The organism is Cupriavidus respiraculi, assembly GCF_914271545.1.
GTDB classification, from domain to species: Bacteria; Pseudomonadota; Gammaproteobacteria; order Burkholderiales; family Burkholderiaceae; genus Cupriavidus; species Cupriavidus respiraculi.
In genome coordinates, this window is sequence record NZ_CAJZAH010000002.1 from 1,131,602 (window position 1) to 1,358,212 (window position 226,611).

A 226,611-nucleotide genomic window follows, 5' to 3' on the forward strand; every position below is an offset into this window, starting at 1 on the left:
GTTCTGTCCGGGCGCGGAGTTCGGGCCGGCCAAGCGCTGGCCGGCCGCCCACTTCGCCAGCCTCGCGCAGATGCTGCGCCGCTCGTTCCCCTACGCCCAGATCGTGGCGCTTGGCTCGGCCAAGGACGCCGAGATCGCGGCGCAGATCTGCGAAGGCGCGCCGTTCGTGCGCAACCTGTGCGGGCAAACGTCGCTGGACGACGCCGTCGACCTGCTGGCGCTGTCCGAGGCCGCGGTCTGCAACGACTCCGGCCTGATGCACGTGACCGCCGCGCTGAACCGGCCGCAGGTCGCCGTGTTCGGCTCCAGCGATCCGCGCCATACGCCCCCCCTGTCACACGCAGCTAGTATCATGTGGCTGCAACTCGAATGCAGCCCCTGCTTCCAGCGGGAATGCCCCCTGGGCCATCTTCGCTGCCTGAAGGGCATCGAGCCCGAGATGGTATTCGTGGAGCTGCGCAAGCTCCTGCACCAGCCCTGACCCACGGCAAGATCTCCGACCGCCCACGCCATGCCCCGCTTTGCACGCCTGTTCGATTCCGCCGAAGACATCGTCGACGCCTTCCGTGAAGCCCTGAAGCTGCGCGACGCCGAGGGGGCGCTGCGGCTGTGGCTGGACGAGGACTCGGTCACCTGCGTGATGCCCGACGGGCAGCGGCTGATCGGCCACGAGCACCTGCGCCAGGCGTTCGCGCTGCTGCTCGAGCAGCAGCCGGTGCTGGTGGACGTGATCGAGACGAGCAGCCACGCCACCATGGGCGTGTCAATCTTCGACGTGACCGAGGCGCTGCGCTTTGCCATCGACCGCGTCGAGGCGGACATGTACGTGCACACCACGTACGTGCTGATGCAGAACCACGAGGGCTGGCGCCTGGCGCATATCCACTGCAGCCCGGCCAACGCCGCCCAGGTCGTGACCTCCACCGCCAGCAGCGGGCAGGCACTGCACTGAGCCGCGCCGCGCGACACCATGACTGGCCGGCCGCTTCGCCCATGAGCCGTCTATCCCATCACCACCTTCCCGCCACAGCCATCGACGTGCCCGGCGCCCCGGCGCCCGATCCGTTCGGCACCGCCCGCATGCCCTGGTGGCTCGGTGACGGCCACAGCCAGACCATCATCGCCGCGCGCTTCACCCGCCGGCCCCGTGTCACCTTCCGCCGCGAACGCTGGGACGCCCCCGACGGCGACTTCATCGACCTGGACTGGACCACCCATCCCGTGACGCCCGGCGCGCCGCTGGTGGTGATGTTCCACGGCCTGGAGGGCAATTCGCGCAGCCACTATGCCCAGACGCTGATGCACGCGCTGCGCGAGCGCGGTTGGCAGGGCGTGATTCCGCATTTCCGCGGCTGCTCGGGCGAAATGAACCGGGCGCCGCGCTTCTACCATTCCGGCGATTCGGCGGAGGTGCGCTGGATCCTGCAGCGGCTGCGCGACGCGCACGTCGCGGATGGCCGCAAGCTGCTGGTGGTGGGCATCTCGCTGGGCGGCAATGCGCTGCTGCGCTACCTCGGAGAGGACGAGCACGCCGCCGGCTTCATCGCCGGGGCGGCGGCCATCTCGGCGCCGCTGGATCTGGCCGCGGGCGGCGCCGCGCTCTCCGCCGGCTTCAACATGGTCTATACGCGCATGTTCCTGCAGACGCTCAAGCGCAAGTCGCTGGCCAAGCTGGAGCAGTATCCCGGCCTGTTCGACCGCCACGCCATGTTGTCGAGCCGCGACCTCTATGCCTTCGACAACGTGGTCACCGCGCCGCTGCACGGCTTCCGCGATACCGACGACTACTGGGCGCGCGCGGCCAGCAAACCGGTGCTGCGCCATGTCGCGGTCCCGACCCTGGTGCTCAACGCGCGCAACGACCCTTTCCTGCCCGGCCGGCATCTGCCCGGGCCCGAGCAGGTCAGCGCGCACGTCGTGCTGGAGCAGCCGGAGCACGGCGGCCACGTCGGCTTCATGACCCCGCCGGCGGGCTGGCGCGGCGCGTTGCCGCTGCTGCCGTTCTCCGGCCATATCGAATGGCTGCCGCGGCGTATTCTTGGATTTTTCGACAGCCTGGCTTGAGCGCCGCGGGCCCGCGGCCTCGACCGCCGTCGAGGCGACACGAAGGAGATTCCGGATGGACGACACCGTCAAACAGGCAATGGCGCGCTGGCCGAACGTACCCTTCTGCTACGGCTGGCTCGCGCTGGACCGGCGCGGCCAATGGCGCATGCGCAACGAATTCGCGCAGCAGCACGGACTGTCGGGCGACCCGATCCGTCACGCCGCGCTGGTCGCCTTCATCGAGCGCAACTACCTGCGCGACGAGCACGGCGCGTGGTACTTCCAGAACGGACCGCAGCGCGTCTTCATCAGCCTCGCGTATGCGCCCTGGGTCGTGCGCCTGCACGAGGGGCAATTTCATACCACGTCGGGCAACGCCTTCACGCCGCGGGCCTGTTATGCGGACGAGCACGGCAACGTGGTGATGGCCGGAGACGTCGAGGGACACGCAGGCAGGCAGGCCGCCTTGCTGCACGACCACGACCTCGATGCGCTGAGCAGCGCGAGCACCTGGCATGGCGAGGCCTGCGGCGCCGAACTCGGGGTCTTCCATGGCACCGGCGGCGATATTCCCATCGAGCCGATCGTGGAGAGCGAGGTGCCCGCGCGCTTCGGCTTCGTCCGGCAACCACAGGCGCCCGCCGCCCCGCTCCCCGCCGCGCACTAGCGGCGCGGCGCTGCCTCAGTTGGGCATGCCCTTGTTGTCCTGCCGCTCCTCGCGGTACTGGCGCTCCAGCTGGTGCAGGCGGGCATCCACCTCGGACAGCGTGTAGAAGTCGCCGTCGCCCGCCTTGCGGGCGATCTGCAGTTGTTCGATGGCGGCCTGGAAGGCGCCGTCGATCGCGTACTTTTCGGCCAACGCCTGATGCTGTTGCAGGCGCTTGCCCTGGCCCGCATAGGCGCGCGCCAGCAGTTCCCACCATTCCGAACGGCCGCGTTCCTCGCGGGTGCGCGCGCGCAGGAAGGTCACCAGTTCGTCCAGGCGCCCCGCGCCCAGCAGCGTATCGGCATAGGCAAGCGTCACGGCATGCGACAGCGGATAGGCCCGCATCGACGCCATCGCCTGGTTCAGCGCCTCGGGCACGCGCCGCTGCGCGCGCGCCAGCTCGATCGCCATCACGTCCAGCATCGGGCTGCCCGACGTCGCCCCGGGAATATTGCCGTACAGGCGCCGCGCCTCGGCCAGCGACTGCTCGGCCTGCGCCAGGCGGCCCAGCCGCTGCTCGGCCATCGCGATGCCGTAGTGGATGGCCGGCACGCGCATCGGCGGCGCGCTGGCCAGCTGCGATTGCAGCGCGGCCCTGGCGTTCTGCAGCTCGCTGGGCGATGTCTCCTGGATGATGCGGGCGCGCATGCGCGCGAATTCGTAGTCGGGCGTGTTGCCGACCTTGCGCACCGACACATGGCTCGCGCGGTCCTGCATGTCGGCGATCCGCTCGGACGTCAGCGGGTGGGTGCGCACATAGGCCGGCACCGAACTGTCCGAGATGCCGGTCACGCGCTGCAGCTTCTTGAAAAAGTCCGGCATGCCCTGCGGATCGAAGCCGGCGGCGCTCAGGATCTGGAAGCCGACGCGGTCGGCCTCGCGCTCCGCGCCGCGCGAGAACGACAGCTGGTTGGCCAGTGCCGCGCCCTGCCCCCCCATCGCCAGCGCGGCGGCCGCGTCCGGGCTGCGGGTGGCGGCCAGGCCCGCCAGCACCATCGAGGCCAGCGCGATCCACATCGACTGGTCCTGGCTGGTGATGCCGCGGGCGATATGGCGCTGCGTCACGTGGCCAATTTCATGGCCCACCACGGAGGCCAGTTCGGATTCGGTATCCGACTGCACCAGCAGGCCGGTGTGCACGCCGATATAGCCGCCGGGCAAGGCAAACGCGTTGATGGAGCGCTCGCGCACGGCGAACAGTTCGAAGCCGGTGGCGAAGGTGCCGGCGCCGGTGGAGCCCGCGAGGTTCTGCCGGCGGGCCGCCTGGACCAGCCGGTAGCCCAGCGCGTTCAGATAGTCGGCGAGCAGCGGGTCGTTCACGTAGAGCGGATCGCGGCGGATATCGCGCATGATGCGGTCGCCCAGGCGCTTCTCCATGTCGGGCGACAAGGCGGCCGTCGAGGGATCGCCCATGTCCGGCAGTTGCACGCCGCTGCCCTCCACCACGGGATTGCCGCTGCGCACGCCGAACTCGGAGCGCTGGCCCGCCTTCACGCTGCGATTCAGGTTGTCGTAGACCTGGTCGCTGGTATCGGCCGGCAAGGCCAGCGAGGGAGACGTCACGACGGCGCGCGGGGCGGCCGGCGCGGCGGATCCCTGCCCCTGGGGCCATGTGGGCATCGCGGTGAGCAGCGCCATGCAGGCGGCCAGCGCGCGCACGCGAGGGGGCGGGGCGGCGGGTCTGGCGCTGCGCACTTCGCCCGGTCCCGGAGCGGCCGGCGCGCGGGGCATGACAGGGGCGGAGCGGGCGATTCGTTTCGTGCGCATGTTGCTATGATAGCGGCCTCCGGCGGGGCCCCGGCGCAAAACGCCACGCGGGGCCGGACCGCCCGGCGCCAGCCCGCGGCACCACCGGACACCCTCGCCACCACTCTCGCCATCATGAGCCAGCTCACCCATTTCGATACCGCCGGACAGGCCCATATGGTCGACGTCGGCGCCAAGGACAGCACGCACCGCGTCGCCATCGCCACGGGCACCATCACGATGGCGCCGGCCACCTTCGCGCTGGTGCGCGATGGCAATGCCAAGAAGGGCGACGTGCTCGGCATCGCGCGCGTCGCCGGCATCATGGCCACCAAGCGCACCGCCGACCTGATTCCCCTCTGCCACCCCATCGGGCTCACCAAGGTGGCGCTCGACTACGAACTGGACGAGGCGTCCCACAGCATCCAGTGCACCGTGCGCACCGAAACGCGCGGCCAGACCGGCGTCGAGATGGAAGCGCTGACGGGCGTGCAGGTGGCGCTGCTGACGATCTACGACATGTGCAAGGCGGTGGACCGCGGCATGGTCATGACCAACGTGCGGCTGCTGGAGAAGCATGGGGGCAAGTCGGGGGACTGGGCGGCGGGCACGGGCGGGGCCGCCTGACGCGCTTGCCCGGGAAAACAATGGCGCGGGCTCTTGCCTCGGACATGCGGCGCGTGCCTGGCCATCGGGTTTGGTGTTCAATGTGGGCGGGACGCCGGCGACGCTGGCGCCCGTGCAAGCGGTAACGTTTTTGGAAGGTGTACCTTGAACAAGCGCAAGTGTTTCCAGATCGCGCTCGCCATGGTCGTGCTGCTGACCAGCGGCGCGGCGGCGGCGCGTACCCGGGTCGGCGTCGGCGTCTATCTGGGGCCGCCCGTGGCCTACGGATATCCCTACGGCCCCTACTACGGGCCCTACTATCCCCGCTACTACTACGCGCCGCCCGTCTACGTTCCCCCGGTGGTGGCCGTGCCCGTCAGTCCGCCTCCGCCGGTGCAGTACATCGAGCAGTCGCAGGTGGCTCCGCCCCCGCCGGCCGCATCGTCCGGCACGGCCTCGGCGCCGATGTGGCACCACTGCGAGAACCCGGAGGGCTACTACCCGTACGTGCAGCACTGCCCCGGTGGCTGGAAACAGGTACCGGCCACGCCGCCCGGGTCGTAGACGGCCATGCGCGCGTATTTCCTGACACTCCTTCGTACCCTGGGGCTGATGGCAGCCGCGCTGACGGCCGGCTGCGTGGTCATGCCCAGCGGGCCGAGCGTCACCGTGCTGCCCGGCACCGGCAAGTCGTTCGATCGCTTTCGGGGCGATGACTATTCCTGCCGGCAGTACGCCCTGGCCCAGAGCGGTGGCGTCAGCGCCTCGCAGGCGGCGAACAATACCGCGGCGGGCAGCGCGCTGGTGGGCACCGCGCTGGGCGCCGCGGCCGGCGCGGCGCTCGACGGCGGCACCGGCGCGGCGGTCGGCGCGGGCGTGGGTCTGCTCACCGGGGCCGCGGTGGGCGCCAGTAGCGCGCAGTACGCGGGATACGGCACCCAGCAACGCTACGACACCGCCTATGTGCAATGCATGTACGCCAGCGGTCATCGCGTGCCGGCGTATGCGTACCCAGGCGCCCCGGGCGCGGTGGCCGTGACGCCATCGGCGCCGCCCGCACCCGCCTACTACTACCCGCCTCCGCCGCCGCCCGGCTACATGCGGTTCTGAGCGGACAGCGCCCGGGTAGCCACCCACGCGCAGAACTCCGCCGGCCGCCGCTCCGGCGCCACCTCGTCGCACGCCTTCGCCACCATGCGTAACTGCGCCGCCTCGTCGCCCGCGTAGTAGAACCGCAGCCGCTCCAGCCACAGGCGGCCTTCTTCGGGCCGCCCCGTCAGCGCCAGCAGCCATGCCGTGCGCGCGATCATGGCGGGCGTCGGCAGCAGGTGCACCGCCGCGATATGGGCCGGCAGCCATTGCGCCGCATTGTCCGGCGTCAGCAATGCCTGCTCCGCGCGGTTGGCCCGCGCATGCGGAAGGAACCAGAAGCGCGGCATCGGCAGCGTCCTGTTCTGCTCGACGCTCGCGTACTCGCGCGCTTCGGTACGGCGGTAGTCCTGCCACATCGTCAGCAGGATGACGCCCGACAGCGCCACAAACACCGCCAGCACCACGCGCGCGAGCGATGCCGGCAGGCGCCAGCCGGCGAAGCGCGACGGCTCCAGCCAGCCCAGCATGAAGCAGAACGGCAGGAAGAAATACAGATAGTGCAGCGGGTACTCCAGCATCGAGTGCGCGCACAGCATGGCAAGCCACGTCAGCACGAGCACCGTCTGCCGCCGCTCCTCGTTGTCGCCGCGCCAGAGCCGGACCTTCACCACCCGCCACAGCCAGGTCGCGAGCGCGAGCGCGACACCGGCCGTGCCCACGATGCCGGTCTTGGCCAGCAGATCGAGAATCGCGTTATGGGCATGCAGCGACATCTCGACGGTGACGCCCACCTGTTCCAACTGGTTGAACTGCGCCCAACCGAACTCGCCCCATCCCACGCCGAACCACGGGTTCGCCTGGAACATCGCCCAGGCATGCGCCCACAGCGCGCCGCGCGCGGAGGTCTGGTCCGCGGCCTGCAACTGCGCCACCGTGTCGAACAGCGACCAACCGAAAGTCTGCCCCGCCGCCTTGATGGCCGGTTGCAGGATGAACAGCATCGCCAGGATGGCGACCGCCGCGAACACCAGCCCTGCCGGCCGGCGCATCGGGTTCGCATCGCGCCGCGCATCGCGGGCCAGCCATGCCGCGACCAATGCATAGAGCGCAGCCAGACCGACGTGCAGCACACCCGTGCGTGAGCCGGAAAGGACGATGCCGGTTTCCAGCAGCAGCACCGCACCGAGCCACGCGCCGACGCGCAGCTTGCCCTGCGACGCGAGCCAGACTGAAGCGACCAGCGCCAGACCGTGGACCGTGGCCTGGTGGTTCGGCTGGTTCAGGTTGCCCCACAGGCGGCGGTTGGTTTCGTAGAAGTAGGGGGAGACGAGGCCGAAGGTATGCGGTTCCAGGTTAAAGAGCTGGATCCATTGGGCCAGGGCGCCGAGGAGGGCGGCGATGAGCAGGCCGGTGGCAACTGCGACCGGAAAGAATTGGCCGCGGTCGCCGGGCTCGGCCGCACGAAGGGCGGCGGCAAACCAGATCACCACCGTGGCGAGCACAAGGGTCCAGATCGTGGTGAAGCGGCTGCCTGTGTGATCGATGGCGCCAATCACTGCGTGCGCAAGACTTACTCCGATCAGCCAGAGGGGCAGCAGAACAATGCTTGGGACGCCGACGGCGGAATGTGGGGACGAGAAACGACGGGCGGCGCCGAACGCGGCAACGAGGATCACGGCCAGGAGGGCGCTGGTCCACTCACCGTAGAACGTTGCCAGTGGAAGGGTGTGTTTGGAGACGAGTAACGGGACAGCTGTAGCCATCAACACTAGTCCCGAGTACAACCGAAGCATCAGTATCCCAAGCGGCGGCGACGAAGCGCGGAATGATACCGGAAACGCCTTTCGTGCCTTTCAAATGCAAAGCGCCCCTTCTGGGGCGCTTTGCTGTCGGCGGGGCAAACTTATGCGCGATCGAACCCGGTGTTCGCACGCACACAGGTGGCGGGACTGGCAACCGCTACTGCAGCAGTCCAAACAATTGCGGAATTGTTCGCGGCCAAAGCGGGGGTCAATGTGACCGTACAACCGCCATAGGTGTTGTCTCCCACCAGAGTGATCACTCCGTTCGTCACGTCCACAGGCGTCGTGATTCCAGCCGGGACGTTGATGTTCGCCGCCGGGGGAACGCCGAAAGCGCCAGCGTCGCAGTCGCCTAGCGCGCCTGCGCGCTCTTGTGCGCACATCCCTACTGCGGTCTTCACCGACGCCACGGCAGAAACCGCCGACGACCACCGGCTACGCGTCACATAGTCCTGATACTGCGGAATCGCAATCGCCGCGAGGATACCGATGATCGCGACCACAATCATCAGTTCGATCAGCGTAAAGCCCTTCTGGATGCGGCGACCCAGTTTTTTCAGTTGTTGTACCCGTTGCATATTGACCCCTCGAAGATATTTTCGATACAAATTGGCACATTTTGTTTCATGTGATGCCGCAACCCTATGAGCAGGGACTGTGCCAAGCCGCGAAGCTGAAAAAATGCTCGCCGGCTGACAATTTGCGGCATCGAGTGCCGTAAACGCCTCTCGAAACTGACAAATACTGTCCAAGTCCCTGACGGAACCAGGCAAATGGCCGGAAACGCCGCTTACTTCTGACTAAAGCTCGACGTCAAAACGGCAACGGGCGACATAGCTCCATGTCGCCCGTTCGGCATAACTTGGGGGCGCATCCGCCGCCCCCGTTACAACTGGCTTACCCTGCGGCGTTCGCCCCGCCCTTCTTGAGCAGCTTGCCCAGCACCACCACAAGGACGGCGCCCACCGCACCGAAGACCAGATGGGCATGCGGCACGTGCACTTCGAACCAAGCCGCATCGACCGGATCGCTCACCAGCATTTCGCCGGCCAGATAGCCCAGCAGCGCGGCGCCCAGCACGATGATGATCGGGAAGCGCTCCATCACCTTCAGCAGCAGCGTGCTGCCGAACACGATCAGCGGAATCGACAGGCCCAGGCCGATGATGAGCAGCAGCAGCTGGCTGCCTTCCGGCCCCTTCTGCGCGGCGGCGGCCACGGCGACCACGTTGTCCAGCGACATCACCAGGTCGGCGATCAGGATGGTACGGATCGCGGCCCAGATATTGTCCTTGGCGTCATGCCCTTCCTCGCCGTCGTCGCCGGTCAGCAGCTGCACGCCGATGTAGACCAGCAGGATGGCGCCGACGATCTTTAGGTACGGCAGGCTCAGCAGCTTCACGGCGGCCACCGTCAGCACCACGCGCATGATGATGGCGGCGGCGCTGCCCCAGAAGATGGCCTTCTTCTGTTGGGCGGGCGGCAGGTTGCGGGAGGCGAGCGCGATCACCACCGCGTTGTCGCCGGACAGGACGATATTGGTCAGGATGATGGATCCCAGCGCGATCCAGAATGTGGTGGAAGACAGCAGTTCCACGGTGAGGCTCCTCGGTGTCTATGGTTGGTTCGCACTCGCGGTTTGGCTACGTTGGCCGTTCCCGATTGCGGTCTTTTGGATGTCTGCACATACGGACAACCATATTTACCGCACGAAGCTTTCGATTAGGTTTCAACCCTTTTGCTTTCGCGCCCACCGCTGTTCCATAAACGACAATGCCCCCGCAGTTGCGGGGGCATTGTTCCAATCTGTCACGGCGTGACGCTTTTTCCAGCCACGCGCGACGAACCGGCGATACGGAAAACTACAGGATCGACTTCAGCAGACGGCCCATTTCCGACGGGTTCTTGGTCACCTTGATGCCGCAGGCTTCCATGATTTCCAGCTTGGCCTGTGCCGTGTCGGCACCGCCCGAGATCAGCGCGCCGGCATGGCCCATGCGCTTGCCCGGAGGCGCGGTCACGCCAGCGATGAAGCCAACCACCGGCTTCTTCATGTTGTCCTTGATCCAGTGAGCGGCGTTGGCCTCGTCCGGACCGCCGATTTCACCGATCATGACCACGGCGTCCGTATCGGGATCGTCGTTGAACATCTTCATCACGTCGATGTGCTTCAGGCCATTGATGGGGTCGCCACCGATGCCGACGGCCGACGACTGGCCCAGGCCCAGCGCGGTCAGCTGGCCCACGGCTTCATACGTCAGCGTGCCGGAGCGCGACACCACGCCGATGCGGCCCTTCTTGTGGATGTGGCCCGGCATGATGCCGATCTTGATTTCGTCCGGCGTGATCAGGCCCGGGCAGTTCGGTCCCAGCAGCAGCGTCTTCTTGTTCTGCTTGCGCATGCGGTCCTTGACTTCCATCATGTCGCGCACGGGGATGCCTTCGGTGATGCAGACCACCAGGTCCAGGTCGGCGTCAACGGCTTCCCAGATCGCGGCGGCGGCGCCGGCGGGCGGCACGTAGATGACCGACACGGTTGCGCCGGTCTGCTCCTTGGCTTCCTTGACGTTCGCGTAGATGGGGATGCCCTCGAAGTCCTCGCCGGCCTTCTTCGGGTTCACGCCGGCGACGAAGCAGTTCTTGCCGTTGGCGTAGTCGCGGCATCCACGGGTGTGGAACTGGCCGGTCTTGCCGGTGATGCCCTGGGTGATGACCTTGGTGTCTTTGTTGATCAGAATCGACATGCTGTAATCCTTTGCTTTGCTAAAGCGGCGCGCGTGCCTGGCACCGCGCCCCTCGCGTTCGTGTTCGCGTCTGGCTTACTTGCCGGCGGCTGCGGCCACCACCTTCTGGGCGGCTTCTTCCATGGTGTCGGCCGAGATGATGGGCAGGCCCGAGTCGGCCAGCATCTTCTTGCCGATCTCTTCGTTGGTGCCCTTCATGCGGACCACCAGCGGCACGGACAGCGACACGGCCTTCGATGCGGCGATCACGCCTTCGGCGATCACGTCGCAGCGCATGATGCCGCCGAAGATGTTGACCAGGATGGCCTTCAGGTTCGGGTTGCGCAGCATCAGCTTGAAGGCTTCGGTCACCTTCTCGGTCGTGGCGCCACCGCCCACGTCCAGGAAGTTGGCCGGCTCGCCGCCGAACAGCTTGATGGTGTCCATGGTCGACATGGCCAGGCCGGCGCCGTTCACCAGGCAGCCGATATTGCCGTCCAGCGAGATGTAGGCGAGATCGAACTTCGACGCTTCGATTTCGGCCGGATCTTCTTCGTCCAGATCGCGGTACGCCACGATTTCCGGCTGGCGGAACAGCGCGTTGGAGTCGAAGTTGAACTTGGCGTCGAGCGCGATCACCTTGCCGTCGCCGGTCAGGATCAGCGGGTTGATTTCAGCCAGCGACGCGTCGGTTTCCCAGAACGCCTTGTACAGGCCTTGCAGCGCCTGGCGGGCTTGCGCGACGCTCGCGTCGGGGATGCCGATCTTGCGGGCGATATCGTCGGCATCGCTGTCGGCCAGACCGGTCTGCGGGTCGATGATCAGCGTGTGGATCTTTTCCGGGCTGTGCGCGGCCACCTCTTCGATGTCCATGCCGCCTTCGCTGGACGCCATCAGGGCGACCTTCTGCGAAACGCGATCCACGACCAGGCTGACGTACAGTTCCTTCTTGATGTCCGCGCCTTCTTCGATCAGCAGGCGGTTGACCTTCTTGCCTTCCGGACCGGTCTGGTGCGTCACCAGTTGCATGCCCAGGATGTTGCTGGCGTAGGTCTTGACCTCGTCCATGCTCTTGGCCACCTTCACGCCGCCGCCCTTGCCGCGACCGCCTGCGTGGATCTGAGCCTTCACAACCCAGACCGGACCGCCGAGCTGCTCGGCTGCCTTCAGTGCGTCTTCGACCGAGAATGCGGGGATACCGCGCGGAACCGGCACATTGTATTTGCGCAGGATTTCCTTGCCTTGGTACTCATGGATATTCATGCGTGTTTCCTTTCGGGTAGGCGTAAATGGGTAGAGATGGAATATCTCGGCGGGTAGTGTCAGGCGATCAGCCGGTGGTGCCGGTGGGCCTGTGCGGGGAGCCGCCGCCGCCGTCGGAAGCGAACGCCTCCGGCTGCTGCGCCTGCGAGGCAGGAGGCGCTTCCGCCCTGCTCCTCGGCTTCGGCTGGTAGCCATACCAGCGCGGGTAAAACTGCCGGACCACCTCGCCTTCGAAATGCAGGGCGTGGCAGCCATGCAGCTGGTAAGGCGGTTCGGTATTGGTGTCGTTAGTCTCGCCGTCGCGAATGTTGATCACTTCGCCGGCGAAGGCCTGGATGGCGGTGGTGGGCAGGACGCCCGCCAGCTCGGTCAGATGGGTGCAGCCGGCGACGCCGGCCAGGCGCTCGCGGACCGCCTTGCGGAAGCCCTTGGCCAGATTGAGGCCGATCAGCTTGCGGTACGCCGGGCCGATGGTGTCGCAATGTCCGGGATAAGGCACCCAGTCGGAGCAGGCTTCGGCATCCAGCACGTTCATGCGCTCGTCGATCGTGATGCGCAGCCACAGGTCGTGCAGCGGTTCGCCCAGCGGGCGGACCCGGCCGCCGGCCAGCGCGATTTCACGCGGTTTGGTGTCGGTCAGGCGCGCCTCGATGTCCCAAAGGCCGTCGTCCCTCAAATACGCATCTGCCGTGATGGCACGGCGGTGGCGCGGGGAGCGGTTGACGGGGGGAGAAAGCGGCATAACACCAGACGGGAACGGGATGGACGGCTCGTGCGAAAACCGCAAGAGTTTATCACGGCGAGATCGTGTGCCCGGGAACACCCTGATGGAAAAAGGTGTCGGGTTGCTCTTGTCGATGGGAAGTGGGTCGCAACGTTTGTCGGTTTGCGAACGTTTGCCAAAGGCGGTGCCGGCGCCGCCTGTCGCCCGACACCCCGGCATGGCGGGCGGCTCAGCCCTCCGTATCGCCCCAATCGCCGCCCAGGGCATCTGCGTCCCTGATCAGCCGGCTGACCACCGCGCTGGAAAAACCGCGGGCCATCATGAAACGGATCTGCCTGGCCTTTTCCTCGGCCGACTCCGGCGGGGTGCCGAAGCGCTTCTGCCAGACCGCGCGGGCACGCTCGACTTCGGTGGCACGCAGCCGGTCCTGCAGATCGGCCAGCTGTTCGCCATCGAGCTGATGGGTGCGCGCCTCCTGCATGACCCGCGCCGCGCCGTACCGGCTGGCCCGCCGATGGACCAGGCTATCGACGAAACGGTCGTTCGACAGCCAGTTCTCGCGCTCCAGCGCGTCCAGCAGGCGGGTCAGTTCCTCGGGGGATTCGGCGTGCGGAGCCAGCTTGCGGCTCAGTTCGGCGCGGCTGTGCTCGCGCCGCGACAGGTAGCCGACGGCGCGCGCCTTCAGAGACAGGGGGGGACGGGCGGGCATGGCGATGCGGGCGGTGTCGCCCGCTCACGCGGATAAAGCATGCCGGCGCCCGGGAACCCCGGGCACCGGCCGGCTTCAGTCCTGTTCCGCGGTGGCGGGCGTGCCGTTCATCGCGACCACGCCCAGGGCGGCGCGGACCTTGTTCTCGATTTCGTCGGCGATGTCCGGATTCTCGCGCAGGAATTCGCGCGCGTTGTCCTTGCCCTGGCCGATCTTCTCGCCGTTGTAGCTGTACCAGGCACCGGACTTCTCGACGATCTTGGCATCCACGCCCAGGTCGATGATCTCGCCCTGGCGCGAGATGCCGGCGCCGTAGAGGATGTCGAAGAAGGCCTCGCGGAACGGCGGCGACACCTTGTTCTTGACCACCTTCACCTTGGTCTCGTTGCCGATCACGTCGTCGCCCTTCTTGATCGAGCCGATACGGCGGATGTCCAGGCGCACCGACGCGTAGAACTTCAGCGCATTGCCACCGGTCGTGGTTTCCGGCGAGCCGAACATCACGCCGATCTTCATGCGGATCTGGTTGATGAAGATCACCAGGCAGTTGGTGCGCTTGATGGTGCCGGTCAGCTTGCGCAGCGCCTGGCTCATCAGGCGCGCCTGCAGGCCGGGCAGCGAATCGCCCATTTCGCCCTCGATTTCCGCCTTGGGCACGAGCGCCGCCACGGAGTCGATCACGATCAGGTCCACCGAGCCCGAGCGCACCAGCGCATCGGTAATTTCCAGGGCCTGCTCGCCGGTGTCCGGCTGCGAGATCAGCAGGTCGCCCACCGACACGCCCAGCTTGCTGGCGTAGTTGACGTCGAGCGCGTGCTCGGCGTCGATGAACGCGCAGGTGCCGCCCAGCTTCTGCATCTCGGCCACGACCTGCAGCGTCAGCGTGGTCTTGCCCGACGATTCCGGACCGTAGATCTCGACCACCCGGCCGCGCGGCAGGCCGCCGACGCCCAGCGCGATGTCCAGGCCGAGCGAACCGGTCGAAACCACCTGGATGTCCTTCTCGACGTCTCCGTCGCCCATCCGCATGATCGAGCCCTTGCCGAACTGCTTCTCGATCTGGGCGAGCGCGGCGGCCAGCGCCTTCTGCTTTTCGGCGCTCACGCCAGCACCCGCCTTCTTGCCGTCATCCATGGTCGTCCTTCCGTCAATGGTGTATAAATAGCCGCATTGGCGCGGCGCCTGCTATTGGAGGCTACCGTGCCCGACCCGCGCCGGACTCGGCAAATACTAAAAATCAGTTGCTGAATCGGCCTTCATCGATGGCACCGGCGACGGCGCCCACGAAGTTTCGACGAAGTCTGGATTCACGTGGCTGAAGCCCGGGGTCGCCCCAAAAGCGCACCAGCCCGGAATAAGCGGGTACTGTATAAAAAAACAGTATGCTTGGCAAGTCCCATCGGAAGCCCGATGCGGAAGCCGGCCTGGGTGGAGACAATATGCGCATTCTTATCGCGGAAGACGACGACGTGCTGGCCGACGGACTGACACGCTCGCTGCGCCAGTCCGGCTACGCCGTCGATCACGTCACCAATGGCGTCGAGGCCGACTCGGCGCTGTCCACGCAAGCTTTCGACCTGCTGATCCTCGATCTCGGCCTGCCCCGCATGGCCGGGCTCGAGGTGCTCAAGCGCCTGCGCGCCCGCGGCGCCATGGTGCCCGTGCTGATCCTGACGGCCGCCGACAGCGTGGGCGAACGGGTCAAGGGCCTGGACCTGGGCGCCGACGACTATATGGCCAAGCCCTTCGCGCTGTCCGAACTGGAGGCGCGGGTGCGGGCGCTGGTGCGCCGCGGCACCGGCGGCGGCGCCACGCTGATGCGCCACGGCCCGCTGTCCTTCGACCAGGTCGGCCGCATCGCCTATCTGAACGACCAGATGCTGGACCTGTCTGCCCGCGAAGTCGGCCTGCTGGAGATACTGCTCACGCGCACCGGCCGCCTCGTCTCCAAGGAACAGCTGGTGGACCACCTGTGCGAGTGGGGCGAGGAAGTGAGCAACAACGCGATCGAGGTCTATGTCCACCGCCTGCGCAAGAAAATCGAGATCGGCGGCATCCGCATCGCCACGGTGCGGGGCCTGGGCTACTGCCTCGAGAAATTCCAGCCCGTCGTCGCGGCCCATCACTAGTGCCGCCGTCCATGGCACCCGCGACGGCACCCTGCGCGGCATCCGCGGCATGACCCTGACCACCCCGAGGCCGGCCGCGCCATGAGCCTGCTGAGAATGCCCTGGCGCCGTCCCGCGCCCGCGCCGGCGCCCTCCCGCGAAGAAGACGTCAGCGACGAGGCGCTCGCCGACGCCCTGCCCCATCTGGAAGAGAGCGCCGCAGAACCGCCCCCGCGCTCGCTGTTCGGCGAGATCCTCGACTGGATGCTGGCGCCGCTGCTGCTGCTCTGGCCGATGAGCATCGCGGTGACCTACCTGGTGGCCAAATCCATCGCCAACGGCCCCTTCGACCGCGCGCTCGAGGCCAGCGCCATCGTGCTGTCGCAGCAGGTGCGCGAGGTCAACGGGCGCGTGACGCTGCAGCTGCCGCTGTCGGCGCGGGAGATCCTGCGCGCCGACGAGACCGACAGCATCTATTACCAGGTGGTGGGCACGCACGGCGAGTTCGTCGCCGGCGACCGCGACATGCCGCTGCCCAACGAGGACGATCGCGGGCACGCGGGCCTCGTTTCCCTGCGCGACGATCGCGTCGGCGGCGGCGACGTCCGCGTGGCCTATACCTACGTCCCCCTCAAAGGCGTGCCCGGCAACCAGCCGGTGCTGGTGCAGGTGGCCGAGACGCTGGACAAGCGCGCCCGGCTCGCCAACGAGATCATCAAGGGCGTGATCCTGCCGCAGTTCGTGATCCTGCCGCTCGCGGTGGTGCTGGTGTGGTTCGGCCTCTCGCGCGGGCTGGCGCCGCTGAACGCGATCCAGCAGCGCATCCGCGCGCGCAATCCCGGCGATACCAGCCCCATCGACGAACGGGCCGCGCCGCAGGAGCTGACGCCGCTGGTGGCCTCGTTCAACGAACTGCTGGAGCGGCTGGAGCAATCGGTGCAGACGCAGAAGCGCTTCATCGCCGATGCCGCCCATCAGATGAAGACACCGCTTGCCGGCCTGCGCATGCAGGCGGAACTGGCGCAGCGGGAGCAGTCTCCCGAGGAGTTGCGCCGCTCGCTGGCGCAGATCGCCGGCAGCTCCGAGCGCACCGCGCACCTGGTCACGCAGCTGCTGTCGCTGGCGCGCATGGAGAACTTCGGCGGCGCGCACAACATGGCGCCGCTGGACCTGGCCGCGCTGGCCCGCGAGGTGGTCAAGGACTGGCTGCCGCAGGCATGGGCACGGCAGATCGACCTGGGCATCGACGACGCCGACCATCCGGTGCTGGTACAGGGCAACCGCCTGATGCTCACCGAGATGCTGAACAACCTGATCGACAATGCCATCCGCTACACGCCCGCCGGCGGGCATGCGACGGTGCGGGCGACGGCGGACGCGTTCGAGCCCTTCGCCTATCTCGACGTGGAGGACACCGGCCACGGCATTCCGGCCGCCGAACGCGGCCGGGTGATGGAGCGCTTCTACCGCGTGCTGGGCACCCGCACCGAGGGCAGCGGCCTGGGCCTGGCCATCGTGCGGGAGATCGTGCAGCAGCACGGCGGCGAAGTGAGCATCGGCGACAACGTCTATCAGCACGAGCCCCGTGCCGCGGGCACGCGCGTGCGCGTCACGCTGCGCCGGCCGCCGCCGGGAAGTCCGGCATGAGCGCGGCCGACAACGATCGCGCGGCCTGGCGCCTGAACGTGCGCTGGATCGCCGCCCTGCTGACCGTCTGGTTCGTGGTCACCTTCGTCGTCAGCTGGTATGCCCGGGAACTGCGCTTCGACTTCTTCGGCTGGCCCTTCTCGTTCTGGGCGGGCGCGCAGGGCGTGCTGATCCTCTACGTCGTCATGGCGGTCGTCTATGCCTGGCGCATGAACCGCGCCGACGACGAGGCGGCCGACGCCGACGAGCGCGACGCCGCCGATCGTGCATCGCAGCAAGGCAACCCGCGCGCGCGGCCCTAGCGTATACCCCGACCGCTTCGACCGCAAAGTCGGCAACTCTGTCAGAACGCCGTAAGTTTCGCCTCCCAGAATCCAGTCACCCTCGACGGCCCGGTCGCGGCCTGGCGTTGCCGCCCCCACGCGCCACGGGCCGATCGAACATCCTGACGAAAGACGGAGGAGACACAAGATGGCTAACGCGCAGAACGTTGCAATGCCGGGAGGCGGAGCACAGAGCTCGGCGATGACCCGGGAAGAGAGAAAGGTGATCATCGCCTCGTCTCTCGGCACCGTGTTCGAGTGGTACGACTTTTACCTGTACGGTTCGCTGGCGGCGATCATCGCCAAGCAGTTTTTCTCGGGTCTCGATCCAACCTCCGCCTTCATCTTCGCGCTGCTGGCCTTCGCCGCCGGCTTCATCGTGCGGCCCTTCGGCGCACTGGTGTTCGGCCGCCTCGGCGACATGATCGGCCGCAAGTACACGTTCCTGGTCACCATCCTGATCATGGGCGTCTCCACCTTCATCGTGGGCCTGCTGCCCGGCTACGCCACCATCGGGTGGGCGGCGCCGATCATCCTGATCGCGCTGCGCATGCTGCAAGGTCTGGCACTGGGCGGCGAATACGGCGGCGCCGCGACCTACGTGGCCGAGCACGCGCCGCACGGCAAGCGCGGTTCGTACACGTCGTGGATCCAGACCACCGCGACGCTGGGCCTGTTCCTGTCGCTGATCGTGATCCTGATCTGCCGCGAGCTGACCGGGCCGAACTTCGAAGTGTGGGGCTGGCGTATCCCGTTCCTGCTGTCGATCCTGCTGCTGGGCATCTCCGTCTATATCCGCCTGTCGATGAACGAGTCGCCGGCCTTCCAGAAGATGAAGTCGGAAGGCAAGACCTCGAAGGCGCCGTTGACGGAGTCGTTCGGGCAGTGGCGCAACCTGAAGATCGTGATCCTCGCACTTGTCGGCCTGACCGCCGGCCAGGCGGTGGTCTGGTACACGGGCCAGTTCTACGCGCTGTTCTTCCTGACGCAGGTGCTGAAGGTCGATGCGAAGACCGCCAACCTGCTGATCGCGGGCGCCCTGGTGCTCGGCACGCCGTTCTTCATCTTCTTCGGCATGCTGTCGGACAAGATTGGCCGCAAGTGGATCATCATGGCCGGCTGCGCGCTGGCGGTGCTGACCTACTTCCCGCTGTTCAAGGCGCTGACCCACTACGCCAATCCGGCACTGGAGCGCGCGCAGCAGACCGCCCAGATCACGGTGACGGCCGATCCGCGCGAGTGCTCGTTCCAGGGCAGCCCGATCGCCCGCGAGGTGGACTTCCGCAGCTCCTGCGACATCGCCAAGCGCACGCTGGCACAGGCATCGGCCAGCTATGAAGTCGTGGAGGCGCCCCCCGGCACCGTGGCTACGGTTCGCATCGGCGACAAGGAAATCTCGTCGCTGAACGCCAAGCTGGCGAATCCGCATACCTTCGACGACGCCAGCAAGGCGCAGATCGCGGCGTTCAAGAAGGAGGTGTCCGGCTCGATGGCGGCGGCCGGCTATCCCACCAAGGCGGACCCGGCGCAGATGAACACGGTGATGGTGCTGGTGATCCTGGTGATCCTGGTGCTGTACGTGACCATGGTCTACGGACCGATCGCCGCCATGCTGGTGGAGATGTTCCCCACGCGCATCCGCTACACCTCGATGTCGCTGCCCTACCATATCGGCAACGGCTGGTTCGGCGGCCTGCTGCCCACCATCTCCTTCGCGCTGGTGGCGCAGAACGGCAACATCTACTACGGTCTCTGGTACCCGATCGTGATCGCCGCCATGACGTTCATCATCGGCTCGCTGTTCATCCGCGAGACCAAGGACGTGGACATCTACGCCCGCGACTGAGCGTGACGCAGGCAGCCGGTCTCCGCGCGAGCGGGGCCGGCACGAGCCGGCAGCCGCAAGGCTCGCCGGCTTTTTTATTGGCGCCGCACCGAACGGGCCGGGCTTGCCCGGTTCTTCGCACGAAGGTGTTGACAGCCAAAAAACCGCAGGTATAATCGCATTCTTCTTTGGCGAATTAGCTCAGTCGGTTAGAGCGACGGAATCATAATCCGCAGGTCCGGGGTTCGAGTCCCTGATTCGCCACCAGATTCAAAAAGGGCCCAGCTTGCGCTGGGCCCTTTTTCTTTGGGCCGCCGGCGCGGGGGCGCGCCACACATCGGGATGCGGCACGGGCCGCGGCCTTTCGCGTTTAGCATATGGCTTTTCGCCTCACCCCACCCAAGCCATCAGGAGCGCCGCAGACCCATGAAGCCATCCCTCGCCATTCTCGCCGCCGTCGCCTCGCTGTCGACCTTCTCTCTCGCCCACGCCGCCGGCGCCAGCGCGCCGACCGAAAAGCTCTCCTCGGGCGTAACGGTCGAGCAGATCACCAAGGGCACCGGCGCCACGCCCAAGGCGTCGGATGTCGTCAAGGTGCACTACCGCGGCACGCTGACGGACGGCACGGAGTTCGACAGCTCCTACAAGCGCGGTCAGCCGATCTCGTTCCCGCTGAACCGGGTCATCCCCTGCTGGACCGAAGGCGTGCAGCGCATGCAGGTGGGCGGCAAGGCCAAGCTGACGTGCCCCGGCCCGACCGCCTACGGCTCGCGCGGCATTCCGGGAACCATCCCGCCCAACGCCACGCTGCTGTTCGATGTCGAGCTGATCGGCATCGGCGGCTGAGTCCGCCCGACGGCCGGTGCGACGCGCCTTGCCGCACCGGCTTTTTTTTCGCCTAGCGCCGGCAGTATTGCTTGGCGGCCATCCTCGCGTCGGCCGCCATCTCGCGGCGCAGGCCAATCGGCTCGAGCACTTCCACGCCGGCACCGAACGAGCGCAGCCACTGCCGCAACCGCTCGTTGAGCTCGACGGTGCAATGCACGGTCACCGAGCCGTCGGGCCGGATCTCTTCGGTCTGGTCCGCCGACAACGCGCATTCCCTCACCTGCACGCCGTATTCGCGGTGAAAGCGCACGGCCAGCTTGATATCCCCTTCCGACAGCAGATCGAATTCGCAGCACTGCGCCACATGGTCGGCCAGGCAGAAGTCGGGCGGATAGTCGAAGCGCTCGGGCCGGATCGTGGCCGACGCAATGCGATCCAGCCGGATGCTGGCGATGTCCGGCGTGCCGCCCTCGATCGCCACCAGATACACCTGCGACGCCTTCTCGACCAGCCCCAGCGGCTTGACCGTGAGCCGGCGCTCCGGGGCGTTGCGGGGCCGGTAGACGATATCGAGCTGGCGCTCGGCGAACACCGCATCGGACACGGCATGGAACACCGCCTCGCGCGGGCGAAGGGGCAGCAGCGGAAAGGCAGCGTCGACCAGGACGATCTTGCGATGCCATGCCACCTGGCTCTCGTTGCCCGGGCCCTGGCGCAGGCGCATGTCCGCCGCCTCGAATACCTCCTGCAGCGAAGTCGTCAGCAGGGCCGTGATCTGGCGCCCGCAGAACCGGCGCAGCGCCTGCAGCGCCAGCGCTTCGTCCTCGCTCATCCACAGCGATCCCTCGGTCCACAGCCGCGCACTGGCCTGCGCCCTGCGCCACGCCAACCCGCCGTGCGACGCCGCGCCGGGCGCCGTAGCGGCGTCCCGGCAGCGCACGGCGCCCTGCGCCATCAACAGCGTCAGCCGGTGTTGCACCGCATCGGTCAGCGGCGCGGAAATGCCCTTGTGCTCGAGCGCGTCGACGACTTCAGCGGTAGTCAGCCAATCGCGCTCGGCGGTGTCGTTGGGCAAGACGGAAAGGATGGAGGTGTCCAGGTCGGAGGCCATGCAAGCTCGGGAGAATGACGTCTATCGGGATGCACGCCCGCCGGCTCGAAGGCAAGCGGCCAGCGTGTCGGCGTCAGCCTAATGAAGACGTTCCCTCAGGCTTGCAGAAAATCAACAGAGACGGGCGATTCTCGCCATCGAGAATCGAATGGATTTGTCGAATGTGAGCGCGACGGCGCTGTCGTATTGAGAATTGTCTTATTGGCAGCGCGACCGGATGGTGGCAGCGGTGCCTTCTGGACCTCGCCAGTCCCTTCGCGCGGACATTCATTATTTTTGAACGATCAATTGCAATCCAGACCATCCCGCCGCCTCGCCGACGGCATATTCTTCAGTCCATGGAACAACAACGCAGCGAACCGAAGGGTTCTCTCAATTTAAACGACCTGGAGAAAATCATGACCGTCACCACCACCCGCCTCGTCCTCAGCGCTGCCATCGCCGGCGCCGCGCTGCTCTCGCTCAATTCGGTGTTCGCCGCCGACGCCCGCACCCACGCCGGCGACAACTATGGCTATGTCTATCGCACGGTGGATGCCTACACGGACGGCGCCCGCAAGGTCGACGCGTTCACCGATGGCGCCCGCCAGGCCGATCCCTTCACCGACGGCGCCCGCGAGCGCGACGCGTTCTCGGAAGGCGCCCGCACGGCCGGCCGGGATTTCCGGGAATAAGGCCGGACCGGCCGCCACCCATCGCTTGGGAGCAAACACCATGACCTTGCGGGATAGCGCGTTTATCGTCGCGGGCTGGATGGGCGCCTGCCTGCTCAGCGGCTGGCTGGTCGCGTTCGCGGCCGGGCTGGCGCGGGCCTGAAGCCGCCACCGGCCCCGGCGCTCGGCGCTAGCCGGCGGGCACGAAGCGCGGCGCGGCATTGGCGCGATGCGCCTCGCCGCCGGCATGCGGGGCGCTGCGAAACACGCCGCGGGCGACGTTGTGCGGATGGCGCGCGGCTTCGTCCAGCGTGAGCACGGGCGCGAAGCACACGTCCGTGCCTTCGAGCAACTCGCACCACTCGCCGCTGGGCCGTGTGGCGATCAGCGCTGCGATGCGCGATTTCAGCGCCGGCCATTGCGCGCGATCGTACTGGGCGGAAGCGTCGACATCGTGCAGGCCCAGCTTGTCGAGCAACAGCCGGTAGAACTGCGGCTCCAGCGCGCCAAGCGTGATGGCGCGGCCATCGGCGCAGCGGTAGACGTCGTAGAACGGCGAATCGTGGAAGGGACTCGGGACGGCACCGCCCACCGTGCCGGCGGCCTGGGCCACTTGCAGCAGCGAACCGAGCATCGCGGCGATATCGGTGATGGCGGCGTCGATCACGCAGCCCTGCCCGCTCTGGCGCGCATGCAGCACGCCGCTGGCGATGCCGAAGGCCAGACCCAGCGCGCCGACCGCATCGCCCAGCACGGTGGGAGGCGTCACGGGCATCGCCCCGTCCCGACCGGCGAAGGCCAGCAGCCCGGTCAGCGCGATGTAGTTCAGATCGTGCCCTGCGCTGGCCGCCAGGGGACCGTGCTGGCCCCATCCCGTCATGCGGCCGTAGACGAGGGCGGGATTGCGGCCGTGGCAGACCTCGGGCCCGAGACCGAGCCGCTCCATCGCGCCGGGCCGCAGTCCCTCGATCAGCGCATCCGCGTCGGCGATCAGGTCCAGCGCGGCCTCGATCCCGGCCGGCGTCTTCAGGTCCAGCTTCACCACCCGCTTGCCATGCTCGATGGCGATCTCGTCGGGCACCTCGCTGATGCGCAGCACCCGGCGCGCGTCCGGCGCCACCGGCCGGGCCACCAGCACGACGTCGGCACCCAGTCCGACCAGCATCGCCCCGCACAGCGGTCCGGGCCCGATGCCCTCGAATTCCACCACGCGCACGCCACGCAGCGGCTTCAGCCCTCCGCCCGCCTGTCCTGTTCCCATCGTCGCCGCCTCGGTCATTCCGTCTCCTGTCATGGTCCGGGTACCGGCGCCCGCCCGCGGGACGGTTGCCAGCCCGTCCCCATGCTAGAGGCGAACGCAGCGCCTCACAATGGCAGAAACGGACAGCGGGATTGGCGGCGGCAAACTGTAATGCAACCTCCGGCCGACGAGAAAGTCACACCGATTTGATCTGGATCGTGGCGAGGCCGCGCCGTGGGTGCCATCATGGTGTCAGGAAGCGGCCCGTTCCCGATGCCGGTCCGGTGGCCATCGGCGTTCCCGCCGAGGGCATGACAACGTGCACAAACCCGCCAAGGAGATTCTCGCCATGACCAATATCGTCCTCGCCACCGACGGCTCGCCCTTCAGCGACGCCGCAGCGCGTGCCATTGTCGAAGGGAAGTTGCTGCAACCGGGATTCACGGTGCATGTGGTGCACGTGGCGCCGGAAGTCACCGGGCAAGTGCGCGCCTTCGTCAGCAAAGACGCCATCGACGACTGGCACCGTGAGGAAAGCGAGAAAGCCATGAAGTCGGTATGCGACATCCTTGCCGCCGGCCAGGTTCCGGTGCAGACCCACGCCCTGCATGGCTTTCCGTCGGAACGCATCGTCGAGCAGGCCCGCGCGCTGAATGCCGAGGCCATCGTGATGGGCACCCATGGACGCGGCTCGTTCTTCGACGCGGTACTCGGCTCGGTGGCCGGGCGCGTGCTGGCCAGCGCGCCGTGTCCGGTGGTGCTGGTCAAGGCGCCGGACCGGAAGTAACCGCCGGCAGACCGAAGCAGCAGGTAGTCGCGCCGCCGCCGCGTCCGCTACACGGGCCAGAGCGGCGGCTCGTCCATCAGCGCGATCTGCTCGCGCAGCTCCAGGATGCGGTCCTGCCAGTAGCGGTCGGTGCCGAACCAGGGAAACGCCGCCGGAAACGCGGGATCGTCCCAGCGGCTGGCGAGCCAGGCACTGTAGTGCAGCAGCCGCAGCGTGCGCAGCGCCTCGATCAGATACAGCTCGCGGGGGTTGAAGTCCGCGAAGTCCTCGTAGCCCGCCAGCACATCGGCAAGCTGGCTCTGCATGGCGGCGCGGTCGCCTTCCAGCAGCATCCACAAGTCCTGCACTGCGGGCCCCATGCGGCTATCGTCGAAGTCCACGAAATGCGGTCCGGGCGTGCCGGTGCGCGCATCCGCCTCATCGATCCACAGCACATTGCCGCGGTGACAATCGCCATGCAGGCGCAGCATGCCGACGTCGCCGGCACGGTCATAGCAGCGCCGCACGCCTTCCAGCGCCAGATCCGCGGCGGCCTGCCACGCGGGCAGCAGCTCGCGCGGAATGCATGACTGCGCCAGCAGCCAGTCGCGCGGCGCCACGCCAAAGCTTTCGATATTCAGATAAGGCCGCGCCTGATAGGGCTGTGTGGCCCCGACGGCGTGGATGCGGCCGACGAACCGGCCCAGCCACGTCAGCGTGTCCGGGCGGTCGAGTTCGGGCCCCCGTCCGCCGCAGCGCGGGAACACCGCGAAGCGGAAGCCCTGATGCGTGTGCAAAGTCGTGCCGGCGACCTCGATCGCCGGCACGGCCGGGATCTCGGCGTCGGCCAGCTGGCGCACGAATGCATGCTCTTCGAGAATCGCCGCATCGGACCACCGGCCCGGCCGGTAGAACTTGACGATGACGGGCGCGGCCTGGTCGATGCCAACCTGCCACACGCGGTTCTCGTAGCTGTTGAGGGCGAGCAGCCGGCCGTCCGGCTCGAAGCCGGCGGCATCGAGCGCATCCAGTATCGCGTCAGGCGTCAGCCCCGCATAGGGGGCCGCGGCGCCCTCACCGGGGACGGAAGGATCGGTCGGCATCGCGCTGCTCGTCTCGGGCGCCCGGCGCCTCAGGAACCGTGGCGCGGGCGCTGGCCGCCCAGCAGTGCCGCCTGCGGCGCAGGCTTGCGCGCGCGCGCCTGCACGGGCGCACCGTCCTGACCGGCACGCGTCTGCGGGGAAGCGCCGCGGTTGCCGTTGGCCGAGGTGTTCGGCTTGCCGTTGCCCTGGCCGTTGCGCTGGCCATTGCCACCACCGTTGCCGCCGTTACTGCCATTGCGCGGTCCGCCTTGCGCCGCGCGGGGGCTGGCGCCTTCCGCAGCGCGCTCGCGCCGCTGGCCCGGCACCGCCGCTGCGGCCTGGGCTTGGCCACGACCCTGGGGGGGACGCGGGGCGCGTTCCTGGCGCCGCTGGCCGCCGGCATCGGCAGACCCGGCACCGCGACCCTGCGACTGGCCGCGTCCGCCGCCATTCTGGCCGCGGGATTGCCGGCCCTTCTGGATCGGCTCGGGCGCGATGGTCGGGTCGACCTCGAAACCCGGAATCACGGTCTGCTCCAGCTGGCGCTTGATCAGCCGTTCGATATCGCGCAGCAGGCCGTGCTCGTCCACGCAGACCAGCGAGATCGCCTCCCCTTCGGCGCCGGCGCGGCCAGTGCGGCCGATGCGGTGCACGTAGTCTTCCGGCACGTTGGGCAGATCGTAGTTGACCACGTGCGGCAGCTGGTCGATGTCGATGCCGCGCGCGGCGATATCGGTGGCGATCAGCAGGCGCAGCGTGCCGGCCTTGAATTCGGTCAGCGCGCGCGTGCGGGCCGACTGGCTCTTGTTGCCATGGATCGCCAGCGCGGACAGGCCGTCGCGCGTCAGCTGCTCGGCGAGCCGGTTGGCGCCGTGCTTGGTGCGGGTAAAGACCAGCACCTGGTGCCAGTCGTTCTCGCGCACCAGGTGCGCCAGCAGATCGCGCTTGCGTTCGCGGTCCACCGGGTAGACCCGCTGCGCTACCGTTTCCGCCGTGGTATTGCGGCGCGCGACCTCGATCGACGCCGGGTTGTCCAGCAGGCGGTCGGCCAGCGCGCGGATCTCGTCGGAGAACGTCGCGGAGAACAGCAGGTTCTGGCGCTTGGGCGGCAGGATGTTGAGAATCTTGCGGATATCGTGGATGAAGCCCATGTCGAGCATGCGGTCGGCTTCATCGAGCACCAGCATTTCGACCTGCGACAGATCGATGGTCCGCTGCGACACGTGGTCCAGCAGGCGACCCGGGGTGGCCACCACGATATCGACGCCGCGCTTGAGCTGCTCGATCTGCGGATTGATGCCGACGCCGCCGAACATCGCCATCGAACGCAGCTTCACGTACTTGCCATAGTTGCGCACGCTTTCCTCGACCTGCGCGGCAAGCTCGCGCGTCGGGGTCAGGACCAGGGCGCGCACGGGTGCGCGGGGGCCGCGGGCGGCCGGTGCGGATTCGGCGAGCAGCTGCAGCATCGGCAGGGTGAAACCGGCGGTCTTGCCGGTGCCGGTCTGCGCGCCGGCCAGCAGGTCGCCCCCTTTGAGGATGGCGGGAATGGCCTGCGCTTGAATGGGGGTGGGCGTGGTGTAGCCTTGTTCGGCCACGGCACGCACGAGCTTGTCGGACAAGCCCAAATCGGAAAAGGACATGGAATGACGCTTCGGCCGTCCTTGCGCACGAGGTGCGCCCAATCGCGAAGACGGCGTGGGTAGTAGGAGCCGGTGCCAGCCAGAGCGGCCGGGACCGGGGAAACGAGGCGACTGCCCCTCGCTCCACAGCAGGAAAGGCCCGTAGTGTAACAGCCCGGGCATTTGCGCACAGACAGCCGCAGGATCCCGGTATTCCGGCATGCCGCACGGCACCGGCGCAGCGCCGCGCCCGGGGTAGAATAGCGCCCTGCCGCCACCTGTCCCCGCTGGAGAACGCCATGCCCGCTGGCCGCGCCGCGCGCCCGCCCAAGCTAGCCGCCACCGCGCTGTCGGCGGCGGCAATATCCGCCGCCCTGCTGTGGGGCGCAACCGCGCTGGCCCAGCCCGTGCGTGCCATCCCCGCCGACGCGCCGCGCGCCGAGCTGGTGCTGGCGACCCCCACGGCGGCGGCGCCCCAGACCGCGATGCTGGACGGCAAGCCGTTCGGCGTCGCGCCGGGGCTGCGCCTGTTCGGGCCCGACAATCAGCTGCTTTCCACCGTCGCGGTGGCGCAGCGCAAGCTCGCGGTCCGCTACAAGCTCGACCTGTACGGCCAACTGCTGACCGCCTGGGTATTGAGCGAACAGGAACAGAAGGCGACACCGGCGCGGTAGCCGCCACCGACCAATCGGGCCGTCACCGGCCCTTGCATATCCATCCCGCAGTACCTGAAGCACCCTGATGCCCCCAGGTCAACCACTGAGATCGGCACCATGAACGACACCCTCGACACCCACGCCGCGGCCGGCACGGCCCCCGCTCCCAAGAAGATCTTCATCAAGACCTACGGCTGCCAGATGAACGAGTACGACTCGGACAAGATGGTGGACGTGCTCCATGCCAGCGAAGGCCTGGAGAAGACGGACAAGGTCGAGGACGCGGACGTGATCCTCTTCAACACCTGCTCGGTCCGCGAAAAGGCGCAGGAGAAGGTGTTCTCCGAACTGGGACGCATGAAGGCGCTCAAGGCCCTGAAGCCGGACCTGGTGATCGGCGTGGGCGGCTGCGTGGCAAGCCAGGAAGGCGCCGCGATCGTCTCGCGGGCGCCGTATGTCGACGTGGTGTTCGGCCCGCAGACGCTGCACCGCCTGCCCGACATGATCGCGCGCCGCCGCCGCACCGGCCATTCGCAGGTCGATATCTCGTTCCCGGAGATCGAAAAGTTCGATCATCTGCCGCCGGCCCGGGTGGAAGGCCCCAGCGCCTTCGTCTCCATCATGGAAGGCTGCTCGAAGTACTGCAGCTACTGCGTGGTGCCCTATACCCGGGGCGAGGAAGTCTCGCGTCCGTTCGAGGACGTGCTGGCGGAGGTCGCGGGCCTGGCCGACCAGGGCGTGCGCGAGGTGACGCTGCTCGGGCAGAACGTCAACGCGTATCGCGGCGCGATGGGCGGCACCAGCGAGATCGCGGACTTCGCGCTGCTGATCGAGTACGTCGCGGAAATCCCCGGCATCGAGCGCATCCGCTACACCACGAGCCATCCCAAGGAATTCACCGCGCGCCTGATCGAGACCTACGCGCGCGTGCCCAAGCTGGTCAATCATCTGCACCTGCCCGTGCAGCATGCCTCCGACCGCATCCTGATGGCGATGAAGCGCGGCTACAGCGTGCTCGAATACAAGAGCATCATCCGCAAGCTGCGCGCGATCCGGCCCGGCATGTCGATGTCCTCGGACTTCATCGTGGGCTTTCCCGGCGAGACCGACGCGGACTTCGAGAAGCTGATGGCCATGATCGAGGAGATCGGCTACGACACGTCGTTCTCCTTCATCTTCAGCCCGCGCCCCGGCACGCCGGCGGCCAACCTGCACGATGACACGCCGCACGAGGTCAAGCTCGCGCGACTGCAGCGCCTGCAGGCGACCATCGAGGAAAACGTGCAGCGGATCAGCCGCGGCATGGTCGGCAGCGTGCAGCGTATCCTGGTCGAAGGCCCGGCGCGCAAGGACCCGACGGAACTGCACGGCCGCACCGAGAACAATCGGGTGGTCAATTTCGCGCTGCCGGGCGTGCCGCAGGCCGGCCGCGACCGGCTGATCGGACAGATGGTCGATGTCACCATCACGGAAGCCTTCCCGCACTCGCTGCGCGGCGACATCGTCGTGCGCGGCCAGGACTGAGCACTGGCTTGAAGCCACGCCGGCAAACCCAAGCGGGGCGCACGCCCCGACGACTGGAGACTACCGCTTCGATGAAAACGCCCTCCGCGGAATTCGTCGCTCCGAAAGACGACAACAACCGCCTGCAGAACCTGTGCGGGCCGCTCGACGAAAACCTGCGCCAGGTCGAACAGGCGCTCGATGTCACCATCCAGCGCCGCGGCCACCGGATGACGGTGCGCGGCGCCAACGCCCGCGACGCCGCCACCGCGCTGGAGCGGTTCTACAACCAGGCGCAGACCCCGCTGTCGATCGACGACGTGCAGCTCGGCCTGGTCGAGACGCGCCAGTTCAGCGCGCACGGCGCCTCGCTGCCCGAAGGCGCGGCAGACGACGACGGCGGCGAGGACGATGAATCGCCGGTGCTGCACACCCGCCGCAGCGGCCTGCATGGTCGTACCGTGGCGCAGCGCGACTACCTGCGCAAGATCCTGTCGCACGACCTGACCATGGGCATCGGGCCGGCCGGCACGGGCAAGACCTATCTGGCGGTAGCCTGCGCCGTCGACGCGCTCGAGCGCGACGCGGTCAAGCGCATCGTGCTGACGCGGCCCGCGGTGGAAGCCGGCGAGCGCCTGGGCTTCCTGCCCGGCGACCTGGCGCAGAAGGTCGATCCGTATCTGCGGCCGCTGTACGACGCGCTGTACGACCTGCTCGGCTACGACCGCACGCAGAAGATGTTCGAGCGCCAGATGATCGAGATCGCCCCGCTCGCCTACATGCGCGGGCGCACGCTGAACCACGCCTTCATCATCCTGGACGAGGCCCAGAACACCACGCCGGAGCAGATGAAGATGTTCCTCACGCGCATCGGCTTCGGCTCCAAGGCCGTCATCACCGGCGACACCACGCAGATCGACCTGCCGCGCGGCCAGAAGAGCGGGCTGATCGAGGCGCAGCACGTGCTGCGCGACGTGCGCGGTGTAGCCGCCATCCGCTTCACCAGCATCGACGTGGTGCGCCATCCGCTGGTGGCACGCATCGTCGAGGCTTACGACGAATACCACGCACAGCACAAGGACGCCTGATCTTGACCCGCAACACCCCCTCTTCCGCCAGCCTCATCCTGTTCGACGCCGAAGGGCGCGCCCGCAAGACCCAGGCGCATGCCGTGCGGCTGCAGCTGGCGGATGGCCGCAGCGTGACCGTGGACCTGTCCCAGGCCGCAGACGGCGTGGTCTCGCTGCTGGCCGAACATACCGACGAGCGGCAACGGGCCGGCCTGCTGATGCGCCCCGACAGCCACGACGCCGTGTCGGTCGCCGTGACCGCCACGCCGCTGGTGACGACCACCGGCACGCCGGTCACGCCCCCGGCGCTCGAACTGGACGTCCAGTACGGCGACGGGATCAAGGCCGGCAAGGGCCTGCCCGCGCGCGGCCGCATCGAGACCTGGCTGCGCTCGGCGCTGTTCGCCGATGCCGAGCTGACCGTGCGCTTCGTCGGGGAGGAAGAAGGCCGCATGCTCAATCGCAGCTATCGCGGCAAGGACTATCCGACCAATGTGCTGACCTTTGCCTATGCCGAGCAAGAGGACGATCCCGTGGCCGCCGATATCGTGCTGTGCTGCCCGGTGGTCGAGCGCGAAGCCCGCGAACAGGGCAAGCCGCTGGAAGCGCACTATGCGCACCTGATCGTCCATGGCGCGCTGCACGCGCAGGGCTACGAGCACGAGGACGACGCCGAAGCGGAAGAGATGGAAGCGATCGAGACCGAGACGCTGCAGGCGCTGGGTTACGCCGACCCGTATCGCGTGCGGCCGGCGGACTGAGCGGCATGGCGGGGAAAGGGACGACGCGGGGAGAAACGGGGAAGCGAGGGTCCGGCATGCGCACCGGGCGCCGCTTGCCGGCGCGCTGGCCGGCTGCGCCCGGCCGAACCCGTCACGGAACGGCAGGTCAATTAGTGTATCCTTCCTGCGGTATCCACCACGCGCTAACCGCGCCATGAACGACCCTTACCCCAGTTCGAAAGCGGTCGACCGACCCCGGTCGCTGCTAGAACGACTCACGGACCTGATCTCTCCCGAGCCCGAATCGCGGGCCGAATTGCTCGAAGTGCTCCAGGACGCCCACGCGCGCAACCTGATCGACGCCGACTCGCTCTCCATGATCGAAGGCGTGTTCCAGGTCTCGGAGCTGACCGCGCGCGACATCATGGTGCCCCGCGCCCAGATGGACGCGATCAATATCGCGGATGCGCCCGAAGCCTTCATTCCCTATATGCAGCAGACCGCGCACTCGCGCTTTCCGGTCTACGAAGGCAGCCGCGACAACATCATCGGCATCCTGCTGGCCAAGGACCTGCTGCGCTACTACACGGACGATACCTTCGACCTGCGGGAAACGCTGCGCCCGGCGGTGTTCATTCCGGAATCCAAGCGGCTGAATATCCTGCTGCGCGAATTCCGCAATAACCGCAATCACATCGCCATCGTCGTCGACGAATACGGCGGCGTGGCGGGGCTGGTCACGATCGAGGACGTGCTGGAGCAGATCGTCGGCGATATCGAGGACGAATTCGACCTCGACGAGGACGACGACAAGATCGTGCCGCTGCCCGACCAGGCCTGGCGCGTGCATGGCCTGACCGAGATCGAGCAGTTCAACGAGGCCTTCGGCACCCAGTTCTCCGACCACGACGTCGATACGGTGGGCGGCCTGCTGTCCAACCACGTCGGCCATGTGCCCCATCGCGGCGAGGTCATCGTGCTGCCCCCGATCCGCTTCGAAGTGCTGCGCGCGGACGCGCGCCAGCTCCATCTGCTGCTGGTGCGCCGCGAACCGCAGGACAGCGCGGTCGACACCGCGGCCCACGCATGAAGCCCTCCTTGCAGGGTCTGGCCCCGGCCAGCGCCGGGCACACCGCCGCACGCGACCGCACGCTCGGCGCACGGGTGGCGCGGCTGCTGCTGGCCGGCGTGCTCGGCGTGGCCCACACCCAGGCCTTCGCGCCCCACGACTGGTGGTGGATGCAGATCCTGTCCCTGGCGGGGCTCGCCGCCATCGTGGCCGACAGCCACGGGCGGCGCGACGCCGCTGCGCTGGGCTACGCCTTCGGCATGGGCTGGTTCGTCTCCGGCATCTGGTGGCTCTATATCAGCATGCACGTCTACGGCGGCATGCCGGCATGGATGGCCGCGCTGGCCGTGCTGCTGTTTTCCGCCTATCTGTCACTCTATCCCGCATTGGCCGCGGGCCTCTGGCGCTGGACCCGCGCCCGCCGGCCCGACGCGCCGCTGCTGGGCGCGCTCGCCTTCGGCGCTGCGTGGGGCGTGACGGAATGGCTGCGCGGCGTGGTCTTCACCGGGTTTCCGTGGCTGTCGGGCGGCTATGCGCACACCGACGGCCCGCTGGCCGGCTTCGCGCCGCTGATCGGGGTCTACGGCATCGGCGTGCTGGCCGCAGCCATCGCCGCGCTGCTCGTCGTGGCGGTACGGGCACTGGGCCGGCGCGCAGAGCCGGATGCCCAGCGCCCCGCAACACGCGCCGGCATGGTCGCTCTCGGACTGGCCATCGCGGTGCCGCTCGGCGGGCTGGCGCTGGCGCCGCTGCGGTGGACCGAGCCGGTCGGCGAGCCGGTTTCCGTGCGGTTGCTGCAAGGCAACGTAGCGCAGGACATCAAGTTCGAACAGGTGGGCATCGATCGGTCGATCGCGCTGTATCGCGGCATGATCACCGCCGAGCGCGCGGACCTGGTGGTGACGCCGGAGACGGCGTTCCCGGTGGTCCTGCAGGATCTGCCGGCGGAGACCGCCGCGGCCCTGCGCGAATTCAGTACCGGCACGGGCACCGCCGTGCTGTTCGGCGCGGCGGGGATGGATTCGCCCGTGGACTACACCAACAGCGTCTTTGGCATCGGGCCGGGCTTCGCGGGACTCTATCGTTACGACAAGCACCACCTGGTGCCCTTCGGCGAGTTCATTCCGCTGGGCTTCCGCTGGTTCGTCGACATGATGAAGATGCCGCTGGGCGACTTCCGCCGCGGCGGGCTGGCGCAGCCGCCGCTGCCGGTGCGCGACATCACCGTGGCGCCCAATATCTGCTACGAGGATCTGTTCGGCGAGGAAATCGCCCGCACGCTGCGTAACCAGCCGCAGCCGGCCAATATCCTGGCCAATGTGACGAACCTGGCCTGGTTCGGCGACACCATTGCGCTGGACCAGCACCTGCAGATCTCCCGCATGCGCGCGCTGGAGACGCGCCGCCCGATGCTGCGCGCCACCAATACGGGGATGACCGCGGTGGTCGCGCCCGACGGCGCCGTGCAGGCGCGGCTCGCGACCTTCACCAACGGCACGCTCAGCGCGCAGGTGCGGGGCACGCAGGGGCTGACGCCCTACGTCCGCTGGGGCAATCTGCCGGTACTGCTGGCGTGCCTGGCGCTGATCGGCGTGGCCGGATGGCGTCGCCCCGGCCTGACGGATTCGGCCTGACTTAGCCGGAAGCCTAGCCCGCGATCCCGGCCGCGACGGACACGGCGGCAGCGGCGGCCATCACGGCCAGTGCAACGAGATAAGGTTTGCGCGAGAGCATCGACATGGCCGTGTACCCCAAAAGAAAACGAAGACCCGTGGAAATGGTTGTATCCGGGCGGCGACCCTGTCGCCCGGTCTGATTGACTGTATACAAAACGCTATCGGCACGCATCCGCCGCAGCTTGAACCCGGATCGGGATTTTCCCGAGGTCGTTGCCGCCGGCCCACACATCGCGGCCGTCCCGGGCCCGGCCCGGCGGCGCCGGCGTCCCGTGCGGTCCGGCCTTCCACGGACGGGCGCGCCGGAAAAACCCGATAGAATTCAGGGTTTGGCAAAATTCTGGCTGGTCGCGGAGGGCAGTTGCCGCCGAGCCCGCCGCCGCCCCTCATCCGTATTCGCCCATGCTGACCTTCCAACAAATGATCCTTACCCTGCAGTCCTATTGGGACCGGCAGGGCTGCGCGCTCTTGCAACCCATCGATCTGGAGGTCGGGGCCGGCACCTCGCACGTGCACACCTTCCTGCGCGCCATCGGGCCGGAGCCCTGGCGCGCCGCCTACGTCCAGCCCTCGCGGCGCCCGAAGGACGGCCGCTATGGCGAGAATCCCAACCGGCTCCAGCACTACTACCAGTATCAGGTGGTGCTCAAGCCCGCGCCGGAAAACATCCTGGAGCTCTATCTGGGTTCGCTGGAGGCACTGGGACTCGATTTGAAGCAGAACGACATCCGCTTCGTCGAGGACGACTGGGAAAACCCGACCCTGGGCGCCTGGGGCCTGGGCTGGGAGGTCTGGCTCAACGGCATGGAAGTGACACAGTTCACTTACTTCCAGCAGGTGGGCGGCATCGATTGCAAGCCGATCACGGGCGAGATCACCTATGGCATCGAGCGGTTGGCGATGTATCTGCAGAAGGTCGAGAACGTCTACGACCTGGTCTGGACGGAATGGCAGGAAAACGGCCAGACCCGCCGCCTCACCTACGGCGACGTCTATCACCAGAACGAAGTCGAGCAGTCGACCTACAACTTCGAGCACAGCAATACGGAAATCCTGTTCCGCCATTTCGCCGAGCACGAGGGCGAGGCCAAGCGCCTGATGGGCGTGGACGCCCCCGAGGGCACCGAGGCCACGCGGCTGGCGCTGCCGGCCTACGAGCAGGTCCTGAAGGCGGCGCATACCTTCAACATGCTGGACGCACGCGGCGCCATCTCGGTGACGGAACGCGCCGCGTATATCGGCCGCATCCGCAATCTGTCGCGCCTGGTCGCCCAGGCCTACTACGACTCGCGCGAGGCGCTGGGCTTTCCGATGTGCAACCGCGAGGCCGGCGCATGAACGCCCTCGCGCGCTGCGCCCTGTGCTGCGCCGTGGCGGCCGCCACGGCGAGCGCGGCGCACGCCAACGTGCGCTCGGGCGTCGATCCGCAGGCGCTGTACCTGCCGGCGGAGCTGTCCAACGTCTGCGAGGCCGATCCGCTGCAGTTGCAGCAGGCCATCACGCGCCATCTGCAGCCGGTGACCAACGCCATCGACCAGTGGACGCAGCTGGTGCGCACGTTCTCGTGCGATCTGTCCGGGTCCAGGGACCTGGGCTGGCGCCGCGTGCCGCTGCGCGCCTATGAAAGCGCGATCCGCTATCCGCTGACGTGGACCGAGACGGTGACGCGCAACGGCAGGCAGCGGCGCCTCGTGCGCACCTACCATTCCGCGGCGCAGCTGCCGCCCCGTATCGAGTTCTGGGTCGGCGGACGCATCGACGAAATCCGTTACGACCGCCACCAGCGGCGTCTGGACGCGCGTTTTTCCGCGGCCAACACGCGGTTGGCCAGCCAGTCGTCGCAGGGCGCGTGCCAGGCGACGACCTTGCAGTTCCGGCAACAGCACGGCGTATGGCTGTTGTCCGGCGTGGAGCCGCGCTGCTGACGGCCGCGGGGAGCCCGACGACGGCACCCCCGCCCCATCGCGTTGCACCTCGTTGAACCCTATTCCGGCTGCGCGCCCCGAGCGGCGCGCGCCACAACCCGCTGGATCCGATTCATGTCCCAAGCCTTGACCGACTCGCTGCTGATCGAACTGTTCACCGAAGAACTGCCGCCGAAGGCGCTGGCCCGCCTGGGCGACGCCTTTGCCCAGGGCCTGTTTGCGGGCCTGTCGGAGCGCGGCCTGGTCGACGACGGCGCCACGGTGACGCCGTTCGCCACGCCGCGCCGGCTCGCCGCGCTGGTCTCCGGCGTGCGCCGCAACGCCCCGGATCGCGAACTGCGCGAGAAGGTGCTGCCGCTGTCGGTGGCGCTGGACGCCAACGGCGAGCCGACCGCGCCGCTGGCCAAGAAGCTGGCCGCGCTGGCCCGCACGGTGGGTGTCGAATCGATCGACTGGCAGAGCCTGGAGCGCGCCTCGGACGGCAAGGCCGAGGCCTTCTTCTTCCGCTATACCGCGCGCGGCGCCGAACTCACCGCGGGACTGCAGGCGGCGCTGGACGACACCATCGCCAGGCTGCCGATCCCCAAGGTGATGAGCTACCAGCGACCGGACGGCACCACCGTCAACTTCGTGCGACCGGCCCACCGCCTGATCGCCCTGCACGGCGCCGACGTGGTGCCGGTCACCGCGCTGGGCCTGGCCGCCGGCAACACCACCATCGGCCATCGCTTCCTGTCCCAGGGCGAGATCGCGGTTCCGCATGCCACGCAGTACGCCGCCGTGCTCGAGAGCGCGGGCAAGGTGCTCGCCAGCTATGCGCAGCGCCGCGAGCGCATTCGCGAGGATCTGCTGCGCGCCGCGGGCGCCGACCGCGTGATCATGCCGGATGCGCTGCTCGACGAAGTCAACTCGTTGGTCGAATGGCCGGTGGTGTACCCCTGCCATTTCGAGGAAACCTTCCTCGCGGTGCCGCAGGAATGCCTGATCCTGACGATGCAGACGAACCAGAAGTATTTCGCGCTGACCGACGATGCCGGCAACCTGCGCAACCGCTTCCTGATCGTCTCGAACCTCGCCACCGACACACCGGAATCGATCGTCAGCGGCAACGAGCGCGTGGTGCGCCCGCGCCTGGCAGACGCCAAGTTCTTCTTCGACCAGGATCGCAAGAAGACTCTTGCCTCGCGCGTGCCGCAGCTGGCCAACGTGGTCTATCACAACAAGATCGGCACGCAGCTCGATCGCGTGCAGCGCCTGCAGCAGATCGCCGGCCATATCGCGGACGCGCTTGCCGGCGCCGGCATGGCGGTGGACAAGGCCGCCGCCATGCGGGGGGCCGAACTGGCCAAGGCCGATTTGCTGACCGACATGGTCGGCGAGTTCCCCGAGCTGCAGGGCACCATGGGCACCTACTATGCCCGCAACGACGACGAGGCTGAAGACGTGGCGCTGGCGTGCTCCGAGCACTATCGCCCGCGCTTTGCCGGCGACGCGCTGCCGGGCAATACGGTAAGCCTGGCCGTTGCGCTCGCCGACAAGCTCGAGACGCTGGTCGGCATCTGGGGCATCGGCCTGCAGCCGACCGGCGAGAAGGACCCGTTCGCGCTGCGCCGCCACGCGCTGGGCATCCTGCGCATGCTGATCGAGACGCCGCTGCCGCTGTCCATCGACGACCTGCTCGCGCTGACCGAGCGCGCCTTCGCCGGCGTGCCGGCGGTCAAGCCGGCACGCGCCGAGATCACCGAATTCCTGTACGACCGCGTGCGCGGCTACCTGAAGGACAAGGGCTACACGACGAACGAAGTCGAGGCCGTGGTAAGCCTGCGTCCGCAGCGCCTGGACGACATCATGGGCCGCATGGAGGCGGTGCGCACCTTTGCGGCGCTGCCCGAGGCGGCCGCGCTCGCCGCCGCCAACAAGCGCATCACCAACATCCTGCGCAAGAATACGGAAGCCATCGGTCCGGTCGCGCCAGCACTATTCCAGGAAGACGCCGAAAGCGCCCTGCACGCCGCCATCGAACGCGTGCGACCGGGTGTCGAGGCGGCATTCGCCGGTGGCGACTTCACCGGCGCCCTGCGCGATCTGGCGCAGCTGCGCGAGGCGGTCGACCGCTTCTTCGATGGCGTGATGGTGATGGCAGACGACGCGGCGCTGCGCGCCAACCGGCTCGCCCTGCTGTCGTCCCTGCATGCGCTGGCCAACCGGGTGGCCGATATCTCGAAGCTCGCCGCCTGACGGCGCGGCTCGATCGCACCGCCCCCACCGCCGCGCCGACCCCACCGACTCGACCGACCAGTACCATGCCGCAGACGCCGCCCAAATTCGTCATCCTCGATCGCGACGGGGTCATCAACCTCGACAGCGATCATTTCATCAAGACGCCGGACGAATGGATTCCCATCGCCGGGAGCCTCGAAGCCATCGCGAGCCTGAACCAGGCCGGCTATCGGGTGGTGGTGGCCAGCAACCAGTCCGGCATTGGACGGGGCCTGTTCGAGATGAGCGCGCTCAACGCCATGCACGAGAAGATGTACAAGGCGCTGGCGAACCTGGGCGGCCGCGTGGACGCCATCTTCTTCTGCCCGCATACCGCGGCCGACGGCTGCGACTGCCGCAAGCCCAAGTCCGGTCTGCTGGAGCAGGCCTCGGAGCGCTTCGGCATCGAACTGAAGGACGTGCCCATCGTCGGCGACTCCCTGCGCGACCTCGAAGCCGGCGTAGCCCTCGGTTGCAGCCCCCACCTGGTCCTGACCGGCAAGGGCACGCGCACGCTGCAGAAGGGCGGCCTGCCCGCCGGCACGCGGGTGCACGACGACCTGCGCGCCTTCGCCCGCTGGCTGACCCGCGGCGACCGCGCGCCGGGCACGGCCGCCTCCTGAACCGACTACCCCGCTCGATGATCTTTCTCCGCTCCCTGCTGTTCGCGCTGTTCATGCTGCTGTGGACGCCGCCCTATGCGTGCGCGTGCTTTATCGCCTTCCCGTTCATGAATGCCAACCGGCGCTACCGGTTCGTGCAGGGCTGGCCCAAGACGGTCATCGCCGCGGGCCGGCTGATCTGCGGCATCTCGTATCGCTTCGAAGGCCGCGAGCACTTCGACGCGCTGCTCGACAAGCCGGTGGTCCTGCTGTCCAAGCACCAGTCCGCATGGGAAACCATCGCCCTGGTGGCGACCATGCCCAAGCCACTGTGCTTCGTGTTCAAGCGCGAGCTGTTGCTGGTGCCCTTCTTCGGCTGGGCGCTGGGCATGCTCAAGATGGTCCATATCAATCGCAAGGAAGGCAGCCGCGCCTTTGCCTCCGCGGTGCGCCAGGGCCGCGAGCGCCTGGCCGAAGGCGCCTGGATCATCATGTTTCCCGAGGGCACGCGCACACCGTCGGGACTGGAAGCGCCGCGCTACAAGAGCGGCGGCGCGCGCCTGGCCGTGGAAACCGGCGCCACCGTCGTGCCCATCGCGTTGAATTCGGGCCGCCTGTGGCCGCGCAATTCGTTCCTGAAGTACCCGGGCGTCATCACGGTGTCGATCGGCGCGCCCATCCCCTCCGCCAACAAGACGGCGGACCAGCTCAACATCGAAGTCGCGCGCTGGATCGAGCAGGACATGCGCCGCATCGACGCCGCGAGCTACCGCCCGGGATCGCGCGCATGACGTTGCACGGCGCATCGCCTCCCCCGGGACAGCAGATGGAGCTGCCGCTGCTGAACACCGGCGGGGCCCACCCGACCACGCAGGTGCCCGAGGCCGACGCCTGGCCCAGACCGCAGCCGAATGCGCGCAAGCTCTGGGTCGGCGAACGCCTGCTGCACTACACGATCAAGCGCACCGCGCGCCGTTCCATCGGCTTCACCATCGACGACCGGGGCCTGTCCATCACCGCGCCGCGCTGGGTCACCGTGGCGGACATCGAAGCCGGCATCGTCGAAAAGCAGCGCTGGATCTTCAACAAGCTGGGCGAATGGCAGAGCCGTGAAGCGCGGCGGATGTTGCCGACCATGCAATGGCGCGACGGCGCCACGATGCCGTTCCTGGGCAAGCCCATCACGCTGCAACTGGCGGCGCCCACCGGCACGCTGCAGTTCGACGCCGACACGGCGGTGCTGCATCTGGCGCTGCCCGAGCACGCGGACGAACAGCAGATCAAGGACCGCGTGCAGGGCTGGCTTCAGCATCAGGCCCGCCGCCTGCTGGCCGAGCGGCTCGATGTCTATGCGGCCAAGCTGGGCGTGCGCCATACCGGTTTTGCGCTGACCTCGGCCACCACCCGCTGGGGCAGCTGCACCGCCGACGGCAAAATTCGCCTGAACTGGCGCCTGCTGCATTTCCCGCTGACGGTCATCGACTACGTCGCCGCGCACGAACTGGCGCATCTGAAGGAAATGAACCACGGCCCGCGATTCTGGGAGGCCGTGGAGTCCATCTTTCCGGAATTCCGCGATGCCCGCGCCGCGCTCAAGGCGCACCCGCCCGAGGTGCTGCCTACCTACTGAGTGGATGCGCCGTCCGGGTCGCTCGGCATGGCGCTGGCGCGGGCGGCATCCAGCTCGCACGCGAGCAAGCTGCCACGCAGCATGGCGAAGGCCTGAGGGGCCTGGTGGAGCAGATAGTCCGCCAGTTCGGCGTACTGCGTGGCTGAATTCGGCTTGGCGCCAGCCTTCGTGGAGCGCGTGCACAGACCCATCTCCTGTTGCAGCTCGAGAAAGCGCGCAATCAGTGTCTTGTCCACACGAACCGGCGCCACCGCATCGGGGCCAGCCGCACGTCGCGCCTGGTCGAACTGAATGAAGTCCATCAGTTTCGCGACCAACTGCATGTCGCTCCTTAGGCGGTCGCCCTGCTCCGCAAACCACGTTTTCCATGGCCCGGCCGGTAACTCATCGCCCCGCAACCCGATGCGAAGACGGGCCTGTATGCGCGCTCGCACCACCGAGCACTGGATTCTGGCGAGGGCGCATAGCCGCTCCTGCAGCACGGCAGGCTCCGACGCGAGCTCGATCGCCAGCGTTTTCGCGTCGAGCGAGTTGCGCCTGGTGGCAAAGTGGGTCTGCGCGGCGCGCCATGCGCGACCCGGCCCATTGCCAGCGAACAGTTCGCGCAGGAAAAGACCCGCCGCTCCAGTCGCGGCGATGACGTCCTTGCCGCGTGCCCGCGCCGTCGACGACGACGCATGATCGCGATAGCGGTGCCGACCGGAGCGGTCGGTCCAGGCGTGGTGTTTGCCGCAAACTCCGGCGGCGCGGCCAACGATACCCTGGAGAACCGATTCCTGCATCACCAGCCGGCGATAGAGGGATGCTCGCATGCGAAAGCCCCACCGGTTGCGCAAAGGGCGACCGTTGCCCACGGTGGCGCTCAGCGAATCCAGCGCGTCGGACAGCGAGCGGTCCAGCTGCGGATGCCGCACCGCCATATAGCTTTCGTGACGCTTGGCCCGGCCGAGGTTCAGGATGAAGTTCAGCGAACCGGCGGCCATCACGATCGCCCCGATGATCACGGCGATGGTGAACACCACCAGGATGACCGGATTGGTCGCGACGAAGCCGAAGCCGAGCAGCGCCGCACCAATTAACGCGGTCTTGGCCAGCACACCACCGGTGTAGGTGGTGGCGCCGCACAGGAAGCCAATGCTCCCGTTGCGGAACCTGAGCATGAACGTCGTGCGTTTGGCGAGCTTGGTCGTCAGAAACCGACCGTAAGCGGTCCTGGCAACCGGCCTGCCGCCCGCGCCGTCGCTGTCGGACAGGGCCGCCATGAAGAGGCCCTTGGCACGGAGGAATTCGCGGCACTGCAGCCTGCTGCGATGCACGAACGAAGATCCCAGGCACAGTGCGGACACCGCGGACAGCGGTGCGAGGACCATGGTCGCGATCGTGCCGAACACGGATACGATCGCGGACCAGGCGGCATGCTGCGCGATCCACGCGGCTACCGACATGCCCTTGGAACAGCATTTGAGGATGGGCTGTAGCAGCAGCTGCGACAGCCCGTTCATCGACATCAGGGTGCCCGAACTGGCCGCGGCCGCGCCGATACCGATCTGGGCATTGGCGGCGCGCAGTTCGCCATCGGTCCGTGCCAGCCTTGCCGCATCCTTGTGGGCGAGAGCGCGCTCCAGGCCCCGGCGATCGCTCCGGCCGCCACCGCACGGCGATGCCGTCGCCCCGGCGCTGTACACGATGCCTCCTTCAGCGGCCGCCCGCGCATGCCGGGCCATCAGATGCTCCTGCTCCAGCCTGAGCCGTTCGCGCTCGGCACGCCCATGCCGGATCTCGTCGATGCCGCCCTTGATCGCCATCGCGGCGAACGGCAGCGAAACCGCCGACACCGCGATGGTGCTGGCGATGGCCGACCAGCTGGCTTCGTACGCCGACGCGCTCATCCACCCCATGGGGTCCATGCCCATGGACATCGCCTCGGCCTGCCAGTGCGCGGCAGCCTGCCCGATTCCCGACTGCGCGATGCCGAACACCTCGCGCGCCATCGCATTGAGGCCGAAGATCGCCTCGTCAAGATCGACGATGACCGGTCCATGTTTTCCGTGCTCAGGGAGCGGCGGCTGATCGGGTACGGATGCCGCGATGTGGCCTCCGATGGAGTGTTGGGCGATGGGCACGGTACATCCTTTCGAAGAACTTCGCGGTGAACCGGAGGGAAGTGGCTGACATGGCTTCCCGGGCGCAGTCCGGCAACGCATTAGCGGCGCCAGATGCTGTCGACCCGGCGACCGAGGCAGCATCTTCGCTGCGCCCCTGTCGGAGCGCTTTCGATTCAGTCGCCGGTTTTCGGCAATCGCACGAAGCTGTCTTGCCGCGCATCGTCTGGCCCTTATGCGAGGCCGGCTCAACACGACTAAACTAACGCCCTCGACGAAAACATGCAGTACCGATCGGCCGGACTTGGCCTCCATGGCTATCCGGGCGCTCCGGCGCCACGGTCTGCGACCATAAAAGGACTTCTCCCATGCGACTTCTCCACACCATGCTGCGCGTCGGCGACATGCAGCGCTCCATCGATTTCTACACCCGCATCCTGGGCATGCAGCTGCTGCGCGAGAGCGACAATCCCGAATACAAGTACCGGCTCGCCTTCGTCGGCTACGGGCCCGAGAGCGAAACCGCGGTGCTCGAGTTGACCTACAACTACGGCGTGGACAAGTACGATCTGGGCACGGCCTACGGCCATATCGCGCTGGAGACGGACGACGCCGCGGCGGCGTGCGAGCGCATCCGCGCGGCCGGCGGCAAGGTGACCCGCGAAGCGGGGCCGGTCAAGGGCGGCACCACCGTCATCGCCTTCGTCGAAGACCCGGACGGTTACAAGATCGAGTTGATCGAGCGCCATTCCACCCGCGACGCCAGCCGTCCATGACCATGGCCGCGCCCGCGGCGAGCCGCCGCGCCCCGGACGCACTGGCGATCGGGCTGATGGTGCTGCTGTGCGCCGGCTGGGGCCTGCAGCAGGTGGTCATCAAGGCCACCACGCCGCTGATGGGCGCGGTGCTGCAGGCGGGCCTGCGATCGGCCATCGCGGCGGTGCTGGTCTTCGCCTTCGCGGCGTGGCGCGGTACGCCGCTGTGGCAGCGCGACGGCACGCTGCGCGCGGGTCTGCTGGCAGGGCTGCTGTTCGGCGCGGAGTTCTACTGCATCTTCGTCGGCCTGGCGCACACCACGGCCTCGCGCATGGCCGTGTTTCTCTACACCGCGCCGATCTTCACCGCGCTGGGCCTGCATTTCGCCGTGCGCGGCGAACGCCTGCACGCCGCCCAGTGGCTCGGCATCGTGGTGGCCTTCTGCGGCATGGCGCTGGCGTTCGCCGATGGCATCGCCGCGCCCGGCACGCAGGGCGGCACGCTGCTAGGCGATCTGCTCGGCATCGTGGCGGGGGCGCTGTGGGCGGCCACCACGGTGGTGGTGCGGGCCACGCCGCTGTCCGGCGCGCCGCCCAGCAAGACGCTGCTGTACCAGCTCGGGGTGTCGGGATTGATGCTGATGGGGATGGCGATGGCCGCGGGACAGCGGCCCGATCTGGCGCTGAGCGGCGACGATGCCCGCTTGGTGCTGGCAAGCCTGTTCTACCAGTCGGTGCTGATCGCGTTCGCCAGCTACCTGACGTGGTTCTGGCTGCTGCGGCGCTATCTGGCCGCGCGCCTGTCGGTGTTTTCCTTTCTCACGCCGCTGTTCGGCGTGGCCTTCGGCGTGCTGCTGATGCACGATGCGGTGGGCCTGCGCTTTGCCGTCGCTGCGGGGCTCGTGCTCGCCGGGATCGTGCTGGTCAATCTGCCGGGCGGCGCCCGCGCGGCGCGCGGCAGCTAGGCCCGACGAAGCCGCTCAGTTCGTGCCGAGCCGGCTCGCCAGTTCCACATACTCCGCCACCGGCACTTCCTCGGCGCGGCGGCCCAGGTCGAAGCCGATGGCATCGAAGTCGACATGGTCGCGCAGCATGCTCAGCGTATTGCGCAGGACCTTGCGCCGCTGCGAGAACGCCGCCGCGACCAGGTCGCCCAGCACCGTCATGTCGCAGTCCACATAGGGCGAGCGCAGCCGGCCATCCTCATGGCGCGGCCACGGAATCATGCGAACCACGGCCGAATCGACTTTCGGCGGCGGGTTGAAGGATCCCGGGGGCACGTCCAGCACGTGTTCCATGTGATAGCGCACCTGCAGCATGATCGACAGCCGGCCGAACGCCTTGCTGCCGGGCTCGGCCACCATGCGTTCGACCACTTCCTTCTGCAGCATGAAATGCTGGTCGCGCACGTGGTCGGCGAAGTCGACCAGGTGGAACAGCAGCGGGCTGGAGATGTTGTACGGCAGGTTGCCCACGATCCGCAGCGGCTTGCCGGCTTCCTTCAGCGTACCGAAGTCGAAGTCCAGCGCGTCGCCCGCGTGGACCTGCAGCCGTTCGCCATAGCGGCGCTGCAGGCGCGCCACGAGATCGCGGTCCAGTTCGACCACGTGCATGCGCTCGAGCCGCTCCAGCAGCGGCTGCGTGATCGCGCCGAGGCCCGGCCCGATCTCGACCACCACGTCGTCTGGCCGCGGATCCACGGCATTGACGATGCCGTGGATGATGGCATCGTCGACCAGGAAGTTCTGGCCGAATCGTTTGCGGGCGACATGGCCCTGGTGCACGTTGGAACGCATCATTGTCTCTGGTGGCGTGGCGCGGCTGCGTCCGCTCAGGGGCTGGCCGGCGCGCCGGCTGGCGCATGCCGGTGCCCCTGTGCGTGCCCCGCCATCGCCAGGGCACAGCGGATCGCCTCGACCATGCTGCCATGTCCGGCGCGGCCCGTGCCTGCCAGATCGAGCGCGGTACCGTGGTCGACCGATGTGCGGATAAAGGGCAGCCCCAGCGTGATATTGACGCCGTGGCCGAAGGTGCCGTATTTCAGGGGCCCGAGCCCCTGGTCGTGGTACATCGCCAGCACGCAGTCGGCATCGCGCAGCAGGCGCGGCTGGAACAGCGTGTCGGCGGGATAGGGTCCACGCGCATCGATGCCGGCTTCGCGCGCGCGCTCCAGCGCTGGCGCGATGACTTCGATTTCCTCCCGGCCAAGGTGGCCGCTCTCCCCGGCGTGCGGGTTCAGGCCGGTGACCAGGATGCGCGGACGTGCGATGCCGAAATAGCGGCGCAGGTCGTGGTCGACGATGTCCAGCGTTTCGAGCAGCAGCGGAATGGTGACGGCATCGGGTACCGCGCGCAGCGGCAGATGCGTGGTGGCCAGCGCCACGCGCAGCATCGCGTTGTCGTGCGCCGGCTGCGGGCCGGCCAGCATCATCACCACGCGCGGCACCGCGGCGCGCTCCGCAAGATATTCGGTATGGCCGGTGAAGGACACGCCGGCGTCGTTGATGGTGCTCTTCTGGACCGGCGCCGTGACCATTGCCGCGTAGCGCGGCGCTTCGCCGTGGGGCGCCCGCAGTCCGTCGACGGCCGCGTCGAGCAGCGAGAGCACATAGGGACCGTTGCGGGCGTCAAGATGCCCCGCCGCGCTCGGCACGGCCAGCGCGATGTCGTCCACCACGGCGTGTCCGCCCGAGAGCAGATGCCGCCAGGCCTCGCTCACACCCAGCGCTTCGGCGCGCTGCGCCAGCAGGCGGGCGTCCCCCAGCACATGGAAGCGCGCCTGCGGCTTGCTGCCGGCCAGCTGGAGCACGGCCGCGATCGAGATCTCGGGGCCGATGCCGGCTGGCTCACCGGTGGTGATGGCGATGGCAAGCGGTGCGGTCATTGCGGTTCGGCGTTCGGTGCGGCGGCGCTCAGCGCTGGCGGTTCATGCGGTATTCCACATACGCGGCCTGGCGCAGCTGGCGCATCCAGTCCTCGTAGGCGGCGCGCAGCTTTTGCTCGCGCACTTCGGCGCGGGCGAAATCGCGCTGCTTCTCGGGCGATACCTCGACCTCGCGGCGGTTCTCCACCTTGATCAGATGCACGCCGAACGGCGTCACCACCGGTTCGGACACCTCGCCCGGGCGCATGCGGTTCATGGCCTGCTCGAACTCGGGCACCAGTTCGCCGGGCGACACCCAGCCGAGTTCGCCGCCGTTCTGCGCGGAGCCGTCCTGCGAGAAGCGGCGCGCCGCATCGGCGAAGTCGCTGCCATGGGTGATGCGGTCGCGCAGCGTGGACAACTGCCGGCGCGCCTCGGCCTCCGGCATGTTCGGGCCGGTGCGGATCAGGATATGACGGACCTGCGTCTGGGTGATGCGGCTTGCGGCAGCCGCCTGCGTCGCGGCGGCGCCACCGGTGCGCTTGCCGACCAGCTTCAGCACATGGAAGCCGTTGGCGCTCTCGATCACCTCCGGCACCACCGCGCCGGGCTGCAGGTCGACCACCGCGTTGGCGAACAACGCGGGCAGCCGCCCAATCTCGCGATAGCCGAGCGAGCCGCCCTTGGCCGCTTCCGGACCTTCCGAGGCGGTCTGGGCCAACTGCGCGAAGTCCGCACCGCCCTGGGCCTGCTTCAGCAGTTCCTGGGCCTTGCCGCGCAGCGCGGTCTTCTGCGCATCGGAGGCATCCTCGGGCACGCGCACGAGGATCTGCGCGACCTCGAACTCCGCGGGGCCGCTGGCCGCGGCGGGCGCGCCGGCCGCGCCACGCGCGGCCAGGTAGTTGTCGATCTCGCCGTCGAACACCTGGATCTTGGAATCGACCTCGCGCTCGCGCAGCCGGATCACCTGCACCTGCTTGCGCAGTTCGTCGCGATACTTGTTCCAGGTCATGCCGCTGCGCTCGACCTGCGCGCGCAGTTCGGTGACGCTGACGCGGTTCTGCTGCGCCACGGATTCGACGGCGCGGTCCACTTCCTGGTCGTTCACCCGGATGCCGGCTTCCTGGGCGGCCTGGGTCTGCACCCGTTCCATCACCAGCCGCTCCAGCACCTCCGGCATCAGCTCCGCACGGGCCGGCACCGGGCGATTGGCCGCGCGCAGCTGGCCTTCGATCTCGTCGGCGCGGTCCAGCAGCTCGCGCCGGGTGATCACGCTGCTGTTGACGATGGCCACGACCTCGTCCACCAGCTGCGAACGGCCGCTGCCCCCACCGCTACCCTGCGGATCGCGCAACTGCGGCTGGCTCGGCGACGCCGCCGAGCCGCCGGCCTGCGGCACGAAGATGCCGGTGGCGCGCGGCGCGTTGGGGGCCTTCAACTGCGCCGCGGCGGGCACGGCCGCGCCGCCCAGCAGGGCGAACAACAGGAAACCCTGCGGGATGCCCAGGACGCGCAGCGCGCCGAGCGAGGACAAAGCCGTGGAGAAGAAGCTGACTGCTTGACGTTTCATCATGGTCCGTCATTCATAGTGATCAAACTTGGATGGGATGATGGGAGCGGCCGATACCGGCTCGTAGCCCGGCACATTCAGCCTCAGCACATCCAAGGGGTTGGAACCGATCTTCGACAGGCCGCGGAATTCCACCTGCACGAAGAACCGTCCGGTGTAGCCATCGGTGGTGTTGCGGAAGCGCTGGTAGGCGAAGCGTCCGACCCAGCAATCCGCGGCGTATTCCAGTCCGATCAGCGTATCGACCAGCTGATTGGCGTTCATGTCGAAGTTGACCCGGCCGATGCCGTAGGTGCGCTGCGTGAGCGGCCACTGGCCCGAGATTTCGGCCTGGTCGATGGCGGCATTATCGGTGACGGTGGTCGGGCGGCGGTAGCGGTAGCCCAGGTTCAGCACCTTGCGCGCCTCCGGCCGCCACGAGAAGGCCAGATTCGAATAGATCACCCGGTCGTTCTCCGGGTTGTACTGCACCCCGGCGTCGATGTAGTAGCCGCGAAAGAGCTGGATCGTGGTCGCCGCCAGCAGGTCGGAATAGCCTTTCTCCGCGTCGTCCAGCGTGCCGGTGAGCTGCACGCGCTGGCCGGTGAAATCGAAGCGCTGGGCGATGGTGCCGCGGAAGCGCTCGATCCCCGTGTCGGCCTCGATCAGGCGCGTGGTCAGGCCGGCCGTCAGCTTGTTGTTGTCGGCGATGCGGTCATAGCCGGTGAACGGGTTCTCGCTGAAGATCTGGCCATAGCCGAAGTCCGACTGCACCGTGTCGAACAGCGGGAAGGCGCTCTGGTCGCGGAACGGCGTGTAGACGTAGAACAGGCGCGGCTCCAGCGTCTGCAGGTAGTTGACGCCGAACAGCCGGCTCATGCCGGGCGCCTCGCGCTCGAAGGTCAGGCCGCCGTCCAGGCTCACCGTCGGCACGGTGCGCGACAGGTTGTTCGGATTGCCCGGCGTGTTGCTCGACGGCTCCATCTGGTACTGGGCGGCGTTGAACATCACCTTCGGCGTCAGGAACCAGCCGGGGCGCACGATCGGGTAGCTGATCGAGGGCTGGATGAACATGCGCTCGCCCTGCGGCTGCTGGAAGCCGCTGGTCTGCAGCGGGATGCGGAAGCGCGTGTAGTCGGCCTCCACCTGCACATCGAAGCCGCCGATGTCGTAGCGGATGTACTTGCCGTTGAGCTGGGGCACCCGTTCGTACGCCGGCTGGCTCGGCGCCAGCGTCTGGAATTTCTGCACGCGCGCCAGCAGGGAAAAGTCCTGCCAGCTGTACGTGACGCCGCCTTCCTGCGTGTACTGGCGCAGCGTCGACTGGGCCACGGTGCGCGTCAGATCATCGGGATAGCGGTCATCGGATACCTTGTTCAGATTGACGTAGGCGTTCAAGCCCTTGGCCAGGTTCTGGAAATGCTGGACCGAATACAGCCAGCGGTTCGAGTCGGTCTGCTTGTCGTTGGGCAGGAACTCGCCGCGGATCCGGCCCGAATAGCCTTCTCCCATGTAGCGGAAATCGCCGCCGAGCTGCACGCCGCGCGTGGTCATCACGCGCGGATAGAGCGTCAGGTCGCGGTTGGGCGCGATGTTGAAGTAGTACGGCGCCGTCATGTCGAAGCCCGAGCGCGAGCTGTAGGCGAACAGCGGCGCGAGGAAACCGCTGCGGCGCTCGTCGTTCAGCGGGAACGAGAACGCCGGCGCGGCGGCGATCGGGACATCGAAGAAGCGCAGCACGCCGCCGTAGGCCGTGCCCACCTGCCTGTCGCTGTCGATATCGAGCTGGCGGGCACTGAAATACCAGTCGGCATTGTCGGGGGAGCAGGTGGTGTAGGTGGCGCGCTTGATGCTGCTGCGGTTCTTGTCGATGAAGTCGATGCGCTCGGCCTTGCCCGAACCGCCGGTCTGCTGGAAGTAGTAGTCCGGCGACAGCATGTAGCCTTCGTTGGCTTCGATGCGCAGCTTGGCCTCGGGGCCCACGGCCAGCGAGCCCTCGCGCGCCAGTCGGGTATTGCCCTTCACGAGCGCCTCGTCGGTGTCCTGGTCGTAGGTCAGCCTGTCGCCCTTGACCACGGCGCCGTCGCGGCGCAGTTCGGCATTGCCTTCGAGCTCCACGCCGCGCTCGTTGAAGCCGGTCATGCGGTCGGCCGAGACGAAGGCCGGCGGATCGGCTTCGGTCTCGGCGTCCACCCGCTGCGTGGTCGGGTCGGACAGGTAGGGAACCAGCTCGCCCGCCTCGGGCGGCGGCAGTCCGGGGTCGGTCGGGGCCGTGGACTGGGAGGCTGTCGGGAAATTCGGGATCGCCGACCCTACCGCCTGCGCCTGGGCGCCAAGGGACCAGCCGGCCATTGCCAGCACGAGCGGTTGCAGCGCATAGGCGGGCAATCGCGGCGGCAGCCTGGTTGCGGTTGTCTTCGGTGATCGTCGTTGTCGGGTCATGCGTGCGGGTTGTCAGTCGGTCGACGGTGCCGGTCCTGGATACCGGCAACCGCAGCCGGGAACAGGCCTTCAGGGCAAAGGACAGCCCGCCGGGAGCCGCCCGGCGCCCGGGTCTGGTCGGGTATTATACGGGGCATCCTTTCCTCCCTTTCCGGCATGGCAGCACTTCTTGAAGACCCGCGTCTGGACCAACTCAAAGCGTGGGCGTCCGGACTTGGTCCGGACTGGTCCGTCGACCCCGATTCCTGCGCTCCGGCTTCGGCCGATGCCAGCTTCCGCCGCTACTTCCGGCTGCGCACCGCCAACCCCGCGTACCCGACCGTCATCGCGATGGACGCCCCGCCCGCCCACGAGGACTGCCGGCCGTTCATCCACGTGGCCGAGCTGTTCGGCGCCGCGGGCGTGACGGTGCCACGGGTACTGGCGCAGGACCTGACGCAGGGCTTCCTGCTGCTGACCGACCTCGGCAATACCACCTACCTGTCCCGGCTCGACGCCGCCAGCGCGCGCCAGCTGTACGGCGACGCCGCCGCGGCGCTGGTGCACATCCAGGCGGCCTCGCGACCCGGCGTACTGCCCGCCTACGACCGCGCGCTGCTGCAGCGCGAACTCGATCTGTTTCCGCAGTGGTATGTGGGCCGCCATCTGGGCGCGACGCTGACCGACGCCCAGCAGGCCGACCTGGCGGAAGTCATGGCCGCGCTGCTGGACAACGCCGTGGCGCAGCCTCAGGTCTATGTGCACCGCGACTACCACTCGCGCAACCTGATGGTGCTGTCCGACGACGGCAATCCAGGCATCCTGGACTTCCAGGATGCGGTGATGGGCCCGGTCACCTACGACGCGGTCTCGCTGTGGCGCGACGCCTATATCGAGTGGGAAGAGGAAGAGCAGCTGGACTGGCTGATCCGTTACTGGGAGCGCGCCCGCAAGGCGGGACTGCCGGTGACCGCGGACTTCGGCGACTTCTATCGCGACTTCGAATGGATGGGGCTGCAGCGCCATCTGAAGGTACTGGGCATCTTCGCCCGCCTGTACCACCGCGATGGCAAGGACGGCTACCTCGCCAACCTGCCGCTGGTGATGAAGTACACGCGCGCCGTCGCCGGACGCTATGGCGAACTGCGCAAGCTGATCCGCCTGCTCGATGCCCTCGAAGGGGTCGAACGCCCGGCCGGGTACACGTTCTGATGGAGCAGGCCACCCGCGGCGGCGAGTGGTGGGCCGGCGTCAAGGCGCTGGCGCCCATGCTGCTCGGCGTGGTGCCGTTCGGGCTGATCTACGGCGTGCTGGCCGCCGGCGCGGGCATGCCCGCCTGGCTGGCCTGCGCGATGAGCGCCATCGTGTTCGGCGGCGCCTCGCAGATGATCCTGACCCAGTTGTGGTCCGCCGGCACGCCGGCGCTGGTGATCGCGTTCACGGTCGCCATGGTCAATCTGCGCCACGCGTTGTATTCCGCGACGATCGCGCCCGCGCTGGCGCCGCTGCCGCGCCGCTGGAAGGCGCTGATCGCCTATCTGCTGACCGACGAGGCGTTTGCCGCGATGACGCGGCGGCTTGCCGACGACGGCGAGCGCAAGCGCTACCGCCACTGGTTCTTCTTCGGCGCCGGCTTCTCGCTATGGGCGAGCTGGCAACTGTCGACGCTGGCCGGCGTGCTGGTCGGCGCGCAGGTGCCGCGCGACTGGCCGCTGGATTTCTTCCTGCCGCTCACGTTTATCGCGATCATCGTGCCCGGGCTCAAGCACCGCTCGCACGTGGCCGCGGCCGTGGTCGCCTCGGCGCTGGCGGTGGCCGCCTTCGGCCTGCCGCACAAGCTCGGCATCATGCTGGCCGCGCTGGGCGGCATTGCCGCCGGCATGCTGATGCTGGGCAAGGGCGACCGTGACACCCAGACGCCCGCGCGCGCACGCGGCCCGGCCAGCGACGACGACGCGGGCCCGCACATCGCCCGGGAGCCGTCGGCATGAGTCCCTACATCCTGCTTGGCGTGATGGTGGCGGCGGGCCTGGCCACCTACCTGATCCGCCTGTCGTTCATCGCGGTGGAGGGACGGGTGCGGTTGCCGCGCTGGTTCCGCACCGCGTTGCAGTTCGTGCCGCCTGCCATGCTGTCGGCGCTGATCGCGCCGGACCTGCTGATGCGCGACGGGCAACTGCTGCTCGGCCCCGACAACGCACGGCTCTTCGCAGGCGTGGCGGCGATCGCCATCGCCGCGCTGACCCGCAGCATCGGCTGGACCATCGCCGGCGGCATGGCCACGCTCGTTGCCCTGGAGACCTTCCTTTGAAAGCGATGATCTTTGCCGCCGGACGCGGCGAACGCATGCGTCCGCTGACCGACGCCTGCCCCAAGCCCCTGCTGCCGGTCGCCGGCAAGCCGCTGATCGCGTGGACCATCGAGGCACTGGCGTGCGCGGGCATCGCCGACATCGTCATCAACCATGCCTGGCTCGGCGCGCAGATCGAGGCGGCGCTGGGGGACGGTGGCCGCTTCGGCGTGCGCCTGGCCTACTCGGCCGAAGGCAGCGCACTGGAAACGGCGGGCGGCATCGCCCGGGCGCTGCCGCTGCTGCGCGAGGACGGGCGCGACGGCGTCTTCATCGCCGTGTCCGGCGACATTTTCTGCGACTACGACTTCGGCGCGCTGGTGCCGCGTGCCGCCGCCATGGCGGATGCCCCGTCGCCGCGCATGCACCTGGTCATGGTGCCCAACCCGCCCTTCCATCCGCGCGGCGATTTCGTGCTGGGCGGCGACGGGCTGCTGCACCTGCCGGGCGACGGCGGCGCGCTTGACGGCACCGCGCAGGCGCTGACCTTCGGCAATATCGGCCTGTACGACACGCGCACCTTCGCGGGCATCGTCCCGGGCGAGAAGGTCGCGATGACGCCGCACTACCGCGCCGCCATCGCGGCGGGAGTGGTCACGGGCGAACGCTTCGACGGCCGCTGGGAGAACGTCGGCACGCCGGCGCAGTTGGCCGCGCTGGACGCGCAGGTCCGCGCGCAAGCCGGCGCGGCGCCGGACGCCGGGACCGCCGCGCGCCTCGGCTGACCGCCCGGCTTTTTGCGCGGATGCGTCCGCGCGGCGCCCGGCTTGCGGGCCCGCATGGGTCCTTCCGCGGGCTCGCGGCGTTAGAATCGGGCCATTGCCCCACGCCGTTCTCGTCGGCTTCTGCCCTATGACCGCACCCGATCCCATCCTTCTCCAGGCCTGCCAGGCGCGACGCGCGCGCGTGCTGCAGCAGCTGCGCGCCGCCGGCGGCGGCGTGGCCGTGCTGCCCACCGCGCCGGAAGCCATGCGCAATCGCGACAGCGATTTTCCGTACCGGCACGACAGCTACTTCTATTACCTGAGCGGTTTCACCGAACCCGAAGCGGTGCTGGTGCTCATCGCCGCCGCACCGGGCCAGGACGGCGGCGACCGCAGCATCCTGTTCTGCCGGCCCAAGCACGAGGAGCGCGAGATCTGGGACGGCTTCCGCTACGGTCCCGAGGCGGCCCGCGCCGCGTTCGGCTTCGACGAGGCGTTCTCGATCGAGGAGATCGACGCCCAGCTGCCGCAACTGCTGGCAAACCAGCCGCTGCTGGCCTATCCGCTGGCCGTTTCCACGCGCATCGACATGCAGGTGCGCCGCTGGCTCGACGCGGTGCGCACGCAGGGCCGCGCCGGCGTGGTGGCCCCGGCCACCGTGCTCGATATCCGCACCGTGCTCGACGAGATGCGGCTGTTCAAGGATGCCGGCGAGATCGCCATCATGCGCCGCGCGGGCGAGATCTCGGCACAGGCGCATATCCGCGCCATGCGCGCCTCCCGCGACGGCCTGCGCGAGTACCACCTCGAGGCCGAGCTGCTGTACGAGTTCCGCCGCAACGGCGCCCAGAGCGTGGCATACAACTCCATCGTCGCGGCCGGCGCCAACGCCTGCGTGCTGCACTATCGCGCCGGTCCCGCGCTGCTGCGCGACGGCGAGCTGTGCCTGATCGACGCGGGCTGCGAGCTCGACGGCTACGCTTCCGACATCACGCGTACCTTCCCGGTCTCCGGCCGCTTTTCGCCGGCCCAGCGCGAGTTGTACGACCTGGTGCTGGCCGCCCAGGAGGCCGCCATCGCCGAGACCCGCGCCGGTGTGCCCTACAACGTGCCGCATGACGCCGCGGTGCGCGTGCTGGCCCAGGGCATGCTCGATACCGGGCTGCTCGACCGCGACAAGGAAGGCACCCTCGACGACGTGCTGGCAAGCGGCAGCTATCGCCGCTTCTACATGCACCGCACCGGCCACTGGCTGGGCATGGACGTGCACGACGTGGGCGAATACCGCGTGCCGGGGCCCGCGCCGGCCGAAGGCGAGCGCCCGTGGCGTCCGCTTGCGCCCGGCATGGTGCTGACGGTCGAGCCGGGCATCTATGTGCGCCCGGCCGAAGACGTACCGGAGCGGTACTGGCATATCGGGATCCGGATCGAGGACGACGCCGTGGTGACCGACGGCGCGTGCGAACTGCTGACGCGCGACGTGCCCGTCAGCGCCGATGACATCGAAGCGTTGATGCGCGATAACCACGGAGGCGCGCGATGATCGGTTGGCTGCGCAAGATCTTTCCGGGCGCCGGTGCGGCGTCCGCCGGCAACAAGGTGACGGAGCCCACCGGGCCCTTCATCGTCAATCTGATCGACGACAGCGTGGTCGTGCATCGCCCCGACGGGCAGCGCGAGGAAGTGGCGCTGGACCAGCTCGATCGCCTGGTCGTGCGGGTCTCGAACCGCGAGCCGTGGGCGGGGCCGGCATGGCTGATCCTGGCTGGCATCGTCGACGAGCAGGGCCACCAGCAGGGTTGCGTGGTGCCGCTCGATGCGATGAACCACGAAGCGCTGCTGGCGCGCCTGCAGGCCCTGCCCGGGTTCAACCAGCAGAAACTGGACAACGCGCTGCGCGACGCGCGCCAGGGCAAGAGCCGCTCGGACGCCATCCTGTGGAAGCGCGGCGTGCCGGCGGAAGACACCGCCGCCGACGCCGCCGGCGCCGACACCGCAAAGCCAGCCGCCCATGACGACGGCCAGCACTGAGCCCTTCGATATCGCCATCGTCGGCGCCGGGCCGGTCGGCCTCGCGCTGGCCTGCCAGCTGCTGCGCACGAGCCCCTGGCGGCTGGCGCTGATCGACGCCGGCACGCCGGACCGCGCGGCGCGCGACCCGCGCGCCATCGCGCTGTCGCACGGGAGCAGGCAGTTGCTCGAGCAGATCGGCGCCTGGCCAAGGGCGGTCACGCCCATCGAACACATCCATGTATCGCAGCGGGGCCGCTTCGGCCACGTGACGCTGCACCACGACGAGCACGACGTGCCCGCGCTGGGCTACGTGGTGCGCTACGGCGAGCTGTGCGCCGCGCTCGAGCAGGCGCTGGCTTCGGCGGCCGAGGGCCGCGCACAGCGGCTGTCACGCGCCTTCGACACGCGCATCGGCGATGTCGAAACGCTGGCCGGAACCAATGATGCGCAAGGCGCGGGCGTCATGCTGCACGGCCAGGGCAGCGATGGGCAGGGCAGCGTGTTCGCCGCGCGCCTCGCGGTGCAGGCCGAAGGCGGCCTGTTCCACGAGCAGGCGGGCCGCGAGGCGCGCCGGCCCGCCCGGCGCCGCGACTACGGGCAGACCGCGATCGTGGCCCATGTGGCCTGTTCGCAGCCGCGCCCCGGCTGGGCGTGGGAGCGCTTCACGGAGGAGGGACCGCTGGCGCTGCTGCCGCACGTCGAGCACGGCGTTCCCGGCTATGCGCTGGTGTGGTGCTGCGCGCCCGAGCAGGCCGCCCGCCGCCTCGCGCTGCCCGAGGCGGCGTTCCTGCAGGAACTCGCGGATATCTTCGGCCCGCGCATGGGCCGCTTCACGCAGGTGGGCCAGCGCCATGCCTTTCCGCTTGGCCTGCATGCCGCCGAGGTCACGGTCCACGGCCCGGTCGTCGCTATCGGCAACGCCGCGCAGACGCTGCACCCGGTCGCCGGCCAGGGCCTGAACCTGGGGCTGCGCGATGCGTTCGCGCTGGCGGCGCAACTGCGCGCCGGCTGCACGCCGCAGGCGCTGCAGGCTTTCGCCGGCCGCCACCGCATGGACCGCGCCGTCACCATCGGCATGACCGACGTGCTGCCGCGCCTGTTCGCCATTCCCTACCCCTTCGCGGGCCACGCGCGTGGCGCCTCGCTCGCCGCGCTGGCCTGCCTGCCGCCGCTCAAGCACGCGCTGGCGCGCCAGATGATTTACGGCATGCGGGGCTGAACCGGCGCTATCCGCGGCGGCGCCGAGGCCGCCGCGGCGCCCGCGGCGCTTTATTTGCTCAAATCTTGGGCAACGGTCCCGTTTGGCGGTAAAATCCCGCCCTCGCCCATGCCAACGGTATCGCCGCCACCGCAATCGACGACACCGATCCCGGCCAACGCCTGTTGCAGCCGGAGCATGCGCGGATCGATCCTTGCCGTTGCCGCCCGCCCCCACGGGCCGTGGTGAACGCAAGCCAAGGGTCCGGGCCGCAAGTCCGGCCCGGATGGCCCGGATGACCGCCGGCCAGTTTGCGGACCCGGCCACAACCCTCGCTATTCCCGTACACGCCCGTGCAGATCGGACCGCATCGCCTTCGCAATAACCTGTTCGTCGCGCCCATGGCGGGCGTGACCGACCGCCCCTTCCGCCAGCTGTGCAAGAAGCTGGGGGCCGGCTATGCGGTGTCCGAGATGGTGGCGTCGAACGCGCAGCTGTGGAAGAGCGAAAAGACCATGCGGCGCGCCAACCATGAGGGCGAGGTCGAGCCGATCTCGGTGCAGATCGCCGGCGCGGAGCCGGCGATGATGGCCGAGGCCGCGCGCTACAACGTCGACCGCGGCGCGCAGATCATCGACATCAACATGGGCTGCCCGGCCAAGAAGGTGTGCAACGTGGCCGCGGGCTCCGCGCTGCTGCAGAACGAGCCGCTGGTGGTGCGCATCGTCGAGGCCGTGGTCGCGGCGGTCGGCGACCGCGTGCCCGTGACGTTGAAGATCCGCACCGGCTGGAACCGCGAGAACCGCAATGCGCTGCGTATCGCCCGCATGGTCGAGGACGCCGGCATCAGCATGCTGACCGTGCACGGCCGCACGCGCGCCGACCTGTACCACGGCGAGGCGGAGTACGAGACGATCGCCGCGGTCAAGGACGCGATCAGGATCCCGGTGGTCGCCAACGGCGACATCACCACGCCGCAGAAGGCGCGCGACGTGCTGGCCGCCACCGGCGCCGACGCCATCATGATCGGCCGCGCCGCCCAGGGCCGCCCGTGGCTGTTCCGCGAGATCGAGCATTTCCTGGCCACCGGCGAACTGCTGCCGGCGCCGGAGGTGGCCGAGATCCGCGCCATCATGAACGCCCACCTTGAAGACCACTACGCGTTCTACGGCGAATTCACCGGCGTGCGCACGGCGCGCAAGCATATCGCCTGGTACACGCGCGGCCTCAAGGGCGCCAATCTGTTCCGCCACCGGATGAATACGCTGGAAGACTCGCGCGAGCAACTGGCGGCGGTCAATGCGTTCTTCGACGAGCAGGCGCAATGGTCGGACCGCCTGGTCTATGTCGACGACGACGGCGTCAAGAACAAATCGAATAACAACAACGACGGGGAGTTGCTTGCAGCATGAGCCGCAACGCTATCGACCAGTGCATTCGGGACAGCCTGAGTGCCTATTTTCGCGACCTGGACGGCGAGGAGCCGTCGAACATGTACAACATGGTGATCGAGGCTGTGGAGCGGCCGTTGCTGGAAGCGGTGATGGCGCGAGCCGAACGCAACCAGTCGCTGGCCGCCGCCTATCTCGGCATCAATCGCAATACGCTGCGCAAGAAGCTGCAGCAGCACGGTTTACTTTGAAGCGCTCCCGCGCGTTCCCACAGCCATGATCAAGCAAGCTCTCCTCTCCGTTTCCGACAAGACCGGCATCGTCGACTTCGCGCGCGAACTGAACGCGCTGGGCGTGACGCTGCTCTCCACCGGCGGTACCGCCAAGCTGCTGGCCGACGCCGGCCTGCCGGTGACCGAAGTGGCCGACTACACCGGCTTCCCGGAAATGCTCGATGGCCGCGTCAAGACGCTGCACCCGAAGGTGCACGGCGGCATCCTCGCCCGTCGCGACCTGCCGGAGCACATGGCCGCGCTGGCCGAGCACGACATCCCCACCATCGACCTGCTGGTGGTGAACCTGTATCCGTTCCAGCAGACCGTGGCCAAGGACGACTGCACGCTGCCGGACGCGATCGAGAACATCGACATCGGCGGCCCGACCATGCTGCGCTCGGCCGCGAAGAACCATCGCGACGTCACCGTGATCGTCGATCCGGCCGACTATGCGCCGGTGCTGGAGGAAATGCGCGCCGGCAACAACAGCGTGGGCTACGACACCAACTTCCGGCTGGCCACCAAGGTGTTCGCGCACACCGCGCAGTACGACGGCGCCATCACCAACTACCTGACCAGCCTGGGCAGCGACAAGTCGCACCAGGGCCGCAGCGCCTTCCCGCAGACGCTGAACACCGCCTTCGAGAAGGTGCAGGAAATGCGCTACGGCGAGAACCCGCACCAGTCGGCGGCGTTCTACCGCGACCTGAAGGCCGTGGACGGCGCGCTCGCCAACTACGTGCAACTGCAGGGCAAGGAACTGTCGTACAACAATATCGCCGACGCGGACGCCGCCTGGGAGTGCGTGAAGTCGTTCGACGCCTCCAGCGACGGCGGCGCGGCGTGCGTCATCATCAAGCACGCCAACCCGTGCGGCGTGGCCATCGGCGCGACCGCGCTGGAAGCCTATGAAAAGGCGTTCAAGACCGATTCGACCTCGGCCTTCGGCGGCATCATCGCCTTCAACGTGGAACTGGACGAAGCCGCCGCGCAGGCCGTTGCCAAGCAGTTCGTCGAAGTGCTGATCGCCCCGTCGTTCACGGCCGGCGCGCGCGCCCTGTTCTCGGCCAAGCAGAACGTGCGCCTGCTGGAAATCCCGCTGGGCAAGGGCGTCAACCAGTTCGACCTCAAGCGCGTGGGCGGCGGCCTGCTGGTGCAGAGCCCCGATGCGAAGAACGTGCAGGCTTCCGAGCTGCGCGTGGTGACGCGCCGCCATCCGACGCCGAAGGAAATGAGCGATCTGCTGTTCGCCTGGCGCGTGGCCAAGTTCGTCAAGTCCAACGCCATCGTGTTCTGCGGCGGCGGCATGACGCTGGGCGTGGGCGCCGGCCAGATGAGCCGCGTGGATTCGGCCCGCATCGCGAGCATCAAGGCGCAGAATGCGGGCCTGACGCTGGCCGGTTCCGCCGTGGCGTCGGACGCGTTCTTCCCGTTCCGCGATGGCCTGGATGTGGTGGTGGACGCCGGCGCGACCTGCGTGATCCAGCCGGGCGGCTCGATGCGCGACGACGAAGTGATCGCCGCCGCCGACGAGCGCAATATCGCGATGGTGATGACCGGCACGCGCCATTTCCGGCATTGAGGTGTTCTGCCCTCTCCCGCTCGCGGGAGAGGGCAGAAAAGCCCACCGCCAGCAAACCCACCTGGACTCATGCGCATCCTAGGCATCGACCCCGGCCTTCGCACCACCGGCTTCGGCGTGGTCGAGAAGCACGGCACCCAGCTGTCCTACATCGCGTCGGGCACCATCAAGAGCGATGGCAACGGTAGCCTGCCTGAGCGCCTGAAGACGCTGTTCGACGGCATCGCCGAGGTCACGCGCACCTATGCGCCCGACTGCGCGGCCATCGAGAAGGTCTTCGTCAACGTCAATCCCCAATCGACCCTGCTGCTGGGCCAGGCGCGCGGCGCCGCGATCTGCGGGCTGGTCGGCAATGGCCTGCCGGTCTTCGAATACACCGCGCTGCAGCTGAAGGTCGCGGTGGTCGGCTACGGCCGCGCCAACAAGGAGCAGGTGCAGGAAATGGTTACCCGCCTACTCAGCCTGCCGGGCCGCCCCAGTTCCGACGCGGCCGATGCGCTCGGCATGGCCATCTGCCATGCCAACGGCAGCGAGACGCTGGGCGCGCTGACGGGCCTTGCGCCCGAACTCGCGCGCAAGGGCCTGCGCGTGCGCCGCGGGCGGCTGGTCGGCTGATCGGCTGACCCGTGGGGCCTTGCAAGGCCTGCGCCGGCAAAGCCGACTTCACGCCACCTCTCTTACAATCGGGCGGTTCCCCTCAAGCCAGGATGCCGCATGCCTCGTCCCGCCCGCCGTCTTTCCTTCTCGCTGAACCCCTCGCTTGCGGCCGCGCTGCTGGCCGCCGTGCTGGCCGGCTGCGCCGTCGCGCCCCCGCCCGCCGCCGTGCCGACGCCGGCGCCCACACCGGCACCGGCCAAACCCGCCGCCAAGGCGCTGGTCATCGGCCACCGCGGCGCCAGCGCGCTGCGCCCGGAACACACGCTGGCGGCCTACACCAAGGCCATCGAGGACGGCGCCGACGCGATCGAGCCCGACCTGGTGATGACCCGGGACGGCGTGCTGGTGGCCCGCCACGAAAACGACATCACCGGCACGACCAATGTCGCCGAGGTCGCCGCCTTCGCCGACCGCAAGCGCATCAAGGTCATCGACGGCGAGCGCCTGACCGGCTGGTTCACCGAGGACTTCACGCTGGCCGAGCTCAAGACGCTGCGCGCACGCGAGCGCATCCCGAAGGTGCGGCCCGCCAATACCCAGTACAACGACAAGTTCGAGATCCCGACGCTGGCCGAGATCATCGCGCTGGCCGCCAATGCCTCGCGCCGCAGCGGCCGCCCGATCGCCATCTACGCCGAGACCAAGCACTCGAGCTATTTCCGCAGCATCGGGCTGCCGCTGGAGGAAGCGCTGGTCACGGCGATCCAGGGCAACGCGTACACGCGCCAGGCGCCGGTATTCCTGCAGTCCTTCGAGACCGGCAACCTTCGCGCGCTGCGGCAGCGCATCGGCAAGACGCTGCCGAACGTGAAGCTGGTGCAGCTGATCGGCAGCCCGAAGAGGCGCCCCGCTGACTGGACCCTGGCCGGCGACACCCGCACCTATGCCGACATGACGACTTCCGTGGGCCTGCGCGAGGTGGCGAGCTACGCCGACGGCATCGGTCCCGACCGCGGCCATATCCTGCCGCGCGACAGCCGCGGCAATATCGGCACGACCACGTCGCTGGTGCGCGACGCCCACGCGGCCGGCCTGCTGGTGCATCCCTACACGCTGCGCCCGGAAAACAGCTTCCTGCCGCGCAATCTGCGTGGCCCCGGCGACGATGCCGCGCGCCATCCGGCCGGCATGGTCGGCGAGGCGCGCGCCCTGCTGGAGGCCGGCGTCGATGGCTTCTTCACCGACGATCCGGCGCTGGGCCGGCAGGCCGTCGACGCGATGGCGCGCTGACCGGCACGCGCGGGCGCTGCGCTACACTTGCGCCCTTTGGCGGGGCGCGCCGCAGCACTCCCAGATCGGCCCCGCCGCCTCACCTCAATCCGCACACACCATGATCGGACGCATCGCCGGCACCCTGATTGAAAAGAACCCGCCGCATCTGCTGGTGGACTGCCACGGCGTCGGTTACGAGATCGACGTGCCGATGAGCACGTTCTACAACCTGCCGGCCCTGGGCCAGCCCGTGACGCTGCTCACGCAGATGATCGTGCGCGAGGACGCGCAGCTGCTGTACGGCTTCGGCAGCGCGGCCGAGCGCAACACCTTCCGCGAGCTGATCAAGATCACCGGCATCGGCGCGCGCATGGCGCTGGCGGTGCTGTCCGGCATGTCGGTGACCGAGCTGGCCCAGGCCATCACGCTGCAGGAAGCCGGGCGCCTTACGCGCATTCCCGGCATCGGCAAGAAGACCGCCGAGCGGCTGCTGCTCGAACTGAAGGGCAAGCTGGGCGCCGAACTGGCGCAGGTGCCGGGCGGCCCGGCGGTGCACGACAGCGCCACCGATGTGCTCAACGCCCTGCTGGCGCTGGGCTACTCGGACAAGGAGGCGGCGCTGGCCGTCAAGCAGGTGCCGGCCGGCACCGGCGTGTCCGACGGCATCAAGCTCGCGCTGAAGGCGCTGTCCAAGGGTTGAGGCCGACGGCGGCCGTCGCGCGCCACGGGCTACAATCGAACCAGTTTTTCCGCACAGCGCCATGATCGAAACCGACAAGCTCGTCCCCGACCGTCCCAGCGACCGCGTGATCGCCGCCACGCCCGCCTCCACCGGCGAGGAAGCCTTCGAGCGCGCCCTGCGTCCCAAGCTGCTCGACGAGTACGTGGGCCAGGAGAAGGTGCGCGATCAGCTCGACATCTTCATGCACGCGGCGCGCAACCGCCGCGAGGCGCTGGACCACGTGCTGCTGTTCGGCCCGCCGGGCCTGGGCAAGACCACGCTGGCCCACATCATCGCGCGCGAGATGGGCGTCAATCTGCGCCAGACTTCGGGCCCCGTGCTGGAGCGCCCGGGCGACCTGGCGGCGCTGCTGACCAATCTCGAAGCCAACGACGTGCTGTTCATCGACGAGATCCACCGGCTGTCGCCGGTCGTCGAGGAAATCCTGTACCCCGCGCTGGAGGACTACCAGATCGACATCATGATCGGCGAGGGCCCGGCGGCCCGCTCGGTCAAGCTGGACCTGCAGCCCTTCACCCTGGTCGGCGCCACTACGCGCGCCGGCATGCTGACCAATCCGCTGCGCGACCGCTTCGGCATCGTGGCGCGACTGGAGTTCTATACCGCCGAGGAGCTGGCGCGCATCGTGACCCGCTCGGCGCAGCTGCTGAACGCGCGCATCGATCCGAAGGGCGCGCTGGAAATCGCCCGGCGCTCGCGCGGCACGCCCCGTATCGCCAACCGCCTGCTGCGGCGCGTGCGCGACTATGCCGAGGTCAAGGGCGACGGCACCATCAGCCGCGAGATGGCGGACGCGGCGCTGGCCATGCTGGACGTGGACAGCGTCGGCTTCGACCTGATGGACCGCAAGCTGCTCGAAGCGATCCTGCACAAGTTCGGCGGCGGGCCGGTCGGCGTGGACAACCTGGCGGCCGCCATCGGCGAGGAGCGCGACACCATCGAGGATGTGCTCGAGCCCTTCCTGATCCAGCAGGGCTATCTGCAACGTACACCGCGCGGGCGCATGGCCACCGCCACCGCCTATCGCCATTTCGGGCTGGCGGCGCCGGGCGACGCGCAAGCCAGCATCCTGCCGGACGACGCCTGAGGGCGGCGGACCGCGCAAGGGCGCGCGGGTGGTCTCGGCGCCCATATTCGACACACCCCCGGAGTCAGCCGATGACCGTACGCCTCGACCGTTTCCTCGTTGTTGCCACGCGCCTGCCGGTCGTGGCGCTGGCCGCGACCCTGGTGGCCGCGGCGGCCACCCCCGCGCACGCGCAGTCGGCCGGCACGGCGCCCGCGCCGACCGTCACCGCCGCGCGGGTGGTCGAGGTCGATCCGGCCTCCGGCGCCGTCACGGCCCAGGCCGCGCAGGGTCCTGCCTTCCAGGCGCTGGCCGGCAACGAGGCCGCCATGATCGGTCCGATCCGGTCCGGCGACACGCTGTCGGTCGCACGGGGCCCGGCGACCGTGCTCAAGCTCGAGCCGCTTGCCACGCGCGGCGTGGCGCTGGCCGAAAGCCAGGAACAGGGAGCGCATCCGCTGGGCGGCAGCCAGCGCGGCCTCGTGCGCGAGGTCACCACGACCGCCACGGCGGAGGTCGCGCAGATCGATCCCACCGCCAGGACGCTGCTGCTGCGTGGCCCGCGCGGCGCCACGCGCCAGGTCCATGCGAGCGATCCCGCGCTGGATCTCTCCCGTGTCAAGAGCGGGCAGATGGCCCGCGTCGTCTCGGTCGAGACCACCACCATTACGGTCGAGGCGCCCGCGGCGGCGCCGCAATAGCGGCCGGAACAGCGGCCGGTCCGGCCGCGCGCCGGACATCGGCGTTCGTGCGCGGCACGCCACGGCATGCGCGCCGCGCTGGCATAATCCGCCCACACTAAAAACCCGGAACCTTCATGTCCGACTCCCTGGCCGCGCCCGCGGGCGGCGCGCATATCGGCCGCGTCTATCGCTACTACGACCTGGTGATGGTGGCGTTCGTCACGGTGCTGCTGTGCTCGAACCTGATCGGCGCGGCCAAGGCGGCGCAGATCACGCTGCCGTGGATCGGCCCGGTGACCTTCGGCGCCGGCGTGCTGTTCTTCCCGATCTCCTACATCTTTGGCGACGTGCTGACCGAGGTCTACGGCTACGGGCGCGATCGCCGCGTGGTGTGGGCCGGCTTCGCGGCGCTGGCCTTCGCGACCTTCATGAGCGTGGTGGTGCTGCAGATGCCGGTGGCGCCGTTCATGGCCGACTACCAGAAGAGCCTCCAGGACGTGTTCGGCAACACCTGGCGCATCGCGCTGGGCTCGCTGATCGCCTTTTGCTGCGGCAGCTTCACCAACAGCTATGTGCTGGCGAAGATGAAGCTGTGGACGCAGGGCCGCTGGCTGTGGACGCGCACCATCGGTTCGACGATGGCCGGCGAACTGGTGGACTCGTCGCTGTTCTACGTGATCGCCTTCTACGGGATCTGGCCGCTGGAGAAGGTGGTGCAGGTGGCGGTGGCGCAGTACGTGCTGAAGACCGGCTGGGAGGTGGTAATGACGCCGGTGACCTACCGGGTCGTGGCCTTTCTGAAGCGGGCCGAGAACGAAGACTGGTACGACCGCGATACCAACTTCACGCCGTTCCGGCTGCGGGTGTAGCGGCGGCGGGCGCCGCGCGAGCGCCCGCCCCGATCGCTCAGGGCACGCGCCGGTCGACTTCGTCCAGCGCCAGCGATGCCAGGTGGCTGACGTCGCCCCACTGAGCCAGCGTCAGCAGATGGCTGTCGCAACGCAGCCGGTTGATGCTCGCATTGAGCAGTTCGTGTTCGCGTGGCGCTTCCAGCGTCATGCCAGTCGCCTCGCGGTACAGGCAATCGAGCACGCCGCCGTGCGCCACCAGCGCGATGCGCTCGCCGGGATGGCGGCGCGACAGCGCGAGCACGGTTTCCACCGCACGCTCATGGAAACCCAGCAGCGACTCGCCGCCCGGCGGGCCGTAGCCCGGCACGCGCGCCTGCCAGCGCGCGAAGTCCTCCGGCCGCTGCTGGGCCACCTCGGCATACGTCATGCCTTCCAGCTCGCCATAGCAGCGCTCGCGCAGCCGCGGTTCCGGCCGCACCGGCAGGCCGAGGCGCTCGGCCAGCGGCAGCGCGGTTTCCATCGCGCGCGACAGGTCGCTCGAATACACCGCGTCGATCGGCTCGCCCGCCAGGGCCTCGGCAAGCGCGCGTGCCTGCGCCACGCCGAAGTCGTTCAGCGGAATATCGAGCTGCCCCTGCAGGCGGCGCTCGCGATTCCACGCCGTCTCGCCATGGCGGATCACGATCAGATGAGTCAGGGCCAAAGACTGCGGCCCGGTCGGTAGCGGCATGCCGGTTCCTTCGATGCGTGGCGCGCCTGGTGCGCGCGCCACGCCTTGTTGCCTGTGTGTGAGTGCCGGCGGCCACGCCGGCGGTGCCCGCCGCCTAGCGGGCGACCGACGGGTTCAGCGTGTACGTGCCCGTCACGCTGGCCTGCGCCAGGATGTGTCCCTGCATGGCCTCGCGCACCTGCGCGCCGGTGAACTTGCCTTCCACCGGCAGCCGTTCCAGATCCAGCGCATAGACCGTGAACACGTAGTGGTGGACGATGCTGTCGTTCCACGGGGGGCACGGGCCGTCGTAGCCGTAGTAGTCGCCCGCCATGGCCTCGTCGCCCGCGAACCAGTTGGTGTAGTCGTTGATGCCGTGGCGCAGCCCGCCCGCCGCGGCGGTGCCGCCGGTGGCCTCGGGGCCCGGCTTGCCGCGCGCGATCACGCCGTCGCTGTGCGAGCCGGCGGAAATCGTGGTGAGCCCGGGCGGGATATCGACCAGCACCCAGTGGAAGAAGTCCACCCGCGGCAGCGAGGCCGGCACTTCGCGGCCTTCCTGGTTCACGTCGTCGCCCTTGCTCGGCACGTCGGGGTCATGGCAGATCAGCACGAACGAGCGCGTATCCGCCGGCGCGCCTTCCCAGTGCAGATCGGGATTCCGATTGTTGGACAGGGTCACGTGCGCGGTGGCATCGGGCACGCCAAAGGCGAATTCACCCGGGATCGGACCCATGTCGGCGAAAGCGTTGCTCCAGATTCTCATGTGTCTCTCCTTACGGCTGGGTTGTCGCCGCGGTATGCGGCCTGATGCGGCATGCGATGGCGGCAAGCGCGCGCTTACTGGGCCGCCGGAGGCGAGCGCAGCCAGAACGTGACCGGACCATCATTGGTCAGGCTGACCTGCATCATCGCCCCGAATTCCCCGGTTTCGACATGCGGATGGCTTTCGCGGGCCCGCGCGACGAAATAGTCGTAGAGCCGGCGGCCGTCCTCCGGCGCCGCGGCCGGCGTGAAGCTGGGCCGCGTGCCGCTGTTGGTATCGGCGGCCAAGGTGAACTGCGACACCACCAGCAAGCCGCCCGCCCCGCCCCGTCCGTCCATGTCGCGCACGGGCAGGTTCATCTTGCCGGCCGTGTCGGAAAAGACCCGGTAGGACAGCAGCTTGGCCAGCAGGCGGTCCGCCTCGGCGTTGGTGTCGCCGCGCTCGGCGCACACCAGCGCCAGCAGGCCGCGGCCGATCTCGCCGGTGACGCGCGCCTGCGCGCCCTCGCCCACCGTCACCCGCGCCTGCGACACGCGCTGGATCAGTGCAATCACGGTGCCAGCCTCAGCTCAGCGTGACGCGCGCGAAACGGCGCTTGCCGACCTGCACCACGAACGTGCCCGCCTCGATCTTGAGCCCCTTGTCGCTGATCACCGTGCCGTCGATGCGCACGCCGTTCTGCTCGATATTGCGGTTGGCTTCCGAGGTGGACGGCACCAGGTTGGCCTGCTTGAGCAACTGCCCGATGCCCAGCGGCGCGCCGCTCAGCGCGATCTCCGGGATATCGTCCGGCACGCCGCCCTTGGCCCGGTGGTTGAAGTCCTCCAGCGCCTTGTCGGCGTCTGCCGCGCTGTGGAAGCGCGTGACGATCTCCTGGGCCAGCAAAACCTTGCAATCGCGCGGATTGCGCCCGAGGCCCACCTCCTGCTTCATCAGGTCGATCTCGCTCATCGGGCGGAACGACAGCAGCTCGAAGTAGCGCCACATCAGGTCGTCCGAGATGCTCATCAGCTTGCCGAACATGTCGTTCGGCGCCTCGGTCACCCCGATGTAGTTGTTCTTGGACTTGGACATCTTCTCGACGCCGTCCAGCCCGACCAGCAGCGGCATGGTCAGGATGCACTGCTGTTCCTGGCCGTACTCCTTCTGCAGCTCGCGTCCGACCAGCAGATTGAACTTCTGGTCGGTGCCGCCGAGCTCCAGGTCCGCCTTCAGCGCGACGGAATCGTAGCCCTGCATCAACGGATAAAGGAACTCATGGACCGAAATGGGAATCCCAGACCGGTAGCGCTTGGTGAAGTCGTCGCGCTCCATCATCCGCGCGACGGTGTATTTCGCGGCGAGCTGGATCATGCCGCGGGCCCCGAGGGGGTCGCACCACTCGCTGTTGTAGCGGATTTCGGTCTTGCCCGGATCGAGTACCAGGCTGGCCTGGCGGTAGTAGGTCTGCGCGTTGTGTTCGATCTGCTCGCGCGTGAGCGGGGGGCGGGTCGCGTTGCGGCCCGAGGGATCGCCGATGGTCGAGGTGAAGTCGCCGATCAGGAAGATCACCTGATGTCCAAGGTCCTGCAGTTGGCGCATCTTGTTGAGCACCACGGTATGACCGATGTGGATGTCGGGCGCAGTCGGGTCCAGGCCAAGCTTGATGCGCAGGGGTACCCCGGTCGCTTCGCTACGGGCCAGCTTCTGCAGCCACTCGGACTCGATCAGCAGTTCGTCGCAGCCGCGCTTGGAGACTTCCAGCGCATGCAGTACGGACGGTGTCAAAGGGTAGGATTTCGCGGCGCCGGAGGCAACTTCAGTCATGACGTAAGTCTTTGAAAAGCATGAGGATTCAGCCGGACATAAAGGAACTCTTTGTTATAATCCGCGCTGTTTGTGTCGCCGGGAGCCATCCCGGCGGCCACCCGCCATTGTAGGCGGCAAACCAATACAGCCCACGCCGCTCCTCGGGGGAGGATCGCAGACGCAGCAATCGTCGCGGCAGCGGGCTCGAAACCAAGGTTGAATTTTACGTGATGTGGTCCAGACTCCGCGAAGTTTTCGCGCGCGAGCTGGTGGTGCTCGTTGACCCGACCCATGCCCTGCATGCTCGCCGCCGCAAGCAATTGACGGCCTCCTTGGCGACCGTGTTCTCGCTGGGGATGGCGGCCGCCATGGGCGTCGCGCCGCGCACCGCCTTCGACGATCCCCTCGCTCCCAAGGTGCAGGAAGGCATTCGCCTGCCCGACTTGCGAGCCCAGCTCGAACGGCTTACCGACACCCGCGCCACCTATGTGCGCGAGGAACGCATGCTGCAGGGCGATACCATCGCCAGCCTGCTCAAGCGGCTGGGCGTGGACGATCCCGACGCGCAGGCCTTTATCCGCAAGAACGCCACGGCGCGCGGGCTGTTCGGGCTCGAGCCGGGGCAGCTGGTGCAGGCCGAGATCGACCAGGACAATCTGCTGGTCGCGCTGCAGGCCAATCTCGGCGGCGATGTGTCCGCCTCGCGCCAGCTGGTGATCGAGCGCTCCGGCGACCTCGACAACGCCGTCTACAAGGCGCATATCGAATCGGTCAAGAACGAGCTGCACTACGAGATGGGTTCCGGCGTGATCGCCGCGGGCGGCTTCTTCAAGGCCATGGATGCGGCCAACGTGCCGGACGAAGTCGTCAAGCAGATGATCAACATCTTCTCGGGCGTCATCGACTTCCAGAACGACATCGTCGCCGGCGACCGCTTCCGCATCGTCTATGAGGCCGGCTACCGCGACGGCTCGTTCGTGCGCAACGGCCGCGTCGTGGCCATCGAGCTGATCAACCGTAACCAGCTGCACCAGGCGCTGTGGTACGCGCCGGACGGCAAGACCGGCGCCTACTACACCTTCGACGGCCGCACCATGAAGCGCCCGTTCCTGCGCTCCCCGGTGGAGTTCTCGCGGATGTCGTCGGGCTTTGGCGGCCGCAACCATCCGCTGCACGGCAACTGGGCCCAGCACAAGGGCGTGGATTTCGCGGCGCCCACCGGCACCAAGGTCCTGGCCACCGGCGACGGCGAGATCGACTTCATCGGGCAGCAGAGCGGCTACGGCAACATCGTCGTGGTCAAGCACCACAACGGCTATTCGACGTACTACGCGCACCTGTCGGGCTTCGCCGGCATCAAGCGCGGCCAGCGCGTGTCGCAGGGGCAGCTGATCGGCTACGTGGGGCAGACGGGCTGGGCGACCGGACCGCACCTGCACTACGAATTCCGCCTCAACGACGTGCCGCAGAATCCGATGACCATCACGCTGATGGAATCGCCGTCGCTGACCGGCCGCGCGCGCCAGCAGTTCCTGACCTATACCGGCGACATGCTCAGCCGCATCAACGCGCTGCGCACCTATAACGTAGCCTCCAACGGCAACTGAGGCACCGATGAGCCACGCGAGCGCCGATCGCTTTGTCGGACTGATGTCCGGCACCAGCATGGACGGCGCGGACGGCGTGCTGGTCGACTTTTCGACCGGCACGCCCACGGTGCTCGCCGCCGTCCACCAACCCTTCCCTGCCGCGCTGCGCGAGGCTTTCTCCGCCCTGCAGCAATCCGGCCCGGACGAAATCCATCGCGAAGCGCTCGCGGCCAACGAACTGGCGCGGGTCTATGCCGACTGCACGAGCGCGGTGCTGCGCGCCGCCGGCCTGCCCGCGGAGGCCGTCACGGCCATCGGCGCCCACGGGCAGACCATCCGGCATCGTCCCGGCCTGTACGACGGCATCGGCTACACGCGCCAGAGCCAGCATCCCGCCCTGCTGGCGGAGATGACCGGCATCGACGTGGTCGCGGACTTCCGCAGCCGCGACATCGCGGCCGGCGGCCAGGGCGCGCCGCTGGTGCCCGCGTTTCACCAGGCGTTGTTCGGCGATGCGGGGGAAACGCGCGTGGTCTGCAATATCGGCGGCATTTCGAATATCAGCATCCTGCCGGCCGCGGGACAGCGGCCCGTCACCGGTTTCGACTGCGGCCCCGGCAACGCCCTGCTCGACCACTGGATCGGCACGCACCGCCAACTGCCCTTCGATGGCAATGGCGCCTGGGCGGCCAGCGGCACGGTCGATACCGCGCTGCTGGGGACGCTGCTGGCCGAGCCCTATTTCGCCGCCCCGCCGCCGAAAAGCACCGGCCGGGATCTGTTTCATGCCGACTGGCTGGTGGGCCACCTCGGCCAGCAGCCACGCGCGCCGCAGGATGTGCAGGCCACCCTTACCGCCCTGACGGCCGAAGCGATTGCCCGCGACGTGCGCACGCATGCCCCGGATGCCGCGCGGCTGATCGTCTGCGGCGGCGGAGCCCACAACGGCCACCTGATGGCCCATCTGCAGCGGGCGCTGCCGGGCATCGCCGTACAGACGTCCGGGGACTTCGGCGTGCCGGTCTCCCAGGTGGAAGCGATTGCCTTTGCCTGGCTGGCGCGGCAGTGCGTGCGGCGGGAGCCGGGCAACCTGCCATCGGTGACGGGCGCCACCGGCCCGCGCGTCCTCGGCGCCATCTATCCGGCCTAGCGGCCGCCGAATAAAAAAAGCGCACCGAGGTGCGCTTTTTCTTTGGGACTGACCGGGTCAGACCGAGAACGACGATCCGCAACCGCAGGTCGTGGTGGCATTCGGATTCTTGATCACGAACTGCGCGCCGTTGATGTCTTCCTTGTAGTCGATCTCGGCGCCGACCAGATACTGGTAGCTCATCGAGTCGATCAGCAGGGTGACACCGTTCTTCACCATCGTGGTGTCGTCCTCGTTCACTTCCTCATCGAAAGTGAAGCCGTACTGAAAACCGGAGCAACCGCCGCCCTGCACAAAAACGCGCAGTTTCAGTTCGGCATTGCCCTCTTCCTCGATCAACTGCTTGACCTTGTCGGCGGCGCTGTCGGTAAAGACGAACGGGGCCGGCACGTCCTCGGTTACGGGTGCCTCTGCGACTGCGTTCATGGGGATTCTCCAATGTAGATACGCCGGTATTCTAAGCGCATCGTTAAGTTCGTGCCGAACCCCATCGATTCAAGGGGTTAAGCGGAAATTACGCCGCCGATCCCGAGATCTGCGGCCCGGCAGGCTCTTCGCCGGTGCCGGTGGCTTTGAGGTTGGGCAGCGCCTTGGGCTCCAAGTTTCCCAGCGGCACCAAACGGCCTTCGACCAGCGCGCCCTGGTGCATTTCCAGCGCTGCGTAGTGAACCTCGCCGTACACGCGGGCCTGCGGCTGCAGCTCCAGCAGTTCGCTGGCATGGACCGGACCGGTCACCGTCCCGTTCAGCACCAGGTGTCCGACCTTCACCTCGCCCTCCACCACGCCCTTTTCGCTGACGACCAGCATGCTGGGCTGGTCGGGCGCGGCGGTGACATTGCCGCGGACGCGGCCGTCGAGCCGCAGACCGCCGGAAAAGGTCACGTCGCCCTGAATGGCGGTCTGTGCCCCGATCAGGGTATCGATCGTCAACGCTTTTTTCTTGGAGAACAGCATACGGGCCTTCCAGGATACGGAGCCGCAATTGTATCCGTCGAGAGTCAAAGTGCCATCCGAGGTGTTCCCTTGGCACAACGCCGGGCGTTGGCCTGCCGGAAAGCGGCGTCCGAAAAAAAACCGCACGGCAAGCGTGCGGTTTTTTCGGCATCTGGCCAACCCGGCATGCCGGCTGGCCAGCGGCGCATCAGCGCTTCGAGAACTGCTTGCGGCGACGTGCCTTGTGCAGACCGACCTTCTTACGTTCCACTTCACGCGCATCGCGCGTGACGAAACCGGCCTTCGACAGCGTCGGCTTCAGCGTGGCATCGTAGTCGATCAGCGCGCGGGTGATACCGTGGCGCACTGCACCGGCCTGGCCGGTTTCGCCGCCACCCGTCACGTTGACCTTGATGTCGAACGTTTCGGCGTGCGTCGTCAGTTCCAGTGGCTGGCGCACGATCATCAGGGAGGTTTCGCGGGCGAAATACTCCTGGATGGGCTTGCCGTTGACGATGATGTCGCCCTTGCCCGACTTGATGAACACACGTGCCACAGCGCTCTTGCGGCGGCCAGTACCGTAATTCCAATTTCCGATCATGGATGGCCCCCTTAGATTTCCAGCGCCTTGGGCTGCTGTGCTTCATGCGGATGCTCGGCTTCGGCGTACACCTTCAGCTTCTTGATCATCGCATAGCCCAGCGGGCCCTTCGGCAGCATGCCCTTCACAGCTTTTTCCAGGGCACGGCCCGGGAAACGCTGCTGCATCTTGCCGAACGTCGTTTCGTAGATACCGCCCGGGTAGCCCGTGTGGCGATAGTACTTCTTGTCGGTTTCCTTGGTGCCCGTGACACGCAGCTTGGCTGCATTGACGATGATGATGTAGTCACCCGTGTCGACGTGAGGCGTAAATTCTGGCTTGTGTTTGCCGCGCAGACGGCGTGCCACTTCGCTGGCGACACGGCCGAGGACTTTGTCCGTCGCGTCAATCACGAACCAGTCGCGCTTTACCTCATGAGGCTTGGCGGAAAAGGTCTTCATGATTTTTCCTGAGACTTATTAGAACCTGCCCGAAACATGACTTGCGTCGTCGGCCGACCCTTGGGGTCTGACCTTCCTGCTTGTGTGTGCAGGCTCTCCCTGAATTCTTCTCCGCGGGCATGACGGAAAGCCGCCGATTATACTTGCGAATTCGACGGCGGCACAAGCAAAGAAACCGTCTTACGTCAAGATCGTCGCTGCGCGTGGCGGTCGAGGCACAGGACGGCGGCAGGCGAAAAAAAACCCAAGCGATGAAGCTTGGGTTTGAATCCACCAAAGGAGGAGGGTGGAGGAGACACTGGTAGAGCGACGGTGCCAGCTCGGGGCTGCCGGTGCGGTCGGCCGAAAGCTGCTGCCTTCGTTTTCGCACTCTGGCGCTGCTTGCGCGCCGTCGTTCAATGATTGGAATTATACATAGCCGAGTCGCGGAGGCAACGGAAATTTGCAGTACGGAATGCCATTTCGCATTACGCAATAGCCTCTACTTCACTCGGTTAGCGGCGTACCCTTTAGAATCAAGGACTTAAGAATCCGATTGAGTGTCATAAAACTGAAATCTTAGAGGAAACCCTCAGTCGGGACGCGGTCATGCGTCCGCGCACCTTTCGGGCTGACTGGCAAAATGCGGCCGAATGCAAGGCGCGAATGTGGACGATAACGCGCGCCATATCAACCAGGATCGAAAACAATGGAATGCAAAGTGACATGGATGGGCAGCGAAGGCATGAGCTTCGTTGCGGAAACGGGCAGCGGCCATATCGTCGCCATGGACGGCGCGCCGGAAGGCGGCGGCCATAATCTCGCGCCCCGGCCGATGGAGATGGTGCTGCTGGGCACGGGCGGATGCACAGCCTACGATGTGGTGCTGATCCTCAAGCGCGGCCGCCAGGACATCCGCGGCTGCAGCGTCAGGCTGGAAGCCGAGCGCGCCGCCCAGGATCCGAAGGTGTTCACGCGGATCAACTTCCACTTCACGGTGACCGGCAAGGACCTGAACCCGAGCACCGTGGAGCGGGCCATCCAGCTCTCGCACGAGAAGTACTGCTCGGCGTCGATCATGCTGGCCAAGACGGCCGAGATCACGCATACCACCGAGATCGTCGAGGTCTAGAAACGAAATCGGCCCCGCGCGAGGCGGGGCCGTTTCGGAATACAAAGCAAAGCAGGCCGATAAGCCGGATTCTGTGCGCGCCGCCTGCCTTGCGGCGGACGTCGCGTGACAACCATTCCTCTAGGCCGGCCGTTACCGGCCGGCTCCAGCTCCCTACCCGCAGACTCGGCGGGCCGCTTCGTCGTCTGCCTATTTGGGATTGCTCCGGGTGGAGGTTACCGCGTTTCACCCTTCGCGCCAGGCGAACCGGGCGCGAAGACTCGTCTCTGTGGCCCTATTCCGCACGTTGCCGTGGATGGCTGTTAGCCAACACCCTGCCCTGTGGAGTCCGGACTTTCCTCCCCTTGCACCTTGCGATGCAAGCAGCGGTTGTCTGTCCTGCTTTGCGAGGACGGAGTCTATCACCGTTGGGCGGTAGCGTCGGCCTGCCGGCGGCCCGGACGAAAGACCGTTGCGTCGTCGTAGAACGCCGGATCGGCATTGGCCGCGCACCAGCCGGGAATGCCCATCACGGGCAGCGGGGCGAATTGCCGGCTATGCAGCGGGACATCCGCCAGTTGCCGCGCAAGGAAGTCGTCGACGTTGCCGCCTGCCGCGTCCGGGCTGACCGCGCGGACCGCCACGGGCCACGCGTGCGCGGTCACCGCCTTGTAGGGAGACACCAGCTTTTCCAGCAGCGCGTGGCCAAAGGGCAGCACCTTCACGCGCGGGCCCCAGGCCGCGCGCGCGTCGACGAACAGAGCCCGCCAACGGAATCCACGCAAGGCTGCCTCCAGCGGCTCGTCCGCACCGACCACCAGCACCGCGTTTTCGTCGAACAGGGTGGCGGCATCGCGCACCGCTCCACGGCGTGCCCCGACGCCCTGGGCGGCGATGGCCTGCGCCTGAATGCGATTGAGCGCCGCCTTGGTCAGCGGATAGTGCAGCCACACCAGCCCGTTGAACAGGTCGTGCAGATTGTCCCGGGTTGGTACCGCACCGGTGTCGTGGATGTGGGTTTCGTAGGCGGTGCCGTTCGGAAGATCGCCCTGCGGCACGAAGCGCAGCGCATGTCCCGCGGCGTTGCGCAGCCCCATGGACGCCGCGGCCGCCGACAGCGCCCGGCGGGCATCCCCGCCGGCCTGTACCTGCGCGGCCAGCGATGCGCCGATGGCCGCGAAAGGCGAGAACCACGGCCGCGTCCAGTCGATGTCCGCCAGGGCCCGCGCCAGCGGTGCCGGGCCTTCGCTCAGCTGGCTTTCCAATGCAGGGTTTCGCCGCCGCGCAGCGGCACCAGCGTGGTGTCGCCATACGGCAGTTCGGCGGGCAGTTCCCATTGCTCGCGCGTGAGCGTCAGCGTGCCGGTGTTGCGCGGCAGTCCGTAGAACGCAGGGCCGTGGAAGCTGGCGAAACCCTCCAGCTTGTCGAGCGCGCCGGCCTGGTCGAACGCTTCCGCGTACAGCTCCATGGCGTGCAGCGCGGTATAGCAGCCGGCGCAGCCGCAGGCATGCTCCTTCAGCCCGCGCGCATGCGGTGCGCTGTCCGTGCCGAGGAAGAAGCGCGGGCTGCCCGAGATCGCCGCGGCCACGAGTGCTTCGCGATGCGTCTCCCGCTTGAGCACCGGCAGGCAGTAGTAGTGCGGGCGGATGCCGCCGGTGAAGATGGCATTGCGGTTGTACAGCAGATGGTGGGCGGTGATGGTGGCACCGACCGGCCCTTCGGCATCCCGCACGTACTGGGCGGCGTCGCGCGTGGTGATGTGTTCGAACACCACCTTCAGCGCGGGAAAGTCGCGCCGCAGCGGCATCATCACGCGGTCGATGAAGACCGCTTCGCGGTCGAAGATGTCGATGTCGCCATCGGTCACCTCGCCATGCACCAGCAGCGGCAGCCCTTCGCGCTGCATCGCCTCCAGCGCGGCGGCGCAACGGCGCAGGTCGGTCACGCCGGCATCGCTGTTGGTGGTGGCGCCGGCCGGATAGAGTTTGACCGCGTGCACGAAGCCGCTGGCCTTGGCCGCCACGATCTCCTCGGCCGGCGTGTTGTCCGTCAGGTACAGCGTCATCAGCGGCTCGAATGCCATGCCAGGCGGCAGCGCGGCCAGGATGCGGTCGCGGTAGGCGCGCGCCTGTTCGACGGTGGTGACCGGCGGGCGCAGGTTCGGCATGACGATGGCGCGGGCGAACTGGCGCGCGGTGTCGGGCAATACCGCCGCGAGCGCGGCGCCGTCGCGCAGGTGCAGGTGCCAATCGTCGGGACGGGTGATGGTGAGCTTCTGTGTCATGGCTTGGTCCGGCGCGCGCGAAGCGGCCGGGGAAAAGGAATCGTTAGGCGGAATCGGTGGGCGGGAATCGGTGGGCGAATGCGTTGGGCGGATCGTCAGGCGCCGGCCGGGGGCCGGACTACAGGATCAGGATGGCGCGATAGTCGTTGACGTTGGTACGGGTCGGCCCGGTCACGACCAGGTCGCCGATCGCGTGGAACAGGCCCCAGGCGTCGTGCGCATCGAGCTGGCGCTGCGCATGCAGCCCCGCCGCTTCGGCGCGCGCCAGGGTCGTGGGGTCGGCCAGCGCGCCCGCGTTGTTCTCGGAGCCGTCGATGCCGTCGGTGTCGGCCGCGATGGCATGCACGCCGTCGGCACCGCCCAGTTCCACCGCCAGCGACAGCAGGAACTCCGAGCAGCGGCCACCGCGCGCCTTGCCGGCACCGTCCTTGGGCAGCGTGACGGTGCACTCGCCGCCGGAAATCAGCGCGACCGGCGCGGCGAACGGCGCATTGTACGCGCGAATCTCGCGCACCAAGGCGGCATAGACCCGGGCCACTTCGCGAGCCTCGCCGGTCACCGTGTCGCCCAGGATCACGGGCTGGATGCCCCGCGCGCGGAAGCATTCCGCGGCGGCTGCGAGGCTGTCGTGAGCGGTGGCGATCATGCGGTTGTCCACCCGCGCGAACACCGGATCGCCCGGCTTGGGCGTCTCGGGAATCTCGCCGCGATCGCCGGCTTGCAGATGCGCCAGCACCGCGGGCGGCACCGTCGCCCCGTAGCGGCGCAGGATGGCCAGCGCGTCGCCATAGGTGCTGGGGTCCGGCACCGTGGGGCCCGAGGCGATCGCGCTCGGGTCGTCGCCCGCCACGTCCGAGACGATCAGCGTCGTCACCGGGGCCACGCAAGCCTGCGCGAGCCGGCCGCCCTGGATGCGCGACAGGTGCTTGCGCACCACGTTCATCTCGGTGATCGGCGCCCCGCAGCGCAACAGTTCCTGCGTGGTGGCCTTCAGGTCCGCCATCGAAATGCCGTCGGCGGGCAGCGACAGCAGGCTGGACCCGCCGCCCGAGACCAGCACGATGAGCCGGTCGTCGGGGAACAGGCTGCCTACCTGGGACAGGATTTCCCCCGCGGCCTCCTCGCCGGCCTCGTCGGGCACCGGATGACCGGCCTCGATGACCCGTACAGACTGCGTAGGCAGCCCGTGCGCGTAGCGGGTCACCACCAGGCCCTCGACATTGGAGCGATGGCCCGAGGCCGCGTACGCGCGCTCCACGGCGACCGCCATCGAGGCGGCGGCCTTGCCCGCGCCCACCACCAGCGTGCGGCCCGCGGCCACCGCCGGCGGCAGATGCGCGGCGACGATGCGCAGCGGGTCGGCGGCCGCCACCGCGGCCTCGAAGCTCTCCAGCAACAAGGCGCGCGGGTCCAGCCCGCTGCCGTCCGGCCGCGCGCTCATAGCGCCTGCGCGATGGCGCGCCCGAGATCGGCGGTGCCCGCCGTGCCGCCGATATCGCGGGTCAGCGGCGCATGCACGGGCCCGGCGGCCAGCGTCTGCTCGATGGCCGCCAGCACCGCGGCGCCCGCCTCGGCGTGCCCCAGATGCTCGAGCATCATCGCGCCGCACCAGATCTGCCCGATTGGATTGGCCACGCCGCGCCCGGCGATATCCGGCGCCGAGCCGTGCACGGGCTCGAACAGGCTGGGGAACGTCCGCTCCGGATTGATATTGGCCGACGGCGCGATGCCGATGGTGCCGGTGCAGGCCGGCCCCAGGTCGGACAGGATGTCGCCGAACAGATTGCTGGCCACCACCACGTCGAACCAGTCGGGATGCAGCACGAAGTTCGCGGTCAGGATGTCGATGTGGTACTTGTCGACCTTCAGTCCGGGATAGTTCGCCGCCATCGCCTCCACGCGCTCGTCCCAGTACGGCATCGTGATCGAGATGCCGTTGGACTTGGTGGCCGAGGTCAGATGCTTTTTCGGACGCTTCTGCGCCAGCTCGAAGGCAAACTTCAGAATGCGGTCCACGCCGATCCGGCTCATCACCGTTTCCTGGATCACGACCTCGCGCTCGGTGCCCGGGAACATCCGGCCGCCGATGCTGGAGTACTCGCCCTCGGTGTTCTCGCGCACCACGTAGAAGTCGATGTCGCCCGGCTTGCGATCGGCCAGCGGGCACTTGATCCCGGGCATCAGGCGCACCGGCCGCAGGTTCACGTACTGGTCGAAGGCCCGGCGGAACTGCAGCAGCGAGCCCCACAGCGAGACATGGTCCGGCACCGAGGCCGGCCAGCCGACGGCGCCGAAATAGATCGCGTCGTACTTCGTCAGCGTGTCGAACCAGTCGTCCGGCAGCATCTTGCCGTGGCGCGCGTAGTAGTCGCAGCTGGAGAAATCGAAGTGGTCGAACCGCAAATCCAGGCCGAAGCGGCGCGCGGCGGCGTCCATCACGCGGACGCCTTCCGGCATCACTTCCGTTCCGATTCCGTCTCCGGGAATGACGGCGATCTTGTATTGGGGCATAGGGAGGGCTCGTCAGGCTTGGCGGTGGCTTGAGGCTGAAGAAGCGGGCCGGCCGAGCGCGGGCGCTTGGCAGATCGCAGGGCGTGGCCGGATAATGACGCATTCTATTGCAATCCGCCGGCCCACCGCCGCTCCGGTCTCCCACCATGTGCCAGTTGCTCGGCATGAACTGCGCCACGCCGACCGACGTGACGTTCTCCTTCACCGGCTTCGCCGCCCGCGGCGGCGTCACGGACCACCACGCCGACGGCTTCGGCGTGGCGTTCTTCGAGGACAAGGCGTGCCGGCTGTTCATCGACAACCAGTCGGCCGGCTCCTCGCCGGTGGCCGAGCTGATCAAGCGCTATCCGATCAAGTCCAAGAACGTCATCTCGCATATCCGCAAGGCGACGCAGGGCACCGTGCGGCTGGAGAACTGCCATCCGTTCATGCGGGAACTGTGGGGCCGGCACTGGATCTTCGCGCACAATGGCGACCTGAAGAACTTCACGCCCTTCCTGTCCGGCGTCTACCAGCCGGTGGGCGACACCGACAGCGAGCTGGCCTTCTGCACGCTGATGCAGGGCCTGCGCAAGCGCTTTCCCGGCTCGCAGCCGCCGCTGAACGAGCTCGTTCATGCCCTGGCGGACATCACCCGCGAGATCACGCTGCACGGCGTCTTCAACTATCTGCTTTGCAACGGCCAGGCGCTCTTCGCCTATTGCTCGACGCGGCTGTACTACCTGGTGCGGCAATGGCCGTTCTCGACCGCGCACCTGATCGATGCCGACCTGTCGATCGACTTCGCCCAGGTCACCACGCCGGACGACCGCGTGGCCGTGATCGCGACCGCGCCGCTGACCGACAACGAGGTCTGGACGCCCTTCTCTCCCGGCGAGCTGATCATGTTCCAGGACGGCGCGCCGACGATGACGCTGACGGTGCCGATTCCTCCGGAGGTGCAGGCGCGCAACGCCATCAACACGGCCTGCACCTGAGCGGCGTTCCGGCGGCGAACGGACAAAACAAAAGGCGCCGAGGCGCCTTTTGTCTTTTGTCCCGAACGTTCCGGGGATCAGTGCTGCAGGATCTTCGACAGGAAATGGCGAGCCCGCTCCGAGCGCGCCTCGATATTGCCGAAGAACTCTTCCTTGGCGCAGTCCTCGACGATGGCGCCCTGGTCCATGAAGATCACGCGGTTGGCCACCTTGCGTGCGAAGCCCATTTCGTGGGTCACGCACATCATGGTCATGCCTTCCTGCGCCAGCTGCACCATCACGTCCAGCACCTCGTTGACCATTTCCGGGTCCAGCGCCGACGTGGGTTCGTCGAACAGCATGCAGATCGGGTCCATCGACAGCGCGCGGGCGATGGCCACGCGCTGCTGCTGGCCGCCCGACAGCTGGCCCGGATACTTGTCCGCCTGGCTCTTCAGGCCCACGCGCTCCAGATACTTCAGGCCCTTGGCCATCGCCTCGTCGCGCGAGCGGCCGAGCACCTTGATCTGCGCGATCGTGAGGTTCTCGGTGATCGACAGGTGCGGGAACAGCTCGAAGTTCTGGAACACCATGCCCACGCGCGAGCGCAGCTTGGGCAGATTGGTCTTGGGCGAACCCACCGAGATGCCGTCGACGGTGATCTCGCCCTTCTGGAACGGCTCCAGGCCGTTGACGGTCTTGATCAGCGTCGACTTACCCGAGCCCGAGGGGCCGCACACCACCACCACTTCGCCCTTGGAGACCTGGGTGGTGCAATCGGTCAGCACCTGGAAGGAGCCGTACCACTTGGAGACATTGTTCAGTTCGATCATACAGCCACCTTTTTCTGGTAACGCTTGACCAGCAGCGAAGCGGAGAAACAGATAACGAAATACACGAGGCCGGCAAACAGCAGCATCTCGACGATGCGGCCATCGCGCTCGCCGATGCCATAGGCCTGGCCGAAGAAGTCTGCCAGCGCGCTCACGTAGACCAGCGACGTATCCTGGAACAGGATGATGCCCTGCGTCAGCAGCAGCGGCACCATGTTGCGGAACGCCTGCGGCAGCACCACCAGCCGCATGGTCTGTCCGTACGTCATGCCCAGCGCCTGCGCGGCGAACATCTGGCCGCGCGACACGCTCTGGATACCGGCGCGGATGATCTCGGAATAGTACGCGGCCTCGAACAGCGCGAAGGCGACCAGCGCGGACGTCAGCCGCAGGTCGGTGGCCGGCGACAGGTTGAACAGCCCCTGCAGCACCTGCGGGATGATCAGGAAGAACCACAGCAGCACCATCACCAGCGGTATCGACCGGAACAGCGTCACGTACCCCTGCGCGAACCAGTTCAGCGGCTTGATCGACGACAGCCGCATCATCGCCAGGATGGTGCCCCACAGGATGCCGAACACCACCGCCGTCGCGGTGATCTTCAGCGAAACCAGCATGCCCTCGGTCAGCACATGGACCGTGTCCATGTTGATCGAGGAAAAATCGAATGAATAGGCCATGACCCGTCCTCCTACTTGCTACCAATGAGGCCAGGCACGCGGGCGCGTTTCTCCACCCAGCGCATGACCAGCATCACGATGACGTTCAGCACCATGTACATCAGCGTGACCGCGATGAACGACTCGTACGGGCGCGCGGTGTAGTCCACCAGCTGGCGGCCCTGGGCGGCCAGCTCCAGCAGGCCGATGGTCGACGCCACCGCCGAGTTCTTGAAGATGTTCAGGAACTCCGAGGTCAGCGGCGGCACGATGACGCGGAACGACATCGGCAGCAGCACGTAGCGATACGTCTGCGGCAGCGTGAAACCCATTGCCAGGCCAGCATTGCGCTGGCCGCGCGGCAGCGAATTGATGCCCGAGCGGACCTGTTCGCAAACCCGGGCGGCGGTAAACGTGCCCAGGCAGAACATGGCCGCCAGGAATTGCTGGGTGAACGGATTCATCTGCTTGATCGCGTCGCCGAACGGCAGCAGCTCGGGAACCACGAAATACCAGATGAACAGCTGCACCAGCAGCGGAATATTGCGGAATATCTCGACGTAGGTCGCCGCGATACCGGAAAGCAGTTTATTGGGGACCGTGCGCAATACGCCCAATACGGACCCGATGACGAGCGCGATGACCCAAGATGTCAGACCCAGCGCGATCGTGACCTTGAGCCCGGAAATCATCCAGTCCAGGTACGTCTCGTTCTGCGCGGCCTGTTCGAGGAATACAGCCCAGTGCCAGTTGTAGTTCATGATGCGTCCTCAAAAAGAAACGGAAGGACATGCCTTCCGTTTCGCACGACCGACGGTCAAGCTTAGTCGAGTGCCTTGTCGTTCGGGTTCTTGATGAGCGCCTTCATGTCATCCGACAGCGGGAAGTCCAGATTCAGGCCCTTCGGCGGCACCGGTTGCATGAACCACTTGGTGTACATGTTGTTGATCTCGCCGCTCTTCATCAGGCCGGCGATGACGGTGTCGGCCACCTTCTTGAAGGGGGCGTCGTCCTTGCGCAGCATGCAGCCGTACGACTCGCGCGACTGCGGCTTGCCCATCACGACCCAGTCGGCCGGGTTGCGGGCCTTGGCGCGCTCGCCGTACAGCAGCGCGTCGTCCATCATGAACGCCACGGCACGGCCCGATTCCAGCGTCAGGAACGACTGGCCGTGGTCCTTGGTGCTGATGATGTTCATGCCCAGCTTCTGCTCGTCGTTCATCTTGCGCAGCAGGCGCTCCGACGTGGTGCCGGCGGTGGTGGCGACGTTCTTGCCCTTCAGGTCGGCCCAGTCCTTGATGCCGCTGTCCTTCTTCGTCATGAAGCGGGTGCCGATGATGAAGATGGAGTTGGAGAACGAGACCTGCTTCTGGCGTTCCAGATTATTGGTCGTCGAGCCGCATTCGATATCGATGGTGCCGTTCTGCAGCAGCGTGATGCGGTTCTGCGAGGTGATCGGGATTTCCTTGACCTGCAGGTTCGGCAGCTTCAGCTGGTCCTTGACGGCCTCCACGATCTTCATGTTGATGTCGTAGGAGTAGCCCACCTGGCGAACGCCGCCCAGGTTGTAGTTGAACGGAATCGACGATTCGCGCACGCCGAGCGTAATGACACCCGTATCCTTGATTTTCTGCAGCGTGCCCGACAATTGCTGTGCCTGTGCCGTGCCGCACAGTACGCCACCAGCAATCATCAGCGAAGCCAACTTGGCGAAATTCATAACATCTCCTTGACCATGAAGAGAAAGGCGGGACTCTAACAAAAAATGGGCCGCCGGCGAAACAGTATTGCGCAGCCGATGCACCAAGACAACGGGTTTTTCCCCTAGCAAACCCAATGCCGCAATAGCCTGCGGGCCGGACTGACGAATTCCCCTAAACCAGCCCGCCGGCCCGGCGCCACGCCATGGCGGTCGGTTTTGCCCTCCCCTTTACCGACCCCCGGAACGCAAAAACGCGGTTGCCGGGTTTCCCCGGCAACCGCGCCGTCCGTGCAGGAGGCTGCTGCGGTGCAGCAGCACCCCACTTCAGGGGTAGAGGCCGCGCACTTCGCGCGCCTGAAGGATACGGGAGCACGCGACGATAAACGCCGCCGTGCGCAGGGTGACCTTGTTTTCCTGGGCCACCTGCCAGATCGACCGGAACGCCTCTTGCATGATCCGTACCAGGCGCTGGTTGATCTCCTCCTCGGTCCAGAAGAAGCTGGAGAAGTCCTGCACCCATTCGAAATACGACACGGTCACGCCGCCCGCGTTGGCGATCACGTCCGGCGCCACCAGGATATTGCGCTCGCGCAGGATGTCGTCGGCCTCGGGCGTCGTCGGGCCGTTGGCACCTTCGATGACCATCCGTGCCTTGATGCGGGGCGCGTTCTCCGCGGTGATCTGGCCCTCCAGCGCGGCGGGAATCAGGATGTCGCAATCGACTTCCCAGAACTGGGCGCTGCTGACAGTCTCGGCGCGGAAGCCCTCGATGGTGCCGTTGTTGGCCACGTGCTCGATCAGCGCCGGCACGTCGAAGCCCGCCGGCTCGTACAGCGAGGTGCGATGGTCCTGCACCGCGACGACCTTGGCGCCGGCCTCGTGGAACAGCTTGGCGGCGACGCTGCCGACATTGCCAAAGCCCTGCACGGCAACGCGCGCGCCGGCGATATCCAGGCCCAGGTTGCGGGCGGCCTCCGAGCCGACCACGAACACGCCGCGGCCGGTCGCTTCGCGGCGGCCCAGCGAGCCGCCCAGCGAGATCGGCTTGCCGGTGACCACGCCGGTGGAGGTGCTGCCCGAATTCATCGAGTAGGTATCCATCATCCACGCCATCACCTGCTCGTTGGTGTTGACGTCCGGCGCCGGAATGTCCTTGTTCGGCCCGATGATGATGTTGATTTCGCTGGTGTAGCGGCGCGTCAGGCGCTCCAGTTCGGCGCGCGACAGGGTGCGGGGATCGACCCGGATGCCGCCCTTGGCACCGCCGTAGGGCACGTTGACCGCCGCGTTCTTGACCGACATCCAGGCGGACAGCGCCATCACTTCCGACAGCGTCACGTCCTGGTGGAAACGCACGCCGCCCTTGCCCGGGCCGCGCGAGGTGTTGTGCTGCACGCGATAGCCCTCGTAGTGGGCGATGGTGCCGTTGTCCAGTTCGATGGGCACGTCCACGATCAGCGCGCGCTTGGGCCGCTTCAGCGTCTCGACCCAGCGGGCGAGCGAGCCCAGGTAGGGGGTGACGCGATCGATCTGCTGCAGGTAGATGCCCCAGGGGCCGAGCGAGTCGGCGTTCAGGTACGAGGGCACGGCATGGGCCGAAGAGGTGGCGATGGTGGGCTTGGCGCTGGACGATGCGGAGGACATCATGGGGTTCCGAGTGGAAGATGGCGCCAGCTTAGGTCAGCGCGCGCGAACAAGGCCAATGCCGTTTGCTCATCCCGTCATGCATGGATTGCATAACGTTGTGCCGGCAGCCGACGCGGCGCTGCCGCGCCCCGTTCGGGTGCCGAAGGGCGCTGTCATCGCGCCGTCATGAGGCCGGCGCCTGGGTCAGGGCCGCCCACACCCGATCCACCAGTTCGCGCTTGCGGCGCGACTGGGCGCCGCGCCGGTCGTTGGCATGCTCGCCCGGCCGCGCCCGGTACAGGCGGATCTCCATGTCGATCGACAGCGGCAGCGCCCGCGCGCCTTCGGCCCGCACCAGCCGGCCCTGCGCCACGTCCTCGCGCACCGCGCTTTCCGGCAGGAAGGCCAGGCCATGGCCCGCCAGCGCCATGACCTTGAGCGCCTCGGCCATATCGGTCTCGTAGCATTTGTCGAGCTTGAACGATTCGGCGGTGTCCGAGAGCAGCATCTCGACCATGCGGCCGAGGAAGGCATTGGAGGTATAGCTCAGGAACGGCACCGGCTTCTTGTCCGTGCCGGGCAGCCGGTACAGCGGCCTGCCGCTCGCGTCGGGCACGCTGTAGGGGCACATGCGCTCCACCCCGAGCACCAGCATGTCGTAGTGCGAGGGGTCCAGCTGGATCGCCTGCCGCGCGTGGTGGTACACCATCACCAGGTCGCAGCCGCCCTCGACCAGCATCAGCACCGCGTCGTGGACGTTGAGCGCGCGCAGCCGGCACGGCAGATCGCCCACCCGCCGCTCCAGGGCCTTGAGCCACTCCGGAAAGAACGTCAGCGACAGGGTATGCGGCACGGCGAATTCGAGCATCTGCGCATTGGCCGAGCGCTGGCCGCGCATCAGCGCCCGCGTCTCGCTGACCTGGGCGAGCATCGCCAGCGCCTGCTCGTAGAACACCTTGCCGGCGGCGGTGAGGCTGGTCGGATAACTGGAGCGGTCGATCAGCTCCGTGCCGACCCACGCTTCCAGCGACTGGATGCGGCGCGAGAACGCCGGCTGCGTGACGTGCCGCAGCTCCGCCGAGCGCGAGAAGCTGTGCGTTTCCGCCAGGCTGACGAAGTCTTCAAGCCATTTGATTTCCATGGCGCGCATTATCGCCTCGCCGCCAGGCCGGTGGCGAGCGGCGGCGTGGGAAAAATTATTCCTCTGATGAGCTTGATAGTGGCACAGGATTCCACGATCATGCGATATGGGACGACAGAACGCACGCGCGTGCTACGGGCGGGCCCTTATGATCGGCACAAACCCACGAGAAGCCGCCATGAACCGCCCGTTTCCGCCCACGGCCCTGCTGCAGGAGCCCGCCATTCCGCTCTCCACCCCGGCTGCCACGCCGCGCTTCGGCCCGCTGTCCGACGGCATCGGGGACGTCCTGGCCGAGACCGCGCGCGGCCTCGCGGCCGGCATCGAGTCATGCCTGCCGGATGCGGCGGCGCTTCTCGCGCTGCTGCCGGCGGCGGCGCGCGCCGGCAGTCCGGACGGCTACACCCGGCATCTGGTCTACGCGGACCCGCTGGACCGGTTCTCGGCCATGCTGCTGGTCTGGCGGCCGGGACAGGCCAGCCCCGTGCACGGACATCGCACATGGTGCGCCTATCGCGTGCTGCAGGGCACCCTGCGCGAACGCCACTACCGCTGGGATGCCGATGCCCGCCTGGCAAGGCCATGCGGCGGCACCGAGCGGCGCCCCGGCGGCGTGTTCAGCGTGCCGGCCGGGCTGCGGCATATCCATTCGCTGGGCAACGAGCAGGTGGAGACGGCGGATGGCGGCGTCGCGATCTCGCTGCATATCTACGGGGTGGCGCCGGAACACATGGCCACCGGAGTCAATCTGCTGGTGCAGGCGGCCTGAGCGCGTCGTGTCGATGCGCTCGGCCGGGCGCCGGCGCGCACAGGAAACGACGACATGACGATGGACCGCTACGACCGCCAGATCCTGGCCGAGCTGCAGGACAACGCCGCCATCCCGGTGGCCGAACTGGCCGAGAAGGTCGGCCTGACCTCCACGCCATGCTGGCGCCGCGTGCAGAAGCTGGAGGACAGCGGCGTGATCCGCAAGCGGGTGGCGCTGCTGGACCCGGCGCGGCTGAACGTCGGCGTCACTGTCTTCGTGTCGATCCGCACCAACCAGCACAACGCAAAATGGCTCAAGGCCTTCCACGGTCTGGTGGCGTCGATCCCCGAGGTCACCGAGTTCTACCGGATGGCGGGCGATACCGACTACCTGCTGCGCGTGGTGGTGCCGGATATTGCCGCCTATGACCGCGTCTACAAGAAGCTGATCCACGGCGCCGAGCTGGCGGATGTCAGTTCCAGCTTCGCGATGGAGCAGATCAAATATACGACGGCGTTGCCGCTGGACTATGCGTGAGGGGGTTGCACTTTTTGGGGCGGTCGCCCTCACCCCCGGCGATTCATCACCCCCGGTGCGCCCACCCCGTCATGCGCTTCTCCAGCACGGCGAACAGCTCGTACATCGCCATCGCCATGATGGCGATCACCACCAGCCCGGCGAACGCCAGCGGCATCTTCATGGCGGAGCCGGCCGACACCAGCAGATAGCCGATGCCCTCGTTGGCCGCGCTCATCTCCGACACGGTGGTGCCGACGAACGCCAGCGTGATGGCGACCTTGAGCGAGGCGAAGAAGTACGGCATCGCGCGCGGCAGTCCGACCTTGAGCAGCACGTCGGTGCGCCGCGCGCCGAGCACGCGCAGCACGTCTTCGAGCTCGGGCTCCAGCGTCGCCAGCCCCGTGGCGATATTGACCATGATGGGAAAGAACGAAATCAGGAAGGCGGTCAGGATCGCGGGCCCGGCGCCCAGGCCCAGCCACACCACGAGGATCGGCACGAACGCCGCCTTGGGCAGCGCGTTGAACGCCGTCATCAGCGGATAGCCGGCGGCATACGCCAGCCGCGACGACCCCATCACGAGCCCGAGCGCCACCCCGACCACGATGGCGAGGCCGAAGCCGACCATGGTGGTCCAGAAGGTGCGCCAGGCATGGCCGGCGATCACGTCCCAGTAGTCGACCAGCGCCACCACGATGGCGGTGGGGCTCGGCAGGATGAAGTCCGACACGTTGAAGACGAGGCAGACGCCCTGCCAGAGAAGCAGGACGGCGGCGAGCAGTAGCCACGGCGCGACCCGCTCGACGCGGCGCTGCTGGGCGTTGGACATGGTGGTGATCATCGGAGCAATACGGTGGATTCAGGAAAACGCCGGCGACCGCGTCAGTGCTGGCGGACGTGGCCGATCTTCTCGCGCAGCGCATGCACGATCTCGGCGAAGGGCTCGGTGTAGGTCAGCTCCAGATCGCGCGGACGCGGCAGGTCCACCTCTTTGCGCATCAGGATGCGGCCGGGCCGCTGGCTCATGACGTAGACCGTGTCCGCCAGGAACACCGCCTCGCGCAGATCGTGGGTGACCAGGATCACGTTGAAGCGCTGGGCCTGCCACAGGTCGCGCAGCACGCACCACAGTTCCTCGCGCGTGAAGGCGTCCAGCGCGCCGAACGGCTCGTCCAGCAGCAGCATGCGCGGCTCGTGGATCAGCGCACGGCAGATCGATGCGCGCTGCTGCATGCCGCCGGAGAGCTGCCACGGGTACTTGTCCTCGTAGCCCGCCAGCCCCACCGTGCGCAGCAGTTCGCGGGCGCGCGCCACGTACTCGTCGCGCTTCGCGCGCAGCGTCGAGCGGTAGGGCTCGACGATTTCCAGCGGCAGCATCACGTTGTCCAGCGTGGTGCGCCAGGGCAGCAGCGTCGGCGCCTGGAACGCCATGCCGACCATCTTCAGCGGCCCGGTGACCTTCTGGCCCGCGATCTTCACCACGCCGCGAGTGGCAGGCTTCAGGCCGGTGGCCAGCTTCATGAAGGTGGACTTGCCGCAGCCGGACGGGCCGACGATGGCGATGAACTCGCCCGGCTGGACCTGCAGCGAGATATCCTCGACCGCGAACTCGCCGCGGTGCGCCAGTTCGTCGTTGTAGGCGAGCCAGACCCGATTGAAATCGACGAAGGGCTCGCCGGCGGCGTCGGCGTTCGCGCCGGCGGGGGGCGCGCCGGCCCGCGCCAGCTTGGCGGCGTCGTCCCGCATCATCGCAGCACGTCCAGTTCCGCGGCCGACGGCAGATACGCGTCGGTCCACAGCGCATCTGGGTCGATGCGGCCCTTGGTGCCGAAGGCGTCCGCCACCTGCGAGGCCATCAGCGACAGGCGCGGCTTGCTGACGCGGCCGAAGCCCTCGGCCTTGGCGTCCGGCGACTTGACCACGCTGTCCAGCGCGAGCTTCAGGCGCTTGAGCTCCAGCTTCTCGTCGATGATGCCGTCGCGCGCCTTGACCGCCTTGATGCCCTCCTCCGGTTTCGCGATGACGTCCTTCGACGACTTTGCGAACGCGCGCAGGAAGGCCTTCACCGCCTCCGGGTTCTTCTTCAGGAATTCCTCGGACGCGATCACGGCGTTGCCATAGAGCTTCACGCCGAACTGCGGATAGGGCATCACCACGATGTCCTCGTCCTTGACGCCGCGCGCGTTCAGGTTCAGCACCGAGGTAAAGGAAAAGCCGGTGATGGCGTCCAGGTCGCCGCGCGTGAGCATGGTCTCGCGCAGCGTCGGGTCCATCGCCTGCCAGTTGAAGCCCGACGCCTGCAGGCCGTTGGCCTTGGCGAAGATCGGGAAGGCGCGGCGGCCGGCGTCGAACACCGGTGCGCCCAGCCGCTTGCCGGTCAGGTCCTTCGGCGTCTTGATGCCCGACTTCTTCAGCGTCAGCACGGCGGCCGGCGTGTTGTTGTAGACCATCATCACCGCGATGGGCTTGTTCCTGGCGTCCGGGTTATTGCCATAGAACTCCATGACCGAGGCCAGATCGGCGAAGCCCATGTCGTAGGTGCCGGAGGCCACGCGGTTGACCACGTTACCGGAGCCGTTGCCCGCGTCGATCGCCACATCCAGCTTCTCCGCCTTGAAGTAGCCCTTCTGCTCGCCCAGCAGGAACAGCGCCGCGGGGCCTTCGAAGCGCCAGTCGAGCTGGAAGCGGATCTTGGTGTTGGCCTGCGCATGGGCCTGGCCGGCAATTTGTGTCGACAGCACCATCGCGGTGCCAAGCGCCAGTCCAAACTGGAGCATGCGCCGGCGCATCGTCGGCACGCCGGCTCGCCCGGCATCCATGCGAACCGCGCCGGCGCTCGCCATCGCGTTGGTCCTGGCATCGCCGATCGTGGCGAACGGTTTGGCGGACGGGTGTTGCGGCATGTTCTCTCTCTCCTGTTGGTCGGTCTCTTACCGCCCTACAGTCTGCAAGTGACATGCCAGGGTTTTGCGCCCACTTTCGGGGCGTGGCCGCCGGGGATTGGCGACCCAAATCTGTGCAGGCAGCCGTGTCGCCCGCCATTGCGGCGGGCGATTGTCGACAATATCGGCGCTCAGGCGTCCTGTGTCGCGTCGCCGATCTCGGCCGCCGCCGCCACATCGTCGCCCTGCGCGGCGCTGCGCGCCTGGATGCGCCACATCTCCGCGTAGCGCCCATCGAGCCGCATCAGCTCAGCATGCGTGCCGCGCTCGACCACGCGGCCGTGGTCCATCACCAGGATCTGGTCGGCATGCACGACGGTGGAGAGCCGGTGCGCGATCAGCAGGGTGGTACGGTTCTGCGCCAGCCGCATCAGCTCGGCCTGGATGGCCTGTTCGGTGCGCGAGTCCAGTGCGGAGGTGGCCTCGTCGAAGATCAGGATCGGCGGGTTTTTCAGCAGCGTGCGGGCGATGGCCACGCGCTGCTTCTCGCCGCCGGACAGCTTCAGGCCGCGCTCGCCCACCGGCGTCTCGTAGCCTTGCGGCAGTTCCTGGATGAAGCTGTCGATCTGGGCGGCGCGCGCGGCGGCGATCACCTCGTCGCGCGAGGCGTCGGGCCGGCCATAGGCGATGTTGTAGTAGATGCTGTCGTTGAACAGCACCGTGTCCTGCGGCACGATGCCGATGGCCCGGCGCAGGCTTTCCTGCGTGATGCTGCGAATGTCCTGCCCGTCCACCAGCACGGCGCCGCTGCCCACGTCGTAGAAGCGGAACAGCAGCCGCGCGAGCGTGGATTTGCCCGAGCCGCTGTGGCCGACCACGGCCGTGGTGGTGCCCGCGGCGATGGTGAAGTCAACATCGTTCAGGATGACGCGGTTGCTCTCGTAGCCGAAGCCCACATGGCTGAAGCGCACCTCGCCGCCGCTGACGGCCAGCGCCGGCGCCCCGGGCACGTCGGCGATCTCGCGATGCGTGCCCAGCAGCACGAACATGCGGTCCATGTCGGTGGTGGCCTGCTTGATCTCGCGATAGATCACGCCGAGGAAATTCAGCGGGATATAGAGCTGGATCATCAGCGTATTGACCAGCACCAGGTCGCCCAGCGTCAGCGTGCCGGCGGCCACCCCGACCGTGGCGCGCCACAGGATCAGGATCAGCCCGGTCGCGATGATGGCCTGCTGGCCGAAGTTCAGGAACGACAGCGAATTCTGCGAGCGGATCGCGGCGGTGCGGTAGGTGCGCAGGTTCTCGTCATAGCGGCGCGCCTCGTAGTCCTCGTTGCCGAAGTACTTGACGGTCTCGAAGTTCAGCAGCGAATCGATCGCCTTCTGGTTCGCACGCGAGTCCAGCTCGTTCATCTTGCGGCGGAAGTGCGTGCGCCATTCGGTCACCAGCACCGTGAAGACGATATACCCGAGCAGCGCGCCGCCGGTGATGGCGGCGAACCAGATGTCGTAGTGCAGCACGAAGAAGCCCAGCACCAGCGCCATCTCCACCAGCGTTGGCAGGATGCTGTACAGCGAATACGAGATCAGCGACTGGATGCCGCGCGTGCCCCGCTCGATATCGCGGCTCATGCCGCCGGTCTGGCGCTCCAGATGAAAGCGCAGCGACAGCCCGTGCAGATGGCGGAACACCTGCAGCGCAATCTCGCGCACGGCGCTCTGGGTCACCTTCGAGAACAGGATCTCGCGCAGCTCGGTAAACAGCGTGGTCGACAGGCGCAGCACGCCATACGCGACGATCAGGCCCACCGGTACCACCAGCAGCGCGCGCGCGTCGCCGGCAGGAATATTCATGCTGTCGATCAGCCGCTTCATCAGCACCGGCACGCCGAGATTGGCGACCTTGGCCGCGACCAGGCACACCAGGGCCAGCATCACGCGCCACTTGTAGTGCCACACATACGGCAGCAGGTTGCGCACGGTTTGCCAGTCGCTGCGGGGTACGCCTTGTCCGGGAAACAACGTGGAAGATGGCCGGGCCGGAGCAGGCTCGTCGGCCGAGGAATAGCGACGCATACGTTAGAATTCGGGCGGAGTTGCGATTGTCGCAGAGATCGGCGCCACGGGTCCGGCGGCATCGCGGCACAGCCGCCGCCGCACCGATGCGGCACCACGCGGCCCGCCCTTTTCCGTATGCGCGCCGAGGCCGGCGCCCGGCACCCCCCTTCCCCACAGATGTTCACCATGAGCGAGTCTTCGATGCTTTCCAGCCTGCCGCCCGGCAAGAACCCTGCCCTGCGCGTCGTGCCGATGCCGGCCGACGCCAATGTCCACGGCGACGTGTTCGGCGGCTGGATCATGGCGCAGGTCGATATCGCCGGCTCCATTCCGGCGGTCGAACGCGCACAGGGACGCGTCGCCACGGTGGCGGTCAATTCCTTCCAGTTCAAGAACCCGGTGTTCGTGGGCGATCTGGTCAGCTTCTATGCGGATATCGAGAAGACTGGCCGCACGTCGATCACGGTATCGGTCGAGGTCTATGCCCAGCGCATGCGGCACAGCAACGAGATCGTCAAGGTGACGGAGGCCACGCTGACGTACGTGGCGACGGACGAATCGCGGCAGCCGAGGGTGCTGCCGGAGGGTTGATTTGGGTGGATAGTGAGGGTTCAGGCGTTCGCAGCGTCGCGAGCGATCACCCTCACCCCCGCCCCTCTCCCGCTGGCGGGAGAGGGGAGAAAACAGACGGTGTGCGAGCCCCTCAACCGAACCGCGAAAAATCCGGCTTGCGCTTCTCGAAGAAGGCGCTGAAGGCCTCCTTCGCTTCCGGCGCCTGCAGCATGCGGCGGAACACTTCGCCCTCCTGCTCCATGCGCTGCTCCACCGCCGCGGTATCCCCGCCCTTCATCAGGCGCTTGGTTTCCCGCAGCGACGACGCGGGTAGCGCCGCCAGCTTGAGCGCCTGCGCCAGCGCGAACTCGTGCAGTTCGGCCGCCGGCAGCACGCGCGTCACCAGCCCGATCTGGTGCGCCTCGGCGGCACTGAACGCCTCGCCCAGCAACAGCTTCTCCGCCGCGCGCTGGTAACCGACCAGCCGGGGCAGCAGCAGGCTCGATGCCGCTTCCGGGCATAGGCCCAGTTGCACGAAGGGCAGCGAGAATTTCGCGCTGTCCGACGCATACACCAGGTCGCAATGCAGCAGCATCGTGGTGCCGATGCCGACCGCCGCGCCGCTGACTGCGGCCACCACCGGCTTGGCGGCATGGCTGATCTGCTCCAGGAACTGGAACACCGGCGCGGCCGCCTGCGGGCCGCCGGTGGGCGGGCGCTGCATGAAATCCTCGAGGTCGTTGCCGGCGGTGAAGATCTCGGCCTTGCCCCGGATCAGGATGGCACGCACGTCGGCGTTGCCGGCCGCATCGCGAAACGCGTCGGCCAGTTGCTGGTACATCGCCGCCGTGATCGCGTTCTTCTTTTCGATGCGATCGAACTCGATGGCGAGGACACCGCGCTCGATGGTGGTAAGAATGCTCATGCCGTCTCCTTGTCGTTGTTGGTGCGGCCGGCAGCCGCCGTGCAAGCCTACATGCGCTCGAAGATTCCCGCAGCACCCATGCCGGTGCCCACGCACATCGTCACCATGCCGTACTTCAGGTTGTGACGGCGCAGCGCGTGCACGACCGTGGCCGAGCGGATCGCGCCGGTGGCCCCGAGCGGATGGCCGAGCGCAATCGCGCCGCCCATCCGGTTGACCTTGGCAGGATCGAGTTCGAGATCGCGGATCACCGCCAGCGACTGCGCGGCGAAAGCCTCGTTCAGCTCGATCCAGTCGATCTGGTCCTGCGTCATCCCTGCGGCCTTCAGCGCGGCGGGGATCGCCTCCTTCGGACCGATGCCCATGATCTCCGGCGGCACGCCGCGCACGGCGAACGACACGAAGCGCGCCAGCGGCACGAGGTTGCACTGCTTGAGGATCTTCTCGGACACCAGGATCAGCGCGCCCGAGCCGTCCGACGTCTGCGAGCTGTTGCCGGCGGTCACGCTGCCCTTGTTCGCGAACACCGGGCGCAGTTTCGCCAGCCCCTCGATCGAGGTATCGGGACGCGGGCCCTCGTCCAGCGCCAGTGTGCGGGTCTTGATGTCCACCTCGCCCGTGGCCAGGTTCGGCAGCTTCTCGACGATCTCGATCGGCGTGATCTCGTCGTTGAACTCGCCGGCCTGCTGCGCCTGCAGCGCCTTCTGGTGGGACGCGAGCGAGAAGGCGTCCTGGTCCTCGCGGCTGACCTGCCACTTCTGTGCGACCTTCTCCGCGGTCAGGCCCATGCCGTAGGCGATGCCGACGTTCTCGTCGCGGGCGAAGATCGACGGCGACATCGACGGCGTGTTGCCCATCATCGGCACCATGCTCATCGATTCCACGCCGGCCGCGATCATTACGTCGGCCTCGCCCACGCGGATGCGGTCCGCCGCCATCGCCACCGCGCTCAGGCCCGAGGCGCAGAAGCGGTTGACGGTGATGCCCCCCACGGAGGTCGGCAGGCCGGACAGCAGCGCGCCGATGCGGGCGACGTTCAGGCCCTGCTGCGCTTCCGGAATCGCGCAGCCGACGATGGCGTCCTCGATCAGCGCGGGGTCCAGCCCCGGCACCTGGGCCAGCGCGGCCTTGAGGACGGTCGCCAGCAGGTCGTCCGGGCGGTGATTCCTGAAGGCTCCCTTGGGAGCCTTGCCGATCGGCGAGCGGGTGGCGGCGACGATATAGGCGTCTTGCAGTTGTTTCATGATGTCGGTTCCTCGCTTGCCCTGTTAGTTGCGCACCGGCTTGCCGGTCTGCAGCATGCCCATGATGCGTTCCTGGGTCTTGGCCGTGCCCAGCAGTTCGATAAAGGCGCGGCGCTCCAGCGCCAGCAGCCATTCCTCGCTGACCAGCGAGCCGGCTTCCACGTCGCCGCCGCAGACGGCCTCGGCGATGCGGGTGGCGATCAGGAAGTCATGCGCCGAGATGAAGTTGCCGTCGCGCATATTGACCAGCTGCGCCTTGATGGTCGCGATACCCGAGCGCCCCGCCACCGGCACCAGCGTGCCTGCCACCGGCGGCCGGTAGCCGGCCTCGGCCAGCGCGCGCACTTCGCTGCAGGCCACGTGCAGCAGCTCGTGCACGTTGAAGACGATGGCGTCGCTCGGCTGCAGATAGCCCATCTTGCGGGCCTCCAGCGCCGAACCGGAGACCTTGGCCATGGCCGCGCTCTGGAAGCGATCGCTCAGGAACTGCAGGATGTTGTTGCTGCCCGCCGCCTGGGCCGCGCGCGCCGCGGCCAGCGCCGCTTCCTTCAGGCCGCCGCCGGCGGGCACCAGTCCCACGCCGACCTCCACCAGCCCGATATAGGTCTCGAACGCGGCAACACGCTTGGCCGAATGCAGCATCAGCTCGCAGCCGCCGCCCAGCGCGATGCCGGAGGCCGCGCACACCACCGGCACGGCGGCGTACTTGACTCGCATCATGCCGTCCTGGAACGTCTTGACGAAGGGCTCGATGCCCTTGGCACCGCCCATCATGAACGCGGGCATCGCCGCTTCCAGGTTTGCGCCCGCGGAGAACGGGCCGCCCGGCGCGCCCAGTTGCAGCGAGGTAGGCTGCCACACCACCAGTCCCTTGTAGCCGGCCTCGGCCAGGTCGATCGCGCGGGTCAGGCCTTCGATGACGTCCGGCCCGATGGTGTTCATCTTGCTCTTGAACGAGATCACCAGCACATCGTCCTGGCCCTCGTTGACCCAGATGCGCACGGCGTCGTTCTCCTCGACGGTACGGCCCGCATTGCGGGGATCGATCGCGCCGGTGCCCTTGAGCGCCGCGCGGAAGGCCTGGCGGCGATACACCGGCAGCGCGCTGCGTTCGGCGAAGGACTGCGTCGCCGGCGACCACGAGCCGCGCGGGCCGTGCACGCCCTGGTTGTCGGCCACCGGACCCTCGAACACCCAGCCCGGCAGCGGCGCCGTCGACAGCGCGCGGCCCGCCTCCACGTCCTCCCGCACCCATTCGGCGACCTGCTTCCAGCCGGCGGCCTGCCAGTCCTCGAAGGGACCGGTGTTCCAGCCGAAGCCCCAGCGGATCGCCAGGTCGATATCGGCGGCCGAGTCGGCGATCTGCTCCAGGTACACGGCGATGTAGTGGAACACGTCGCGGAATACCGCCCACAGGAACTGCGCCTGCGGATTGCCCGACTCGCGCAGCAGCCGGATGCGCTCCGCCGGCTCCTTCTTCAGCATGCGCGCGACGATTTCGTCCGCCTTCCTGCCGCCGTCGACGTACTGGCCCGTCTTCGGGTCCAGCACCTTGATGGCCTTGCCTTCCTTCCTGTAGAACCCCGCGCCGGTCTTCTGTCCCAGCGCGCCGGCATCGACCAGCCCCTTCAGTACCGCCGGCGTCTGGTACACCGGGGCGAACGGGTCGTCCTTCAGGTTGTCCTGCATGGTCTTGATGACATGGGCCATCGTGTCCAGGCCCACCACGTCGGCGGTGCGGAAGGTCGCCGACTTGGCGCGTCCCAGCTTGGACCCGGTCAGGTCGTCGACCACGTCGAAGGGGATGCCGTACTTTTCCGCCTCGGCGAACACCGCAAGGATGGAAAAGATGCCGACGCGGTTGGCGATGAAGTTCGGCGTGTCCTTGGCGCGCACCACGCCCTTGCCGAGCGTGGTGGTCAGGAAGCCCTCGAGCCGGTCCAGGATCTCCGGCTGCGTCTGCGCGGTCGGGATCAGCTCGACCAGATGCATGTAGCGCGGCGGGTTGAAGAAATGCACGCCGCAGAAGCGCGACTTCAATTCGGCGTCGAAGCCATCCGACAGCGCGGTGATCGACAGCCCCGAGGTATTGGTCGCGAAGATCGCATGCGAGGCCAGGTGCGAGGCGACCTTGCAGTACAGGTCATGCTTCCAGTCCATCCGCTCCGCGATGGCCTCGATGACCAGGTCGCACTCCTTGAGCAGCGCGAGGTCATCCTCGTAATTGGCGGCCCGGATCAGCGAGGCCTCGTCCTTCACGCCGAGCGGCGCGGGCGACAGCTTCCTCAGGTTGTCGATCGCGCGCAGCGCGATGCCGTTCTTGGGGCCTTCCTTGGCGGGCAGGTCGAACAGCACCACCGGCACGCGAGCGTTGACAAGATGCGCGGCGATCTGCGCGCCCATGACGCCGGCGCCCAGCACGGCGACCTTCTTGACGATGAAATTGGACATGCGCGCTCCTAGCGATGAGCGTTGAAAAGAATTTGGGGGTGCGGTGCGCTGCGGGTGGTGCGGGTGGCTCGCCTCCGGGTTTGCTCCCCTCTCCCGCCAGCGGGAGGGAGAGCAAACCAATGAGGAAAGCAAAGACTCAGAACAGGTCCGCGTCCAGCGCCATCAGCGTGCTGGAGCCCGCGCGCGCCATGCGGATCTGCGCGGCCGTCTCGGGCAGCAGCTTGGCGAAATAGAAGCGCGCGGTGGCCAGCTTGGCGGTGTAGAACTTGTCGCCGCCGGCCTGCTTCTCCAGCGCGATCTTGCCCATGCGCGCCCAGAAGTAGGCGAACACCAGGTGCCCGACCACCCGCAGGTACGGGACCGCCGCTGCGCCGACCTCGTCCGGATTCCCCATGGCCTTCATGCCGATTTCCATGGTGAGCTTCTGCACCTTGTCGCCCAGGTCCGCCAGCGGATTGACGAACTCCTGCATCGCTTCGTTGGTGCCCTCGGCCTCGACGAACTCCTGCACGATCTTGCCGAAGCCCTTCATCTTGGCGCCCATGTCGCCCAGGATCTTGCGGCCCAGCAGGTCCAGCGCCTGGATGGTGTTGGTGCCTTCGTAGATCATGTTGATGCGGGCATCGCGCACGTACTGCTCCATGCCCCACTCGGCGATATAGCCGTGGCCGCCGAAGACCTGCATGCCCTCGTTGGTCGCGATAAAGGCGTTGTCGGTCAGGAAGGCCTTGATCACCGGGGTCAGCAGCGCGACCAGGTCGCCGGCCTGCTTGCGCACGGCCTCGTCGGGATGCGACAGCTCGCGGTCGATCTGCAGCGCGGTCCAGTAGCTGAACGCGCGGCCGCCCTCGGCGTAGGCGCGCTGGGTCAGCAGCATGCGGCGCACGTCCGGATGCACGATGATCGGATCGGCCGGCTTGTCCGGTGCCTTCACGCCGGTCAGCGAACGCATCTGCAGGCGCTCCTTCGCGTAGGCCACGGAGTTCTGGTAGGCCACCTCGGTCAGCCCCAGGCCCTGCATGCCCACGCCCAGGCGCGCGGCGTTCATCATCACGAACATTGCGTTCAGGCCCTTGTTGGGCTCGCCCACCAGCCAGCCTTGCGCACCGTCCAGGTTCATCACGCAGGTGGCGTTGCCGTGGATGCCCATCTTGTGCTCGATCGAGCCGCAGCGGATGCCATTGCGCTCGCCGACATTGCCGCTGGCGTCCGGCACGAACTTCGGCACCACGAACAGCGAAATGCCCTTGGTGCCCTGCGGCGCGTCCGGCAGGCGCGCCAGCACCAGGTGAACGATGTTCTCGGCCAGGTCGTGCTCGCCCGCCGAAATGAAGATCTTGGTGCCGGTGAGGCGGTAGGAACCGTCGCCCGCGGGTTCGGCCTTCGTGCGCAGGATGCCGAGGTCGGTGCCGCAGTGCGGCTCGGTCAGGCACATGGTGCCGGTCCATTCGCCCGACACCAGCTTGGGCAGGTAGAGCTTCTGCAACTCCGGCGTGCCGTGCGCGTGCAGCGCCTCGTAGGCGCCATGCGACAGGCCCGGGTACATGGTCCACGCCTGGTTGGCCGAGTTGAGCATCTCGTACATGGCGTTGTTGACCAGGATCGGCAGGCCCTGGCCGCCGTACTCCGGATCGCAGCCCAGCGCGGGCCAGCCGGCCTCGACGTACTGGCGGTAGGCTTCCTTGAACCCCTTGGGCGCCGTCACGACGCCGTCGCCGACGTAGGTGCAACCCTCCCGGTCGCCGCTCTGGTTCAGCGGGAACACGACTTCCGAGCAAAACTTGCCGGCTTCCTCGATCACCTGGTTGATGGTGTCCGCGTCGATGTCGGCGTGCCGGGGCATCGCCTTGAGCTCGGCTTCGACGCCAAGCAGTTCATGGAGCACGAACTGCATATCGCGCAACGGTGCGGTGTACTGGCCCATCAAGATCTCCTTGAAATTATGCTAAGCCGCCACGCCACCGATGCCCGCTGGCAAAGATAGGTCGGAACGGCCTCAGGTACGGTAAGACTGAATCAGCTTGTCCAATGCGAACATCGCCAGGTCCGCGCTGCCGGGCAGGCGCAGGAAGCGGGCGTCGTGGTGCAGGCCCAGTTCGAGGCTGTACATCTCGAACAGCATCAGGCGCGGATCGCAGTCCGCGCGCAGATGCCCCTCGTCGCGCGCCTGGTCGATGGCGCGCAGCAATGCGGCGCGCCAGATGGTCACGCTCTTGACCAGTTCGTCGCGCACCGGGCTTTCGGCGCGGTCGTCGTATTCCACCGCGCCGCTGATATAGATGCAACCGGTGGTCACCTCCTGGATCCGCTTCTCGATCCAGCGACGCACCATCGACCACAACCGGGGCAAACCCCGCGGCTCGTTCAGCGAGGGGTAGAACACCTCCTGCTCGAACCGCCGGTGATATTCGCGAACCACTTCCACTTGCAGGTCCTCGCGCGAACCGAAATGCGCGAATACCCCGCTCTTGCTCATCTGCATGCGCTCGGCGAGCAGGCCGATCGTCAGCCCCTCCAGCCCGTCGCGCGAAGACAGTTCCAGGGCCGCATCCAGGATCGCCGCGCGCGTCATCTCGCCTTTGCGCATGGGCGTGGCGCTGGTGGACGCGGCGGATTCTAGGCGGGCTGTCGGGGTGCGCATGATGATCTTTTCTCCGTGCTTTGCGGCGCCAACTCGGCATACCGCGAATGACTCGACGTCGGTGATTCGTTATCGGCGGCGCCTGGCCACCCTGAATGCCCGCAGTCTAAGCCAAAAAGAACGGTCGTTCAGATTATTGTGCGCGCGCCGTGCCGGCGGCAAGGCATTAGATTAGACCTTCATGTCTAATCCACCGCGGCGCAGCATAGTGGACGGGCGCGCCGGTACGGCACCGGCTTGCCGGACGGACGCGGTTTTGTCGCGAAGCAGCAGCGGATGGCCGGTCAGTAGCGCCCGGCGGCGCCGGCCACGACGACGCCGAACCGCAACAGCAGATAGGCGGCCCAGTCGACGAAGCGGCGCAGCCGGCCGCGGCGGGCATGGGTTTCGAGCCGGACTTCGGTACTGCGCAGTTCGATCGCCCGCTCCAGTTCGCCGCGCAGTTCGGCCGCGAAGGCGCGGTCATAGACGGCGATGTTGGCCTCGCGCGCCAGCAGCAGGCTGAAGGGATCCATGTTGCTGGAGCCGACCGTGGCCCATTCGTCGTCGACCGTGGCGACCTTGGCGTGCAGGAAGCTCTCGGCGTATTCGTGGATCTCGACCCCCGCCTCCAGCAAGGTCGCGTACAGCGCATGGGTGGCGTAGTGCTGCAGCTTGTACTCGACCATGCCCTGCAGCAGCAGGCGCACGCGCACGCCGCGGGAGCGGCAGGCAAGCAGCGCGCGCCGCATCTTGTGGCCGGGCAGGAAATAGGCGTTGGCGATCACGACCTCGTGGCGCGCCGAGCCGAGCGCCCGCAGGTATTCGCGTTCGATGGTGCGGCGGTTGCGCAGGTTGTCGCGCAGCAGCAGCGCCGCGCGCACGCCCTCGCGCGATTCGAAGCGCGCGTCCTCCTGCCACAGCGGCAGGCTGGCGTGCGGCGTGTATTCGGCCGCCATGCCGGCCAGTCCGGTGGCGCGCAGCGACAGCCGCCACCAGAGCCGCTCGGCGCTCAGCGCGATATGGTCGACCAGCGGGCCGGTCACGCTGACGGCGAAGTCGTAGCGCGGACCGAGGCGGGCCTGCTCGAAGGGTCCGTGGTTCAGGTCGTCGATGATATTGATGCCGCCGACGAAGGCGATGCGGCGGTCCACCACGGCGACCTTGCGGTGCATGCGCCGCAGATGCTTGCGCCCGACGCGAAAGCCGCGCAAGGGACGGTAGACCTGCAGCAGCACGCCGCCCTGGCGCAGGTGCTGGGCCAGCGCCTGCGGCATGTCGCCCGCGCCGAAGCCGTCCACCACCAGCCGCACCTCCACGCCGCGCGCAGCAGCGCGCAGCAGCGCATCGGCCACCGCCCTGCCCACCGCGTCGTCGGCATAGATATAGGTTTCGAGCGCGATGGTGTGGGCGGCCTCGTCGATGGCCGCGATCAGCGCCGGGAAGTACTCCTGCCCGCCGCGCAGCAGCGTGACCGCATTGCCCGCCACGGGCCTGCCGTGCCGGGCGCGCGGATAGGCCGCGATGCGGTCGCGCGCGGCGGCCATCGCGGCATCGTCGTGCGGGTCGGCAAGGCTGGTGGACGAACTCTGCATGCGGATGTCGGCCTAATGGCGCCGGTGGCCGCGGTGAGGGCGGCGAGCCGGCTTCTCTGCTATCGTCGCCAGTTCTGGCGCGACAACCCCTGGACCATCGTGAAGGTATTCGGTATCGCCGGCTCGTCCGGCAGCGGCAAGACCACCCTGCTGGATCGGCTCATCCCCCGCCTTGTCGGGGCCGGGCTGCGGGTGGCCGGCATCAAGCATACGCACCATGGATTCGATCCCGATACGCCCGGCAAGGATTCGTGGCGGATGCGGGAAGCGGGCTGCGCCAACGTGGTGCTGGTGGGCGAAAGCCATCTGACGCTGATGCGCCGCTACCCGGCCGACACGCCCCCGACGTTGTCCGACGCGCTGGCGCTGCTGCCGCGCGACACCGACCTCGTGCTCGTCGAGGGCTACAAGCGCAGCGATTTCCCCAAGCTCGAGATCTATCGTCCGGCCCACGGCAAGCCGCCCCTGTGGCCCGAGTTTCCGGGCATCGTCGCGGTGGCCACCGACGCCCCGGAAGAACTCGCGCAGCGCACCGCGCTGCCCGTGCTGGACCTGGCCGATATCGACGCGTTGTCCGCCTTGGTCAGGCGCACGGTGAACTTGTAGTCGCGCGTCGCGCACGTCTGGCTCAGGCGCCGGCGAGCTTGCCCTGGCGCGTGGCCAGATCCGCCTCGGGGACCTGCGGCCGGCACAGCTCGGCAACCAGCGGCACGTGATCGGAGCGCTGCGCCCAGTCGCGCCCGGTCAGCGCATGCGCGCGCTCGATCTCGAAGCCGCGTACATAGATGCGGTCCAGCTGCCACCACGGCATGTGGCTGGGAAACGTGTGCAGCCGCGCGCCGCGCGCCTGCGAGGCCTCCACCGCGCCCAGCGTGGTGCAGATCAGCGCGTCCAGCCGGTGGTTCCAGTCGTTGAAGTCGCCCGCGATGACCAGCGGCGCGTCGGCGGGCACCACGTTGCGCACCCGCTCCACCAGCGCCTCTGCCTGGCGCGCGCGGCTGCGGGCGAACAGCCCGAAATGCACGCAGATCAGATGCGACTCGATGCCGTTGACGTCGGCCACCGCGTGCAGCAAGCCCCGCTGCTCGAAGCGGTGATCGGAGATATCGAGGTTCTCGGACATCAGGATCGGATGGCGCGACAGGATGGCGTTGCCATGGTGCCCGTGGTCGTAGACCGCGTTGCGTCCGTACACCGAATGCGGGTAGGCATCGGTGGCGAGGTAATTCAGCTGGGTATGGTCCGAATCGAACAGCGAGGCGGCGACCAGCCGGTCGTTGCGGTCCTGGACCTCCTGCAGGAAGACGATGTCGGCGTCGACGGTCTGCAGGCCATCGCGCACGGTATGGATGCGCGGGCGGCGGGCGAAGCCGGTCAGGCCCTTGTGGATGTTGTAGGTCACCACGCGCAGCTTCATCGCGCGGCCCTCGTCGCCGCGGCGGTGGCCGCGCCCTCGCGCCACGCCAGCTGGCGCACCGCCTCGGCGTTGCTGCTGGAGAAGCACCGCTCGGCGGCCTCCTGCCACGGCAGCCACGCCCATTGCAGATGTTCGCGGGGCGCCAGGGTGACCGGCAGCGGCCGGTTCACGCACAGGCCGAACCAGTGCTCGACATTGCGCGTGACGCCCGGCGCATAGCGGTGGCGCCATTGCGGGTAGATGTCGTACTCGATGCTGTGGCCCCAGTCCTGCAGCCGATGTTCGCCCGCGATGATGCCGGTTTCCTCCGCCACCTCGCGCGCGGCCGTCAGGGCCAGCGGTTCGTCCAGGGTATCGAGGCTGCCGGTCACGGACTGCCAGAAGCCCGGCCGGTCGGCCCGTTCGAGCAGCAGTACCTGGAGATCGGTCGTATAGATCACGACCAATACGGATTCGGGAATCTTGTGAGGCATGGGTTCAGGGCGATCGGCAGGCACCAAGCTTAACGCAGATGGCAGGCGATGCCACCGGTGACTGTCCGACAAGCGGCGTTGCCACCGCCCGGGCGCTCAGGCGCGTTCCGCGGCCGGATGGCCGGCTTCGCTGTCGCGCAGCCAGGCCTCGAACACCTCCGGAGAGTCGCCGTGGCCCCAGGCCGCGCGCAGCTGCTGCATCAGCGGCGCCAGCGTGCGCGTATACCGCAACGAGGCGGCGTGGGCCTGCGCGGCGAGGCGGTCGGCCTCCTCGCGCGCCCGCTCCAGCATCTCGCTGCGGGCCTGGGCGATTTCCTTCTCGCGCTGGCCGAGCGTGTTGTACTTCTGGATCAGGAAGCGCTGGTAGTCGCCCGCTTCCGCGCCCTGCGCCGCCTGGGCATTGACCTGCTCGAAGCGCAGCACGATGCTGCCAGTCTCCTGTTCGATCTGCGCGGCCTCGGCGGCCAGCGCCTGCGCGGCCTCGTGCAGGCGCAACGCCTCGCGCCGGTGGGCCTGCAGGCGCGCGGCCTCGTCGTCGAACGTGCGCTGGGCGGCGAGATAGGCCTGGACCACGGGCTGCGGCGCCACGACCAGCAGCGGATTGGCCCCGCTCGCCCGGCGCCCCGGCAGCAGCGCGTCCTCGGCCAGACGCAGGTTGCCCAGCTCCTCGAGCCAGCGGCCCCGCGCCATCACGGTGGCCACGGTATCGAGGGCCACGCGGCGCAGCGCCTCGGCGCGCTGGGTCTCCACCGGACCCGAGGGGGAGCCGCCGTGCGAGCCGCCATTGACCTGTGCGGCCTGGGCGATGTCCGGCACGCAGGCGGCCACCGTGGTCGCGACCGATTCGGACATGGCCACGACCGAGCGGCGCACGGCGCGCCGCAGTTCGAAGCGCGCCACCAGCATCATCACCAGCCCGGCCACCAGCCAGGTCAGGATGGTCTCCGCGTGGGCCAACAAAAACTGACGGATCAGCTCGATATCCAGGTTCACGGTCATTCTTCCTTCGTTGCCGCGAGCGCCCGGGAGCGAGCGCCCGGCGAGTGCTCAAAAGGTGGCAGACATTGCGGGACCCCGCTTCGTTCCGCGAGGTAACAATTGGAAACCGCGCTAAAGCCAGGGAAAGCACGGGAGCGCGGGGAGCGCCCCGCCACCGATGGAAGCGGCCGCGGCCGCCTCCATCGTACCGTCTGCCTCAGGCCGCCGGCTTGGCTTCGGTCGCGCGCAGGCGGATATGGAGCTCGCGCAGCTGCTTCTCGTCGACCGAGCTGGGCGCCTGCGTCAGCAGGTCCTGGGCGCGCTGCGTCTTCGGGAAGGCGATCACGTCGCGGATCGAATCGGCACCGGCCATCATGGTGACGATGCGGTCCAGGCCGAAGGCGATGCCGCCATGCGGGGGCGCGCCGTATTGCAGCGCGTCCAGCAGGTAGCCGAACTTGACCCGTGCCTCTTCCTCGCTGATCTTGAGCGCGCGGAACACCTTGCTCTGCACGTCCTCGCGATAGATACGCACCGAGCCGCCGCCGATTTCCCAGCCGTTGAGCACCATGTCGTAGGCCTTGGCGATGCACTTGCCCGGATCGGTGGCCAGGTATTCGAGGTGCTCGTCCTTCGGGCTGGTAAACGGATGGTGCATGGCCACCCAGCGCGCGTCTTCCTCGTCGTACTCGAACATCGGGAAGTCGACCACCCACAGCGGCTTCCATGCGTCCTCGAACAGGCCGTTGGCCTTGCCGAACTCCGAGTGGCCGATCTTCAGGCGCAGCGCGCCGATGGCGTCGTTGACGACCTTGGCCTTGTCGGCGCCGAAGAACAGGATGTCGCCGTCCTGCGCGCCGCTGCGCTTGAGGATCTCCGCGATCGCGGCGTCGTGCAGATTCTTGACGATCGGCGACTGCAGGCCGTCACGGCCCTTCGCCACCTCGTTGACCTTGATCCAGGCCAGGCCCTTGGCGCCGTAGATCCCGACGAACTGGGTGTAGCCGTCGATCTCGCCGCGCGAGATCTGGCCGCCGCCCGGCACGCGCAGCGCCACCACGCGGCCGCTGTCGCTGTTGGCCGGCGCCGAGAACACCTTGAAGTCGACATCCTTCATCACGTCGGTCAGCTCGGTGAATTCGAGCTTCACGCGCAGGTCCGGCTTGTCCGAGCCGAAGCGGGCCATGGCCTCGCGGAATTCCATCACCGGGAAGGTCGCGGCCAGGTCCACGTCGATGGTGTTCTTGAACACCGTGCGGATCATGGTCTCGAACAGGTCGCGGATGTCCTGCTCCGTCAGGAATGACGTTTCGCAGTCGATCTGCGTGAATTCGGGCTGGCGGTCCGCGCGCAGGTCCTCGTCGCGGAAGCACTTGGTGATCTGGTAGTAGCGGTCGAAGCCGGACACCATCAGCATCTGCTTGAACAGCTGCGGCGACTGCGGCAGCGCGAAGAAGTGGCCCGGGTTGGTCCGCGACGGCACCAGGTAGTCGCGCGCCCCCTCGGGGGTGCTCTTGCCCAGCATCGGCGTTTCGATGTCGATGAAGCCCTGCGCGTCCAGGTACTTGCGCACTTCCATCGCCACCTTGTAGCGCAGGCGCAGGTTGTACTGCATCTGCGGGCGGCGCAGGTCCAGCACGCGGTGCGTGAGGCGCGTGGTTTCGGACAGGTTGTCGTCGTCCAGCTGGAACGGGGGCGTCACCGACGGGTTCAGCACGGCCAGCTCGTGGCACAGCACCTCGATCTTGCCCGAGGTCAGGTTGGCGTTCTCGGTGCCCGCCGGACGCGCCCGGACCTTGCCGGTTACGCGGATGCAGAACTCATTGCGGATGTCCTCGGCGATCTTGAACATTTCCGGACGGTCGGGATCGCACACGACCTGCACCAGACCCTCGCGGTCGCGCAGGTCGATGAAGATCACGCCGCCGTGATCGCGGCGGCGCTGGACCCAGCCGGTCAGGGCCACTTCCTGGCCCGTCAGTTGTTCGGTCACCAGACCGCAGTAGTGAGTACGCATGGAGGACATGGAGAATTCCCGGATAAGCGCGGCCGCCGAGCGGCCCGCGGTCAATTTGAATGAGTGGTATCGGCGGCCGGGGCGGGCGCCGAGTTGACGGCTGCCCCGCGCGCGGCAGCCGCTTCGCCGGCGCGCGCCGGCTCTGTCTTGCGGGGCAGGTCCGCCGGTGCCACCACGCCCATCGAGACGATGTACTTCAGCGCGGCGTCGACGGTCATGTCCAGCTCGATCGTGTCGGCCTTGGGCATCATCAGGAAAAAGCCCGAGGTCGGATTCGGCGTGGTCGGCACGTAGACGCTGACGTATTCGCCCTGCAGGTGGTTCTGCACGTCGCCGCCGGGGCGGCCGGTCAGGAAGGCGATGGTCCACGAGCCTTCGCGCGGGTACTGCACCAGCAGCGCCTTGCGGAAGGCATTGCCGGAGGACGACAGCAGCGTGTCCGAGACCTGCTTGACGCTCGAGTAGATCGGACCGACCACGGGGATATGGTGCAGCAGCGCTTCCCACCAGCGCACCAGGCGCTGGCCGATGAAGTTATGCGCCAGCAGCCCGACCAGCAAAATGAACAGCAGCGTCAGGATCGCGCCCAGCCCGGGGATGCGCATGCCGAACAGCACGCGGTCGAACTGCCAGCCTTCGGGCAGCAGCGCCAGGCTCTGGTCCATGGTGCCGATGATGAGGCTGAGCACCCACAGCGTGATGCCCAGCGGCACCAGCACCAGCAGGCCGGTGAGGAACCAGGTCTTGAGGGCGGAGGTTTTCTTGGTCGGCACGGTCACGTCCGCTTCAATGGCACGCGCACGCGGTGCCGCATCCGCCCGACGAGGCGGTGCCAGCCGATGCGGCGCCATCCGAAGCCGCCGCGGCGGCCGCAGGGGCGGCTTCGCTGGCGGCCGCGCCGGCCGTGGCGGCGGGCGCCGCGGCGCCGGTACTGCCGCCGCCGCGGAAGTCGGTCACGTACCAGCCCGAGCCCTTGAGCTGGAAGCCGGCGGCGGTGATCTGTTTCTTGAAGGAACCGGCCGCTCCGCAGGATGGGCAGTCCGTGAGCGGGGCATCGCTCATTTTCTGCAGCACATCGCGCCCGTGGCCGCAGGCGTCGCAACGGTAGGCATAGATCGGCATAGTGGGTCTCCGGGAGATCCTGGAAAGGTAAGGAAACGGGGTAGGCAAACGCCGGTGCGTCGTGGGCGGCCCCGGAGGGGCGGACCCGGACGATATCGCCGCCGGGCGGTGCAAAGCCTTGAATTATAAACGTCAGACCCCCCGCTTGCGGGAGGAAAAGGGGGCGAATCGGGCCGCTTGGCGGCCCTGCGGTGCGAAAAGCGCATCGGCGGCCCCGCCCGGGACGGTTCCCGGCCGGGCGGGCGGCTTCAGGCGATGTGGACCTGCTTGACCGGCGGACGGTCGGCGATCCACTGGGGCAGCAGCGAGCCGAATATCATGCCGCCCAGCGAGAACAGCAGGCCGACCATCTGCGGCGGCACCGGGCCGTCGGCGAAGGCCACCTCGCACACCAGCCAGGAACTCAGCCCCAGCAGGATGGCGGCCAGACCGCCCTGGCGGGTGGCCTGCTTCCAGAACAGGCCGAAAGCGAGTGGCACGAAGGACGATACCAGGGTGACCTTGTAGGCATTTTCCACCATATGGAAAATGGACAGGTGCGAGTTCAGCGCAAAGGCCGTCACGAGCACGGTAAAGACCAGCACCACGGCCTGCATCACGCGCAGGAACTGCCGGTCGTCGAGATGGCGGAAGTACGGCCGCAGGATGTTCTCCGCGAACGTAACCGAAGGCGCCAGCAGCGTCGCCGAGGCGCAGCTCTTGATGGCGGAGAGCAGCGCGCCGAAGAACATCACCTGCGCGAACAGCGGCGCGTGCGACAGGATCAGGCTGGGCAGGATCAGCTGCGAGTCGGTGTCGATGTGCCTGGCGACCATCTGCGGGTCGATCAGCGTGGCCGAGTAAGCCAGGAACATCGGGATAAAGGCGAAGCAGAAATACAGCACGCCGCCGAGCACCGAGGCGCGGCCGGCGATCTGCTCCGTGCGCGAGGAGGTGACCCGCTGGAACACGTCCTGCTGCGGTATCGATCCCAGCATCATGGTGAACAGCGCCGCGGCGAAACCGATGATCTGCACCAGGTCCAGCGCGGGCAGGAACTCGAATTTGCCCGCCGCCGCCGCGTGCGACACCACCGCGGCGACGCCGCCGGCCTGCCCGCTGACTTCGTAGCCGATATAGAGCATGCCGATCACGATGATGATCATCTGGATGAAGTCGGTGATCGCCACCGACCACATGCCGCCGAACAGCGTGTACACCAGCACGCTGGCCGCGCCGATCATCATGCCCGCCTCCTGCGACAGCGCGCCGTCCGAGACCGTGAAGAACACCAACCCCAGCGCCTTGATCTGCGCCGCCACCCAGCCAAGGTACGACACCACGATGCACAGCGTGGTCAGGACCTCGGCCAGCCGGCCATAGCGGTTGTGATAGTAGTCGCCGATGGTCAGCAGGTTCATCCGGTACAGCGGCCGGGCGAAAAACAGACCCACCAGGATCAGGCACATCGAAGAGCCGAAGGGGTCGGACACCACCCCCGAGAGCCCCTCCTTGAGGAATACGGCCGGAATGCCCAGCACCGTTTCGGAGCCGAACCACGTGGCAAATACGGTGGCGGTAACGATATGGAAAGGCAGGCTGCGGCCGGCGACGGCGAAGTCGGCCGTATTGCGCACGCGCATCGCGGCCCACAGGCCGATGCCGACCGAGATCACCCAGTAAATGACGACAAACCAGATCAGCATGCTGCTGCCCTATCCCGCAAATGCCCTTAGGCGAAAAACCGAATGCCGGTAAGCATGGCGCGTTCGCGCGTGCCGCCCCGGAGTCCAATTCATCGGTCGGGGCCGCGTGGATGGCCGGTTTGTCCCCTGGCGGGGCGGGCCTGCGGTCGTAGCCGAATCGAATCGCGGATTATAGCGAGGCGGAACGCCATGGTGACAAAACCGCCGCGCCGACCCGACGTCACCGACTTGCAATATCCATGCACGCCGGGGGCCCGGACCGCTCAGCGCGCTCGCCGGCGCCACACCTGCCAGCGCTCGCGCTCGCCGAAGACCGGCAGCGGCGCGGCCGAAGGACGGTCTTCCAGGCGCTCGAAGTCGGGCGACAGCAACGCGTCCAGCGCGTCGGCCGCGATCGCGAACGGCGGACCGCCACGGGTCTCGTCGACGAAGAAATAGCCGGCCAGCAGGCCGCCGGGCGGCAACAGCGCCGCGACGCGCCGGGCGTAGGGCTCGCGCAGCCGCGGCGGCAGCGCGCACAGGAAGGCGCGCTCGTAGATGACCTCGCAGGGCGGCTCGGGCTCGAAGGCAAAGAAGTCCGCCTGGTGAACGACGCCGGCGGCCGCGCCGAGCGCCTTGCGCGCGGAGGCCACCGCTTCGGGGGCGAAGTCGATGGCCGTCACCGGCCAGCCGCGCTCGTGCAGCCAGCCGGCTTCCCAGCCGTTGCCACAGCCCGGGATCAGCACCGGACATGGCTCTTGCCCGCCGGCAAACGCCTTGAACTCGGCGGGCACGCCATGCATGTCCCACGGCGTGAAGCCCTTGGCGAAGCGCTCGTCCCAGAAGCCGGCGTCGGCCGCATCGCGGGTGGTGAAATCGGGCTGCTGTGCCATGACGTGTCCTCCTGCGCTGCCGCCTACCAATACCCCACCCAGCCGAGCATCTGCACCAGCACCATGCCGACGACGAAACCGCCGCCCAGCAGCAGGGCTGTCGCCACCAGCCGGTTGGTGCGCCGCTGCTCCAGCACCAGCGCGGCCAGCAGGCGCTCCTGCTCGCCATTGTGGACGAGCGCCCGGCGTTCGAGGAACTGGTGCGCGAGGCGGGGGAAGTCCGGCAGCATCTTCGCCCATTGCGGCGCCTCCACCTGGATGCGCTCCCACGCGCCGCGCCAGCCCACCTGCTCGTGCATCCAGCGCTCCAGGAACGGCTTGGCGGTGCGCCACAGGTCCAGATCCGGATCGAGCTGGCGGCCCAGGCCCTCGATATTGAGCAGGGTCTTCTGCAACAGCACCAGCTGCGGCTGGATTTCGACGTTGAAACGGCGCGAGGTCTGGAACAGCCGCATCAGCACCATGCCCAGCGAGATTTCCTTCAGCGGCTTGTCGAAATACGGCTCGCAGCAGGCGCGCACCGCGCTCTCGAGCTCCTCGACGCGGGTCGCGGGCGGAACCCAGCCGGACTCCACGTGCAGCAGCGCCACCCGGTGGTAGTCGCGGCGGAAGAAGGCGATGAAGTTCTGCGCCAGGTAATTCTTGTCGAACTCGGACAGTGCGCCGACGATGCCGAAATCCAGCGCGATATAGCGGCCGAAGGTTTCGGGCGCCACGGAGACGAGGATATTGCCGGGGTGCATGTCGGCATGGAAAAAGCCGTCGCGGAACACCTGCGTGAAGAAGATCTCGACCCCCTCCTCCGCCAGCACGTGCAGATCGACGCCGGCCGCCTTCAGCGCCTCGGTGCGCGAGATCGGAATGCCATGCATCCGCTCCATCACGAACACCTCGGAGCTGCAGTAGTCCCAGAACACCTCGGGCACCAGCAGCAGTTCCGTTTCCGCGAAATTGCGCCGCAGCTGGCTGGCGTTGGCCGCCTCGATCATCAGGTCCAGTTCGTCATGCAGGTACTTGTCGAACTCGGCCACCACCTCGCGCGGCTTGAGCCGCTTACCGTCGGCCGAGACGCGCTCGACCCACGAGGCGACATCGCGCATCAGCGCCAGATCGCTGTCGATCACCGGCAGCATGCCCGGGCGCAATACCTTCACCGCGACCTCGCGGCCGCGGTTGGGCCCGCTCTTGAGCGTGGCGAAGTGCACCTGCGCGATGGAGGCGCTGGCTACCGGCACGTGCTCGAACCCGTCGAACATCGACGACAGCGGCCGGCCCAGCGAGCGCTCGATGATGGCCACGGCCACCGCCGAGTCGAAGGGCGGCACCTGGTCCTGCAGCAAGGCCAGTTCGTCGGCGATATCGGCCGGCAGCAGATCGCGCCGTGTCGACAGTACTTGTCCGAACTTGACGAAGATCGGGCCCAGGCGCGTCAGCGCCAGGCGCAGCCGCACGCCGCGCGGGACTTCGAGCTTGCGCCCGATGGTGATGACCCTGACGAGGAAGCGGATGCGGCGGTTCTTGAAACCGGACAGGGCCAGTTCATCGAGCCCGTAGTAGAAGATGACGAAGGCGATCTTGCAAAGGCGCAGGAAACGGGTCATGCAGGGTCTTTGGTTACGTTTGCCGCGCCGGTGCGCCGCAACACGGGCGTCTGGTTAGCGATGGGCGGACGGCAGCGCGCCGGGCCCGCGTGGTGGTTGGCCCTGGCGCTCCAGGCGCTCCAGGCGTTTTTCGAGCCGGGCCAGGTCGTCGCGCAGCGCGGCCACGTCGGCGCCGAACTCGTCCAACGCCGCGTGGCGCACCAGGGTCGGTTGTTCGTCCAGCAGATACTCGGTCACGTTGTCGACCAGCGCCCGGCCCACGCGCAGGGCCTGGCGGTGCGCCTGCTGCGCGCCTTCCACCACGCGCTGCGCCACGCTGTCGCCGGCCGGTCCGCCCAGCACGCCCCGCAGCGCCTGCGCCAGGTCTTCCGCGGCATCCCACCGCAGGCTGCGGGCCAGCGTGGAAACGGTATTGGCCAGTTCCGCATCGCCTTCGATACGCACATGCCGCATGGCGGCGGCCTGTCCGCCGCTGGCCACGTCGGCGGCTACCAGCGGCCATTGCTGCATGGGCACGGTCAGCGTCACGGCGGCCGGCGCGGCCGGCTGCTCGTCGGCGAGCGCGGTCAGGCCGTGGGCCTCGATCCGCAGGGCCAGCGCAAAGGCGGCGGCATCGAAACGCACCACTCGCCCGGCGAAGGGCATCAACATGCTGCGCGCCCACGGCTCCTGCTCCAGCAGATGATTCAGCGCGACAACGACGGGCGCCGCCAGGGCGGACGGTAGAAGATTCATGGCGCGATCTCGGCGGGCGGACAGCCCCAGAAACAAAAAAGGCCCACGCTTTCGCGTGGGCCTCCATTCTAAGCCAGGCAAGCCGGGCAGATGGCTTGCGAGGCGACTTGCCGGGCAATTACCCGACGCTTCAGGCCTCTTGCTGGATACCCGCCAGCACCCAGCCGCCTTCGCCGCTGGCCGGCTTGGCCAGATTCCACACCTCGGCGAACGGCTGCGCCGCCTCGTCGGCCTTCTCGCGCATCATGCCCGAGAAGCGCACGCTGGCCAGATACTGCGACGGGCTGTTCTCGATGCCCAGCAGCGCCGCGTCCAGCGTGACCACATCGGTCTTGTTCACCTCCGCGCCGCGCTCGCCCAGGTCCATCTTGATCTCGGCGAACATTTCCGGCGTGGTGAATTCGCGGATGTCGTCGAGATTGCCGGCGTCCCACGCCGCCTGCAGGCGGACGAAGTACACCTTCGCGTTGCGCAGGAAGGCTTCGGTATCGAAGTCCGCCGGCACGCCCCAGGGCTGGGCCACCGCGGCGGCGCCCGCCGCCGCTTCCACCGGCTGGAAGGCCGGCTGGTTGACGGACTGGTTGCCCGGCATCACCGGCTGCGAGGCCGGCTGGCGCCACGCGGGTTCGGCATTGCGGCCGATCTCGGTGCGTCCCAGGTCGGTACGGCCATTGGCGCCGGCGCCGGCACCGGCGTAGGCCGGCTGGCGGCCCTTGGCGCCGCGGAACTTGCGGATCAGCCAGATGGCAACGATCGCGATCAGCGCGATCAGGATCAGGTTGGACAGGAAGCTCAGCGCCGCGCCGCCCAGACCCAGGTGCGACAGCAGCCAGCCGATACCGAGGCCGGCGGCGATGCCGCCCAGAATGCCGCCCCAGTTGCGGCGGGGTGCGGCCGCGGCCGCAGCGCCGGCCCCGGCGGCGGCCGGCGTGGCTTGCTGCTGTGCCGGTTGCTGGCTCGGCTGCTGCTGCGCCGGTGCCTGCTGGCGCTGCTGCGTCACATTTGACGACTGCTTGCCGAAGCTGCGCGAGCCGCCCATGCGCTTGGCTTCGGCGTCGTACACCATGCCCAGTGCGAGCATGAATGCCATCGACCCTGCCAGGAATTTTCCACGAAGTAACGACATGATTCTTTATCCCCTCTGTGTTTCGCTTCTACGCGCCCATGATATCGGCGGCGACGGCTTCGGCGAGAGCGGTACGTGGTCCGTACCGTGCTTCGTAATGCGGCGGTAATGCTGTTGTAATGTTGGGGCGCCGGATCAGAACTTGCGGCCCACATGCAGCGCCACCACGCCGGCCATCAGATTGAAGTATTCGACCTTCTCCAGCCCGGCCTGTTCCATCAATCGCGCCAGCGAATCCTGATCGGGATGCATGCGGATCGACTCGGCGAGGTAGCGGTAGCTGTCCGCGTCCTTGGCCACGCGCTCGCCAAGCCACGGCAGCACCTTGAACGAATAGACGTCGTAGGCCTTTTCCAGCGGCTTCCAGACCTTGGAGAACTCCAGCACCATGACCTTGCCGCCCGGCTTGACCACCCGGCGCATCTCGGCGAGGGCACGGTCCTTGTGCGTCATGTTGCGCAGCCCGAATGCCACCGTGACCAGGTCGAAATGATTGTCCGGGAACGGAATCCGCTCGGCGTCACACAGGCAGGTGGGGGTCACGATGCCCTTGTTCAACAGGCGGTCGCGCCCCACCCGCAGCATCGACTCGTTGATGTCGGTCAGCCAGACCTCGCCCGTGGGCCCGGCCTGACGGGCGAAGGCCTTGGCCAGATCGCCGGTACCGCCCGCGATGTCGAGCACCTTGTGGCCGGGCCGCACGCCGGCCTGGGCGATCGTGAACATCTTCCACAGCCGGTGCATGCCGCCCGACATCAGGTCGTTCATCACGTCATAGCGCGAGGCGACCGAGTGGAACACGCCGGCGACCTTGCTGGCCTTCTCGGCCTCATCCACCTTCTCGAAGCCGAAATCGGTTTCGCTCATCAATGACTCCTGATTAATCCGCGCGGCTAGTGCTGGTGGCCGCAGGCATGGCCGCTGCCGGCCGGCATGGGCGTATCGCGATCGACGCCGGCTTCCTCCAGGCGCTTCAGATAGGCCTGCCACAGCGCGTCCTGTTCGGCGCCGAGCTTGTACAGCAGGTCCCAGGAATAGATGCCGCTGTCGTGGCCGTCCGAGAAGCGGATCAGGATCGCGTAGTTGCCGACCGGCTCCACAGCCGCCACGCCGACGTCGCGCTTGCCCGTCTGCAGCACCTCCTGCCCCGGGCCATGGCCCTGGACTTCGGCCGATGGCGAATGGACCCGGAGGAATTCGAAGGGAAGGCGGAAGCTGGCGCCGTTGTCGAAGCCGATCTCCAGCACGCGCGATTGCGTATGGACGGTCAGCCCGGTGGGGTGGGGGGTATCTTTCTCGAGGCCTGCCATGATGTTCTGTCGCGACGCGAATACCGCCGCGAAGCCGCGGCGGCCGCCGTCACGCTACGTGTACGACCCGATAGCTTACCGCAGGCGCCACACCTTGCCCATCTTGGGCCGCCCGGGCGGGCGCGGAGGCGGCGGCGGCCTCCTCCGCCTCGACCCGCGCGCCGTCCCCGGGCACATAGCGCAGCCGCTTGTCGTGGAAGGCCGCCACCGTGCTGCGGTGCGCGATGCTGACGATGGCCGCGCCCGGCAGCGCCTCGACCATCAGCCGGTACATCGCGGCCTCGGTCTCCTCGTCCAGCGCGCTGGTGGCTTCGTCCAGGAACAGGAAATCGGGCTTGCGCAGCAGCGCGCGGGCAAAGGCAAGCCGTTGCTGCTCGCCGGGCGACAGGCGCAGGGACCAGTTGTCGAACACGTCCAGCTGGTTGGCCAGCGCGCCGAGCCGGGCCTGGCGCAGCACCTGGGCCAGCGTCTCGACGCTGTGCGTGGTGCCGGTATCGGGATAGGACAGCGCGTCGGCCAGCGTGCCGACCGGCAGATAGCTGCGCTGCGGCAGGAACAGCATGCGCGACGTGGGCGGGGTGGACACCGTGCCGCTGCCGTAGGGCCAGATGCCGGCGAGCGCGCGGAACAGCACGCTCTTGCCGCAGCCGGACGGCCCGCTGACCATCCAGCGCTCGCCGGCGCCGATGGTCAGCGAGAACGGCGCGACCAGCGGACGCTGGCCCACCGGCTGGCCGCGGCCACTGACGACCGGCAGGTCCAGCGCCAGGCCGTCGATGCGGATGTCAGGCGTTGCGCCTGCATGCACGGCGATATCGCGCACGCCGTCGTGCCGCACCTCCTGCCGCTGCGCGTCGCGGATCGCGGCCTGGAAGTCGATCAGGCGGTTGGCGGCGGCCTTCCACCCCACCAGCGTGGCGTAGCTGTCCACGAACCAGGACAGCGCGCCCTGCACCTGCCCGAACGCCGAGGCCATCTGCATCAGGCCGCCCAGCGTCATGCCGCCGGAGAAGTAGCGCGGCGCGGCCACGATATAGGGGAAGATGATGGCGAACTGCGCATAGCCGGAGTTCACGAACGTCAGGCGCCGGGTGTAGGCCATCAGCTGGTTCCAGTTGGCACGGATCCGTTCGAAGCGCGCGCCCAAGCCCGCCCGCTCGGTCGGTTCGCCGCGGTACAGCGCCACCGGCTCGCTGTTCTCGCGCAGCCGCACCAGCGTGAAGCGGAAATCCGCTTCGTATTGCTCCTGCTGGAAGCTCAGCCCGATCAGCGGACGCCCCACCGCGTGGGCAACCAGCGATCCGAGCACCGCGTAGGCCAGCGCGAACCACACCATATAGCCGGCAATGGACCATTCCGTGCCGCCGATCGCGAAGCTGATCGGTCCCGACAGCACCCACAGGATGCCGACGAAGGACAGCAGCGTGACCACGGAATTGAGCAGGCCCAGCGACAGCGACAGCGCCCCGTCGGTGAACAGGCGCAGGTCGTCGGCGATGCGCTGGTCGGGGTTGTCGGTGGTATGGGTCTGCTCGATGCGGTAGTAGGCCTGGTACGACAGCCAGCGCTCCATGAACGTGCCGGTCATCCACGTGCGCCAGCGCATCTGCAGCATCATAGTGTAGTACTTGAGCGAGATCGCCAGCACGATGTAGATGCCTGCCAGCCAGGAAAAGCGCAGCAGCAGCGAGCGGAACGAGACGGCGTCGCGCTGCTCCAGCGCGTTGTAGAACAGCCGGTTCCAGTCGTTGATCAGGACGTTGATGTAGACGATGGCGAGGCTCAGCACCACCAGCAGCGCAAGCAGCCCAAGGCCGGCCTTGCGGTCCGCCGAGGTCCAGTAAGGCTTGATCAGCGCCCAGGTTTCCGCGACCCGCAGGCGGCTCTGGATCTGCAGGGCGCGGGCCGGCACGGCCGGGCCCGGAACGGTGGCGGAGGTGGGAGTGGTCATGGCACCTGTGCAGGCAAAGCGCCGGCCGCGGGCGGGGCCGCGGCACGCGCGGAATCGATCGGTATCAGACGCGCATCGCCGGGGGCGGTTCCGCGTGGAGAAAGCCGGTCAGCGGATGTCGAGCGCCGCCAGGGCGGCCCGCAGCGCCGGCAGGCGCTCTCGCAACTGCGCGATGCGGCCGTGGTCGGCCTCGCGCTGCGCCGGCGCCCACACCGCCTCGGGGAAATGCGTGTCCCAGCGATAGCGCGGAATGATATGCCAATGCAGGTGCGGCACCATATTGCCGAAGGCGGCCAGATTGACCTTGTCCGGCGCCATCGTGGCGCGCACCGCGCGCTCGACGGCGGCCACGAGCCGCATCAGCCAGGCCTGATCGGCCTCCGCCAGATCGGTCTGCTCCGCGACGTGGTCCTGCCACACGACGCGGCAGAAGCCCGGGAAACGGTCGTGCTCGACCAGGATCACGCGGGCGCGCGTGCGGGCGCCCGCCTCGCGCCAGACCAGCTCGCCGCCGTCGCCTTCGCACAGCGGGCAGCCCGCCACGGCGGCCGCCGCCGTCAGCCCGGCGCTCACACCAGCACCCGTTCGATGCCGCCCGAGTTGGCGGCATTGACGTAGTCCGGCATCCAGTTCTCGCCCAGCATATGGCGCGCCATCTCGACCACGATGTAGTCGGCCTGCACCGAGGCGTCTTCGTTGTAGCGCGACAGGCCCTGCAGGCACGACGGGCAGCTGGTCAGGATCTTGACGTCGCCGGCGAAGCCGTCGGTGCGCAGCTTGTCGGCGCCCTTGCGCATTTCCTCTTCCTTGCGGAAGCGGACCTGGGTGGAGACGTCCGGCCGCGTCACCGCGAAGGTGCCCGACTCCCCGCAGCAGCGCTCGTTGCGCTCGATCGCGCCCGCATCGCCGTTGCCGCCCATCAGGTTGTTGACCAGCTTGGTCGGGTCCATGGTCTTGATCGGCGTATGGCAGGGGTCGTGGTACATGTAGCGCGTACCGGTGATGCCTTCGAGCTTGAGCCCCTTTTCCAGCAGGTATTCGTGGATATCGATGATGCGGCAGCCGGGGAAGATCTTGTCGAATTCATAGCCGGCGAGCTGGTCGTAGCAGGTGCCGCAGCTCACCACCACCGTCTTGATATCCAGGTAGTTCAGCGTATTGGCCACGCGGTGGAACAGTACGCGGTTGTCCGTGACGATCTTCTCGGCCTTGTCGAACTGGCCCGCGCCGCGCTGGGGATAGCCGCAGCACAGATAGCCCGGAGGCAGCACGGTCTGCACGCCGACGTGCCACAGCATCGCCTGCGTGGCCAGGCCCACCTGCGAGAACAGCCGCTCCGAGCCGCAGCCCGGGAAGTAGAACACCGCCTCCGTCTCGGGCGAGGTCCGCTTCGGATCGCGGATGATCGGCACGATCTCGTTGTCCTCGATGTCGAGCAGCGCCCGTGCCGTCTTCTTGGGCAGGTTGCCCGGCATCTTCTTGTTGATGAAGTGGATCACCTGCTCCTGCACCGGCGGCTTGCCGTGCGTGGCGGGCGGATGCGCGGTCTGCTTCCGCGCGATCTTCTTGAGCACCTCGTTGCCCAGGCGCTGCGCCTTGAAGCCCCAGTCGATCATGACCTTGCGGGTCATGTTGATGGTCTGCGGATTGGTCGCGTTCAGGAACAGCATCGACGCCGCGGTGCCGGGGTTGAACTTCTTCTGACCCATCTTGCGCAGCAGGTTGCGCATGTTCATCGACACGTCGCCGAAGTCGATCTTGACCGGGCACGGCGTCACGCACTTGTGGCACACCGTGCAATGGTCGGCCACGTCCGAGAACTCGTCCCAGTGCTTGATCGACACGCCGCGGCGGGTCTGCTCCTCGTACAGGAACGCCTCGACCAGCAGCGAGGTCGCCAGGATCTTGTTGCGCGGGCTGTAGAGCAGGTTGGCGCGCGGCACGTGGGTGGCGCACACCGGCTTGCACTTGCCGCAGCGCAGGCAGTCCTTGACGCTGTCGGCGATCGCGCCGATGTCGCTCTGCTGCATGATCAGCGACTCGTGGCCCATCAGGCCAAACGACGGCGTATAGGCGTTGCGCAGGTCGGCGCCCGGCAGCAGCTTGCCCTTGTTGAAGCGGCCGTGCGGATCCACGCGGTGCTTGTAGTCGCGGAATTCGCCGATCTCGTCCTCGGTCAGGAATTCCAGCTTGGTGATGCCGATGCCGTGCTCGCCGGAAATCACGCCGTCCAGCGAGCGGGCCAGCGTCATGATGCGGGCCACCGCCTTGTGGGCGTCCTGCAGCATGTCGTAGTCGTCCGAGTTGACCGGGATGTTGGTGTGCACGTTGCCGTCGCCGGCGTGCATGTGCAGCGCCACGAAGACGCGGCCCCGCAGTTCCTGCTTGTGGATCTTCTGGGCCTCGTCCAGGATGGGCTTGAACTCGCCGCCATTGAAGATCTTGCGCAGCTCGGCGCGCAGCTCGGTCTTCCAGGACACGCGGATCGTGCGGTCCTGCAGCAGGTGGAACACGTTCGCGTCCGGCTGCTGCACCAGGCGGGCCTCGAAGGCCGGGCCCAGCAGGCCCATGCCGTGGCCGACCAGCGCCACGCGCGCCTGCGCCAGCGGCTGGTCCAGGTGATCCTGCAGATAGGTCCAGCGCGCGCGCACCTCGCGCAGCAGCGTCAGCGCCTGCTGCACGCGGTCTTCCAGCAGTTCGGCGCTGGGAATCTCGTTGGCGTCGTCGCTGCGGCCCAGCGGCAGGTTGCCGCGGGCGAAGAACGCCTCCAGCGCGTCGACCAGCTTGAGCTTGTTCTTGATGGACAGCTCGATATTGATGCGCTCGATGCCGTCGGTGTACTCGCCCATGCGGTTGAGCGGGATCACCACGTCCTCGTTGATCTTGAAGGCGTTGGTGTGCTTTGCGATGGCCGCGGTGCGCGAGCGGTCGAGCCAGAACTTCTTGCGCGCCTCGGGGCTGACGGCGATGAAGCCCTCGCCGCTCTTGCCGTTGGCCATGCGGATCACCTCGGAGGTGGCGCGCGCCACGGCGTTCTCGTCGTCGCCGACGATATCGCCGATCAGCACCATCTTCGGGAAGGCGTTGCGCTTGCTCTTGGTGGCGTAGCCCACCGCGCGCAGATAGCGCTCGTCCAGATGTTCCAGGCCCGCCAGGATGGCGCCGCCGGGCGTGCGCGATTCCGCATCGAGATAGTCCTTGATCTCGACGATGCTGGGAATCGCGTCGCGCGCCTGGCCGAAGAACTCCAGGCAGACCGTGCGCACATGCTTGGGCATGCGATGCAGGATCCAGCGGGCGCTGGTGATGATGCCGTCGCAGCCTTCCTTCTGGATGCCGGGCAGGCCGGCCAGGAACTTGTCGGTGACGTCCTTGCCCAGCCCTTCCTTGCGGAACTTGCGGCCTTCGATGGCAAGCGTTTCCTTGCGCAGCGGCTTTTCGCCGGGCGCGCGCGAGCCGTCGAACCACTGCAGCTCGAAGGTGGCGACCGGCACGTCGTGGATCTTGCCCAGGTTGTGGTCCAGCCGGGTGATCTCGAGCCAGTTGCCCTCGGGATCGACCATGCGCCACCAGGCGAGGTTATCGAGCGCCGTGCCCCACAGCACCGCCTTCTTGCCGCCGGCGTTCATCGCGACATTGCCGCCGATGCACGAGGCGTCGATCGACGTCGGGTCCACCGCGAATACCAGCCCCGCCTTGTCGGCGGCATCGGCCACGCGGCGCGTGACCACGCCCGCGCCGGAGAAGATGGTGGCCACCGTGCCGGACACCCCCGGCAGTTCGGTCTGCTCGACGGGGCCGAGCTTTTCCAGCTTTTCGGTATTGATGACCGCGCACAGCGGGGTCAGCGGCACGGCGCCGCCGGTATAGCCGGTGCCGCCGCCGCGCGGGATGATGGTCAGGCCCAGCTCGAAGCAACCCTTGACGAGGCCCGCGATCTCTTCCTCGGTGTCGGGCGTCAGCACGACGAAGGGGTATTCCACGCGCCAGTCGGTGGCATCGGTCACGTGCGAGACGCGCGACAGGCCGTCGAACTTGATGTTGTCCTTCTGCGTGACCCGCCCCAGCACGCGCGTCGCGCGCTTGCGCAGGTCGTAGGCATCGCTGAATTCGCGCTTGAAGTCCTCGATCGCCTGCTTGGCGAAGGTCACCAGCTGCTCCACCCGGTGCGAGCGGTCCTCGGCGGCCGGCTCGGCATGCTCGGCGCGGTCGGCGGCGCGGCGCTTCTCGACCTCGGCAAGCCGGTGATGCAGCGCGGTGATCAGCATCTGCCGCCGCTTGGGATTTTCCAGCAGGTCATCCTGCAGATACGGGTTGCGGCGCACCACCCAGATGTCGCCCAGCACCTCGTACAGCATCCGGGCCGAGCGGCCGGTGCGGCGCTCGCCGCGCAGCTCGTGCAGGATCCGCCAGGCCTCCTCGCCGAGCAGGCGGATCACGATCTCGCGATCGGAGAAGGAGGTGTAGTTGTAGGGGATCTCTCGCAGACGCGGGGGAGCGTCCTGGGCGGCGAGCTTGGCATCGAGCACGAGTGGGGCGTTCATGGCGGAACCGCTTCCTGCTGCGCACGGGGACGGTGCGCTTATCGTCATGTAAAGCGCGATTGTACTGCAACGCCCCGTTTCGCCGCGGCGCAGCATCCGCCGGCCCTTATCCTCCAAGGCCCCGGGCCTCCGGCAAGGCCCGCAGCCGGACAAGGGCCGGCCGCGCCCGGTCAGAACATGGAGCGGAAGCCGTCCCCGATGCCGCGCCAGATGCTGTCCGGCACCCACAGCAGCAGGCCGGTCATCACCAGGTAGCGCACGAACTTGCCGATGGCCATGTAGCCCAGGCTCGGCCAGAACGGCAGCCGCAGCCAGCCGGCAAGCGTGCACAGCACATCGCCGATCGCCGGCAGCCAGGACAGCAGCAGCGTCGGCGGCCCGATGCGGCGCATCCAGCGGAAGTACTTCGCGTCCAGCGCGGGCTTGCGCGGGCGGCGCGGATGCTTGCGGTGCTGCAGGTGTTCCAGTTCGTGCTCGCGCATCTGGCGGCGCTTGTGGTATCGGACCAAGGCGAGCTTGGCGCCATAGCCGAGCCACCAGTCGATGGCGCCGCCGGCGGTATTGCCGATCGTGGCCACGATGATGGCGGGCCAGAACATCTCGGGATTGAGCTTGATATAGCCGAATACCGCCGGCTCGGAGCCCAGCGGCAGCAGCGTGGCCGACAGCAGGCTGACCACGAAGATCGCGGGCAGGCCGACCTCGGGCAGCGCTACGGTGTTGAACAACCAGTCGACAATACCTTCCATCTAGGGCAATCCGGTGAGCCGCCGGGCGGGCGGCCATTCTATCAGCGACCCCGGCGGGGCAACCCGCATGGAAGTTGCCATTGATTTGTGATTTACTGTTAGAGCCTCGTTCGGTCCAAGGTTCGCGCTGCGTGCGCGTGCCGGGGGCCGCGCAGTCCGGGCGAGCCCGACGGTCATCACCTCGCTAGACCGCTGCAGCACCAGCACACCATCACGAAATAGCCGCGATCAGCGGCAGCAACGCGCCGTGGCCTGTCCCGCGCTGTCTTGTTTTTCGGGATATCGGATCGGAACGGGTCATGCGCGTCCCCACATGGAGACAAGCATGGCGATTTCCATCCGCCTGACGGTCAACGGCAAGCCCGTCGACGCCCAGGTCGAACCCCATACCCTTCTGGTCCAGTTCCTGCGCGAGCAGCTCCGGCTCACGGGCACGCATGTCGGCTGCGATACCGCGCAGTGCGGCGCCTGCACCGTCCATCTGGATGGCCGCGCCGTGAAGTCCTGCAACCTGCTGGCGGCGCAGGCGGACGGCATGGCGGTCACCACCATCGAGGGGCTGTCCGCCGACGGCGAACTGCATCCGATGCAGCAGGCGTTCCGCAACTGCCACGGCCTGCAATGCGGCTTCTGCACGCCCGGCATGGTGATGGCGGCCACCACGCTGGTGCAGGACAAGCCCGACGCCGATGCCGATGCCATCCGCACCCATCTCGAAGGCAACCTGTGCCGCTGCACCGGCTATCACAACATCGTGCGCGCGGTGCAGGAAGGACAGGCCGCGATGCGCGCCGGCAGCGGCGCGGCCGGCATGGTCAGCGCCGAATAAGGGGATCCGCCATGAACGCACCCGAAACCCAGAATCAACGGCTGGTCGGCGCCTCGGTCAAGCGCAAGGAAGACTATCGCTACCTGACCGGCAACGGCCAGTACACCGACGACATCGTGATGCCGCAGCAGAGCTACGGCTATTTCGTGCGCTCGCCGCACGCCCATGCGCGCATCCGCGCCATCGACAAGGGCGCCGCACTGGCCGCCCCCGGCGTGATCGGCGTCTTTACCGGCGAGGACATGGCGGCGGACAAGGTCGGCGGCCTGCCCTGCGGCTGGCTGATCCACAGCATCGACGGCACGCCGATGAAGGAGCCGGCCCATCCGGTGCTGGCGCAGGGCAAGGCCCGCCATGTCGGCGACCAGGTGGCGCTGGTGGTGGCCGAGACCCTGCAGCAGGCGCGCGACGCCGCCGAACTGGTCGAGGTCGACTACGAGGAGCTCCCCGCGGTGGTCAATACCGCGCAGGCGGCCTCGGCCTCCACGCTGGTGCACGACGACGTGCCGGCCAACACCTGCTACGTCTGGGGCCACGGCGACCGCGATGCCACCGACGCGGCCTTCGCGAAGGCCGCGCACGTGACCACGCTGGACATCGTCAACAACCGGCTGATCCCCAACGCGATCGAGCCGCGCGCCGTCAATGCCAGCTACAGCCGGCTGGACGACAGCTACACGCTGTACGTCGCCAGCCAGAATCCCCACGTCGAGCGGCTGCTGATGGGCGCCTTCGTGCTGGGCCTGCCCGAGTCGCGGCTGCGCGTGATCGCGCCGGACGTGGGCGGCGGCTTCGGCTCGAAGATCTTCCTGTATCCGGAGGACGTGGCGCTGACCTGGGCGTCGAAGAAGGTCAAGCGGCCGATCAAATGGACCGCCGAGCGCTCCGAGTCGTTCCTGACCGATGCCCACGGCCGCGACCACGTGACGCGCGCCGAGCTGGCGCTCGATGCCGACGGCAAGTTCCTGGCGATGCGCGTGCACACCACCGCGAACATGGGCGCCTACCTGTCGACATTCGCCTCCAGCGTGCCCACCATCCTCTATGCCACGCTGCTCGCCGGCCAGTACGCCACGCCCGCGATCTACGCGCAGGTCACCGCGGTGTTCACCAACACCGCGCCGGTGGACGCCTACCGCGGCGCCGGCCGGCCCGAGGCGACCTATGTGGTGGAGCGGCTGGTGGAGACCGCCGCGCGCGAACTGGGCATCGACCCCGCGGAACTGCGCCGCCGCAATTTCATCCGCGCCTTTCCGTATGCCACGCCGGTGGGACTGACCTACGACACAGGCGACTACGAACCGTGCCTCGCGCGCGCCGAGGAACTGGCCGACGTGAAGGGATTTCCCGCGCGCCGCGAGGAGGCGCAGCGGCGCGGCAAGCTGCGCGGGCTGGGCTATTCCTGCTATATCGAGGCTTGCGGCCTCGCGCCGTCCAATATCGCGGGCGCGCTCGGCGCCCGCGCGGGCCTGTTCGAAGTGGGCGAGATCCGCGTGCATCCGACCGGCAGCGTTACCGTCTTCACCGGCTCGCACAGCCACGGCCAGGGCCACGAAACCACCTTCGCGCAGGTAGTGGCCGACCGGCTCGGCATCGGGCTGGATCAGGTGGAGGTGGTCCATGGCGACACCGGACGCGTGCCGTTCGGCATGGGCACCTACGGGTCGCGCTCGCTGGCGGTGGGCGGCTCGGCCATCATGAAGGCGCTGGACAAGATCGAGGCCAAGGCCAAGAAGATCGCGGCCCATCTGCTGGAAACCTCCGCCGACGACATCGAGTTCAGGAACGGCGTGTTCACCGTGGCCGGCACCGACCGCGGCAAGACCTTCGGCGAGGTCGCGCTGACCGCCTACGTGCCGCACAACTATCCGCTGGACAAGCTGGAACCGGGCCTGAACGAAAACGCGTTCTACGACCCGACGAACTTCACCTATCCCTCCGGCGCCTATATCTGCGAGGTGGAGGTGGACCCCGACACCGGCGAGACGCGCGTGGTCAAGTTCACCGCGGTGGACGACTTCGGCAACATCATCAACCCGATGATCGTCGAAGGGCAGGTGCACGGCGGCATCGGGCAGGGCCTGGGGCAGGCGATGATGGAGCAGGCCATCTATGACGACGACAGCGGCCAGTTGCTGACGGGCTCCTATATGGACTACGCCATGCCGCGCGCCGCCGACCTGCCCGACTACACCGTCGAGACCTCGCAGGGCACGCCGTGCACGCACAACCCGCTGGGCGTGAAGGGCTGCGGCGAGGCCGGGGCGATCGGCTCGCCGCCGGCCTTCATCAACGCCCTGGTCGATGCGCTCTCGCCGCTGGGCGTGCGCGACATGCAGATGCCGGCGACACCGCACCGGGTCTGGCAGGCCATGCAGCAGGCGCGGCAGCCGCAGGCGCAACAACAGGCGCCGCAGCGGCAACAGCCCAGCCAGATGGCAACGCCCCAGCCCCAGCGGCAAGGCGGCCAGCAACCCACGGCAAACTGACACGGGAGCCGCACATGTACGCATTCGAATTCGAACGGGCCGCCGACGCCAACGCCGCGGTGGCGGCGATGAAGGCCGATGCCGACGCCAAGTTCCTCGCCGGCGGCCAGAGCCTGCTCGCGGCGATGAAGCTGCGCCTTGCCGCGCCCTCGAAACTGGTCGATGTCTGCCGCATCCCCGGCATGGCCGATATCCGCATCGAGAACGACGAGGTGGTGATCGGCGCCGCCGCGCGCCATGCCGACGTGGAGGCCCATCCCGACGTCAAGGGGCGCATCCCCGCACTGGCCGCGCTGGCCGGCGGCATCGGCGACCGCCAGGTGCGTGCCGTGGGCACCATCGGCGGGTCGCTCGCCAACAACGATCCGGCGGCCTGCTATCCGGCGGCCGCGCTCGGGCTGGGCGCGACCATCGTGACCGACCGGCGCAGCATCCCGGCCGACAACTTCTTCGTGGGCATGTACGAGACCGCGCTGGCGCCGGACGAGCTGGTCACCGCGATCCGCTTTCCCGTGCCGGACCAGGCCGCCTACGTCAAGTTCCGCAACCCCGCCTCGCACTTCGCGCTGGTCGGCGTGATGGTCGCGCGCACCGGGCAGACGGTGCGCGTGGCGGTCACCGGCGCGGCCGACAGCGTGTTCCGCTGCCAGCCGCTGGAGCAGGCGCTCGCCGCCAGCTTCACGCCCGAGGCTGCGCGCGGCGTGACCGTCGATCCCGCCACGCTGAACGCGGACCTGCACGCCAGCGCCGCCTACCGGGCCCACCTGATCGCGGTGCTGGCCGCGCGGGCGGTGGAGCGCGCGCTGGCACCGGCGTCCTGACGCGCCGGACCCGCCTGCCGCGGGCCCTCGCCTTCGCCCCGAAGGCAGGGTCCGCGGTCCGAACCCCGCACACTGCGCCGCGCATGCTTCCCGACTCGATCGACCAGACTCTCGACCTGCTCGCCCACCGGCAGTACTTCGCCGACCGCGAGACCGCCACCGTCCTGTATCTGGCCCTGCGCATGCAGCGGCCGCTGTTTCTCGAAGGCGAGCCCGGCGTGGGCAAGACCGCGCTGGCGCTGGCGATGGCCGACGCGCTCGGCACGCGGCTGCTGCGCCTGCAATGCTATGAAGGGCTGGATGCCGCCAGCGCGCTGTACGAATGGGACTATCCACGCCAGATCATGGCGCTGCGCCTGGCCGAGGCGCGCGGCGAGCGGCCCGAGGCGCAGTCGCTGTACCACGACGACTTCCTGCTCAAGCGCCCGCTGCTCGAAGCCCTGCTGCCCGACCCCGCCGCGCCGGGCGCGCCGCGTGTGCTGCTGATCGACGAGATCGACCGCGCCGACGAACCGTTCGAAGCCTTCCTGCTGGAAATCCTTGCGGAATACCAGGTGTCCATTCCCGAGATCGGCATGATCCGCGCAGAGCGAGCGCCGCTGATCGTGGTGACCTCCAACCGCACGCGCGAGGTGCACGACGCGCTCAAGCGGCGCTGCCTGTACCGCTGGCTGGGCTATCCCGGGCGCGAGCGCGAACTGCAGATCGTGGCCGCGCGCGCGTCCGAGGCGGCGGCATCGCTGCAGGCGCAGGCGGTCGATTTCGTGCACCGGCTGCGCGGCATCGACCTGTTCAAGGCGCCCGGCATCGCCGAGACCATCGACTGGTGCCGGGCGTTGTCGGCGCTCGGCGTTTCCGAACTCGATCCGCAATCGGTGCGCGACACGCTCGGCGTGCTGCTCAAGTACCAGGACGATCTGGCGCGCGTGGACGGTCCCACCATCGCCGAGCTGCTGGCGGCGCCGGCGCTGGAGCCCTGACGATGCCACGCCTGCACGCGCGCCCGGCGCCGCCGGCGGCCGGGCTGCCGGTGCTGGCGCGCAATGTCACCCACTTCGTGCGCCTGCTGCGCGATGCCGGCTTCGCGCTGTCCCCCGCGCACGCGGTGGACGCGCTGCAGGCGCTGCACCACATCGACCTGGGCCAGCGTGCCGACGTGCGCGCGACGCTGGCCGCGCTGCTGCTGTCGGGCCCGGACCAGCGGCCGCTGTTCGACGCGGCCTTCGACCTGTTCTGGCGCGACCCGGACTGGGAAGGCAAGCTGCGCGCGCTGCTGCTGCCGCGCGTCGACGGCGGCGCGCCGCCGCCGCGGCGCAGCAACCGCCTGGCCGATGCGCTCGCGGCGCGGCAGCCGCCGGCCATGCCCCCGCGCCCGGAGCCTCGGGAAGCCGAGCCGTTCAGCGTGCCGTTGACATTCTCCGCGCAGGAGCGCCTGTCCGCGCGCGACTTCGAGACGCTGAACGCGCAGGAATGGCGCGCGCTGCAGCACATGATCCGCGCGCGCCGCGCCAAGCTGGCGTTGCAGCGCACGCGCCGCCTGCGCGCGGCCGCCAGCGGCAGCCATGCGGATCTTCGCGCCAGCGCCCGGCTGGCGGTGCGCCAGCATGGCGAATGGCTGCGCTGGAAATTCCGCCGCCGTGCCGAGCGCAAGGTGCCGGTGGTGCTGCTGCTCGATATCTCGGGCTCGATGAGCCAGTATTCGCGCGCCGTGCTGTACTTCTGTCACGCGCTGATGCAATCGCGCGAGCGCCTGTCGGTGTTCCTGTTCGGCACCCGGCTGACCAATATCACCCGCGCGCTGCGCGAGCGCGACCCGGACGACGCCGTGGCGGCCATCGCGGGCCAGGTGCGCGACTGGGCGGGCGGCACGCGGATCGGCGCGGCATTGGCCAGCTTCAACCGCGACTGGGCGCGGCGCGCGCTGTCCGGCCGCGCCACCGTGCTGCTGGTGACCGACGGACTGGACCACGAACATATCGATGTGCTGGGCGAGGAAATGGCGCGCCTGCGCCGCTTCGCGCATCGCATCGTGTGGCTCAACCCGCTGTTGCGCTATCCCGGCTTCAGTCCGGCGGCGCGCGGCGCGCAGGCCATCCTGCCGCATGTGGACGCGCTGCGTCCCGCGCACAACCTGGACAGCCTGCTGGCGCTGGAGGCGCTGCTCGCCGAGCCGGTGAGCACCCGCAGCGCCAGCGCGGGCAACCCGGCGCCACCTCTCTCGCCTTACGCTTCCCTCAAGGAGACCTCCCCATCATGGAAATGACCCAGACCCAGCGCCTGCCCGTGCCGCAGCAGGTCGCATGGCAGGCGCTCAACGACACCGCCCTGCTCCAGCACTGCATTCCGGGATGTGAGAGCATCGAGCCTGACGGCGACAACGCCTACCAGCTCACGATGATGGCGGCGGTCGGCCCGGTCAAGGCGCGCTTCAAGGGCAGGATGGCGTTGCAGGACATCCAGGCGCCCGACAGCTATACCATCCACTTCGACGGCCAGGGCGGCGCTGCCGGCTTCGGCCGCGGCAGCGCCCGCGTCACGCTGGAACCCGACGGCGAAGAGACGGTCCTCACCTATACGGTCAATGCGCAGGTGGGCGGCAAGATGGCGCAGATCGGGTCGCGGCTGGTGGACGCCGCCGCGCGCAAGATGGCCGACACCTTCTTCACGCGCTTCTCGGAAGCGGTGAGCGGCCAGAGCGGCGGCAACGACATCGACGAACAATCTACCGGCGACGCCGCCCCCGGCGACGACGCGGAAGCGACAGGCGAAAGGAAACAGAAGCGATCATGGACAGCGTGGATCTCGAAGTCCTGAAGAGCAGCGTGCGTTGGCAGGCGGAGGGCCACCGCACGCTGCTGGTCACGGTGGTCAGGACCTGGGGCTCGTCGCCGCGGCCGGAAGGCGCGATGCTGGCGGTGCGGGACGACGGCCTGGTGGTGGGGTCGGTATCCGGTGGCTGCATCGAGGACGACATCATCGACCGCGTGCGCCGCGAAGGCATCCGCCACGACCGGCCGGAGGCCATCAAGTACGGCATCAGTGCCGAGGAGGCGCACCGCTTCGGCCTGCCATGCGGCGGCACCATCGAGCTGGTGGCCGAGCCGCTGTCCGCGGCCAGCGGCCTGGCCGAACTGCTCGATGCGGTCGAGAACGGCCGGCTGGTCACGCGGACCCTGGACATGGCCAGCGGCGCCGCGCGGCTGGGGCCGGCCGAGGCCACCGACGGCCTCGCCTTCGACGGCGCGACGCTGTCGACCATCCACGGTCCGCGCTACCGCATGCTGGTGATCGGCGCCGGGCAGCTTTCCAAGTACCTGTGCCAGATCGCCGTCGGCCTGGGCTTCCAGGTGACCGTGTGCGACCCGCGCGAGGAATACACCGAGACCTGGGATATCCCGGGCGTCACCATGGTCCGCACCATGCCGGACGACACGGTGACCGACATGCGCCTGGACGAGCGCAGCGCCGTGATCGCGCTGACGCACGACCCCAAGCTGGACGATCTGGCGCTGATGGAGGCGCTGCGCACGCGCGCCTTCTATGTCGGCGCGCTCGGCTCGCGGCGCAACAACCAGGCACGTCGGGAACGGCTCCGCGAGTTCGACCTGAACGACGCGCAGCTCGCGCGCCTGCACGGCCCCGTGGGCATCTATATCGGCAGCCGCACGCCGCCCGAGATCGCCATCTCCATCCTGGCCGAAGTGGTGGCCGCCAAGAACCACGTCTCGCTACCTGACATCCTGCAGGTGGAAGGCGCCAAGGCCGCGCGCGAAATGGCGGCAAGCGAGGGAAGCATATGCAGTCCAGTCCGCTGATCGATTCCGACCTGCCGGTCGGCATCCTGCTGGCCGCGGGATATGGCCGCCGCTTCGACGCCACCGGCTTGCGCAACAAGCTGCTGGCGAAGCTGCCGGACGGCCATACCGTGGCCTGGCATAGCGGCCATACGCTGGCCAGCGCGCTGCCGGGCGCGGTCGCCGTGGTGCGTCCCGAGCAGCCGGAGCTGGCCGCCGAGCTCAGCCGCGCGGGCTGCCGCATCCTGGAGGCGCGCGAGGCCGAGGACGGCATGGGCGCGGCACTGGCCGCGGCAGTGGCCCATACCGCCGACGCGCGCGGCTGGGTGGTCGCGCTGGCCGACATGCCGTGGCTGCCCGAGGAGATCGTGCGCGCGGTGGCGCTGACCATCACCGCGCCGGAGGTCATCGCCGCGCCATGGCATGAAGGCCAGCGCGGCCATCCGGTGGGCTTCGGCGCGGCCTGGCGCGATACGCTGCTCAAGCTCGAAGGCGACGAGGGCGCCCGCGCGCTGCTGCAGGCGCAGCCCGTCACGCGCATCCTGACCGAGCACGAGGGCGCGTTCCGCGATATCGACCGCGCCGAAGACCTGCCCGCCTAGGGATGCACCGCGTCGAGCGGGAACACCATCGAGAAGTTCGCCCCGGCGCCCGGTGAACTGGTCAGCCCGACCCGGCCGCCGTGGCGCTCCACCACCGTGCGCACGAACAGCAGGCCCAGGCCGCTGCCCTGCGGCGCATGGCGCCCGTCCCCGCGCAGCCGGCTGAACGGCTGGAACAGCCGGGCCTGGTCCTCGGGCGCGATGCCCGGCCCCTGATCCACCACCTCGACCACCAGCGCCTGCGCATCGCGCCGCACGCGGACGCGCACCTTGCCGCCATCCGCGCTGAACTTGATCGCGTTGTCCAGCAGGTTGGCCACCGCGCGCATCAGCAGCCCCGGCTCCGCGCGCATGGCCATGTCGCCGTCGTCGATGGTCAAATCCAGCGTGATGCGGCGGGCATTGGCGAGCGCCCACAGCTCGTCGGTGGCGTCCATCACGACGCTGGACAGGTCGGTTTCCACGAAGCGCAGCGCCTGCGATTCCGCGCGTGCCAGGCTGATGAAGTCGTCGGCCAGCTCCAGCGTGCGCGCGGCGTGATGGCGGATACGTTCGAGCAGCACCTCGGAGTCGATCGCCTTGGCGGGATCGGACTGCAGTTCCACCAGTGCCAGGATCGACGCCTGCGGCGAGCGCATGTCGTGCGAGATGAAGCGCAGCATTTCCTCGCGCCGGCGCTCCGCCACCCGGGCCTGCGTGATATCGACGAAGCTGATCGCCAGGCCCGCCACGCCGCCACCATCGGTGCGCAGCGGCGCCCCGCGCAGCAGCATCGGTCGCTGGTCGCGCGCGATCAGCTCGACGCCGTCGAACTCGGGCGGCGGGGCGGCGCCGGGCCCGGTCGACAGGCAGGCATGACGCAGCCGGGCCCAGAAATCCAGCCCCGCGCGGGGCAGCATGAATACTTCGCCGATGACGTCGCGCACGTCCGGCCCGCCCTCGCCCGCGGCGTCCAGGCGTGCCATCGCACGGGGCGCCAGCGCGGCGCTGCGCTCGTTGGCCAGCAGCACGCGTCCCTGCAGATCGCAGATCAGCGTGGCGTCGGGCAGGCTGGACAGGCCATCGGCCAGGAACTGGCGCAGGTCGCGCAGGCGCGTGGTCAGGCGATACAGGGCGCCCATGCGTGCATCGAGCGACTTGCCGTGGACGGCGGCGTTGCCGGTGGCCGGCAGGGTCGGCTCCTGCTCCAGCCGCGCCGCCTCGTCCGCGAGAAAGGCGAGCGCCGATTCCTGGCGCCGCCAGCTCCACAGCGGGTAGAACACCAGGCAGCCGAGCGCGCCGGGCACGGGGTCGAACCACAGCTGCGCGCCGCGCATCAGCATCAGGCTGGCGAACAGCAGCAGCGCCACCAGCAGCGCGCCGACCAGCAGGGCCGAGCGCGGCGACAGCACGAGGCCGCCGATGGCGACCAACAGCACAGCCGCCAGCGTGGCCGCCCAGAACCACCCGGCCGGCAGCGCGACGATGCCGGTGCCGTCCAGCAGCGCCTGCAGCGCGTTGGCCATCAACTCGACACCCGGAATGCCAGCGCCGTGGCGCGACAGCGGCGCGGCGAACATATCCCCCATGCCGGTCGCCAGGGCGCCCACCAGCACGTATTTGCCGCGGAAGATGGCCGGATCGAGTCCGCCCTGGAGCACCGCCGCGGCGGATACCGTCTGGAACGTGCCCGGCGGCCCGGCGAACGGAATGCGCAGCCGCCCGGCGCGCTGCCAGTGGCCGATCCGTTCGACGCAGCGCGGCTCGTGCCGGTACGCGCGGCGCTCGCCGGCCGGCCGTCCGAACTCCGCCATGCGCAGCACGAGGTGGTCGAGCTGCTCGCCGGGCGGGCCTTCGCGCAGGAAAATGTGGCGGGCCAGTCCGTCGGCGTCGAGCGTGATATTGATGTGGCCGATCCGCTCGCCGGCCCGCTCCGCGAACTGCGGCAGCGGGTAGCGAACGTCATAGCCACCGTCCACCGGTTCGGCCAGCGCCGGCAGCACCACGTTGCCGGCGCGTGCCATGCTGTCGGCCAGCGCGCGGTCGTCGGCCGGATTGCGGGCGTCGGGCTCGGACAGCAACACGTCCAGGCCGATCACACGCGGGCCGCCTGCGGCGACGCGGTCGACGAGATCGGCCAGCACCGCCCGGCGCCACGGCCAGCGGCCGATGGTGGCAAGCGACTCGTCGTCGATGCCGACGATCACGATATCGTCGCGCGCGGGATGCTGCTGCGCGGCGATCGCCATGTCATAGACCGCCAGGTGCGCGCGCTGTCCCCACTGCAGCACCGCCGCGGCCACCGCGAGCGCGATCACCGCGGCCGTCAGCACCAGCCACTCGCACAGCGTGCGCTGGCGATAGCCGCCGAAGAGCCGATGCTGGCGCGCCGGCCTTGCTGCGCTGCCGCCGCCCCGCCATTTAGCCGTCACGGCGCATCGGGCCTTCGCCCACGTTCACGGGCACGCCCCCGGCATCGCGCACGAACTCGCGCAGCTCGATCCGTTGCGGTGTCGAGTATGGCGAGACGGCACCGTCGTGCTCCACGCGGGCGACGCGCACGAAATACACGCCCGCCCGCGGCCGCGGCACGCTGGCGTCGTTGCCGCTCGCGGTGACTTCCGCCACGACCCCCCGGAAGGCGGCGTCGCTGGCAAGCTGGACGCGATAGGCTGCGGGGCCCTGGCCCGCGGCATCGGCCGGCCAGTTCAGGGACAGCGTGCCGCTGCCGTCGTCGGCGGCCACGCGCGCCGCCGGTGGCTGGGGCCGCACGCTGAACGCGACCGCCGCGCTCCACGGACCGGGCTCGCCGGCCCCATCCAGCGAGCGCACGCGCCACCACCACTGGCCGTGCCCCAAGGTCTGCGCGGCGCCCGTGTCGCGCGTCGCCGCGCGACGGACCTCGCCGGCGAAGTCGGCGTTGTCCGCGATCTCGAGCTGGTATCGGTCCGCGGTATCGACCTGCGCCCAGCCGAACAGCACGGCGGCGTCACCGTAGTGCGCGGCGCCGCGCGCCGGTTCGAGCGTGATGGGCGCGGCCGGCTCCAGCCGTACCGACATGGCGGCGGTGCCGGGGTAGCCGCCGAGGCCGCCCGCGTCGACCGCGCGCACATGCAGATAGAGATTGCCGTGCGGCAGGCCGGACAGCGTGGCGCCCGGGCCCGGCACGACCTGCGACAGCACGGCCTCGGTGCGCGCGCGATCGCGCGTGACGGTCACCCGATAGGAAGTGGCGCCGGGCACCGCCTGCCAGGAAACCTGCGCCGTGGGCGCATAGAACGGCGCGGGCAGCTCGGGCAACGCCGGCGCGGGCAACAGCGCGCGCGGCGCGGATACCGTGCCGCCGGCCCCGACATTGACGCCATGGCCGGCCGCCACGCGGCGCTCGGCCGGGCCGCGCCCACGCACCGCGACCTCGCCCTCCAGCACCGCCCCGCGCGCCTCGCGCTCGCCGGCGACGACCTCGTAGCGCGTGCCGCGAACCCCGGTGACCATCATCGGCGTGCGCATCTCGAAACGGCCCACGCCCTCGCCGCGCGGCGCGACCTGCGATTCCGCGCCGCCGTGCTCGACGCGCAGCACCGTGTCCCCGAGGCCCGAGCGGGCGAAGGCGCGCACGCGGCGCACTTCCAGGCTGGTGTCCTGGGGCAGCACCACGCGCGAGCCGTCGGCCAGTTCCAGCGTCAGCAGTCCGTCGGCGCCGGTGCGGATGCGCGCGGCCTCGGCCAGCTGCATGCCGGCGCGCACGCGCCCCCCGTCGGCGGCCACGTCGCCAAGCGCCGACACCACCGTGACGGTGCCTGCAGTCACCGGAATCCATCGCAGCGGAATGCGGATGCGGGTGCCCGGCGCGAGCCGGTACGGATCGGCGACCCGGTTCAGCGCCTGCAACGCGCGCCAGCCGTCGGTGCGCGCCAGGAAGCGGTGCGCCAGCGCAGACAGGGTATCGCCGGGGTCGACGACATAGACGAAGTGTTCGCCTTCGGTGCCGGCCGGTCCAGCGTGGACCGCGCCACCGTGGCACAGGCAGGCGATGGCGATCGCCACGGCGGCAAGCGGCCGCCGGCGCGCGCGGTCAGGACGCATCGCTGCCGACTCCGCACCGCTCGAAGCGATAGCCGTACGAATACACCGAGGCGAGCCGCACGCCGTTCTCGGGACGCAGCCCCAGCTTGACGCGCAGGCGCGACAGGTGGGTATCGAGCGTGCGCGAGCCCGCGCCCATCGAGCGGCCCCACACCGACTGCTCGACCACGTCGCGCGACAGCAGCCGGTCCATATTGCGGAACAGGAACCACGCCAGCTCGAATTCGCGCGGCGAGATCTCGATCTGGCGGTCGTCCAGGCTGACCGTGCGCGCGACCGGGTCCAGGCAGTACCCGGCGACGCGCACCGCGTCGTTGGCCGGGGCCGCCGGATAACTGCGGCGCAGCAGCGAACCGATGCGCGCCACCAGTTCGCCGCGCCGCACGGGCTTGACCATATAGTCGTCGGCGCCGCCGGCCAGGCCCGCGACGATGTCCTCCTCCAGCGAGCGGCTGGTGAGGAACAGGATCGGCGGATACTGGCCCGAGCGCTGGCGCACGTGGCACACCACCTCGTAGCCGCTGATATCGGGCAGCTGCCAGTCCATCACCAGCAGATCGAAGGCCTGGTCGCGCAGGGCGCGCAGAAAGCTCTGGCCCGAGGAAAAGCTCTCGCAGTCGTGACCCGCGTCCATCAGGATCCGGCGGATCAGTTCGGCCTGGCTCGGATCGTCTTCAACCGATGCAATTCTCATACGCGCCCTGAAGGCTCCTCGTTCGTTCTGTCGGCTACCCGTCGCCGTCGCGGCCTATGCCGGCCGCGCGTATTCTATGTGCTTCTTAAGTCTCGCGAAAAACATCGCCGCAGACGCGTTCCAGGACCTCTCGTCCGGTTAACGGCACGATCGCCGCCGACTGTCGATCCGGAGCACCGCTTCGCCGTGCGCCGGCTGGCACACCGGCGTGGCCGGCACAGTGCGCTGGACCACCTTCGCCCCCGAAGCAAGAAATCGTAACCAATGCGATGCAACGGGAATGTCAACAATTGTCAGACGGGGGCCTGGCGCCTTGTTGCACAGGCTGCGCTGTGTAGAATCGGCGCCAACAAAACAAGGGGACCCGGGCGGTAGCGAGCGTCCCCACGCAATGACGCCACCTGCGGCCCGACGCCGTACGGTGGCCTTCGGGAATGCCATGAGTCGATGTCTCTGACGCCAGGGGTCCGCGCCTGCACCAGCGCGCGGCCATGTTCGACGTCTGCGGGCCGGAAGCTGTCCGCCCGCCATATGGGAACGTCATGCTGTCAGACACCGGAATACCCAACGTTGCCTTGCTCGTGCTCTTCGCGGGCGCGCTCGGCATCGCCACGGGACTGCGCTTCGGACTACGCAACAACGGGCAGGCCGCCCTGTGGGCCGGCGCACATGCCATGGCCGCGCTGGGCGGCATGGCGCTCGCGCTGGATGCCGGCCATCAATGGCCGTGGCTGGCCGTGTGTGCGCACACGCTGTGCATCGGTGCGCAGGCCGGCGTGCATCGCGGCGTGGGACGCTCGGCCGCCGCGGGTGCGGCCGGCATCGATCCGCGCCAGGTGCGCCGCATCGCCGGCGCGGTGGTGCTGCTGCTGGCGCTGGGCACGGCGCTGGGCATGGACCTGCACGCGGCCAACATCGTCGGCCACGCGGCCACCGCGGGCCTGGTCTGCCTGGTGCTGGACGAACTGCTGAACGACCGCCGCCAGCCGGCGGGCATGGGACGTCCGCTGGCGATTGCCGCCTGCGTGCTGCAGGTCGGCGCCCAGGCCATGTTCGTCTATGCGGCGCTGGGCGACTGGCCGACCGAACCGGGCCTGCCGATGCCGTCGCGCGACGGCTCGGCGCTGCTGGCGCAGACGCCGCTGCTGCTGATGCTGATGGGGATCTTCGCGGCCATCGTGGGCTTTACGCTGATGGCGATCGAGGTGCGGGTGGCGCAGCAGCTCGCGCAGGCGCGGCTCGATCCGCTGACCGGTCTGGCCAATCGCGGCACGCTGGAACACGCGGCGCTGGCGCTGGCCGACGAGCATGTGCGCCACGGCCGCCCGCTGACCTGCCTCGTGGTGGATATCGACCGCTTCAAGCTGATCAACGACCATGCCGGCCATCGCGCCGGGGACCGCATCATCAGGCTGGTGGCGGACGCGCTGCGCGGCGCCGGCCGGGCCTCCGACGTGGTGGGCCGCTACGGTGGCGAGGAGTTCTGCATGGTGTGCCCGCACACCACCGAGGAGGAGGCTTTCGTGCTGGCGGAGCGGCTGCGCCAGCGCATCCGCGCCATCGCGCTGCCGCACGAACTGGGCGGTTTCGCCAGCGTCAGCATCGGCATCGCCCAGGCCAGCGAGCGCACCGACGCGCGCCAGTGCTGGGAGGCCCTGTTCGGGCGCGCCGACCGCGCCCTCTACGCCGCCAAGCGCGGCGGCCGGGACCGCACCGTGGTGGCCGGCGCCATGCCGGCAAGAGGCGGCGCCGACCACGGCGCGGCGCCGGTGCCCGCGCCCGCGCGCGGATGAGCCGGCCCCGCAGCCGGAACGCCAGCGCCTAACCGCCCTCCATCCCCTCCAGCGTGCGCAGGAATTCGCGGCTCCACCAGTGCACGTCCTGGGCGCGGATGCTCTCGAGCAGCTTGCGGTGGCGCGCCTGCCGTTCGGCCAGCGGCATGTGCAGCGCCTGCTGGATCGCCTGGGCCGTGCCGTTGGTGTCGTACGGATTGACCAGCAGCGCCTCCTTGAGCTGCTCGGCCGCGCCCGCGAAGCGCGACAGCACCAGCACGCCCGGGTCGTCCGGGTCCTGCGCCGCGATGAACTCCTTGGCGACCAGATTCATGCCGTCGCGCAGCGGCGTCACCAGCGCCACGCGGCTGGCGCGGCACAGGCCCGGCAGCCGCTTGCGCGAGGTGGTGCGGTGGATATACCGCACCGGCATCCAGTCCAGCTCGCCGTATTCGCCGTTGATGGCGCCGGAGAGCCCTTCCATCTCGCGCCGCAGGTCGGCGTACGCATCGACCGATTCCCGCGAAGGCGCCGCGATCTGGATCAGCGTGGCGCTGCTGCGATTCTCCGGATATTCGGCCAGCAGCGTCTGGAACGCCTTGAGCCGCTGCGGCAGGCCCTTCGAATAGTCCAGCCGGTCCACCCCCAGCAGCAGACGACGCCGGTGGTACTGGGCCATCATCATCTCGTAGGTTTCCTGCGCCTCGTCGGCCTTGCCCAGCGCCACGAACTCGTCCACGTCGATGCCGATGGGGAACGCCTGCGCCCGCACGGTGCGGTGGAAGGCGCGGTAGCGGTGCTCGCCCATCGGCTCGGCATGCGCCTCGTTCTGGGCGTAGCGGGCGAAGTGCTCGACGTCGGTCTGGCTCTGGAAGCCGATCAGGTCATAGGCGAACAGCGCCCGCATCAGCCATTCGTGCTGCGGGATCGCGGCCAGGATCGGCGGCGGCGGCAGCGGGATATGCAGGAAGAACCCCATGCGCTGGCCGCAGCCCATCGCGCGCAGCTCGGCAGCCAGCGGGATCAGGTGGTAGTCGTGGATCCAGATGACGTCGTCCGGCTTTAGCAGCGGCGCGAGCTTGCGCGCGAACAGCTGGTTCACGCGGCGATAGATGTTCAGGTGGCCGGAATCGAAGTCCGCGAGATCGATGCGGTAGTGAAAGACCGGCCACAGCACGCCGTTGCTGTAGCCGAGGTAATAGGCGTCGTGGTCGTCGCGGCACAGGTCCACGGTGGCGAGCGCGACATTGCCCGCATGCTGCAGGTGCAGCTCGCCTTCTCCGGGCGTGCCGCCCTGCGCGGTCTCCACGATCTTGCCGCTCCAGCCGAACCATAGCCCGCCGGTCGCGCGCAGGGCCTCGCCCAGTGCCACGGCCAGGCCGCCCGCCGCCATATTGCGCGGATCGGCCACGCGATTGGATACCGCTACCAGTCTTCCCATATGCCTCCTGTCATGCCGCGCCCATCGCCGCCGCGGCCGCAGCGCGGCCCGCCGGCGGTCTGCCTGCCGTCAGATCACCGAATCCCACGGTGCCGACAGCCGCATGGCGCCATTGATCAAACCCACCATCGAATACGTCTGCGGAAAATTGCCCCACATCTCGCCCGTGACCGGGTGCGTGTCCTCGGACAGCAGTCCCAGGGGATTGCGCGCGGCGAGCATCGCCTCGAAGATGGCCCGCGCCTCCTCCTTGCGGCCGATGCGCGCGAGCGCGTCGATACGCCAGAAGGTACAGATATTGAAGGCGGTCTCGGGCTTGCCGAAATCGTCCGGCGCCTCGTAGCGCCGCATGTACGGGCCGTCGCACAAGGTCTCCTCCATCGCCTTGACGGTGGCGGTGAAGCGGGGGTCGCAGGGGTCGATGAACCCCACCTCGGCCATCAGCAGCACGCTGGCATCGAGCTCGCGCCCGCCGAAGCTCTCCGCGAAGGCCTGGCGCTCCTCGCTCCACGATTCGCGCAGGATGCGTTCGCGCATCATGTCGGCATGCTTGCGCCAGTAGCGCACGCGCGCCGGCAGCTGCAGCGTCTCGGCGATCTTGGAGAGGCGATCGCACGCGGCCCAGCTCATCAGCGCCGACGAGGTGTGCACGCGCGCCCGCGTGCGCAGCTCCCACATGCCCGCGTCGGGGGTGCCGAACACGCGCACCGCCTGCTCGCCCACTTCCTCCAGCACATGGAATTCCGCGGTACCGCCGCGATGCAGCAGCCGGTGATCGTGGAAGGCCTGGGCGGCGCCCAGCACCACGTTGCCGTAGACATCGTGCTGGAAGTGCTCCTGCGCCTGGTTGCCCACGCGCACCGGACCCATGCCGCGATAGCCCGCGATATGGTCCAGCTGCGATTCCGGCAGCTCGCGCTCCAGGCCGATGCCGTACAGCGGCTGGATGTGGCCGTCCCGCGACTGCATCACCACGTTGGAGAGCCAGCGCAGGTAGTCCTCCATGGTGCCGACCTCGGACAGGCTGTTCAGCGCGCGGATGACAAAGAAGGCGTCGCGCAGCCAGCAATAGCGATAGTCCCAGTTGCGGCCGCTGTAGGGGGCCTCGGGAATGCTGGTGGTCATCGCGGCGACGATCGCGCCCGTTTCCTCGTACAGCGAGAGCTTGAGCGTGATGGCCGCGCGGATCACCGCGTCCTGCCATTCGCGCGGCACGGCGAGCCGGCGCGTCCACAGCTTCCAGTACTGGGTGGTCTCCTGCTCGAAGTCGCGCGCGGTTTCCTCCACGCCGCCCTGCAGCGTCTCGTCCGGCCCCAGGATAAAGTCCATGTGGTGCGTGACGAGGAAGGGCGTATGCGACAGCACGTAGGTCAGCGGCGCATCGGTGGTCAGGCGCAGCGTCATGCCGTCACCCACGTAGCGGACATGGCTGCTGCCGCGGGTCACCTCGGGCGCGATGCGGCCCCAGTCGAAGCGCGGCGCCACCACGACGCGCACGCGCGGCGCGCCCTTGACCGGACGGATGCGGCGCACCAGCGTCAGTGGGCGGAAATAGCGCCCGTGGCGGTAGAAGCGCGGGGCGAAGTCGGTGATCTCCAGGCTGTTGCCGTGCCGGTCGGTCAGCAGCGTGCGCAGGATCGCGGTATTGGGCTCGTAGCACTGCTGCGATTCGGCAAAGTCCTCGATCTCGATCGAGAAGTGGCCGCCGTTCTCGCTGGGGTCGACCAGCGCGTTGAAGACGGGGTCGCCATCGAAACGCGGCATGCAGCACCAGACGATGCGGCCGCGTTCGTCGATCAGCGCGGAATAGCCGCAGTTGCCGATCATGCCGAGGGACAGCGACGGGTTGCAGTGGCGCCCGCCGGGCGCGGCGGCGCGGGAAGCGTCCTGCGTGGCGTCCCCGGCGGCGGCCGCCTGAATGGTCTGGCTCAAGGCAGCTCCTTCTTGTTCGTCTTGTTCGTCTTGTTGGTCCGTTTCGTCCGATGCGGCGCGCTCACAGCGCGGGGGTCGACGCGGGGGCATCGCCCTGGCCGGCCGGCGCGCCCAGGGCCCGTGCGCTGTGGCCCAGCCACAGCCGCAGGGCGGCGGGATTGTTCACGCTGACGGTCGCCGCGGTGGCGCGCTGGCCGACCAGCACGCCCAGCCCGCCGAGCTTGTTCACCATGACGAAGCCGTCCTCGTCCGTGACGTCGTCGCCCGCGAACACCGGCTTGCGGCCGGCGAACGGCGCCTCGCGCATGAAGTTCTCGATGGCGCTGCCCTTGGTCACGCCGGCCGGCTTGACCTCGACCACCATCTTGCCGTGGAGCATTTCCACGCCGCTCATGTCCTTGAGCGCTTCGGCCACCTGCGAGCGAACCAGCTGTTCGAGCTCGGGCGCCGAGCGGTAGTGCACCGCCAGTGCCATCGGCTTGCGTTCGATGCGCAAGGCGGGATGGGCCAGCGCCAGATCCTCCAGCCGCGCCAGCATGCCGCCCAAATTGGGGGCCGGCATCTCGAAGCGGCGGCCCGCGCTGTCGCGCACTTCGGCGCCATGCACGCCGGCGGCCGGCAGCACCAGCGGGCTCAGAAAATTGTCCAGTTCGGCAACGGTTCGGCCCGACACGATGGCCAGCGCGCCACCCAGGGCGGTGTGCAGCGCGCGCAGCGTGCCCACCAGTTCCGGTTCGACGTACACGAGCTCCGGGCGTGGCGCCAGGTCGGCCAGCGTGCCATCGAAATCAAGGAACAGCGCGGTATCGGGTTCGATCAGCGGTAGGGAAGACATCGCAGCAAACCGTATCACGAGTGATCGACCAGCGTCCACCCGACGGCGTCCTACAGTGACGCATGCACCGCTCCGGTGCGAGGCACGGGCGGCTAGCCGCACGGCGGAAAAAGCGCCGCGAATGCGGCGCGGGCAAGGCATCCATTATCATTGGCGGTTTGCGTCGGCCGCGCCGCGTGGGCGGCCGACGCCGTTTCCACCGCGGTTTCCCCCGCCGCTATCGCGGTTTCCGCCGTTTCCGCCGTTCCCCGGCCCGCCTTTTCGCCGTCGACATGACCCGCAAATCCGCCAGCAAAGCCTCCGCTCCGACCTCGTCGGCTTCCTCGTCCGCCTCCGCCCCCCGCTCGGCCGTGCCCGCCGCGGTCGCGCGCCGGCCCACGCCGGCCGGCGGCAAGATCGACTACCTGAGGAAGATCCTGACCGCGAAGGTCTACGACGTGGCGCAGGAGACCGAGCTGACCTACGCGCGCGAGTTGTCCGCGCGCACCGGCAATGCGGTCTGGTTCAAGCGCGAGGATACGCAGCCGGTGTTCTCCTTCAAGCTGCGCGGCGCCTACAACAAGATGGCCTCGCTGTCGCCCGAGCAGCTCAAGCGCGGGGTGATCGCCGCTTCGGCCGGCAACCATGCGCAGGGTGTGGCACTGGCCGCCTCTCGGCTGCAGTGCAAGGCCATGATCGCAATGCCGGTGACCACGCCGCGCGTGAAGATCGACGCGGTGCGCGAGCACGGCGGCAAGTGGGTCGAGATCGTGCTGCACGGCGATTCCTACAGCGACGCCTACAACCACGCCGCCGTGCTGGAAAAGAAGCACAAGCTGACCTTTATCCACCCGTTCGACGATCCGGAGGTGATCGCCGGTCAGGGCACCATCGCCATGGAGATCCTGCGCCAGCATCCCGGCCCCATCCACGCGATCTTCGCGGCCATCGGCGGCGGCGGGCTGATCTCGGGCATCGCCTCGTACATCAAGGCCGTGCGTCCCGAGATCAAGGTGATCGGCGTGCAGACCGTGGATTCCGACGCGATGAAGCGCTCGGTGGAAGCGGGCAAGCGCGTGGAACTCAAGGACGTGGGGCTGTTCTCGGACGGCACGGCCGTCAAGCTGGTCGGCCGGGAAACGCTGCGCATCACGCGCGAGCTGGTCGACGAGATCGTGCTGGTCGATACCGATGCCATCTGCGCGGGGCTCAAGGACGTGTTCCAGGACACGCGCAGCATCCTGGAGCCGGCCGGCGCGCTGGCCGTGGCGGGCCTGAAGCACTACGCCGAGCGCGAGAAGCTCAAGGGCGAAACGCTGGTGGCCATCGCCTGCGGCGCCAACATGAACTTCGACCGGCTGCGCTTCGTCGCGGAACGGGCAGAGGTGGGCGAGGCGCGCGAGGCCGTGTTCGCCGTGACCATTCCGGAGGAACGCGGCAGCTTCCGCCGCTTCTGCGAACAGGTCGGCACGCGCAGCGTGACCGAGTTCAACTACCGCATCGCCGATACTGGCCGCGCGCATATCTTCGTCGGCGTGCAGATCGGCAGCCGCGCCGAGAGCGACAAGCTGGCCAATGCCTTCCGCCGCCATGGCTTCGACACGCTGGACCTGTCCAACGACGAGCTGGCCAAGCAGCACATCCGCTACATGGTGGGGGGCCATTCGCCGCTGGCGCACGACGAGATGCTGTTCCGCTTCGAGTTTCCGGAGCGGCCGGGCGCGCTGATGAGCTTCCTGTCGAGCATGAGCCCGAACTGGAACATCAGCCTGTTCCACTACCGGAACCAGGGCGGGGACACCTCCAATATCCTTGTCGGCATCCAGGTGCCGAAGAACGAAAAGCGCGCGTTCCGGGAATTTTTGTCGACGCTGGGGTACGTACACTGGGACGAGACCGAGAACCCGGTCTACAAGCTGTTCCTTGCATAAGCCCCGGGCGCCACGGATTGCGCCCACGTATTGCGCCATTCCAGGAGAGATCATGAGCTCGCCCGAACACTCGCCGCTGGGCAAACCCTCCGCCTACAAGGCCGAGTACGACGCCAGCCTGCTGTTTCCGATTCCGCGCCAGCCCAAGCGCACCGAGATCGGCCTGCCCGAAGGGCGGCCCATGCCGTTCTTCGGCGTCGACATCTGGAATGCCTACGAGCTGTCCTGGCTGAACATGCGGGGCAAGCCGCAGGTGGCGCTGGCCAGCTTCATCATCCCGGCCGACACGCCCCATATCGTCGAATCGAAGTCGTTCAAGCTGTACCTGAACTCGTTCAACCAGACCAAGGTCGACTCGCCGGAGGCGCTGCAGGCGCTGCTGCAACAGGATCTGTCGGAGGCGACCGGCGGCACGGTGCAGGTCCGGCTGGCATCCGAGGCCGATTTCGGCAAGCAGCGCATGAGCGAGCTCGACGGCCTGCTGCTGGACCGCCTCGATATCGAGACCGATATCTACGAGCCCGCGCCACATCTGCTGCGCGCGGAGCAGGAGGAGTCGCCGGTGGAGGAAACACTGGTGTCGCACCTGCTCAAGTCCAATTGCCTGGTAACCGGGCAGCCCGACTGGGGCAGCGTGCAGATCCGCTATGTGGGCCCCCCGATCGACCAGGAGGGGCTGCTCAAGTACCTGATCTCGTTCCGCAATCACAACGAGTTCCACGAGCAGTGCGTCGAGCGCATCTTTACCGACGTGATGCGCCAGTGCAAGCCGGTGAAGCTGGCGGTGTACGCGCGCTATACCCGCCGCGGCGGGCTCGATATCAACCCGTTCCGCACCAACTTCAATACGCCATGGCCCGATAACGGCCGCAACGCGCGGCAATAACGCGGGAGCGGCCTGCCCGCGAGCGCGGGCGGCATGCAACATGACCCGGCAGTCTTACCCCAGCCTCGATGCGCTTCTCGCCGACGTGCGCGCGTGCCGCGCCTGCGAGCCGGCGCTGCCGCTGGGCGCGCGCCCCATCGTGCGGGCGTCCGCAAGCGCCCGCATCCTGATCGTCGGGCAGGCGCCGGGGGCGCGCGTGCATGCCACCGGCATTCCGTGGAACGACGCCAGCGGTGCGCGGCTGCGCGGCTGGCTCGGCGTCGACGACGCCACCTTTTACGATGCGTCCCGCTTTGCCATCGTCCCCATGGGGTTCTGCTACCCCGGCCGGGGCACGAGCGGCGACAATCCGCCCCGCCCGGAGTGCGCGCCCCGCTGGATGGAGGCCCTGCTGGCTCGGCTGCGCGGCGTGGAGCTGACCCTGCTGATCGGCCAGTACGCGCAGCGGCATTTTCTCGGGGCGCGGCGCAAGGCCTCGCTGACCGAGACGGTGAGGGCATGGGCCGACTATGCCCCGCGCTTCCTCCCCCTGCCCCACCCTTCCCCGCGCAACGTGGCGTGGTTCCAGCGCAACCCCTGGTTCGCGGCCGAGGTGTTGCCCGTGCTGCGCGAGCGCGTGGCGCGCAGCCTTGCCGAGCCGCCGGCGCGCTGACCCCGGCACTTCCCAGACACTTCCGAGCACTTCCCCGCCGCGCCCGCAAATGTAACGCTTCTTGCTTTAATTAATTCAAAAATTAATATAGGCCGCAATCCTCGACATTGCGCCCATGCCTTCCACCAGCCCGCCGGCAACCACCGCCCCCGCAGCCCGCCGCCCCGGCCGTCCCGCCGCCGGCCTGGATGCCCAACGCCAGCGCGACCGCCTGATCGATGCGGCCACCGAGTTGTTCGCGGAGCACGGCGTGGCCGCGACCTCGGTCAAGGCCATCGCCGCGCGGGCGGGCGTGACCCCCGCCCTGGTGCACTACTACTTTCCCACCCGCCTGCAATTGCTCGACGCCGTGGCCGACCACCGCCTCGGCCCCATGGTCGACAGCGTGTTCGGCGTCCAGACGCAGGCGGGCGACAGTCCCGCCGACATGCTGGCCGGCATCGCCGAGCGCATGATCCGCGAGGCCGCGGCGCGGCCCTGGTTTCCCCCGCTGTGGTTGCGCGAGATCGTCAGCCTGGACGGGCAGTTGCGCGAGCGCGTGCTGCAGCGCATCGGCCTGCAGCATGCCGTGACCGTGGCGATGCTCGCCGGCGCAGCCCGCGCGCGCGGCCAGCTGGATCCGGCGATCCAGGCGCCGCTGGTGGTCGTCTCCGTGTTCGGCATTGCGCTGCTGCCGCTCGCCACCCGGCACATCTGGCAACAGTTGCCGGGCGCGGACGCCATCGATATCGAAAGCCTGGTGGGCCACGCGCGCGCCGTGCTGACCCATGGCATGACCGCCGCCACCGCCGCAGGCACTGCGCCGGACCCGGCGCCGCTGCCATGACGCCCCGACTTCTCCCTCGCCGCATCCCCGCCATGCCAGCCCCTGCTCCGACTCCGCCCCTGCGCGCGTGGCGCCGCCCGCCGGCCCGCGCCATCCTCGCCTGCGCCGCCTGCGCGGCGCTCGCCGCGTGCGGCGACAGGGCGCCCACCGGCTGGCAGGGCTATATCGAGGGCGAATTCGTCCATGTCGCCTCGCCGTTCGCGGGGCGGCTGGAGCGCCTGTCGGTGCAGCGAGGCCAGCAGGTCGGGACGGGCACTGCGCTGTTCGCGCTCGAAACCGACGAGGAAAGCGCGGCGCGGCGCCAGGCCGCGGAGCAGTTGCGCGCCGCCGAGGCGCAGCTCGCGGACCTGCAGACCGGCCGGCGGCCGCCGGAGATCGACGTGACGCGGGCTCAGCTGGCGGGCGCCGAGGCCGAGGCGCAGCGCAGCGCCGCGCAACTCGCGCGCGACGAAGCGCAGTTCCGCATCGGCGGCATCGCACAGTCGCAGCTGGAGCAGAGCCGCGCCACAGCGCGCGCCGACGCCGCGCGTGTGCGCGAGCTGCGCGGCGATGTCGCGGTGGCCCGGCTGCCCGGCCGCGAGGCCCAGCGCCAGGCGCAGGCGGCGCAGGTGGAGGCCGCACGGGCCGCGCTGGCGCAGGCCGAATGGCGTCTCTCGCGCAAGACCGTGGCCGCCACGCAGGCGGGCCTGGTGCAGGACACGATGTACCGCGACGGCGAGTGGGTGCCGGCGGGCAGCCCGGTGGTGCGGCTGCTGCCGCCGGGCAATATCAAGGTGCGCTTCTACGTGCCGCAGGCCGTTGTCGGGAGCCTGCGCAACGGCGAGGCGGTGCAGTTGCGCTGCGATGGCTGCCCACGCCCCGTACCGGCGACGATCAGCTTCGTCTCGACGCAGGCCGAATTCACGCCGCCGGTCATCTACAGCAACGAGACCCGCGACAAGCTGGTCTTCCTGGTCGAGGCGAGGCCCGCGGCGGCCGACGCCCCCGGTCTGCATCCCGGCCAGCCGGTCGAGGTCGTGCGGCCATGAGCGCGCCGGCGAGCAGCCCCGCGTCGCCCGATGCCGGCCTCGCGATCGACGTGCATGACCTGGACAAGCACTTCGGCGACAAGCACGTGGTCGACCACCTGAGCATGCAGGTGCGGCGCGGCGAGATCTTCGGCTTCCTGGGCCCCAACGGCAGCGGCAAGACCACCTCGATCCGCATGATGTGCGGACTGCTGACGCCCGACGGTGGGCACGGCACCTGCCTGGGCCTGGACATCCTGACCGAGACCGCACAGATCAAGCGCCGCGTCGGCTATATGACGCAGAAGTTCTCCTTCTGGGAGGACCTGTCGATCCGCGAGAACCTGGACTTCATCGCTCGCGTCTACGGCATGCCGGATCGACGCGCCGCCGTAGACCGTGCGCTGGAGGAACTCGGGCTGGCGAGCCGCGCGCGCCAGCTGGCCGGTTCGCTCTCCGGCGGCTGGAAGCAGCGCCTGGCGCTGGCCGCATGCCTGCTGCACGAGCCCGAGCTGCTGCTGCTGGACGAACCCACCGCCGGCGTCGATCCGAAGGCGCGGCGCGATTTCTGGGAACAGCTGCACCTGCTGGCCTCGCGCGGCATCTCGGTGCTGGTCAGCACGCACTACATGGACGAGGCCGAGCGCTGCCACAAGCTCGCCTATATCGCCTACGGCAAGCTGCTGGCGCAAGGCACCGCCGAGGAAGTGGTGGCCGCGCAGCACCTCGCCACGTGGTCGATCGAGGGCGAGGACCTTACCGCGCTGGGCGACCGCCTGCACGGCGCCCCGGGCGTCGACCAGACGGTGGTGTTCGGCAATGCGCTGCACGTGACCGGACGCGACGCCGGCGCGCTGGAGGCCACGCTGCGCGCCGCCGCCGGCAGCGCACATCGGCTTACGCGCATCGATACCAGCCTGGAAGACGTGTTCATTCACATGATGAGCCGGGCCGACGGCAACATGGCCGCGGCGGGCAAGCCGGGCAAGTCGGGCAAGCCGCGCGGCGCGGGAGGCCGGCCATGATCGGGCGCCGCTCGTCAGGCGCGCCACGCCCCGCCTTCTCGGCGCAGCGCTGGTGGAGCATCGTGCTGAAGGAATTCCTGCAGCTGCGCCGCGACCGTGTGACCTTCGCCATGATCGTCGGCCTGCCCATCATGCAGCTGCTGCTGTTCGGCTTCGCCATCAATACCGACCCGCGCCAGCTCACCACGATGGTGATCGCCGCCGACCACAGCGAATTCACCCGCTCGCTGATCTCGGGCATGCAGGCGTCCACCTATTTCCGCGTGGTGGGCACGCTGCCGGACGAGGCGGCAGGGCGCGAAGCGCTGATGAAGGGCGAGGTGCAGTTCGTCGTGAATATTCCCTCGGACTTCACGCGCCGGCTGGTGCGCGGCGAGCGGCCCGCGGTGCTGGTCGAGGCGGACGCCACCGACCCTTCGGCCACCGGCGCCGCGATCGCCGCGCTGGCGCAGATGCCCGCGGTGGTGGCCGGCCGCGACCTGCGCGGTCCGCTCTCCCCGCTGGCCGGCGACAAGCCGCCGTTCGAGGTGCAGGTTCACAGGCTCTACAACCCCGAGGGCCTGACCCAGTACAACATCATCCCCGGCCTGATGGGGGTGATCCTGTCCATGACGATGGTGATGATGACGGGCCTGGCCATGACGCGCGAACGCGAGCGCGGCACCATGGAAAACCTGCTGGCCACGCCGGTGCTGCCCATCGAGGTAATGAGCGGCAAGATCGTGCCCTACATCCTGATCGGGCTCATTCAGTCCACCATCATCCTGATGGCCGCGCGCTGGATCTTCGGCGTGCCCTTCGTCGGCTCCCTGGTCGCGGTGTACCTCGCCACGCTGCTGTTCATCGCGGCCAACCTGACGGTGGGCATCACGCTGTCCTCGCTGGCGCAGAACCAGTTGCAGGCGATGCAGCTGACCTTCTTCTATTTCCTGCCCGGCATCCTGCTGTCCGGCTTCATGTTTCCCTTCGCGGGCATGCCGGGATGGGCACAGGTCATCGGCAACGTGCTGCCGATGACGTACTTCCACCGCATGATTCGCGGCATCCTGCTCAAGGGCAACGGGTGGGTGGAACTTTGGCCGAACATCTGGCCGCTGCTGCTGTTCACGGTGGTGGTGATGGCAATCGCGGTGCGCTTCTACCGCCGTACCCTGGATTGAGCGAGGCCACCATGACTCTCTTCGCAGCTCCGCCCCCTATCGCGCTGGCGTGCGGCATGCTGGCATTGACGCTGGCCGGCTGCGCCGTCGGGCCGGACTTCCAGGTCCCCACGCCGCCGCCGGTCGACCGCTACGCCGCGGGCCCCGCTCCCGCCGCCACGGTCGCGGCAGACGCTGCGCACGGCCATCCCCAGACGCTGGCGGCGGGCATGGATGTGCCGGCGCAGTGGTGGACGCTGTTCCGCAGCCCCGAACTGGACCGCGCCATCCGCACCGCGCTCGCTGCGAGCCCCACGCTCGCGCAGGCACAGGCGCGGCTGCGCCAGGCGCAGGAAAACCTTGCGGCGGCGACTGGCGCCACGCGGTGGCCGGCGGTCGACGCAAGGCTCGATGCCGCGCGCCAGCAGATCAATATCGAATCGCTCGGCATCCGGGCCTTTCCGAGTCCGGGACCGTTTACCCTTTACGGCGCCTCGGTGCAGGTCTCGTACACGCTGGACCTGTTCGGCGGCAACCGGCGCGAGCTCGAGGGCCTGCAGGCCGCAGTGGACTACCAGCGCTTCGAGCTGGAAGCCGCCCGGCTGTCGCTGGCCGCCAATGTCGCCACGGCCGCCATCGGCGAGGCCGGCCTGCGCGCCCGCCTCGCCGACACCACGGCGCTGGCCGACGCGCAGCGGCACCAGCTCGCCATTGCCGAAGAGCGGCTGCGCGCCGGTGGCGTGCCGGCGCTGGACGTGCAGCGCCAGCGCGGCGAGCTGGCGCAGACCGAGGCGCTGCTGCCGGAACTGTCGCGCCAGCTCGCCGCTACGCGACATCAGCTCGCCGTCTATCTCGGCGAACCGCCGTCCGCGGCGGAAGATGCCGCGCGCGTGCCGGCCTTCGCGCTGAACCGCCTGCACCTGCCCGAGACCCTGCCGCTGGCGCTGCCCTCCACGCTGGCGCAGCGCCGCCCCGATATCCGCGCGGCCGAGGCGCTGCTGCACCGGGCAAGCGCCGATATCGGCGTGGCCACCGCCAACCTGTATCCGCGGCTGACGCTGAGCGCCAGTGCGGGCTCGCAGGCTTCCACCGTGCGCGAGGTGTTCGACAGCTTCAACGTGTGGAGCCTCGCGGCCGGTCTGGTGCAGCCGGTATTTCGCGGCGGCGAGCTGCAGGCCCGCAAGCGCGCGGCCGAGGCCGCCTACGAGCAGTCGCTGGCGGCGTACCGGCAGGCGGTGCTGGGCGGGCTGCAGCAGGTCGGCGACACGCTGCGCGCGCTGCAGGCCGACGCCGACGTGCTGCGCGCCCGCGCCGACGCGGAGCAGGCCGCGCGCGCCACGCTCGCCACGGTCTCGGAGCAGTACCGGCTTGGCGGCGTCAGCCAGTACGCGGCGCTCGACGCGCAGCGGCAGTATCGCCAGGCCTCGCTCGCGTTGACGCAGGCGACGGTGAGCCGGTTCGCGGACTCGGCGGCGCTGCTGCAGGCGTTGGGTGGGGGGTGGTGGCAGGAGGCGGAGGTATCGGCGTCTGGGCGGTGAGCGTCAGCGGGATGGCGGGCGGTCACCCTCACCCCCGCCCCTCTCCCGCTGGCGGGAGAGGGGAGAACATCAGCAGCCTTTCGACCCCTGTCGGTTTGCTCCCTTCTCCCGCCCGCGAGAGAAGGGCCGGGGGATGAGGGTGACCGCCCGCCATCCCTACGCGCCATGCCCACCACGAGATTTTGCTAAAGTGGACCCCCGCCTGTCCCAGGCAGCGCCGCCGGCCTTACCCGCGCGCTCGCCCCTTCAAAGGAATCGCCTCCATGTCTTCCGGCGTCATCCGCATTCGCGGAGCCCGACAGCACAATCTGAAGAATGTCGACCTCGACCTGCACACCGGTGAAATGACCGTGGTCACCGGCCCATCGGGCTCCGGCAAGTCAAGCCTAGTGTTCGACACGCTGTATGCCGAGGGCCAGCGCCGCTATGTCGAGACCTTCAGCGCCTATGCGCGCCAGTTCCTCGACCGCATGGACCGCCCGCAGGTCGACAAGGTCGACGGCGTGCCGCCGGCCATCGCCATCGACCAGACCAATCCGGTACGCAGCTCGCGTTCGACCGTGGGCACGATGACCGAGCTCAACGATCACCTGAAGCTGCTGTACGGCCGCGCCGCCGAGCTGTTCGACCGCGAGACCGCGCTGCAGGTGCGCCACGACACGCCGGAGACCATCTACGCCGAGTTGCTGGCGCGCACCCGCGAGACCGATCCGCGGCTGGTGGTGACCTTCCCCGTCGAGCTGCCCGAGTCCACCACCGATGCCGAGATCGAGCAATGGCTGTCCGTGAGCGGCTATACGCGCGTGCAGGCGCAGCGCGTGGTGGCCTCGCCGACCGGCCCGCGCAAGATGCTCGATGTGGTCGCCGACCGCTTCCGCCTGCAGAACACCGACAAGGTGCGCGCCGTGGAGGCGCTGGAGGCATCGCTCAAGCGCGGCGGCGGACGCGTCAACGTGTACGTGCTGGCCGACGAGGGCGAGCCCGAGATCTGGCGCTTCTCCACCGGCCTGCACTGCCCCGAGAGCGATCTGCGCTACGCCGATCCGCAACCCGCCCTGTTCTCGTTCAACTCCGCCTATGGCGCCTGCGAGACCTGCCGCGGCTTTGGCCGCGTCATCGGCGTCGACCTGGGGCTGGTCATTCCCGACGAGCGCAAGACGCTGCGGGAGGGCGCGATCAAGCCGATGCAGACGCCCGCCTGGAAAGAGTGCCAGGACGACCTGATGCGCTATGCCGCCCGCGCGGACATCCCGCGCGACAAGCCGTGGGCCGATCTGAGCGAGGCCGAACGCGCCTGGGTCATCGACGGCTCGCCGGACTGGAACGGCAAGTGGAACAGCCAGTGGTACGGCGTGCGGCGCTTCTTCGACTATCTGGAGTCGAAGGCCTACAAGATGCATATCCGCGTGCTGCTGTCCAAATACCGCAGCTACACGCCGTGCGAAACCTGCGGCGGCGCGCGCCTGAAGACCGACTCGCTGCTGTGGCGCCTCGGCTCCAAGGACAACGCCGACGCCGTGTTGGCCCCCGAGCACCGCTTCATGCCCCGCGGCGTGAACTGGAGCCCCGCGCAGCTGCGCGCGCTGCCGGGCCTGACCGTGCACGACCTGATGCTGATGCCGATCGAGCGCATCCGCCGCTTCTTCGACGAGCTCACCCTGCCCAGCGCCATGCTGGACGACGCGCTCAAGCTGCTGCTGGCCGAGGTACGCACGCGGCTGCGCTACCTGTGCGACGTGGGCATCGGCTACCTGACGCTGGACCGCCAGAGCCGCACGCTGTCCGGCGGCGAGGTGCAGCGCATCAACCTGACCACGGCGCTGGGCACCTCGCTGGTCAACACGCTGTTCGTGCTGGACGAGCCCAGCATCGGGCTGCATCCGCGCGACCTGAACCGCATCGTCGAGGCGATGCGCCGGCTGCGCGACGCCGGCAATACGCTGGTAGTAGTCGAGCACGATCCGTCGGTGATGCTGGCCGCCGACCGGCTGATCGACATGGGCCCCGGCCCCGGTGAGCGCGGCGGTGGCATCGTCTACGACGGCACGCCCCGCGACGTGCGCGGCGCGAAAACGCTGACCGCCGACTACCTGTCCGGCCGCAAGCGCGTGGCCGACGCCTCGCACTGGGAGCGCCGTCCTGTCGACCACGCCACGCCCCGCATCGCGCTGGAGGGCGCCACCGAGCACAACCTGCAAGACGTCAGCGTGGAGATTCCGCTGCAGCGCCTGGTCTGCGTGACGGGCGTCTCCGGCAGCGGCAAATCGACCCTGATCCAGGACGTGCTCTACCCCGCCATGGCCCGGCACTTCGGCAAGGGCACGGAATCGCCGGGCGCGTTTCGCCAGCTGCGCGGCGCGGATCAGGTCGGCGACGTGGTGTTCGTCGACCAGTCGCCGATCGGCAAGACCGCGCGCTCCAATCCGGCCAGCTACGTCGGCGCCTTCGACGAGATCCGCAAGCTGTTCGCCAAGGCGCCGATGGCACTGCAACGCGGCTATACGGCCGGCACCTTCAGCTTCAACTCTGGCGACGGTCGCTGCCCGACCTGCGGCGGCTCGGGGTTCGAGCACGTCGAGATGCAATTCCTCAGCGACGTCTACCTGCGCTGCCCCGACTGCGATGGCAGCCGCTATCGCGCCGAAGTGCTGGAGGTGAAGATCGAGCGCGTCGTCGGCGACCAGGTCTACGTGCTGAGCGTGGCCGATGTGCTGGACCTGACCGTGAGCGAAGCCGCGGCGGCGTTCGCCGGCGACGGCGAAGTGCTGCGCGTGCTGCAGCCGATCGTCGATGTCGGCCTGGAATACGTGAAGCTCGGCCAGCCCGTGCCCACGCTGTCGGGCGGCGAGGCGCAACGGCTCAAGCTCGCGGGCTTTCTCGCGGAAACCGCGCAGGCCGGCAGGAAGCGCGTGAAGCCCGACGCCAGCGCCGGGCGCCTGTTCATGTTCGACGAGCCCACCACCGGCCTGCACTTCGACGACATCGCCAAGCTGATGCGCGCGTTCGGCAAGCTGCTCGACGGCGGCCATTCGCTGATCGTGATCGAGCACAACCTGGATGTGATCCGGGCCGCGGACTGGGTGATCGACCTCGGCCCCGAAGGCGGCGACGCCGGCGGCCGCGTCGTATGCGTGGGCACGCCCGAGGACCTGAAGGCGTGCACCGAGTCGCACACCGGCCAGGCGCTGCTGCAATACGATGGCCAGATCGGCAAGGACGGCGCGCAGCCCGCGGGCGTGATGCCCGGCCACGCCGACGACGGCGTGCCGCTGCAAACGGCGCTCGCTGCCGCGCGGGCGCGCCGTGCCGTCGAGGGCGAAGGCGTGGTGCGCATCGTCAACGCGCACGAGCACAACCTGAAGTCGCTGAACGTCGATATCCCGCACGGCAAGTTCAATGTGGTGACCGGCGTCTCCGGCTCGGGCAAATCGACGCTCGCCTTCGACATCCTGTTCCACGAGGGCCAGCGCCGCTACCTAGAATCGCTCAACGCCTACGCGCGCTCGATCGTGCAGCCTGCGGGCCGGCCCGAGGTCGATGCCGTCTATGGCATTCCGCCCACCGTCGCCATCGAGCAGCGCCTGTCGCGCGGCGGACGCAAGAGCACCGTGGCCACCACCTCGGAGGTCTGGCACTTCCTGCGGCTGCTCTACGTGAAGCTGGGCATCCAGCATTGCATCTACGACGGCACGCCGGTCACCGCGCAAAGCATCGAGTCCATCGCCGCGCAACTGCTGCGCGACCACCGCGGCGAGCATGTCGGCCTGCTTGCGCCGCTGGTGGTCAACCGCAAGGGTGTCTACACCGACCTCGCGAAGTGGGCGAAGGCGCGCGGCAATACCCATCTGCGGGTGGACGGCGAATTCCTGCCGGTGGACCCCTGGCCCCGGCTGGACCGCTTCCGCGAGCACACCATCGAACTGCCGGTCGGCGACATCGTGGTCTCGCCCGACAACGAGGCCGCGCTGCGCGCGCTGCTGGAGCAGGCGCTGGAACACGGCAAGGGCGTGATGCACCTGCTGGCTCCGCTGGACGGACTGCGCGAGTCGATGAACGGCGGCGATGCGCATGTCGCCCACACCAAGGTCTTCTCCACCAAGCGGGCCTGCCCGCAATGCGGCACCAGCTATCCGGAGCTGGATCCGCGCATGTTCTCGTACAACAGCAAGCATGGCTGGTGCCCAGGCTGCGTCGGCACCGGCCTCGCGCTCACGCGGGAGCAGCGCGCCGCGTACGACGACAGCCTTCCGGCCGAGGACAACCGCGGACGCGAACAGAGCCTGCCGTCGGAAGAGCTCGAACCCGAGGGCCTGGCCGAGACGCCGTGCCCGGACTGCCACGGCGCGCGGCTCAACCCCGCCGCCTGCGCGGTCACGTTCGCCGCCGAGCCCATCGTCAATATCGCGCGCTGGACCGTCGGCGAGACGCGCCAATGGGTCGAGTCGCTCGAACTGGCGGGACGCGACGCCGAGATCGCGCGAGACGTGGTCAGCGAGATCCGCAGCCGCCTGGAATTCCTCGAGGAAGTGGGCCTGGGCTACCTGAGCCTGGACCGCGCCGCGCCGAGCCTGTCCGGCGGCGAGGCGCAGCGCATCCGTCTCGCCGCGCAGCTTGGCAGCAATCTGCAGGGCGTGTGCTACGTCCTCGACGAACCGACCATCGGCCTGCATCCGCGCGACAACCAGATCCTGCTCAACGCGCTGCGCAAGCTCGGCGACAAGGGCAATACGCTGGTGGTGGTCGAGCATGACGAGGACACCATCCGCCGCGCCGACCACATCATCGACATCGGCCCCGGCGCCGGCAAGCGCGGCGGCACGCTGGTCGCGCAGGGCGGCGTGCGGGAGCTGTCGGCGCAGCCGGCCTCTCTCACGGGGCAGATGCTGGCGCAGCCGATCGTGCATCCGCTGCAGCCGCGCCGCCCGGTACAGGCCGGCGATGCGCCGGTCCCGGAGCGCTGGCTCACCGTGCACGGCGCGACGCTGCACAATCTGCGCGACGTGACGGTCAGCCTGCCGCTGTCGCGGCTCGTCGCGGTCACCGGCGTCAGCGGCTCGGGCAAATCCACGCTGGCCCGCGATGTACTGATGGCCAACCTGCTCGACGCGGTGGGACGTTCGGTGATGTCGTCCCCCGCCACGCGCCGCGCGCGCAAGAGCGCGCAGGCGCAAGCGCCGGCCGGCACGGCGCGCGTCGCCCGCCCGCAGGTTACCCATGTCTGGCAGGGCTGCGCGGGCATCTCGGGGTGGGAGGCGATCGACCGCGTGCTGGAGGTGGACCAGACTCCCATCGGCAAGACGCCGCGTTCGTGCCCGGCCACCTATATCGGCCTGTGGGACACCATCCGCAAGCTGTTCGCCGACACGCTGGAGGCAAGGGCGCGCGGCTATACGCCGTCGCGCTTCTCGTTCAATACCGGTGACGGGCGCTGCCCCGCCTGCGAGGGACAGGGCGTGCGCACCATCGGCATGAGCTTCCTGCCGGATGTGAAGGTGCCGTGCGACGTGTGCCACGGCCAGCGCTTCAACGCCGAGACGCTGGCGGTCACCTGGCGCGGCAAGAACATCGGCGACGTGCTGACGATGGAGATCGACGAGGCGGTGGACTTCTTCGCCTCGATGAACAGCATCGCGCATCCGCTGCAGCTGATGAAGGACGTGGGCTTAGGCTACCTCACGCTGGGCCAGCCCTCGCCCACGCTGTCGGGCGGCGAGGCGCAGCGCATCAAGCTGGTCACCGAGCTGAGCAAGGTGCGCGACGACATCACGCGCCGCGGCCAGAAGGCCCCGCACACACTGTACGTGCTGGACGAGCCCACGGTCGGCCTGCACATGGCCGATGTTGCCAAGCTGATCCGCGTGCTGCACCGGCTCGTCGACGGCGGGCATAGCGTGGTCGTCATCGAGCACGACCTCGACGTGATCGCCGAGGCCGACTGGATCGTCGACCTCGGACCCGAAGGCGGCGTGGCCGGCGGCACCATCGTCGCGGCCACCGACCCCGAGGGCCTGTCGCGCGTGCGCGCCAGCCATACCGGCGCGGCGCTCAGGCCGGTGCTGGCGCGCACGGGGGAGAAAGCGGCCCGGCGCACGGGGTAGGGCAGCGCGACCTGCCCCTCTTCCGCCGCGGGAGAGGGGCGAAAGCCCACGCGGAGCCCGCAAACCCTTTTATCGACCAACCCGATCAATCTATCCAAACAAAGAATTTATCCAAATAAGTCGCCGGACCTAAACTTCACTGGCATTGCTGGCAAGGCGGCGCACACGCCGGCGAGCGACACAGAGATGGAGACAGATCACCCGGCGCATGCGTCGATGGCGGCATCAGACCGACCGCGACGCGCCTCGTTATTTACGCGCAGCATGTCGTCCCGCACCCGGACCGGTCCACAGAGACCGCGCCCGTGAGGGACACCCCAAGTCAGCCGACGAAGACGACGCCATCGGTCCCTTGCGACCGAGGCATGTCCTCGCTCGCGCCGACGAGCGCGCACGTCCCTCCACGTCTCGTTCGCTCCGCCCGCGCAGCCGGCGGCAGACGGACATCGAGGAGGAGACGACATGCAACGCCACACACTATCCCGCGCGCGGATCGATACCACCGCGCCTGCATCCCGCCGCGCCGCCCTTGCCGCCCTTTCCGCGCTGGCCTGCGCCGGCGTGCTGGCCGCCTGTGGCGGCGATGACGACGAACCGGCTCCGCCGCCGCCACCACCGGCCACGCCCACCGCACGCGCCTGCGACATCGGCAGCTTCGCCGACGTCAGGCTCGACAACGCCACGGTGCAATCGGCCACCGCCGTGCCGGCCGGCAGTTACACGCCGCCCGGCGCCCGCGCCGCGCTCACCGGCCTGCCCGCCTTCTGCCGCCTGCAGGGCACCGCCACGCCGAGCGCCGACTCGCTGATCCGCTTCGAAGTGTGGGTGCCCGCCGGCGACGCGTGGAACGGCAAGCTGGTGACCACCGGCAACGGCGGCTACAGCCCCGCGCTCAGCTACGGCGACATGGCCTACGCGATGCGCCAGGGCTACGCCGTCATCGGCGGCGATACCGGCCACCAGTCCACCGATCCCAACGAGATGTTCTGGGGCGTGGGCCATCCCGAGAAGATCCGCGACTGGGGCACGCGGTCGATCAACGCGATCACCGTGCCGGGCAAGCAGCTGATCGCGGCGCTGCAGGCCAAGGCGACCGCGCGCGCCTACTACTACGGCTGCTCGACCGGCGGCCACCAGGGCTATGCCGAAATGCAGCGCTATCCCGCGGACTTCGACGGCGTCATCGCCGGCGCGCCGGGCAACAACCGCGTGCGGCTCAATATCGAATTCCTGTACCGCTTCCAGAGCAACCGCACCCCCGGCGACAACGCCACGCTGATCCTGCCGCCCGCCAAGGCGGCGCTCGTCACCAGCACCGCGGTGGCCGCCTGCGACGCCCTCGATGGCGTCACCGACGGCGTGATGGAAGACCCCCGCGCCTGCACCCCCGACAGGTTCGATGTGGACGCCATGCTGTGCCCGTCCGGCGACGCGCCGACATGCCTGACCGCCGCGCAGATCGACGTGGTCAGAAAGATCCACGCCGGCCCGAAGAATCCGCGCACCGGCGCGCAGCTCTACCCCGGCTACCCGGTGGGCAGCGAGAGCGGCTGGCCCTCCTACTGGGGCGCCACGGAGCCGGTGCGCGCCGACTTCTGGCGACTGTGGGTCTTCGACAACCCGCAGTGGGACTGGTGGACCTTCGACTACGACCGCGACGTCACGTATGCGGATGCCAAGGTTGGCGGCCTCGTGGACCAGACCAGCACGGACCTGAGCGCGTTCAAGGCGCGCGGCGGCAAGGCCATCGTCTACCAGGGGTGGCAGGACCCGGTCGTCAACCCGCTCGACACCATCGCCTACTACGAGCGGATGCGCGGCGCCCAGGGCGGCCAGGCGCAGGCGGACGACTTCTTCCGCCTGTTTCTCGTCCCCGGCATGGGCCACTGCTCGGGCGGCAGCGGCGCGACGAACTTCGGCAATGGCGGCGCGCCCTCGCCCACGCCCGATGCGGGGCACGACCTGCTGATGGCACTGGACGAGTGGGTCGAGCGCGGCGTCGCGCCGGATCGCATCGTCGCGGCGAAGGTCACCAATGGCGCCACCACCCGCACCCGGCCCCTGTGTCCCTATCCGAAGAAGGCGATCTACAGCGGCACCGGCAATACCGACGATGCCGCCAGCTTTACCTGCGGCTGACGCAAGCGTTGCCGCGTCGCGGCCCCACAAAACGATTCGACGAGGAGAAGACTGATGAAGCGCAACAAGACATGGCATGCCATGGCATTGGCCGGTGCCGCCTGCCTGGCGCTCGCCGGCTGCGGCGGCAACGACGATGACCACAGCGCCGGTGGCGGCGGTGGTAATGGAGGCGGAGGCGGCGGCGGCGAGCAGCCGGCCCGCACGCCCGCCCTGACCCTGAAGATCGAATCGACCCAGGACTTTCCCGGCAGCTACGGCGCGGTGGGCCAGTACGAACAGGTGCGCGGCTCCATCAGCGGCGAAGTCGACCCCAAGGACCCGAAGAACGCCATCATCCAGGACCTGGCGCTCGCGCCGGTCAACGCGCGCGGCATGGTCGAGTACAGCGCAGACTTCCTGATGCTCAAGCCCAAGGACATGGGCAAGGCCAGCGGCGTGCTGCGCTACGACGCGCCGAACCGCGGCAATATCCTGACGCTGCTCAATCCGACCGCGACGCCCGGCGACGCGGTCTACCTGGAGCGCGGCTACGTGATGCTGTATTCGGCGTGGCAGGGCGATGTGCCCAAGAGCAGCCCGGCGCGCCTCACCGTGACGGTACCGGTGGCGAAGAACGCGGATGGCAGCGCGATCACCGGCCCCTATCGCACCGAACTGGTACCGACCGCCGCGACGCCGGTCATGACGCTGCCGGGCGGCGTCTTCAACGGCAGCATGATTCCCTACGAGCCGGCGAGCCTGGACAACACGCAGCCGGGCTACTCGCTGACGCGCCGCGCCAACGAGACCGACCCGCGCATTCCGATTCCGAACGGCGACTGGAAGTTCGCCAACTGCGATGCCGCCGGCAACGCCTTTCCCGGCACGCCGGACCCCACGCGCGTCTGCCTGAAGGGCGGATTCGATCCGCGGTATCTGTATGAGCTGGTCTACGTCGCCAAGGACCCCAAGGTCATGGGCGTGGGCCTGGCGGCGCTGCGCGACACCGTCAGCTTCTTCCGCGGCAAGGCGGTGGACAGCGCGGGCACGCCAAACCCGCTCGCCGGCAGGATCTCCCACACCATCGGCCAGGGCACGTCGCAGTCGGGCAATGCCATGAAGACCTTCCTGCATCTGGGCTTCAACCAGGCGCTGGACGGCACCAAGGTGTTCGACGGCATCTACGCCCACGTCGCGGCACGCCAGACCAACATCAACACGCGCTTCGCGGTGCCCGGCGGCGGCGGCGGCCTGCGCACCGACCATACCGCGTTCGGCCAGACCGCGCCCCGCGCGCTCGACAAGGACTACGTCGACGACCTGACCGGCACCAAGGCGGGCGTGATGAGTCGCTGCGCGGCCACCAGCACCTGCCCGAAATTCTTCCTCGGCCTGAGCGGCACCGAATTCTGGCAATTGCAGGGCTCGCCGGTGCTGACCGACGCCTTCGGCTTCCGCGACCTGACCCAGCCCGACAACGCACGCATCTACTACTACAGCAGCACGCAGCATGGCGGCCCGGGCGGCACGGCCAGCATCACCTTCGCGCCCACGCGCAACGTGTATCCGGCCGGCACGGTGGTTCATTTCAACGACACCTTTCGCGCCCTCTTCATCGCGCTCGAAGACTGGGTAGTCCGCGACGCCGCGCCGCCGCCGAGCCAGGTGCCGAGCATCGCCGCCGGCACGCTGGTACGGCCCGAGCAACTGGTGTTCCCCGCGATGAAGGGCCTGACGTGGCCCGTGGGCGGCGTGCAGACCGCGATCCCGGACTTCAACTACCTCGCACGCTACAACGGCTTCCCGCTGCTGGACTTCGGTCCCGAGTACCGCCGCAAGGACGAGTCCGGCATCGCCACGCGGCTGCCGCCCGCCTACCTGAACCGCGACTACGCCATCCTCGTGCCGCAGGTCGACCCGGTCACCGGCCTGACCACCTCCGGCATCCGCAGCGTCGAGGCGCGCGCGCCGCTGGGAACGAGCATCGAGTTCAACTATGTGGCGACACCGGGCATCGTGGACCTGTCGAACCTGACCGGGTCGTTCATCCCCTTCCACAAGACCCAGTCCGCCCGCCTCGCCGCCGGCGACGCTCGCCCCTCGCTGGAAGAGCTGTACGGCACGCAGGCGGGCTACGTGGCCGCGGTCACGGCAGCCGCCAACGACCTGGTGGCGCAGCGGCTGCTGTTGCAGCGGGACGCGGACGGGATCATCGCGCGGGCGAACGCGAGTCCGGTATTGCCGTGAGTTCGGGCTAGCATGGTGAAGAGCGCGCGGATGCCGCGCGCCCTTTCACATTGCCTTGCCCGACGTGCCGCAACGCCCGGCACGCCGGGGCCCCGTCAGAAATCGACCTTCTGACCGGGCTCCGGAACGATGACGGACGTGCCCGACGCGCCCAGCGCGGCAGTGAATTCCGCCGGCGTCCCTCGCAATTGCGGGCTGGTCTGGTAGTGGATGGGAATCGCATAGCGCGGCTTGATCATGTCGCGCACCGCCACCGCCGCATCCCGCGGGCCCATCGTGAAATGCCCGCCGATCGGGATCAGCACGAGGTCAGGCTTGTAGAGCTCGCCGATCAGCCGCATGTCGCCGAACAGGCCGGTATCGCCCATGTGCCAGATCTTGAAGCCGTTCTCCAGTTCGATGATGTAGCCGACCGGCTCGCCGCCGTAGTGGACTTCGTCCTTGCCGGAGGCGGGGTCCTTCCACACCAGTTCGGACGAGTGCTCCGCATGCACCGCGGTGATTTTCGGGCCATTGGGCCCGAACGGCGCCACCGTGCCGCTCTTGCCGAAGCGCTGCGACAGGTTGCCCGGCACCATGCCCAGCGCAACGAGCGTCTGTCCCATGCCGCCGCCGTTGTAGATCGGCACGTTGTGCATCTTCGCCAGTGCCGGCGCATCGCCGAGATGATCGCCGTGCGCGTGCGTGACCAGGATCAGGTCGACCTTGCCGAGCGCGGCGAGCTGCTTGAACGCCGGGGGCGTCTTCGGGTTGGCGGTGAGCCAGGGATCGATGACGATGACCTTGCCACCCGGCGTGGTAATGCGCGTGGCCGCCTGACCCAGCCACAGCACCTCCGCCTTGCCGGCGGCCACCGTGCCCGGCGCCCCGGGCTGCTGGGCCGTCGCCCGGGGACTGGAGACATTGGCAGCGCAAGCGGTGAGCGCGGCGGCAGCGGTAGCGAGAAGAAGCAAGCGGCGTGTGATCATGGTCGTCTCCCAGAATTGGTTGTAGCGACATCTCGGACCACTCCACCGTATGGGCGGGAGCACCGCCTCGGTGAAATTGTGGCCCGCGTGCGCGGCATGCATCGGCACCGAGGCGTTGCGAAGGGCAGTATTCGCAGGGGTGGCCTCGCATGTCAACTGCCGACGCGACCGGGCGGCGCGCTGGCCCTGAACTATCGCGACAGTGACAATCGTCCTTGCTTCATTTCCATATTTCGACTATCTTCGAACTATGAAAACCGATCAAGCCCTGCATGCGCTTGCCGCGCTCGCCCACGCCATCCGCCTCTCGGTGTTTCGCCTGTTGGTACAGGCCGGTCCCGACGGCATGCCGGCCGGCCGCATCGCGGAGCTGATGCGGATGCCGGCCTCGTCCCTGTCCTTCCATCTCAAGGAGCTGCATCGCGCCGGACTGTTGGCGAGCCGCCAGGACGGCCGCTCGATCATCTATATGGCGCGCTACGAGACGATGAACGACCTGCTCGCCTACCTCACGGACAACTGCTGTGGCGGAAATCCGTGCTCGCCCGTGACCGGCTGTACGACCTCGGAGTCCCCATCATGAAGCGCTTCCATGTTCACGTCAGCGTCGCTGATCTGTCGGCCAGCATCCGCTACTACTCGGCGTTGTTCGCCGCCGAGCCGACCGTCCTCAAGCCGGACTATGCGAAGTGGGCGCTCGACGATCCGTCGGTGAACTTCGCGATCTCCCGCCGCGGCGCCGCGCAAGACAGGCTTGGTGTCGATCATCTGGGCATCCAGGTGGAAACCGACGAGGAACTGGCGGATATGCGCACGCGGCTTGCCAACGCCGACCTGCCGATGCAAGCGCAGATCGGCACGAACTGCTGCTACGCCAACTCCGACAAGTACTGGTCCGTCGATCCGCAGGGCGTCGCCTGGGAGTCCTTCCACACGCTCGCCAGCGTGCCTACCTATGGCGAGGCGCGCCAGTCCGCCGGCGAGGGCACGGCTTGCTGCGCGCCGGCATCGCAAGCCATCCCGATGCCACGACCTACGAATGATCCAGCATGCTGCGGGCCCCGCTCGTCGTGCTGCTGACTCCCATCCATTTGGATTCCGACCATGTCCGACAAGACCTTCAATGTGCTGGTGCTATGCACCGGAAACTCCGCGCGCAGCATCATGGCCGAGGCGCTCTTCAATGTGCTCGGCAAGGGCCGCTTTCGCGCATACAGCGCCGGCAGCCATCCCTCGGGCAAAGTGAATCCGTTCGCGGTGGAGCGCTGCGAGTCCATCGGATACGACGTCACAGGACTGCGCAGCAAGAGCTGGGACGAGTTCGCCACGCCGGCTGCACCGAGGATGGACTTCGTCATCACGGTCTGTGACCAGGCCGCGGGCGAGGCTTGTCCCTTCTGGCCGGGCTCGCCGCTGACCGCGCATTGGGGCTTCCAGGACCCGGCGGCATTCGAGGGGACCGACGAAGAGAAGCGCAGGTTCTTCGACAAGATCTTTCGGCAGATACTGGGCCGGGTCAGCCAGTTCGTGAACCTGCCGCTTCATGTGCTGGACCGCAACGCCATCCACAAGGAGATGCGCGCGATCGGAGAACAGGCGCCGGAGTCGGCACGATGAGTACCGCCGAGCAAACCGGCACCGTCGCGCAAGCCGGCGGCATCGGGTTCTTCGAGCGCTATCTCACCGTCTGGGTGGTCCTGTGCATCATCGCCGGCATCGGGCTCGGGCAATGGCTTCCCGGCGTATTCGAGACCATCGGCGCGATGGAAGTGGCACGGGTCAATATTCCGGTGGGACTGCTGATCTGGGTCATGATCATCCCGATGCTGATCAAGATCGACTTCTCCGCGATGGGCCAAGTGGCGGGGCACTGGCGCGGCATCGGCGTGACGTTGTTCGTCAACTGGCTGGTCAAGCCGTTCTCGATGGCGCTGCTCGGCTGGATCTTCGTGCGGCATCTGTTCGCGGATTGGCTGCCCGCCGATCAGCTCGACAGCTATGTGGCCGGCCTGATCCTGCTGGCGGCCGCCCCGTGCACCGCGATGGTGTTCGTCTGGTCGCAGCTATGCAGGGGCGACCCGTACTTTACGTTGTCCCAGGTCGCGCTCAACGACGCCATCATGGTCGTCGCCTTCGCGCCTGTCGTCGCGTTGCTGCTCGGCCTGTCGTCGATCACCGTGCCGTGGGATACGCTGATCGCGTCGGTGGCGCTGTACATCATCATCCCCGTGTTGATCGCGCAGCTCATCCGCCGCGCGCTGCTCATGCGGGGACAGGCCGCCTACCAGCGCGTGGTCGCGGCGCTGGGGCCGTACTCCATCACCGCGCTGCTTGCCACGCTGGTGCTGCTGTTCGGCTTCCAGGGCAATGCGATCGTCGAGCAGCCGCTGATCATTCTCTTGCTGGCCGTGCCGATTCTGATCCAGGTGCTGTTGAACTCGGGCCTTGCGTACTACCTGAACCGCAGGTTCGGCGTGGCCCATTGCGTGGCCGGGCCTTCCGCCCTGATCGGCGCCAGCAACTTCTTCGAGCTTGCCGTCGCCACCGCCATCAGCCTGTTCGGCTTCCAATCTGGCGCCGCGCTTGCCACCGTGGTCGGCGTATTGATCGAGGTGCCGGTGATGCTGCTGGTAGTGGGCGTGGTCAACCGGTCGCGCCACTGGTACGAGGCAGATATCGCGGTCCGTGAGCGGCATGGTCGTCGAGCCCAGCGGTAGCATCGTCGTCCGGCTGGGCATCGCCCAGACGCTGGCCTGGGGTTCGACCTACTATCTGCCGGCCATGCTGGCAGCGCCGATGGCACGCGATCTGGGTGTGTCGATGCCCACGGTGTTCGCGGCATTTAGCGCGGCGCTGGTCGTCTCCGCGCTGCTCGGACCGGCTTCCGGTCGCCTGATCGACCGCTCCGGCGGCCGTCTCGTGCTGGCCGGCACCAGCATCGTGTTCGCGATCGGGCTCGCGTGGCTGGCATCCGCACAAGGCGCCATCGGCCTCTTTGCCGCCTGGCTCATTCTGGGCGTCGGCATGGGCAGCGGACTCTACGAGGCCGCGTTCGCCACGCTGGTCTCCCTTCACGGTCACCGCTCGCGCAATGCGATCACCGGCATTACCTTGATCGCTGGCTTCGCCAGTACGGTAGGCTGGCCCTTGTCGACCTATGTGGAATCGCAGATAGGCTGGCGCGGCGCCTGCCTGACCTGGGCGGCGCTCCATCTGACGCTTGGACTGGCGCTGAATCTGAGTCTTCCGCGCGGGTCGTCGGGCGCGGCGGCAGCAGCGGAGCCTGGTGTGAGCGATGACGCCGAGCCAGTCTCGACACGCGGGACCGCCGCGCCGCGCCTGGCCTCGGTCGCGCTTGCGTTCGTCTTCGCCGCGACATGGTTTGTCAGCACCGCCATGGCCGCACACCTGCCCCGGCTGCTGCAGGCGGGTGGCGCCACCCTCGCCACGGCCGTGATGGTGGGCGCGCTGATCGGCCCCGCCCAGGTTGGCGCGCGCTTGCTGGAGTTCGGCCTGCTGCGCAAAGTCCATCCGCTGCTGTCGGCACGCATCGCCGCATCGCTTCATCCGGTGGGCGCGCTCGCATTCGGGCTCCTCGGAGCGCCGGCGGCCGCACTGTTCGGCGTATTGCACGGCGCGGGCAACGGCATCCTGACCATCGCCAAGGGCACCTTGCCGCTGGTGATATTCGGACCGAGCGGCTATGGGCATCGTCAAGGCGTATTGATGGTGCCGGCGCGCATCGCGCAGGCGCTCGCGCCGTGGGTCTTTGGCGTGTGCCTGGATACGTTTGGCGTCAAGGCCCTATGGCTCTCGTCCGGGCTTGGCATCGGAGCCATCGTCATGCTGATGGCGATACGGGAGACGGGCGAGCGGCGGGCGAGTGTGGCCTAGGCCCGGAACAACCGGCGGTCCGCTTGCCGCGTCGGCCCGCCCGCGGGTCCCAGAATGCAAAAACCCCGCCGTGTCGGGCGGGGTTCGGGTCAGCCATATGACAGCCGTTGTTTCAGGTCAGAACGGAATATCGTCATCCATATCCTCGAACCCGTTCGACGGCGCCTGCTGTTGACGGCGTGCGCCACCGCCCTGACCGCCGCCGCCACCTTGCCCGCCGCTGCGGCCGCCACCATAGCCGCCGCCGGACGATTCGCGGCCATAACCGCCGCCACCGCCACCGCCTTCATCGCCACCGCCCATGCCGCCCTGGCGCGAGCCGAGCATCTGCATGGTTTCGGCAACGATCTCGGTGCTGTACTTGTCCTGGCCCGACTGGTCCGTCCACTTGCGGGTACGGATACGGCCTTCGATATAGACCTGCGAGCCCTTGCGCAGATACTGGCCGGCGATCTCGGCGAGCTTGCCGAAGAAGGCGATCCGGTGCCACTCGGTCAGCTCCTTCATCTCGCCGCTCTGCTTGTCCTTGTAGCGATCGGTGGTCGCCAGGCGGATATTGGTCACGGCATCGCCGCTGGGCATGGAGCGGGTTTCGGGATCCGCGCCGAGATTGCCGACGAGGATGACTTTGTTCACTGATGCCATGCGTATTCTCCGTGGACCACGCCCTCTACCGTTAGCGGCGCGGTGATGCTTTGACTGGATGCGCCCGGCATGGAACGCCGGGCGGCTGATGGGGGATCGGTGCGGGGGCTGCCGGGTGGTTCCGGTTAGCCGGTCGTGGCCGACGTTGCTGCCGTGGCCGGGGCACTGTCGTGACCGCGGGCCGGCGGCGCCTTCATGTTCCACGCGATTATAAGCCAGAGGAACAGCGCGCCGGCGCACCCCACGAACACCGCGGCGCGACCCTGATGCTGCAGCAGCCAGCCGCCCGCGGCGCCCCCCAGGAACAGGCCGAGCGCCTGCGTGGTGTTGTAGACGCCGAGCGCCGCGCCGCGCGCCGAGGCGGCGTAGCGCGACACCAGCGAGGGCTGCATGGCCTCCAGCACGTTGAAGGCGACAAAGAACAGCAGCAGCACCCCGGCAATGGCCCACAGGCCGTGCACCACCGCGAACAGCAGCTGCACCGCGGTCATCAACGCGACGGCACCGAGCAGGACCGGGCGGATCTTGCCGTAGCGCTCGGCCGCCATCATGGGCGCCAGCATCAGCACGAAGGAAACCAGCACCACCGGCAGGTAGACCTTCCAATGCGCATCCAGCGGCATGCCGGCGTCGGCGAGCATGCCGGGCACCACCATGAACATCGCCACCTGCGAGGCATGCAGGGCCAGCACGCCCACGTTCATGCGCGCCAGGTCCGCGTTCAGCAGCACGTGGCGGAACGGCAGCCGCACCGGATGCGGGGCCGGCGGCGTCGGGACGAGGAACAGCGTCACGCCGATGGCCACCACGCCGAGCACCGACATCAGCGTGAAGATGCCCGACATGCCGATCGCATGCATCAGCGGCGAGGCGATCACCAGCGACAGCGCGAACGTCAGCCCGATGCTGCCGCCCACCATGGCCATCGCCTTGGTGCGATGGCGCTCGCGGGTGAGATCGGCGATGCAGGCGGTGATGGCGGCCGAGATGGCGCCCGTGCCCTGCAGCGCGCGGCCCGCGATGATGCCGGTCAGCGTGTCGGAGAAGGCGGCGACGAGGCCGCCGGCGACGAACAGCAGCAGCCCGCCCACCATCACCGGCTTGCGGCCGATGCGGTCCGACAGCCAGCCGAGCGGAATATGGAGAAAGGCCTGCATCAGCCCGTAGATGCCCATGGCCAGGCCCACGCGCTGGGCGTCATGCCCGTCCGGCAGGCCGCGCGCGTATTCGGCGAAGACCGGCAGGATCAGGAACAGGCCAAGCATGCGCAGCGCGAAGATGCTGGCGAGCGAGACGCTGGCGCGGATCTCGGTGCGGGTCATGCGTTCGCGTTCCGTACTGGCCTGGGCCTCGGCCGCGCCGACCGCGTCTGCGGCGGCCGCACCTGGGGAAGAAGACTGGGTCGACGGCATTGCGGGCGTGGAAACGGTCGAGGGAGCGGACTTGGAACGGTCGTGGAACTGCGTTGGGAAGATGGCGCCGGCGGCGTCGCGGCCGGCAGGGCTGCGCGCCCTTCGCCGCGCCCGTCAGCGTCCTGGAGCGCCGGCATCGCGCCGATCCATCGTCGCGCCGGCAGGCCGCGGGCAAGCGCCGTAGTGGTCGCCCTTGCGGCGGGCCTTCGAGCGGCTCCCTGGCACCCGGTCTGGGAGCCGGACCACCCCGGAAACCGAAGTTCGGTATATTAGCAGGTTTGCTTCTGGCGCCCGGCGCCGGACTTGCGGGAAGCGACGTGGAGTTTGCGGCGCTGGCGCGGGGCAATCCGGCCCGCGTCCTGGCCCCTCGCCGTCCCGCCTGTCATTCGCCGCTTCGGCGCGCTTCCTGCTTGACGATCCGTGAGACCGGCCTGTCGACCTGACTGGCGGCCCCGCCTGGCTAAGACACCTCGGTATATGGAAGAAATAAGAATTCGTGGGGCCCGCACCCACAACCTGAAGAACATCAACCTCGATCTGCCCCGCAACAAGCTGATCGTGATCACCGGGCTGTCCGGCTCGGGCAAGTCGTCGCTGGCCTTCGACACGCTGTACGCGGAAGGCCAGCGCCGCTACGTGGAATCGCTGTCGGCCTACGCCCGCCAGTTCCTGCAGCTGATGGAAAAGCCCGACGTGGACCTGATCGAGGGTCTGTCGCCCGCGATCTCCATCGAGCAGAAGGCCACCAGCCACAACCCGCGCTCCACCGTCGGCACCGTGACGGAGATCCACGACTACCTGCGCCTTCTGTTCGCCCGCGCGGGCACGCCGTATTGCCCCAACCACCACCAGCCGCTGGAGGCGCAGAGCGTGTCCCAGATGGTCGACGCCGTGCTGGCGCTGCCCGAAGACACCAAGCTGATGATCCTCGCGCCGGTGGTGGCCGACCGCAAGGGCGAGCATTCCGACCTGTTCGACTCGATGCAGGCGCAGGGCTTCGTGCGCTTTCGCATCCGCTCCGGCGGCGGCACCGCCCACGAGGCGCCGGCCAAGGTGTACGAGGTCGACGCGCTGCCCAAGCTGAAGAAGACCGAGAAACACACCATCGACGTGGTGGTGGACCGCATCAAGGTCCGCCCCGACATCAAGCAGCGCCTGGCCGAATCCTTCGAGACCGCGCTGCGGCTGGCCGATGGCCGCGCTATCGCGCTGGAGATGGATACCGACCGGCAGCACCTGTTCAGCTCCAAGTTCGCCTGCCCGATCTGCTCGTACTCGCTGGCCGAGCTCGAGCCGCGGCTGTTCTCGTTCAACAATCCCATGGGTGCATGCCCCAGCTGCGACGGCCTGGGCCAGATCACCTTCTTCGATCCGAAGCGGGTGGTGGCCTTCGGCAACCTGTCGCTCGCCTCGGGCGCGATCAAGGGCTGGGACCGGCGCAACCAGTTCTACTTCCAGATGCTGCAGAGCCTGGGCGCGTTCTACGGGTTCGACCTGGACACCGCCTTCGAAGACCTGCCGCCCGAGGTCCAGAAGGTGGTGCTGCACGGCTCCGGAGAGCAGGAGATCCCGTTTACCTACATGAACGAGCGCGGCCGCACCACGGTGCGCGAGCATGCGTTCGAAGGGATCATCCCCAACCTGGAGCGGCGCTACCGCGAGACGGACTCCATCGCGGTGCGCGAGGAGCTGGCCAAGTACCAGAACAACCAGCCCTGCCCCGCCTGCGAGGGCACCCGGCTGCGTACCGAGGCGCGCCACGTCAAGGTGGGCGAGAACGAGCAGGCGCGCGCGATCTACGAAATCAACGGCTGGCCGCTGCGCGACGCGCTGACCTGGTTCCTCACGCTGGACATGCACGGCGCCAAGCGCGAGATCGCCGACAAGATCGTCAAGGAGATCACCGCGCGGCTGAACTTCCTGAACAACGTGGGGCTGGACTACCTGTCGCTGGAGCGCAGCGCCGACACGCTGTCGGGCGGCGAGGCGCAGCGCATCCGGCTCGCCTCGCAGATCGGCTCCGGCCTGACCGGCGTGATGTATGTGCTGGACGAACCGTCCATCGGCCTGCACCAGCGCGACAACGACCGCCTGATCGGCACGCTCAAGCACCTGCGCGATATCGGCAATTCGGTGCTGGTGGTGGAGCACGACGAGGACATGATCCGAGCCAGCGACTACGTCGTCGACATCGGCCCGGGCGCGGGCGTGCATGGCGGCATGATCGTCGCCGAGGGCACGCCCGAGGAAATCCTGGAGTCGGCGACCTCGCTCACCGGCCAGTACCTGTCGGGCCACCGGCGCATCGAGGTGCCGGCCAAGCGCACCCCGCCCGACGAGGAACGCATGCTGCGCATCATCGACGCGCGCGGCAACAACCTGAAGAACGTCAGCGCGGACATCCCGGTGGGCCTGCTGACCTGCATCACGGGCGTCTCGGGCTCGGGCAAGTCCACGCTGATCAACGACACCCTGTACCACGCGGTGGCGCGCCACCTGTACGGCTCGACCCCGGAGCCGGCCGAGCACGAGCGCATCGACGGGCTGGAGCACTTCGACAAGGTCATCAACGTCGACCAGAGTCCGATCGGGCGCACGCCGCGCTCGAACCCCGCGACCTACACCGGCCTGTTCACGCCGATCCGCGAGCTGTTCTCCGGCGTGCCCGCGGCCAAGGAGCGCGGCTACGATCCCGGCCGCTTCTCGTTCAACGTCAAGGGCGGCCGCTGCGAGGCGTGCCAGGGCGACGGCGTGATCAAGGTGGAAATGCACTTCCTGCCGGACGTGTACGTGCCTTGCGACGTCTGCCACGGGAGGCGCTACAACCGCGAGACGCTGGAGGTGCTGTACAAGGGCAAGAGCATTTCCGAGGTGCTGGACCTGACGGTGGAGCAGGCGCACGAGTTCTTCAGCGCGGTGCCGGTGGTGCGGCGCAAGCTGCAAACCCTGCTCGACGTGGGCCTCGGCTATATCCGGCTGGGGCAGTCGGCGACCACGCTGTCCGGCGGCGAGGCGCAGCGCGTCAAGCTGTCGCTGGAGCTGTCCAAGCGCGATACGGGGCGCACGCTCTATATCCTGGACGAGCCCACCACCGGCCTGCACTTCCACGATATCGAACTGCTGCTCAAGGTCATCCACAAGCTGCGCGACCAGGGCAATACCGTGGTCATCATCGAACACAACCTGGATGTGATCAAGACCGCCGACTGGCTGCTGGACCTGGGTCCCGAGGGCGGCGCGGGCGGCGGCCAGATCATCGCCAGGGGCACGCCCGAGGACGTCGCGCGCAGCAAGGCCAGCTTTACCGGCAAGTACCTGGCGCCGCTGCTCAAACGCAAGTAAAACCTTCCCGGCAAGGGAACCGCGGGCGCGGCCGGCGCAATGCCGCCGCGCCGGTGCGCTCCGGCGCGGGTGTCAGCGCGCCTGCGTCGACGGCACCGAGGCGATCGGCGCGGCCGCGTCGTCTTTCATGCGGCTGCGGTTGAGCACGCCGGCCTCTTCCAGCACCGGGTACGAAGTCGCGCAGAACAGCGAGTTCAGGCGCTTCAGGTCGCTGATCACGTCCAGATGCAGGGAGCTGGTCTCTATGCTTTCGGCGGTCTGCGTGGCAACGCGCTGCAGGTGGCTGTGCGAATACCTGCGCTCCAGCTCGCGGAAATTGGCTTTCTCCCCCATCAGCAGCTGCGCGCTCTTCAGGTCGCCGTTCAGGAAGACCGACAGGCCCAGCCGCAGATTGGCCACCAGACGCGCATGCATCTCCGTGATCTCCTGCATGCCGGCCTCGGAAAACTGCAGGTTGTGCGCGATCTTCTTGTCGCGCGCGTCCAGCAGGATGCGCTCGATGATGTCGCCCGCGTGCTCGAGGTTCACGGTCAGCGAGATGATCTCGGTCCAGCGGCGGCCATCCCGCTCGTCCAGCGCCTCCACGCTGATGCGCGTCAGATAGAGCTTGATCGCGGTGTAGAGGTCGTCGACCTCGTCGTCGATGCGGCAGGTGGCCGCGGCAAGCTTGGCGTCGTTGGTGCGCAGCACCCGCAGCAGGTTGTCCAGCATCTGTTCGACCCGGTCGCCGATGCGCAGCACCTCGCGGGCGGCATTGGCCAGCGCGACGGTGGGCGACGACAGCGCGGCCGGGTCCAGGTAGCGCGGCGTGACCTGGCTCTCGCCGGTATTGCGCCCGGGCAGCAGGGTCTCGCACAGGCGCGCCAGCGGCGAGGTGAAGCCGAGCAGCGCGACCGCGAGGACCACGTTGAACAGCAGGTGGAAATTGACCACCAGCCGCTGCGGGTCGGCATCGACCATGCTCAGCAGCTGCTCGGCCTGCCCCAGCAGCGGCAGCGCCACCACGCAACCGAGCAGCCGCGACAGCAGATTGCCCATCGTCACGCGCTTGCCGGGCTGGTTCGCCCCCGACGTAGTCAACAGCGCCGACACGCCGGACCCCAGGTTGGCGCCGACCACCAGCGCCAGCGCCACGTGCAGGGACACCACGCCTGCGGCGGCCAGCGCCCCGCAGAACAGCACCACGGCCAGGCTCGAATAGCACAGCAGCGTCAGCAGCGCGCCCACCAGCATGTCCAGCGCGGTATCGCCGGTCAGGCTCGCGAACAGCACCTTGACCCCGGCCGCCTCGACCACCGGCCGCGTGGCATTGGAGATCAGCTCCAGCGCCAGCGTGATCAGTCCCAGTCCGATCAGCACCCGGCCCACATGCCCCGGCTTGCTGCCCTTCTTGGACAGATGGAGGATCACGCCGATGAAGATCAGCAACGGCGACAGCCACGACAGATCGAGCGAGAAGACCTGGACCATCACCGCGGTGCCGACGTTCGCGCCCAGCATGATGGCCAGCGCCGGCGCGACGGCGATCAGGCCCTGCCCCACGAAGGAGCTGACGATCACCGCGGTGGCGTTGCTGCTCTGCACGAGCCCCGTCACCCCCAGGCCGGCGAGAAAGGCGGTAAAGCGGTTGGCGACGCTGGCCGAGAGCACATGGCGCAGATTGGCGCCGTAGACACGCAGAATCCCGACCTTGACGATATTGGTGCCCCATACCAGCAGGGCCACTCCGGAAAGGAGGTGAAGAAGAACGCCCATCGTAGGCCTTATCTACCCGGGGCGGTGCAGCAAGGCGGCAGCCGTGGCGGTCGTCGGGTCACGATGGCTGGCAGGCCTCCCGATGCCGCGGGAGAGCCGCTGCCCGCCCGGTCGTTTTGTTTGATTGATGGGGCATTATGCGCCGCCCGGGCCGAAGCGGGCAACGCTGCACGGCAGTGAGGGCCGTGCGCATGTGCGCGCCGGCAACAGAGCGGCGGCGGCGAGGCCTCGCCGGGAACTCAGTGGCCGTCGAACTTGCAGACGGTAAACAGCGGCAGGCCGCTGTCGAGCAGATGGCGCGAGCCGCCCAGTTCCGGCAGGTCCACGATCGCCGCGCCCTCCACCACCGTGGCGCCCAGGCGCTCGAGCAGCCGGCGGCCGGCCATCATGGTGCCGCCGGTGGCGATCAGGTCGTCCACCAGCAGCACGCGGTCGCCGGGCTTGCAGGCGTCGGCGTGGATCTCGACGGTGGCGCTGCCATACTCGAGCTCGTACTCCTCGGCCACCGTCTGGAACGGCAGCTTGCCCTTCTTGCGGATGGGCACGAATCCCAGGTTCAGCTCGTAGGCCACGATGGCGCCCAGGATGAAGCCGCGCGCATCGATGCCCGCCACCACGTCCAGCTTCGCCCCCATGTAGCGGTGCACGAACACGTCGATCAGCACGCGCAGCGTCTTGGGGTCCTGCAGCAGCGGCGTGATGTCGCGGAACATGACGCCCGCCTGCGGCCAGTCGGGCACGGTACGGATGCGGTCGCGCAGGTAGTGGGTCACGTCGCCCAACGGGGGCGACTGGATCGATGTGTTCGGCATAGGAAAAGTCGGAGTGACGCGGCCCGCCGGAAATCGGCGGGCGACCCGTAACCATACCGCAGCGCGCGCCGCCGATGAAGCCGGCGGGTCGCGCCGCGCCGTCATCCGTGCGTCATCCGTGCGTCATCCGTGCGTCATCCGTGCGTCATCCGTGCGTCATGCGGGCCTCGGCGGCCTCCAGCGCCTCGGGCGTGCCGCGCAGCACCACGATGTCGTTGGGCTCCAGCACGGTTTCCGGTTGGGGGTCGAAGGCGCGGATGCCGCGACGCCGCACCGCGGTCACCTCGACACCGATGCGGTCCAGGCCCAGCGCGCCGAGCCGCCGGCCCACCGCTGTGGCACCGGCATCGAGCGACACCGAGTGCAGCCGCACCGAGTCGCGCTCCACCATGTCGTCGTCATCGTCGCGGCCGTGGAAATAGCCGCGCAGGAGGCTGTAGCGGGCATCGCGCGCCTCCTGCACCTTGCGCACCACGCGCCGCATCGGCACGCCGAGCAGCACCATCGCATGCGAGGCCAGCATCAGGCTGCCTTCGATGATTTCGGGCACCACCTCGGTGGCGCCGGCGCGCTGCAGTATCTCGAGTTCGGAGTCGTCCACGGTGCGCACGATCACCGGGAGGGACGGTTCCAGTTCGTGCACGTGGTGCAGCACCCGCACGGCGGACGGCGTATTCGCGTAGGTGACGATCACCGCGGCGGCGCGGTGGATGCCGGCGGCGATCAGGGCCTCCCGCCGTCCCGCGTCGCCGTAGACCACGGTGTCGCCCGCGGCAGCCGCCTCCCGGACCCGGTCCGGGTCCAGGTCCAGCGCGACATAGTTGATGCCCTCGCGCTCCAGCATATGGGCCAGGTTCTGGCCGCTGCGGCCATAGCCGCAGATGATGGCGTGCTTCTCCGTCTGCAGGCTTTGCGCCGCGATGCGCGTCATGTTCAGCGACTGCATCAGCCACTCGTTGGCGGCGAAGCGCAGCGCGATGGATTCGCTGTACTGGATCAGGAACGGGGCGATCAGCATCGATAGCAGCATCGCCGCCAGGATCACCTGGCTGAGCACCGGATCGACCAGATTCAGGCCGTCGATCTGTGCGAGCAGCACGAACCCGAATTCGCCCGCCTGCGCCAGCCCGAGCCCGGTGCGGATGGCCACCCCCTGGCGCGAGCCGAACAGCCGCGCCAGCGCGGCGATCAGCACGAACTTGAAGAGGATGGGAACCACCAGCAGCAGCAATACCAGCCCGAGGTGATCGAGCACCACGCGGATATTGAGCAGCATGCCGATGGTGACGAAGAACAGGCCCAGCAGCACGTCGCGGAAGGGCTTGATGTCCTCTTCCACCTGGTGGCGGTACGGGGTCTCGGAGATCAGCATGCCGGCCAGGAAGGCGCCAAGCGCCATCGACAACCCGAGCCGCTCGGTCAACGCGGCCATGCCCAGCGTCACCAGCAGCAGGTTCAGCATGAACAGTTCCTGCGAGCGGCGGGCGGCCACCACATGGAACCAGCGGCTCATCAGCCGCTTGCCGACAAAGAAGATCAGGGTCAGCGCCACGGCGATCTTCAGGATCGCCAGCGACAGCGCCATCGGCAGGTCGCCGGGATCGCGCGACAGCGCCGGGATCACGATCAGCAGCGGCACCACCGCCAGATCCTGGAACAGCAGCACCCCGAGGATGTTGCGGCCATGCTCCGTCTCCAGCTCGACGCGCTCCGAGAGCATCTTCGAGACGATGGCCGTGGAGGACATGGCCAGCGCGCCGCCCAGGGCAATCGACGCCTGCCACGACAGCGGAAACAGCCACTGCAGCGCGAGGCTGGCCGGCAGCACCGCCACGATGCACAGCGCCACCTGCATGCCGCCCAGGCCGAACACGAGGCGTTTCATGCCCCGCAGCTTCGCCAGACTGAACTCCAGGCCGATGGAGAACATCAGAAACACAACGCCGAATTCGGCGAGGTATTTGGTCTGGGCGGTATCGCTGGCCATCCCCAGCGCATGGGGGCCGATGAGGATGCCGACGGCAAGGTAACCGAGCACCGGCGGCAGTTGCAGCATGCGGAACGCCACCACGCCGAGCACGCCGGCGGTGAGCAGAACCAGGGTCAGATCCAGCGGAGAATGCATCGGCGGGCAGTGATTTAGCCGGCCGTCGGCGGAGCGCCCGGGTCGGACGGTCCCGCCGCCGCGACGCGGCGCGCGAAGATCGGCCGGACGGGCCCGGGCGCCATCGCATTCTTGGGTATACTTCGACGCCATGATAGCTAATTTCAATGCGGATAGAGCACTTGAGCTTGCCCGCCATACCCTGAAGATCGAAGCGGACGCGGTCGCGGCCCTGTCCGCCCGCCTGACCCCGGACTTCTCCCGCGCGGTCCAGCTCGTGCTCGAATGCACCGGCCGCGTGGTCGTCTCTGGCATCGGCAAGTCCGGCCATATCGCCCGCAAGGTGGCCGCCACGCTGGCTTCCACCGGCTCCCCCTCCTTCTTCGTACACCCGGCCGAGGCCAGCCACGGGGACCTCGGCATGGTCACGCGCGACGACGTCGTCATCGCGTTCTCCAATTCCGGCGAGACCGCCGAACTGCTGTCGATCATTCCGATCGTCAAGCGCATCGGCGCCAAGCTGATCTCGGTCACCGGCAATCCCGCCTCCAACCTCGCCCAGCTCTCCGACGCCCACCTGGACGCCTGGGTCGAGATGGAAGCCTGCCCGCTGAACCTCGCGCCCACGGCCAGCACCACGGCCGCGCTCGCGCTGGGCGACGCGCTGGCCGTCGCCGTGCTGGACGCCCGCGGCTTCGGCGAGGAAGACTTCGCGCGCTCGCATCCCGGCGGCGCGCTCGGCCGCAAGCTGCTGACCCATGTGCGCGACGTCATGCGCAGCGGCAATGCGGTGCCCGAAGTGCGCGAGAACACCCCGCTTGCCCAGGCGCTGATGGAAATCACCCGCAAGGGCATGGCCATGACCGCGGTAGTGGACGCCGACGGCCGCGCGGTCGGCGTGTTTACCGATGGCGACCTGCGCCGCCTGCTGGAGACGCCACGCGACTGGAAGACCGTGCCGATCGGCGACGTGATGCACCAGAACCCGTTCACCATCGGGCCCGACCAGCTGGCGGTCGAGGCGGTGCAGGTGATGGAAGCCAACCGTATCAATCAGCTGCTGGTGGTGGACGCCGACCGGCGCCTGGTCGGCGCGCTGCATATCCACGACCTGACGCGTGCCAAGGTCATCTGACGGGCCGATGCCGCCATGCGCGATCTGATGCCCTCCCTGACCCGGCTCGTGCTGCGCCTGATGCCGCTGCTGCTGATGGCGCTGGTGGCCGGCAGCACGTTCTGGCTCGTGCAGGTGAACTCGCCGCGCGAGGAAGACACCGGCCCGCGCGTCAAGAAGCACGAGCCGGACTACTACATGGAGCGCTTCTCGGCGACCGAGCTGGCCGAGGACGGCAGCACCAAGATGCGCTTCACCGGCGACCGCATGGTGCACTTCGAGGACGACGAGACCTACGAGGTGACCAAGCCGGCGATGCGTGCCTTCGAAGCCGAGCGCCCGCCCGTGACCGGCCACGCCGACCTCGGCCGCATGAACGCCGAGGCGTCGGTGATCGACCTGTTCGGCAACGCCCTGGTGGTGCGCAGCGCAGGGGCCGACCCCAAGCAGGACCCCAAGATGACCGCGGCGTCCGAGTATTTCCGGGTGCTGATCAACGAGGACATCGTCAAGACCGACAAGCCGGTCGAGCTCACGCGTGGGCCTTCCGTCATGAACGCCAACGGGCTGGTCTTCAACAACGTCACCCGGGAAGTACAATTGCTGGGCAACGTGCGGGGCACCATCGTGATGGCGCCGCGCGCCGAAGGCGCCGGGAAGCCATAACAATCTGAATACGTGCGCGGCCCGTCCGGCTTGCCGCCACCTTCCATCACGTCACCATGACCCTATCCCTGACGACATCGTCCCGTCGCATTGCCGTGGCCGCGCTGTTCGCGCTCGCCGCCGCGACCGGCCTGACGCTTTCCGCACCGGCCCAGGCCGAGCGCGCGGACCGCGACAAGCCGCTCGTTCTGGAGGCCGACAATGCCAGCTACGACGACGTCAAGCAGATCTACACGCTGACCGGCAACGTGGTCCTGACCAAGGGCACCATGGTGCTGAAGTCGGATGCCGCCGAAGTGCGCACCGACCCCGAGGGTTACCAGTACGCGGTGGCCACCGCCAAGGCGGGCCGGCAGGCCTACATCCGGCAGAAGCGCGACAACGTCGACGAGTACATCGACGGCTGGGGCGACCGTATCGAGTACAACGGCAAGCAGGAAATCGCCAAGCTGATCGGCAATGCGCGCATGGTCCGGCTCGAGGGCGCCAAGGTGGCCGACGAGATCCGCGGCGCGGTGCTGACCTACGACAGCCGCAACGAGTTCTACACGGCCACGGGCGGCGGCGGCAACGCGACCGCGGGCAGCCCGTCCGGCCGCGTGCGCGCGGTGCTGTCGCCCCGCCAGAACCAGGCCGGCGCCGATGGCGGCGGCAGCCCGATCGAGCTGAAGTCGTCGCCCCCGCCCGCCAAGCCCTGAACCCAACGGCCGTCCGGCCCCCAAGGATTTACCGCTCCATGACCGTTGCCGAAACCGTAGCCGATACCGATGCCGCCGCCGCGCGGACGCCGACCCTGACCGACAGCAGCACGCTGGTGGTGCGCCATCTGAAGAAGCGCTATGGCTCGCGCACCGTGGTCAAGGACGTGTCGCTCGACGTCAAGAGTGGCGAGGTGGTGGGTCTGCTCGGTCCCAACGGCGCCGGCAAGACCACGTCGTTCTACATGATCGTGGGCCTGGTCGCGCTGGACGAAGGCGACATCGTGCTCGACGACAAGCACATCAGCGGGCTGGCGATCCACGAGCGCGCGCGCATGGGCCTGTCCTACCTGCCGCAGGAAGCGTCGGTCTTCCGCAAGCTGAATGTCGAGCAGAACATCCGCGCCGTGCTGGAACTGCAGCGCGAGAACGACAAGCCGCTGCCGCGCGCCGAGATCGACCGCCGGCTCGATGGCCTGCTGGACGACCTGCAGATCGCCCACCTGCGCAACAACCCTGCCCTGTCGCTGTCGGGCGGCGAGCGTCGCCGGGTCGAGATCGCGCGCGCGCTGGCCTCGTCGCCGCGCTTCATCCTGCTCGACGAGCCGTTCGCCGGCGTCGATCCCATCGCGGTGGGCGAAATCCAGCGGATCGTCAGCTTCCTGAAGGCGCGCAATATCGGCGTGCTGATCACCGACCACAACGTGCGCGAGACGCTGGGCATCTGCGACCACGCGTACATCATCAGCGAAGGCGCCGTGCTGGCCGCCGGCCGGCCGGAGGAAATCATTGCCGACGAATCGGTGCGCCGCGTCTATCTGGGCGAAAACTTCCGGATGTAATGGCCCACGAGGCCGAGGGCGGGCCAAAGGGCGCTTCATGAGGCGCCGACTTCGCATGCTGGCACCGTGATGCGATCAAGGCCCCTACGGCGATAGCAATTTCCGTTCCATCGCGGCGAAAGTTGGGCATAAAATAGGCCGCATGAAACCGTCGCTACAGCTTCGTCTATCCCAGCATCTTGCCCTCACACCACAACTGCAGCAGTCCATCCGGCTGCTGCAGCTCTCCACGCTCGAACTGCAGCAGGAAGTCGAACAGGCCCTGACCGAGAATCCGCTGCTCGAACGCGAAAACGACTGGATCGACAGCCCCCTGCGCGTGGCGGCTGACGGCTCGGTCAACGTACAGACCACGCCCGCCGCGCCCGCCGAAACCGCCAGCAATGGCGAAAGCCGCGCCGATTCCGCCTCCGACGGCGAAGACGGCTATGCGGACAGCGGCAGCGACGACTACGGCAGCGACTGGAGCCTGGACGACTTCGCCCGCCGCCCGCAGGGCGACGACGACGACAAGACGCCCATGCAGCTGCGCGACGCCGAACCGACGCTGCGCGAACACCTGATGGGCCAGCTCGCCCCGCTGAAGATCACCATGCGCGACAAGGGCCTGGCGATCTTCCTGATCGAATCGCTCGACGACGACGGCTACCTCAGTGCCTCGCTGGAGGAGATCCGCGACGAGCTGCCGGAGGAGCTGGAATTCGACGTCGACGAACTGCACGCGGTGCTGACGCTGCTGCAAAGCTTCGACCCGCCCGGCGTGGCCGCTCGGAATGCCGCCGAATGCCTGTCTCTGCAACTGCGCCGGTTGACCCACCCGCAGCGCGAACTGGCGCTGACAATCGTCACTCATCATCTGGACCTGCTGGCCGCCCGCGACTACACGCGGCTGAAGAAGGCGCTGCAGGTGGACGAGGTGGCGCTGAAGGGCGCGCACGAACTGATCCGCTCCCTCGCGCCCTACCCGGGACACGCATACAGCCGGCCGCAGGCCGACTTCGTAGTACCGGATGTCTTCGTTCGCAAGAGCGGCAGCAGCTGGGTCGCCCAACTCAATCCCGATGTGATGCCGCGGCTACGTATCAACGATATGTATGCGCAGATTTTGCGCGGTGCAAAAGGCGACGCGGGAGCGGCGGGATTGCAGCAGAAACTGCAGGAAGCGCGCTGGTTGATCAAGAATATCCAGCAGCGCTTCGACACGATTTTGCGCGTTGCACAGGCGATTGTGGAGCGCCAGCGGAACTTCTTCACGCACGGTGAAATTGCCATGCGCCCCTTGGTTTTGAGGGAGATAGCCGATACACTGGGTTTACACGAATCCACGATTTCACGTGTCACCACCAACAAGTACATGGCCACCCCAATGGGGACTTTCGAGCTGAAGTATTTCTTCGGCAGCCATGTATCCACCGAAACCGGGGGCGCCGCATCATCAACGGCAATCCGCGCGCTGATCAAGCAATTGATAGGAGCCGAAGACCCCAGGAATCCCCTATCCGACAGCCGGATTGCCGAACTGCTCGGGGAACAGGGCTTTGTCGTGGCGCGCCGCACCGTCGCCAAATACCGTGAAGCTTTGAAAATCCCCGCCGTTAATCTTCGTAAGTCTTTGTAGCCGAGTCGCATCGCCTGCCTGGTGCGACTCTTTCAGAAGGAGAAGCGCTATGAACTTCAAGATCAGTGGACACCACCTTGACATCACGCCCCCGCTGCGTGAGTACGTGGAAACGAAACTGGAACGAATCGTCAGGCATTTCGACCAAGTGATTGGCGTCAGCGTCTTGCTATCCGTGGACAACCAAAAGGAAAAGGACAAGCGTCAGCGCGCTGAAATCAATCTGCACATGAAGGGCAAGGACGTTTTCGTCGAGGCACATCACGAAGACCTGTACGCGGCGATCGATATGCTGGTCGACAAGCTCGACCGCCAGGTGATCCGCTACAAGGACAAGGTCCAGAGCCACGACCGCGAGGCCGTCAAGTACCACATGGCGGCCGCCCAGCTACAGCAGCAATAGCCGTCCGACGGCGGGCGCGCTGCGCAGCGCAGACCCGCCTGTTACAGCGATGCAACCGAAACAGCCGCGCGAGGTGCGCGGCTTTTTTGTGCCCGCGGTGCCGTAACGGCGGGAAATCAGGGATTTCGCTGCGGGCGCCCAAAGGTGTATGCTGCGCAATACATATGGAGTGCATAGCACTGCCGCCGGCCGCCACACCAGGGGCCGGGCCCTATTGCGTTGCACAACCCGCCGGCGCCGCTGCTCTATAATGTGCCGCACGCTGGGTAACCAGGTTGCCCTCGCGGGCTGCCCCGGACGGCCGCCGAGACGGCTCGCTGGAATCCCCGGCGTCTGGAACGGCAGGCGCCTCGCCCGAATACTAGGATCCTGTGCACCTCACATGAATCGTTTGGCTAAACTGCTGCCCCCCGGCAACATCGTCCTCGACGTCAGCGTCACCAGCAAAAAGCGCGTGTTCGAACAGGCAGGGCTGCTGTTCGAGAACAACCATGCGGTGGCCCGCGCCGTCGTGACGGACAACCTGTTCGCGCGCGAGTCGCTGGGCTCGACCGGGCTCGGGGCCGGCGTTGCGATTCCGCATGGCCGCATCAAGGGGCTGAAGCAGCCGCTGGCCGCCTTCATGCGCCTGGGGGAGCCCATCCCGTTCGAGTCGCCCGATGGCAAGCCGGTCTCGCTGCTGATCTTCCTGCTGGTGCCGGAACAGGCCACGCAGCAGCATCTCGAGATCCTCTCCGAAATCGCCCAGCTGCTGTCGGACCGCGAGATGCGCGACGGCCTGGCCTCCCTGCCCACGCCCGACTCCGTTCACCAGCTGCTGGTCGAATGGCATCCCTGACCCGAGTGCGCGCCGCCGCGGCAAGCCGCCGCGCGGCCTAGGCACCGCCCTTCACGTCCCCCCGCATGGAACTCACCGGCGTCTCCTCCCAGTCGATCTTCGACGACAACGCAGCCGACCTCAAGCTTTCCTGGGTCGCCGGGCTGGAAGGCGCCGATCGCGCCTTCGACCTGGAGTTCGCCCGGGAAGCGACATCCGCGGCGGACCTGGTCGGGCACTTGAACCTGATCCACCCGAACCGGATCCAGGTTCTGGGCAAACCCGAAATCACGTACTACCAGCGGCTGGACGACGAGACGCGCAAGCGGCAGATGGGCGAGCTGATCCTGCTCGAGCCGCCGTTCCTCGTCATCGCCGACGGCATGGAGCCGCCGCCGGACCTGGAACTGCGCTGCACGCGCTCCTCCACGCCGCTGTTCACCACGCCTGTTTCGTCGGCCGCGGTGATCGACCACCTGCGCCTGTACCTGTCGCGCATCTCCGCCCCTCGGGTGACCATGCACGGCGTCTTTCTCGACATCCTGGGCATGGGCGTGCTGATCATGGGCGAGTCGGGCCTGGGCAAGAGCGAACTGGGCCTCGAACTGATCTCCCGCGGCCATGGCCTGGTGGCCGACGACGCGGTCGACTTCGTGCGGCTCGGGCCCGATTTCGTCGAGGGCCGCTGTCCGCCGCTGCTGCAGAACCTGCTGGAAGTGCGGGGCCTGGGCCTGCTGGACATCAAAACCATCTTCGGGGAAACGGCGGTACGCCGGAAGATGAAGATCAAGCTGGTGGTGCAACTGGTCCGGCGCAACGACGGCGAGTTCGAACGCCTGCCGCTGGATTCCCAATACCTCGACGTGCTTGGCCTGCCCATCCACATGGTGAAGATCCAGGTGGCGGCCGGCCGCAACTTGGCCGTGCTGGTCGAGGCCGCCGTGCGCAACACCATCCTGCGCCTGCGCGGCATCGATACGCTGCGCGACTTCATGGACCGCCAGCGCGCCGCGATGCAGGCCGACGCGGTGTCGCGCGGCCAGGGCCGCCTGCTGTGATTTCCGGCGCGCGTTGACGTCGCCGGTCAACCCGACTGGCGATTTCGGCGTTTTGTGCTGCAAGGGCACCTGCCCCGGCCGCGACCGCTCATGTCGGGCGACCGGCTCCAATCCATAGCCAGGAGAGCGAGGATGAAAACGCTGATCGCCGCATGTGTGCTGGTTTGCCCCCTGTTTGCCACGGGCGCCTTTGCCCAGTCCGCCTCCGCCCCCAAGGCCCCCACCGCGCAGCAGGAGAAGATGAAGACCTGCAACGCCGAGGCCGCAGACAAGAAGGGCGACGAGCGCAAGGCCTTCATGAAGGAATGCCTGTCGAACAAGCCCGCCAGCGCCGGCACGCCCCAGCAGCAGAAAATGAAGACCTGCAACGCGGAGGCCGCCGGCAAGAAGGGCGACGAGCGCAAGGCGTTCATGAAGCAGTGCCTGTCGGCCTGAGCGATCAGTAGCGGGCCCGCCACGGGGCCGCCGGTGTTGCCGGTTTTAGCCAGACTGACGGGACCGTCAGGTTCCGTCGTTGTCTTGCACCGGGCTGTCATGACGCAATCATCACGCGGTGCTATGCTTGACCCGCTATGCGGATACTTCTCATTACCGGCATCTCCGGCTCCGGCAAATCTGTCGCACTGAACGTGCTCGAAGACGCGGGCTATTACTGCGTCGATAACCTGCCCGCGCAGTTCATCCCCGAGCTCGTTCGCTATCTCTCCGCCGAGGGATACACCCATCTGGGCATCGCCACGGACATCCGCAGCCGCGAATCGCTCGCGCGCCTGCCGGAAATCCTGCGCAACCTGTCGGCCGAACATCAGCTTCGCGTGGTTTTCCTGACGGCGAACACCGACGCGCTGGTCCAGCGCTATTCGGAGACGCGCCGCCGGCATCCGCTGTCGGTCCGCACTGTGGCCAACGAGGACAGCGCCACCCCGGCGCTGAATGACACCTCGCTGATCGAGGCCATCGAGATGGAGCGCGAGCTGCTCAGCCCGCTGGCGGAAAGCGCGCACCGGATCGACACCAGCAATGTGCGCACCAATACGCTGCGCGCGTGGATCAAGGAGTTCATCCGGGACGACACGCTGCAGCTGACGCTGCTGTTCACGTCATTCGGCTTCAAGCACGGCGTGCCGAGCGACGCCGACATGGTGTTCGACGTGCGTTCGCTCCCCAATCCGTACTACGACCTCGCGCTGCGGCCCTTCACCGGCCGCGACGCGCCGGTCATCGACTTCCTGCAGAGCCAGCCGATGGTGCTGGCGATGGCGGAGGATATCCGCGCGTATGTGGAGAAGTGGTTGCCCAGCTTTATCGCCGACAACCGTAGCTATCTGACGGTGGCGATCGGCTGTACCGGTGGCCAGCACCGCTCGGTCTATATCGCGGAAAGACTTGCCAACTACTTCAGGGCCCATGGTAATGTGCTGGTCAGGCACCGGGAGCTGTTGGCGGCGGGCTGAAGCGCGAAAGCGGCTCGGCCCACGGGCGCGAACGGTCCGTTGCACACGCTTCCCGTCCGCTGAACGCCTTGCCGGAACCGCATGCCGACACCCGCCCCCGGTCCTGCCGCACCCCCCCTCGAAGAGCACGGCCTCCCCACGCTCGATAGCCTGCCCCTGTTCCCGCTGCAGACCGTGCTGTTTCCCGGCGGCCGCCTGCCGCTGCGCGTGTTCGAGGCGCGCTATGTGGACATGGTGCGCAACTGCCTGCGCGAGAACTCCCCCTTCGGTGTCTGCCTGATCGCCAGCGGCGAGGAAGTGGCGCGCGCGGGCGTCCCCACGGTGCCCGAAGCGGTGGGATGCCTGGCGGAGATCGTCGACTGCAACATGGAGCAGCTCGGCGTGCTGCTGATCGAGACGCGCGGGCGGCAGCGCTTTCGCATCCTCGAACACACCGCGCGGGAAAACGGACTGCTGGTGGCACGGGTGGAACTGCTGCCCGAGGACGTCATCGACTGCAAGCTGGAATTGCTGGGCGAATGCCTGGCGGCGCTGCGCCGCATCGTTGCAGCCGTACATGCCGAGCAGCCGGGCAAGCTGCCTTTCGCCGAGCCTTATCTGTGGGACGATCCCAGCTGGGTGGCGAACCGCCTGTGCGAACTGCTGCCCGTGCCGCTGAAGGCCAAGCAGATGCTGATGGCGCTGCCCGATGCGGGCATGCGCATCGAAATCGTCCACAAGTTCATGCGCCAGCACCATATCGTCTGATCGCAAGGCGCACCACCGCGATCAGAACAGCCGCGACTCCGCCTCCATCGCCAGCAGCCTGCGCACCGGCGCCGGGGTGCCCAGCGCATCGAGTTCGTCCAGCGACAGCCAGCGCAGCGGCGGCCCGTCGGCTTCGTCGCGCAGCGCCACGCCCGTCATCTCCACCCGGATGGCGCGGATCAGCAGGCGAAAGTGCGTGAACACATGGGTCAGTTCACCGATCATGCTGGCCGCCGTCGGCGTGCCGAAGCGCTGCGCATGCTGCAGCGCCGTGCGCTCGGCCAGCTCGGCATCGAATGGCAGCTCCCCCACCGCCATTTCGGGAAGGCTCCACAAGCCGCCCCAGATGCCCGAGTCCGGCCGCAGCGACAACAGCACCTCCCGGCCGCGGCGCATCACCAGCATCACGGTGCTGCGCTCCGGGATGGCCGCGCGCACCTTCGGCGTCGGCAGCGCCGCCGTCAGCCCCTCGCGCCGCGCCACGCACGCCGTGGAGAACGGGCAGGCCAACGCATCGGCGAGGCAGGCGGGCTTGCCGCGCGAGCAGACCGTGGCGCCCAGATCCATCAGGCCCTGCGTGTACGAGACCATGTCGGCGGCCTGGTCCGGCCCGGCCGGCGGCAGCACCGCTTCGGCGAGCCGCCACATCTCGTTCTCGACCGCCTTCTCGCCGGGATGGCCGTGGATGCCGAAAAAGCGCGCGAAGACACGCTTGACGTTGCCATCCAGGATCGGCGAACGCACGCCGGCGCTGAACGCGGCGATGGCCGCGGCGGTGGAGCGCCCTATGCCCGGCAGCGTCACCAGCACCGCCGGATCGCGCGGAAACTCGCCCCCGTGCTCGCTCATGACGACCTTCGCGCAGCGGTGCAGGTTGCGCGCCCGCGAGTAGTAGCCGAGTCCCGCCCACAGCGCCATGACTTCGTCCGCCGGTGCCTGCGCCAACGCCGCCACGGTGGGCAGCCTGGCGAGAAAGCGCTGGTAGTACTCGATCACCGCCGCGACCTGCGTCTGCTGCAGCATGATTTCGGACAGCCAGATGCGGTAGGGATCGCGAGTGTTCTGCCACGGCAGGTCGTGGCGACCGTGCGCGCGCTGCCAGGCGATCAGCGACGTGCCGAAATCGGGCGGGATATCGGGCGCGATATCGGGCGAGATACGGCGGCCGGGCGCGCCGGGAGCGGGGACGGAGACGGGACTGGCTGCTGCTGCGGGCTTGCGGGGCATCGGGATGGTGGTGTTCTGCGCCACCGCGCACGACGCGGCTGGCGGGCGACATGATAACGCCCGCGGCCGGACGGCCCTCAGGCCGCGGCGGCGCGGCGCTCGCCGGCGTCGGTGCGTGCGATGCGTCCGGCCAGCACCTCGATCTGCCCGCTGCGCTCGTCCAGCCCGTTGAGCACGCTCTCGAGCTCCGCGATGCGGCTCTCCAGCGTATCGGTGGCCTCGTGGATGCGCTCGATCGAATCCAGGCGCCGCCGCAACTGCTTCTGGTGCTCGCGCACCTGCGCCTCCAGCGGCGTCATCACCGACTTGAGCCACACCTCGATGTCGCGGTTCAGATCGCGGAAGGTCTCCAGCACGCGGCTCGCCACCGTGGCGAACGCGCTTTGCACGAGTTGCGGCCGCGAGCGCGTCAGCATGGCGATGCCGCGGAAGTGGCCGTGGGCGATCTGCAGCGTCGCGGCCAGCTCCGCGGCGTAGCGCGCGGTATGGAACTGGATCGGCGCCGGCAGCGTAAAACCGTGTTCGGCGTTGAAGCGCCGGTACATGCTGTCGGTGAGCTGGTGCAGTTGCGAGATATTGCCGTCCGCTTCGGTCACTAGCGCCTGCAGGTCCGCGAACAGGCCGTCCATCTCTTCGCGCAGTCCGCGCGAGAAGAACCGTTCCTTCATCTGTTCGCGGGCGTCGCGCATCACGCGCCGCACGTCCCGCAGCTGCACGCTCTTGATGATCTCGGCGCTGTGGCGGCCGAACACGAGCCGCAGCGCCTGGAACTTGGCGATGCTCTGCTCGAACTCCTCCTTCTCGGCATGCACGCGCGACAGCATGTGCTTGACCATCGCGTGGTTCTTGCCGCGCAGCCCGCGCAGTTCGAACAGCTGCTCGACGACGCTGCGGCGCCGGCTCTGCAGCAACTGCTGCGCGCCGCGCGCCATGTCCTCGACATTGCGCACCACCTGCCCGGCGACGATCTCCCGGCGGTGCGGGATCAGCTCGTCGGACAGCACGCGCTCGAACGCGGGCAGCCCGCTGCGCGCGAGCAGCGCGTCGTCGCGCATGACCTTGGCGACCAGCCCCTTCTGTGCCGACACGGGATGGATGCGGTCCTCGCCGATGCCCAGCACGCGGGCACTGGCCGAAACCTGGCCGGCGATCTCGTTCGCGGTTTCGTCATCGGACTTCAGCGGGTCCCACAGGCCGTCAATCTTGTTCAGCACCGCCAGGCACCCGTTGCGATGCCCCGCGGCGACATGGCTGCGCCACAGGTTCAGGTCGCTCTTGGTCACTCCCGCGTCAGCCGCCAGCACGAACACCACCACATGCGCATCGGGAATCAGCCGCAGGGTCAGCTCGGGTTCGGTGCCGATGGCATTGAGCCCCGGCGTATCGAGAATGACCAGGCCCTGGCGCAGCAGCGGATGTGGGAAATTGATGACGGCATGGCGCCAGCGCGAGATCTCGACCATGCCGTCGGGGCCGACGGCGGATGCCGCGTCCGGGTCCTCGTCGTGATAGAGCCCGAGCGACTCGGCCACCGCCGGCGTGACGCGGATGGTTTCCACGACATGGCGGAAGGCATCGAGCATGCCGTCGGGCGAGGCGGGATCGAGCGAGACCGTCTGCCAGTGGGCTCCGCTCTCGAGGAAGTCGGCGGTGGAGGCGTCCTGCAGCCGCGTCTCGATCGGCAACAGGCGAATGCAGGGCGCCTCGTGCTCGTCGTAGCGCAGCTCGGTCGGGCACATCGTCGTGCGGCCGGCCGATGACGGCAGGATGCGCCGGCCGTAGTCGGCGAAGAAGATCGCGTTGATCAGCTCGCTCTTGCCGCGCGAGAACTCGGCGATAAAGGCGACCTTGAGGCGGTCGCCGCGCAGCACGTTCTGGATGCGCTGGGCGTGCTCGTCCGCCTGGGCGTCGTACAGGTCCTGCTGCTGCAACCACGCCCGGAATTGCGCCAGGGACTCGAGGACGCCGGCTCTCCAGGCGCCGTACTGCTCGAATTGATTCGCGAAGGCTGTCATTGCGGCTCGCTCGGCATCGGGTGGGAAACCCGCAAAGGCGCGCAGGACCGTGCATGACCGCCGCCACGGCGCGCAGCGTTTTTTGTAACAGTTTTTTAACCCGCAAACGATACAGCTTTCGCAACGCCTTTTGTGGAATTCCAGGCGCTTTCGGCGCAAGTGTTGCGCCCAGCCATCGGAACGCCGCCCGCGATGCCGCGCCCCTTCAGCGCTGGCACTGCGGGCAATAGAAGGTGGAGCGCTGGCCCTGCACGATCTGCCGCACCGGCGTCGCGCACCGCCGGCACGGCAGGCCCGTGCGGTCGTAGACGAAGCATTCGAGCTGGAAGTAGCCGCTGGCGCCGTCGCTGCCGACGAAGTCGCGCAAGGTGCTGCCGCCGCGCTCGATGGCCTGGGCCAGCGTTTCGCGCACGGCGACTGCCAGCCGTTCATAGCGGGCAAGCGAAATGCGCCCGGCCGGCGTGGTCGGGCGGATGCCGGCGCGAAACAGGCTTTCGGAAGCGTAGATATTGCCCACGCCGACGACGATGTCGCCGGCGAGCAGCACGGTCTTGATCGCGGCGGTGCGCCCGCGCGTATGGCGATGCAGCCAGGCGCCGTCGAAGCGGTCGTCGAAGGGTTCCAGCCCGAGACCGCGCAGCAATACATGCGTCGGCAGCAGGGCCTCGGTCAGCGGGCTCCATACGACCGCGCCGAAGCGGCGCGGGTCGCGAAAGCGCAGCGTCACCGGCCCGTCGGGCCCGCCGGACAGCGCGAGGTCGAGGTGGTCGTGCGCGCCCGCCGCGGGAGCGTGCGGCAGCACGCGCAGCGTGCCGGTCATGCCGAGGTGGATCAGCAGCCAGCCGCTGTCGGGGTCGCGGTCGCGGTCGGCGTCGGCATCGGGATGAGCAGTGGCCTCGGGGGCTGGACGCGGCGCATCGTCCTCGCGCACGCATTCGAGCAGCAGATACTTGCCGCGCCGCTCGACGCGACGGATCATGCGACCGGCCAGCAGCGTCTCCAGTCCGGGCTCGACGGGCCAGCGCAGACCGCGATGGCGGACCTGCACCCGATCGATTCTGCGCCCCACCACATGCGGCATCAGCCCGCGCCGGGTGACTTCGACTTCTGGCAACTCGGGCATCGAACCTCTCTTCCTCCCCGGACTCCAACCGCTGACGCCAGCGCAGGCTGGCAAGAGCCGCCATTGTAGCGGCACGCTACAATGGCCCTACCTTTGCACATGGCCACCGAGTGCCGGAGCCCTATCCACATGTCGGACCGCTTGGACCGTTCCCCCTGCACCACCGCTCAACGCCTCCGCCCCGAGGCTCCCTCCACCGGAGGCGAAGGGGAATCCGCGCGCCCGCCGCTGTCGCGCCGCCTGTTGGCGTGGGGGCTTGCGGCGAGCTTCGGCATCGCGCCGCTCGCCGGTTGCGCCGCAGGTGTCGACAAGGCACAGGCCGATGACGAGCAGGGGCCGGTGATCAGCGCCGAAGCCCCGAATGCCCCGGCGACCCCGCTGCCGCCCAAGATGCCTTTGCCGGCGGTGCCGCTGACCTCGGACATCATGTTCCGCGTACTGGCCGCCGAAGTCTCGATGCAGCGCGGCCTTGCCGGCCCGGCCTACCGCACCTACCTGGACCTCGCACGCGAGATCCGCGACCCGCGCTTCGCGCAGCGCGCCACCGAGATCGCGTTCAATGCGCGCGTGCCCCAGCAAGCGCTGGACGCGGCCCGCCTGTGGACCGAACTGGCGCCCACCTCGGCCGGGGCGCGCCAGGTGCTCTCCACCCTGCTGGTGCTCAGCGGCCGCTGGGACGAAGCCGAGCCGCTGCTGTCGCTGCAACTGAACGGCGTGCCGCCCAGCCATCGTCCCGAAGCGATCCTGCAACTGCAGCAGCAGCTCTCGCGCACCAACGATCCCGCGGGCGCGGCCGCCATGCTGCAGCGGCTGGTGGCCAACGATCTGCAATCGGCGGAAACGCGCCTCGCGCTCGCGCGCGCCAACGAGGCCGCGGGCAACGTGCCCGGCGCGCTGACCGAACTGGACGAGGCGCTGCGCCTGCGCCCCGACTACGAGCCCGCCGCCCTGATGGCCGCCGAGCTGCGCGCGGACTCGGCGCCCGCGGAGGCCGTGGCGGGACTGACCCGCTTCCTCGACAAGGCCCCCGCCTCGATCAACGGGCGCATCACGCTGGCACGGCTGTATCTGCAGCAGAACGATATGTCGTCGGCGCGTCGCGAGTTCGAAGCGCTGCGCAAGGTCGCGCCGGAAGATCCGCGCGTGCCGCTGGCACTGGGCCTGACCGGCCTGCAGGCCAAGCGCTATGACGAGGCGGAAAGCTATCTGAAGGAATACCTGCGGCTGGCCGAGAAATCGCCCTCGTCCAATCCGGACGTCGCCTACCAGTACCTCTCGCAGATCGCCGAGGAAAGGAAGGACTACCCGGGCGCCGTACAGTGGCTGGACCGCATCGAGGACGAGCGCATGCTGTCCGCCGCCTCGGTCAAGCGCGCGCAGCTGCTCGGCCGCATGGGCAAGGTGGACGAGGCGCAGGGCATCTTCGGCACGCTGCTGGCGGACGCCGAGGACATTGCCGATCCGGGCCAGCGCGCGCAGCGCATGATGGCGATCCGGCAGACCGAGGTCGGCGTGCTGATGGACGCCAAGGCCTACGACCGCGCGCGCAAGGTGCTGAACGACCGCATCGCCGCCGAGCCCGACAATGCGGAATGGATCTACGAGCTGGCCATGCTGGACGAGCGCGAGAAGCGCTACGACAGCATGGAGCGCGGCTTGCGCAAGTTCATCGCGCTGCAGCCGAACCAGAAGCAGGGGTACAACGCGCTGGGCTATTCGCTGGCCGATCGCAACGAACGCCTGCCCGAGGCCCTGAAGCTGCTGGAAAAGGCCATCGAGCTTGGCCCGGACGACCCGTACATCATGGACAGCCTGGGCTGGGTCAAGTATCGGCTGGGCCAGCTGCAGCCCGCGGCCGAACTGCTGCGCGCCGCCTATACCAAGGCTCCGGAGGCCGAGATCGGCGCGCATCTGGGCGAGGTGCTGTGGCACCTTGGCCAGCACGACGAGGCCCGCCGCACCTGGACCGAAGCTGCCAAGACGGAGCCCGACAACGAGACGCTGATCAAGACGCTGCGCCGCTACAACGTCTCGGTTTCCCGCTGACCCACGGGCGCCGCGCGCAACGCCCGCGTCGCCGCCCGCACCCGTCTTTCCTCGCGCATGCCGCCAGCGACGCCGCCGCGTCGCTTCCCTCGCACCACCAGACCTCCCATGCTTCGATCCCGCCGCCTCGCCCTGCTCTGCCTCACCGCCCCGCTGTGGCTCGCCGCCTGCGCCTCCGTCACGCCCAGCCGCTCCTTCGATACCGAGGCGCGCGGACAGGTGCAGGAGTACAGCGGCCGCTTTGCCGCCAACTATGTCCGCTACGGCCGCGACGAAGGCGTGCAGGGCAGCTTCCAGTGGCGCGAACAGGGCAGCAATGTCCGGCTGGACCTGATTTCGCCGCTCGGGCAGACGCTCGCCGTGGTGACCGCGACCCCGGCGGGCGCCACCCTCGACCTGCCCAACGAGGCCCCGCGCAACGCGCCCGAGGTCGATGGCCTGCTCGAACAGGCGCTGGGCTTCTCGCTGCCGGTGGCGGGCATGCGCGACTGGCTGCATGGCCGTCCCGCGCCGGGCAGCCAGGCGAGCGCGACACGCGATGAATCCGGCCGGCTCCAGACGCTGACCCAGAACGGCTGGACCGTGCGCTACGCCGCCTGGCAAGCCGGCGCACCGGGCGCGGCGCAGACCATGCCGCGCCGCATCGACATGGCGCGCGACGGCGGCACCGGCCCGATGTCGGTCAGGCTGGTGATCGATCCCCCGGCCAGCCCGGACGCGGCGGCCACACCGGCCGCGTCGCAATCCCCCGAAACCGCGACCTCGCCGGCCTCCCGCTGACCCTAGCCAGTCTTTTTCCCGCATGCCAGACGTATCGCCCCTTGCCGAGCTGCGCGACTGCCCGGCGCCCGCCAAGCTGAACCTGTTCCTGCACGTGACCGGCCGCCGCCCCGACGGCTATCACACGTTGCAGACGGTATTCCAGCTCATCGACTGGTGCGACACGCTGCATTTCCGCCGGCGTGACGACGGCGTGGTGATGCGCACCAACGACGTGCCCGGCGTCGACCACGACAGCGATTTGATCGTGCGCGCCGCCCGCGCGCTGCAGCAGGCCACCGGCACGCGCTACGGAGCGGAGCTGACCATCGACAAGGTGTTGCCGATGGGCGGCGGCATCGGCGGCGGCTCCTCGGATGCCGCCACCACGCTGCTGGCCCTGAACCGGTTGTGGGGGCTGGGCCTGCCGCGCGCCCGGCTGATGGAGATCGGGCTCGCGCTGGGGGCGGACGTACCGTTCTTCGTGTTCGGCGAGAATGCGTTCGCCCAAGGCATCGGCGAGGAACTGGCGCCGGTGTCGCTGCCGCAGAGCTGGTTCGTGGTGATTCACCCACGCCAGCATGTGCCCACCGCAGCAATTTTTTCGGACCGACGCTTGACAAGGAATACCCCCATCAGCATAATTGCGGACTTCGCTGCTTGCACAAACAAATTCGATTTCGGTCGCAACGATCTGGAACCGATTGCAACGGCGAAATTCGGCGAAGTTGCCCGAGCCCTTGAATGGCTGCGACAGTACAGTCCCCATGCAAGGATGACCGGTTCCGGTGCCTGTGTGTTTGCGCGCTATACTTGCGCGGAAACTGCGCAACAGGTAATCGAACGGTTGCCTCCCGAATGGGATGGCAGGTGCGTGAGAAGTCTGTCGCGCCACCCGCTCGCAACGCTCGCATAAATAGTTTCTCGTTCGGCGTCGCAGACGTTTGTGCGACGGTGGACGGACCCGGTTGTGTAGGGGAGTCGCCAAGTTGGTCAAGGCACCGGATTTTGATTCCGGCATTCGAAGGTTCGAATCCTTCTTCCCCTGCCATTACATTCCTCGCGAATCCGCAGAGAAAGTCACCGGCCCCGGCCGGTGACAAATCCCCCCAGCAGCAAGACAGGTGCCTCACATGAGCAGCGAAGGCTTGATGGTATTCACCGGCAACGCCAACCCCAAACTCGCAGAGGCTGTCGTGCAGCACCTCGGCATCCCGTTGGGAAAGGCGCTTGTAGGCCGTTTTTCGGACGGTGAAGTCCAAGTCGAGATCCAGGAAAATGTCCGCGGCAAGCACGTCATCGTGCTGCAGTCCACCTGCCAGCCGACCAACGACAATCTGATGGAACTGATGGTGATGGTCGATGCGCTCAAGCGCGCCTCGGCACGCAGCATCACCGCCGCCATGCCCTACTTCGGCTATGCCCGCCAGGATCGCCGCCCGCGTTCCGCGCGCGTCGCCATCTCGGCCAAGGTCGTGGCCAACATGCTGGAAGTCGCCGGCGTCGAGCGCGTCCTGACCATGGACCTGCACGCCGACCAGATCCAGGGCTTCTTCGACATCCCGGTCGACAATATCTACGCCTCTCCCGTCCTGCTGGGCGACCTGCGCGAGAAGAACTACGGCGACCTGCTGGTGGTGTCGCCGGACGTCGGCGGCGTGGTGCGCGCCCGCGCGCTGGCCAAGCAACTGAACTGCGATCTGGCCATCATCGACAAGCGCCGTCCGAAGGCCAATGTGGCCGAGGTCATGAACATCATCGGCGAGGTAGACGGCCGCAACTGCGTCATCATGGACGACATGATCGACACCGGCGGCACGCTGTGCAAGGCGGCCCAGGTGCTGAAGGAACGCGGCGCGCAGAAGGTATTCGCCTACTGTACCCATCCGGTGCTGTCCGGCGGCGCCGCCGCCCGCATCGCGGAATCCGCGCTGGACGAAGTGGTGGTGTGCGACACCATCCCGCTGCGCGAGGACGCGCTGCAGGCCGGCAAGATCCGCCAGGTCTCGACCGCGCCGCTGCTGGCCGAGACCTTCACGCGTATCGTCAAGGGCGACTCGATCATGTCGCTGTTTGCCGATTCCTGATACCATTCAAGGCTTTACCGCGCCGGCACCCCGGGATTGCAAGCGATCCTGACGCCGGCGTGATTCATACGGCGCCAGTGTTTTTCACCGTGCGCCGAAACTTCGGGCTGTCTGGTCGCGGACAGCCTTCTTAATTTCTGGAGTCACCATGAAAGTCGTAGCTTTCGAGCGTAGCGTACAGGGAACGGGTGCGAGCCGCCGCCTGCGCAACGCCGGCAAAACCCCCGGCATCATCTATGGCGGTGCGGGCGAGCCCAAGATGATCGAACTCGATCACAACGCACTGTTCCACGCGCTGAAGAAGGAAGCCTTCCACTCGTCGATTCTCGACCTGGAAGTGAGCGGCAAGTCGGAGAAGGCCCTGCTGCGCGCCTTCCAGATGCACCCGTTCAAGCCGCTGGTCCTGCACGTCGATTTCCAGCGCGTGTCGGCCTCGGAAAAGATCCACGTGAAGGTGCCCCTGCACTTCATGAACCAGGAAACCGCTCCTGGCGTGAAGCTGGGCCACGGCATCATCAACCACATCCTGAACGAACTGGAAGTGTCGTGCCTGCCGGCCGACCTGCCGGAGTTCATCGAAGTGGATCTGGGCAAGGGCGAACTGGGCCAGACGTTCCACCTGTCCGACATCACGCTGCCGAAGGGCGTGACCGCGATCACCCACGGTGACGACAACCCCGCAGTGGCCAACATCTCGTTGCCCGCTGGTGGCGTGTCCGAAGCCGCCGGTGAAGGCGAAGGCGAAACGCCGGCTGCCTGATCGGGACTCGGTCCTGGGCGCCCCGCGGGGCTGCCCGAGAAAGCCGCCGGCGCGTCCGGCGGCTTTTTTTTGCCCCTCTTGCCCCGGGCTTTTCGCGTATGCTTGGCCGCGGCCACCGTCGGCCAGGCTTCCGCGTTCGACACGGTTTCTCGCATGATCAAGCTAATCGTTGGCCTCGGAAATCCCGGGGCGGAATATGAGGCGACCCGCCACAACGCCGGCTTCTGGCTGGTCGATGAACTGGCCCGCATGGGCGGCGCCACGCCGCGCGTGGAAGGCCGCTTCCATGGCCTCGCGGCGCGCGCCCGCCTGTGGGACCAGGACATCTGGCTGCTCAAGCCGTCCACCTTCATGAACCGCTCGGGCCTGGCCGTGGTATCCCTCGCCCGCTTCTACAAGGTGCTGCCGGACGAGATCCTGGTCGCGCACGACGAGATGGACCTGCCCGCCGGCAGCGTCAAGCTCAAGCGCGGCGGCGGCTCCGGCGGCCATAACGGACTGAAGGACATCTCCGCCCACCTGTCGACGCAGGACTACTGGCGGCTGCGCATCGGCGTGGGTCATCCGCGCGACGCAGGCGGCGGCGCCAGCCAGCGCGAGGATGTGGTCAATTTCGTGCTGAAGCCGCCGCGCCGCGAGGAGCAGCAGGCGATCGACGAGGCCATCGGCCGCAGCATCGCGCCGCTGGCGTTGCTGGCCCGGGGCGAGGCCGAGAAGGCCATGATGCAGCTGCATTCGGCGCGCTGACGGCCCTGCTTCCGCGTCAAAAAAAGCCCCCGCCATCGGCCGATGGCGGGGGTTTTTTCATGCGGTGCACCGCGGTGGACGGGTCGCTCAGGCGACGTGCTTGGCGGCCGTCAGCAGCCGGTAGCGCTGCATCAGCACCTCATGCGATTCGATGCGGTTCGGATCCTTCGGAATGCAGGCCACAGGGCAAACCTGCTGGCACTGCGGTTCGTCGAAGTGACCGACGCATTCGGTGCATTTGTTGGGGTCGATTTCGTAGATCTCGGGCCCCATCGAAATGGCTTCGTTGGGGCACTCGGGCTCACAAACGTCGCAGTTGATGCAGTCGTCGGTGATGAGCAACGCCATGGTGTTTCCTTACTGCCGACGTGCCCGCGCCCGACTGGCCGCGTCATGACACGTCGTGAAGCCCGTATTCTAGGCTCCTTTGCCGATCTTTTCGTTGAGCCAGCGCTCCACCGAGGGGAAGACGAACTTGCTGACGTCGCCGCCGAGCACCGCGATTTCGCGCACGAAGGTACCCGAGATGAACTGGTACTGGTCCGAGGGGGTCAGGAACATCGTCTCGACGTCCGGCAGCAGGTAGCGGTTCATGCCGGCCATCTGGAATTCGTATTCGAAGTCGGAGACCGCGCGCAGGCCGCGCACGATGACCCGCGCATTGTTCTTGCGCACGAAGTCCTTCAGCAGCCCGGAGAAGCCCTCGACGCGCACGTTGGGATAATGCCCCAGCACTTCGCGCGCGATGCCGATGCGCTCGTCCAGCGAGAAGAACGGCCGCTTGTTCGGACTGTGGGCAACGCCAACGACCAGTTCGTCGAAGATATTGGACGCCCGGCGCACCAGATCTTCGTGCCCCCGGGTCATGGGATCGAACGTGCCGGGATAGACCGCGACGACCATGCTTCCTCCTTGTTCTGCCCGCTGCCGGTATCGGCAGCCGCATCGGTCGACCCGCTTTGGAGCGGGCTTGGACTGACGCCGCGTGGCGAGCCGTTGTCGACAGCGGCGTAGTGTAACCCTAAAACCCGGCTTCGATCGTATCCGTGCCGGTTGCGATTGCTGCCCTGCGGGCCGCGTCCGGCCTAGCTTTGCGGCGTCCTGTGCTGCAGCAGGTGGAAATGCACGGCGCCGGCGCGGGCATGGCGCACGATCTCCAGCGCGGACGGCACCGGCGCGTCCGCGCCCGTCAGCGGCTTGTCGCTTTCGACATAGATGGCGCCGCCGGCGCGCGACAGCCGCGCGGCGTGTTCCAGGGCGGGGCCGATCCAGTCCTCGGCGAACGGCGGATCGAGAAAGACCACGTCGTAGGTGCCGGCCGGCATCTGCGCCGCCAGGGCGAAAGCGTCGCCCTGCAGCACCTGGATATGGTCGGCGCCGAGCCGGTACTGGTTATCGCGCAGCTGCCGCGCGACACGGGGATTCGATTCCACCAGCGTCACATGGGCCGCGCCGCGCGAGGCGGCCTCGAAGCCCAGGGCGCCGGAGCCCGCGAACAGGTCCAGGCACGCCAGCCCGGTCATGTCCTGGCCGAGCCAGTTGAACAGGGTCTCGCGAACGCGGTCGGGGGTGGGGCGTAGTCCTTCGGCGGTCAGCACGGGCAGCGTCGTGCGCTTCCATCTGCCACCGATGATCCGGACCTGCGCGGGGGCCTGCTTGGGCACCGGAGGGGAAGGCCGCCGGCGGGGCGCCGGCGACGTGGAACGGGAGGGCGAATTCATGCCGTGATTGTAGAGCCTGCGGCGGCCCTGTCACGCCCGTCGCCCGGCCGCTGTGTGGCCTGCGCCGCCTACCGGGCCGAGCGCGCGGGCTGGGCCGCCTCGGGTCCACCCACCACCACCGTCGCCATCGCGTCGGGACGCACGTGGCGCTGGAAGGCTTCCCGGACCTGCTGGCGGGTCACCTTGCCGATCTGCGCGGTCCAGGTGTCCAGGTAGTCCAGCGGCAGGCCATACCAGCCGATATTGGCGACGTTGGTCAGCAGCTTGCGGTTGCTGTCGATGCGCAGCGGGAAGCCGTTGATCAGGTTGTCCTTGGCCGCCTTCAGCTCCTTGTCGGTCGGACCCTCGGTCACGAAGCGCTCGACCACCTGCCGCACCAGCGCCAGCGCCTCCTCGGCCTGGTCCTTCTTGGTCTGCAGGCCGATGCCGAACGGTCCCGGCTGCTTGGACGGCGCGAAGTAGCTGTCGACGCCGTAGGTCAGGCCGCGCTTCTCGCGGACCTGATCGGTCAGACGCGAGCTGAAGCCGCCGCCGCCCAGGATGTAATTGCCCACCAGCAGGGCGAAGTAGTCGGGGTCGCCGCGGGCGATGGCGGGTTGGCCGAGCAGCACCGTGGCCTGCTGGGCGGGGTGCGGCACGCGCTGCACGCTGGCCGGGATGTTCATCTGCACGTCGGGCATCGCCGGTGGCCGGGTCCCCGCCGGCAAACCCTGCGTGAGCTGCACGGCGATGGCCTCGGCCTCCTTGCGGTCGATGGCGCCGATCAGCGTCACCACGGCACGCGAGGCGGTGTAGTTATCGCGCCAGAAGCGCTCCAGATCGGCCCGGGTAATCGACTCCACGCTCTCCGGCGTCGCGGTCACCCCATAGGGATGGTTGGGATAGATCGCCTTGGACAGCAGCTTGTCGGCAATCGCGCCCGGACGCGTGTCGGCCTCGCGGATCGCGGCGATCAGGCGCTGCTTCTCTCGCGTGACCACGGCATCCGGGTACGTCGGTGCCTTGATCAACTGCGCGGCCAGCGTCAGCGCCTGCGATCGTTCGGGCTGCGCCGTCAGCGTGCGCAGCCCGATGCCGCCCCGGTCACCGCCCGCCGCGCCGCCGAAGTTGGCGCCGGTATCGGCGAAGGCATCGGCGATCTGCGCTTCGTCGCGCGCGGGCTGCCCGTCCACCGCGGCGGCGCCCTTGTCCAGCAGCGCGGCGGTCAGCGTGGCGAGCCCCGCCTTGCCGGCCGGGTCGTAGCGCCCGCCGGCGTCGAAGTCGACATTGACATCGAGCATCGGAATCGAGGGGCTGTGCACGTAGTACACCTTGGCGCCGGTCGGCGCGGTCCAGTGCTCGATGGGGATGGCGGCCTGCACCGCCTGCGTGGCGAGCAGCGCAAGCGCGCCGCAGACGGCGGCGAGACGGCGCGTTGCGCGCGGCGCGGCGGCGCCGGTCCCGGACTGCGAAGGAGTAGACATGGACAACATCGGCATTCCTCAGTGACGCAGGCCCGCGGGGCCCTGCGACTTGGGCTTGTTCGGATCGATCGGCTGCGGCAGCAGCGTGGCGACGGTCAGGTTGTCGTCGTCGAAGTACTTGCCGGCCACCGCCTTGACCTGCTCCGGCGTGACTTCCTTGATCCGCTCCAGGATGCGGTCCAGCTGCCGCCACGAAATGCCGGAGAGCTCCGACACGCCGATCTCCATGCCCTGCCCGAACACCGAATCGCGCTTGTAGATCTGGCTGGCGACCACCTGCGCCTTGACGCGCTTGAGTTCGTCCGCGGAGACGCCGTCGCGGGCGATGCGCTTGAGTTCGTCGCGCAGCGCAGCCTCGATCTGCTCGGTCGAATGGCCATTGGCGGGCGTGCCGTCGAGCACGAACAGCGATTCGCCGCGATTGACGCTGTCGTAGCCCACGTTGACGTCGTCGGCCAGGCGCTGCTCGCGCACCAGCTGTCGCGTCAGGCGCGCATTGTCGTAGCCGTTGAGCACCGCGGCCAGCACCTCCAGCGCGTAGGGATCGACATCCTTCTCGACATCGTTCAGCCGCGGCACCTTGTAGGCCATCACCAGGTAGGGATTCTCCGCCGGGGCCTTGACCCAGATCCGCTTGACGCCCTTCTGCGGCGGCTCCAGCTGCGGCTTGGTGGCCGGCAACGGACGCGGCTTGAGCTTGCCGTAGTAGCGCTCCGCCAGCTTGCGCACCTCGTCCGCCTTGACGTCGCCGGTGACCACGAGCAGCACGTTGTTCGGCGCGTACCAGTCGCGATACCAGTCCTTGAGCTGCTCGACCTTCATGTTGTCGAGATCGTTCATCCAGCCGATCACCGGGTGCCGGTAGGCGGCCGTGGTGTAGACGGTGGCGAGCAACTGCTCGTAGACGGTGCCGCGCGCGGAGTCGTCGGTGCGCATGCGGCGCTCCTCCTTGACCACGCGCATCTCGCGCTCGAACTCGTCCTTGCGGATGATCAGGTTCGCCATGCGGTCCGCTTCGAGCTCCATCATGCGCGGCAGGTACTGCTTGCCGATCTGCTGGTAGTACATGGTGAAGTCGCGCGTGGTCATCGCGTTCTCCCGGCCGCCGAGTGCGGCGACCTGCCGCGAGAACTCGCCGATGCCGACCTTGGGCGTGCCCTTGAACATCATGTGTTCGAGCATGTGGGCCACGCCGGTGGACCCGCTGACCTCGTCGATGCCACCCACGCGGTACCAGACCTGATGCGCGACGGTGGGGGCGCGATGGTCTTCCTTGACGATCACGCGCATGCCGTTGGACAGCGTGAATTCGCTGGTGCCGGCCTCGGAGGCCTGCGCGCGCATCGGCGCGGCCTGCCCCGGGGGCGGCGCGCTGACCACGCCGCCCTGCGCCTGCGCCGGCAACGCGGACACCATGCCGGCGCCAAAGGCCACGGCCAGGCTCAGGGCGATGGGCGTGGCAATGCGGGCGAGCGAATCGGGAAGGCGTCGGGACGTGGCGGACCAGCTGGCCCGAGTGAAGGAAGGGCGCCCGGACAAAGCGGCCTGGCGAGCCGCCGGGGTTGCCGGGTCGGCCGCGGCATCGTGACCGCAGGCCGGCGGGAAGGCGGGGACGACACCCCGCCGGTTATTCACAGCGCAATGGTTCATGCAACCCCGTCTGCTAGAATTTTGGCGATTGATTCTACCGGGGTATGGACCCCTTTCCCAATGTTTAGTTTCTGGAAGAAGCGCAAGGCCGAACCGGCCCCGACGCCAACCGAGCCGCCCGTGGCGGCTCCGCAGCCGGCGCCCGTGCCGGCTCCGGTGGCCGAGGCCGTGGTTCCCTTCGACAAGCCGGCCGCTCCTTCACCGGTCCAGCCCGCCCCCGCCGCACCCGCGAGCCTGCCGGTGATCGCGCCCGCGCCGGTGCCCGCGCCGATGCAGGCGCCGCTACCCCCGATCGCTTCCCCCGCAGCCGCACCCGCCACCGCCGCGCTCGAGGAGCCCGAGCCCGAAGAAGAACTGGAACTGGTGCCTCCGCCCGAAGCCTCCGCCGAAGCCAAGCGCGGGTGGATGCAGCGGCTGCGTACCGGCCTGAACAAGACCAGCCGCGGCATCAGCACGCTGTTCGTGGGCGTCAAGGTCGACGAGGCCCTGTTCGAGGAACTGGAGACCGCGCTGCTGATGGCGGACGCCGGCGTCGAGGCCACCGAATACCTGCTCAACGAGCTGCGCCGGCGCGTACGCAACGATCGCATCGATACGGCGGACGGCGTCAGGCTGGCGCTGCGCGATCTGCTGACCGACCTGCTCAGGCCGCTGGAAAAGACCATGGCGCTCGGCCGCGAGCAGCCGCTGGTCATGATGATCGCGGGCGTCAACGGTGCCGGCAAGACCACCAGCATCGGCAAGCTGTGCAAGCACTTCCAGCACTATGGCCAGTCGGTGCTGCTGGCCGCGGGCGACACGTTCCGCGCCGCCGCGCGCGAGCAGCTGACGATCTGGGGCGAGCGCAACAACGTCACCGTGGTGGCGCAGGAAAGCGGCGATCCCGCGGCGGTCATCTTCGACGCGGTGAACGCCGCGCGCGCGCGCCGGGTCGATATCGTGATGGCGGATACCGCCGGCCGCCTGCCCACCCAGCTCCACCTGATGGAGGAGCTGCGCAAGGTCAAGCGCGTGATCGGCAAGGCCATGCCCAGCGCGCCGCACGAACTGCTGCTGGTGATCGATGCCAACACGGGGCAGAACGCGCTGGCGCAGGTGCGCGCGTTCGACGATGCGCTCGGCCTCACCGGCCTGATCGTCACCAAGCTGGACGGCACGGCCAAGGGCGGCATCCTCGCGGCCATCGCGCGGCAGCGCCCGGTGCCGGTCTACTTCGTCGGCGTCGGCGAAAAGGTCGAGGACCTGCAGCCGTTCAAGGCGCGCGAGTTCGCCGACGCGCTGCTCGGCCTCTGAGCCGCACGCCGCCGGCCGAATGAAAAACGCCCTTGGGTGCGAACCCAAGGGCGTTTGTCTTTGACGGGCGCTACCGCGGCCGCGTCGATCGATTACTCCGCATCGGGCTGCGCCTTGGGCTCGGCCTTCTGGAACGCGCTCTGCGCCATGCACGCCTCGAACACCCGGGCGATGACCGGAAAGCGCGCCACGTCGATCTGGAAGCGCTGCGCATTGAAGACCTGCGGCACCAGGCAGATATCCGCCAGCGTCGGCGTATCGCCGAAACAGAAGCGGCCGGCCTTGCCCTCGCGCTCCAGCGTCGTGTTCAGCGACGTCAGGCCCAGCTCGACCCAGTGCTTGTACCAGGCGTCCTTGGCCTCCTCCGCCACGCCGAGCGTGTGCTTCAGGTACTTGAGCACGCGCAGGTTGTTCAGCGGATGGATATCGCAGGCGATGGCCTGGGACAGCGCGCGCACATAGGCGCGGTCCAGCGCCGTGCCCGGCAGCAGCGGCGGCTCCGGATGCGTCTCGTCCAAATACTCGACGATCGCCAGCGACTGGCTCAGCGCGTGGTCGCCGTCCAGCAGGGTCGGCACCAGCGCATTGGCATTGAGCTGGGTGTAGGCCTCGCTGAACTGCTGCCCACCGTCGCGCAGCAGATGCACCGGGATGTATTCGAACGGCAGTCCCTTCAGTTCGAGCGCGATGCGCACGCGGAATGCGGCCGAGCTGCGGAAATAGCTATAGAGCTTGAGCATCGTCACACCACCTTGACGGTCAGTTCGCCGACGCCGTCGATGACGCAGTGCATGACATCGCCCTTGACCACCGGCCCCACGCCCTCCGGCGTGCCGCTGTAGATCAGGTCGCCGGGCTGCAGCTCGAACAGCCGGGACAGATACGACACCATCTCCGGCACCGACCAGATCAGGTCCGACAGATCGCCCCGCTGCTTCTCGACGCCGTTGACGGCCAGCGTGACCGCGCCCTTGGCCGGATGGCCGACGTCCGCCACCGGCACGATCGGACCGATGGGCGCGGAGTGGTCGAACGCCTTGCCGGTTTCCCACGGGCGTCCGGTTTTCTTCGATTCGTTCTGCAGGTCGCGCCGTGTCATGTCCAGGCCGATGGCGTAGCCGAACACATGGCCGGACGCCTGCTCCACCGGGATATCGCGCCCGCCCTTGCCGATGGCCACGACCAGTTCCACTTCGTAATGCACGTTGTTGCTGCCGGGCGGATAGGGAAAGCTGCCGGTCTCGCCGTCCGCCACGTAGCTCACCGCGTCGGCCGGCTTGCAGAAGAAGAACGGCGGCTCGCGGTCGGGGTCCGAGCCCATCTCGCGGGCATGGGCGGCATAGTTGCGGCCAACGCAATAGACCCGGCGCACCGGGAACCGGGCGCTGCCGCCGCGCACGGGCACGCCGTTAGGCGCCGGCGGCGCGAAAACGAATTCCGTCATCCAACTCTCCTGGCTTTCTTATGGTGGTCGCCGGCTCGGCGGGGCGGGCCGGCGCGTGGCGCGGCGCCGCCCGGGCGGGCTTCGGCAGGGCATCAGGATACACCGGCATGCCGGGCGCCCGGCGCCGCCAGGGGATGCGGAACGATGCGGCACTGCACCAGACCCGGCGCGAATATTGCATGAACGGGAGGCCCCATGACAAAGCCATGAACCAGCGCCCCACCTTTTCCTCGAGCGCCCCTTCCGCAACCGGCTCCCGCTCCCTGCGGATCCTGCTGGTGCGCGATCCGCACGACGCCGATCCGCTCAATGTGGAGACCATCCGCGCGGGCCTGGCCAGCGCCGGGTTCGCCGACATCGAGACGGTGGAGGCCGACCTGAAGCTGCCCGACGTGATCGGCGCGCGCCAGCCCGACCTGATCATCATCGCCAGCGAATCGGCCGCCCGCGACACCGTCGAGCACGTGTGCGTCTCGACCCAGCACGCCCCCCGCCCTATCGTGCTGTTTACCGACAACGACGACGCGGAACGCATCAAGACCGCGCTTTCGGCGGGCATCACCGCCTATATCGTCGACGGCCTGCGCGCCGAGCGCGTCAAGACCGTGCTCGACGTGGCCTATGCCCGCTTCGAACTGGATCAGGCCCTGCGCGCCGAACTGGATGCCACCAAGCTGAAGCTGGCCGAGCGCAAGGTGGTGGAGCGGGCCAAGGGGCTGCTGATGCAGACCCGCGGCATGACCGAGGACGAGGCCTACAAGCGCCTGCGCGGCATGGCGATGGAGCGCGGCCTGAAGCTCGTGGAAGCCGCCCAGCGCGTCATCGACGTGATGGCCTGAAGCCCGCCATCGCGCGGCACCACCGCGCCCCGCGACGGGGCGCACGCCGATGGTGCAATGCACGAAACCGGCGCCAGACGAGCCCTGCGCGGCGCCGGCCCATGCACCCGCCGCGCTTGCCCAGCGCGCACGCATTCGGCGCGCATTCCCCGCGAACTGGCACGCGTCCCGCCACCGGTTCCCACGAACGGCCCGACCTTGCCCCAAGCCGGATACGGCTGCCCCAGACTCGTTCCGTTTGCGCCCCAAACCCGCGCCACCGCGAGGCAGGGCCTGCGCCGGCCGCCGTTGGCATACCCATTGCGTAATGGCTGTGTCGGCCAACGGCGGCCGCACCAGCATCGATGCGCACGGCCAATGACGGCCGCGCGTTCATCCGGGACAACGGCGTCCTGACCCGCATCCGGCCTGGCCACAGGCGGAAGCGGCTCAGGACGCCTTTTCTTTTTTGGAGCCTTGCATGCCCTCTCGTCTGAAGATCGTCAAGCCATTGCACGCCGCGGTAGCGCCCACGGCGAAGGACAGCGTCGCCGACGCGGTCCCCGCCAGCCAGGGCCGCCGCCGCGCGCTGGCGACGATCGCCGGCGCCAGCGTGGTGACGCTGGTCGATCCGATGGTGCGCGCCGGAGCGTGGGCCGCCGGCTCCGATGCCCCCGAGAAGACCGACGTCAGGATCGGCTTCATTCCGCTGACCGACTGCGCCTCCGTGGTGATGGCCTCCACGCTCGGACTGGACAAGAAGTACGGACTGAAGATCACCCCCACCAAGGAGGCCTCGTGGGCGGGCGTGCGCGACAAGCTGGTCAATGGCGAGCTCGATGCCGCGCATGTGCTGTACGGCCTGATCTACGGCGTGCAGCTGGGCATCGGCGGACCGAAGAAGGACATGGCGGTGCTGATGAGCCTGAACCACAACGGCCAGGCCATCACGCTGTCGTCCAAGCTCGCGGAAAAGGGTGTCAGGGACGGCGCCGGCCTGCGCGCGCTGATGACCAGGGAAAAGCGCGACTACACCTTCGCCCAGACTTTCCCCACCGGCACCCATGCCATGTGGCTGTACTACTGGCTGGCCGCCAACGGCATCCATCCGATGCAGGACGCCAAGGCGATCACCGTGCCGCCGCCGCAGATGGTGGCCAACATGCGGGTCGGCAACATGGACGGCTTCTGCGTGGGCGAGCCCTGGGGCGCGCGGGCGATCGCCGACAAGATCGGCTTCACCGTCGAGACCACGCAGTCGATCTGGAAGAACCATCCGGAGAAGACGCTCGGGACCACGGCCGAATTCGTGCAGAAGTATCCGAACACCGCGCGCGCCATGGTCGCCGCCGTGCTGGAGGCCTCGAAGTTCATCGATGCCTCGGCCTCCAACCGCCGCAAGACCGCGGAGACCATCGCCGCCAAGTCCTATGTCAACACCGACATGGACATCATCCTCGACCGCATGCTCGGCCGCTACAGCAATGGCCTGGGCAAGACCTGGGACGACCCGGACGCGATGAAGTTCTACCAGGACGGCGACGCCAATTTCCCCTACCTGTCCGACGGCATGTGGTTCCTGACGCAGCACAAGCGCTGGGGCCTGCTGAAGGAGCATCCCGACTACCTGGCGGTGGCGAAGAAGGTCAATCGCATCGACGTCTACAAGCAGGCCGCGGCGGCCGCGCAGGTGCCATTGCCCAAGAGCGACATGCGGGCGGCCAAGCTGCTCGACGGCGTGGTCTGGGATGCCACGAAGGACCCGAAGGCGTACGCCGACGGTTTCAAGATCAAGGCGTAAGCGCGGGGCAGCCGGCACGCGCAGCACGACGAGCAGTAGCACCCGTATTCCCATCGCAGGCGTGAACCGTTTGCGCCGGCGCGCCGCCGGCGCTCCAAGGAGCTACCAATGAATGCACTTGCCCAGTCGACGCATCACGCCGTGGCGGCCGTCGCCGCCACGGCCGAACCGGAAGGCGAGCGCGCGGTCCGCCGCGCCCGCGAGATCGAGGCCGCGGCGCGGCGCGCGCAGCGGCGCGAGACGCTGACCGCCGCAGTCTGGAAGCTGAGCCCGCCGCTGCTGGGCTTCATGCTGTTCGTGCTGGTCTGGCACGGCATCGCCACCATGATCCCGGCGATCCCGACGCCGGCGGCGACCTGGAACGCCGCGGTGCCGCTGTTTGCCGATCCGTTCTACCGCAACGGGCCCAACGACCAGGGCATCGGCTGGAACGTGCTGTCGTCGCTGGCGCGCGTGGCGGCCGGCTTCGGGCTCGCGGCCCTGATCGGCATTCCGGCGGGTTTCGCGCTGGGGCGCTTCGCCTTCCTGAACGCCATGATGGCGCCGATCATCAGCCTGCTGCGTCCGGTGTCGCCGCTGGCATGGCTGCCCATCGGCCTGCTGCTGTTCAAGGCCGCCAATCCGGCCGCGATCTGGGCCATCTTCATCTGCTCGATCTGGCCGATGGTGATCAACACCGCGGTCGGCGTGACCCGCGTGCCGCAGGACTACCTGAACGTGGCCCGCGTGCTGAACCTGTCCGAATGGAAGGTGTTCACCCGCGTGCTGTTCCCTGCGGTGCTGCCCTACATGCTGACCGGCGTGCGGCTGTCGATCGGCACCGCGTGGCTGGTGATCGTCGCGGCCGAGATGCTGACCGGGGGCACCGGCATCGGGTTCTGGCTGTGGGACGAATGGAACAACCTGAAGGTCGAGCACATCGTGATCGCGATCTTCATCATCGGCATCGTCGGCCTGCTGCTCGAACACGCGCTGCTCGCGCTGGCCCGCCGCTTCAGCTACGGCGGCTGAGCCCGCCCCCCCTCTACGGAGAACCGTCATGGAGAAGTTCGTCAGCATCGAAAACGTGGGCCAGGTCTTCAAGACGAAGAAGGGGCCGTTCGTCGCCCTGCGCGACGTCAACCTGCATATCGCCAGCGGGGAATTCATCACGCTGATCGGGCATTCCGGTTGCGGCAAATCGACGCTGCTCAACCTGCTGGCCGGGCTGGCGACCCCGAGCTCCGGTGCGCTGATCTGCGCCGGCCGGGAAATCGCCGGCCCCGGGCCGGATCGCGCGGTGGTGTTCCAGAACCATTCGCTGCTGCCCTGGATGACCTGCTTCGAGAACGTGTATCTCGGCGTGGAGCGCGTCTTCGGCGGCAAGGAATCGAAGGCGCAGCTCAGGACGCGCACCCACGAGGCGCTGGCGCTGGTGGGCCTGACCCATGCCGAGGGCAAGCATCCGCAGGAGATCTCCGGCGGCATGAAGCAGCGCGTGGGCATCGCCCGCGCGTTGGCGATGGAGCCGAAGGTGCTGCTGATGGACGAGCCCTTCGGGGCGCTGGACGCGCTCACGCGCGCGCACCTGCAGGACGAGCTGCTGAAGATCGTCGCCAAGACGCGCAGCACCGTGGTGATGGTCACGCACGATGTGGACGAGGCCGTGCTGCTGGCCGACCGCATCGTGATGATGACCAACGGGCCGGCCGCGACCATCGGCGAGATCGTGGAAGTCGGCCTGCCGCGCCCGCGCGACCGGATGGCGCTGGCCGACGACAAGGCCTATCACGCCTGCCGCACGGCGGTGCTCGACTTCCTGTACCGCAAGCAGCGGAACCCGGCGCTGAAGGAAGCCGCCTGAAGGAGCCTCCGGACCCGGGGCGCCGCGCCGTGGGCGCCGGCGCCCCGCTCCGCTATCATGCGCCTCAGATCCTCACCAACGGCCGGCCATGACCACTTCACAGACTCCCACCGCCCCCGCCGCTGACAACGCCGCGCAAGGTTCCGATCAGGGTCCGTTCTCCGCCGCCCGCTATATCAAGGAAATCGGCCGTGGCGTCCAGGGTGCGCGCGCGCTGCCGCGCGAGGACGCGCGCACGCTGTTCGACGCCATGCTGGCCGGCCGCGTCTCCGACCTGGAACTGGGCGCGGTGCTGATGGCCTACCGCATCAAGGGCGAGGCGCCGCACGAACTGGCCGGCATGCTGGAAGCCGCGCACCAGCACTGCCTGCCGCTCGCGGCCCCGCCGGACCGGCAGGTGGTGGTGATACCGAGCTACAACGGCGCGCGCAAGCAGCCCAACCTGATCCCGCTGCTGGCGCTGCTGCTCGCGCGTGAAGGCCTGCCGGTACTGGTGCACGGCACGCGGCTCTTCCATGGCCGCGTGACCAGCATGACGCTGTTCGAGGTGCTCGGCATCCAGCCATGCGCGACGGTCCAGGAGGCCGAACAGCGGCTGCGGGATACCGGCACCCGGCCCGGCCCGCTGGCCGTGGTACCGATCGACGTGCTTTCCCCGGGGCTCACGCGCCTCTTGGACAAGCGGCCCATCATCGGGCTGCGCAACTCGTCCCACACGGTCGCCAAGCTGCTGCAGCCGGTCGGCGCCCATACGCCCGCGGAAGCGCTGCGGCTGTACAGCTATACGCACCCGGAATATCGCGAAACGCTGACCGACTATTTTTCGAACGAGCCGTCCAACGTGCTGCTGGCCCGCGGCACCGAGGGCGAGGTGGTGGCCGACGCGCGCCGCGGCAGCCGCATCGACTGGCTGCACGACGGGCACCAGCGCACGCTGGTCGACCCCACCGGCGGCTCCCTGCTCGACGTGCCCCAGTTGCCGGCCGGCAGCGACGTGGCCGAGACCGCGGCCTGGATCCGTCAGGTGCTCGACGGCGCCCTGCCGGTGCCGGTGCCGCTGGCGATGCAGATCGAGGCCATCCGCGGCTGCATGCGGGCCGGCACCCGCGTCGCCTGGACCAGCCCGCTGTAGTGCGCCGGCCGCGCGTCAGGCGCGCCGGGCAGGCAGCGGGATGCGCTCGGTTTCGCCCGGCACGCGGGGAAAGCGGTCCTCTTCCCAGCGCTGGGACGCCGATTCGATGGCCTCCTTGCTGCTGGAGACGAAGTTCCAGAAGATAAAGCGCCGCCCATCGAGGGGGTCGCCACCCAGCAGCATCAATCGGGACGGCGCAGCCGCGGTGAGCGTGACAGGCTGCCCCGGGGAGAGCAGCGCCATATGTTCCAGAGGCAGCGCCTCGCCATCGAGGGCGGCTTCGCCCTCGACCAGGTACAGGCCGCGCTGGGCATGCTCCTGCGGAATGACGAGGCTCGCGCCCGCTTCCATGTCGATGGCCACGTACAGCGTGCGGCTGAACACCGCCACCGGCGAACGCACGCCGAAGGCGTCGCCCGCGATTACCACCATGCGCACGCCCGGGCGTTCCAGCTTTGGCAGGGTGTCCGCCGGATGGTGAGTGAACGAGGGATCGACGCCCTCATAGTCCTGAGGCAGTGCCACCCAGGTCTGGATGCCATGCAGGCGGGCACCGGCCGCGCGCGCGGCGTCTGGCGAGCGCTCCGAATGGACGATGCCGTGGCCGGCCGTCATCCAGTTCACATCGCCCGGGCGGATCACCTGTTCGCTGCCGACGCTGTCGCGGTGCATGATTTCGCCATCGAACAGGTAGGTCACCGTGGCAAGCCCGATATGGGGATGCGGACGCACATCCATGCCCTTGCCGGGCGGCATGGCAACCGGCCCCATATGGTCGAAGAAAATAAACGGTCCCACGGTCTGCGCGGCTGCCGATGGCAGCACACGGCGTACGGCGAAGTCGCCGATATCGCGGACATGGGGTTTCAACAGGTGTTCGATGGCTGACATAGCGGTTCCCCGGAAGGCGCAACGGTCTAGTAAGGTGCTCGGACCGCAGTGTAGCGCCGGTTGGAACAGACAATTGCGTCGGCGGGAGAACCGGCTACGCGCCCAAGCCTCTAAACTCTGTATCTTGCGCCGCAATGTGCCGCGCCTATTGGACGTTGAGAGCGATGGCCCGGAACTATCGGGCCCGCCGCGACTCCAATTAGCACTCACCCGGACGGAGTGCTAATATCCGTTGCAATGCGGTAGCCGAATCCCAGCGGTTCGGACACACGGGCTCAGCGCCCGATGCGAAAGGAGTAATTGAGTGAACGCAGTCCTGTCTGCCGATCAAGCCCAGACGAACAGCCGCCTGCCCATGGTGCCCCAGCGCGCCGGGTCCATGGCGCTGACCCTGCCCGGCAACCTGGGCAATCTGGACAGCTATATCCAGGCTGTCCACCGTATCCCCCTGCTGACCGCGGAGGAAGAGAAATCGCTCGCCCGCGAGTTGCGCGAGCACGATTCCGTGGATGCCGCCCGCCGCCTGGTGCTGTCGCACCTGCGCCTGGTCGTCTCGATCGCCCGCCAGTACCTGGGCTATGGCCTGCCCCACGCCGACCTGATCCAGGAAGGCAATATCGGCCTGATGAAGGCGGTCAAGCGCTTCGACCCGGACCAGGGCGTGCGCCTCGTGTCGTACGCCATGCACTGGATCAAGGCCGAGATCCACGAGTACGTGCTGCGCAACTGGCGCATGGTCAAGGTGGCCACCACCAAGGCCCAGCGCAAGCTGTTCTTCAACCTGCGCAGCCACAAGCAGCACGCCCACACCTTCACGCCTGACGAGATCGACGCGGTCGCGCGCGAGCTGAACGTCAAGCCGGAAGAGGTGATGGAGATGGAAACCCGCCTGTCGGGCGGCGATCTGGCGCTCGAGGGTCAGGTCGACGACGGCGAGGAAGACTTCGCCCCGATCGCGTACCTGGCCGACAACCACAACGAGCCAACCCGCGTGCTGGATGCGCAGCGCCATGACCGGATGCAGGTGGAAGGCCTGGAAGAGGCGCTGTCGAAGCTGGACGCCCGCAGCCGCCGCATCATCGAGGCGCGCTGGCTGCAGGTCAACGACGACGGTTCGGGCGGCGCCACGCTGCACGAGCTGGCCGACGAGTTCGGCGTGTCGGCCGAGCGTATCCGCCAGATCGAATCGGCGGCCATGAAGAAGATGAAGGGCGCGCTGCAGGCATTCGCCTGATCGCCGCCCGCCCGGATGCCGCAAGGCGCCGGGCGCAACAAAAAAGGCCGGTCCCCAGGGACCGGCCTTTTTTTTGCCCGCCAAGCGCTACGAGACCAGCTGCTTCAGGTCGTGGACGATGGGCGCCGGCCCCTGTCCGTGGCGGATGAACAGCCGCAGCTTGCCGCTGGGATCGAACACATAGCTGCCGGCCGAATGATCCACGGTGTAGTTGTACGGCGACGTGCCGGGCACCTTGGCGTAGAAGACCTTGTAGTCCTTGGCGATCTTCTTCAGCGCGGCCTCGTCGGCGGGACGCATGCCAAGGAAACGCGGATCGAAGGCGGGCACGTACTGGGCCAGCAGCTGCTGGGTATCGCGCTCAGGATCCACCGTGACGAACAGCACCTGCACCTTGTCGCCGTCCGGGCCCATCTGCTCGACCACCGCCTTGAGCTCCGCCATCGTGGTCGGACATACGTCCGGGCAATGGGTGTAGCCGAAGAACATCACCACCGCCTTGCCCTTGAAGTCCGCCAGCGTGCGCACCTTGCCGTGGTGATCGGTCAGCGTGAAATCCTTGCCGAACTCGCTGCCGCCGGTGATATCGATGTTCTGGAACGACGCCTTCTGCTGGCCGCAAGCCATCAGCAAGGCGGACATCAGCAGGACGAGACAGTAGCGGCCTAGGCCGTGGAGCGGTCGGGTATGCATGCGGCAACGATCAGGGTGACGGTGGATGCGGGGCGCGGCGACGAAGCACCGGCGCCAGGGCGCGCTGCGCGCCAGCTCGCAGTATCGCCCAATGCGGCAGCCTGGATGGCCTGCCGCGACAACATGCCGCGGCGCGGGCCAGCTCAGACCTGTGGCACGAACTTGAAATAGTGATCCACCAGCAGCGCGGCGAACAGCAGCGACAGGTACAGGATGGAGAAACGGAAGGTGCGCTGCGCCAGCGCGTCCGAATACGCGCGGTACAGCTTCCACGCATACAGCAGGAAGCCGCCACCGAGCACCAGCGCCGCCGCCAGATAGATGTAGCCGCTCATGCCGTACACGAACGGCAACAGCGTCGCGGCGATCATGATCAGCGTGTACAGCAGGATATGCAGCAGCGTGAAGCGCTCGCCATGCGTGATGGGCAGCATCGGCAGCCCGGACTTGGCATAGTCGGCGCGGCGGTACAGGGCCAGCGCCCAGAAATGCGGGGGGGTCCAGGTGAAGATGATCAGCACCAGGAACCAGGCCTCGGCGGGCACTTCGTTGGCGACGGCCGCCCACCCCAGCGCCGGCGGCATCGCGCCGGACAGGCCGCCGATCACGATGTTCTGCGGCGTCGCGGGCTTGAGCAGGATCGTGTAGACCACGGCATAGCCGACGAAGGTCGCCACCGTCAGCCACATGGTCAGGTCATTGGTGAACACGTGCAGCGTCCACATGCCGGCCCCACCGAGCAACACGGAGAACACCAGCGTCTGCGCGGTCGTGATCTCGCCGGTCGCGGAGGGCCGCCAGGCGGTGCGCCGCATCAGCGCATCGACCTTCTGCTCGACCAGGCAATTGATGGCGAAGGCGGCGCCGGCCAGCAGCCAGATGCCAGCCGCGCCACCGATCAGCACCGACCACGGCACCATGCCCGGCGTAGCCAGGAACATGCCGATGACGGAGCAGAACACCGCGAGCTGGGTCACACGGGGCTTGGTCAGCGCGGCGTACTGGCGGGCCAGATGACGCACGCGGCCAAGCGGATGGGTTTGGGTAGCGGTAGCCACGGAGGGATTCTTGTCTTTCATGAGGCGCGTGCCGCGTCGGCAGGCCGGGCCGGCGCTCCCGCGGCGATGGCCGCGGTCCGGGTCGCGAGGCCTATATTGTAGTTGAGGCGGACCAGCAGCAGCAGCAGCACGGCCGCTCCGCCGTTATGGGCCACCGCCGCGACCAGCGGCCAGTCCAGCACGATATTGGACAGCCCGGTGGCCAGTTGCAGCGCCAGCGCGGCCAGCAGCCAGTTCGCCTTGCGTGACAGTCCTTCAAGGCGGCGCGCGCGCAGGCCGAACCAGCCGAGGTATCCCAGCACCACCACCGCGAAGCAGCGGTGCACCCAGTGGATGGCCACCAGGGCGGAATGCGGGATGTAGTCGCCGTCCGCCGTCATGCCGAGCTGGCGCCACAGCGTGAATCCATGGCGGAAGTCCATCTCGGGGATCCACTGGCCGTTGCACAGCGGGAAATCGGTGCAGGCGAGCACCGCGTAGTTGGTGCTGACCCAGCCGCCAAGGAAGATCTGGATCACCAGCAGCGCCAGCGACAACCGGACCGGCCAGCGCAGGCGCGCGGCCTCGGGCGCGATCGCCCGCGGCGGGTCGCTGCGCGAGCCCAGCCAGATCAGCGCGGCCAGCAGCGCCATGCCCAGTAGCAGGTGCATGACCACGATGATCGGCTGCAGTTTCAGGGTCACCGTGAAGGCGCCGAACGCGCCCTGCACGCAGACCAGCACCAGCACGCCGGTGGCGAACCACGGCGACTGCCGCAGCTGCCGGCGCTTGGCCCACGCCAGCACCATCAGCGCAATGATCAGCACGCCCACCGCCATCGCGAAGTAGCGGTGGATCATCTCGATCCATGCCTTGGCCCACGTCACCGGGCCGCTTGGCATCGCGGTTTCCGCGGCGCGGATATGCTCGACCGCGGCGTGCGGGTTCGAGTGGCCGTAGCAGCCGGGCCAGTCCGGGCAGCCCAGCCCGGAGTCGGTCAGCCGCGTGAAGCTGCCGAACATGATCAGATCCAGCGTCAGAAAGGCCGTCACCCAGACCAGCTTGCGGTACTTGTCGCGGCTGCCCCGCACCAGCACGTAGGCCAGCGGAAACAGGGCGATCAGGATGCCGATGGCGGCGAGTTGGCTCAACATGCGCGTTTTTCCCTCATCACGCCGTCAGCCGGCTTGCGAGTACTTGAGCAGGCGGGTCAGGTCCGACTGCATCTTCTTCGGGTCCGGCTCGCGCGGGTAGCGCATCATCAGGTTGCCCAGCGGGTCGACCAGGTACAGGCCGTCCTCGACGGGCCGGCCTTCCGGCGCGGGCAGCCAGCGCGCGGCGGCGTCGCGGTCGATGCGCAGGAAGCGCACGCCGGCATAGGGCTCGTTGTAGGCGGCGCTCAGCCGCGGATCGATGCCGCCGCCATCGGTCACCAGCCACACGGGCACGATGCGCTCGCGTTCCCTGCCCTGGCCGGCGCGGATCTGGCGGATCGTGAACAGCTTCCTGGCGCAGGCCTCGTCGCAGGACGCGCCGTCGGCCGTGATCAGCAGCCATTTGCCCTTGAGGCTGGCGAAATCCACCGTCTCGCCGCGCTCGTTGCGCAGCGGCACCGCCGGCGTGGGCCGCTGCGGCTCGATCAGCTTGCCGTAGTTGGTCTTGCCGCCGGCCGGCTTGAACACGTAGTAGGTCAGGTAGGAAGCGATGACCGGCGACGCGCAGACCAGCAGCAACAGCAGCATCTGGATGCGGCCCTTGCGGGTGCGCGCGTCGATGCGGGAATCCTGCGGCGCGGCGGATGCCGGCTTGGCGGGGTTGGGATCGGGTTGCATAAGCATGCTTGGTCGGTCAGTCACGGTTGGGCCCGGCGCCACGGGGCTCGCCCGCGGCCGGCCCGGCGTTGTCCGGGGCGTTATCGAAGGCGTTATCGGGGTCGATGGCGCCGGCGTTTGTCGTCGGCGCGCGAGCGCGCCGCCAAGTCAGCAGAATGGTCAGCACCAGCGTCAACGCCGCGAGGCCGAACCACTGGAAGGCGTAGCCGTAGTGGCGGTCGGCGCCATGATCGGGCGCCGGCCAGTCGCGCGCGAGGCCGTCGCCCGTGTCGCTGCGCTGCTGGAAGACAAAAGGCTGCAGCGGCATGCCGTGCTCCCGGGCGAATTCGGCCAACTCGACATTCTGCCGGATCGGCCCCGTCTCCGCGCCGTCGCCGCCCAGGGCATAGACCTTGGGCACGGCGGCAAGTGCCACGCCTTCGAGTTGCACGTCGTCTTCGGGCGTCGCGAACGGCGCGATGCGGGTGCGGTCCTGGGCATCGCGCGGGAGCCAGCCGCGCAGCACCAGCACGCCGGCGGCCCCGTCCGCGGCGCCCGACACCCGCAGCGGCGTCAGCACCAGAAAGCCGGCGCGCGAGTCCTTGCCATTGCCATGGGGCCTGTTGTCCAGCAACACCGTGCGGGCGGGATCGAAGCGGCCGCGCACGCGCACGCGGCGCTCGACCACCTCGGTGGTGAGGGGCGCGCCTGTGACCACGACGGGCGGCTGCGCGGCAAGCACCCGCAGGCGTTCCGCACGATCCAGTTTCTCGTGTGCGCGGTTCAACTGCCAGTTGCCCAGGGCGCACGTGACCGCGATCACCACCAGCGCCGCCAGCGCGGGCACGGGACTGAGGGCGCGCAGCCACCTCACCGGCCCGCCCTCCGCACCGCGATGCCATAATGGCGGCTCACCGAACCGGCCTCCGCCATGCGCATCGTCATCGTCATCGCCTTTATCCTGATTCTCTGCAGCCTGGGCTCAGCGCTGTTCTTCATGATGCGCGACCAGGGCAAGACACCCAATATGATGCGCTCGCTGGCGCTGCGTGTCGGCCTCTCGATCGCGCTGTTTCTGTTCATCCTGCTGTCGTACCGAATGGGCTGGATCCAGAGCACGGGCATTCGCATGGCACCTTAGCGATCCCTGCCTGCCCCCGCCGCATCGGGCACATCGTCAAGCGACAAAAAACAAGCGCCGCAGGCTGGCTTTCCTCCTGCGGCGCTTGTTTTTTGTTCTTGTCTGCCGCGGCGGCCAAGAGGCCCGCCGCGGCCTGGCCGCCGGACACAGCCGGCGGCACCGCGGTGACGCTTACAGCCAGTACACCACGATATACAGGAACAGCCAGACCACGTCGACGAAGTGCCAGTACCAGGCGGCGCCTTCGAAGGCGAAGTGGTTGTCCGGCGTGAAATGGCCCTTCATCACGCGCACCAGCACCACCGCCAGCATGATCGCGCCCATGGTCACGTGGAAGCCGTGGAAGCCGGTCAGCAGGAAGAACGTCGAACCGTAGATGCCCGAGGTCAGCTTCAGGTTCAGGTCCGAGTAGGCATGCATGTACTCGTAGACCTGAAAGCCCATGAAGACGGCGCCCAGCAGCACGGTCAGCACCAGGCCCTGGATCACCTGGCTGCGCTTGCCGGCCAGCAGCGCGTGGTGCGCCCAGGTCAGCGTGACGCCCGACATCAGCAGCAGCGCGGTGTTGATGGTCGGAATCGGCCACGGGCCCATGGTCTGGAACGGCTCCACCGTGCCGGCGGGGCCGGTGTTGGGCCATACGGCCGCGAAGTCGGGCCACAGGATCTTGTTGTTCAGGTCGCCCAGCCACGGCATGGTGATGGCACGGGCATAGAACAGGGCGCCGAAGAACGCGCTGAAGAACATCACCTCGGAGAAGATGAACCAGCCCATGGACCAGCGGTACGACACGTCGATGCGCTTGCCGTACAGGCCGCCTTCGGACTCGACGATGGCGTCGCCGAACCAGCCCTTGAGCACGAACAGGAACCAGACCAGGCCGGCCATGCAGACCCACGGCGCCCAGGCTGCCCCGTTGACCCATCCCGCGGCGCCGGCGCCCACCAGCAGCATGCCGAAGCTAGCTGTGATCGGATGGCGCGAGGGGCCCGGTACGAAGTAGTACGGAGCGGTTGCGCGATTCGCACTCATTCTTTTTTCTCCAGCTCAGAGTCTTTGATTCAGTAATCTTTATATGCCCATCCGGCCCTGGTGCACCGGCGGCTCTGCTTATGCTCGTCTACCCGCCCGCCCCGAGGGGCCGGCACCTCAAGTCACCACGGCGCGCACGATGGCGATCAGCACCGCGACGAAGATCGCCACCGCGATCAGGCCCGCGATGATCACGTGGACCGGATTCAGGTTGGCCATGTCGCGCTCATGCTCGGTGCCCTTGCGCAGCCCGATGAAGGACCACAGCACCGCCCGCATGGTCTGCACGAACGTCGCCTTGCGGCGGGTCGGATCGTCCTGCGCGTCCACCCGGTTCTGCCTCCTCAACTGCCCGAGCCGGCCGGCGCGACGTCAAGCTGTCCGCCCGGGGCCTGCGCGACCGGCGAACCGATCTCGAAGAAGGTGTAGGACAGCGTGATGTTCTTCACGTCCTTCGGCAGGTCCGGATCGATCACGAAGACGACCGGCATCTCCCGCGACTCCCTGGACTTCAGCGTCTGCTGCTTGAAGCAGAAGCACTCCACCTTCTTGAAATACTGCGTCGCCTGCTTCGGCGCGTAGCTCGGAATCGCCTGTGCCGAGATATCCCGCGACTGACCGTTCGCCACCTCGTAGACGATGGTCGCCATCTCGCCAGGGTGCACTTCCATCGAGTTCTTCACCGGACGGAAGGCGAACGGCCCGCGCGCGTTCGAATCGAACTCGACCGTGACCGTGCGGGTCTTGTCGACCTGGGTGTTCTTCAGGCTGCCCGCCCCATGCAGCTCGCGGGTGGTGACCACGTTGATGCCCGTGATCTCGCAGATTTTCTTGTACAGCGGCACCAGCGCATAGCCGAACGCGAACATCAACGCGACGATCACCAGCAGGCGCAGCAGCATGCCGCGGTTGTAGCGCTGGTCCGTCGCTTCGCCGGAAGGCTCCGGCAAGGGGTTCGTGCTCATGGTGGTTACCTTGCAGCGGGCTTCAGCCGAGCCAGATCATCTTGGCGAAGAAACCCAAAAAGAAGACCAGCACGATCGACAGCAGAATCATTCCCAGGCGTCGGTTGGAGGCCTTGCGGTCGATGGGTGTCGGGCTTTTGTTTGGATGCTGCATAACGCTCGATTCATGGAGCGGGGGCGGATGTGGATCCGCCCCCGTCTCGCAATGTCAACTTACCGGACCTGCGGCGGCACCTCGAAGGTGTGGAACGGAGCCGGCGACGGCACGGTCCACTCCAGGCCCTCGGCGCCATCCCAGGGCTTGTCCGCGGCCTGCTGGCCGCCGCGATACGACGGCAGCACCACGAAGAAGAAGAAATACACCTGCATCAGACCGAAGCCCAGCGCGCCGATCGAGGCGATCGCGTTGAAGTCTGCGAACTGGATCGCGTAGTCGGCATAGCGACGCGGCATGCCGGCCAGACCCAGGAAGTGCATCGGGAAGAAGGTGATGTTGAAGAAGATCAGCGAGCCCCAGAAGTGGATCTGGCCGCGGGTTTCGTTGTACATGAAACCGCTCCACTTCGGACCCCAGTAGTAGAAGCCCGCGAACAGCGCGAACAGCGAGCCGGCCACCAGCACATAGTGGAAGTGCGCCACGATGAAGTAGGTGTCCTGGATCTGGATGTCGATCGGGGCCACCGCCGGGATCAGGCCGGTGAAGCCACCGATGGTGAACACGAAGATAAAGCCGATCGCGAACAGCATCGGGGTCTCGAACGTCATCGAGCCGCGCCACATCGTGGCAATCCAGTTGAAGATCTTCACGGCCGTCGGCACCGCGATCAGCATCGTCGCGTACATGAAGAACAGCTGGCCCGTCACCGGCATGCCGGTGGTGAACATATGGTGGGCCCACACGATGAACGACAGGATCGCGATCGAGGCGGTCGCGTAGACCATCGAGCTGTAGCCGAACAGGCGCTTGCGCGCGAAGGCCGGCACGACGTGCGAGATGATCCCGAACGCCGGCAGGATCATGATGTACACCTCGGGGTGGCCGAAGAACCAGAAGATATGCTGGTACATCACCGGGTCGCCGCCGCCTGCGGCCGAGAAGAAGCTCGTGCCGAAGTGGCGGTCGGTCAGCACCATGGTGATGGCGCCGGCCAGCACGGGCATCACGGCGATCAGCAGGTAGGCGGTGATCAGCCACGTCCAGCAGAACATCGGCATCTTCATCAGCGTCATGCCCGGGGCGCGCATGTTGAGGATGGTGACGATGATGTTGATCGAACCCATGATCGACGAAGCGCCCAGGATGTGCATGGCGAAGATGGCCATGTCCATGCCCGGACCCATCTGCACCGACAGCGGGGCGTACAGCGTCCAGCCCGCGGCGGTGGCGCCGCCCGGCACGAAGAACGAGGCAGCCAGCAGCAGCGCGGCCGGCGGCATCAGCCAGAAGCTGAAGTTGTTCATGCGGGCGAAGGCCATGTCGGATGCGCCGATCTGCAGCGGGATCATCCAGTTGGCGAAGCCGACGAAGGCCGGCATGATCGCGCCGAACACCATCACCAGGCCGTGCAGCGTGGTGAACTGGTTGAACAGCTCGGGGCGGAAGAACTGCAGGCCCGGCTCGAACAGCTCCAAGCGGATCAGCAGCGCCAGCACGCCGCCGGAGAGCAGCATGGTGAACGAGAACAGCAGGTACAGCGTACCGATGTCCTTGTGGTTGGTGGCGAACAGCCAGCGGCGCCAGCCATGCGGATGATCGTGATGATCATCGTGAGCGTGGTCGTGCGGATGGGCGAGTGCGTCCGGGGTAGCGGTACTCATTGCTAAAAGCTCCTCAAATCCTTGTCTTACGACCTCGTTCAGCTGGCGGCGCCGTCGGCGGCCAGGCTGGCTTGCTTGCCGGCGGGCTTGTCTTCCGCCTTGGGGGCGGCATCGGCACCACCGCCCTCGGGGAACTTGCCGGCACGGGCGTTCACGAAATCGGTCGGCTGGATGACCTCGCCGGTCTTGTTGCTCCAGGCGTTGCGGGTATAGGTCATGACGGCGGCCAGCTCGGTATCCGAGAGCTGCTTCCACGACGGCATGCCGCCCTTGCCTTCCAGCAGGATGTGCATCTGGCCGGCCTGCGGGCCGTTGACCACCTTGGAGCCGTCCAGGCCCGGGAACGCACCGGCGCCCTTGCCGTTCGGCTGGTGGCAGACCGCGCAGTTGGCGGCGTAGACCTTCTCGCCACGGACCTTGAGCTCGTCCATCGTCCAGGTCTTGTTGGGATCGTCGGCGGCGGCGGCCATGGCCTTCTTCTTCTCGTCGACCCAGCTGGTGTATTCCTCGTCGGTCACGACGCGCACCACGATCGGCATGAAGGCGTGTTCCTTGCCGCACAGTTCCGCGCACTGGCCGCGATAGACGCCGGTTTTCTCGGCCTTGAACCAGGTGTCGCGCACGAAGCCGGGGATCGCATCCTGCTTGACGCCGAAAGCCGGGATCATCCAGGCGTGGATCACGTCATTGGCGGTCGTGACGATGCGGATCTTCTTGTTGACGGGCACCACCACCTCGTTGTCCACCTCCATCAGGTAGGTGTTCGACTTGGGCGCCTCGTTGTTGATCTGCTCGCGCGGCGTGGTGAGGGTGGACACGAAGGAGATGCCCTCGCCCTGGCCCTTCAGGTAGTCGTACCCCCACTTCCACTGGTAGCCGGTGGCCTTGATGGTGATGTCGGAGTTCGTGGTGTCCTTCATCGCGACCACGGTCTTGGTCGCGGGCAGCGCCATGCCGATCACGATCAGGAACGGGATGATCGTCCACACCACCTCGACGGTGATGCTTTCGTGGAAGGAGGCGGACTTGGCACCCTTGGATTTGCGGTGCTTGAACACGGAGTAGAACATCACCCCGAACACCGCGAAGAAGATCACGGTGCAGATGATCAGCATCATCCAGTTCAGCCAGTGAATCTGCTCGGCGATCTTGGTGACGGGTTCCGTCAGGTTCAGCTGGCGCACGGCCGGGCCGCCCGGCATGTCTTCGACTGCGAGGGCCGCCTGACTGGCGAGCAGGGACGCGCCCACCAGACACGCTGCGGATGCCTTCTTCCACATTTTCATTTGTTGTCTACCCAAATTACAGATTCAAATCTGTTCCCGCCGGGCCACCGCCGCCTCAGAGGCGGCGCAAGGCGCTCGCGAGTTCCTGCGCGAACTTTCGGCGTCTGTACGGGTCCAGAAAGCACCCCACCTGCACAGTCTGCCCGCCCATGCGCAGGCTGACCAGCGCAAGAGACGATTCGCCCAGTTCCACCCGCACCCAGCGCGGGTTGAATTTCTGCCGCGTCACAGCGGCGGCGCTGGACGTCTCCACGACCAGCATGCCGTCGACGAGCGTAACGCGCTCATAGTCTGTCGCATGGCGCGCATACATCAGCAGCGCGATACCCAGTCCCGTCAGCTCGAGCGCCGTGAACGGCAACACGAGCCATGTCCCCCGCCAGGCAAAGAACAGACCGATGGCGGTGGAGAAACTGAAGATCGAGAGGTAAAACCAGCCGACCTGGCGTGGAGATAGCGAGCAGTTCCGCTTCATCAGCCAGTCGTTGCTCGGCACGGGAAGAATCTCGCCGCGAAACTCCGCGGATTCGTCATGCGCCGTCTGGAATGCGATACCCAAGTCTTGCATCGCCAACCACTCTGCTTCGGATGCACGCCCGGGACGATTGCGCCTCGCCGACTGCACCGTGGCGGTGCGATTTGCGGGACGTATTGTGCCTGGGAACCACTGCGACAAACTGGCGCATTATAGGGCGCTTCGCCTACTGGAACAAGGACGCGGGGTGGCCGCCACACCACGCACCCGGGAAAACCCTGCCCCATTCTGACGCGTGCGGCGGGGTGGCGACCCACCCACGCCGGCTCAGCCGCGACGCCGCGAGCGGCCGATGCGGTCCAGCGGGATCACGGCCCTGCCCTCTTCGTCCAGCGCCTGTTTCTCGCGCCGCGGGAGCTTCCAGGCGTGCCCATAGACGATCTCGAACGTCAGCGGGATCACCCCGTCCCCGTTGCGCCGGCGCTCCAGCGCCGCGACCAGCCTGTCGTGCCAGCCGCGCCCACGCAGTCCGCCGCGCCCGGGGCCGCGGTAGCCGCCGAAGGCATGCACCTCGCTCAGCAGCTTCTGCGGCGTCTCGTAGGTGACGGTCAGCGTTTCCATATCCATCACCGGCGTGGACCATCCACCGTGCACGAGCATGTCGCCGATATCGTGCATGTCGACGAAGCGCAGCGTATGCGGGTCGTCGTCGACCTCGGCGGCGGCGGCGCGCAGTTCGCGCAGCGTGTCGGGGCCGAACAGCGAGAACAGCACCAGTCCCTCGTCGCGCGTGACGCGGTGCCATTCCGGAAAGACGCGATGCGGTTCGGGATGCCAGTGCAGCGCAAGATTGGACCAAAGCAGATCGAACTGTTCGCCCGCGAATGGCAGGCTGGCGAGATCGCCCTGCACGAGGTCGAAGGTCGGACGCTTGCCCAGCAGCCGTCCCAGCCAGCCCGGCTGGCGCTGCGGGTCGCGCCGCGCGGCGGTGGCCAGCATGGCCCCGGAGATATCCAGGCCCGCGATCTGCGCGTCGGGATATTGCGCCCGGAGCGCCGCGAGGCCGAGCCCCTGGCCGCAGCCGATATCGAGCGCGCGCTCGGGGGCGAGCCGGATCACCTGCATGCGCTCCTGCATGCGCTGGCCGATCTCGGCGAGCAGGAAGTCGAGCCGGTCGAAGCCGGCGCTACGCCGGTCGAAGGCGAGCCGGGTCAGCCGCGTGGGCGGCACGAAGGCATCGGGAGTATCGGAAGCATGCAGGGACACTGGCAGACCACGCGGCAAGACGGTGAAGAGCAATCCAAAGACCTGGATCTCGATGGCGCCGGCGTGCCCACGGGCACGGCTGACGGAGCCGAAGTATACGCGGCGGACCGCGGATCGTGCCAAGGGCGGGTTGCCTTGCGGGCCGTTGCCACGCGGTGGCGGCGGCTGGAGCGGTGGCTGCTGCCCAGCGCATGCCAGTTGTGCGGGGCCGTTCAGGACGACGTGGTGTGCGCCGGTTGCGCGGCGGACGTCGTCCCGCAGGTGAGCCGTTGCGCGCGCTGTGCCGTACCGCTGGGCCGCCGCGCCGCAGACCTCGCTGCCGGCGCCGGCGCGACGTGCCTGTCATGCCGGCTGACTCCCCCCGCCTTCGATGCCACGCTGGCGCTGGGCGACTATGCGCCGCCGCAGGACGGGCTGGTGCTGGCGCTGAAGTTCGGCGCCGCGCTGCCGCTGGCGCATTGGTTCGCCGCCGCGCTGGCGGCGCGCTGGCGCGCCACGGGGCGGCGGGCGCCGCAGTGGATCGTGCCGGTGCCACTGGCCCACGGTCGCCTCGCCGAGCGCGGCTTCAACCAGGCCTGGGAGATCGCGCGCCGGCTCGGACGCGAGCTGGGTGTTCCGGCCAGTGCGGACTGGCTGGTGCGCCCGCGCGAAACCGCGGCGCAGTCCACACTCGATATCGGCCAGCGACACGCCAACATGGCTGGCGCCTTCGCCGTCGCGGCGTGCGCCCGCGTGACGGGGCTGCATATCGGGCTGGTCGACGATGTGATGACCACCGGCGCGACGCTGGCCGACGCGGCCTGCGCCCTGAAGCGGCACGGCGCCGCGCGGGTCACCGCGATCGTCGCCCTGCGCACGCCATAGAGCACGTCACAGAGCACGCCACAAAGCACGCCGCATGGCCGGCCGTGACAGCCCGCGTCCTGCGCGGTAAGCTGCCGGCCCCGCCGACAAGATTGCTTGCGCCCGCCATGTTCCACGTCGTCCTGGTCGAACCCGAGATCCCGCCGAACACCGGCAACGTGATCCGCCTGTGCGCCAACACCGGCGCGCAGCTACACCTGGTCAAGCCGCTCGGCTTTCCGCTGGAGGACGCGCGCATGCGCCGCGCGGGGCTGGACTACCACGAGTTTGCGAGCATGCGGGTACATGAAAGCTGGGACGCCATGATGGCCGACGAGCGGCCCGATCCCGCCCGCATGTTCGCGCTGACCACACACGGCTCGACGCCGTTCGCCGGGGTCAGCTTCGCCCCGGGCGACTGGTTCGTGTTCGGCTCGGAAACCCGGGGGCTGGCGCCGGAGCGGCGCGAGTGGTTTGCCCCGGGCCAGCGCATCCGCCTGCCGATGCGGCCCGGCAATCGCAGCCTGAACCTGTCCAACACCGTCGCGGTAGTGGTGTTCGAGGCCTGGCGCCAGAACGGCTTTGCCGGCGGCGCCTGACACCGGGCGCGCGGCGCGCTATTCCGGCTGCACGCCGGCGGCGCGGATCACCTTGTCCCAGCGCACCTTTTCACTGGCCATCAGGTCCCGCAGCGAGGCCGGCGCCGTCCCCGCGGGCGTGAAATACTGCGCCCGCATCCTGGCGCGCACGTCGTCGCTGCGAATGATCGTCACCAGCTCGCGGTAGAGCCGGTCGACGATCGCCGCCGGCGTGCCCGCGGGCGCCAGCACGGCCTGCCACGAGATGGCCTCGAAGCCGGGATAGCCCGATTCCGCCACGGTCGGCACATTGGGCAGCAGGCTGGTGCGGCCGGCGGTGGAGACCGCCAGCAGCCGCAGCTTGCCCGCCTGCACCATCGGCATCGCGATGGCCGGCACCATGAACGCGGCCTGTACCTGCCCGCCCACCATGGCCGTCGTGATCTGCGGGAAGCCGGCATACGGCACGTGCTGCAGGGCGATGCCCGCGCTGGCCATCAGCTGCTCCATCGCCAGATGCGCGGCGCTGCCGTTGCCAACCGACCCGTAGTTCAGCACCCCGGGGCGCGACCGGGCGAGCGCGACGAACTCGGCGACATTGCGCACCGGCAGCTGCGCATCGACCACCAGCACATTGGGCGAGGTCGCGACCAGCGTGACGGGCGCGAGCTGGCGGAAGGGGTCGTAGCCCAGTTGGCGGTACAGCGCCGGAGCGGTGACCAGCGGGCCGTTGATGGTGAACAGCAGCGTGTAGCCGTCTGGCGTGGCGCGGGCCACCATGCCGGTGCCGATGTTGCCGCCGGCGCCGGGCCGGTTCTCGACGACGACGGGCTGGCCCAGCACCGCGGCCAGTTTCTCGGTGACCAGCCGCGCGATCAGGTCGGGCGACGAGCCCGCGGGAAAAGGCACGATCATGCGGACCGGCCGCGACGGCCAAGGCCCCTGGCCCAAGGCCGCGGGCGCTACCAGCACCGCGGCACCGGCGGCCATTGCCCGCAGCGCACGGCGCCGCCCGAGCGCCGGGACGGAGCTGGCATCCGACTGGCGCGGGCTATTCATCGCGGGCATCGCGTTGCAGCAGCTGCGCCACGGCGTCGGCCACGGCCAGTCCTTCGAACAGCACTGCGCACACCGCACGCGTGATCGGCATGTCGATGCCCTTGTCCGCCGCCAGCGCTGCCACCGCGCGCGCGCAGCGCACGCCCTCGGCGACGTGGCCCAGCGAATCGAGCACCTGCTGCAGCGTCTTGCCCTGCGCCAGTTGCTGGCCGACCTTGCGGTTGCGGGACAGGTCTCCGGTGGCGGTCAGGATCAGGTCGCCCACGCCGGCCAGGCCCATGAAGGTCTCCGCGCGCCCGCCCAGCGCCAGTCCGAGCCGGGTCATCTCGGCCAGGCCCCGCGTGACCAGCGCCGCGCGTGCGTTCAGCCCCAGCCCGAGTCCGTCGCTGGCGCCAGTGGCGATCGCCAGCACGTTCTTGACCGCGCCGCCGACTTCGACGCCAACCAGATCGTCGCTGCCGTAGACACGCATGGCGTGATGGTGGAAAGCGCGCTGCGCCAGCTCGGTGAGCGCCGGCGCGTTGCCGGCCATCGTCAGGGCACACGGCAGGCCGAGCGCGACTTCGCGCGCGAAGCTGGGACCGGTCAGCACGCCATAGTCGACGTCGCCGTCCGCCTGCGCCGCTTGCAGCTCCTCGCCCACCATCCGGTGCGGCATCGCGTTGGTGTCCGCCTCGAAGCCCTTGCACAGCCAGATCATGCGCAGCGGCGCGGCACGCACCGCGCGGCTGGCACGCGCGCGGGCGGCAAGGCGCCGCGTCATTTCGCGCAATCCCGACACCGGCGTGGCGACGATCACCAGGCCGTCCGGGTCGGCCTGCGCATGGGCCACCGCGCGCTCGAAGTCGGCCTCCACCGCGAGCCGCTCCGACAGCGTTACGCCCGGCAGGTAGGCCGCGTTGACGCGGGATGCCGCGATGTCGGCAAGCTGCGCGGCATCGCGGCCCCACAGCACGACGTCATGGGTCGCGGCGGCATGGCTGGCTAGCGCGGTGCCCCAGGCACCGGCTCCGAGTATGGTCAGGTTCATGGGGCCAGATGGTATCGAAGTCGGGGGCGGAATCGAAGCGCAAATCCAACGCGCCAGCGGAGACGGGACCGGACGCGGTATCCAGGCCGCCCACCCGCTCCACAACGACAAAACGGGGCCGAAGCCCCGTTTCGCCGATGCACGCCGCCAGACTCAGTGGCGTGCCTGGGTGCCATCGGGCATGACGATGCCGGACGCGCCGCCGCTGGCCTGCGCTTCTTCCATCGCCGCCTGCAGGCGCTGCTCGTACAGGGCCTGGAAGTTGATCTCGGACAGATGGATGGCCTGGAAGCCGGCGCGCGTGATCACGTCGGCGATATTGCTGCGCAGATACGGATAGAGGATGGTCGGGCAGGCGATGCCCAGCAGCGGATCGAGCTGCTCCATCGGCACGTTGCGGATGTCGAAGATGCCGGCCTGGTGCGCTTCCACCAGGAACGCCACCTTGTCCTGCACCTTGGTGGTGACGGTGCCCGTCACGATGACCTCGAAGATGCCTTCGGCGAGCTGGGACGCGCCCACATTGACCTGCACTTCGACCGCGGGCGCCTCGGATTCCAGGAAGATCTGGGGCGAGTTGGGCTGCTCGAGCGACATGTCCTTCAGGTACACGCGCTGGATGTTGAAGAACGGCTGGTCGTCCTGCTGATTGTTTTGCTGGTCGCTCATGAAAGGCTTCCGAAGAGGCGGTGAAGTAAGAGGTGGAGACGGTGAGCCGGGCCCTGAGGCAGGCACCGGCCGGGCCACGGGACGCGGCCGCCGGAGAACCGGCGGCCGGATCGGAAACGCGTATGGTACATGACGCGGATGGCGGATTCACCCGCCGCCGGCCCGAAAGGAAGGTCAGGCCGCCAGCAGCGGCGCGAGTCCGCCCTTGCGGTCCAGCGCCGAGAGGTCGTCGAAACCGCCGACATGGGTCTCGTCGATATAGATCTGCGGCACGGTGCGACGGCCGGTGCGGCTCATCATTTCCTCGCGCTTGCCGGGTTCGCGGTCGATCAGGATCTTCTCGATCGTCTCGACACCCTTGGACTTCAGCAGGCGCTCGGCCATATTGCAATAGGGGCACACCATGGTGCTGTACATGACGACGCGGGCCATGCGCTTCTCCTTATATACGTGACTGGAAGGGCGGGCGAAGCGTCCTACTTCACGAGGGGCAGGCCGGCCTGTTGCCATGCCGTGACGCCGCCCTCCAGCGAGTAGACCTCGCCGTACCCGGCCTCCTTCAGCGCGGCGTGGGCCTTGGCGGAACGCTGGCCCGTCTGGCAGACCACGATGATGGGGGCACCCTTGTCTTTAGCAAGACCCGCGGCGCGGGCCGACAGTTCCTGGAGTGGCGCACTCCT

Annotated in this window: 208 protein-coding genes, 2 tRNA genes, 1 other RNA gene and 1 pseudogene (2 of these 212 only partly in view); 107 read left to right on the top strand and 105 right to left on the bottom strand. The window is 68.1% G+C overall.

From position 1 onward, the window contains the following. The 4 genes in view from waaF to LDO27_RS13025 are tightly spaced (at most 55 nt apart) and all read left to right on the top strand, a layout consistent with a single transcriptional unit that may run on beyond the window. Positions 1-481 carry the final stretch of a lipopolysaccharide heptosyltransferase II gene (gene waaF / locus LDO27_RS13010; RefSeq protein WP_224042142.1) on the top strand. Its footprint begins 542 nt before the window's first position, so 481 of the gene's 1,023 nt are visible here — the last part of the coding sequence; its start codon lies off the left edge, out of view; the stop codon is at positions 479-481. Positions 482-511: 30 nt separating this feature from the next. Continuing rightward, positions 512-952 (top strand): YybH family protein, encoded by a 441-nt coding sequence (locus tag LDO27_RS13015; RefSeq protein ID WP_222201888.1) that lies wholly within the window; start codon positions 512-514, stop codon positions 950-952. Between the two features lie 41 nt (positions 953-993). Continuing rightward, complete coding sequence (locus LDO27_RS13020; RefSeq protein WP_224042143.1) at positions 994-2,064, top strand: YheT family hydrolase; 1,071 nt, start codon at positions 994-996, stop codon at positions 2,062-2,064. A gap of 55 nt (positions 2,065-2,119) precedes the next feature. Further along, entirely contained in the window at positions 2,120-2,713 is a 594-nt protein-coding gene (locus tag LDO27_RS13025) for a DUF2946 family protein (protein WP_224042144.1), read from the top strand. Between the two features lie 15 nt (positions 2,714-2,728). On the opposite strand, the gene LDO27_RS13030 is transcribed toward LDO27_RS13025, so the two are convergent. Beyond that, on the bottom strand, positions 2,729-4,483 hold the full coding sequence (locus LDO27_RS13030) for a M48 family metalloprotease (RefSeq protein ID WP_377747213.1): 1,755 nt from the start codon (positions 4,481-4,483) through the stop codon (positions 2,729-2,731). 150 nt (positions 4,484-4,633) lie between these two features. Here LDO27_RS13030 and moaC point away from each other — a divergent pair, with 150 nt between their 5' ends. The 3 genes from moaC (at position 4,634) to LDO27_RS13045 (ending at position 6,214) form a co-directional block, all read left to right on the top strand. Further along, complete coding sequence (moaC, locus tag LDO27_RS13035; RefSeq protein ID WP_224042146.1) at positions 4,634-5,125, top strand: cyclic pyranopterin monophosphate synthase MoaC; 492 nt, start codon at positions 4,634-4,636, stop codon at positions 5,123-5,125. A 144-nt stretch (positions 5,126-5,269) separates the two neighbouring features. Further along, entirely contained in the window at positions 5,270-5,668 is a 399-nt protein-coding gene (locus tag LDO27_RS13040) for a hypothetical protein (protein WP_224042147.1), read from the top strand. 6 nt (positions 5,669-5,674) lie between these two features. Further along, positions 5,675-6,214 (top strand): YMGG-like glycine zipper-containing protein, encoded by a 540-nt coding sequence (locus tag LDO27_RS13045; RefSeq protein ID WP_224042148.1) that lies wholly within the window; start codon positions 5,675-5,677, stop codon positions 6,212-6,214. On the opposite strand, the gene LDO27_RS13050 is transcribed toward LDO27_RS13045, so the two are convergent. The 8 genes from LDO27_RS13050 to recA all read right to left on the bottom strand — a co-directional run bounded on the left by LDO27_RS13050 (position 6,199) and on the right by recA (position 14,550). Next, complete coding sequence (locus LDO27_RS13050) at positions 6,199-7,959, bottom strand: PglL family O-oligosaccharyltransferase (protein ID WP_224042551.1); 1,761 nt, start codon at positions 7,957-7,959, stop codon at positions 6,199-6,201. The genes LDO27_RS13045 and LDO27_RS13050 overlap by 16 nt on opposite strands. A gap of 140 nt (positions 7,960-8,099) precedes the next feature. Beyond that, positions 8,100-8,576, bottom strand: a complete 477-nt coding sequence (locus LDO27_RS13055) for a pilin (RefSeq protein ID WP_222201900.1) — start codon at positions 8,574-8,576, stop codon at positions 8,100-8,102. Between the two features lie 319 nt (positions 8,577-8,895). Next, entirely contained in the window at positions 8,896-9,594 is a 699-nt protein-coding gene (locus LDO27_RS13060; protein ID WP_224042150.1) for a TerC family protein, read from the bottom strand. Between the two features lie 265 nt (positions 9,595-9,859). Continuing rightward, positions 9,860-10,741 (bottom strand): succinate--CoA ligase subunit alpha, encoded by an 882-nt coding sequence (gene sucD / locus LDO27_RS13065; protein WP_224042151.1) that lies wholly within the window; start codon positions 10,739-10,741, stop codon positions 9,860-9,862. Between the two features lie 75 nt (positions 10,742-10,816). Continuing rightward, complete coding sequence (gene sucC / locus LDO27_RS13070) at positions 10,817-11,983, bottom strand: ADP-forming succinate--CoA ligase subunit beta (protein ID WP_222201914.1); 1,167 nt, start codon at positions 11,981-11,983, stop codon at positions 10,817-10,819. A gap of 67 nt (positions 11,984-12,050) precedes the next feature. After that, the gene (locus tag LDO27_RS13075; RefSeq protein ID WP_222201916.1) at positions 12,051-12,725 is read right to left on the bottom strand and encodes a DUF2889 domain-containing protein; all 675 of its coding nucleotides are present in this window, start codon (positions 12,723-12,725) and stop codon (positions 12,051-12,053) included. 211 nt (positions 12,726-12,936) lie between these two features. Continuing rightward, a complete protein-coding gene (gene recX, locus LDO27_RS13080; protein ID WP_224042153.1) occupies positions 12,937-13,416 on the bottom strand; it encodes a recombination regulator RecX in 480 nt (159 codons plus the stop codon). A gap of 75 nt (positions 13,417-13,491) precedes the next feature. Then, on the bottom strand, positions 13,492-14,550 hold the full coding sequence (gene recA / locus LDO27_RS13085; protein ID WP_222201920.1) for a recombinase RecA: 1,059 nt from the start codon (positions 14,548-14,550) through the stop codon (positions 13,492-13,494). Positions 14,551-14,855: 305 nt separating this feature from the next. On the opposite strand from recA, the gene LDO27_RS13090 reads away from it, so the two are divergent. The 6 genes from LDO27_RS13090 to LDO27_RS13115 all read left to right on the top strand — a co-directional run bounded on the left by LDO27_RS13090 (position 14,856) and on the right by LDO27_RS13115 (position 20,165). Then, positions 14,856-15,545, top strand: a complete 690-nt coding sequence (locus tag LDO27_RS13090) for a response regulator (RefSeq protein ID WP_222201922.1) — start codon at positions 14,856-14,858, stop codon at positions 15,543-15,545. A gap of 81 nt (positions 15,546-15,626) precedes the next feature. Beyond that, positions 15,627-17,171 carry a sensor histidine kinase gene (locus tag LDO27_RS13095; protein WP_222201924.1) on the top strand — a complete coding sequence of 515 codons (1,545 nt, stop codon included), beginning with the start codon at positions 15,627-15,629 and terminating at the stop codon, positions 17,169-17,171. Continuing rightward, a complete protein-coding gene (locus LDO27_RS13100; protein ID WP_222201926.1) occupies positions 17,168-17,473 on the top strand; it encodes a DUF4212 domain-containing protein in 306 nt (101 codons plus the stop codon). Before LDO27_RS13095 ends, LDO27_RS13100 begins: the two co-directional genes overlap by 4 nt. Positions 17,474-17,642: 169 nt before the next feature. Further along, a complete protein-coding gene (locus tag LDO27_RS13105) occupies positions 17,643-19,340 on the top strand; it encodes an MFS transporter (RefSeq protein WP_224042154.1) in 1,698 nt (565 codons plus the stop codon). 169 nt (positions 19,341-19,509) lie between these two features. Continuing rightward, positions 19,510-19,586 (top strand) — tRNA-Met (locus LDO27_RS13110). Between the two features lie 159 nt (positions 19,587-19,745). Beyond that, positions 19,746-20,165, top strand: a complete 420-nt coding sequence (locus LDO27_RS13115; protein WP_222201928.1) for an FKBP-type peptidyl-prolyl cis-trans isomerase — start codon at positions 19,746-19,748, stop codon at positions 20,163-20,165. A gap of 52 nt (positions 20,166-20,217) precedes the next feature. Here the strand turns inward: LDO27_RS13115 and LDO27_RS13120 are convergent, their stop codons facing one another. Next, positions 20,218-21,258, bottom strand: coding sequence for a helix-turn-helix transcriptional regulator (locus LDO27_RS13120; RefSeq protein WP_224042155.1), 1,041 nt, complete (start codon positions 21,256-21,258; stop codon positions 20,218-20,220). A gap of 338 nt (positions 21,259-21,596) precedes the next feature. Between LDO27_RS13120 and LDO27_RS13125 the strand changes: the two genes are divergently transcribed. Continuing rightward, a complete protein-coding gene (locus LDO27_RS13125) occupies positions 21,597-21,932 on the top strand; it encodes a hypothetical protein (RefSeq protein WP_224042157.1) in 336 nt (111 codons plus the stop codon). 169 nt (positions 21,933-22,101) lie between these two features. Here the strand turns inward: LDO27_RS13125 and LDO27_RS13130 are convergent, their stop codons facing one another. Continuing rightward, positions 22,102-23,190 carry a CaiB/BaiF CoA transferase family protein gene (locus LDO27_RS13130; RefSeq protein ID WP_224042158.1) on the bottom strand — a complete coding sequence of 363 codons (1,089 nt, stop codon included), beginning with the start codon at positions 23,188-23,190 and terminating at the stop codon, positions 22,102-22,104. A 310-nt stretch (positions 23,191-23,500) separates the two neighbouring features. On the opposite strand from LDO27_RS13130, the gene LDO27_RS13135 reads away from it, so the two are divergent. Then, a complete protein-coding gene (locus LDO27_RS13135; RefSeq protein WP_222201932.1) occupies positions 23,501-23,938 on the top strand; it encodes a universal stress protein in 438 nt (145 codons plus the stop codon). A gap of 47 nt (positions 23,939-23,985) precedes the next feature. Here the strand turns inward: LDO27_RS13135 and LDO27_RS13140 are convergent, their stop codons facing one another. Both LDO27_RS13140 and LDO27_RS13145 read right to left on the bottom strand, forming a co-directional pair. Continuing rightward, entirely contained in the window at positions 23,986-25,020 is a 1,035-nt protein-coding gene (locus tag LDO27_RS13140) for a serine/threonine protein kinase (RefSeq protein ID WP_224042160.1), read from the bottom strand. Positions 25,021-25,049: 29 nt separating this feature from the next. After that, a complete protein-coding gene (locus LDO27_RS13145; protein WP_224042161.1) occupies positions 25,050-26,642 on the bottom strand; it encodes a DEAD/DEAH box helicase in 1,593 nt (530 codons plus the stop codon). A gap of 278 nt (positions 26,643-26,920) precedes the next feature. On the opposite strand from LDO27_RS13145, the gene LDO27_RS13150 reads away from it, so the two are divergent. From LDO27_RS13150 to LDO27_RS13205, 12 genes are all read left to right on the top strand, one after another. Continuing rightward, positions 26,921-27,295: a hypothetical protein gene (locus tag LDO27_RS13150; RefSeq protein ID WP_222201936.1), complete on the top strand. Its 375-nt coding sequence runs from the start codon at positions 26,921-26,923 to the stop codon at positions 27,293-27,295. A 99-nt stretch (positions 27,296-27,394) separates the two neighbouring features. Continuing rightward, entirely contained in the window at positions 27,395-28,801 is a 1,407-nt protein-coding gene (miaB, locus tag LDO27_RS13155; RefSeq protein ID WP_224042162.1) for a tRNA (N6-isopentenyl adenosine(37)-C2)-methylthiotransferase MiaB, read from the top strand. 71 nt (positions 28,802-28,872) lie between these two features. Further along, complete coding sequence (locus LDO27_RS13160) at positions 28,873-29,868, top strand: PhoH family protein (RefSeq protein ID WP_222201941.1); 996 nt, start codon at positions 28,873-28,875, stop codon at positions 29,866-29,868. Between the two features lie 2 nt (positions 29,869-29,870). Beyond that, positions 29,871-30,611 (top strand): rRNA maturation RNase YbeY, encoded by a 741-nt coding sequence (gene ybeY / locus LDO27_RS13165; RefSeq protein ID WP_224042163.1) that lies wholly within the window; start codon positions 29,871-29,873, stop codon positions 30,609-30,611. Positions 30,612-30,786: 175 nt separating this feature from the next. Then, entirely contained in the window at positions 30,787-31,662 is an 876-nt protein-coding gene (locus LDO27_RS13170; protein WP_224042165.1) for an HlyC/CorC family transporter, read from the top strand. Beyond that, positions 31,659-33,275, top strand: coding sequence for an apolipoprotein N-acyltransferase (gene lnt, locus LDO27_RS13175; RefSeq protein ID WP_224042167.1), 1,617 nt, complete (start codon positions 31,659-31,661; stop codon positions 33,273-33,275). Before LDO27_RS13170 ends, lnt begins: the two co-directional genes overlap by 4 nt. Before the next feature lie 444 nt (positions 33,276-33,719). Then, positions 33,720-34,655, top strand: a complete 936-nt coding sequence (glyQ, locus tag LDO27_RS13180; protein WP_222201949.1) for a glycine--tRNA ligase subunit alpha — start codon at positions 33,720-33,722, stop codon at positions 34,653-34,655. After that, positions 34,652-35,242 carry a hypothetical protein gene (locus tag LDO27_RS13185; protein WP_224042168.1) on the top strand — a complete coding sequence of 197 codons (591 nt, stop codon included), beginning with the start codon at positions 34,652-34,654 and terminating at the stop codon, positions 35,240-35,242. The genes glyQ and LDO27_RS13185 overlap by 4 nt, the downstream gene beginning before the upstream one ends. 114 nt (positions 35,243-35,356) lie before the next feature. Beyond that, positions 35,357-37,480, top strand: a complete 2,124-nt coding sequence (glyS, locus tag LDO27_RS13190; protein WP_222201952.1) for a glycine--tRNA ligase subunit beta — start codon at positions 35,357-35,359, stop codon at positions 37,478-37,480. Between the two features lie 65 nt (positions 37,481-37,545). Continuing rightward, entirely contained in the window at positions 37,546-38,124 is a 579-nt protein-coding gene (gmhB, locus tag LDO27_RS13195; RefSeq protein ID WP_222201954.1) for a D-glycero-beta-D-manno-heptose 1,7-bisphosphate 7-phosphatase, read from the top strand. A gap of 17 nt (positions 38,125-38,141) precedes the next feature. Next, positions 38,142-38,894: a lysophospholipid acyltransferase family protein gene (locus tag LDO27_RS13200; protein WP_224042169.1), complete on the top strand. Its 753-nt coding sequence runs from the start codon at positions 38,142-38,144 to the stop codon at positions 38,892-38,894. Continuing rightward, positions 38,891-39,733 carry a M48 family metallopeptidase gene (locus tag LDO27_RS13205; RefSeq protein WP_377747190.1) on the top strand — a complete coding sequence of 281 codons (843 nt, stop codon included), beginning with the start codon at positions 38,891-38,893 and terminating at the stop codon, positions 39,731-39,733. Before LDO27_RS13200 ends, LDO27_RS13205 begins: the two co-directional genes overlap by 4 nt. Here LDO27_RS13205 and LDO27_RS13210 read toward each other — a convergent pair. Next, positions 39,727-41,856: a hypothetical protein gene (locus LDO27_RS13210; RefSeq protein WP_224042170.1), complete on the bottom strand. Its 2,130-nt coding sequence runs from the start codon at positions 41,854-41,856 to the stop codon at positions 39,727-39,729. The two genes, LDO27_RS13205 and LDO27_RS13210, sit on opposite strands and share 7 nt — an antisense overlap. A 347-nt stretch (positions 41,857-42,203) precedes the next feature. On the opposite strand from LDO27_RS13210, the gene gloA reads away from it, so the two are divergent. Beyond that, positions 42,204-42,611, top strand: a complete 408-nt coding sequence (gene gloA / locus LDO27_RS13215; protein ID WP_222201962.1) for a lactoylglutathione lyase — start codon at positions 42,204-42,206, stop codon at positions 42,609-42,611. A gap of 2 nt (positions 42,612-42,613) precedes the next feature. Then, the gene (locus LDO27_RS13220; protein ID WP_224042553.1) at positions 42,614-43,555 is read left to right on the top strand and encodes a DMT family transporter; all 942 of its coding nucleotides are present in this window, start codon (positions 42,614-42,616) and stop codon (positions 43,553-43,555) included. Positions 43,556-43,570: 15 nt separating this feature from the next. Here LDO27_RS13220 and rsmA read toward each other — a convergent pair whose 3' ends face one another. From rsmA to LDO27_RS13240, 4 genes are read right to left on the bottom strand one after another with little or no spacing between them, the layout of a single operon-like run. Beyond that, the gene (gene rsmA, locus LDO27_RS13225) at positions 43,571-44,386 is read right to left on the bottom strand and encodes a 16S rRNA (adenine(1518)-N(6)/adenine(1519)-N(6))-dimethyltransferase RsmA (RefSeq protein WP_224042554.1); all 816 of its coding nucleotides are present in this window, start codon (positions 44,384-44,386) and stop codon (positions 43,571-43,573) included. A 35-nt stretch (positions 44,387-44,421) separates the two neighbouring features. Further along, complete coding sequence (gene pdxA, locus LDO27_RS13230; RefSeq protein WP_224042171.1) at positions 44,422-45,474, bottom strand: 4-hydroxythreonine-4-phosphate dehydrogenase PdxA; 1,053 nt, start codon at positions 45,472-45,474, stop codon at positions 44,422-44,424. A 28-nt stretch (positions 45,475-45,502) separates the two neighbouring features. Then, complete coding sequence (locus LDO27_RS13235; RefSeq protein ID WP_224042555.1) at positions 45,503-47,023, bottom strand: peptidylprolyl isomerase; 1,521 nt, start codon at positions 47,021-47,023, stop codon at positions 45,503-45,505. A 9-nt stretch (positions 47,024-47,032) separates the two neighbouring features. Further along, on the bottom strand, positions 47,033-49,444 hold the full coding sequence (locus LDO27_RS13240) for an LPS-assembly protein LptD (RefSeq protein WP_377747191.1): 2,412 nt from the start codon (positions 49,442-49,444) through the stop codon (positions 47,033-47,035). Between the two features lie 156 nt (positions 49,445-49,600). Between LDO27_RS13240 and LDO27_RS13245 the strand changes: the two genes are divergently transcribed. The 16 genes from LDO27_RS13245 (at position 49,601) to LDO27_RS13320 (ending at position 64,165) form a co-directional block, all read left to right on the top strand. Then, positions 49,601-50,635: an aminoglycoside phosphotransferase family protein gene (locus LDO27_RS13245; protein WP_224042174.1), complete on the top strand. Its 1,035-nt coding sequence runs from the start codon at positions 49,601-49,603 to the stop codon at positions 50,633-50,635. Continuing rightward, on the top strand, positions 50,635-51,414 hold the full coding sequence (locus LDO27_RS13250) for an AzlC family ABC transporter permease (protein ID WP_224042175.1): 780 nt from the start codon (positions 50,635-50,637) through the stop codon (positions 51,412-51,414). Before LDO27_RS13245 ends, LDO27_RS13250 begins: the two co-directional genes overlap by 1 nt. Beyond that, entirely contained in the window at positions 51,411-51,734 is a 324-nt protein-coding gene (locus LDO27_RS13255) for an AzlD domain-containing protein (RefSeq protein ID WP_222201980.1), read from the top strand. Before LDO27_RS13250 ends, LDO27_RS13255 begins: the two co-directional genes overlap by 4 nt. Further along, positions 51,731-52,498, top strand: a complete 768-nt coding sequence (gene murU / locus LDO27_RS13260; protein ID WP_224042177.1) for an N-acetylmuramate alpha-1-phosphate uridylyltransferase MurU — start codon at positions 51,731-51,733, stop codon at positions 52,496-52,498. The genes LDO27_RS13255 and murU overlap by 4 nt, the downstream gene beginning before the upstream one ends. Before the next feature lie 127 nt (positions 52,499-52,625). Beyond that, on the top strand, positions 52,626-54,020 hold the full coding sequence (locus tag LDO27_RS13265) for an aminopeptidase P N-terminal domain-containing protein (RefSeq protein WP_224042178.1): 1,395 nt from the start codon (positions 52,626-52,628) through the stop codon (positions 54,018-54,020). Next, a complete protein-coding gene (locus tag LDO27_RS13270; protein ID WP_222201986.1) occupies positions 54,017-54,508 on the top strand; it encodes a hypothetical protein in 492 nt (163 codons plus the stop codon). Before LDO27_RS13265 ends, LDO27_RS13270 begins: the two co-directional genes overlap by 4 nt. Continuing rightward, on the top strand, positions 54,489-55,709 hold the full coding sequence (locus LDO27_RS13275; RefSeq protein WP_224042179.1) for a UbiH/UbiF/VisC/COQ6 family ubiquinone biosynthesis hydroxylase: 1,221 nt from the start codon (positions 54,489-54,491) through the stop codon (positions 55,707-55,709). Before LDO27_RS13270 ends, LDO27_RS13275 begins: the two co-directional genes overlap by 20 nt. A 332-nt stretch (positions 55,710-56,041) precedes the next feature. Continuing rightward, on the top strand, positions 56,042-57,100 hold the full coding sequence (gene dusB / locus LDO27_RS13280; protein WP_224042181.1) for a tRNA dihydrouridine synthase DusB: 1,059 nt from the start codon (positions 56,042-56,044) through the stop codon (positions 57,098-57,100). Continuing rightward, entirely contained in the window at positions 57,097-57,330 is a 234-nt protein-coding gene (locus LDO27_RS13285) for a Fis family transcriptional regulator (RefSeq protein ID WP_222201992.1), read from the top strand. The genes dusB and LDO27_RS13285 overlap by 4 nt, the downstream gene beginning before the upstream one ends. Before the next feature lie 25 nt (positions 57,331-57,355). Continuing rightward, on the top strand, positions 57,356-58,936 hold the full coding sequence (gene purH / locus LDO27_RS13290) for a bifunctional phosphoribosylaminoimidazolecarboxamide formyltransferase/IMP cyclohydrolase (protein WP_224042182.1): 1,581 nt from the start codon (positions 57,356-57,358) through the stop codon (positions 58,934-58,936). Between the two features lie 69 nt (positions 58,937-59,005). Further along, positions 59,006-59,551: a crossover junction endodeoxyribonuclease RuvC gene (ruvC, locus tag LDO27_RS13295; RefSeq protein WP_222201994.1), complete on the top strand. Its 546-nt coding sequence runs from the start codon at positions 59,006-59,008 to the stop codon at positions 59,549-59,551. 99 nt (positions 59,552-59,650) lie between these two features. Then, on the top strand, positions 59,651-60,823 hold the full coding sequence (locus tag LDO27_RS13300) for a glycerophosphodiester phosphodiesterase (RefSeq protein ID WP_224042184.1): 1,173 nt from the start codon (positions 59,651-59,653) through the stop codon (positions 60,821-60,823). Positions 60,824-60,923: 100 nt separating this feature from the next. Then, the gene (gene ruvA / locus LDO27_RS13305; RefSeq protein ID WP_222201998.1) at positions 60,924-61,505 is read left to right on the top strand and encodes a Holliday junction branch migration protein RuvA; all 582 of its coding nucleotides are present in this window, start codon (positions 60,924-60,926) and stop codon (positions 61,503-61,505) included. Positions 61,506-61,566: 61 nt separating this feature from the next. Next, complete coding sequence (ruvB, locus tag LDO27_RS13310; protein ID WP_224042185.1) at positions 61,567-62,634, top strand: Holliday junction branch migration DNA helicase RuvB; 1,068 nt, start codon at positions 61,567-61,569, stop codon at positions 62,632-62,634. A gap of 71 nt (positions 62,635-62,705) precedes the next feature. After that, entirely contained in the window at positions 62,706-63,314 is a 609-nt protein-coding gene (locus LDO27_RS13315) for a hypothetical protein (protein ID WP_224042187.1), read from the top strand. A 116-nt stretch (positions 63,315-63,430) separates the two neighbouring features. Further along, positions 63,431-64,165 carry a queuosine precursor transporter gene (locus LDO27_RS13320; RefSeq protein ID WP_222202004.1) on the top strand — a complete coding sequence of 245 codons (735 nt, stop codon included), beginning with the start codon at positions 63,431-63,433 and terminating at the stop codon, positions 64,163-64,165. Positions 64,166-64,202: 37 nt separating this feature from the next. Here the strand turns inward: LDO27_RS13320 and LDO27_RS13325 are convergent, their stop codons facing one another. From LDO27_RS13325 to tyrS, 4 genes are all read right to left on the bottom strand, one after another. Next, the gene (locus LDO27_RS13325) at positions 64,203-64,877 is read right to left on the bottom strand and encodes a histidine phosphatase family protein (protein ID WP_222202006.1); all 675 of its coding nucleotides are present in this window, start codon (positions 64,875-64,877) and stop codon (positions 64,203-64,205) included. A gap of 94 nt (positions 64,878-64,971) precedes the next feature. Continuing rightward, entirely contained in the window at positions 64,972-65,619 is a 648-nt protein-coding gene (locus LDO27_RS13330) for a YbhB/YbcL family Raf kinase inhibitor-like protein (protein ID WP_224042188.1), read from the bottom strand. 74 nt (positions 65,620-65,693) lie between these two features. Next, on the bottom strand, positions 65,694-66,173 hold the full coding sequence (gene dtd / locus LDO27_RS13335) for a D-aminoacyl-tRNA deacylase (protein WP_224042189.1): 480 nt from the start codon (positions 66,171-66,173) through the stop codon (positions 65,694-65,696). A 10-nt stretch (positions 66,174-66,183) separates the two neighbouring features. Continuing rightward, positions 66,184-67,425, bottom strand: coding sequence for a tyrosine--tRNA ligase (gene tyrS, locus LDO27_RS13340; protein ID WP_222202012.1), 1,242 nt, complete (start codon positions 67,423-67,425; stop codon positions 66,184-66,186). A 212-nt stretch (positions 67,426-67,637) separates the two neighbouring features. On the opposite strand from tyrS, the gene LDO27_RS13345 reads away from it, so the two are divergent. Together LDO27_RS13345 and LDO27_RS13350 are read left to right on the top strand one after the other, a co-directional pair. After that, positions 67,638-69,014 (top strand): M23 family metallopeptidase, encoded by a 1,377-nt coding sequence (locus tag LDO27_RS13345; RefSeq protein ID WP_224042191.1) that lies wholly within the window; start codon positions 67,638-67,640, stop codon positions 69,012-69,014. Between the two features lie 7 nt (positions 69,015-69,021). Further along, complete coding sequence (locus LDO27_RS13350) at positions 69,022-70,146, top strand: anhydro-N-acetylmuramic acid kinase (protein WP_224042192.1); 1,125 nt, start codon at positions 69,022-69,024, stop codon at positions 70,144-70,146. 57 nt (positions 70,147-70,203) lie between these two features. Here LDO27_RS13350 and erpA read toward each other — a convergent pair whose 3' ends face one another. From erpA to rplM, 4 genes are all read right to left on the bottom strand, one after another. Beyond that, entirely contained in the window at positions 70,204-70,572 is a 369-nt protein-coding gene (erpA, locus tag LDO27_RS13355; RefSeq protein ID WP_039014400.1) for an iron-sulfur cluster insertion protein ErpA, read from the bottom strand. Between the two features lie 88 nt (positions 70,573-70,660). Continuing rightward, entirely contained in the window at positions 70,661-71,101 is a 441-nt protein-coding gene (locus LDO27_RS13360) for a bactofilin family protein (RefSeq protein ID WP_224042194.1), read from the bottom strand. 187 nt (positions 71,102-71,288) lie between these two features. Further along, complete coding sequence (gene rpsI, locus LDO27_RS13365) at positions 71,289-71,681, bottom strand: 30S ribosomal protein S9 (RefSeq protein ID WP_222202020.1); 393 nt, start codon at positions 71,679-71,681, stop codon at positions 71,289-71,291. Positions 71,682-71,692: 11 nt separating this feature from the next. Then, the gene (gene rplM, locus LDO27_RS13370; protein WP_222202022.1) at positions 71,693-72,121 is read right to left on the bottom strand and encodes a 50S ribosomal protein L13; all 429 of its coding nucleotides are present in this window, start codon (positions 72,119-72,121) and stop codon (positions 71,693-71,695) included. Between the two features lie 688 nt (positions 72,122-72,809). Here rplM and LDO27_RS13375 point away from each other — a divergent pair. Further along, positions 72,810-73,232 (top strand): OsmC family protein, encoded by a 423-nt coding sequence (locus tag LDO27_RS13375; RefSeq protein ID WP_222202024.1) that lies wholly within the window; start codon positions 72,810-72,812, stop codon positions 73,230-73,232. Positions 73,233-73,276: 44 nt separating this feature from the next. On the opposite strand, the gene rnpB is transcribed toward LDO27_RS13375, so the two are convergent. The 5 genes from rnpB to LDO27_RS13400 form a co-directional block, all read right to left on the bottom strand. Further along, an RNA gene (rnpB, locus tag LDO27_RS13380) (RNase P RNA component class A) lies at positions 73,277-73,617 on the bottom strand. A 16-nt stretch (positions 73,618-73,633) separates the two neighbouring features. Continuing rightward, complete coding sequence (locus LDO27_RS13385; RefSeq protein ID WP_224042195.1) at positions 73,634-74,476, bottom strand: DUF3025 domain-containing protein; 843 nt, start codon at positions 74,474-74,476, stop codon at positions 73,634-73,636. Next, positions 74,461-75,495: a dihydroorotase gene (gene pyrC, locus LDO27_RS13390; RefSeq protein ID WP_222202028.1), complete on the bottom strand. Its 1,035-nt coding sequence runs from the start codon at positions 75,493-75,495 to the stop codon at positions 74,461-74,463. The genes LDO27_RS13385 and pyrC overlap by 16 nt, the downstream gene beginning before the upstream one ends. Positions 75,496-75,613: 118 nt before the next feature. Continuing rightward, the gene (locus tag LDO27_RS13395) at positions 75,614-76,936 is read right to left on the bottom strand and encodes a glycerate kinase type-2 family protein (protein ID WP_224042197.1); all 1,323 of its coding nucleotides are present in this window, start codon (positions 76,934-76,936) and stop codon (positions 75,614-75,616) included. Continuing rightward, positions 76,933-78,006, bottom strand: coding sequence for a tartrate dehydrogenase (locus LDO27_RS13400; RefSeq protein WP_224042198.1), 1,074 nt, complete (start codon positions 78,004-78,006; stop codon positions 76,933-76,935). The genes LDO27_RS13395 and LDO27_RS13400 overlap by 4 nt, the downstream gene beginning before the upstream one ends. A 146-nt stretch (positions 78,007-78,152) precedes the next feature. Here LDO27_RS13400 and LDO27_RS13405 point away from each other — a divergent pair, with 146 nt between their 5' ends. After that, positions 78,153-78,983: a class II glutamine amidotransferase gene (locus LDO27_RS13405; RefSeq protein ID WP_222202034.1), complete on the top strand. Its 831-nt coding sequence runs from the start codon at positions 78,153-78,155 to the stop codon at positions 78,981-78,983. A 77-nt stretch (positions 78,984-79,060) separates the two neighbouring features. Here LDO27_RS13405 and LDO27_RS13410 read toward each other — a convergent pair whose 3' ends face one another. The 6 genes from LDO27_RS13410 to LDO27_RS13435 form a co-directional block, all read right to left on the bottom strand. Continuing rightward, positions 79,061-79,795, bottom strand: coding sequence for an amino acid ABC transporter ATP-binding protein (locus tag LDO27_RS13410; RefSeq protein ID WP_222202036.1), 735 nt, complete (start codon positions 79,793-79,795; stop codon positions 79,061-79,063). Continuing rightward, the gene (gene gltK / locus LDO27_RS13415; RefSeq protein ID WP_222202038.1) at positions 79,792-80,475 is read right to left on the bottom strand and encodes a glutamate/aspartate ABC transporter permease GltK; all 684 of its coding nucleotides are present in this window, start codon (positions 80,473-80,475) and stop codon (positions 79,792-79,794) included. The genes LDO27_RS13410 and gltK overlap by 4 nt, the downstream gene beginning before the upstream one ends. A gap of 11 nt (positions 80,476-80,486) precedes the next feature. Further along, positions 80,487-81,215, bottom strand: a complete 729-nt coding sequence (locus LDO27_RS13420; RefSeq protein WP_224042200.1) for an amino acid ABC transporter permease — start codon at positions 81,213-81,215, stop codon at positions 80,487-80,489. Between the two features lie 62 nt (positions 81,216-81,277). Next, complete coding sequence (locus LDO27_RS13425; RefSeq protein WP_224042201.1) at positions 81,278-82,174, bottom strand: glutamate/aspartate ABC transporter substrate-binding protein; 897 nt, start codon at positions 82,172-82,174, stop codon at positions 81,278-81,280. A 306-nt stretch (positions 82,175-82,480) separates the two neighbouring features. Further along, positions 82,481-83,800 (bottom strand): Glu/Leu/Phe/Val family dehydrogenase, encoded by a 1,320-nt coding sequence (locus LDO27_RS13430; RefSeq protein ID WP_377747214.1) that lies wholly within the window; start codon positions 83,798-83,800, stop codon positions 82,481-82,483. 166 nt (positions 83,801-83,966) lie between these two features. After that, entirely contained in the window at positions 83,967-84,923 is a 957-nt protein-coding gene (locus LDO27_RS13435) for a LysR substrate-binding domain-containing protein (RefSeq protein ID WP_222202046.1), read from the bottom strand. 178 nt (positions 84,924-85,101) lie between these two features. Here LDO27_RS13435 and LDO27_RS13440 point away from each other — a divergent pair, with 178 nt between their 5' ends. Next, entirely contained in the window at positions 85,102-85,692 is a 591-nt protein-coding gene (locus LDO27_RS13440) for a cysteine dioxygenase family protein (RefSeq protein WP_224042204.1), read from the top strand. Between the two features lie 60 nt (positions 85,693-85,752). After that, positions 85,753-86,211, top strand: a complete 459-nt coding sequence (locus tag LDO27_RS13445) for an Lrp/AsnC family transcriptional regulator (RefSeq protein ID WP_222202372.1) — start codon at positions 85,753-85,755, stop codon at positions 86,209-86,211. A 46-nt stretch (positions 86,212-86,257) separates the two neighbouring features. On the opposite strand, the gene LDO27_RS13450 is transcribed toward LDO27_RS13445, so the two are convergent. The 4 genes from LDO27_RS13450 to LDO27_RS13465 all read right to left on the bottom strand — a co-directional run bounded on the left by LDO27_RS13450 (position 86,258) and on the right by LDO27_RS13465 (position 91,153). Further along, complete coding sequence (locus LDO27_RS13450; protein WP_222202050.1) at positions 86,258-87,022, bottom strand: ABC transporter permease; 765 nt, start codon at positions 87,020-87,022, stop codon at positions 86,258-86,260. A gap of 53 nt (positions 87,023-87,075) precedes the next feature. Then, the gene (locus tag LDO27_RS13455) at positions 87,076-87,942 is read right to left on the bottom strand and encodes an ABC transporter ATP-binding protein (RefSeq protein ID WP_377747192.1); all 867 of its coding nucleotides are present in this window, start codon (positions 87,940-87,942) and stop codon (positions 87,076-87,078) included. Then, the gene (locus tag LDO27_RS13460; protein WP_377747215.1) at positions 87,939-88,937 is read right to left on the bottom strand and encodes an ABC transporter substrate-binding protein; all 999 of its coding nucleotides are present in this window, start codon (positions 88,935-88,937) and stop codon (positions 87,939-87,941) included. Before LDO27_RS13460 ends, LDO27_RS13455 begins: the two co-directional genes overlap by 4 nt. Before the next feature lie 329 nt (positions 88,938-89,266). After that, a complete protein-coding gene (locus tag LDO27_RS13465; protein WP_224042205.1) occupies positions 89,267-91,153 on the bottom strand; it encodes an ABCB family ABC transporter ATP-binding protein/permease in 1,887 nt (628 codons plus the stop codon). Positions 91,154-91,321: 168 nt separating this feature from the next. On the opposite strand from LDO27_RS13465, the gene LDO27_RS13470 reads away from it, so the two are divergent. Then, on the top strand, positions 91,322-91,726 hold the full coding sequence (locus tag LDO27_RS13470; protein ID WP_222202054.1) for an acyl-CoA thioesterase: 405 nt from the start codon (positions 91,322-91,324) through the stop codon (positions 91,724-91,726). Positions 91,727-91,838: 112 nt separating this feature from the next. On the opposite strand, the gene LDO27_RS13475 is transcribed toward LDO27_RS13470, so the two are convergent. From LDO27_RS13475 to clsB, 6 genes are all read right to left on the bottom strand, one after another. Next, the gene (locus LDO27_RS13475; protein WP_224042207.1) at positions 91,839-92,612 is read right to left on the bottom strand and encodes an enoyl-CoA hydratase; all 774 of its coding nucleotides are present in this window, start codon (positions 92,610-92,612) and stop codon (positions 91,839-91,841) included. Positions 92,613-92,659: 47 nt separating this feature from the next. Beyond that, the gene (locus tag LDO27_RS13480) at positions 92,660-93,859 is read right to left on the bottom strand and encodes an acetyl-CoA C-acyltransferase (RefSeq protein ID WP_224042558.1); all 1,200 of its coding nucleotides are present in this window, start codon (positions 93,857-93,859) and stop codon (positions 92,660-92,662) included. A 21-nt stretch (positions 93,860-93,880) separates the two neighbouring features. Next, entirely contained in the window at positions 93,881-96,307 is a 2,427-nt protein-coding gene (locus tag LDO27_RS13485) for a 3-hydroxyacyl-CoA dehydrogenase/enoyl-CoA hydratase family protein (RefSeq protein WP_224042208.1), read from the bottom strand. Between the two features lie 136 nt (positions 96,308-96,443). Beyond that, positions 96,444-98,231, bottom strand: coding sequence for an acyl-CoA dehydrogenase C-terminal domain-containing protein (locus LDO27_RS13490; RefSeq protein ID WP_222202060.1), 1,788 nt, complete (start codon positions 98,229-98,231; stop codon positions 96,444-96,446). Between the two features lie 72 nt (positions 98,232-98,303). Next, positions 98,304-98,894, bottom strand: coding sequence for a TetR/AcrR family transcriptional regulator (locus LDO27_RS13495; RefSeq protein WP_222202376.1), 591 nt, complete (start codon positions 98,892-98,894; stop codon positions 98,304-98,306). A 338-nt stretch (positions 98,895-99,232) separates the two neighbouring features. Further along, the gene (gene clsB, locus LDO27_RS13500) at positions 99,233-100,474 is read right to left on the bottom strand and encodes a cardiolipin synthase ClsB (RefSeq protein WP_224042559.1); all 1,242 of its coding nucleotides are present in this window, start codon (positions 100,472-100,474) and stop codon (positions 99,233-99,235) included. A gap of 147 nt (positions 100,475-100,621) precedes the next feature. Here clsB and mobB point away from each other — a divergent pair, with 147 nt between their 5' ends. Then, a complete protein-coding gene (gene mobB, locus LDO27_RS13505; protein ID WP_224042560.1) occupies positions 100,622-101,128 on the top strand; it encodes a molybdopterin-guanine dinucleotide biosynthesis protein B in 507 nt (168 codons plus the stop codon). Between the two features lie 22 nt (positions 101,129-101,150). On the opposite strand, the gene LDO27_RS13510 is transcribed toward mobB, so the two are convergent. The 17 genes from LDO27_RS13510 to LDO27_RS13590 all read right to left on the bottom strand — a co-directional run bounded on the left by LDO27_RS13510 (position 101,151) and on the right by LDO27_RS13590 (position 121,102). Beyond that, on the bottom strand, positions 101,151-101,939 hold the full coding sequence (locus tag LDO27_RS13510; protein WP_222202064.1) for an endonuclease/exonuclease/phosphatase family protein: 789 nt from the start codon (positions 101,937-101,939) through the stop codon (positions 101,151-101,153). After that, positions 101,936-102,412, bottom strand: coding sequence for a dihydroneopterin triphosphate diphosphatase (gene nudB, locus LDO27_RS13515; protein WP_224042210.1), 477 nt, complete (start codon positions 102,410-102,412; stop codon positions 101,936-101,938). The genes LDO27_RS13510 and nudB overlap by 4 nt, the downstream gene beginning before the upstream one ends. A 96-nt stretch (positions 102,413-102,508) precedes the next feature. Beyond that, positions 102,509-103,405: a hypothetical protein gene (locus LDO27_RS13520; RefSeq protein ID WP_224042561.1), complete on the bottom strand. Its 897-nt coding sequence runs from the start codon at positions 103,403-103,405 to the stop codon at positions 102,509-102,511. Between the two features lie 202 nt (positions 103,406-103,607). Next, positions 103,608-105,416 carry an aspartate--tRNA ligase gene (aspS, locus tag LDO27_RS13525; protein WP_222202068.1) on the bottom strand — a complete coding sequence of 603 codons (1,809 nt, stop codon included), beginning with the start codon at positions 105,414-105,416 and terminating at the stop codon, positions 103,608-103,610. A gap of 41 nt (positions 105,417-105,457) precedes the next feature. Beyond that, positions 105,458-106,180 carry a DUF502 domain-containing protein gene (locus tag LDO27_RS13530; protein ID WP_224042212.1) on the bottom strand — a complete coding sequence of 241 codons (723 nt, stop codon included), beginning with the start codon at positions 106,178-106,180 and terminating at the stop codon, positions 105,458-105,460. A gap of 13 nt (positions 106,181-106,193) precedes the next feature. Further along, complete coding sequence (locus tag LDO27_RS13535; RefSeq protein ID WP_222202070.1) at positions 106,194-106,529, bottom strand: FmdB family zinc ribbon protein; 336 nt, start codon at positions 106,527-106,529, stop codon at positions 106,194-106,196. A gap of 248 nt (positions 106,530-106,777) precedes the next feature. Continuing rightward, positions 106,778-108,214, bottom strand: coding sequence for a sodium:solute symporter family protein (locus tag LDO27_RS13540; protein ID WP_222202072.1), 1,437 nt, complete (start codon positions 108,212-108,214; stop codon positions 106,778-106,780). Between the two features lie 263 nt (positions 108,215-108,477). Further along, complete coding sequence (locus LDO27_RS13545) at positions 108,478-109,086, bottom strand: methyltransferase domain-containing protein (RefSeq protein ID WP_224042213.1); 609 nt, start codon at positions 109,084-109,086, stop codon at positions 108,478-108,480. A gap of 23 nt (positions 109,087-109,109) precedes the next feature. After that, positions 109,110-110,687 (bottom strand): ubiquinone biosynthesis regulatory protein kinase UbiB, encoded by a 1,578-nt coding sequence (gene ubiB, locus LDO27_RS13550; protein WP_222202076.1) that lies wholly within the window; start codon positions 110,685-110,687, stop codon positions 109,110-109,112. A gap of 54 nt (positions 110,688-110,741) precedes the next feature. Then, complete coding sequence (locus tag LDO27_RS13555) at positions 110,742-111,422, bottom strand: ubiquinone biosynthesis accessory factor UbiJ (RefSeq protein WP_224042214.1); 681 nt, start codon at positions 111,420-111,422, stop codon at positions 110,742-110,744. Positions 111,423-111,552: 130 nt separating this feature from the next. Next, positions 111,553-112,548: a Tim44 domain-containing protein gene (locus LDO27_RS13560; RefSeq protein ID WP_224042216.1), complete on the bottom strand. Its 996-nt coding sequence runs from the start codon at positions 112,546-112,548 to the stop codon at positions 111,553-111,555. Between the two features lie 135 nt (positions 112,549-112,683). Next, positions 112,684-113,415, bottom strand: a complete 732-nt coding sequence (ubiE, locus tag LDO27_RS13565; RefSeq protein ID WP_222202082.1) for a bifunctional demethylmenaquinone methyltransferase/2-methoxy-6-polyprenyl-1,4-benzoquinol methylase UbiE — start codon at positions 113,413-113,415, stop codon at positions 112,684-112,686. 26 nt (positions 113,416-113,441) lie between these two features. Continuing rightward, positions 113,442-113,858: a gamma-butyrobetaine hydroxylase-like domain-containing protein gene (locus tag LDO27_RS13570; RefSeq protein WP_222202084.1), complete on the bottom strand. Its 417-nt coding sequence runs from the start codon at positions 113,856-113,858 to the stop codon at positions 113,442-113,444. 49 nt (positions 113,859-113,907) lie between these two features. Further along, a complete protein-coding gene (locus LDO27_RS13575; protein ID WP_224042217.1) occupies positions 113,908-115,809 on the bottom strand; it encodes an ABC transporter ATP-binding protein/permease in 1,902 nt (633 codons plus the stop codon). Between the two features lie 108 nt (positions 115,810-115,917). Continuing rightward, the gene (locus tag LDO27_RS13580) at positions 115,918-116,382 is read right to left on the bottom strand and encodes an HIT family protein (protein ID WP_224042219.1); all 465 of its coding nucleotides are present in this window, start codon (positions 116,380-116,382) and stop codon (positions 115,918-115,920) included. Further along, positions 116,379-120,353 (bottom strand): DUF3683 domain-containing protein, encoded by a 3,975-nt coding sequence (locus LDO27_RS13585; protein WP_224042220.1) that lies wholly within the window; start codon positions 120,351-120,353, stop codon positions 116,379-116,381. Before LDO27_RS13585 ends, LDO27_RS13580 begins: the two co-directional genes overlap by 4 nt. 170 nt (positions 120,354-120,523) lie before the next feature. Next, positions 120,524-121,102 carry a YqaA family protein gene (locus LDO27_RS13590; RefSeq protein ID WP_222202090.1) on the bottom strand — a complete coding sequence of 193 codons (579 nt, stop codon included), beginning with the start codon at positions 121,100-121,102 and terminating at the stop codon, positions 120,524-120,526. A 325-nt stretch (positions 121,103-121,427) separates the two neighbouring features. On the opposite strand from LDO27_RS13590, the gene LDO27_RS13595 reads away from it, so the two are divergent. From LDO27_RS13595 to LDO27_RS13630, 8 genes and pseudogenes are all read left to right on the top strand, one after another. Next, complete coding sequence (locus LDO27_RS13595; protein ID WP_222202092.1) at positions 121,428-121,931, top strand: (2Fe-2S)-binding protein; 504 nt, start codon at positions 121,428-121,430, stop codon at positions 121,929-121,931. An 11-nt stretch (positions 121,932-121,942) separates the two neighbouring features. Further along, positions 121,943-124,318: pseudogene (locus LDO27_RS13600) on the top strand (xanthine dehydrogenase family protein molybdopterin-binding subunit); the annotation flags it as partial. 116 nt (positions 124,319-124,434) lie between these two features. Further along, positions 124,435-125,241, top strand: coding sequence for an FAD binding domain-containing protein (locus tag LDO27_RS13605; RefSeq protein ID WP_224042223.1), 807 nt, complete (start codon positions 124,435-124,437; stop codon positions 125,239-125,241). Positions 125,242-125,324: 83 nt separating this feature from the next. Further along, positions 125,325-126,221, top strand: a complete 897-nt coding sequence (locus tag LDO27_RS13610) for an AAA family ATPase (protein ID WP_224042225.1) — start codon at positions 125,325-125,327, stop codon at positions 126,219-126,221. 2 nt (positions 126,222-126,223) lie between these two features. Beyond that, positions 126,224-127,504, top strand: a complete 1,281-nt coding sequence (locus LDO27_RS13615) for a vWA domain-containing protein (RefSeq protein ID WP_224042226.1) — start codon at positions 126,224-126,226, stop codon at positions 127,502-127,504. Next, positions 127,495-128,055, top strand: coding sequence for an SRPBCC family protein (locus LDO27_RS13620; RefSeq protein ID WP_224042228.1), 561 nt, complete (start codon positions 127,495-127,497; stop codon positions 128,053-128,055). The genes LDO27_RS13615 and LDO27_RS13620 overlap by 10 nt, the downstream gene beginning before the upstream one ends. Continuing rightward, entirely contained in the window at positions 128,028-129,056 is a 1,029-nt protein-coding gene (locus LDO27_RS13625) for an XdhC family protein (protein ID WP_224042229.1), read from the top strand. The genes LDO27_RS13620 and LDO27_RS13625 overlap by 28 nt, the downstream gene beginning before the upstream one ends. After that, positions 129,038-129,637, top strand: coding sequence for a nucleotidyltransferase family protein (locus LDO27_RS13630; protein WP_222202103.1), 600 nt, complete (start codon positions 129,038-129,040; stop codon positions 129,635-129,637). Before LDO27_RS13625 ends, LDO27_RS13630 begins: the two co-directional genes overlap by 19 nt. Here the strand turns inward: LDO27_RS13630 and LDO27_RS13635 are convergent. Genes LDO27_RS13635 through LDO27_RS13645 form a run of 3 tightly spaced genes read right to left on the bottom strand, consistent with a single transcriptional unit; the run spans position 129,634 to position 134,396 of the window. After that, complete coding sequence (locus tag LDO27_RS13635) at positions 129,634-132,048, bottom strand: CHASE2 domain-containing protein (protein WP_224042231.1); 2,415 nt, start codon at positions 132,046-132,048, stop codon at positions 129,634-129,636. The two genes, LDO27_RS13630 and LDO27_RS13635, sit on opposite strands and share 4 nt — an antisense overlap. Beyond that, the gene (locus tag LDO27_RS13640; protein ID WP_224042232.1) at positions 132,038-133,702 is read right to left on the bottom strand and encodes a FecR domain-containing protein; all 1,665 of its coding nucleotides are present in this window, start codon (positions 133,700-133,702) and stop codon (positions 132,038-132,040) included. The genes LDO27_RS13635 and LDO27_RS13640 overlap by 11 nt, the downstream gene beginning before the upstream one ends. Beyond that, on the bottom strand, positions 133,692-134,396 hold the full coding sequence (locus tag LDO27_RS13645) for a response regulator transcription factor (RefSeq protein ID WP_222202110.1): 705 nt from the start codon (positions 134,394-134,396) through the stop codon (positions 133,692-133,694). The genes LDO27_RS13640 and LDO27_RS13645 overlap by 11 nt, the downstream gene beginning before the upstream one ends. Positions 134,397-134,938: 542 nt before the next feature. On the opposite strand from LDO27_RS13645, the gene LDO27_RS13650 reads away from it, so the two are divergent. Beyond that, entirely contained in the window at positions 134,939-136,189 is a 1,251-nt protein-coding gene (locus LDO27_RS13650; RefSeq protein ID WP_224042234.1) for a GGDEF domain-containing protein, read from the top strand. A 28-nt stretch (positions 136,190-136,217) separates the two neighbouring features. Here LDO27_RS13650 and otsA read toward each other — a convergent pair whose 3' ends face one another. The 3 genes from otsA to otsB form a co-directional block, all read right to left on the bottom strand. Next, positions 136,218-137,609 (bottom strand): alpha,alpha-trehalose-phosphate synthase (UDP-forming), encoded by a 1,392-nt coding sequence (gene otsA / locus LDO27_RS13655; protein WP_222202113.1) that lies wholly within the window; start codon positions 137,607-137,609, stop codon positions 136,218-136,220. Between the two features lie 69 nt (positions 137,610-137,678). Then, a complete protein-coding gene (locus tag LDO27_RS13660) occupies positions 137,679-139,631 on the bottom strand; it encodes a glycoside hydrolase family 15 protein (RefSeq protein WP_377747193.1) in 1,953 nt (650 codons plus the stop codon). Then, positions 139,603-140,376, bottom strand: coding sequence for a trehalose-phosphatase (gene otsB / locus LDO27_RS13665; RefSeq protein ID WP_224042236.1), 774 nt, complete (start codon positions 140,374-140,376; stop codon positions 139,603-139,605). Before otsB ends, LDO27_RS13660 begins: the two co-directional genes overlap by 29 nt. A gap of 272 nt (positions 140,377-140,648) precedes the next feature. On the opposite strand from otsB, the gene ilvA reads away from it, so the two are divergent. The 11 genes from ilvA (at position 140,649) to LDO27_RS13720 (ending at position 159,825) form a co-directional block, all read left to right on the top strand. Further along, positions 140,649-142,286 carry a threonine ammonia-lyase, biosynthetic gene (gene ilvA / locus LDO27_RS13670; RefSeq protein ID WP_224042238.1) on the top strand — a complete coding sequence of 546 codons (1,638 nt, stop codon included), beginning with the start codon at positions 140,649-140,651 and terminating at the stop codon, positions 142,284-142,286. 52 nt (positions 142,287-142,338) lie between these two features. Further along, entirely contained in the window at positions 142,339-143,172 is an 834-nt protein-coding gene (gene queF / locus LDO27_RS13675; protein ID WP_222202119.1) for an NADPH-dependent 7-cyano-7-deazaguanine reductase QueF, read from the top strand. A gap of 40 nt (positions 143,173-143,212) precedes the next feature. Further along, positions 143,213-143,824: a uracil-DNA glycosylase family protein gene (locus tag LDO27_RS13680; RefSeq protein WP_224042239.1), complete on the top strand. Its 612-nt coding sequence runs from the start codon at positions 143,213-143,215 to the stop codon at positions 143,822-143,824. A 115-nt stretch (positions 143,825-143,939) separates the two neighbouring features. Beyond that, the gene (locus LDO27_RS13685) at positions 143,940-144,650 is read left to right on the top strand and encodes a TetR/AcrR family transcriptional regulator (protein ID WP_222202123.1); all 711 of its coding nucleotides are present in this window, start codon (positions 143,940-143,942) and stop codon (positions 144,648-144,650) included. Positions 144,651-144,682: 32 nt separating this feature from the next. Continuing rightward, complete coding sequence (locus LDO27_RS13690) at positions 144,683-145,678, top strand: HlyD family secretion protein (RefSeq protein WP_224042241.1); 996 nt, start codon at positions 144,683-144,685, stop codon at positions 145,676-145,678. After that, positions 145,675-146,682 (top strand): ABC transporter ATP-binding protein, encoded by a 1,008-nt coding sequence (locus LDO27_RS13695; protein WP_224042242.1) that lies wholly within the window; start codon positions 145,675-145,677, stop codon positions 146,680-146,682. The genes LDO27_RS13690 and LDO27_RS13695 overlap by 4 nt, the downstream gene beginning before the upstream one ends. Continuing rightward, positions 146,679-147,842, top strand: coding sequence for an ABC transporter permease (locus LDO27_RS13700; RefSeq protein WP_224042244.1), 1,164 nt, complete (start codon positions 146,679-146,681; stop codon positions 147,840-147,842). The genes LDO27_RS13695 and LDO27_RS13700 overlap by 4 nt, the downstream gene beginning before the upstream one ends. Before the next feature lie 11 nt (positions 147,843-147,853). After that, entirely contained in the window at positions 147,854-149,359 is a 1,506-nt protein-coding gene (locus LDO27_RS13705) for an efflux transporter outer membrane subunit (protein WP_224042246.1), read from the top strand. 263 nt (positions 149,360-149,622) lie between these two features. After that, positions 149,623-155,457 carry an excinuclease ABC subunit UvrA gene (gene uvrA, locus LDO27_RS13710; protein WP_224042247.1) on the top strand — a complete coding sequence of 1,945 codons (5,835 nt, stop codon included), beginning with the start codon at positions 149,623-149,625 and terminating at the stop codon, positions 155,455-155,457. Positions 155,458-155,919: 462 nt separating this feature from the next. Next, positions 155,920-157,596, top strand: coding sequence for a tannase/feruloyl esterase family alpha/beta hydrolase (locus tag LDO27_RS13715; RefSeq protein WP_224042249.1), 1,677 nt, complete (start codon positions 155,920-155,922; stop codon positions 157,594-157,596). Positions 157,597-157,650: 54 nt separating this feature from the next. Beyond that, positions 157,651-159,825: an alpha/beta hydrolase domain-containing protein gene (locus LDO27_RS13720; protein WP_224042251.1), complete on the top strand. Its 2,175-nt coding sequence runs from the start codon at positions 157,651-157,653 to the stop codon at positions 159,823-159,825. Between the two features lie 95 nt (positions 159,826-159,920). Here LDO27_RS13720 and LDO27_RS13725 read toward each other — a convergent pair whose 3' ends face one another. Beyond that, complete coding sequence (locus LDO27_RS13725) at positions 159,921-160,793, bottom strand: metal-dependent hydrolase (protein WP_224042253.1); 873 nt, start codon at positions 160,791-160,793, stop codon at positions 159,921-159,923. A 250-nt stretch (positions 160,794-161,043) separates the two neighbouring features. Between LDO27_RS13725 and LDO27_RS13730 the strand changes: the two genes are divergently transcribed. The 5 genes from LDO27_RS13730 to LDO27_RS13750 are packed head-to-tail and all read left to right on the top strand — an operon-like array spanning position 161,044 to position 164,687. Further along, positions 161,044-161,376, top strand: a complete 333-nt coding sequence (locus LDO27_RS13730) for an ArsR/SmtB family transcription factor (protein ID WP_224042255.1) — start codon at positions 161,044-161,046, stop codon at positions 161,374-161,376. Continuing rightward, the gene (locus LDO27_RS13735) at positions 161,373-161,873 is read left to right on the top strand and encodes an ArsI/CadI family heavy metal resistance metalloenzyme (protein ID WP_224042256.1); all 501 of its coding nucleotides are present in this window, start codon (positions 161,373-161,375) and stop codon (positions 161,871-161,873) included. The genes LDO27_RS13730 and LDO27_RS13735 overlap by 4 nt, the downstream gene beginning before the upstream one ends. Before the next feature lie 24 nt (positions 161,874-161,897). Continuing rightward, on the top strand, positions 161,898-162,410 hold the full coding sequence (locus LDO27_RS13740; RefSeq protein WP_224042258.1) for an arsenate reductase ArsC: 513 nt from the start codon (positions 161,898-161,900) through the stop codon (positions 162,408-162,410). Then, a complete protein-coding gene (gene arsB / locus LDO27_RS13745) occupies positions 162,407-163,510 on the top strand; it encodes an ACR3 family arsenite efflux transporter (protein WP_224042260.1) in 1,104 nt (367 codons plus the stop codon). Before LDO27_RS13740 ends, arsB begins: the two co-directional genes overlap by 4 nt. Beyond that, positions 163,488-164,687 carry an MFS transporter gene (locus tag LDO27_RS13750; protein WP_224042262.1) on the top strand — a complete coding sequence of 400 codons (1,200 nt, stop codon included), beginning with the start codon at positions 163,488-163,490 and terminating at the stop codon, positions 164,685-164,687. The genes arsB and LDO27_RS13750 overlap by 23 nt, the downstream gene beginning before the upstream one ends. Positions 164,688-164,804: 117 nt before the next feature. Here LDO27_RS13750 and LDO27_RS13755 read toward each other — a convergent pair whose 3' ends face one another. Both LDO27_RS13755 and LDO27_RS13760 read right to left on the bottom strand, forming a co-directional pair. Beyond that, positions 164,805-165,332 carry a single-stranded DNA-binding protein gene (locus LDO27_RS13755; protein ID WP_224042263.1) on the bottom strand — a complete coding sequence of 176 codons (528 nt, stop codon included), beginning with the start codon at positions 165,330-165,332 and terminating at the stop codon, positions 164,805-164,807. Positions 165,333-165,457: 125 nt separating this feature from the next. Beyond that, a complete protein-coding gene (locus LDO27_RS13760; RefSeq protein WP_222202158.1) occupies positions 165,458-166,744 on the bottom strand; it encodes an MFS transporter in 1,287 nt (428 codons plus the stop codon). Between the two features lie 477 nt (positions 166,745-167,221). Between LDO27_RS13760 and uvrA (LDO27_RS13765) the strand changes: the two genes are divergently transcribed. Beyond that, entirely contained in the window at positions 167,222-170,086 is a 2,865-nt protein-coding gene (gene uvrA / locus LDO27_RS13765) for an excinuclease ABC subunit UvrA (protein ID WP_224042265.1), read from the top strand. Positions 170,087-170,158: 72 nt separating this feature from the next. Here the strand turns inward: uvrA (LDO27_RS13765) and LDO27_RS13770 are convergent, their stop codons facing one another. The 3 genes from LDO27_RS13770 to LDO27_RS13780 all read right to left on the bottom strand — a co-directional run bounded on the left by LDO27_RS13770 (position 170,159) and on the right by LDO27_RS13780 (position 174,778). Continuing rightward, complete coding sequence (locus LDO27_RS13770; RefSeq protein WP_224042267.1) at positions 170,159-171,841, bottom strand: Na/Pi cotransporter family protein; 1,683 nt, start codon at positions 171,839-171,841, stop codon at positions 170,159-170,161. Positions 171,842-172,080: 239 nt separating this feature from the next. Next, positions 172,081-172,653, bottom strand: coding sequence for an adenine phosphoribosyltransferase (locus LDO27_RS13775; RefSeq protein WP_224042269.1), 573 nt, complete (start codon positions 172,651-172,653; stop codon positions 172,081-172,083). A gap of 145 nt (positions 172,654-172,798) precedes the next feature. Then, complete coding sequence (locus LDO27_RS13780; RefSeq protein ID WP_222202162.1) at positions 172,799-174,778, bottom strand: monovalent cation:proton antiporter family protein; 1,980 nt, start codon at positions 174,776-174,778, stop codon at positions 172,799-172,801. A gap of 130 nt (positions 174,779-174,908) precedes the next feature. Here LDO27_RS13780 and LDO27_RS13785 point away from each other — a divergent pair, with 130 nt between their 5' ends. The 11 genes from LDO27_RS13785 (at position 174,909) to LDO27_RS13835 (ending at position 184,174) form a co-directional block, all read left to right on the top strand. Further along, positions 174,909-175,892, top strand: a complete 984-nt coding sequence (locus tag LDO27_RS13785; RefSeq protein ID WP_224042271.1) for a KpsF/GutQ family sugar-phosphate isomerase — start codon at positions 174,909-174,911, stop codon at positions 175,890-175,892. A gap of 15 nt (positions 175,893-175,907) precedes the next feature. Next, positions 175,908-176,537: an LPS export ABC transporter periplasmic protein LptC gene (gene lptC, locus LDO27_RS13790; RefSeq protein ID WP_222202165.1), complete on the top strand. Its 630-nt coding sequence runs from the start codon at positions 175,908-175,910 to the stop codon at positions 176,535-176,537. Between the two features lie 56 nt (positions 176,538-176,593). After that, positions 176,594-177,235: a lipopolysaccharide transport periplasmic protein LptA gene (lptA, locus tag LDO27_RS13795; RefSeq protein ID WP_222202167.1), complete on the top strand. Its 642-nt coding sequence runs from the start codon at positions 176,594-176,596 to the stop codon at positions 177,233-177,235. Positions 177,236-177,273: 38 nt separating this feature from the next. Beyond that, positions 177,274-178,077 (top strand): LPS export ABC transporter ATP-binding protein, encoded by an 804-nt coding sequence (gene lptB, locus LDO27_RS13800; RefSeq protein ID WP_224042272.1) that lies wholly within the window; start codon positions 177,274-177,276, stop codon positions 178,075-178,077. 142 nt (positions 178,078-178,219) lie between these two features. Continuing rightward, entirely contained in the window at positions 178,220-179,695 is a 1,476-nt protein-coding gene (locus tag LDO27_RS13805) for an RNA polymerase factor sigma-54 (protein WP_222202169.1), read from the top strand. A 49-nt stretch (positions 179,696-179,744) separates the two neighbouring features. Continuing rightward, positions 179,745-180,098: a ribosome hibernation-promoting factor, HPF/YfiA family gene (hpf, locus tag LDO27_RS13810; RefSeq protein ID WP_224042274.1), complete on the top strand. Its 354-nt coding sequence runs from the start codon at positions 179,745-179,747 to the stop codon at positions 180,096-180,098. Positions 180,099-180,480: 382 nt separating this feature from the next. Next, positions 180,481-180,936, top strand: a complete 456-nt coding sequence (gene ptsN / locus LDO27_RS13815; protein WP_222202173.1) for a PTS IIA-like nitrogen regulatory protein PtsN — start codon at positions 180,481-180,483, stop codon at positions 180,934-180,936. 65 nt (positions 180,937-181,001) lie between these two features. Further along, entirely contained in the window at positions 181,002-181,973 is a 972-nt protein-coding gene (gene hprK / locus LDO27_RS13820) for an HPr(Ser) kinase/phosphatase (protein WP_222202175.1), read from the top strand. A 132-nt stretch (positions 181,974-182,105) separates the two neighbouring features. Beyond that, positions 182,106-182,408, top strand: a complete 303-nt coding sequence (locus tag LDO27_RS13825; RefSeq protein WP_222202177.1) for a PsiF family protein — start codon at positions 182,106-182,108, stop codon at positions 182,406-182,408. 137 nt (positions 182,409-182,545) lie between these two features. After that, positions 182,546-183,427, top strand: coding sequence for an RNase adapter RapZ (gene rapZ, locus LDO27_RS13830; protein ID WP_222202179.1), 882 nt, complete (start codon positions 182,546-182,548; stop codon positions 183,425-183,427). Between the two features lie 81 nt (positions 183,428-183,508). Further along, entirely contained in the window at positions 183,509-184,174 is a 666-nt protein-coding gene (locus LDO27_RS13835; protein ID WP_224042275.1) for an LON peptidase substrate-binding domain-containing protein, read from the top strand. Positions 184,175-184,195: 21 nt separating this feature from the next. Here the strand turns inward: LDO27_RS13835 and mutY are convergent, their stop codons facing one another. The 3 genes from mutY to mutM form a co-directional block, all read right to left on the bottom strand. Then, positions 184,196-185,401 (bottom strand): A/G-specific adenine glycosylase, encoded by a 1,206-nt coding sequence (gene mutY / locus LDO27_RS13840; protein ID WP_224042277.1) that lies wholly within the window; start codon positions 185,399-185,401, stop codon positions 184,196-184,198. 77 nt (positions 185,402-185,478) lie between these two features. Continuing rightward, complete coding sequence (locus tag LDO27_RS13845) at positions 185,479-187,416, bottom strand: dynamin family protein (protein ID WP_224042279.1); 1,938 nt, start codon at positions 187,414-187,416, stop codon at positions 185,479-185,481. A gap of 205 nt (positions 187,417-187,621) precedes the next feature. Beyond that, a complete protein-coding gene (gene mutM / locus LDO27_RS13850) occupies positions 187,622-188,539 on the bottom strand; it encodes a bifunctional DNA-formamidopyrimidine glycosylase/DNA-(apurinic or apyrimidinic site) lyase (RefSeq protein WP_224042281.1) in 918 nt (305 codons plus the stop codon). A 129-nt stretch (positions 188,540-188,668) separates the two neighbouring features. On the opposite strand from mutM, the gene LDO27_RS13855 reads away from it, so the two are divergent. The 7 genes from LDO27_RS13855 (at position 188,669) to pth (ending at position 194,938) form a co-directional block, all read left to right on the top strand. After that, positions 188,669-190,585 (top strand): tetratricopeptide repeat protein, encoded by a 1,917-nt coding sequence (locus LDO27_RS13855; RefSeq protein WP_224042283.1) that lies wholly within the window; start codon positions 188,669-188,671, stop codon positions 190,583-190,585. Between the two features lie 108 nt (positions 190,586-190,693). After that, positions 190,694-191,365 carry a lipoprotein insertase outer membrane protein LolB gene (lolB, locus tag LDO27_RS13860; RefSeq protein ID WP_222202187.1) on the top strand — a complete coding sequence of 224 codons (672 nt, stop codon included), beginning with the start codon at positions 190,694-190,696 and terminating at the stop codon, positions 191,363-191,365. Positions 191,366-191,387: 22 nt separating this feature from the next. Then, positions 191,388-192,260, top strand: coding sequence for a 4-(cytidine 5'-diphospho)-2-C-methyl-D-erythritol kinase (ispE, locus tag LDO27_RS13865; protein ID WP_224042284.1), 873 nt, complete (start codon positions 191,388-191,390; stop codon positions 192,258-192,260). A gap of 58 nt (positions 192,261-192,318) precedes the next feature. Then, positions 192,319-192,395, top strand: a tRNA-Gln gene (locus tag LDO27_RS13870). A gap of 82 nt (positions 192,396-192,477) precedes the next feature. Then, positions 192,478-193,431 carry a ribose-phosphate pyrophosphokinase gene (locus tag LDO27_RS13875; RefSeq protein WP_222202189.1) on the top strand — a complete coding sequence of 318 codons (954 nt, stop codon included), beginning with the start codon at positions 192,478-192,480 and terminating at the stop codon, positions 193,429-193,431. 148 nt (positions 193,432-193,579) lie between these two features. After that, a complete protein-coding gene (locus LDO27_RS13880; protein WP_222202190.1) occupies positions 193,580-194,191 on the top strand; it encodes a 50S ribosomal protein L25/general stress protein Ctc in 612 nt (203 codons plus the stop codon). Between the two features lie 153 nt (positions 194,192-194,344). Continuing rightward, positions 194,345-194,938, top strand: coding sequence for an aminoacyl-tRNA hydrolase (pth, locus tag LDO27_RS13885; protein ID WP_224042286.1), 594 nt, complete (start codon positions 194,345-194,347; stop codon positions 194,936-194,938). 87 nt (positions 194,939-195,025) lie between these two features. Here the strand turns inward: pth and LDO27_RS13890 are convergent, their stop codons facing one another. From LDO27_RS13890 to LDO27_RS13910, 5 genes are all read right to left on the bottom strand, one after another. After that, positions 195,026-195,286 (bottom strand): YfhL family 4Fe-4S dicluster ferredoxin, encoded by a 261-nt coding sequence (locus LDO27_RS13890; protein ID WP_124682543.1) that lies wholly within the window; start codon positions 195,284-195,286, stop codon positions 195,026-195,028. 69 nt (positions 195,287-195,355) lie between these two features. Further along, a complete protein-coding gene (gene coaD, locus LDO27_RS13895) occupies positions 195,356-195,841 on the bottom strand; it encodes a pantetheine-phosphate adenylyltransferase (RefSeq protein WP_222202193.1) in 486 nt (161 codons plus the stop codon). Between the two features lie 182 nt (positions 195,842-196,023). Further along, entirely contained in the window at positions 196,024-196,659 is a 636-nt protein-coding gene (gene rsmD / locus LDO27_RS13900) for a 16S rRNA (guanine(966)-N(2))-methyltransferase RsmD (protein WP_222202196.1), read from the bottom strand. Positions 196,660-196,727: 68 nt separating this feature from the next. Further along, entirely contained in the window at positions 196,728-198,122 is a 1,395-nt protein-coding gene (locus LDO27_RS13905; protein WP_224042288.1) for a M16 family metallopeptidase, read from the bottom strand. An 18-nt stretch (positions 198,123-198,140) separates the two neighbouring features. Continuing rightward, positions 198,141-199,772 carry a M16 family metallopeptidase gene (locus tag LDO27_RS13910; protein ID WP_377747194.1) on the bottom strand — a complete coding sequence of 544 codons (1,632 nt, stop codon included), beginning with the start codon at positions 199,770-199,772 and terminating at the stop codon, positions 198,141-198,143. Positions 199,773-199,832: 60 nt separating this feature from the next. On the opposite strand from LDO27_RS13910, the gene ftsY reads away from it, so the two are divergent. Further along, the gene (gene ftsY, locus LDO27_RS13915) at positions 199,833-201,065 is read left to right on the top strand and encodes a signal recognition particle-docking protein FtsY (protein ID WP_224042290.1); all 1,233 of its coding nucleotides are present in this window, start codon (positions 199,833-199,835) and stop codon (positions 201,063-201,065) included. Between the two features lie 92 nt (positions 201,066-201,157). Here the strand turns inward: ftsY and maiA are convergent, their stop codons facing one another. Both maiA and LDO27_RS13925 read right to left on the bottom strand, forming a co-directional pair. Beyond that, positions 201,158-201,805, bottom strand: a complete 648-nt coding sequence (maiA, locus tag LDO27_RS13920; RefSeq protein ID WP_222202204.1) for a maleylacetoacetate isomerase — start codon at positions 201,803-201,805, stop codon at positions 201,158-201,160. Between the two features lie 2 nt (positions 201,806-201,807). Continuing rightward, positions 201,808-202,509, bottom strand: a complete 702-nt coding sequence (locus LDO27_RS13925) for a fumarylacetoacetate hydrolase family protein (protein ID WP_224042291.1) — start codon at positions 202,507-202,509, stop codon at positions 201,808-201,810. Between the two features lie 206 nt (positions 202,510-202,715). Here LDO27_RS13925 and LDO27_RS13930 point away from each other — a divergent pair, with 206 nt between their 5' ends. The 5 genes from LDO27_RS13930 (at position 202,716) to ybiB (ending at position 208,103) form a co-directional block, all read left to right on the top strand. Next, the gene (locus LDO27_RS13930) at positions 202,716-203,348 is read left to right on the top strand and encodes an ANTAR domain-containing response regulator (RefSeq protein WP_222202208.1); all 633 of its coding nucleotides are present in this window, start codon (positions 202,716-202,718) and stop codon (positions 203,346-203,348) included. A gap of 460 nt (positions 203,349-203,808) precedes the next feature. Then, positions 203,809-205,128, top strand: coding sequence for a CmpA/NrtA family ABC transporter substrate-binding protein (locus LDO27_RS13935; RefSeq protein WP_224042293.1), 1,320 nt, complete (start codon positions 203,809-203,811; stop codon positions 205,126-205,128). 108 nt (positions 205,129-205,236) lie between these two features. Continuing rightward, positions 205,237-206,139 (top strand): nitrate ABC transporter permease, encoded by a 903-nt coding sequence (gene ntrB, locus LDO27_RS13940; protein ID WP_224042295.1) that lies wholly within the window; start codon positions 205,237-205,239, stop codon positions 206,137-206,139. A gap of 28 nt (positions 206,140-206,167) precedes the next feature. After that, complete coding sequence (locus LDO27_RS13945; RefSeq protein WP_224042297.1) at positions 206,168-206,971, top strand: ABC transporter ATP-binding protein; 804 nt, start codon at positions 206,168-206,170, stop codon at positions 206,969-206,971. An 88-nt stretch (positions 206,972-207,059) separates the two neighbouring features. Continuing rightward, entirely contained in the window at positions 207,060-208,103 is a 1,044-nt protein-coding gene (gene ybiB, locus LDO27_RS13950; protein ID WP_224042298.1) for a DNA-binding protein YbiB, read from the top strand. 15 nt (positions 208,104-208,118) lie between these two features. Here the strand turns inward: ybiB and LDO27_RS13955 are convergent, their stop codons facing one another. After that, positions 208,119-208,994 carry a pirin family protein gene (locus LDO27_RS13955; protein ID WP_224042300.1) on the bottom strand — a complete coding sequence of 292 codons (876 nt, stop codon included), beginning with the start codon at positions 208,992-208,994 and terminating at the stop codon, positions 208,119-208,121. A 355-nt stretch (positions 208,995-209,349) separates the two neighbouring features. Between LDO27_RS13955 and rpoH the strand changes: the two genes are divergently transcribed. Continuing rightward, positions 209,350-210,228 carry an RNA polymerase sigma factor RpoH gene (gene rpoH, locus LDO27_RS13960; RefSeq protein ID WP_224042563.1) on the top strand — a complete coding sequence of 293 codons (879 nt, stop codon included), beginning with the start codon at positions 209,350-209,352 and terminating at the stop codon, positions 210,226-210,228. An 87-nt stretch (positions 210,229-210,315) separates the two neighbouring features. Here rpoH and LDO27_RS13965 read toward each other — a convergent pair whose 3' ends face one another. The 5 genes from LDO27_RS13965 to LDO27_RS13985 form a co-directional block, all read right to left on the bottom strand. Continuing rightward, a complete protein-coding gene (locus LDO27_RS13965) occupies positions 210,316-210,870 on the bottom strand; it encodes an SCO family protein (protein ID WP_224042564.1) in 555 nt (184 codons plus the stop codon). Between the two features lie 194 nt (positions 210,871-211,064). Then, positions 211,065-212,000: a heme o synthase gene (locus LDO27_RS13970; protein WP_222202416.1), complete on the bottom strand. Its 936-nt coding sequence runs from the start codon at positions 211,998-212,000 to the stop codon at positions 211,065-211,067. Next, positions 211,997-213,112, bottom strand: coding sequence for a COX15/CtaA family protein (locus tag LDO27_RS13975; protein ID WP_224042301.1), 1,116 nt, complete (start codon positions 213,110-213,112; stop codon positions 211,997-211,999). The genes LDO27_RS13970 and LDO27_RS13975 overlap by 4 nt, the downstream gene beginning before the upstream one ends. 24 nt (positions 213,113-213,136) lie before the next feature. Then, on the bottom strand, positions 213,137-213,790 hold the full coding sequence (locus LDO27_RS13980; protein ID WP_222203257.1) for an SCO family protein: 654 nt from the start codon (positions 213,788-213,790) through the stop codon (positions 213,137-213,139). Between the two features lie 16 nt (positions 213,791-213,806). Continuing rightward, positions 213,807-214,616, bottom strand: coding sequence for an SURF1 family protein (locus tag LDO27_RS13985; protein ID WP_322790814.1), 810 nt, complete (start codon positions 214,614-214,616; stop codon positions 213,807-213,809). An 84-nt stretch (positions 214,617-214,700) separates the two neighbouring features. Here LDO27_RS13985 and LDO27_RS13990 point away from each other — a divergent pair, with 84 nt between their 5' ends. Beyond that, positions 214,701-214,910: a twin transmembrane helix small protein gene (locus tag LDO27_RS13990; protein ID WP_222202421.1), complete on the top strand. Its 210-nt coding sequence runs from the start codon at positions 214,701-214,703 to the stop codon at positions 214,908-214,910. A gap of 171 nt (positions 214,911-215,081) precedes the next feature. Here the strand turns inward: LDO27_RS13990 and LDO27_RS13995 are convergent, their stop codons facing one another. The 8 genes from LDO27_RS13995 to LDO27_RS14030 all read right to left on the bottom strand — a co-directional run bounded on the left by LDO27_RS13995 (position 215,082) and on the right by LDO27_RS14030 (position 221,752). Then, positions 215,082-215,942, bottom strand: a complete 861-nt coding sequence (locus tag LDO27_RS13995; RefSeq protein WP_222202423.1) for a cytochrome c oxidase subunit 3 — start codon at positions 215,940-215,942, stop codon at positions 215,082-215,084. A gap of 117 nt (positions 215,943-216,059) precedes the next feature. Then, a complete protein-coding gene (locus LDO27_RS14000; protein WP_377747216.1) occupies positions 216,060-216,221 on the bottom strand; it encodes a DUF2970 domain-containing protein in 162 nt (53 codons plus the stop codon). Between the two features lie 65 nt (positions 216,222-216,286). After that, on the bottom strand, positions 216,287-216,907 hold the full coding sequence (locus LDO27_RS14005) for a cytochrome c oxidase assembly protein (RefSeq protein ID WP_222202424.1): 621 nt from the start codon (positions 216,905-216,907) through the stop codon (positions 216,287-216,289). A gap of 22 nt (positions 216,908-216,929) precedes the next feature. Beyond that, on the bottom strand, positions 216,930-217,061 hold the full coding sequence (locus LDO27_RS14010) for a cytochrome oxidase small assembly protein (RefSeq protein ID WP_222202425.1): 132 nt from the start codon (positions 217,059-217,061) through the stop codon (positions 216,930-216,932). A 59-nt stretch (positions 217,062-217,120) separates the two neighbouring features. Beyond that, the gene (gene ctaD / locus LDO27_RS14015; protein ID WP_222202428.1) at positions 217,121-218,725 is read right to left on the bottom strand and encodes a cytochrome c oxidase subunit I; all 1,605 of its coding nucleotides are present in this window, start codon (positions 218,723-218,725) and stop codon (positions 217,121-217,123) included. A gap of 38 nt (positions 218,726-218,763) precedes the next feature. Next, the gene (gene coxB, locus LDO27_RS14020; protein ID WP_222202430.1) at positions 218,764-220,011 is read right to left on the bottom strand and encodes a cytochrome c oxidase subunit II; all 1,248 of its coding nucleotides are present in this window, start codon (positions 220,009-220,011) and stop codon (positions 218,764-218,766) included. A 55-nt stretch (positions 220,012-220,066) separates the two neighbouring features. Continuing rightward, positions 220,067-220,579: a DUF2244 domain-containing protein gene (locus LDO27_RS14025; protein ID WP_222203259.1), complete on the bottom strand. Its 513-nt coding sequence runs from the start codon at positions 220,577-220,579 to the stop codon at positions 220,067-220,069. A 234-nt stretch (positions 220,580-220,813) separates the two neighbouring features. After that, positions 220,814-221,752, bottom strand: a complete 939-nt coding sequence (locus tag LDO27_RS14030; protein ID WP_222202433.1) for a methyltransferase domain-containing protein — start codon at positions 221,750-221,752, stop codon at positions 220,814-220,816. A 135-nt stretch (positions 221,753-221,887) separates the two neighbouring features. On the opposite strand from LDO27_RS14030, the gene LDO27_RS14035 reads away from it, so the two are divergent. Continuing rightward, the gene (locus LDO27_RS14035) at positions 221,888-222,616 is read left to right on the top strand and encodes a ComF family protein (RefSeq protein WP_222203260.1); all 729 of its coding nucleotides are present in this window, start codon (positions 221,888-221,890) and stop codon (positions 222,614-222,616) included. A gap of 107 nt (positions 222,617-222,723) precedes the next feature. After that, a complete protein-coding gene (locus LDO27_RS14040) occupies positions 222,724-223,194 on the top strand; it encodes a tRNA (cytidine(34)-2'-O)-methyltransferase (protein WP_224042304.1) in 471 nt (156 codons plus the stop codon). 18 nt (positions 223,195-223,212) lie between these two features. Here LDO27_RS14040 and LDO27_RS14045 read toward each other — a convergent pair whose 3' ends face one another. The 5 genes from LDO27_RS14045 to LDO27_RS14065 all read right to left on the bottom strand — a co-directional run. Further along, positions 223,213-224,232, bottom strand: coding sequence for a Bug family tripartite tricarboxylate transporter substrate binding protein (locus LDO27_RS14045; RefSeq protein WP_377747195.1), 1,020 nt, complete (start codon positions 224,230-224,232; stop codon positions 223,213-223,215). Beyond that, entirely contained in the window at positions 224,225-225,262 is a 1,038-nt protein-coding gene (locus LDO27_RS14050; protein WP_224042305.1) for an NAD(P)H-dependent glycerol-3-phosphate dehydrogenase, read from the bottom strand. Before LDO27_RS14050 ends, LDO27_RS14045 begins: the two co-directional genes overlap by 8 nt. 153 nt (positions 225,263-225,415) lie before the next feature. Further along, a complete protein-coding gene (gene secB, locus LDO27_RS14055; protein WP_222202437.1) occupies positions 225,416-225,931 on the bottom strand; it encodes a protein-export chaperone SecB in 516 nt (171 codons plus the stop codon). A gap of 174 nt (positions 225,932-226,105) precedes the next feature. Beyond that, entirely contained in the window at positions 226,106-226,363 is a 258-nt protein-coding gene (grxC, locus tag LDO27_RS14060) for a glutaredoxin 3 (protein ID WP_222202438.1), read from the bottom strand. A gap of 44 nt (positions 226,364-226,407) precedes the next feature. Next, positions 226,408-226,611 carry the 3' portion of a rhodanese-like domain-containing protein gene (locus tag LDO27_RS14065; RefSeq protein WP_224042306.1) on the bottom strand. Its footprint extends 210 nt past the window's final position, so only the last 204 of its 414 coding nucleotides appear in the window; its start codon lies off the right edge, out of view; it ends in the stop codon at positions 226,408-226,410.

What these genes read in the sequence shown, in the direction of transcription:
- LDO27_RS13015 (WP_222201888.1), top strand. Translation starts at nt 512, where the DNA reads ATGCCCCGCTTTGCACGCCTGTTCGATTCCGCCGAAGACATCGTCGAC.
- LDO27_RS13020 (WP_224042143.1), top strand. Translation starts at nt 994, where the DNA reads ATGAGCCGTCTATCCCATCACCACCTTCCCGCCACAGCCATCGACGTG.
- LDO27_RS13025 (WP_224042144.1), top strand. Translation starts at nt 2,120, where the DNA reads ATGGACGACACCGTCAAACAGGCAATGGCGCGCTGGCCGAACGTACCC.
- LDO27_RS13030 (WP_377747213.1), bottom strand. Translation starts at nt 4,483, where the DNA reads ATGCCCCGCGCGCCGGCCGCTCCGGGACCGGGCGAAGTGCGCAGCGCC.
- moaC (WP_224042146.1), top strand. Translation starts at nt 4,634, where the DNA reads ATGAGCCAGCTCACCCATTTCGATACCGCCGGACAGGCCCATATGGTC.
- LDO27_RS13045 (WP_224042148.1), top strand. Translation starts at nt 5,675, where the DNA reads ATGCGCGCGTATTTCCTGACACTCCTTCGTACCCTGGGGCTGATGGCA.
- LDO27_RS13050 (WP_224042551.1), bottom strand. Translation starts at nt 7,959, where the DNA reads ATGGCTACAGCTGTCCCGTTACTCGTCTCCAAACACACCCTTCCACTG.
- LDO27_RS13055 (WP_222201900.1), bottom strand. Translation starts at nt 8,576, where the DNA reads ATGCAACGGGTACAACAACTGAAAAAACTGGGTCGCCGCATCCAGAAG.
- sucD (WP_224042151.1), bottom strand. Translation starts at nt 10,741, where the DNA reads ATGTCGATTCTGATCAACAAAGACACCAAGGTCATCACCCAGGGCATC.
- sucC (WP_222201914.1), bottom strand. Translation starts at nt 11,983, where the DNA reads ATGAATATCCATGAGTACCAAGGCAAGGAAATCCTGCGCAAATACAAT.
- LDO27_RS13075 (WP_222201916.1), bottom strand. Translation starts at nt 12,725, where the DNA reads ATGCCGCTTTCTCCCCCCGTCAACCGCTCCCCGCGCCACCGCCGTGCC.
- recX (WP_224042153.1), bottom strand. Translation starts at nt 13,416, where the DNA reads ATGCCCGCCCGTCCCCCCCTGTCTCTGAAGGCGCGCGCCGTCGGCTAC.
- recA (WP_222201920.1), bottom strand. Translation starts at nt 14,550, where the DNA reads ATGGATGACGGCAAGAAGGCGGGTGCTGGCGTGAGCGCCGAAAAGCAG.
- LDO27_RS13090 (WP_222201922.1), top strand. Translation starts at nt 14,856, where the DNA reads ATGCGCATTCTTATCGCGGAAGACGACGACGTGCTGGCCGACGGACTG.
- LDO27_RS13095 (WP_222201924.1), top strand. Translation starts at nt 15,627, where the DNA reads ATGAGCCTGCTGAGAATGCCCTGGCGCCGTCCCGCGCCCGCGCCGGCG.
- LDO27_RS13100 (WP_222201926.1), top strand. Translation starts at nt 17,168, where the DNA reads ATGAGCGCGGCCGACAACGATCGCGCGGCCTGGCGCCTGAACGTGCGC.
- LDO27_RS13105 (WP_224042154.1), top strand. Translation starts at nt 17,643, where the DNA reads ATGGCTAACGCGCAGAACGTTGCAATGCCGGGAGGCGGAGCACAGAGC.
- LDO27_RS13115 (WP_222201928.1), top strand. Translation starts at nt 19,746, where the DNA reads ATGAAGCCATCCCTCGCCATTCTCGCCGCCGTCGCCTCGCTGTCGACC.
- LDO27_RS13120 (WP_224042155.1), bottom strand. Translation starts at nt 21,258, where the DNA reads ATGGCCTCCGACCTGGACACCTCCATCCTTTCCGTCTTGCCCAACGAC.
- LDO27_RS13125 (WP_224042157.1), top strand. Translation starts at nt 21,597, where the DNA reads ATGGAACAACAACGCAGCGAACCGAAGGGTTCTCTCAATTTAAACGAC.
- LDO27_RS13130 (WP_224042158.1), bottom strand. Translation starts at nt 23,190, where the DNA reads ATGACCGAGGCGGCGACGATGGGAACAGGACAGGCGGGCGGAGGGCTG.
- LDO27_RS13135 (WP_222201932.1), top strand. Translation starts at nt 23,501, where the DNA reads ATGACCAATATCGTCCTCGCCACCGACGGCTCGCCCTTCAGCGACGCC.
- LDO27_RS13140 (WP_224042160.1), bottom strand. Translation starts at nt 25,020, where the DNA reads ATGCCGACCGATCCTTCCGTCCCCGGTGAGGGCGCCGCGGCCCCCTAT.
- LDO27_RS13145 (WP_224042161.1), bottom strand. Translation starts at nt 26,642, where the DNA reads ATGTCCTTTTCCGATTTGGGCTTGTCCGACAAGCTCGTGCGTGCCGTG.
- LDO27_RS13150 (WP_222201936.1), top strand. Translation starts at nt 26,921, where the DNA reads ATGCCCGCTGGCCGCGCCGCGCGCCCGCCCAAGCTAGCCGCCACCGCG.
- miaB (WP_224042162.1), top strand. Translation starts at nt 27,395, where the DNA reads ATGAACGACACCCTCGACACCCACGCCGCGGCCGGCACGGCCCCCGCT.
- LDO27_RS13160 (WP_222201941.1), top strand. Translation starts at nt 28,873, where the DNA reads ATGAAAACGCCCTCCGCGGAATTCGTCGCTCCGAAAGACGACAACAAC.
- LDO27_RS13170 (WP_224042165.1), top strand. Translation starts at nt 30,787, where the DNA reads ATGAACGACCCTTACCCCAGTTCGAAAGCGGTCGACCGACCCCGGTCG.
- lnt (WP_224042167.1), top strand. Translation starts at nt 31,659, where the DNA reads ATGAAGCCCTCCTTGCAGGGTCTGGCCCCGGCCAGCGCCGGGCACACC.
- glyQ (WP_222201949.1), top strand. Translation starts at nt 33,720, where the DNA reads ATGCTGACCTTCCAACAAATGATCCTTACCCTGCAGTCCTATTGGGAC.
- LDO27_RS13185 (WP_224042168.1), top strand. Translation starts at nt 34,652, where the DNA reads ATGAACGCCCTCGCGCGCTGCGCCCTGTGCTGCGCCGTGGCGGCCGCC.
- glyS (WP_222201952.1), top strand. Translation starts at nt 35,357, where the DNA reads ATGTCCCAAGCCTTGACCGACTCGCTGCTGATCGAACTGTTCACCGAA.
- gmhB (WP_222201954.1), top strand. Translation starts at nt 37,546, where the DNA reads ATGCCGCAGACGCCGCCCAAATTCGTCATCCTCGATCGCGACGGGGTC.
- LDO27_RS13200 (WP_224042169.1), top strand. Translation starts at nt 38,142, where the DNA reads ATGATCTTTCTCCGCTCCCTGCTGTTCGCGCTGTTCATGCTGCTGTGG.
- LDO27_RS13205 (WP_377747190.1), top strand. Translation starts at nt 38,891, where the DNA reads ATGACGTTGCACGGCGCATCGCCTCCCCCGGGACAGCAGATGGAGCTG.
- gloA (WP_222201962.1), top strand. Translation starts at nt 42,204, where the DNA reads ATGCGACTTCTCCACACCATGCTGCGCGTCGGCGACATGCAGCGCTCC.
- LDO27_RS13220 (WP_224042553.1), top strand. Translation starts at nt 42,614, where the DNA reads ATGGCCGCGCCCGCGGCGAGCCGCCGCGCCCCGGACGCACTGGCGATC.
- rsmA (WP_224042554.1), bottom strand. Translation starts at nt 44,386, where the DNA reads ATGCGTTCCAACGTGCACCAGGGCCATGTCGCCCGCAAACGATTCGGC.
- pdxA (WP_224042171.1), bottom strand. Translation starts at nt 45,474, where the DNA reads ATGACCGCACCGCTTGCCATCGCCATCACCACCGGTGAGCCAGCCGGC.
- LDO27_RS13235 (WP_224042555.1), bottom strand. Translation starts at nt 47,023, where the DNA reads ATGAAACGTCAAGCAGTCAGCTTCTTCTCCACGGCTTTGTCCTCGCTC.
- LDO27_RS13240 (WP_377747191.1), bottom strand. Translation starts at nt 49,444, where the DNA reads ATGACCCGACAACGACGATCACCGAAGACAACCGCAACCAGGCTGCCG.
- LDO27_RS13245 (WP_224042174.1), top strand. Translation starts at nt 49,601, where the DNA reads ATGGCAGCACTTCTTGAAGACCCGCGTCTGGACCAACTCAAAGCGTGG.
- LDO27_RS13250 (WP_224042175.1), top strand. Translation starts at nt 50,635, where the DNA reads ATGGAGCAGGCCACCCGCGGCGGCGAGTGGTGGGCCGGCGTCAAGGCG.
- LDO27_RS13255 (WP_222201980.1), top strand. Translation starts at nt 51,411, where the DNA reads ATGAGTCCCTACATCCTGCTTGGCGTGATGGTGGCGGCGGGCCTGGCC.
- LDO27_RS13265 (WP_224042178.1), top strand. Translation starts at nt 52,626, where the DNA reads ATGACCGCACCCGATCCCATCCTTCTCCAGGCCTGCCAGGCGCGACGC.
- LDO27_RS13270 (WP_222201986.1), top strand. Translation starts at nt 54,017, where the DNA reads ATGATCGGTTGGCTGCGCAAGATCTTTCCGGGCGCCGGTGCGGCGTCC.
- LDO27_RS13275 (WP_224042179.1), top strand. Translation starts at nt 54,489, where the DNA reads ATGACGACGGCCAGCACTGAGCCCTTCGATATCGCCATCGTCGGCGCC.
- LDO27_RS13285 (WP_222201992.1), top strand. Translation starts at nt 57,097, where the DNA reads ATGAGCCGCAACGCTATCGACCAGTGCATTCGGGACAGCCTGAGTGCC.
- purH (WP_224042182.1), top strand. Translation starts at nt 57,356, where the DNA reads ATGATCAAGCAAGCTCTCCTCTCCGTTTCCGACAAGACCGGCATCGTC.
- ruvC (WP_222201994.1), top strand. Translation starts at nt 59,006, where the DNA reads ATGCGCATCCTAGGCATCGACCCCGGCCTTCGCACCACCGGCTTCGGC.
- LDO27_RS13300 (WP_224042184.1), top strand. Translation starts at nt 59,651, where the DNA reads ATGCCTCGTCCCGCCCGCCGTCTTTCCTTCTCGCTGAACCCCTCGCTT.
- ruvA (WP_222201998.1), top strand. Translation starts at nt 60,924, where the DNA reads ATGATCGGACGCATCGCCGGCACCCTGATTGAAAAGAACCCGCCGCAT.
- ruvB (WP_224042185.1), top strand. Translation starts at nt 61,567, where the DNA reads ATGATCGAAACCGACAAGCTCGTCCCCGACCGTCCCAGCGACCGCGTG.
- LDO27_RS13315 (WP_224042187.1), top strand. Translation starts at nt 62,706, where the DNA reads ATGACCGTACGCCTCGACCGTTTCCTCGTTGTTGCCACGCGCCTGCCG.
- LDO27_RS13320 (WP_222202004.1), top strand. Translation starts at nt 63,431, where the DNA reads ATGTCCGACTCCCTGGCCGCGCCCGCGGGCGGCGCGCATATCGGCCGC.
- LDO27_RS13325 (WP_222202006.1), bottom strand. Translation starts at nt 64,877, where the DNA reads ATGCCGCTACCGACCGGGCCGCAGTCTTTGGCCCTGACTCATCTGATC.
- LDO27_RS13330 (WP_224042188.1), bottom strand. Translation starts at nt 65,619, where the DNA reads ATGAGAATCTGGAGCAACGCTTTCGCCGACATGGGTCCGATCCCGGGT.
- tyrS (WP_222202012.1), bottom strand. Translation starts at nt 67,425, where the DNA reads ATGACTGAAGTTGCCTCCGGCGCCGCGAAATCCTACCCTTTGACACCG.
- LDO27_RS13345 (WP_224042191.1), top strand. Translation starts at nt 67,638, where the DNA reads ATGTGGTCCAGACTCCGCGAAGTTTTCGCGCGCGAGCTGGTGGTGCTC.
- LDO27_RS13350 (WP_224042192.1), top strand. Translation starts at nt 69,022, where the DNA reads ATGAGCCACGCGAGCGCCGATCGCTTTGTCGGACTGATGTCCGGCACC.
- erpA (WP_039014400.1), bottom strand. Translation starts at nt 70,572, where the DNA reads ATGAACGCAGTCGCAGAGGCACCCGTAACCGAGGACGTGCCGGCCCCG.
- LDO27_RS13360 (WP_224042194.1), bottom strand. Translation starts at nt 71,101, where the DNA reads ATGCTGTTCTCCAAGAAAAAAGCGTTGACGATCGATACCCTGATCGGG.
- rpsI (WP_222202020.1), bottom strand. Translation starts at nt 71,681, where the DNA reads ATGATCGGAAATTGGAATTACGGTACTGGCCGCCGCAAGAGCGCTGTG.
- rplM (WP_222202022.1), bottom strand. Translation starts at nt 72,121, where the DNA reads ATGAAGACCTTTTCCGCCAAGCCTCATGAGGTAAAGCGCGACTGGTTC.
- LDO27_RS13375 (WP_222202024.1), top strand. Translation starts at nt 72,810, where the DNA reads ATGGAATGCAAAGTGACATGGATGGGCAGCGAAGGCATGAGCTTCGTT.
- pyrC (WP_222202028.1), bottom strand. Translation starts at nt 75,495, where the DNA reads ATGACACAGAAGCTCACCATCACCCGTCCCGACGATTGGCACCTGCAC.
- LDO27_RS13395 (WP_224042197.1), bottom strand. Translation starts at nt 76,936, where the DNA reads ATGAGCGCGCGGCCGGACGGCAGCGGGCTGGACCCGCGCGCCTTGTTG.
- LDO27_RS13400 (WP_224042198.1), bottom strand. Translation starts at nt 78,006, where the DNA reads ATGCCCCAATACAAGATCGCCGTCATTCCCGGAGACGGAATCGGAACG.
- LDO27_RS13405 (WP_222202034.1), top strand. Translation starts at nt 78,153, where the DNA reads ATGTGCCAGTTGCTCGGCATGAACTGCGCCACGCCGACCGACGTGACG.
- LDO27_RS13410 (WP_222202036.1), bottom strand. Translation starts at nt 79,795, where the DNA reads ATGATCGAACTGAACAATGTCTCCAAGTGGTACGGCTCCTTCCAGGTG.
- gltK (WP_222202038.1), bottom strand. Translation starts at nt 80,475, where the DNA reads ATGGCCTATTCATTCGATTTTTCCTCGATCAACATGGACACGGTCCAT.
- LDO27_RS13420 (WP_224042200.1), bottom strand. Translation starts at nt 81,215, where the DNA reads ATGAACTACAACTGGCACTGGGCTGTATTCCTCGAACAGGCCGCGCAG.
- LDO27_RS13425 (WP_224042201.1), bottom strand. Translation starts at nt 82,174, where the DNA reads ATGAATTTCGCCAAGTTGGCTTCGCTGATGATTGCTGGTGGCGTACTG.
- LDO27_RS13430 (WP_377747214.1), bottom strand. Translation starts at nt 83,800, where the DNA reads ATGTCCTCCGCATCGTCCAGCGCCAAGCCCACCATCGCCACCTCTTCG.
- LDO27_RS13435 (WP_222202046.1), bottom strand. Translation starts at nt 84,923, where the DNA reads ATGGAAATCAAATGGCTTGAAGACTTCGTCAGCCTGGCGGAAACGCAC.
- LDO27_RS13440 (WP_224042204.1), top strand. Translation starts at nt 85,102, where the DNA reads ATGAACCGCCCGTTTCCGCCCACGGCCCTGCTGCAGGAGCCCGCCATT.
- LDO27_RS13445 (WP_222202372.1), top strand. Translation starts at nt 85,753, where the DNA reads ATGGACCGCTACGACCGCCAGATCCTGGCCGAGCTGCAGGACAACGCC.
- LDO27_RS13450 (WP_222202050.1), bottom strand. Translation starts at nt 87,022, where the DNA reads ATGTCCAACGCCCAGCAGCGCCGCGTCGAGCGGGTCGCGCCGTGGCTA.
- LDO27_RS13455 (WP_377747192.1), bottom strand. Translation starts at nt 87,942, where the DNA reads ATGATGCGGGACGACGCCGCCAAGCTGGCGCGGGCCGGCGCGCCCCCC.
- LDO27_RS13460 (WP_377747215.1), bottom strand. Translation starts at nt 88,937, where the DNA reads ATGGTGCTGTCGACACAAATTGCCGGCCAGGCCCATGCGCAGGCCAAC.
- LDO27_RS13465 (WP_224042205.1), bottom strand. Translation starts at nt 91,153, where the DNA reads ATGCGTCGCTATTCCTCGGCCGACGAGCCTGCTCCGGCCCGGCCATCT.
- LDO27_RS13470 (WP_222202054.1), top strand. Translation starts at nt 91,322, where the DNA reads ATGAGCGAGTCTTCGATGCTTTCCAGCCTGCCGCCCGGCAAGAACCCT.
- LDO27_RS13475 (WP_224042207.1), bottom strand. Translation starts at nt 92,612, where the DNA reads ATGAGCATTCTTACCACCATCGAGCGCGGTGTCCTCGCCATCGAGTTC.
- LDO27_RS13485 (WP_224042208.1), bottom strand. Translation starts at nt 96,307, where the DNA reads ATGTCCAATTTCATCGTCAAGAAGGTCGCCGTGCTGGGCGCCGGCGTC.
- LDO27_RS13490 (WP_222202060.1), bottom strand. Translation starts at nt 98,231, where the DNA reads ATGGGCCAGTACACCGCACCGTTGCGCGATATGCAGTTCGTGCTCCAT.
- LDO27_RS13495 (WP_222202376.1), bottom strand. Translation starts at nt 98,894, where the DNA reads ATGCGCAAAGGCGAGATGACGCGCGCGGCGATCCTGGATGCGGCCCTG.
- clsB (WP_224042559.1), bottom strand. Translation starts at nt 100,474, where the DNA reads ATGGCCGCCGCGCGCGACCGCATCGCGGCCTATCCGCGCGCCCGGCAC.
- LDO27_RS13510 (WP_222202064.1), bottom strand. Translation starts at nt 101,939, where the DNA reads ATGAAGCTGCGCGTGGTGACCTACAACATCCACAAGGGCCTGACCGGC.
- nudB (WP_224042210.1), bottom strand. Translation starts at nt 102,412, where the DNA reads ATGCCTCACAAGATTCCCGAATCCGTATTGGTCGTGATCTATACGACC.
- aspS (WP_222202068.1), bottom strand. Translation starts at nt 105,416, where the DNA reads ATGTCCTCCATGCGTACTCACTACTGCGGTCTGGTGACCGAACAACTG.
- LDO27_RS13535 (WP_222202070.1), bottom strand. Translation starts at nt 106,529, where the DNA reads ATGCCGATCTATGCCTACCGTTGCGACGCCTGCGGCCACGGGCGCGAT.
- LDO27_RS13540 (WP_222202072.1), bottom strand. Translation starts at nt 108,214, where the DNA reads ATGCTGATCTGGTTTGTCGTCATTTACTGGGTGATCTCGGTCGGCATC.
- LDO27_RS13545 (WP_224042213.1), bottom strand. Translation starts at nt 109,086, where the DNA reads ATGGCACAGCAGCCCGATTTCACCACCCGCGATGCGGCCGACGCCGGC.
- ubiB (WP_222202076.1), bottom strand. Translation starts at nt 110,687, where the DNA reads ATGACCCGTTTCCTGCGCCTTTGCAAGATCGCCTTCGTCATCTTCTAC.
- LDO27_RS13555 (WP_224042214.1), bottom strand. Translation starts at nt 111,422, where the DNA reads ATGAATCTTCTACCGTCCGCCCTGGCGGCGCCCGTCGTTGTCGCGCTG.
- LDO27_RS13560 (WP_224042216.1), bottom strand. Translation starts at nt 112,548, where the DNA reads ATGTCGTTACTTCGTGGAAAATTCCTGGCAGGGTCGATGGCATTCATG.
- ubiE (WP_222202082.1), bottom strand. Translation starts at nt 113,415, where the DNA reads ATGAGCGAAACCGATTTCGGCTTCGAGAAGGTGGATGAGGCCGAGAAG.
- LDO27_RS13570 (WP_222202084.1), bottom strand. Translation starts at nt 113,858, where the DNA reads ATGGCAGGCCTCGAGAAAGATACCCCCCACCCCACCGGGCTGACCGTC.
- LDO27_RS13575 (WP_224042217.1), bottom strand. Translation starts at nt 115,809, where the DNA reads ATGACCACTCCCACCTCCGCCACCGTTCCGGGCCCGGCCGTGCCGGCC.
- LDO27_RS13585 (WP_224042220.1), bottom strand. Translation starts at nt 120,353, where the DNA reads ATGAACGCCCCACTCGTGCTCGATGCCAAGCTCGCCGCCCAGGACGCT.
- LDO27_RS13590 (WP_222202090.1), bottom strand. Translation starts at nt 121,102, where the DNA reads ATGGAAGGTATTGTCGACTGGTTGTTCAACACCGTAGCGCTGCCCGAG.
- LDO27_RS13595 (WP_222202092.1), top strand. Translation starts at nt 121,428, where the DNA reads ATGGCGATTTCCATCCGCCTGACGGTCAACGGCAAGCCCGTCGACGCC.
- LDO27_RS13605 (WP_224042223.1), top strand. Translation starts at nt 124,435, where the DNA reads ATGTACGCATTCGAATTCGAACGGGCCGCCGACGCCAACGCCGCGGTG.
- LDO27_RS13610 (WP_224042225.1), top strand. Translation starts at nt 125,325, where the DNA reads ATGCTTCCCGACTCGATCGACCAGACTCTCGACCTGCTCGCCCACCGG.
- LDO27_RS13615 (WP_224042226.1), top strand. Translation starts at nt 126,224, where the DNA reads ATGCCACGCCTGCACGCGCGCCCGGCGCCGCCGGCGGCCGGGCTGCCG.
- LDO27_RS13620 (WP_224042228.1), top strand. Translation starts at nt 127,495, where the DNA reads ATGGAAATGACCCAGACCCAGCGCCTGCCCGTGCCGCAGCAGGTCGCA.
- LDO27_RS13625 (WP_224042229.1), top strand. Translation starts at nt 128,028, where the DNA reads ATGGACAGCGTGGATCTCGAAGTCCTGAAGAGCAGCGTGCGTTGGCAG.
- LDO27_RS13630 (WP_222202103.1), top strand. Translation starts at nt 129,038, where the DNA reads ATGCAGTCCAGTCCGCTGATCGATTCCGACCTGCCGGTCGGCATCCTG.
- LDO27_RS13640 (WP_224042232.1), bottom strand. Translation starts at nt 133,702, where the DNA reads ATGCGTCCTGACCGCGCGCGCCGGCGGCCGCTTGCCGCCGTGGCGATC.
- LDO27_RS13645 (WP_222202110.1), bottom strand. Translation starts at nt 134,396, where the DNA reads ATGAGAATTGCATCGGTTGAAGACGATCCGAGCCAGGCCGAACTGATC.
- LDO27_RS13650 (WP_224042234.1), top strand. Translation starts at nt 134,939, where the DNA reads ATGCTGTCAGACACCGGAATACCCAACGTTGCCTTGCTCGTGCTCTTC.
- otsA (WP_222202113.1), bottom strand. Translation starts at nt 137,609, where the DNA reads ATGGGAAGACTGGTAGCGGTATCCAATCGCGTGGCCGATCCGCGCAAT.
- LDO27_RS13660 (WP_377747193.1), bottom strand. Translation starts at nt 139,631, where the DNA reads ATGCCCCCGCGTCGACCCCCGCGCTGTGAGCGCGCCGCATCGGACGAA.
- otsB (WP_224042236.1), bottom strand. Translation starts at nt 140,376, where the DNA reads ATGTCTTCCCTACCGCTGATCGAACCCGATACCGCGCTGTTCCTTGAT.
- ilvA (WP_224042238.1), top strand. Translation starts at nt 140,649, where the DNA reads ATGACCCGCAAATCCGCCAGCAAAGCCTCCGCTCCGACCTCGTCGGCT.
- queF (WP_222202119.1), top strand. Translation starts at nt 142,339, where the DNA reads ATGAGCTCGCCCGAACACTCGCCGCTGGGCAAACCCTCCGCCTACAAG.
- LDO27_RS13680 (WP_224042239.1), top strand. Translation starts at nt 143,213, where the DNA reads ATGACCCGGCAGTCTTACCCCAGCCTCGATGCGCTTCTCGCCGACGTG.
- LDO27_RS13685 (WP_222202123.1), top strand. Translation starts at nt 143,940, where the DNA reads ATGCCTTCCACCAGCCCGCCGGCAACCACCGCCCCCGCAGCCCGCCGC.
- LDO27_RS13690 (WP_224042241.1), top strand. Translation starts at nt 144,683, where the DNA reads ATGCCAGCCCCTGCTCCGACTCCGCCCCTGCGCGCGTGGCGCCGCCCG.
- LDO27_RS13695 (WP_224042242.1), top strand. Translation starts at nt 145,675, where the DNA reads ATGAGCGCGCCGGCGAGCAGCCCCGCGTCGCCCGATGCCGGCCTCGCG.
- LDO27_RS13700 (WP_224042244.1), top strand. Translation starts at nt 146,679, where the DNA reads ATGATCGGGCGCCGCTCGTCAGGCGCGCCACGCCCCGCCTTCTCGGCG.
- LDO27_RS13705 (WP_224042246.1), top strand. Translation starts at nt 147,854, where the DNA reads ATGACTCTCTTCGCAGCTCCGCCCCCTATCGCGCTGGCGTGCGGCATG.
- uvrA (WP_224042247.1), top strand. Translation starts at nt 149,623, where the DNA reads ATGTCTTCCGGCGTCATCCGCATTCGCGGAGCCCGACAGCACAATCTG.
- LDO27_RS13715 (WP_224042249.1), top strand. Translation starts at nt 155,920, where the DNA reads ATGCAACGCCACACACTATCCCGCGCGCGGATCGATACCACCGCGCCT.
- LDO27_RS13720 (WP_224042251.1), top strand. Translation starts at nt 157,651, where the DNA reads ATGAAGCGCAACAAGACATGGCATGCCATGGCATTGGCCGGTGCCGCC.
- LDO27_RS13725 (WP_224042253.1), bottom strand. Translation starts at nt 160,793, where the DNA reads ATGATCACACGCCGCTTGCTTCTTCTCGCTACCGCTGCCGCCGCGCTC.
- LDO27_RS13730 (WP_224042255.1), top strand. Translation starts at nt 161,044, where the DNA reads ATGAAAACCGATCAAGCCCTGCATGCGCTTGCCGCGCTCGCCCACGCC.
- LDO27_RS13735 (WP_224042256.1), top strand. Translation starts at nt 161,373, where the DNA reads ATGAAGCGCTTCCATGTTCACGTCAGCGTCGCTGATCTGTCGGCCAGC.
- LDO27_RS13740 (WP_224042258.1), top strand. Translation starts at nt 161,898, where the DNA reads ATGTCCGACAAGACCTTCAATGTGCTGGTGCTATGCACCGGAAACTCC.
- arsB (WP_224042260.1), top strand. Translation starts at nt 162,407, where the DNA reads ATGAGTACCGCCGAGCAAACCGGCACCGTCGCGCAAGCCGGCGGCATC.
- LDO27_RS13750 (WP_224042262.1), top strand. Translation starts at nt 163,488, where the DNA reads ATGGTCGTCGAGCCCAGCGGTAGCATCGTCGTCCGGCTGGGCATCGCC.
- LDO27_RS13755 (WP_224042263.1), bottom strand. Translation starts at nt 165,332, where the DNA reads ATGGCATCAGTGAACAAAGTCATCCTCGTCGGCAATCTCGGCGCGGAT.
- LDO27_RS13760 (WP_222202158.1), bottom strand. Translation starts at nt 166,744, where the DNA reads ATGCCGTCGACCCAGTCTTCTTCCCCAGGTGCGGCCGCCGCAGACGCG.
- uvrA (WP_224042265.1), top strand. Translation starts at nt 167,222, where the DNA reads ATGGAAGAAATAAGAATTCGTGGGGCCCGCACCCACAACCTGAAGAAC.
- LDO27_RS13770 (WP_224042267.1), bottom strand. Translation starts at nt 171,841, where the DNA reads ATGGGCGTTCTTCTTCACCTCCTTTCCGGAGTGGCCCTGCTGGTATGG.
- LDO27_RS13775 (WP_224042269.1), bottom strand. Translation starts at nt 172,653, where the DNA reads ATGCCGAACACATCGATCCAGTCGCCCCCGTTGGGCGACGTGACCCAC.
- LDO27_RS13780 (WP_222202162.1), bottom strand. Translation starts at nt 174,778, where the DNA reads ATGCATTCTCCGCTGGATCTGACCCTGGTTCTGCTCACCGCCGGCGTG.
- LDO27_RS13785 (WP_224042271.1), top strand. Translation starts at nt 174,909, where the DNA reads ATGATAGCTAATTTCAATGCGGATAGAGCACTTGAGCTTGCCCGCCAT.
- lptC (WP_222202165.1), top strand. Translation starts at nt 175,908, where the DNA reads ATGCGCGATCTGATGCCCTCCCTGACCCGGCTCGTGCTGCGCCTGATG.
- lptA (WP_222202167.1), top strand. Translation starts at nt 176,594, where the DNA reads ATGACCCTATCCCTGACGACATCGTCCCGTCGCATTGCCGTGGCCGCG.
- lptB (WP_224042272.1), top strand. Translation starts at nt 177,274, where the DNA reads ATGACCGTTGCCGAAACCGTAGCCGATACCGATGCCGCCGCCGCGCGG.
- LDO27_RS13805 (WP_222202169.1), top strand. Translation starts at nt 178,220, where the DNA reads ATGAAACCGTCGCTACAGCTTCGTCTATCCCAGCATCTTGCCCTCACA.
- hpf (WP_224042274.1), top strand. Translation starts at nt 179,745, where the DNA reads ATGAACTTCAAGATCAGTGGACACCACCTTGACATCACGCCCCCGCTG.
- ptsN (WP_222202173.1), top strand. Translation starts at nt 180,481, where the DNA reads ATGAATCGTTTGGCTAAACTGCTGCCCCCCGGCAACATCGTCCTCGAC.
- hprK (WP_222202175.1), top strand. Translation starts at nt 181,002, where the DNA reads ATGGAACTCACCGGCGTCTCCTCCCAGTCGATCTTCGACGACAACGCA.
- LDO27_RS13825 (WP_222202177.1), top strand. Translation starts at nt 182,106, where the DNA reads ATGAAAACGCTGATCGCCGCATGTGTGCTGGTTTGCCCCCTGTTTGCC.
- rapZ (WP_222202179.1), top strand. Translation starts at nt 182,546, where the DNA reads ATGCGGATACTTCTCATTACCGGCATCTCCGGCTCCGGCAAATCTGTC.
- LDO27_RS13835 (WP_224042275.1), top strand. Translation starts at nt 183,509, where the DNA reads ATGCCGACACCCGCCCCCGGTCCTGCCGCACCCCCCCTCGAAGAGCAC.
- mutY (WP_224042277.1), bottom strand. Translation starts at nt 185,401, where the DNA reads ATGCCCCGCAAGCCCGCAGCAGCAGCCAGTCCCGTCTCCGTCCCCGCT.
- LDO27_RS13845 (WP_224042279.1), bottom strand. Translation starts at nt 187,416, where the DNA reads ATGACAGCCTTCGCGAATCAATTCGAGCAGTACGGCGCCTGGAGAGCC.
- mutM (WP_224042281.1), bottom strand. Translation starts at nt 188,539, where the DNA reads ATGCCCGAGTTGCCAGAAGTCGAAGTCACCCGGCGCGGGCTGATGCCG.
- LDO27_RS13855 (WP_224042283.1), top strand. Translation starts at nt 188,669, where the DNA reads ATGTCGGACCGCTTGGACCGTTCCCCCTGCACCACCGCTCAACGCCTC.
- lolB (WP_222202187.1), top strand. Translation starts at nt 190,694, where the DNA reads ATGCTTCGATCCCGCCGCCTCGCCCTGCTCTGCCTCACCGCCCCGCTG.
- ispE (WP_224042284.1), top strand. Translation starts at nt 191,388, where the DNA reads ATGCCAGACGTATCGCCCCTTGCCGAGCTGCGCGACTGCCCGGCGCCC.
- LDO27_RS13875 (WP_222202189.1), top strand. Translation starts at nt 192,478, where the DNA reads ATGAGCAGCGAAGGCTTGATGGTATTCACCGGCAACGCCAACCCCAAA.
- LDO27_RS13880 (WP_222202190.1), top strand. Translation starts at nt 193,580, where the DNA reads ATGAAAGTCGTAGCTTTCGAGCGTAGCGTACAGGGAACGGGTGCGAGC.
- pth (WP_224042286.1), top strand. Translation starts at nt 194,345, where the DNA reads ATGATCAAGCTAATCGTTGGCCTCGGAAATCCCGGGGCGGAATATGAG.
- LDO27_RS13890 (WP_124682543.1), bottom strand. Translation starts at nt 195,286, where the DNA reads ATGGCGTTGCTCATCACCGACGACTGCATCAACTGCGACGTTTGTGAG.
- coaD (WP_222202193.1), bottom strand. Translation starts at nt 195,841, where the DNA reads ATGGTCGTCGCGGTCTATCCCGGCACGTTCGATCCCATGACCCGGGGG.
- rsmD (WP_222202196.1), bottom strand. Translation starts at nt 196,659, where the DNA reads ATGAATTCGCCCTCCCGTTCCACGTCGCCGGCGCCCCGCCGGCGGCCT.
- LDO27_RS13905 (WP_224042288.1), bottom strand. Translation starts at nt 198,122, where the DNA reads ATGTCTACTCCTTCGCAGTCCGGGACCGGCGCCGCCGCGCCGCGCGCA.
- LDO27_RS13910 (WP_377747194.1), bottom strand. Translation starts at nt 199,772, where the DNA reads ATGAACCATTGCGCTGTGAATAACCGGCGGGGTGTCGTCCCCGCCTTC.
- ftsY (WP_224042290.1), top strand. Translation starts at nt 199,833, where the DNA reads ATGTTTAGTTTCTGGAAGAAGCGCAAGGCCGAACCGGCCCCGACGCCA.
- maiA (WP_222202204.1), bottom strand. Translation starts at nt 201,805, where the DNA reads ATGCTCAAGCTCTATAGCTATTTCCGCAGCTCGGCCGCATTCCGCGTG.
- LDO27_RS13925 (WP_224042291.1), bottom strand. Translation starts at nt 202,509, where the DNA reads ATGACGGAATTCGTTTTCGCGCCGCCGGCGCCTAACGGCGTGCCCGTG.
- LDO27_RS13930 (WP_222202208.1), top strand. Translation starts at nt 202,716, where the DNA reads ATGAACCAGCGCCCCACCTTTTCCTCGAGCGCCCCTTCCGCAACCGGC.
- LDO27_RS13935 (WP_224042293.1), top strand. Translation starts at nt 203,809, where the DNA reads ATGCCCTCTCGTCTGAAGATCGTCAAGCCATTGCACGCCGCGGTAGCG.
- ntrB (WP_224042295.1), top strand. Translation starts at nt 205,237, where the DNA reads ATGAATGCACTTGCCCAGTCGACGCATCACGCCGTGGCGGCCGTCGCC.
- LDO27_RS13945 (WP_224042297.1), top strand. Translation starts at nt 206,168, where the DNA reads ATGGAGAAGTTCGTCAGCATCGAAAACGTGGGCCAGGTCTTCAAGACG.
- ybiB (WP_224042298.1), top strand. Translation starts at nt 207,060, where the DNA reads ATGACCACTTCACAGACTCCCACCGCCCCCGCCGCTGACAACGCCGCG.
- LDO27_RS13955 (WP_224042300.1), bottom strand. Translation starts at nt 208,994, where the DNA reads ATGTCAGCCATCGAACACCTGTTGAAACCCCATGTCCGCGATATCGGC.
- rpoH (WP_224042563.1), top strand. Translation starts at nt 209,350, where the DNA reads ATGGTGCCCCAGCGCGCCGGGTCCATGGCGCTGACCCTGCCCGGCAAC.
- LDO27_RS13965 (WP_224042564.1), bottom strand. Translation starts at nt 210,870, where the DNA reads ATGTCCGCCTTGCTGATGGCTTGCGGCCAGCAGAAGGCGTCGTTCCAG.
- LDO27_RS13970 (WP_222202416.1), bottom strand. Translation starts at nt 212,000, where the DNA reads ATGAAAGACAAGAATCCCTCCGTGGCTACCGCTACCCAAACCCATCCG.
- LDO27_RS13975 (WP_224042301.1), bottom strand. Translation starts at nt 213,112, where the DNA reads ATGTTGAGCCAACTCGCCGCCATCGGCATCCTGATCGCCCTGTTTCCG.
- LDO27_RS13980 (WP_222203257.1), bottom strand. Translation starts at nt 213,790, where the DNA reads ATGCAACCCGATCCCAACCCCGCCAAGCCGGCATCCGCCGCGCCGCAG.
- LDO27_RS13990 (WP_222202421.1), top strand. Translation starts at nt 214,701, where the DNA reads ATGCGCATCGTCATCGTCATCGCCTTTATCCTGATTCTCTGCAGCCTG.
- LDO27_RS13995 (WP_222202423.1), bottom strand. Translation starts at nt 215,942, where the DNA reads ATGAGTGCGAATCGCGCAACCGCTCCGTACTACTTCGTACCGGGCCCC.
- LDO27_RS14000 (WP_377747216.1), bottom strand. Translation starts at nt 216,221, where the DNA reads ATGCGGGCGGTGCTGTGGTCCTTCATCGGGCTGCGCAAGGGCACCGAG.
- LDO27_RS14005 (WP_222202424.1), bottom strand. Translation starts at nt 216,907, where the DNA reads ATGAGCACGAACCCCTTGCCGGAGCCTTCCGGCGAAGCGACGGACCAG.
- LDO27_RS14010 (WP_222202425.1), bottom strand. Translation starts at nt 217,061, where the DNA reads ATGCAGCATCCAAACAAAAGCCCGACACCCATCGACCGCAAGGCCTCC.
- ctaD (WP_222202428.1), bottom strand. Translation starts at nt 218,725, where the DNA reads ATGAGTACCGCTACCCCGGACGCACTCGCCCATCCGCACGACCACGCT.
- coxB (WP_222202430.1), bottom strand. Translation starts at nt 220,011, where the DNA reads ATGAAAATGTGGAAGAAGGCATCCGCAGCGTGTCTGGTGGGCGCGTCC.
- LDO27_RS14025 (WP_222203259.1), bottom strand. Translation starts at nt 220,579, where the DNA reads ATGCAAGACTTGGGTATCGCATTCCAGACGGCGCATGACGAATCCGCG.
- LDO27_RS14040 (WP_224042304.1), top strand. Translation starts at nt 222,724, where the DNA reads ATGTTCCACGTCGTCCTGGTCGAACCCGAGATCCCGCCGAACACCGGC.
- LDO27_RS14045 (WP_377747195.1), bottom strand. Translation starts at nt 224,232, where the DNA reads ATGAATAGCCCGCGCCAGTCGGATGCCAGCTCCGTCCCGGCGCTCGGG.
- LDO27_RS14050 (WP_224042305.1), bottom strand. Translation starts at nt 225,262, where the DNA reads ATGAACCTGACCATACTCGGAGCCGGTGCCTGGGGCACCGCGCTAGCC.
- secB (WP_222202437.1), bottom strand. Translation starts at nt 225,931, where the DNA reads ATGAGCGACCAGCAAAACAATCAGCAGGACGACCAGCCGTTCTTCAAC.
- grxC (WP_222202438.1), bottom strand. Translation starts at nt 226,363, where the DNA reads ATGGCCCGCGTCGTCATGTACAGCACCATGGTGTGCCCCTATTGCAAT.